The following is a 230686-nucleotide window of genomic DNA, read 5'->3' on the forward strand; positions in this document are numbered from 1 at the left end:
CGACTTGGTAATGCGTTGGTAAAGTCCAAAAACTGGAGACCTCGCGGCTGACGGAATTTCGACTTGCCGGATTTCCCTCTGGGGAAAGCCCGAGATCCGGCTGGGGCGCAAGCTCTACCAGGGGCGGAGGGGGTGGGGGGAGTGCGGGTGTGCCCGTGCCGCAGTGAACTGAGTGGTCATCGCACCGACATGCGCAACGGGTCCGGATCGGCCATGCCGAAGCCGTGGAAGGGCGTCGAACTCCTGCCCGATAAAGGCAAGGGGGAAGTCGCATCAACACCTGTGGCCGCTTGTGTGTCCTTCGGAAACCCCTTTCGGCGGGGCGGGCGGGATGTCCGTAGGAGTTTCAGGCCGCCGGGGACGTGCCGTAGGAGAAACGAAGTGGGCAGGTTTCCGGCCCGCTGGCCCGCCGGAAACTCGCCCACCTGTTCGCATGGAATTTCAGTTCGAAGTCGGCATCGCCTCCGGGCTCGGTGCGCCGTCCGGAGTGGCCCCGTCCTGAGTGGCCCCGCCAGGCTCCGCGTCCAGGCTTCGGCGGAAGGTCTCGGGAGCGGCCACCATCGTCGCCGCGGCGATGAGGGCACCCGCCGCGACCAGGAGCATCAGGCTCCAGGACGCCCCACCGCTCCACACGATCAACGACGTGGCCAGCATCGGAGTGAAGCCGCCGAGCACCACGCTGCCTGCCTGGTAGCCGATCGACACTCCGCTGTAGCGGACCCGGGCGGGGAACAGCTCGGCGTAGAACGCGGCCAGCGGGCCGAACACCGCGCCATGCCCGAAGGCCATGACCACGACCAGGGCCAGACAGATCAGCACCGGCGACCGGGTGTCGACCAGCAGGAAGAACGGTCCCGCGAAAGCCGCCATGAACAGCGCGCCCCCGATGAACACCGGCCGGCGGCCCACCCGGTCGGAGAGCGCGCCCCACAGCGGGATCACCGCGATGTCCACCGCGGCGGCGACCATCACCCCGGTCAGCCCCACCTGCCGTGACAGGTCGAGTTGTTCGGAGAGGTAGGTGAGGATGAAGACGGTGAAGATGTAGTAGTTGCCGCCCTCCGCGAACCGGGCACCGACCGCGATCAGCACCTCCTTGGGGTGCCTGCGCACCACGTCGACCAGTGGCCGCCGGGACCGCCCTCCGCTCTCGGCCGCCTGGGCGATCGACTCGGGCTCGGAGATCCGGGAGCGGATGTAGAGGCCGACGGTGGCCAGCAGCGCGCTGGCGAGGAAGGGCAGCCGCCACCCCCACGCCAGGAACTGCTCATCGGGCAGCAGGGATACGGCGCTGAAGACACCGGTGCCCAGCAGCAGCCCGGCCGAGACCCCGGTCTGCGGCCACGCCCCGTACAGACCGCGTCGGCCGCTCGGCGCGTGCTCGACCGCCATGAGGACCGCGCCACCCCACTCACCGCCCACCGCGAACCCCTGCACCAGGCGCAGGAACACCAGCAGGGCGGGGGCCCACAGACCGATCTGGGTGTGCGTCGGCAACAGTCCGATCAGGGTCGTGGCCGACCCCATCAGGGTCAGTGTCACCACGAGGGTGGCCTTGCGGCTGACCTTGTCCCCGTAGTGCCCGGCCACGAACCCGCCCAGCGGGCGGGCCAGGAACCCGGCCGCGAAGGTCGCGAAGGCGGCCATGATCCCGGCGGTCGAGCTGACCTGCGGAAAGAACAGCCGGTTGACGACCAGGGCGGCCGCGGTCCCGTAGATCGTGAAGTCGTACCACTCGATCACGCTGCCGATGGTGCTGGACGTCAGTGCCCGCCTGGCCGGGGCCCCTGACGCCGTCGATGCTCCGGAGGGCATGGCTGCCTCCTCTTCTTCTGCGCGGATGCCGATGGGATGGGTCAGGCGTCAAAGGAGTGGTCGGGAGCCCAACTCAGGGGCTGCCCGGCGTACTTGGCCGCCCGGACGTCGCCGGAGCGGGCGTGTCCCTCGAAGAGCTCGGTGCGCGCCGCCCGGCCGCAGACCTCCCCGAGCAGTGCGCTCGACGCCGGGTCGGTGACCTGCTGGTAGGTGACCGTCTTGAGGTACTTCCCGACCCACAGCCCGCCGGTGTAGCGGGCCGCGCCGCGCGTGGGCAGCACATGGTTGGTGCCGATCACCTTGTCCCCGTAGGAGACGCAGGTCCCCTCGCCGAGGAACAGCGCGCCGAAGTTCCGCATGGCGTCCAGGGCCTTGCGGGGCTCGGCCGTGAGGATCTGGACATGCTCGCTGGCGTAGGAGTCGGCCAGCGCGTACGCCTCGTCGAGGTCGCCGACGACATGGACCTCACCGTGGTCCCGCCAGGCGGGCCCGGCCAGATCGCGGGTCGGCATGTCCGGCAGGATCTCCTCGACGTGCGCGATGACCTCGCGGCCGATCCGTTCCGACGTGGTGATCAGCACCGCCGGGGAGTCGGGGCCGTGCTCGGCCTGGCTGAGCAGGTCCACGGCCGCGATGAACGGATCGGCGTTCTCGTCGGCGACCACCAGGGTCTCGGTCGGCCCGGCGAACAGGTCGATGCCCACCTCGCCGAACAACTGCCGCTTGGCCTCGGCCACATACGCGTTGCCCGGCCCGGCGAGCAGGTCGACCTTGCCGATGCTCTCGGTGCCAAGGGCCATGGCGGCGATGGCCTGCACCCCGCCCAGCAGATGTATCTCGTCGGCTCCGGCCAGGTACATGGCCGCGATCGTGGCATCGGGCACCTCGCCCCGGATGGGCGGTGTGCACGCCACGACCCTGGGCACCCCGGCGGTCTTGGCGGTCACGATGGTCATATGCGCCGAGGCCAGCAGCGGGTAGCGGCCACCGGGCACATAGGCACCGGCCGCGGCGACCGGGATGTGCTTCTGCCCCAGCGAAACGCCGGGGAGGGTCTCCATCTCGAACTCGCCCAGCGAGGCCAGCTGCCGCTCCGCGAAGGTGCGCACCTGGCGCTGGACGAAGCGGATGTCCTCCAGCACCTGTTCGGGAACGCGGGCGACGATCTCCTCGATCTCCTCCGCCGTCAGCCGGAAGGACTCCGGCTCCCAGCGGTCGAACCGGGCGGAGTGCTCACGGACGGCGACGTCGCCGCGCGAGCGGATGTCGGAAATGATCCCGGTGACGGCGTCGATGACCTCCGGGCTGCTGCTGCCGGGCGTGCTCTTCGCGGCGGCGGCGGCTTTCAGGGTCAGGACCATGACGGAGCCAATCTCTCGGCGCCTTGTCGGCGCGTGGTTACGTATTCATGGGACGTTACGCCTGCATCATGAATACGTAAACATGGCTGTCGAAGATCTTTTGCTCACCACCCCGGCCGGGCTCCGGTGGGCGCGCCGCTAGGATGACTACGTAAACACCCAAAAGCACCGTCGGGGCCGGATCCGGCCCCGCGGATCCGGCCCTACGGAGGCGCTGTGGTCACCAGTCAGGACGTGGCCCGGCTGGCCGGAGTGTCACAGGCGACCGTCTCCCGGGTGCTCCAGGGCAGCGCCAGGGTCTCCCCGGAGACCAGGGAGCGCGTCCAGACCGCCATGAAGCAGGCCGGCTATCACCCCAACGCGGCCGCCAGGGCCATGCGCACCCGGCGTGCCGGCACGATCGGCGTGGTCGTCGCGGACATCACCAACCCCTTCTATCCGCAGCTGCTGGAAGCGGTCAGTGATGAACTCGGCCGCGCGGGGCAGCGGATGACCCTGTGGAACGCCACCGGCCCGAGCGAGGCCAGTGCCCTGGAGGCCATCCGCGAAGGCGCGGTGGACGGGCTCCTGTTCACGACGGTGACCCAGATGTCCAAGCCACTCGAAGAGGCGCTGCAGCGCAATGAGCCCGTGGTGCTGCTGCACCGGGGGCTGGACGACATCGGCTGCGATCAGGTCACCGCCGACAATGTGGCCGGAGGGCGACTCGCCGCCCGGTATCTGGTAGGGGCCGGACATGAGCGCATCGGGTTTCTGCGCGGACCGCAGTCGGCCAGCACCGCGCTCCACCGGGAGCGGGGCTTTCGCGAGATGCTCGGCGAACTTGGGCACCCGCTGGCGCCGGAACTGGTGCGGCAGGGGAACTTCTCCCACGACACGGCGCGCGCGGCGATGCGCGAACTGCTCGACCGCCCGCATCCCCCGTCCGCCGTCTTCTGCGCCAACGACCTCACCGCCCTCGGCGCCGTCGACGGCGCGATCTCCCTGGGCGTGCGGGTACCCGAGGACGTCTGGGTGGTCGGGTACGACGACATCGCGATGGCCGCGTGGGAGGCGTACGGCCTGACCACCGTGCGGCAGCCGATCACCGACATGGCGCGGATGGCCGTGCGCATGCTGATCGAGCGGATCGAGGACCGCACACTGCCCGCCCGGCGCCGGGAGTTCCCGGCCGAGCTGGTGGTCCGGCGGTCCACCGCCCATACGCCCGCTTCCTGACCCTGCTCGCGTACGCCGCCGCCCGGGCGCGTGGTGCTCCCGGGCGGGCGGTCTCCGAGGCGTTCGGCTCGGCGGGCCGTCAGGCGTTTCCACGTGGCGGCCCGTCAGGCGGTCAGCCCTCCAGGGTGTTCCGCAGGGCGGCGAGACCGTCCGCGTAGATGCCGTGGAAGAGCGCGACCGCTTCGTCCTCGCTGACGTCGGTGGGGGTGAACGTCCCGGACCACTCGACATGCGAGGCGCCGGACCGCCCGGGGACCTCGCGCACGGTCAGGGTGGACAGGTAGTCGGTCACCGGGAACGGCGCGTCGAGGATGGCGTAGCTGTACGAGCGCGCCGCGTCGTCGAACGCCACGAGCCGCTCGACGATCACACCGCCCTCCTCGTTGCGCAGATGGCGGACGCGGCCGCCCTCGGCGGGGACGCTCTCGGAGATGTACGGCAGCCAGTCGGGCAGCGAGTCGAAGCCGCCGATGAGCTGCCACACCTGCTCGGGCGGTACGGGCAGGTCGAGGGACGCGGTGGTGGAGGCCATGGAAATGCTCCTGTCGGGGTGGGAGACGGGAGGGGGATCAGTCGGTGGGCAGGGGGGCCAGCGGGGAGACCAGTCCGGCGTCGCGCAGCTCGGTCCAGAACGCCGCGGGGACGGTCTCGTCGAGGGCCGCGACGTCCTCGGCGATGCGGCTGGGCCGGGTCGCACCCGGGATCACGGCGGCGGTCGCCGGATGGGCGAGGGCGAACTGCAGGGCAGCCGCCTTGACGCTGATGCCGTGCCGCTGGGCGAGCTCCTTGATGCGCGTGACCTTCTCGACGATGTGCGCGGGCGCGTCCTGGTATTCGAAGTGGGTGCCGCCCGCGAGGATGCCGGAGCTGTACGGGCCGCCGACGACGAGGTCGACGCCCTGGTCGACCGCCGTGGGGAGCAGCCGCTGCAGGGCGCGGTCGTGGTCCAGCAGGGTGTAGCGCCCGGCGAGCAGGAAGGCGTCCGGCTTCGGCTCGTCCAGCTCGAGGGTGAGCTCGATGGGCTCGACGCGGTTGACGCCGAGTCCCCAAGCCTTGATCACGCCCTCGTCGCGCAGCCGCTGCAGGACGCGGAAGGCGCCGGTGCGGGCACTCTCGTAGACGGCGAGCCAATCGTCGCCGTGGAAGTCCTGGGCGACGTCGTGGACCCAGACGATGTCGAGCCGGTCGGTGCGCAGGCGCCGCAGGCTGTCCTCGATCGACCGCAGGGTGGCGTCGGCCGTCCACTCGTGCACCATCTTGTTGGGGCGGCCGTGTTCGAACAGGCCGCCCTTCTCGCCGAGGTCACGGGTGGCGGGGTCCTCCACCTCGTCGAGGATGACGCGACCCACCTTCGTGCTGAGCACGTACTGGTCGCGGGGGCGTCCGGCGAGCCCGTCGCCGAGGCGTATCTCCGCCAGGCCGGAGCCGTAGAAGGGGGCGGTGTCGTAGTAACGGATGCCGTGGTCCCAGGCGGCGTCGACGGTCGCGGCGGCCTCCTCGGTGGAGACGTCGCGGAACATGCTGCCCAGCGGTGCCGTGCCCAAGCCGAGGCGACCGGGGAGCAGAGACTTGATGGTCATGAAAGGTCCTTGCGAAGAGGGGGAGGGGGCGGACTCATGGCTTTCGGCCGGGCCGCCGTTCTTGCGTCTTCGACAGTAGGATTGCCACTTCAGACTGTCCAAGACTCTCTTGGATAGAGTTGAGTCCTCGGAGGTCTTACGTGCTTGACCTGCGCCAACTGCGCTACTTCATTGCGGTGGCCGAGACCGAACACGTCGGCCGCGCCGCCGAGCAGCTCCACATCTCGCAGTCTCCTCTCAGTCGGCAGATCGCCCAACTGGAGAAGAACCTCGGCCTCACCCTGTTCGAGCGCAGCCAGCAGCGCATCCGGCTCACCCGCGACGGCGCGATCTTCCTCAGCGAGGCCCGGGCCCTGCTGCGCCACGCCGACCGGCTGGAGAACCTGGGCCGCCGGCTGGGCAGAGGCGAAGAGGGCGGCCTGTGCATCGGCTATGTCGCCGACGCCATGCACACGGGTGTGCTGCCGGGGGCGCTGCGCCGGCTGCAGGAGGAGAGCCCCGGCATCCATGTCGCGCTGTACAGCATGCCCGCGGCCGAGCAATTCGAGGGACTGCGCCAGCGCAGCCTCGACATCGCCCTGGTGCGGGAGCCACCGGACCGCGACGACCCCGTGCTCCGGGCCGCGCCGTTGCTGGAGGACCCGTTGCTGCTCGTCCTTCCGGCGGGCCACCCGCTGGCCGCGAGCGAGACGATCTCGGCGCGGGACCTGGACGGCCAGCCGTGGATCGCGGTCGAGGAGCCGGGCGACCCGGTATGGCGGGACACCTTCGTCGCCGCGTGTGTCGCCTCCGGCTTCACGCCCGACATCCGGCTCGACGCCGCGGACCCGCTGACGGCACTCGGCCTGGTGGCCTCCGGCCTCGGGCTGGCGCTGGTGCAGAAGAGCATGGTGCGCGGGGCGACGGACGCCGTGGCCGTGCGCACACTGCCCTGGCACGAGGCGTCCGTTCACCTGTGGGCGGTCTGGCATCACATCGATCTGCGGCCGGTCGTCGCCTCGTTCCGCGAGACGGTGCTGTCGGATGAGCGGGAGATGGGCGCGGGGCCACTGGCCGGTGGGCTCGCCTCCGGGGTGTGAGATCAGCCGGGGAGCCCACACCCCGGAATCCGGAGTGAGGAAGCGTCAAGGGGCGATGCCTCCAAGGACGCCACGGCCGCGACCAGGGTGGTGAGCCTCGGGTCCCGGCCGGCCAGGTCGAGCGCTTCGCGCAGGGCGCCTTCGTATGTCGGCCGGGCCTGGCGGAGCAGTACCAGACCGGCCTCGGTGACGTTGGTGTAGATCCCGCGCCGGTCGGTGGGGCACAGGTAGCGGGAGAGGAGTTCGCGGTCCTCGAGCCGGGTGACCAGGCGGGTGGTGGCGCTCTGGCTGAGGGCGACGGCCTCGGCGACCTGCTTCATCTGCAGATGCCCGTTCTCCCCGTCGTGCTGTCGGCTCAGCACGTCCAGAACCGCGTACTCGCGGGCGCTGAGCCCGTGGCGGGTGTGCAGGGCCCCCTCGAGATGCGTCTCGATCCTGCTGTGCAGCAGTGACAGGGCGCACCAGCTCTGGGCGAGGGGAGTGGCGGCGAGGTCCGGCGTGGCCATGGGTGCCTCCTGGGTGGGGCGGGGTGAGTCGGGATGGGGCGGGGCCGGGGCCCCGCGGCGGTGACGGTGACGTGATACACAGCCTGAGCAATATAGCGCGCTTGCAATTAGTGTGTATGCAAGTATCGTGGACGCTCGTAAAGGGCGGTAGCAATCACTTGGAGTGAACTTTCATGCCCATCGCACTGCTGGCCCTCGCCATCGGGGCCTTCGGGATCGGAACCACCGAGTTCGTGATCATGGGGCTGCTGCCCGAGGTCGCCGGGGACTTCGGTGTGTCCATCCCCACCGCCGGGTTCCTGGTGACCGGCTACGCGCTCGGCGTCGTGGTCGGCGCACCGCTGATGACCGCGCTCGGTACGAAGATCTCCCGCAAGCACATGCTGATGCTGCTCATGGCGCTGTTCGTGGTGGGCAATCTGCTCTCCGCGCTCGCCCCCGTCTTCGGCGTGATGGCCGTAGGACGGATCGTCGCCTCCTTCGCGCACGGCGCGTTCTTCGGCATCGGATCGGTCGTCGCGGCCGACCTGGTCGCGCCCGAGAAGAAGGCCGGTGCCATCTCGATGATGTTCACCGGCCTGACCGTCGCCAACGTCGTCGGTGTGCCGCTGGGCACCTCGATCGGCCAGTCGATGGGGTGGCGGACCACCTTCTTCCTCGTCGCGGCTCTCGGTGTGATCGGGCTGGCGGGCATCGCCAAGCTCGTTCCCGATATCCCCAAGCCGGAGGGTGTGCACCTGGTCCATGAGCTGGCCGCCTTCCGCAACGCGCAGGTGCTGCTGGCCATGGCGATGACCGTGCTCGGCTTCGGCGGTGTCTTCGCCGCGATCACCTACATCTCGCCGATGATGACCGAGGTCGCCGGCTTCGCGGACTCCTCCGTCACCTGGCTGCTGGTCCTCTTCGGGCTCGGCATGGTCGGCGGCAACCTCCTCGGAGGCCGGTTCGCCGACCGGGCGCTGATGCCGATGCTGTACGTGTCGCTGGGCGCGCTCGCGCTGGTCCTGGCCGCGTTCACCTTCACCGCCCACAACAAGATCGCGGCCGCCATCTCCATCGCTCTCGTCGGCGCCCTGGGCTTCGCGACCGTGCCCCCGCTGCAGAAGCGGGTACTGGACCACGCGGCGGGTGCGCCCACCCTCGCCTCCGCCGTCAACATCGGCGCCTTCAACCTGGGCAACGCGCTCTCGGCCTGGCTCGGCGGCCTGGTGATCTCGGCCGGACTCGGCTACACGGCCCCCAACTGGGTCGGCGCCATCCTCGCCGGATCCGCCCTGGCCCTCGCCGTCCTCTCCGCCGCCCTGGAGCGCCGCGACGCCCGCCACATCCACGACGGCGCGACCGCCGAACCGGCCCGTGTTTCGACTGCCCGGCACTGAGTTACCCGTCACCGAACAGCACCACCACCATCAAGGAGACCCACCCGCCATGAGCACCACCGAGACCGCCGTCGCCCCGCTGACCACTCAGGACGCCGAGGCCCTCGTCCAGGCCGCCCGCGCCGCCGCCGAGGCGGCCGGGGTGACGGCCGCGATCAGCGTCCTCGACGCCGGTGGCCACCTCCTGGCCTTCCGGCGCGACGACCGGGCCGTACTGATCGCGGGGGAGACCAGCACCCGCAAGGCGTTCACCGCGCTCCAGCTCAACGCCCCCACCGCGGACCTGGTCGACGCGGTCCAGCCCGGCGGCGCCTTCCACACCCTGCCCACCGCCCTCGACCGCCCGCTGCTGTTCCTCGCCGGTGGCGTCCCGGTCCACCGCGACGGCCGGCTGATCGGCGCGATCGGCGTGGGCGGCGGCGCGCCCGAGCAGGACCACGGGATCGCCACCACCGCGCTCGCGACCCTCGGCTGACCCCCGAACCACACCACATACCCGCAATCACAAGCGAACCGAGAAGGACACCATGACCTCCGTACCCAACCTCACCCTCCACACCGGCCTTGAGATCCCGCAGCTGGGCTTCGGCGTCTTCCAGGTGGAGGACGCGCAGACCACCGACGCGGTGCTCTCCGCCATCGAGGCCGGCTACCGCAGCATCGACACCGCGGCCATCTACGGCAACGAGGCCGGGGTCGGCCGTGCCCTGGCCACCTCCGGCGTCCCCCGCGAGGAGCTGTTCCTCACCACCAAGCTGTGGAACGCCGACCAGGGATACGACTCCACCCTCGCGGCCTTCGACGCCAGCGTGGCCAAGCTGGGCACCGACTATGTGGACCTCTACCTGATCCACTGGCCCACCCCCGCCCGCGACCTCTACCTGGACACGTGGCGCGCCCTGGAGAAGCTGCTGGCCGACGGCCGCACCCGCGCCATCGGCGTGTCCAACTTCCAGCCCGCCCATCTGCAGCGGCTGCTCGACCACAGCGGTGTGGTCCCGGTCATCAACCAGGTCGAGCTGCACCCCTACCTCCAGCAGGGAGAGCTGCGGGACTTCCACGCCCAGCACAAGATCGCCACCGAGGCGTGGAGCCCGCTGGCCCAGGGCGCCCTTCTCCAGGATTCCGCCCTCGCCGCGATAGCGCAGCGGCACGGCAAGACGCCCGCGCAGGTGGTCCTGCGCTGGCATCTGCAGCTGGGGAACGTCGTGATCCCCAAGTCCGTGACCCCCGCCCGCATCCGGGAGAACATCGACGTCTTCGACTTCACCCTCACCTCCGAGGACATCGAGGCGATCAACGCTCTCGACCGTGGTCAGCGCACCGGGCCCGACCCCGACACCCTCAACTGACCCCGTAACCCCTCTCCACCGCGCCGCTGTGGCCGTGCTCATCAGCCGGCCGCGGCGGCGCGGCCCGTTCCCGCCCCTGATTCCCCTCCTCCTCACCCCCGTTTCCCCTCTCCTGGAAGCCGTCTACGCGTCATGTCCACTGCCCTGAGCCGCCTGACACACCCCCACGGCGGACGCCTCACCCTCGGCCTGGAACTCCCCCTGGACAACGACTGGGGACAGTCCCGGCTGGCCACCGACCGGAAGGCGGGCCGCCCCTTCGGCGTGCCGTCCCTCGACGCACACGCCCAACTCGCCCGCCTCGCCGACCAGTCCGGGTTCGCCGCCCTGTGGGTCCGCGACGTCCCGCTGTACGACCCGCTGCACTTCGGCGACGCCGGGTCGGTGTTCGAAACCTTCACCCACCTGGGCCACCTCGCGGCGATCACCGAACGCGCCGTCCTCGGCACCGCGGCCGTCGTCCTGCCACTGCGTCGGCCACTCCTGGTCGCCAAGGCGGCCGCGACCGTCGACGTGCTGTCCGGCGGGCGCTTCATCCTCGGCCTGGCCAGCGGTGACCGTCCCGTCGAATACCCGCTCTTCGACGTCGAGTTCACCACCCGCGCCGAAACCTTCCGCAACGGCGTCGAGGTGCTGCGCACCGCCTGGTCCACCCCGCCGCCCGGCCAGGGGCTGGAACTGCCGCGGCTCGGCCTCACCGCCGACCGGCAACTCGACGTGCTGCCCAAACCCACCGCCGGGACCATCCCGATCGCGGTCGCGGGCAACGCCCAGCAGAGCCCGGAGTGGATCGCCGAACACGTCGACGCGAGCCTCAACTACCCCCGCGACCTCGGAGCGCTCCGCTTGAAGACGGAAAAGTGGCGGCGGCTGACGGCCGACCACCCCAAGCCCTATCTGACCCCCATGATGCTCGACCTCCTGCCCGACCCCGCGGCCCCCGCCACCGCCATCCGGCTCGGACTCCGCACCGGCCGGGACGGCCTCGTGGAACACCTGGAGAAGATGTCCGCCCTCGGCGTCGCGCATGTCTCCTTCAACCTGCGACCGGGCGACCGCCCCATCGAAGACGTACTGGCCGAACTCACCGACCACGTACTGCCGCGTTTCCCCTCACCGGTCGTCGCCGAGGGGCCCGTGGCGGGGTAGGCCGCCACATTCGTTTGTCCCACGTGGTAGACACAGCGTTCATCTCGTGAGAAAAAAGGTTCCAGCCCGGCGCCCCTACGGCGCCACGGGCAGCAGTGGCCGACCTTCTGAACGAGCAGTGACGTGCCTAGCGCAAGGGAGCAGGCGAATTGAGCAGGATGGGCGCGGTCGCGTCCTCGGCAGCCGCATCATCACCACCGAGGACGACCACTTTCACTCTCGACGGGGTCGGCAAGGTCTACCCGGGTGTCGTCGCCGTCTCCGACGTCACCCTCAGTGGCTATGCGGGCGAGGTGCTCGCCATCTGCGGTGCGAACGGCGCCGGCAAGTCGACGCTCACCAAACTGCTGGCCGGTCAGGAGCGCCCCACCAGCGGGCGCGTGATCGTGGACGGATACGACGGTGAGATCACCACACCCTCCGCGGCCCTGGACGCCGGAGTGCTCCTCATGCATCAGGAGCCGGTCATCGTGGACACGTTCACCGTCCAGGAGAACGTCTGGCTGACCGGCCTCAGCTCGGCCGGCCGCCGGAAGCCGTGGCAACGCGTCGGCGGCCGCGACCGCGCGGACCGCACTCGCGCGGCCCTCGGCGTGGTCGGGATGCGCGACGTGGACCTCGGTATGCCGGCCGGACGGCTCGGCCCCGGCCCCCGTCAGATGGTGGCGCTCAGCCGGTCCCAGGTGAACGAGCACCGTGTGCTGCTGCTGGACGAGACCACCGCCTCCACCACGGAGGAGCACTTCAAGGACGTCGAGGCACTCGTGCGCAAGGAGCGCGAAGCCGGTGCCACGGTTGTCTTCGTCTCGCACCGCATGCCGGAGGTGTTCGCGCTCGCCGACCGCATCGCGGTCATGCGCAACGGCTCCCTCGTCGACGTCGTCGACAGGGCGGACACGACCCCCGACGAGATCATGACGCTCATGATCGGCGAGGCCGTGATGGCCCTCGAGCCACCGGAGCCGGTGTCCGCGTCCGCCGCCCCCGCCCTGCTGGAGGTGCTGGACGTGTCCTCGGGATCCGCGTCCGGCATCTCCTTCTCGGTGCGGGAAGGCGAGATCGTCGGTATCTACGGTCTGGTCGGCAGCGGGCGCAGCTCCCTCGCCCGGTCGATTTCGGGGCATCAGCACCGCGACACCGGCACGGTACGGGTGCGTGGCCGCGAGGTGAACCCGCGCTCACCGCGGGCAGCCCTGCGCCAGGGGATCGCCTACCTCAGCGAGGACCGCAGGCGCGAGGGCTTCGTCAAGGACTTCGACAACGCCGCCAACCTCACGCTGAGCACGCTCGGCGCGTTCTCGACCGGCGGAGTGATGCACACCCGCCGTGAGCGCCGCCGGGTGGCGCGGCTGGTCTCCGACTACCGCATCAAGGGCGGCGCCGAGCGGCTGACCAGCTCGCTCTCCGGTGGCAACCAGCAGAAGGTCTGCATCGCCAAGGCGCTCGAGAGCGAGCCCGAGGTCCTCGTGCTGGACGAACCGACCAAGGGCATCGACGTCGGTGCCCGGTTGAACATCTACCAGATCGTGCGGGGCCTTTCGCAGCGGCGCAAGGCGGTCGTCGTCGTCACCAGCGAGGCCGAAGAGGCCCTGGCTCTGTGCAACCGGGTGATCGTGCTGCGCGACGGCGTCATCGCCGGCGAGTTCGTCTCGAAGACCAGCACCACCGACGACTTGACCCGTACCGCCCTCGGAGGAGAAGTCCAGTGAGCCACGACACCGCGCCCAGGACGGTCGCCGTACCACCCGCGGCCCATGAAGAAGCGCCCACCGGCGGCCTGACGCTCCGCCGCGCCGGGCAATGGGCGAAGGAGCAGTACCCGCTCTACATCCTCGTGGCGCTGCTGGTCTTCGCCGGCTTCACCTCCGACGCCTTCTTCTCCTCGTACAACATGTCCAACCTGCTGCTGCAGGTCTCGGTGATCGGCATCGTCACCCTCGCGCAGTTCCTCATCGTGCTCACCGGTGGCATCGACATCTCCGTCGGCGCGGTCGCCGGGCTCGCCGGTGTGCTCTCCGCCGGTCTCTTCGGCGGCGGGAACACCTTGCTCGCGGTGGCGGTGGCGATCGTGCTGGGCGGCGCCATCGGTGTCTTCAACGGCTACCTCATCGCCTACCGCGGGCTCGAAGCCTTCATCGTGACCCTCGGCATGCTCGCGCTGGGCCGCGGGCTCGTCTACGCCTACACCGAGGGCCAGCCGATCGCACCCCACGCCGCCGACTTCCGCACCATCGCCACGACGGCGATCGCCGGCGTCCCCGTGCTCGGCATCGTCTGGATCGTGTCCGCGATGGCCATGGCCTTCCTCACCCGCCGCACCGTGTTCGGGCGCCGTGTGTACGCGCTCGGCAGCAGCCGGGAGGCCGCCCACGCCGCCGGTGTGCCGGTGAAGGCCACCATGATCTCGGTGTATGCGATCGCCGGCGTACTGGTCGGCTTCGCGGGCTTCCTGCTCGCCGCCCGCATCGGCGCGGCCACTCCGACCGGTGGGGACAACTACGAGATCGATTCGATCGCGGCGGTGGTCATCGGCGGTGCCAGCCTCGTGGGCGGCCGGGGGCGGGTGCTCGGAGCGTTCCTGGGCACGCTCATCTTCGGCGTGATCTCCAACCTGCTGGTGCTGCTCAATGTCTCCACATTCCTGCAGGACGCCTTCCGCGGGGCCCTGATCATCTTCGCGATGGTCCTCACCACCGTCCAGTTCACCCGGCGCCGTCGGCAGAAGACCGCACGTTCCTGATCCCGGCGCATGACCCGACACGACACGGAGACCTGCATGACAACCATGCGACGGGGCTCGCTCGCCGCACTGTCGGCGGCGGTGATCGGCCTGGCCGGCTGTTCGACCATCGGTGGCAAGGCGTCCTCCAGCGGCCCCAAGGAGGCCAAGGACACCACCGACGTCACCATCGGATTCTCCCAACGGCAGCTGGACGCACCCTACTTCGCGGCCATGGTCGACGCGGCCAGGAAGAAGGCCAGGCAGCGGGGTTTCCACCTGGAGGTGCAGAACGCCGACGGTGACGCCGTCACCCAGCTGAACCAGGCCCAGACCCTGGTGGCTCAGGGCATTGATGTGCTCGTGGTCGACGCGATGAGCCCGAAAACGCAGAAGGTACAGCTCAAGGACGTGGCGGGGGAGGTGCCCCTCGTCTTCGTCGACACGGGCATCGAGGGGGTCGGCGTCACCTCCGTCTCCTCAGACAACTACGCGATCGGCAAGCTCTCCGGCCGGCTCGCGGCCAAGCGGTTCCACCACGGCTCGACGATCAGCCTGGCCATCCTCAACGGTGGCCCGGACGACGAGATCGTCGGCCCCGACCGCCAGCGGGGATTTCTCGATGGCCTGCGCGCCGGTGGCGTCAACTACCGTGTCGTGGGCAGGACTTCCGCGAACTACTCACAGGACGCCGCGGTACCGGCCACCGAGTCGATCCTCGCGGCGCACCGGAACGTCGACCTGATCGTCGGCCTCAACGACTCGATGACGCTCGGGGCCCTCAGCACACTGCGCGACAAGGGCAATAAGAAGACGCTGGTGGCCGCCGCGGCGGACGGCCAGAAGCAGGCGCTCCAGGAGATCAAGGCGGGTGGGTGCGAGGGCCGGTACATCTCCACCGGTCTGAACTCGCCGAAGCTCGCCGCCGACCTGGCTTTCGACATCGCGCTGCGGATCGGCACCGGTGACGTGGCGCCGAAGGACATCAAGAAGCAGCGGTACACCAAGGCCGCGGGCATCAACTGCGAGAACGTGGACGACTTCCTCGACCCGCACTCCGTGTTCTGATCCCGGGCGGGCCACCGTCGGGCCGCGACCATACGGCAGGGGCCGGAATCGTGAGATTCCGGCCCCTGCCGTATGGGATGCGATCGGTCAATCGCGTTGGTAAGCCGTGTCCGGCATGTCGCCGTTGATGGTGTAGCCACCGTCGACCGAGAGCGTCGCTCCGGTGGAGTACGAGGCGTCCTCGGAGGCCAGGTAGGCGATCGCCGCGGCCACCTGCTCCGCGCGGGCGACCGCGCCGAGCGGGATGCGGCGGTTCAGCGAGGCCACGACGTCGTCCGTGTAGAGAGGCGTGGTCAGCGCGGACCAGGTCGCTCCGGGACGCACCGAGTTGACCGTGATGCCGTACTCGGCCCACTCGCCCGCGAGGGTGAAGGTGAGCGCGTCGATCCCGCCCTTGGAGGCGGCGTAGGCGGCCGCCTCGCGCAGCGAGATCACCGAGTGGATCGACGAGACGTTGACGATACGGCCCGGCTGCTTCGCCGCCACCATATGCCGCGCGACCGCGGTCGCCATGAGGAACGTGCCCCGCAGGTTGACGCCGAGCACCGTGTCGAAGTCTTCCACGCCCATCTCGAGGGCGGGGGAGATACGAAGGATGCCCGCGCTGTTGACGAGCGAGAACGGGACGCCGAGCGTGGCCACCACGTCGTCCACGGCGGTCCGCACCTGGTCACCGTCGGAGACGTCCACCGCGAAGGGCGTGGCGGAGCCACCGGCGTCGGCGATCGTGCGCGCGGACTCCTCGGCGCGCTCGGCCGAGATGTCGAAGACGGCGACGGAGCCGCCCTCGCTCGCGATGCGCTCGGCCGCGGCCCGGCCGATGCCCGCCCCCGCCCCGGTGACGATCGCGACGCGATCGGTGAATCGGCTCATGCCACGCCCTTTCCCTCGTCCGGCACGGTGATCAGCACCGGCACACCCCGTTCGTCGACATCGACCGGCACCTCGTCCTCGGCGATCTCGTGCACGCCGAGCGTGAACTGGGCGCTCAGCGTCGATCCGCCGGCGATCACGGGCACGCCGGGGCGCTCCAGCCTCTCGCCGAGCGGCATGAACGGCGAGATGGAATGCGGTTCGACCGCCACGATGTGTTCGGTGCCCCACCAGGGGTAGTCGCCGGGTGCGTGGCACTCCTGCCACACCCAAATCTCGGGGAACAGCTCGGACTGCCAGCTCATCGTCGCCACCAGGCCGCAGCCGGGTGAGCGCAGCCCGAACCACCCGCCGGTGACGGTGGCGTAACCGAGGTCGGCCGTCGGGCCATCGCCCGGCGCGAGCTCGAGGGCTCCCACGCCCGGGGCCACGGCGGGCACCCGTCGCGTTTCGCCCGGTGCCATCCACTGCCGGGCGCCGAAGTCCTCCGGGTGCGCGGTGAGTTCCTCGAAGGGGCCGTACACGGTGGCCGCGCGGGCCACGGTCGCGGTGTTGAAGGCGGGATGCAGGCCCCAGTTCGAGGGGAGGTCCCGCGTCGACAGATTCTCCACCTCACTTCGGAAACGCAGTACGGAGCCGTCGAGCGAGAAGGTCTTCGTCATACGGAACGGGTAGCGGGCGAGTCGGGTGACGCACCGTAGCGCGGTCCCCTCCTCCATCTCCACGGTCCCGGCCGTCCAGGAGCGGCGAGCCGCCTCACCGTGGAACGGCAGCGGAGCGCCGTGCACGGTGGTCGGTGGTCCCGCGTTCGGGAACAACTCCTGCACGCCGCCCGCGTAGTTGTCGAAGAACGACACGTCGCTCGCGTCCGCCGCGTCGGACGCCGGCACCCGGTCCACCCAGCGCGGGTTGCGCCACAGGATCTCCTCGCCGGTGGCCTTCCAGACCAGTGAGAGGATGTCGGTGCCCCGGGCCGGGTTCACCAGCACCGTGACCGCGTCGTTCTCCAGTGTCCACGCACCGCCGTCGACGGGCCGGACCGCTGTTTCGCTGGCCATGCTCACTCCCATCCGATGACCGACTTGCCGACGCTGCCCGCGGCGAAGTCCGCGAAGGCATCGGGGCCCTCCTCGATCGAGGAGACGCTGGTGATGATCGGAGCGAGGTCGACACCGAGCCGGCCGGCCTCCGCCACGGCCTCCATCATCAGCGGCACGCTGAAGACGAACATGCCGCGCAGGGTCACCTGACGCATGATCAGGTCCGGCACCGGGTCGATGGCGAAGTCGGGGCCGAGCCCCACGAACACCACCGTGCCCCAGGTCTTCACGACCTCGACGGCGGTACGGCGGCCATGGACGTTCCCGGAGGTGTCGATGACGGCGTTCGCGCCCCCGGGTACCACGGTCTCGATGTCGAAGCCCGCGGCATCATGGATGTCGGAGTAGCCGAGGCTTTCGGCGAAGGCGCGGCGTTCCGGGCTCGGGTCGGTGCCGACGGCGCGCAGCCCGAATGCCTTGGCCCAGGCGAGCACGGCGAGCCCGACCGGGCCGACGCCGATGACGACCACGGTCTCGCCCGGCCGCACCTCCGAGCGGAGCAGCGCCTGGTAGGCGGTCGTGGCACCGCAGGCGAGGAACGCGCCGACGGGGAAGCTCACCTCGTCGGGCAGCACCACGCAGTCCTTGGCCGTGACGACCAGCTCGTCCTGGCAGCCACCGGGCCGGTTGAGCGAGTACACCCGTGCACCGCGCTCGCAGTGCACGTCCCAGCCGCGCCGACAGCTTTCACACTGGCCGCAGCCGGAGTAGTGCTGTACCGCGACACGGTCGCCCACCTCGGGGTGGCTCACGCCGGGGCCGACCGCCTTGACCACTCCGGCGATCTCATGGCCGGGCGTCATCTCGGGCGAGCGCGGCTGAGTCGCCCGCCGCATCTCCTCGTGCGTCATATGGAAGTAGTGCAGGTCGCTTCCGCACAGCCCTGCGGCCTTCACATCGAGGATCAGCTCGCCCGGTCCGGGCTCGGGGAGCGGGGCGTCGACGACGGCGACCCTCTCCTTCGCGGCGAACCGCAGCGCACGAACCGTGGCGGTCGGCGCGGTGGTGGTCGTCATGGTGTCTCCTTTCCTGGGGCGCGGGAGGCGCGGGGTGCGGGTCGGCGCAGTGCCGAGATGTCCGCGGCGTACAGCACCGAGTCGGTGGTGACGGCGGGGTCGACGGTGCCGAGTGGCGGCGAACAGCAGAGGTAGAGAACGGACTGGTCGGCGCCGCCGAGGGCGACCGCGTAGGCGCTGAGGCCGCCGGTTTCGACGAAGGCGAGGGGGGTGCCGTCCGGCGCGAGCAGCTGTGCGCCGTGCCCGATCGAGGAGGCGACCCAGATCCGGTCGTGTGCGTCGATGGCCAGACCGTCGGGCAGTACGGGCAGCTCGCGGGTGGCGCGTTCGATGTCGAGGTGGCCGGGCGGGCTGCCGAACTGCTTCCACACCCGCGGCTCCCCGAGCGTGGGTTGCCCGTCGCTGCCCCAGGTCACCGGCCACGAGGAGATGCGTCCGGCGAAGGTCTCGGCCACGAGCAGCCGTCGGCGGTCGGCGGTGAGCACCATGCCGTTGGGGAAGTTAAGGCCGTGGCCCTGCAGATCGGCTCCGCCGTCGGGGGAGATCCGCACCAGGGCCGTCTCGCGCAGGGATGCGGGCTCGGCGTCCGTATTGCCGAAGTTGCCGACGAGGGCCCAGCCGGACTCGGTGACGATCATGTCGTTGGCGACGCCCTCGATGAGGTCGCCGAAGCGCGACACGGTGGTGAGGGCCCGGCCGTCCCACCGCAGCAGGGCGCGCTCCAGCATCGAAACGACGAGCAGCGAGCCGTCGGGCGTGAATCCGAGCCCGGACGGGCGGCCCGGCACCTCGCACACCGTGCGCACCTCATGACGGGTGGTCGGCGAGCGTCCCGCGCGGAAGGCGAGTACGCGCTGGCTGTAGAAGTCGGAGGCGAACAGCTCGCCGTCGCGCCATCGGGGCCCCTCGAGGAAGGTGAACCCGCCGGCGACGGGATTGGCGTGGACGGTCGTCACCGATGGGCACATAGGGCTCCTGTTCGTCGTGGCACCGCGACGAGCGATCACGAAGGCGGCCACGGTACATTCTCATGGTGCGGACTAGTTGTCTAGTGAGTGAGAATTTATGGGCGGCGGTGCGACCCGGTGTGCGGTGCGGTTACGCACGCTCCCGCGCGAACCAGGGCTCCAGGCTCCGATAGGCGTCCAGGAACTCCCGGTGGCGCGCGGCGTAGTCGCGGTGCCGGTCCGCGGACGGGGTGAACTCCGCCTCTACCGTTGAGAGTTCGCGGGCCACCTCGAACCCGTCGACCAGGCCGCTGCCCACGGCGGCGGTGACGGCGGCACCGAGGCTGTTGGCCTCCTCGACGATGCTGCGGCGGCGTACGCGGGCTCCCCAGACGTCGGCGAGGATGCGCAGCCAGGTGTCGCTCGCCGCGCCCCCGCCGATGGCGTCGACGCGGTCGACCGGATGCCCGGCCTCGCGGAAGGCGGTGACGCAGGTCGCCAGGTTGAAGGCGACTCCCTCCAGGACGGCCTTCGTCAGATGCGCGGGGCCATGGTGCCGGGAGAGTCCGACGAAGGCGCCGCGGGCGTCGGCGTTCCAGTACGGCGAGCGCTCGCCGAGCAGATGGGGCAGGAAGTAGAGCCCCGTGGTGTCGGCGTCCTCGATCCGCGCGAGGGTGCGGGCGATGCGCTCCGTGCCGTCGTCAGGGCGCAGCACATGCGCGATCCACTCGAGTGAGGCGCCGCCCGCCTGCATGGTGGCCGTCGGCACGTAGTGTCCGGGCAGGACGTGGTTGAACGTCATGGTGCGCATGGCCGGGTCGTACAGCGGCCGCCGGGCCGACATCGAGATCCACGAGGAGGAGCCGAGGTAGGTGTAGGCGCTGTCGTCGGATGTCAGCACCCCGGCGCCGAGCGCGGCGAGGGGGCCGTCTCCGCCGCCGATGACGACGGGGACTCCGGCGGGCACCCCGGTCTCCTCCGCGACGTGCGCACGGACCCGGCCGACGACCGAGGTGGACTCCACGATGTCGGGCAGCAGGCCCGGGTCGATGGCTGCCGCGTCGAGCACGGCTCGCGACCAGACGCCCGCCCGCTGGTCGAAGGCGTTGGTGCTGGAGGCGTCGGAGGGATCGGTGGCGAGCGCGCCGGTCAGACGCTGGACGATGTAGTCCTTGGCCAGGCATACGTGGGCCACCCGACGGAAGGTCCGTGGTTCGTTGTCGCGTACCCACATGACCTTGGCCAGTGAGTAGGTGGGATGGATCCGGTGCCCCAGCAGCCGGTAGGCGCGCTCCTCGCCGAGTACGGCGGCCAGCGTCCTCGCCTGCTCGGCGCTGCGGTGGTCGGCCCAGATCATCGCGGGCCGCACGGGCCGGTGCGCGCGGTCGAGCAGCACGGCCCCCATCATCTGGCCGCTGAACCCGATGACGCTGATCCGCTCCCGGGGTGTCCCGCTGCGGACGAGCAGTTCACGGCCGGCTTGGCAGACGGCCTGCCACCAGGAGTCGGGGTCCTGTTCCGCGATGCCGCCGCCGCGGAAGTCGGTGTCGTAGCGCACGGTCACCGCCGCCACCAGCCGGCCGTCGTCGGTGTGCAGGGACGCCTTGTTCCCGGTGGTGCCGAGGTCATGGGCGATGATCACGGATGTCTCTCCAGCTTCCTGGTGTCCGGGCGTGGCCTTCCGTGACCCGGGTGGTCACGCCGTGGAGCCCGCGGCGGATCTCGTCGCACATGGGGAGTGCGCGGACGGCCCTGGCCGTCGAGGTGGCGCCCTGTCGATGGAGCGCTGACGCAGGTCACTGTCATCCTGTCCGTACAGGATGTCAAGAGCGATTGATCCGCACTCCGGGCTCCGGGCCCCAGGCCGTGAAGGGGCGTGAGGGGAGTCGAGGGGGTGTGAGGAGCTTCGAGGGGGCTTCAGGGATCGCGGCAAAGGCGGCGGACCCGATGTCGCGTCAGGTCCGCCGCCGAGGTGGGAGTTCGGTGAAGATCAGAGGGCGGGAGTCAGGCGCGGCCGAAGCCGGCCACGCCGCGGGCCGGTCACCGGGAGCTGTCGCTCACCAGCATCGACGGTGGCGCTCCGGCCCGGCGCCGCCTGCGGACATGCACCTGGAAACGGCTGCGGTCCGCGCGGTGGTAAGCCGTGAAGTACTCCACCGGCCTGCCCTCCTGGTCCCAGGCGGTGCTGCGCAGGAGCAGCACCGGATCGTGGGCGTCCACGCCGAGCGCCTCGGCCACCGACGGGGCGGCGGGCACCGCCTCCACCAGACGCCTGCCATGGTCCAGGCTGACGCCGTACTTGTCCTCCAGGAGGGCGTAGAGCGACTGGCGCGTCAGGTCTTCGTCGAGCAGTCCGGGCGCCACCTGGTGCGGCAGCCAGGTGCTGGTCAGCGCCCACGGCTCGTCGTTGACGTAGCGCAGTCGCTCCAGATGGAGCAGCGGCGAGCCCTCCTCGACCTCCAGCTCGCGGGCGGCGTCCGCCGTCGCGGGGGCGAACTCCAGCCGGCGCACCGTGCTGACCAGCACGGAACCGCGGGCGGCCACATCCTCGTACAGGCCCGTCATCGACTGGAAGAGCGACTCGTCGACCTTGCGGGCGGCCACGAACGTGCCCTGCCCCTTGCGCCGCACGATGCGGCCCTCGCCCTCCAGTTCGTCGAGGGCCTGGCGCACGACGGTCCGGGAGACGCCGTACTGCTCGCACAGGCTCACCTCACCGGGCAGGCGCTCACCCACCTTCCAGACGCTGCCGAGCTGCGGCAGCAGCAACTCCTTGAGCTGCGCGTAGAAGGGCAGTGCGGCGCTGCGGTCAATCCGTCCGGGTTCCACGACGCCAAGCGTAGCGCTAGGCAGGAAGACAACAGCCCGTCCTCTTGACATCCTGTACGTACAGGACGTCTTATCGCTGCCGGAGTCCACGCGAGGAGACATCATGTCCTGGTATCAGGGTGCCCGGATAGCGGTCACCGGAGCCGCCGGAGGCATCGGACGGGCCACCTGCGCGCACCTGGCCGGTCTGGGCGCCGAGGTGTACGCCCTCGATCTCACCGAATCGCCCGTCGGGCGATCCATCCGCTGCGATGTCACCGACGAGGACAGTGTGGCGGCCGCGATCGCCACCGTTCTCACCGAGGGCGGCCGGATCGACGGTCTCGTCGCGGCCGCCGGGGTGGTCGAGGACGACGTACCCGCGGAGCGGATGAGCGCCGCCGAGTTCGACCGGGTGCTCGGCGTCAATCTGAGGGGGACGTTCCTCAGCTGCGCCGCGGCCGCCCGGCGGATGCTCGACGGGGCAGGGGGCCGGATCGTCACGGTCTCCTCGATGTCCGGCACTCATATCGTCAACCACCCGCAGAAGCAGTCCGCGTACAACGCCTCCAAGGCCGCGGTGAGCGCGCTGACGCGTTCGCTGGCCGTCGAATGGGGCCCGCGCGGCGTGCGGGTCAACAGCGTCGCGCCCGGCTATGTCGCCACCGCGCTCAACGACCTCAAGCAGCACCTGCACACGCGCTGGAAGGAGGGCACCGTCGCCGGACGGTTCGCGGAACCCGAGGAGATCGCCGCGGCCATCGCCTGGCTGCTCGGTGACGAGGCCGCCTACTGCGTGGGCACGGAACTGCTGATGGACGGGGGCTTCGCACTCCGATGAGCACATCGAGCACATCGAGGACACCGGGCGGCGCAGGGGAACGGGGAACGATGGACCGGCGGGTGACCGTGACCGCGGACGGTGAGGTCATCGTGGAGGAGGTGGCACGTGCGCGGCCCGCGGCCGGCGAGGCGCGGGTACGCACCCTGCTGACCGGCATCTGCGGCTCGGACGTACACGCCCGCCGCGGCGAACACCCCTTCATCTCCCGGCCGTACCACCCGGGACACGAGGCCGTCGGCGTGGTCGCCGGCATCGGCCCCGGCGTCACCTCCGTGGCCGAGGGGGACCGGGTGCTGCTCGAGCCCAATCTGGTGTGCGGGACCTGCCGCCACTGCCGCTCCGGCCGCTACAACATCTGCGGGGGACTGCGCGTGGTCGGCTGTCAGACGGCCGGGGCGATGGCGGACAGCTTCACCGTTTCCGCCGACCGGCTGCACCGGGTGCCCGATCGGCTCACCGATGTCCAGGCCGTGCTCGTCGAACCGCTGGCCACTCCCGTCCACGCGGTGCGCCAGGCCGGGGACCTCGTCGGCGGGGGCGTGCTGGTCCTCGGCGCCGGGCCGATCGGGCTGCTCACCGCCCTGGCCGCGCGCGCGGCGGGCGCGCGGACCGTGATCGTCACCGACCCGGTGGCGGCGAAGCGGGACCGGGCGGTGCGGCTGGGAGCGGACGCGGCGCTCGCGTCCGGCACCCCCGGTCTGCCGGACCTGGTCAGGGAGCGGCTCGGCGGCGGCGCGGACGTGGTGTTCGACTGCGTATCCGTGTCCGCCTCGATCACCCAGGCCGTCCAGTCCGTCGAGAAGGGCGGCACCGTCATGGTCGTCGGCGTGCCCCAGGGCCCGTCGAGTGTCCCGCTGGACCTCGTCCAGGACCGCGAGATCACCGTGCGGGGCTCCCTCATGTACGTCGGGGAGGACGTGCGCGCCGCGATGTCGCTGCTCGAGACCGGCGTCGTACCGGCTGACGAGTTCGTCACCGCCACCTTCCCCCTGGAGCGAGCGGACGAGGCGTTCCGGGCCGCCGGTGGCCCGGACCAGATGAAGGTGCTGGTGACGGTCGGCTGACCGGCCCGCCGACGCACCGAAACCGTCAGAACCGAGGAGACGGCGTGAAAGCCATCGTCTACGACCGACCGTATGCGTTCCGCTACACCGACCTGCCGGATCCCGAGCCGGGCCCGGCCGAGGTACGTCTGCGCGTCCTGTCCGCGGGGGTCTGCGGCACGGATGCCCATCTCCACCGCGGTGAGTTCTCCCCCCGTTATCCGCTCACCCCCGGACACGAGGTGGTGGGCGAGGTGGAGTCGATGGGGGAAGGGGTGACGACTCTCGCCGTCGGACAGCGCGTCGCCCTCAACAACCGTGTCTCATGCGGTACGTGCGCCAACTGCCGCCGCGCCAGACCGGCCTTCTGCACCCGGCTGCGCGACCACGGTGTCACACGGCCGGGCGGCTTCGCCGAAATGATCGTGGTGCCCGCGTCCCACTGCCACCCCGCCGATGACATCCCCCTGGACGTCGTGGCCTTCGCCGAGCCCGTCGCGTGTGCCGTGCACGGCATGGACGTGCTCGCCCCGCAACCCGGCAGCGATGTCCTCGTCTTCGGCGCCGGCACCACCGGGCTGCTGCTCGCGCAGTTGCTGGCCGCCAGTGGCGCGGGGCGGGTGACCGTCGCGGCGCCGACCGAGGCCAAGCTGAAACTGGCACGGGACTTCGGCGCCGACGAGACGGTGGTCATGGACCGCCACGACGCCTCGGCCTCCCGCGTCGCGCTGCGCACACTGGCACCCGACGGCTTCGACACCGTTGTGGACGCGACCGGCGCCCTCGCCGTGATCGAGCAGTGCCTGCCGCTCACCCGCGATGGCGGGACCGTCTTCCTCTACGGCATGGCCGGGGAGCGCGAACGTATCGAACTCTCCCCGCACGAGATCTTCAGCCGGGAGCTGACCGTCCGCGGATCCTTCACCCAGGCGTTCAGCTTCGATCGCGCGCTGCGGGTCCTGCGCACGGGCCGGGTGCGCACCGACGGCATGATCACCCATCGGTTCGGGCTGGACTCCTACGGCGCCGCCCTCGACGCCGTCCGGGACGACCGCGGCTGCATCAAGGCGGTCATCCACCCCTGACCCGGGACGTATGCGCATTGGCCCCTACAGAACGCGGCCGACCTCGGCGGGCGAGGTCGGCCGCGTCCCGGAGGGGCGCCCTGGACAGGTGGGTCAGGACGTGCCGGAGGATGTGCCGGGCCGCACCGCCGAGTGGCGTTCACCCGGCGCCGCTCGTGGCGGCGTCGGAGTGGCCGTCTGGGTGTTGCCCATGGACTGCAATGCGGTGGCCACGATGGTCATTTCGGCGACACAGGCCCGCTGGGGGAGGGTGATGGCCGCCAGGCACGCCTCGGCGATGTCCTGTGGCTGGACGAACAGGTCGCGAAGTTCCCGCGGCGGGGGTTCGGGCCGGTCGTCGAGGATCGGGGTGTTCACGATGCCCGGCAGGATGGTGCACACCCGTATGCCGTTGCCGTACTCGTCCCGGCCGGCTCCCCGGGCGAGGCCCAGGAGCCCGGCCTTGGCGGCCTGATAGGCCGGGCCGGTGTGATCGGGCCATGCCCCGGCCACGCTCGACAGGATGACCACGTCGCCGTGGGCCTCGCGGAGCCGGGGGAGCAGGGCGTGCAGCAGGTAGAACGTCCCGCTCAGATTGGTGGCGAGCATGGAGTCCCAGGCCGGGGGAGTCAGCTCGGCCAGGCGCCGCTCGGGGATGTTGGTTCCGGCGGCACACACCAGGGTGTCCACCGGGCCGGACATCTGCTGCGCCCAGTCCCGTACCGCCTCGGGGTCACCGACGTCCACACCGTGGTGGTGCAGACGGTCCGCCACGGGCGCGGCGTCCCGAGCCTGTTCCTCGATCAGATGGCCACGCCGGGCCAGTCCGTGAACGGTCGCGCCCGCCTCGAGGAAGCGCCGTACGATCGCGAGCCCGATTCCGCTGCTCGCTCCGCTGACCACGGCGGTGCGCCCGCTCATGTCTCCGGGCCGGCCGGAAGGGTGGCTGTTCATGGGGTGTCCTCGGCCGCGGGCGGTCAGAAGGTGCCGTCGATCGTGATGCCCCCGTCGACGCGGAGGGTGGCACCGTGCACGAAAGAGGCGTCGGGGGAGAGGAGGAAGGCGATGGAGGTGGCGATCTCGGCGGGCTCGGCCAGCCGCCGCATCGGGGTGCGCCGCACCAGCATCTCCCGGTCGAGCGCTCCCGACTCCAGGCCACTGCGCACCATCTCGGTGGCCACATATCCCGGTGCCACCGTGTTGACCCGGATGCCGGCCGGGCCCCACTCGGCCGCCAGGGTCCGGGTGAGGCCCAGCACTCCGCTCTTTGCGGTGGCGTAGCCGAGCCGGCCGGGGAGCCCGAAGGTCGACCCGACGGAACCGATGTTGACCACACTGGCCCGGCGGCTGCGGGCCAGCAGCGGGTAGGCTCCGCGCGCGCAGTGCATCGCGCCGGTGAGATGGACCGCGAGCTGATGGGCCCACTGCCGGCTGTCGAACTCCTGGGCCGCCTGCCGGAAGATCACCCCCGCGCCGTTGACCAGCGCGTCGAGCCCACCGGCCCGCGTCGTGATGTCCTCGAACATGGCGGTGACACTGGTTTCGTCGGTGACGTCGACGGCGACGGCCAGGTGCCCCCCTGCCACGGGGGACGCCGCGTCGAGGGCCGCGACCTGGTCCTGGGCGGCGTCGCTCTTGAGGTCGGCGACGACGACACGCCAGCCGCGCTCGGCAAGGACCCGGGCCGTGGCGGCCCCGATCCCCTGTGCGGCGCCGGTGATGAGAACGGTGGGGTCAGCCATGGGACTTCTCCGTGGTGGATTCGGTGGGCCGGGCGTCGTGGACGCCCGGTGTGGAGGATCGCTTCAGGGACTCGCGGTAGGGGTCGGGGCTGATCAGCGCCGTGCACACGGTGATCAGCGCCATCGCCGTCATATAGAGGGCGATGAGGTGGTAGCCGTCGCCCGCCTCCAGCAGGGCGGTGGCGATCAGCGGGGACAGGCCGCCGGCGAGGACACTGGCCGCCTGTGAGCCGATCGAGGCGCCGCTGTAGCGGACCTCGGGCTCGAACAGCTCGGCGAAGTAGGCGGATTGCGGTGCGTACACCGCGTGGTTGCCGACGTTGACGCACAGGATCGTGACGAGATAGATGATCGGCAGCGACTCGCTGTCGAGTGCCCAGAAGAAGGGCCAGGACAGGGCGGCGAGCAGGACGGAACCGAAGAGCACGACGGGCCGGCGTCCGACCCGGTCCGACAGCCGTCCCCACAGGGGCAGGCTGATCAGCCCCAGGGCGGCCGTGATGACCACCCCGATGAGCAGGTCGTCGCGTTCCAGCGTGAGCACCGTCGTGCCGTAGGTGAGCACGAAGGTGGTGTGGATGTAGAAGGTGCTGTTCTCGGCGAACCTGATGCCCGCGGCGCGCAGGACGTTCCCGGGCTGGGTGCGGAGCACGGCGATCACCGGCCGTCGCTCGATCCGGCCCTCCTTCTCCATCGCGCGGAACACCGGGGACTCGCTCACCCGGAGCCGGATGACGAGCCCGAGCACGATGAGCACCGCGGAGCCGAGGAAGGGAACGCGCCAGCCCCAGTCCTGGAAGTCGTGGTCGCTCATGTTGCCCGACAGGGCGAAGAAGGCCAGGTTGGCGATGAGCATTCCGGCGGGAACCCCCATCTGCGGCCAGCTGCCGTAGAAGCCACGGCGGTTGGGCGGTGCGTGCTCGACCGCCATCAGGGCCGCCGCGCCCCATTCGCCGCCCACTCCGAATCCCTGGACGACCCGCAGGGCCACCAGGAGCAGGGGCGCGGCGGCACCCCAGGTGGAGTAGCCGGGAAGCAGCCCGATACAGAAGGTGCTGCCGCCCATGAGCAGCAGCGAGAGCACCAGCATGGACTTGCGGCCGATCTTGTCCCCGAAGTGTGCGAAGACGACGCCGCCGATGGGCCGGGCGGCGAACCCCACGGCGTAGGTGCTGAACGCGAGGAGCGTTCCCACCAGGGGCGAGGTGTCGGCGGGGAAGAAGAGCGTGTTGAAGACCAGGGCCGCGGCGATGCCGTAGGTGAAGAAGTCGTACCACTCGATGGCCGTTCCGATCATGGTCGCCCAGGCCACGGTGCGGATGTTGGGTGTGCCGGCGGGGGGACGGGAGGGCCGTGTGATGACGGAGGGAAAATTCATGGCCGGATCCTTCGGGGCGGGGAGAGGAGGGGAGGAGCGGGTGTCCCGCGGCCCGGTGTGTCTCAGTCCGGGAGCAGGGTTTCCTTCAGGACCGGGCTCGGCCGCCGGGCGAGCTCGTCGAGGAGCTCCCCGGCCCGGCCGAGCGGCCGGGAGCGCTTGAGACCGTCGAGGGCCGGGACGAGCCCTTCGGCCAGCAGGCCCATCGCGTGGGTGAAGTCCTCGCGCTGGTACATCTGGACGCCGATGAGCTCGCGTTCGCCGCGCTGGAGCACCACTCCGCCGATGGTCAGTTCGGCGGGGCTGATGCCCACCAGGACGGTTCGGCCGCCACGGCAGGTCGCCGTCAGCGCCTGCGTGGTGGTGGCCTGCGCACCGACGCAGTCGAACACCACGTCCGCCCCCTCGGAACGGATGTGGTCCCCGGTCGCGAGAAGTGGCTGGGCGGCCGTCGTCCGCACGTGGTGCGGCACCCCGAGCCGGTGGGCGAGGTCCAGCCGCAGCGGGTCCCGGTCGGTCACCACCACATGGCCGACGCCCCGGGCGGCGAGCACGAGCGAGCAGAAGACGCCGATGGGCCCCGCACCGATCACCAGGACCTGATCACCGGCGTCGACGCGGGCCCGGCCGACCGCGTGCACGGCCACCGTCAGCGGTTCGATCAGGACCCGCAGTTCCTCGGGCACCCGGGGGTCGATCCGCAGGAGATGGCGTGGCGGGACGGTCAGGAACCGGGCCATGGCGCCGTCGATCTGGCCGCCGACGAACCGCATCCGCGCACACAGCTGCTCACGCCCTCGCGCGCAGTTGTGGCAGGTGCCGCAGCCGGCCGGGGGAACGATGACCACGGGGGTGCCGGGGACGAGCGGTGCGGCGCCGGTGGCGTCGGAGGCCACGGCGTGTTCTTCGACGGTTCCCCACGCCTCGTGCCCGAGGACCAACGGGGGTTTGAGCACGGCGTGCTCGCCCGACCACATCTTCAGGTCGCTGCCGCACACGCCGACTTCGCGGACCCGGACACGGACCTCGCCGGGTGGCGGGGGACCGGTGAGGTCCCGCTCGACGAGGGCGACCCGCCGGGGCGCGGTGACACGGATCTGACGCTGGTGGATGGCCGGGGCCCGCGACTCCTTCTCGGTCACGGGCGCGGAGTGGTCGGGGAGGGTCATCGCATCTCCTTGGCTCTGGCGAAAGCCCACCTCGGTGGTGGTGTGACGGCGACCACCGAGACATTCTCATGGCATGGACGACGTGTCCAGTGAGTGGTAACTTCCGATGTCGATGGTGACGCGGACCAGACCCGGCCGTGCCACCGATCGGGCTCACCGACTGGGCTCACCGACTGGGAGAGACACCGAATGACTGCACAGACGCCGGCCGAGCCGGCGGACAGCGAACTGATCAAGCACATCGAGGAACGGGCCCTGTTCGCCCGCCTGGAAACCGTGCGGCTGATCTCGATCGCCAAGACCGGCCACTACGCGTCCGGATTCTCCTGCGCCGAGATCCTGGCCACCCTCTACTACGGGGTGATGCGGCTGCGTCGCGGCGAACCGGACTGGCCCGACCGCGACCGCTTCCTCTTCGGCAAGGGCCACGCGGCGGCCACGCTGTATCCGCTGCTGGCCGACTGGGACTTCTTCGACGCGGCCGAACTCGACGAGTACACCCGCCTGGGGAACGCCTTCGGCGACCACCCGGACATGACCCGCATCCCCGGGATCGACTTCAGCTCCGGGTCGCTCGGCCACGCCCTGTCCGCCGGGACCGGCATGGCGCTGGGCGGCCGCCTCCAGCGGCGCCCGTACACCACGTTCGTCCTGCTCGGCGACGGAGAGCTGCACGAGGGACAGGTCTGGGAAGCGGCCCTGGGCGCCGCACACCACCGGCTGGGACGGCTGGTCGCCATCGTCGACCGCAACGACCACTCACTCGACGGCCGCATCGACGGCGTGACCGGGATCGAACCACTGCTGGACAAGTGGCAGGCGTTCGGATGGCAGGCGCACGAGGTCGACGGACACGACGTCCCGGCCCTGCTGACCCTGCTGCGCTCGCTCGCCGAGGACACCGGCCGCGACCGTCCGGCCGTGGTCGTCGCCAACACCGTCAAGGGAAAGGGGATCTCCTACATGGAGTCCGAGTTCGGATGGCATCTCGGCTGGCTGGCCGAGCAGGACGAGGCCAACGCCCTGGCCGAACTGCGGGGGACACGGTGAGCGTCGCGCCCGGTCTGCAGCCGGAATCCTGGCATCTGCTGAGCCTGCTGGAACAGGCTCCGGGCCTTCAGGCCCTCGGCGACACCCTCGCCGACCTCGCCGACGAGGGCCATCCCGTCGTCGTCGGCACCGCCGACCTGAAGTACTCCAACGGACTGGTGCGCTTCCAGGACCGACACCCGGACAAGTACCTCCAGTTCGGGATCTCCGAGCAGCACATGGTGTCCACCGCGGCGGGCCTGGCCACCACCGGCCTGCGGCCCTACGTCGCCACCTTCGCGTCCTTCATGGCGCTGCTGGCCTGCGAACAGATCCGCACCGACGTCGCCTACACCCGCCAGCCCGTCCGGCTGATCGGCCACCACGCGGGCATCACCCTGGGCTTCTACGGGACCTCCCACCACGCGACCGAGGACCTCGCCATCACCCGGAGCATCGCCGGGCTCACCGTGATCGCACCGGCCGACACCGCGGCCCTGGCCGCGGCGCTGCGCGCCTCGGTGGACCACCCGGGACCGGTCTACTTCCGTATCGGCCGTGGCCGGGACCCGGACGTCTACCCGGCCGGCACCACCCTGGAGATCGGAAAAGCGGTCGAGCACGGCACCGGAAGCGACCTCACGCTCATCGCCACCGGCTCCATGGTCCACCCCGCCCTGGAGGCCGCGGCGGCGCTCACCGCGGACGGGTACAGCGTCGGGGTGCTCGACATGCACACCGTCAAACCGCTGGACGAGGCGGCGGTGCTCAAGGCCGCGCGAGGTTCCCGGCTGCTGATGACGGTGGAGGAACACAATGTGCTCGGCGGCCTCGGCGGCGCCGTGGCCGAGCTGATCAGCGAGCACGGCGTGCCGGTCCGGCTGCACCGCCACGGGATCCGGGACCAGTACAGCCTCATCGGCCCGCCCACGCATCTGTACCGGCACTACCGGCTGGACGCCGCCGGAGTCGAGGCCGAGGCCCGTGATCTGCTGCTCGCCGGGGGCAGTTGACCCTGCAAGGGGACCGGTCGCCCGCACGTCACCTGCCCGCCCCGCCGCAAACGCCGGGGCGGGCATGCGGCATTGCCGGGTCAGCCGAAGTCGGCGACGGCTCCGGCCACCGCCTTCCAGCCCAGCGCCCGCGAAACCTCCTGGCCGGCCTCGACCAACCGCTCACGCAGACCGGCCGTGTCCGCGCCGAGGATCGCCTCCCGTACCCCGCTGATGGACAGCGCGGCACGCACCTGCCCCCGGTAGTCCAGGATCGGCACGCCGAGCGCGGCCACGCCGATGGTGACGTCCTGGTCGCTGACCGAGATTCCGGCGTCGAGGGTCTCCTCCAGCACCGGCACCAGCGCGTCCGCCGTGACCGGGGTGGACGGGGTGAACTGCTCCAAGGGCCCCTGTTCGAGGTAGTCCGGCCAGGTGGAGCGGTCCTGGAAGGCCAGCAGGACACGCGAGGCCGCCCCGGCGTGCAGCGGCAGCGCACCGCCGAGCTTCAGGGCGAGGGACTGGACCCGCCGGCCGTCCAGCCGCTCGATGCACACCGCCTCACGGCCGCGCCGGACGCACAGATACACCGTCTCGCCGGTCTCGTCGTGGAGCCGCTCCATCACCGGCTGCGCGAAGCGCCGCTCGTCGAACCGCTCCACCACGGCGGTGCCGAGGCTGAGCAGATGGAAGCCCAGACGGAAGGTGCCGCGCCGGCTGCCACCCTCCACCATGTCGAGGTGCTGGAGGCTCGACAGCAGCCGGTAGACCGAGCTACGGGGCTCGCCCAGCTCCTCGGCGAGTTGGGCGGCCGTCGCCTCTCCTCGCGCCGCGAGCAGATCGAGGACCTCAACGGACTTGCGGACGAGAGCCAGACCACCATCATGCGCCACGCGGGCAAAGATATCACTCAGCGGACAAACGGTCTACTGGTCAGTAATCAATGGGGGAGGTGGTGCGGGGTGCCGGGATCCGGTCGTCGCGCACGCGGCGCCGGAACCAGATGACCTTTCCGGTCGTGGTGACGCGGGCGCCGAAGGCATCGGCGAGCGCGGCGACGAGGAACAGCCCGCGGCCGTTCTCGGCGTCGGGGTCGCTGTGGCGCAGCCGGGGCGCCTCCTGGCAGCCGTCCCCGACCTTGCAGATCACGCAGCATCCGCGGCGCAGCCGCAGCCGCAGCCACACGGGGCCGGTGGCGTGCTCGATCGCATTGGTCACCAGCTCGTCCACCATGAGGACGATGTCGTCGGCGGTGGTGTCGGGCACCCCCCAGCCGCGCAGCGCGCCGGTGGTGGCGCGGCGGGCCCGACCCACGGCGGCCGGATCGGTGGCCAGCCGCAGGGCCAGCTCCTGCGGGGTGGGATGGATATCGGGTGAGCCCGTCCGTCGACGCGGCTGTGGGTCGTTGGGGAGCGAGGGGGGCATGGTGGCGACCGCCCCGGCTGGGTTCACTGTCATTTCCGTACTCCTTTCCGGACTCCTTGTGGTCCGGAAGGGTTCGTGGCCCATCCCGTCATGGAGGGGCTTCACCTCCTAGAGTCGCAGTGATTTCTGCCACAGTCAAGATCATTCGAAGAAATTTCCACTTCCCTGGTACTTCCCCGAAATCAAGGGGTGCGGGTCATGTCGATCATGTGTCGTAGAAATTTCTTCGAGATGCATTGACAGGTCTCGAAACCTCTGCGACGTTGTGGATCGAGCCGCTGAACACGTCGAACCGGCCCTCCCTCAGCCCGAATCAGGGCGAACCTCAGCCCGATCAGGGCGCAGCCGACAGATGAACGCGTCGGCACCGGCAGTCCCCCGCTGGAGCGCGAACCGGCACCCGGCGGGCGGCGAACTCCCCCCAGCCACCCCCCGCACATCGAGAAAAGGCAATCTCATGGCACATCGGGTCAAGCTGCGCCACAGAGCGCTCGCGGTCTCGTCCGCGGGAATCGGTCTCACCCTGCTGCTCACCTCATGCGGGAACGGCATCGGCGGCCAGGGCGACGACAAGCCGATCGTCGGGCTCGTCACCAAGACCGACGACAATCCGTTCTATGTGAAGATGCGCGAAGGCGCTCAGAAGAAGGCCCGCGAACTCGGCGTGGAACTGAGGACCTTCGCCGGCAAGGGCCAGGCCGACAACGACTCCCAGGTCAAGGCCATCGAGAACCTTGTGGCCGCGGGCGCGAAGGGCATTCTGATCACCCCGGCCGACTCCGGCGCGATCATCCCCGCCATCGACCGGGCCCGGAAGGCCGGCGTCATGGTCATCGCCCTGGACTCGCCGACGGAGCCGGCGTCCGCCGTTGACGCCACCTTCGCCACCGACAACCGGCTCGCCGGCCGGATGATCGGCAAGTGGGCCAAGGGGCGGATGGCGGGCCAACGGCCGCGGATCGCCCTGCTGGACCTCAGCTCGGAGCAGGTCAAGGTGGACATCCTGCGTAACCAGGGCTTCCTGGAGGGCTTTGGAATCGATGTCCGCGATCCGAAGCGGATCGGCGACGAGCGCGACTCCCGGATCGTCGGTCGTGAGGTGACCGGCGCGAACGAGGAGGGCGGACGCGACGCCATGGAGAAGCTGCTGCAGAAGAACGGGTCCATCAACCTCGTCTACACCATCAACGAACCCGCCGCCGCCGGTGCTTACCAGGCGATCAAGTCGGCCGGCAAGCAGAAGGACATCACCATCGTGTCCATCGACGGCGGCTGTCCCGGCGTCAAGAACGTGGCCTCCGGCGCCATCGGTGCGACGTCGATGCAGTTCCCCGTGAAGATGGCCGCCGAGGGCGTCGCCGCCGCGGCCGCGCACGCCAAGGACGGCGACAAGCCCTCCGCCTCCTCCGGACAGGGCTTCACCAACACCGGAGTCTCCCTCATCACGGACACCCCCGTATCCGGTCTGGAATCGAAGAAGTCGGACTGGGGCCTGCGCCACTGCTGGGGCTAGTCCCGGCAGCCATCCGACACACCCACCCTTCCGCACCGATTCCAGGAGTTGACCGTGGCCCATGACACCGTCCCCCAACACGCCGCAGACCCACCCACCACGCGGCCGGAGCAGCGCGGACCGCTCGCCCGCGGACAGGCGGCCCTGCACACCAAGCCGCTGCTCGGCCCGCTCGTCGTCCTCCTCCTCGCTTCGCTGTTCTTCAGCGTGTGGGTGGGGTCCCGGTTCAGCGATCCGCTCAACATCTCGCTGATCGTCCAGCAGGTGCAGATCATCGGCATGGTCGGCATCGCACAGACGCTGATCGTGCTGACCGCGGGCATCGATCTGTCGGTGGGCGCCATCACCGTGCTCGCCTCCGTGGTGATGGGCAAGGCGGCGGTGGACCACGGTCTGCCCGTGCCGCTGGCCCTGTTGCTCGGCGTCGTCATCGGCGGTGTCTGCGGCGGACTCAACGGTGTGCTGGTCACCCGGTTCCGCATTCCGCCGTTCATCGCCACGCTCGGCACCCTCAGCGTCTTCTCGGCCCTCACCCTCTTCTACTCGCGGAGCGAGACGATCCGGGCTCAGGACGTGCCGCCCCTGCTGAGCTGGCCGGGCCGCTCCATCGACGTCCTGGGCACCGACGTGACCTACAGCTCGCTGCTGATGATCGGCGCTTTCGCCGCCGTGGCCTATCTGCTGCGGGGCACCGCGTGGGGCGCCCATCTGCACGCGGTGGGAGACAACCGCGAAGGGGCCCGTCTCAGCGGGATCCGCACCGGCCGGGTGCTGCTCAGCGTGTATGTCGTGGCCGGGGTGATCTGCGGTCTCGCCGCGTGGTTCCTCATCGGACGGATCGGCTCGGTCAGCCCGCAGGCCGGCGAGAACCTCAACCTCCAGTCCATCACCGCCGTCGTCATCGGCGGCACCAGCCTCTTCGGCGGCCGTGGCCACGTCCTCGGCACCCTCCTCGGGTCCCTCATCGTGGGCGTGTTCAGCAGTGGGCTCGCCCTGTCCGGAGTGGACGCCCTGTGGCAGGTCTTCACCGTCGGTGTCCTGGTGATCGTGGCCGTCGCCGCCGACCAGTGGATCCGGAAGGTGGCGGCATGAAGCCCGGGAACACCAGCACCGATGTGCTCGCCCTGGAGGCGCGCGGCCTGGTCAAGCGCTACGGACACGTCACCGCCCTCGGCGGGGCCGATGTCGAGCTGCGCGCCGGCGAGGTCCTCGCGGTCATCGGCGACAACGGCGCCGGCAAGTCGACGCTCATCAAGTGCCTCTCCGGGGCGGAGGTCCCCGACGCCGGGGAGATCCGCCTCTTCGGGGAACGGGTGCGGTTCCGCAACCCGCTGGACGCGCGGGACCATGGACTGGAGACCGTCTACCAGAATCTGGCCGTAGCTCCCTCCCGGGACATCCCCGCCAACCTCTTCCTGGGCCGTGAGCGCCGCAGGTCCGGCCCGCTCGGCAGCGTCTTCCGCCTGCTGGACAAGAAGGGGATGCGGGAGGAGACCCGGAAACTGCTCACCTCCCTCGGGCTGCTGACCATCCAGAATTTCTCCCAGCCGGTGGAAACGCTCTCCGGCGGGCAGCGCCAGGGCGTCGCGGTCGCACGCGCCGCCTGCTTCGGCAGCCGGGTGATCATCATGGACGAGCCGACGGCGGCGCTCGGAGTGCGGGAGTCGCAGCGGGTGCTCGACCTCATCCGCGAAATCCGCGACCGGGGTGTGCCGGTGATCCTGATCAGCCACGACATGCCCCATGTCTTCGACGTCGCCGACCGCATCCATGTCCAGCGGCTGGGCCGGCGTGTCGCCCTGGTGCGCACCTCCGACATCTCGATGCCCGACGCCGTCGCGCTGATGACCGGAGCGCTGGACCCGGCGGAGCTCGACGGCAGATCCCCCGCGGGCAACCCATGACCGCGCACAGCGACCACACCCTTACGTATCGGGAGCACGCATGAACGTCATCCGGCCCGCCGTGTGCCGTGTGTCCGGCGCATCCCTCACCGGCAGCTTCGCCGCCCCCGAGGAGGCCGGGCCCGACGAGGTGACGCTGTGGTGGCTCGGCCAGGCCGGATTCGCCCTGCGCCACCGTGGTCGGCTGATCCTGATAGACCCGTACCTCTCGGACACCCTCGCCGAGAAGTACCGCGGCACGCTCTTCCCGCACCGCCGGATGCACCCCGTCCCGGTGGCGCCGGAGGCCATCCGCGGGGTCGACGCGGTGCTGTGCACCCACGGACACACCGACCACATGGACCCGGGCACCATCCGCGCCCTGCTCCCGCACAACGACCCACGCTTCGTGGTCCCGCGCGCCGAGCGGGAACGGGCCCTGGAGCGTGGCGTTCCCGCGAGCCGCCTGACCGGCACCACCGCGGGCGAGCGCGTGGAACTGGGGGACGGCATCACCGTCGAACCGGTCCCCGCCGCCCATGAACGGCTCGAACAGGACGAGAACGGAGACCACCGCTTCCTCGGATACGTGCTCACGGTCGGCGGTGTCCGCGTCTACCACTCCGGCGACTGCGTCCCCTACGACGGACAGGCCGAACTGCTCCGCACACTCCGCGCCGATGTGGCGCTGCTGCCCGTCAACGGGCGCGACCGCCACCGCACCGACAACGGCGTCCCCGGCAACTTCACCGTCCGGGAAGCGGCCGAGCTATGCGAGGCGGCCGGGATCCCGCGGCTGCTCTGCCACCACTTCGGCCTGTTCGACTTCAACACCGTCGACCCCGAGGACACCCGCGACGAACTGCGGCGCCGTGTCACGCGCCACGCCACGCCACTGTCCTGGACCGTGCCGCGGGTGGGCGACGCCTACGTCCTCACCTTGGGCGACACCACCGCGAAAGAGGACCGATGAACCCCAGCGAACTCCTCAGCGAGCTGCGCCGCGTCCGGGTCGTCCCGGTCGTCACCCTGCCCCACGTACGCCACGCCGACCCGCTCGGCGAGACACTCCTCGGGGCGGGACTGCCGGTCGCCGAGATCACCTTCCGCAGCCCGGCCGCCCGGGACGGGATCGCCACGCTGCGGGCCCGCCACCCCGAGCTGCTGGTCGGCGCAGGTACGGTCCTGGACCGCGCGACGGTGGACCACGCCATCGACGCGGGAGCCCAGTTCGTGGTCGCGCCGGGCTTCAGCCCGGACGTCGTGGACCACTGCCTGGAGCGGGAGATCCCCGTCGTCCCCGGCATCAACAGCCCCACCGGTATCGAGGCGGCCCTGGCCAGGGGACTGCCCCTGGTGAAGTACTTCCCGGCCGAGGCGTCGGGCGGACTGCGGCTGCTGGACGCCATGGCGGCTCCGTACGACGGGATGGCGTTCATGCCCACGGGCGGCCTGACACCGGACAACCTCCCCGACTATCTGAGCCGCCCGCACGTGGCCGCCTGCGGTGGCACCTGGATCGCCAGTACGGCGCTGCTGGCCGAGGGCGCCTACGAGGCCATCGGGCGCAACGCCCGCCGCGCGGTCGAGATCGCAGCCGCGGCCACCCCTTAAAACCACTCTCCGCCGCGCCCCGAGCGCGCGCCACGGAACACCCACCCACCACACCCCAAAGGGACAGCATGACCACCACCTATGAACCCGCTCCCGGCACGGCGCTGGAAGGCAAGGTCGCCATCATCACCGGTGGCGCCTCCGGCATCGGCGAGGCCGTCGGCCGGATCTTCGCGGCCAATCGGGCCAAGGTCCTCCTGGTCGACACCGACGGCAAACGACTCCAGCAGGTCGTCACCTCCATCCAGTCCCAGGGCGGCAGCTGCGTGGGCGTCGAAGCCGACGTCACCGAGGAAGACCAGGTCCAGAGCTTCTTCCGGACCGCCGTGGACGAGTGGGGGCGGGTCGATCTGCTCGTCAACAGCGCGGGCCGCGACTCGCTTTCACCCCCGGTGACCGAGGTGACGCTGGATGAGTGGAACAAGACCATCGGCCCCAATCTGACCGCGGTCTTCCTGTGCTGCCGCGAGGCGTTCCGCATCATGGAGCAGCAGCCCACCGGCGGGCGCATCATCAATATGGGGTCGTCCTCGGCCCGGTTGGCCTCCGGCCCCGGCCACAGCCCCTACCGCGCCTCCAAGCACGGGATGATGGGATTCAGCAAGAACATTCTCCTTGAGGGCAAGGAGAAGAACATCGGTGTGACGGTGATCAATCCGTCCCACGTCAAGACCCCGATGACCGAGATCATCGACAAGGGCCTGTACGACGGCGACATCCCCGCCTACCTCGACGGCTGGCTGGACGACAAGGAACTCGCCGAGGGCATCCACGCCAGCTGCATCGACGTGGACAATGTCGCCGAGGTCTCGCTCTACGTGGCCACGCGCACGCCCGACGTCACCATCCCCCAGATCGCGCTCTACCCGACGCACAAGGCACACCGTTACGGCATGGAAGTCTGAGGCGGACGAGCGATGAAAGCAGCAGTACTGCAATCGAAGGGCGTCCTCACCCTCACCGACGTCCCTGCCCCCGCTCCCGTGGGCGACCGCTCCGTCCTCGTCCGCGTCGGCGGTGTCGGCGTGTGCGGCTCGGATGTGCTGAGATACGGCCGCGGGAAGGCGTATCACTATCCGCTCGTCCTGGGCCACGAGTTCTCCGCCGTGGTCGAGGAGGCGCCGGAGGGAAGCCGCTTCCGTCCGGGGGACCGCGCCGCGGTCTTCCCCCTTCTGCCCGACCCAGCCGACCCGATGACCCAGATCGGCGAGTACGCCGTAAGCACCGGCTACGACTACTACGGGTCGCGGCGCGATGGCGCGATGGCCGAGTTCCTCCAGGTACCCGAGGCCAATCTGGTGCCGGTGGCGCGGGATGTGCCGCTGGTCCACGCCGCCATGGTGGAGCCCGCCGCGGTCGCCCTGCACGCCATGCTGAAGTTCCAGCTGCCCGCCCATGCCACCGCGCTGGTGATCGGGGCCGGACCCATCGGCGCGCTGGCCGCCCAGTGGCTTCGCATCCTGGGCGCCAGCGAGGTGTACGTGGCCGATGTCGACGAGCGCAAGCGCGCGGTCATGGCCGGTCTCGGTTTCCCGGTCATCGACGCGTCCGCGGGTGACACGGTGGACGCGGTCCGTGAGCTGACCGGCGGCCGGGGCGTGGACTGCGCGGTGGAGGCGAGCGGTCTGCCCGCCACCTTGATCCAGGCCATCACCGCGGCGGCCCCGCTCGGCCAGGTCATGCTGCTCGGCGACCTGTCCGGCGATCTGACCCTGCCCCGCGCCCTGGTCTCCTCCGTCCTCCGCCGTGAGCTGCGTATCTACGGCACCTGGAACTCCAGGATCACCCCGGCCGGACGCAGCGAATGGGACATGGTGGTCCACCATCTGGGCCGCGATCTGCAGGTGGCGCCACTCATCAGCCACACCCCGAGCCTGGAGGAGGCACCGGCGATGTTCGCCGACATGCTGGAGCGCCGCACCTGGTACAACAAGGTCGTCTTCGCGGTCGCCGACCAGGCCCAGGCCGAGCTCATCCGGCCCGGTGTCGTGGGAGGTGTCGCATGAAGGCCGCCGTTCTGCGCCGACCCGGAGAGCTGGCGGTCGAGGACGTGCCCGAGCCCACCGTCGTCGGCGACGACCTGCTGGTGCGGGTCCGGGCGGCCTCCATCTGCGGCACCGACCTGCGCATCTTCAAGCACGGCCACTTCAAGATCCCGGACGGGCAGCGCCGGGTGCTGGGCCACGAGGTGGCGGGGGACGTGGTGGCGGCCGGGCCGCGGGTGTCCGCGTTCCACCCGGGCATGCGGGTCACCGTCACCCCGAACGTGGGCTGTGGCCGCTGCGACATGTGCCGCCACGGCTACAACAACATGTGCCCCGACTACGAGGCGTTCGGGATCAGCATCGACGGCGGCTTCCAGGAGCTGCTGCGGGTGCCCGGCTTCGCCCTCCAGCGCGGCAACGTCTTCGAGATCCCCGATGGTGTCTCGTACGCCGAGGCGGCCCTGGTGGAACCGTTCTCCTGCTGCTACAGCGGGCAGCGCGGGCTCCGGGTGGGCCCCGAGGACGTTGTGGTCATCACCGGGGCGGGTCCCATCGGCGCGTTCCATGTGCTGCTCGGCAAGCTCGCCGGGGCCCGCAAGGTGATCATCTCCAACCGCAGCCGTCCCCGGCTGGACCTCGCCGCCCGGCTCGGCGCCGATGTGTGCGTCGGGGTCCGCGAACAGGACCTGGCCGAGGTCGTCCGCGAGCACACCGACGGCCGGGGCGCGGACGTGGTCATCACGGCCGTGTCCGACCCGCAGGTGCAGGCGCAGGCGGCGGAACTGCTCGCCCCGCACGGCCGGCTCAACTACTTCGCGGGCCTCGGCGCCGCGCGGACCATCCCGGTCGACACCAACGCCGTGCACTACAAGGGCCTCACCCTGACCGGGACGACCGGCTCGACCAACGGCGACTACGGCCGTTGTCTGCGGCTGGTCGGCGAGCGCCGCGTCGATCTGTCACCGCTGATCAGTGAGGTGTTCCCCCTGGAGAAGATCCACGACGCCTTCGGCTACGCGGCCTCCGGGGCCGGAATGAAGGCCATGGTCGCGTTCGACGGCGACCCCCACGCCACCACGACACGCCCCGTGGCTCCGGGGGAAGGCAGGTGACTCCATGACCCACCGCTACGTCATGGCCCTCGACGCCGGTACCACCAGCATCCGGGCCATCCTCTTCGACAAGGCAGGCGACATCGTCGCGGTCGCCAGCCAGGAGTTCCCCCAGATCTATCCGCAGCCCGGCTGGGTCGAGCACAACCCGCTCGACATCTGGAACACCCAGGTCACCGTCGCCAAGCAGGTGCTGGCCCAGGCCGAGTGCGGCGCCGAGGACATCGCCGCCATCGGCGTCACCAACCAGCGCGAAACGGTGGTGATCTGGGACCGCGCCACCGGCGAGCCCATCCACCACGCGATCGTCTGGCAGGACCGCCGCACCGCCGCGCTGTGCGAGGAGCTCAAGGCCCGCGGCCTGGAGGAGCACGTCAAGCGCACCACCGGGCTGATCATCGACGCCTACTTCTCCGGCACCAAGGTGAAGTGGATCCTCGACAACGTCCCCGGCGCACGGCAGCGCGCCGACCGCGGCGAGCTCGCCTTCGGCACCGTCGACAGCTGGCTGATCTGGAACCTCACCGGCGGCGCCGCACACGTCACCGACTACACCAACGCCTCGCGCACCATGCTGTTCGACATCACCCGACTCGACTGGGACCAGCGGCTGCTCGACGAGTTCGACATCCCCCGCGCGATCCTGCCCGAGGTGCGCCCCACCAGCGAGGTCTACGGCCACACCGAGGAGTCGGTGCTGCTCGGCGCCCGGATCCCGGTCGCCTCGGCCGTCGGCGACCAGCAGGGCGCGCTGTTCGGCCAGGCGTGCTTCGAGGTGGGCACGGTGAAGGCCACGTACGGCACCGGGGCCTCACTGGTCCTCAACACCGGCGACAGCCCCGTCTTCAGCGACAGCGGCATGCTGACCACCATCGCCTGGGGCGTCGACGGCAGTGTGGAGTACGCCCTGGAAGGTCTGATCTTCGTGGCCGCCGCCTCCATCCAGTGGCTGCGCGACGAGCTGCAGATCGTCTACGACGCCGAGGACACCGAGTACGCCGCCCGGGATGTCCCCGACACCAACGGCGTCTATGTCGTACCGGCCTTCGTGGGGCTCGCCGCCCCGTACTGGGACCAGTACGCCCGTGGCGCGATCCTCGGCCTGACCCGCGGCGCCAGCCGCAAGCACGTCATCCGCGCCACGCTGGAGTCCATCGCCTACCAGATCCGCGACGTCATCACCTGCATGGAGGCCGACTCGGGCATCTCCACCCGGGAGATCAAGGTCGATGGCGGAGCCACCGCCAACAACTTCCTCATGCAGTTCCAGGCCGACATCCTCGACGTCCCCGTGCTGCGCCCCACCGTCATCGAGTCCTCGGCCCGCGGCGCGGCCTTTCTCGCCGGCCTGGCCACCGGGTTCTGGACCGACCGGGCCGAGCTGACCGACACCTTCCGCCTCGAGCGCCGCTTCGACTGCGCGATGGACCGCGCCCGGGCCGACCGGCTCTACGCGGGCTGGCAGAAGGCGGTGGGCTGCGCCCGGGACTGGGAGGAGCACTGACCCGGCCGCCCATCCGGCCCGTACCACCGCACGGCTCCGCAGAAGGAGAAACCCACATGCCGCGGACGTATCACGCCGCCGCCCGCCCGACGATGTACTTCATCGGCGTCACCACCACCAAGTCGTCCATCATGAAGGTCTTTCCGGCCTGGGCGCGGGAGCTGAACCTCGACGCCGTCATCGAGGGCATCGACCTTCCGCTGGACGACACCCCCGGCCACTACCGGGAGGTCGTCGACTTCATCAAGCACGACCCGCACTCGCTGGGCGCGCTCGTCACCACCCACAAGCTCAACCTCTACAAGGCCGCCCACGACCTGTTCGACGGCGTCGGCCACGAAACCGAGCTGCTGGACGAGGTCAGCAGCATCTCCAAGCGCGGCGACCAGCTATGGGGCCACGCCATGGACCCCCTCACCAGTGGCCTGGCGCTGGAGGCCATCGTGCCCGACGGCCACTGGTCCCGCACCGGGGGCGAACTGCTGCTGCTCGGGGCGGGCGGCTCCGCCCTCGCCCTCACCCTGTACCTGCACAACCGCGCGGCGGCCGGTGGCGACGTCCCCTCCCGCATCGTGGTCACAGGCCGCCGCGAGGCCCGGCTGCGCGAGATGCGCACCGTCCACGAACGCCTCGGCTTCACCATCCCCATCGACTACCAGCTCGCCCCCGAGGCACGCCACAACGACGCACAGCTGCGGACACTCCCGCCCGGCTCCGTCGTGGTCAACGCGACCGGACTCGGCAAGGACCGGCCCGGATCCCCGCTCACCGACGCCGCCCAGTTCCCCCAGGACGGCATCGCCTGGGACTTCAACTACCGCGGCGACCTGGTCTTCCTGGACCAGGCACGGGCCCAGCAGGGCGCCCGCGAGCTGAACGTGGTCGACGGCTGGCTGTACTTCATCCACGGCTGGACCCGTGTCATGGCCGAGGTCTTCCACCTCGACATCCCCACCCACGGCCCCACCTTCGAGCGGCTGTCCCGCATCGCCCGCGACGTCACCAAGGAGAACGCATGAGCGCCACCGCCCCCCGCCCGGCCGTCGTCACCGACTTCAGCCTCGTCACCGGACTCTCCCAGAGCAAGAAGCCGCTCCAGCGCCGCATCTCCGCCATGGCCGGGATGTACGCCGACCAGGAGGCCGCGCGGCGCCTGGCCGAAGAGGACGTCCTGGTTTACGAGTTCTTCGACATGGGCGTCCCCCAGAGCCCGGGCGAGGTGGCCTACGGCACCAGCATCACCTACCCGGGCAAGGTCGGCGACGAGTACTTCATGACCAAGGGCCACTTCCACTCCGTCCTCGACACCGCCGAGATCTACTACTGCCTGCGCGGCCGGGGCCTGATGATGATGGAGAACCCCGAGGGCGATGTGCAGTGGGAGGAGTTCACCCCCGGCAAGGGCGTCTACGTGCCCGGCCGGTATGCCCACCGCTCCATCAACACCTCGCCCGACGAGCCGCTGATCACCTTCTTCGCCTTCCCCGGCCACGCCGGACACGACTACGGCACCATCGAGTCCAAGGGCTTCCGCAAGATCGTGGTGGAGCGCGACGGCGCCGCGGCGGTCGTGGACAACCCGAAGTGGGCCCAGTGACGGCCCGGATCGCCGTGACGCCCCGCTCGCTGTCCCAGGGCGGTCACCCCGCGCTGGCCGCCCTGGAGGCGGCGGGCTACGACGTGGTCTTCCCCACCCCCGGGCGCCAGCCCACCCGGGAGGAACAGCTGCGGTTCCTGCCCGCGTGCGTCGGCTATCTCGCCGGGGTCGAGCCCATCACCCGCGAGGTGCTGGCCGCGGCCCCCGGCCTCAAGGTCATCAGCCGCAACGGGGTCGGGGTCGACTCCGTCGACCTGACCGCCGCCGCCGAGCAGGGGGTGGCCGTCGAGACCGCCGCCGGAGCCAATGCCCAGGGCGTCGCCGAACTCGCCATCGCCCTCCTGCTCGCCGGGCTGCGCCGCATCCCACCGCAGGACGCGGCGCTCAAGGCCGAGAGATGGCAGCGGATCGAGGGCCGGGAAGTGGTGGGACGCACCCTCGGCGTCGTGGGGTGCGGGCAGATCGGCCGCCGGGTCGTCCGGCTCGGACTCGGGCTCGGCATGTCCGTACGCGCCTTCGACGCGTTCCCCGACCCGGAGTTCACCCCCGCCGGGGACTTCTCGTACACCACGATGGAGGACCTGCTCGCCCGCTCGGACGCGGTGACCCTGCACTGTCCGCCCGCGGAGCGGCCACTGATCGACAAGGGCGCCATCGCGGCCATGCGGCCCGGTGCCTATCTGGTCAACACCGCCCGCTCGAGCCTGGTCGACGACGGCGCGGTCCTCGAGGCCCTCGCCGGGGGCAGGCTCATCGGGTACGCCACCGATGTGTACGACCAGGAGCCGCCCGCGCCCCAGGAGCTGCTGCGCCATCCGCAGGTGATCACCACACCCCATATCGGGGGGTACACCAGGGAGAGTGTGGAGCGCGCCACCCGCGCGGCCGTGGAGAATCTGCTACGGGTACTTAACCCCCCTTCCTGAGACCACGGAGCGAGTCATGGCTGTCCCGGCGGATGAGGCCGGCAATGTGCTGCACCTCATCACCAGCAAGCTGCCCTACCTACCGGGCGCGCTGCGCCAGATCGGCGAGTATCTGCTGGCCCACCCCCAGCAGGCGCAGTCGATGACCATTTCGCAGCTCGCCTCAGCCTGTGGAGTGGCCGAGTCGACGGTCTCCCGGTTCGTCCGCGAGCTGCGCATGGACAGCTATCACTCGCTCCGCCTCAGCCTCGCCGAGGCCACCTTCGCCACCCGGCAGGCCGGCGCGGGCCGGGACGAGGAGTTCGTCTACGAGGGCATCCTCCGCGGCGATGAGCCCCCTGCCATCGTGGGCAAGATCGAGCGCAGCAGCCGGCAGACGCTGGCACAGACCGCCAAGCAGGTCAGCGGCGACGCCATCAGCCGCGCCGTCGACCTGCTGCACGACGCGGACGCGGTGGTGTTCTGCTGCATGGGCTCCTCCAGCATCGCCGCGGAGGAGGGGGTCATGCGGTTCACCCGGGCGGGCAAGAAGTGTCTGCTCTACCGCGACCAGAGCGTGCAGGTCATGCTGGCCACCATCCTGACGCCGCGGGATGTGCTGATCGGCATCAGCGACTCCGGCAAGTCCACCGCGATCGTGGACGCCATGCGGCTCGCCCGGCAGACCGGAGCCACCTCGATCGGCATCACCTCGGCCCAGGACAGCCCGCTGGCGGAGCTCAGCGACGTACCGCTGTTCACCTCGAACGTCACGGGGGAGGGGCTGTACGGGGAGTCCGTCACCTCCAAATGGGGCCAGCTCCTGCTGATCGACATCCTGTACGCCACCTACGCGGCGCGCCACTTCGACGACACGCTCCAGCACCTCAAGGAGACCTACGAGGCGGGCATCCGCCACTCCCGTTCTCCCGGAAGCCCGCCGACGGAGAGCTGACCCCCGGGGCCGGTCACCTGGACACGATGTGCAGGATCGCCGTGCCGTCCTCGCCGGCCGCCATCTGGATCACTACGGCGCCGGGCTGAGCGGCCGGCCGCATGGTGTCCACCCTTCCGCACGAGTTGCTGCTGCCGTGGTCGCGCAGCACGGTGATGCACCCCTGGCCCGGACCGCTCGCCCCGCCCTGGGACCGGCCGTTGCCCGACTTCACCGTGTACTCGACCTTGTTCGGCCCGACCTCGGTCACCGTCAGCGTCGCCGGACCGGCCGGGCTCGTGAACCGGACCGTCACCGGACCGGACACGGCGATCTCGCAGTTGCCGTCCGCACAGGCGGCGACATCACGCCCGTCCGCCGCCGACACGGAGGGTTTCGCCGAGGCGCTGCGACCGCCGGACGGGCTTTTCGAGGGCGGCGCGGAACGGGACGCCGACGGCTGGTCATCGCGCGAGGGCGCCCCGTCGGTCTTGTCCGAGCCACCGCAGCCGGCCACGGCCACAGCGGTCAGCACCGCCAGCCCAAGACCAAATCCCTGCTGACGCGTTCGTAGCCTTCGCGCCCTGCGTACTGATGTCGTCACGGCCATGATGTCCCCCGTGTTCCCGTCGATGCGTGCCAAGGTACCTGCCGCTCGCGCGATCGTCCTCGCAGGACGCTGATCCGGGTCGCGTGCCGCCTCGTATGCCGTAGTCCGCGGGCCTGTCCGCCGATCGCTCAGGTGGCCCGCAGCGTCGCGGTGGCGATCTCCAGGAAGTCGCGCAGCACCTTTTCCCGCCGGTCCGCGAGGACGGCCAGGCAGGTCTCGACCGATGGGGCGTCCGTGACGGGGAGGTGGACGAGGTCGGGGCGGGAGTAGGACCGCGCGACGCTCAGCGGGACGAGCGCGATGCCCTGCCCGGAGGCGATGAGCTCGAACTTCTCTTCGAGTGACGACGTCCGTCGCGTCGGCGCGTCGAGCATCCGCTCACCGTCGAGGTCGGCGGAGGTGAGCTCCTGACGGAAGGCCAGCGGATGCGTCGCGGGCATGCAGGCCACCCTGGTCTCGTGGCCGATGGGGATGATGCGCAAGTCCGAGTGGTCGAACGGCCGCCGCAGGTAGGCGACTTGGGCCCGGCCGTCCCGGAGCGGCGCGTCCTGCTCCCACCAGCGCACCGGGACAACATCGGTCTCGACGTCCGGGTGGCGCGATGAGAACGCCCGGATCGCCTCCGACACATGCAGCCCGGAGCAGAAGGCCACCACGAGTCGCTGGACGCCCCGATCCACGTCGTGCACGCTCCGCACCGCCGAGGCGACGGTCGCGAGGATCCGCTGTGCCTCCTCGTAGAGCCGCTTCCCGGCATCGGTCAGCTCCACGCTGCGGGTGGTCCGGACGAGCAGAGTGCACTCCATTTCCTGCTCGAAGGCCCTGATCTGGCGGCTGAGGACCGGCTGGGCGATGTAGAGCTGTTCCGCCGCACGGCCGAAGTGCCGGTGCTCGGCCACCGCGACGAAGTAGCGGAGCTTGCGCAGATCGAGATCCATGCCCTGAAGGTATCAATTGCCGGGAAGGGTATTGGACGCCCGCAGGTGGCCGCCCCGAGACTCAAAGCATGATCGTCATCACTGCTCCCACCGGCCAGATCGGCGGCCGGCTCCTGGACATCCTGCTCAACGAGGCCCCCGATCGCGGCGAAGAGCTGCGGGTCATCGTGCGCGACCCCGCGAGGCTCGCCGACGCGGTCCGCGCCCGCGTCGATGTCGTCACCGGCTCGCACGGCGACCCCGAGGTCGTCGACCGGGCCTTCGCCGGCGCGGACGCCGTCTTCTGGCTGGTCCCGCCGGACCCGCGGGCACCGAGCCTGGACACCGCGTACTCCGGGTTCACCCACGCCGCCGCGAAGGCGTTCACGGCCCACGGAGTCGGACACGTCGTCGGCGTCTCGGCGCTCGGCCGCGGCACCCCCGTCGCCGGCCGCGCCGGCCATGTGACGGCGTCGCTGGCCATGGACGACCTCATCGCGGGTACCGGCGTGGCCTACCGGGCGCTCGCCTGCCCGTCCTTCATGGACAACCTGCTGCGGCAGCTCGCTTCGATCCGCGACGCCGGTGTGTACACCGACACCGCCGCCCCCGACCGCACAGCACCGACGGCCGCCACCCGGGACATCGCCGCGGTCGCCGCCGGCCTGCTGCTCGACCGCTCGTGGACGGGGACGGGCGAGGTCCCGGTGCTGGGCCCCGAGGACCTTTCGGCGAACGACATGGCGCGCATCATGTCCGACGTGCTCGGCCGCCCGGTCCGCTACGAGCCCCAGTCGCTGGAGGACTTCCGCGCCGGACTCGCCGGACGCGGTCTCGGGGACGCGCTCGTGGAGGGCTACGTCAACATGGCGTACTCCAAGAACAACGGCCTCGACGACGGCGTGCCGCGCACCCCTCGGATCACCAGCCCCACGACCTTCCGCGAGTGGTGCGAGCAGGTCCTCAAGCCGGAGGTTCGGGCATGAGCGCCAAGACCGCTCTCATCGTCGGGGCGTCCCGCGCCCTCGGACTCGCCCTCGCCACCGAGTACGCGCACCGCGGCTGGAACGTCATCGGGACCGTCCGGGGCGATCGGCGCACCGGCCTCCACGACCTGGCCGAGGCGTCCGGCGGACGGGTCACCGTCGAATCGCTGGACATGACGGCGCCGGAGCAGATCGCCGCGCTGCGCGAGCGCCTGGCGGAGCGCACGTTCGACCTGCTCTTCGTGAACGCCGGTATCACCCGGGGCAACATTCCGATCGGCGACGTGCCGACCGAGATGTTCGTGGAGGTCATGGTCACCAACGCGCTCAGCCCGATGCGCGTGGTCGAGTCCCTCCGCTCGCTGGTCGCGCCGACCGGGACCATCGGCGTCATGTCCTCGCGCCAGGGCAGCGTCGGCTTCAACACCAGGGGCGGTCAGGACGTCTACCGCGCCAGCAAGTCCGCCCTGAACCAGCTGATGCGCAGCTACGCCGCCCGCTACGCCGACGCCGCGCATACGCTGCTGCTCATGTGCCCCGGCCATGTCCGCACCGAACTCGGCGGACCGGACGCGCCGCTGACCATCGACCAGTCCATCCCGGGCGTGGTGGACACGATCGACCGCCACAGCGGCGAACCGGGCCTGCGGTACCTCAACTACCAGGGCCAGACCGTGCCCTGGTAGTTGAGGTCGGGGCAGGGCAGGGCAGGGCAGGGCAGGTCAGTGGGCGAGCTGGCGGCTGATGATCAGCCGCTGGATCTGGTTGGTGCCCTCGAAGATCTGCATGATCTTCGCTTCGCGCATATAGCGCTCCACGGGGAAGTCGCGGGTGTATCCATAGCCGCCGAAGACCTGGACGGCGTCCGTGGTGACCTTCATGGCGGCGTCGGTCGCCGTCAGCTTGGCGACGCTCGCCTGGCGGGTGTACGGGCGTCCGTGGTCACGGCGGCGGGCGGCGTCCACGTAGGTGGCGCGCGCGGAGTCGACGGCGGCGGCCATATCGGCCAGCAGGAAGCCGAGCCCTTGGTGGTCGATGATTCTGCGGCCGAAGGTGGTGCGTTCGTGTGCGTAGGCGGTCGCGGCGTCCAGGGCGGCCTGGGCCAGCCCGGTGGCGCAGGCGGCGACGCCCAGCCGGCCGGAATCCAGGGCGCTGAAGGCGATCTGGAGTCCCTGGCCCTCGGCGCCGATGAGCCGGTCGGTGGCGAGGAGCGCATCGTCCCAGAAGGCCGAGGTGGTGGGGATGGCGTGCAGGCCCATCTTGTCCTCGGGCCGGCCGAAGGTGAGGCCGTCGGTTGCTCCGGGCGCGAAGAAGCAGGAGATGCCGTCGCCGCCCGGACCGGTGCGGGCGAACAGGGCGTAGAAGTCCGCCTTGCCGCCGTGGGTGATCCACGCCTTGGCGCCGGTGATCCGATAGCCGTCGGGGGCCTTGTCGGCGCGGCAGGTCAGGGCCGCCGCGTCGGACCCGGCCTGCGGCTCGGACAGGCTGTAGCCACCGATGAGACGGCCGCTGAGGATGTCCTCCGACCAGCGCCCGCGCTGGTCGGAGGTGCCGAACGTCAGGAGGGGGAAGGCGGCGAGGGTGTGGACGCTGGTGGCGATGGCGACGGCGGCCCAGCGGGCGGCCAGCTCTTCGAGGACCTGGAGGTAGACCTCGTAGGGCTGGCCGCCTCCGCCGAACTCCTCCGGGTAGGGCAGACCCAGTAGCCCGGTCTCGCCCAGCAGGCGGAACAGCCCCTCGGGATAGCTCTCGGTGCGCTCGTGCTCCTCTACGCGGGGGGCCAGCTCCTTGTCGGCGATCTCGCGGACGAGGTCGAGCAGATCCTCCGCCTCGCGGGTGGGAAGCAGACGGTCGACAGGCATGAAGGGCGCTCCTGGGGTACGAACGGGGCGAGGTCTTCGACGTTCATGGGTCCGGGCCTAGGACAGCAACACCCTCCGGGCGAGCACAAGTAAGTTGCGGTTGATCGCGAAGAAGACGCAAACTGAAGCGGCGATTGGCCGGGTGGACGAAAAGAATTTGCGCGGATGTGCGGTGTGCGCGGGTCGCGGAACGGAGTGGCGATGCCCGAGTTCGACGACGTGGACCGCCAGTTGCTGCGCATGCTGCGCGAGGACGGCCGGCGCACCTTTTCCGAGATGGCACCCGAGGTGGGGCTGTCGGTGGCCGCGGTCAAACGCCGCGTGGACCGGCTCAAGGACAGCGGGGTGATCAAGGGCTTCACCGTGCAGATCGACCACACCAAGCTCGGCTGGGGCATCGAGGCGTTCGTGGAGCTGTCCTACACCGGTACGACACCGGTCGGGGAGATCGTCCGTACCGCCTACACGGTCCCCGAGGTGCAGGCCGTCTTCACCATCGCCGGCGACCCCGACGCCCTGGTGAACGTCCGGGTGCGGGATATCGAGCATCTGCAGCAGGTCATCGACGCCCTGCGCCGGGTCGGACAGGTCACCGGAACCAGGACGCTGATGGTGCTGGGGTCGTGGACACGCAATGACTGACCGCTGATCACGCGCTAGGCGTCGGGGGAGCCCTCCTCACCGGGGGCGAGGTTCTTCTCGACCTTGGAGAGGATTCTGGCGAAGGCTTCGCGCTCCGCGTCATCCAGCCCGTCCAGGATGTGCTCCTCCAGCTCTCCCCAGACTTCCGCGACCTTGGGCCGCAGGGCGTAGCTCTCCTCCGAGGCCCGGACGAGCATGACGCGCCGGTCGTGCGGATCGCGTGCGCGGGTGACATACCCGCCCTGCTCCAGTCGCCGCAGCATCAGGGTCACGGTCGACGGGTCCAGGTCGAGCGCCCTCGCCAGCTCCGACTGCCGGACCGGTCCGGCATCCCACAGGGTCATCATCAGGAATTCCTGGCCGGAACAGAGACCGGTCGGACGCAGCAGCCTGCTGCCGGCGAGGCGGTGCAGGCGGGAAACGCGCGCCAGGGTCTGGCTGACGGCGCCGCCGTATCCGCCCTCCGTCGCGTCGGTGTGCGGGAGCTCTGTGGTCATGGTGGCAAGACTATCGTGGCCGCCCAATCATTGGTCGGCCAATGAATGGTTTATGGTGGGTCTCCGGCGAGATCGTTGGCCGGCCAATGATCTCGTTGTCCGCCGTCATGTCCAGCAACCCGCGGGAGCCGTTGTGACCACACCCTTCGATCCGATCGACCTTGCCGGACTGCGCCTCCGCAACCGCCTGGTCATGCCCGCCATGGGGCGTGCCCGTGCCTTCGGGCCCGGCGGTACGGCCACCGACTCGATGGCGACGTACTACGCGCAGCGGGCCACCGCCGGCCTGATCATCACGGAGGGGTCGCAGCCCTCACTGGTCGGCCAGGGCTTCCCCAATACCCCGGGGCTGCACAGTGCCGAGCAGATTGCCGCCTGGCGCCGCGTCACCGACGCGGTGCACGCCGCGGGCGGCACGGTCTTCGCCCAGCTCGCGCACGTCGGCAGGATCGGCGACCCCGATCTTCTGCCCGAGGGGCTGGTCCACGTCGCCCCGTCGGCCATCGCCGCACCCGGCCAGTTGTTCACCGTCCACGGAATGAAGGACTTCAGCACCCCCCGCGAGCTGACCTCCCAGGAGGTGCGGGAGACGATCGCGGAATTCGCCCAGGCCGCGCGCAACGCCATGGAGGCAGGGTTCGACGGGGTCGAAGTGCACGCCGCGTACGGCTACTTGATCCACCAGTTCCTGGCTCCCAGCTCCAATCTGCGCACCGATGAGTGGGGCGGCTCGGTCGAAGGCCGGGTCCGGTTCGCGGCGGAGGTGGTCGCGGCCGTGTCGGCGGCCATCGGGGCACAGCGCACGGGGATACGTGTCTCGCCCGGCGTTCGCTACAACGGAATCGAGGAGCCCGACCTCGAGCCCACGTACGCCCATCTCGTCCGGCGGCTGAACGAGACCGGCCCCGCCTATCTGCACGTCGTCGAAAGCTCACGCGATCTGACCAACCTCCTCCGCAAGGAGTTCTCCGGAACCTTCATCCTCAACCCCGCGACAGACGGGTTCACCAGCGCGGCGGACCTGACGCTCATCGAGGACGGCACGGCCGACATGCTGTCCTTCGGTTCGCTCTTCCTGGCCAACCCCGACCTGCCCGCCCGGCTGCGAGTGGGCGGACCGTGCAACACGCCCGATACGACGACCTACTACGGTGGCACCGACAAGGGATTCATCGACTACCCCTACCTGAACGCCTGAGGGACGGAACGCTGGAATGCCCTGTCCTCACCGGCCATGGGTATGCTCGTTCTGGTGTTCGACGCTCCAGACTTCGACCTCGAGCCGTATGCCGCATTCGACGCGAACCCGTATGTCGAGCGGACGTTCAGCAGCTGGGACAGGCTCGGCTGGCGGTCGCTGCTGCTGCAGCGGTTCCATCACACCGCGCGCGTGGAGCGGATGGCACTGCCCGCCACCGAGGATCTGCACCTGGTGCTGACGGTCGCGGGCGACGCGTCGATGGAGACCCACACCGGTGGGCGCTGGCAGCGGCGGCATTGGATGCCCGGGCAGGTCGAGATGGCCCTTCCGGGCGTGGCGTCGGTGCGCCGCTACCGGTCCGTGGTCCCCTTGCGGACCCTTCAGGTGCACATTCCACACGTCACCGTCGCCCGTACGGTCGAGCAACTGGGCGGGGCGGGCATCGACTATGAGCGGATGGCCGCCGCGGTGGCCTCGGGGGATCCGCTCGTCGAGCACACCATGCGGTCGTTGGGCGCGGCCGGTGCGGCCGAGGACCTGTAGGCGGAGTCCGCGGCGACGTTTCTCGCAGTGCATCTGCTCAGCGGTGGCGTCCGGCCACCGAAGGAGAGCCGGGCTAACGCCGAAGGGCCCTGGGTGCACAAGGCCGTGGCGACGATGCGGGACCGGCTCGGCAGCCCGTTGACGGTGGCGGACTTGGCCTCCGAGGCAGGCTTCAGCGTCTATCACTTCATCCGGGTGTTCAAGGAGGCCACGGGCCAGACGCCGCACCGCTATCTCACCCGGTTGCGGGTCGAGGAGGCGCAGCGGCTGCTCGGTGCCGGTGGACTGTCCGTCGCCCAGGTCGCCACGCGGTGCGGGTTCGGCAGCCCCGGCTCACTGTCCACGGCGTTCCTGCGGCATACGGGGGTGCGGCCGTCGGCCTACCGCAATCGATGATCCGGGTACGGCAATCGCGCGCATTTCCGTGGCCCTGGGCCGGTTCTAGCGTTCGTGGCGTGCCGACTTACCCCGCGGGCGCGGTGACGCCCGACATCGAACCCTTCGCCATCTCCGTTCCCGACGCCGATCTCGACGATCTGCGCTCCCGGCTGGACCGGGTCCGCCTTCCCGAACCGGAGACCGTGGTGGACACGTCCCAAGGTGTGCCGCTGGACCAGATGCGGGCGCTCCTCGCGGCGTTGCGCGATGTGGACTGGCGAGCACGCGAGAAGACCTGGAACGCGATCGGCCACTTCCGCACGGTCATCGTCGGCCTGGAGGTGGCCTTCTGGCATGTGCGGTCGCCGGAGCCCGGGGCGATTCCGCTGCTGCTGACGCACGGCTGGCCGGGGTCGATCCTGGAGTTCGAGCAGGTCATCGGCCCGCTCACCGATCCGGTTGGCCATGGCGGCGAACGGGCCGACGCCTTCGACGTCGTCGTTCCGTCGCTGCCCGGGTTCGGCTTCAGCGGCCGTCCCGCGCGGACGGGGTGGAATCCCGCTCTGACGGCCGATGCCTGGGCCACGCTGATGAGCCGGCTGGGGTACGACCGCTTCGGTGCGCATGGCGGCGACTGGGGCGCGTTCATCAGTACCGAGCTGGCCCACCGGTTTCCCTCGCGGGTGATCGGCCTGCACTTGACGATGCCGGTGGCCTCGCCACTCCCGCAGGACCGGGACACCGCCACCCCGGCCGAGGCGCGCATGATCGAACGGCGTGATCTGCACCTGACCGACGGCTACGGCTTCGGGATCCAGATGGGCACCCGGCCCCAGACCCTCGGTTACGCCCTGGTCGACTCGCCCGCCGGGCTGGCCGCCTGGCTGGGCGAGAAGTTCGCCGCCTACGCCGACACCCGGGCCGAGGCCGGGGGAGGAGTGAGCCTCGACCGGCAGGCCGAAGGCATCGCGTTGTACTGGCTCACCGGGACAGGCGCATCCACGTCCCGCTGGTACTGGGAGGCGCTGCGCTGGACGCCGCGCAGCGCCGAAGAGGAGAACGCCCGGCCCGTGACCGTGCCGACCGCGTGCTCGCTGTTCCCGGCCGAGCCATGGCCCACGGCCAGGCGCTGGGCCGAGCGGCGCTATACGGATCTGCGCTCCTGGCGCGCATTGGACCGAGGCGGTCATTTTCCGGGGTTGGAGCAGCCCGACGTGCTGGTGGAGGAGGTGCGGAACGCCTTCCGCGGTCTACGGTGACGGACCGCACTCCGATCCCGAGGCGTCAAGGGAGCGACGATGTCCGCTCGAGCCACCCCGTTGCTGTTTCTGCACGGCAATTGGCATGGGGCCTGGTGCTGGACCGAGGTGATCGCCGCTCTGGCGGGGGCCGGCCGCTCGGCTGTCGCTGTGGACATGGCGGGGCACGGGCTGCGCGCACGCCGGCCCGCCTGCCTCACCAGCCGCCCGTTCGATACCGAGGCACTGGCCACCGAGGTCTCGCCGGTGGCGGACGTGGATCTCGACCAGGCGGGTGACCTCCTCGTTTCGCAGATCAAGCGGGTCGGCCGGGGCGGCCCGGTCACGGTGATCGCCCACAGCATGGGCGGCACCGTGCTGACGCGGGCCGCGGAGCAGGCACCCGAGTCGGTGGCCCACGCGGTGTATCTGAGCGGGCTCATGCCCGCGTCGGACGTTCCCGCCCTCGCCTACCTCCGGTTGCCCGAGAACGCGGGCGCCCTCGTCCAGTCCTGCGTCCGCGCCGATCCCGCCGCGATCGGGGCGCTGCGGCTGGACCTCGTCTCGGGCGACGCGGCGTACCGCCGGCAGTTGCTGGACGCGCTCTACGGCGACGTCGACCGGGCCGTGGCCGAGGCCGCCTTCGGACTGCTGACGCCCGACGCTCCGATCGGCATCGTGCGCGGCACCACCACCCTCACCCGCGATGGCTGGGGCTCGGTCCCCCGTACCTACGTCACCTGCGCACGGGACATGGCGGTGCGCCCGGCCCTCCAGAAGAAGTTCATCAGCGACGCCACGGTGGCATTCCCGGACAACCCGACCGCTGTCGCGGCGCTCGACTCCTCCCACTCGCCGTTCTTGTCCATGCCCGGGCAGGTGGCGGATCTCATCGCGGAACTGGGCTGATCCGGTCGGGACCCGGTTTCCGCGGAATGCCCATACGTCCAGAGGTCAGGCCGCCTGCGCCACGGTGAACCGTTCGACGGCGTCCCAGAGTTCGCGCTCGCGCAGCGGGTCGTAGGACTCCTGCGACGACCGCGCCACCCGGGCGCGGTCGACGTAGGACCCGGTCGGTGCGGCGGTCGTGCCCAGGACGACATCGGCGAGGTGGCGGCCCGCGGTGCCGCGGCCGATGGCGAACGGCGTGAGGGCCATCACCGGCAGGACACGCCGCATGGCGAACCGGGAGACGGGACCCGCGTTGCGGGCGAGACCGGTGCCGGGGACGAAGCCCGGGTTGTAGGCGATGGCGTCGATCCCGGCCGGAAGCCGGCGCGCGTACTCGTGTACGAGGTAGACCGCGGCCAGCTTGCTCGTCGAGTACGCGGTGCGGCCACCGGCTGTGCTGCCCGGCTTGGGGAAGGCACCCGGACGGGCGAGGACGTCGGGGGAGTTCCAGACCGGGCCCGGCACCATGCCCAGGTTGTGCTTGAGGTCGCCGAAGTGGGTGTCGCTGACGGTGACCACGATCCGGGCGGGGGCGGCGAAGTGGTCCTGGAGCAGGCGGACGAAGAGGTGGTTGGCGAGTACGTTGATGGCGAAGGTGGCCTCGAACCCCTCGGGGGACTCCGTCAGCGCGTTGGTGTACTGCATGCCCGCGTTGCCCACGAACCCGCGCAACGGTGGCAGATCACCACGCTCCAGCCGGTCGCGGATCTCGACGGCGGCGGAGCGGACACTCCGCAGCGAGGCGAGGTCCGCCGACACGTGCGAGACCGTGTGCCCGCCCATGGCGAGTTCCTCGGCGAGCCGGGCGCCGGAGGATGCGCGGGCCACGACGACGAGGTGCGCATGGGGCGACTGGCGCAGGATGTGCTCCGCGGCGACACGGCCGATCCCGCGGCTCGCGCCCGTCATCACCAGGGTGTGCTTCATGAAAGGGTCCTTCACTGGTCGGCCGATGGCGCCCGGCTCGGGCGCGGCGGCTCCACGCTCGCCGCCTCCGCCCCCGCCGGCCAGTGCCGTCCGCGTCACTAGGACTGGCAGTACCCAGGCTCATCCGGCGCCGTGCGGCGAGAATGAACCCATGGCTTCCTCCGGCTCCGACTTCGCCGCGCTCCTGCGCGCCTGGCGCGACCGCCTCTCCCCGGCCGACGCCGGCTTCGCCCCGACGGCCGGCCGCCGCGCCCCGGGACTGCGCCGCGAGGAGCTCGCACAGCTTGCCGGGCTCTCCGTCGACTACATCCTGCGCCTGGAACAGGGGCGCGCGAAGAACCCCTCGGACCAGGTCGTCGGCGCCCTCGCCCGGGCCCTCCAGCTATCCCGCGCCGAGCGCGACCAGCTGTACCGGAGCGCCGGGCTCCTGCCGCCGCGCGACGGGACGGTCAACGCCCATGTGCCCCCGGGCGTCCAACGGCTCGCCGCGCGCCTGGGCGACGTCCCGATCGGAGTGTTCACCGCCGACTGGACCCTGGTGTGGTGGAACGCCATGTGGAGCGCCCTGCACGGTGACCCCGCCGTCCTCCCGGCCGCCGAACGCAACCTGGCCCGCGCCCTGTTCGGCAACGGTGTCGCCCGCGCCGCGACCCTTCACATCCGGCCCGCGCGCGGGCAGGACACCTTCGAAGCCTCGATCGTCGCCGACCTCAAGGACGCCGCTTCCCGCTACCCCGCCGACGGCCGGCTCCAGCGCCTGGTGGGGGAACTGCGGGCGGAGTCCGATGTGTTCGCGCACTACTGGGCCACCCGGACGACCGCCGCCCAGCACACGAGCGACCGGAAGACGATCCGGCATCCGGAGGCCGGCGACATCCACCTGGACTGCGATGTCCTCGTCGTCCCCGGCGCGGACCTGCGCATGGTCACCTACACGGCGGCGACCGGAAGCAGCGATGCGGGCAAGCTCGACCTCCTTCGCGTCACCGGCGCCCGCACCGCCGTTCCGCGCCCGTGACCCGCGCCTTTGTGGCCGTAGGTGGTCCGTGGCCGTACGTGGTCAGTGGCTGATGACGACCTTGCCGAAGCGTGGGCCCTTCTCGAAGTGGGCGAACGCCTCCGGCGCCTGGTCGAAGGGGACGACACGGTCGATGACGGGCCGCAGCCCGTGCCGGCCGATGACCTTGTTCATCCGCTCGAAGTCGCTCCGGCTGCCGACGCTGATCGACCTGAGCGTGGCGGCGCGGCGGAAGAATCGCGTCACATCCATCCCGCTGCCCGACGCGAGATTGCCGACGAGGGCGATCTGCCCGCCGTGGGCGACGGCGTCGATGGACTGAGCGAGCGTTCCGGCGCCGCCGATCTCGACGACGCGGTCGGCACCGCCGCCGGTGAGCGCCTGTACCTGTGCGCCCCAATCCGGTGTGCTGACGTAGTTGACGACATCGGACGCGCCGAGCGTGCCGAGCCGTCGGGCCTTTTCATCGCTGGAGGTCGTGGCGAGCACACGTGCGCCGGCCAGACGGGCGAACTGCAGCGCGAAGACCGACACCCCGCCCGAGCCCTGGACCAGGAGCGCATCGCCCGGGCCGACTCCGCTCACCGCCGACCATGCGGTGAGTGCGGCGCACGGAAGCGTGGCCGCTTCCTCGAAGGAGAGCTGGTCCGGAACGGCGACCAGGCTCTGCTCGTCGAGGGCGATGTACTCGGTGAGCCATCCATCGCGCTGCGTCCCGTGCAACTCCCCCCACTCGGGGAACCGACCGTACAGCCAGGTCGGATGGAAGGTGCTCACGACGCGATCCCCCACCCGGAACCGCGAAACCCCGTCCCCGACGGCCTCCACGACGCCCGCGCCGTCGGAGAGCGGGATGCGCCCCGGCGGCACCTCGATGGAATACCTGCCGGAGACGATCAGCAGGTCGCGCGCGTTGATGGAGCTGGCTTTCACACGGACGAGCACTTCGCCCGCCGACGGAGTCGGCACCGGACGCGTGACCGGGGCGATCAGGTCGCCGCCTTCTTTCATCTGGAATGTTCGCATTTCCCCTCCTTTGTTCTTGGATCACCTCCACGATAGGGCGGCCCGGCTGGACGATATGTATCCTGGCGTCCACGGTTTAGCGCAGATCGTCCAGGAGGGTGGAGATGGATCCCGTCGACGACCTTCTCGCCACCATGAAGATCGAGGACGCGCGCTATGTGCGGGTGGACGCCCATGCGCCGTGGGGCATCTCGTTCCCTCCCCGGGACCTCGCCCGGCTGGTCCTGATCTCCAGCGGTTCGTGCCGGCTCGTCGCGGACACGCTCGCCGCGCCGCAGCGGCTGGAGGCGAACGACTGCTTCCTGGTCCGCGCGGGCGTGAGATTCACCCTTCAGGACACCACGGGCAGCGAGGTCGTCGACTGCGACGGACTGGTCTCCCAGGCACCCGGCAACGCGGCGCGGGTCGGCGGTGACGGTGAGCTGACGCAGATCGTGTCCAGCCGGTTCGCCTTCGACGCCGTGGCGGCCGAACCGCTCTTCGCGCTGCTGCCCCCGTTGTTCCGGCTGAACCTGGACCACACCTCCAGCCACCTCCTGCGCACCACGTTCGACCTCATCGCGAGGGAGAGCGCGGCAGGCGGGCTCGGCGGCGGCTTCATCATGAGCCGGCTGTCCGACGTGCTCTTCGTCCAGGCACTACGGACCTGTTGCGCCGATGTCGGGGGCGGCACCGTCGGCTGGATCGCCGCACTGCGAGACCCCCGGCTGGCCGTCGCCATGCGGGAGTTGCACGCGGATCTGGCCCATCCGTGGACGGTCGACGAACTCGCCCGCAAGGCGGGGATGTCACGCTCGGCGTTCGCCGCTTCGTTCAAGGAGAAGGCGGGGGATACCCCGCTCGGCTACCTCACCTCATGGCGCATGTACCGGGTGAAGGTGCTGCTCCGGGAGACGCCGCTGAGCGTCCAGGAGATCGCGGTCAGGGTCGGCTACGACACCGGGAGCGCGTTGAGTCGTGCCTTTTCGGCCAGGGAAGGCGTCACGCCCGGCGCCTGGCGGAAGGACGAGGCGCACCGTCGGCGTCCCCTGTCCGGTATGACAGCCGCCTGACCACGTCCGGCGTCGGCATTCGGCGTTCGGCCCCGGGGCCGGAGCGCGTGGCGCTCCGGCCCCGGCCGGCCGTCCGGGTCAGGACGCGGGCAGCTCGCCGCGGACCGTACGGGCCGCGGTGACCAGGTTCCGCAGTGAGGAGCGGGTCTCGGGCCAGCCGCGGGTCTTCAGGCCGCAGTCGGGGTTGACCCACAGCCGCTCGGCGGGGATGGCCTTCAGACCGGTGCGCAGCAGTTCGGCCGCCTCCAGCGCGCTGGGCACGCGGGGGGAGTGGATGTCGTACACACCGGGCCCGGCCTCGCGCGGATAGCCATGGGCGGCGAGTTCGCGGGCCACCTGCATATGGGAGCGGGCGGCCTCCAGGCTGATGACATCGGCGTCGAGGTCGTCGATCGCCTGGACGATGTCGCCGAACTCGGCGTAGCACATATGGGTGTGGATCTGGGTGCCGGGCCGCACGCCGCCGGTGGTGAGGCGGAAGGCTTCGGTCGCCCAGGACAGATAGGAGGGCCGGTCCTCGGCGCGCAGCGGAAGGGTCTCGCGCAGGGCGGGTTCGTCCACCTGGATGACCGAGGTCCCGGCCGCCTCCAGGTCGTCGACCTCGTCGCGCAGGGCGAGGGCGACCTGGCGGGCGGTGTCGCCGAGGGGCTGGTCGTCGCGGACGAAGGACCAGGCGAGCATGGTGACCGGGCCGGTGAGCATGCCCTTGACCGGGCGGTCGGTGAGGGACTGGGCGTAGGCCGTCCAGCGCACCGTCATCGGCTCGCGGCGCGAGATGTCACCGGCCAGGATCGGCGGGCGGACGTAGCGGGTGCCGTAGGACTGCACCCAGCCGTGCTGCGTGGCGAGATAGCCGGTGAGCTGCTCGGCGAAGTACTGGACCATGTCGTTGCGCTCGGCCTCGCCGTGCACCAGCACATCCAGGCCGGTCTTCTCCTGGAAGGAGATCACCTCCTGGATCTCGGCCTTGATGCGCTCCTCGTACCCGGCCGTGTCGATCCGGCCCCCGCGCAGGTCGGCGCGGGCGGTGCGCAGTTCGCCGGTCTGCGGGAAGGAGCCGATGGTGGTGGTCGGCAGCAGCGGCAGGCGGAGGTGGGCGCGCTGGGCCGCGGCGCGTTCGGCGTACGGCTGGGAGCGGCGGGCGTCGGCCTCGGTGACCGCGCCGGTGCGGGCGCGGACGGCCGGGTCGCGGGTGATGGGGGAGTTGGCGCGGGAGGCGAGGGTGGCCCGGTTCGCGGCCAGTTCGGCGGTGATCGTGTCGGTGCCGCGGGCCAGGCCCTTGGCGAGGGTGACGATCTCCGTGGTCTTCTGCCGGGCGAAGGCCAGCCAGTGCAGGATCTGCGGTTCGATGTCCCGCTCGGCCGCCGCGTCGAGGGGGACATGCAGCAGCGAGCAGGAGGCGGCCACATCGACCCGGTCGGCAAGGCCCAGCAGGGTGCCGAGCCTGGCCAGGGACTTCTCCAGATCGTTGACCCAGATGTTGCGGCCGTTGACGACACCGGCGATCAGCCGCTTGCGGGGCAGCCCGCCGACGGCGGCCAGCGCGTCCAGATTCGCGGCTGCGGCCTCCGTGAAGTCCAGCGCCAGCCCCTCGACCGGGGCCTTGGCCAGTACGGGCAGGGCCTCGCCGACGCGGTCGAAGTACGAGGCGACCAGCAGCTTCGGGCGGTCGGTGAGGGCGCCGAGATCGCGGTAGGCGCGGCCGGCGGCGTTCAGCTCGGCCGGTGTGCGGTCCTGGACCAGGGCGGGCTCATCGAGCTGCACCCACTCGGCACCCGCCGCCCGCAGATCGGCCAGGACCTCGGCGTACACCGGAAGCAGGCGGTCCAGGAGGGTAAGCGGCTCGAAGTCCGCGGGCGCGCCGGGGGCGGGCTTGGCGAGCAGGAGGTAGGTGACGGGCCCGACCAGGACCGGCCGCGCCGCCAGACCGAGGCCGAGGGCTTCCTTCAGCTCCGCGACCTGCTTGGCGGAGTCGGCCGCGAACACCGTGTCCGGACCCAGCTCCGGAACCAGGTAGTGGTAGTTGGTGTCGAACCACTTGGTCATCTCCAGCGGCGCGACGTCCTGCGTGCCCCGCGCCATGGCGAAGTAGCCGTCGAGCGGGTCGGCGGCGACGGCGTCCCGGTGGCGGTCGGGGATCGCCCCGACCATGACGGTGGTGTCCAGCACGTGGTCGTAGTACGAGAAGTCACCCGTGGGAACTTCGTCGATACCCGCCCCGGCAAGCTGCCGCCAGGTGGTGCTGCGCAGTTGGGCGGCGGTGGCCCTGAGCGCGTCGGCGGTGACGCGGCCCTTCCAGTAGCCCTCGATCGCCTTCTTCAGTTCCCGGTTGGGGCCCTGGCGGGGGTAGCCGTACACGGTGGCCCGTGCCGCCGCGGCTGCGGACTTCGGTGTCACGGAGATCTCCTTCGCGAGATGAATCCCTGAGATCCCGGCGACGGGAGGAGAGCGCGAAGGGTGACACACCGGGCTTTCGGCCTCGCGCGGCAAAAGCGTGGCCAACTGCCTGGTATGTACGCCGACCCGCCCTCGAGGTCACCGAGATGTCCGCGCACGAGTCGTCCGTACGCGGGCAGATGGCAGGTCTTCGGACTCACGGGCGCGTCCTCTTGGAGGAGGACACCTAGTGGCCGTCGCTTCCCAGGCCCTCTCACCGGACCCAGTGCGTATGACGGCGGTCGTTCCCGCTCACCGCTGCGGGGCAGTCCCGGATTCCCACCGGGTTCCCTCTTACGACGCATCCCGCCTGGCGGACGGGGCGAACCAGCTACACCAGCCAGCCTACGGGGCCGTCCGGCGGTGTGCAGGGGGCGGTCCGGTATTCGGGATGGTGAATTGGGACACGCGATGGCCGAGGGTACGGCCGGTGCCGCCCGGGCCGTGCACCGGCCGCACCCCGTCCATCAGCGAGCTCAGGGGGTCAGCACGCGCCGGAGTCCGACCCGCCCGCCAGATTGACCGGGACGGTGACGAAGGAGAACTGGTTGCTGGCGCACACGCCGGGGTAGGCCGTGCTGCTGGAGTTGTTGACGGTGACATCGGGCGCGTCGTCCGCGATGGCGCCGCCCGCGCCGACGGCGAGGGACGCGGCGGTGAGAGCGAGCGTGGACAGGGCGGTCCGGATACGCATGGGAACTCCTTGCTGAGAATCTGCCGCCGGATATGACCGGCTTCGCATGCATGGTGCCCCTTTGGTAGGGCAATCGCGGCCCACCGTCCCTCCAATGGCGGAAGCCGCCCCCGCAGCCGTCCGGCCGGCCCAAGGCGCGCGTCCGGTCATCCGCCGCCGCGCCGACCGTCGTCCGCCGGCGCGGACAGCGGGATCGTCGGTGGACGGCTGGGGTCGGGGATGCGGTCGGTGAAGCCGCCGGGGACCGAGCGGCACTGCTGCTCGCGGAAGTGGACCGGTGCGGTGCCCACTCGGCGGGCGAACAGTCTGCTGAAGTAGGCGGGGTCGTCGTAGCCGACGCGGCGGGCGATGGCGGCCACCGGCAGTTCGGTGCCGACGAGGAGTTCCTTGGCGCGGCCCAGCCGGATGCCGAGGAGGTAGTCCTTGGGGCTGCACCCCGCGCCGCGGCGTACCGCGGTGCGCAGTTCGGCCGGTGTCATGCCGTGCCGGGCGGCGTGTTCGGTCACCGAGAGCGGCTGGAAGGCGTCCCGGGCCAGGGCCTGGAGCACCGGATGTCCGTCGGCGCCGGTGTCGGCGCGGACGCGGCGGAGGGCGACGAGGAGTTCATGGACGGCGGCCGCGGTCTCGACCTCCAGGAACGGATTGCCCTGGCGCGCGGCGCGCGCGATCCGGCCGATGGCCGTACGGGCGGTGGCGGTGTCGGTGAGCGCGACCACGGGGCCGTCCGCGTCGAGATAGCCCAGGTCGGCGTAGGCGGCGGTGGCCGGTCCTGTGAAGTCGACGAACGCCTCGTCCCATCCGGTGTCCGGGTCCGGGGCGTAGTGGTGGGTGACACCGGGGGTGAGCCAGAGCAGCGCGGGCGCGGTGACGGTGCGGCGGCGGCCGTCCACGCCGCGGAACCATCCGCGGCCCGCGCTGATGACCACCGCCACATGGTGGTCCAGGACGCGCGGGCCGACGACGGGCAGGGCGCCGTGCTGGAGGCCGACACCCAGACACACCAGGCCGAGCCGGTGATGGGCCGGGCTGGGCGTGAAGTACCGCATCCAGGTGTGATACATCCGCGGTCCCCTCCGGTCGGCTGCGTCCCATCACTCGCCGATCTTCGTCCACGGACTGCCCGGCCGCCAAGGGGAGGGTGATCCTGGCGAGGAGGAGAGGGCCTTACCGGAGGTGGGGGTTGGCGGAGGGAGCCGGGTCGCGGAGGTGTGTCCGCGCGCCCCGCTCCCTCCGCCGTGTCAGTCCAGCTCCTCCACGGTGAAGGAGTCGAGCGTGAACTCCGCGGTACCGCTGTCACCGGTCTTCCGCAGCCCCACCCACATCTCGCCGTCCGCGGGCGCGGTGACGGTGTAGCTGTGGGTGGCCCGCCCGGTGGCGGCGGGCAGGGGGGTGCGCTCCAGCTCGCGTGGTTCGGGTGCGTCCACGGCCGTGATCCAGGCGTACTGACCGGCCGCCTCGTTGGCGTACGTCAGGCTCACCCGGTAGCGCCGCCCCGCGCGGAAGCGGGCGGTGTGCGGCACCGTGCGGTAGACGAGGCCCGCGTTCTCGCCGCGTGACTTGAGGGACTGGCCGCCTTCCAGCACATCGTCGATCACCTTGCCGTTCCATCCGGCCTGGGTGAACGGGGCGTGCCGCTGGGCGATATGGGTGCGGGGGTCGGTCACCCCGCCCGCGTCGCCCTTGACGAACGGGCCCCAGCCCTGTGGCACCCGCTCGAAGTCCTCGTACACCAGGGTGCCGGGCTTCGTCGTGCGCTGGGCCCGCACCACTCGCAGCCGGTCGAAGCGGACGCGGGCGCTGCCCTCGGCCACCGCCAGGGTGAGGGTGACCGGTCCGCCGCCGTCGGGGACGGTGAAGGAGGTGAACATCCGCTGGAAACGGGTGCCGTGCTTGCGGTCGGCGGCCATGTGGTTGACGGCGGTCGAGGTCTCGGTCCAGTTCTCCGAGGTGACGCCGTCGGCGGTGTGCACCCGCAGCGCGGCCCGCCGCCGCTCACCGGCCTTCGCGCCCACCTCCACCTGAACGGAGGCCATATAGCCGCCGGGGGCCAGCCGGTCGAGTCGCCGGCCGACGGTGGCGGCCGCGCCCTCGCCGATGACCAGTTCGTAGTCGCCCAGCGCGCTGCGTTCGACGGTGGCCGGGCCGGTGGTCTGCCAGCCGCGCAGCGACCCGGAGTGGAAACCGGGATCGTACAGCGGGGTGCCCTCGCCCCAGCCGGGGGCCGCCTGGGCACGGGCCCGGGAGCGCAGCACCACGTACGGGACGTCGGGGTCGGCCGTGATGCTGAGGTGGCCGTCGCGCACCGGCAGGGTGACCGGCTCGGCGCGCCCCTGGTCGGTGAGGCGGTACAGCACCACGGACCGCTGCCCCGACCAGCCGCGCGGCAGCCGCCAACGGGTGGTGCCACCCGCGGGGTTGTAGTGGTAGAGCTTGGCCGGGTCGGTGGCCTCGCGCGGCTCCCAGGGCAGCAGATACCCGCCGCCGTCGTAGACCAGCCGTCCGTCGGTGGTGATGCGGCGGACGCCACCGGTGTCGGTGACCGAGGTGTGGCCGGGCCCCTCGAAGGTGATCTCGTGGTCGTCCCAGGTGCGGATGGGGTACGCCTGGAGGTATTTGGCGGGCAGGCTGTGGGTCCAGATGAGCCGGTAGAAGGCGGTCCAGTCGGTTTTGCCGGTCCAGCCCTCGAAGTTGCCCATCCGGGGGATGCCCAGCAGGGTCGGCCACTTGTCGGCGAAGACGTCCTTCTGGTGGTTGCGGATGAAGCGGATGAGCCGGGAGTTGACTCCGCGCGAGGTGTCCGGGCCGTAGTCGGTCTCCGTGGCCCAGTGCGACCACAGCGAGGAGCGCTCCAGCCCGTGGCCCCATTCGGTGGTCAGCCGCCAGCCCTGGTCGCGCAGGGCCCGCTGGAGCCGGTCGGAGTTCCAGCCGGACTCGCGGAAGACGTCGATATAGAGCGCGGCGAGGGCCGGGTCGGTGTCGTTCCGTAGATCCTGGAAGCGCCGGATGATATCGCCGGAGACCAGGTCGCGGCGGGGGTCGATGCGGTAGGACTGGTCCAGCCAGTCCCACTGCTTGTCGTCTTTGTCGACCAGCGTCTCGGAGAAGGCGTTGGCCACCGGATAGGACTCGGTGGCGTTGACGTGCACCGCGAAGTCGCTGTTCCAGCGGCGCCCGGAGCGCAGCAGGGTGTTGAGGTCGGCCAGGCCACCGGCGCGGGTGTTGTAGTTGCCCGCGTAGTCGGGGTGGGCGGAGTCATGGCCTTCCGACTGGTAGCCCTTGAGCAGGGTGTACTGCCGCAGTCCGTCGGTGGCCAACGCGATCCGCTTGACGTTGTCGAGGGTGTCGAGGAAGGGGTTGGTGGCCTGGCTGGCGAAGTTGAACGGGATGTGCGGGACGACCCGCAGATGCTGTTCGTCCGCGCCGAGCGGGTTCACCATGATGTCGCGGAAGGCGATGGCGGCGTCCTGCCAGTCGACCACGCCGTCGCCGTTGCGGTCCCGGGTGAGGACCACGGTGGCCCAGGGCAGTGGTTCGGTGGCGCCGACGGCCGCGGTGGCGGCCCGGTGGGTCCACTCACCGCAGGTGAGCCGGGCGGTGATCTGGCCGTCCTCCCGTACCGTCTGCCGCCACAGCCGTCCGTTGTCCCAGGTGGTGCCCGCGGCGGAGGAGGGCTTGTCCCAGACCGTGTTGGTCTCGACGGCGGCCCCGAGCCGGTCGGTGCTGACGACGGCGTAGGCGCAGCCGATGGGCGCGCCGTCGGTGGGGGTGTCGGCCGTGGGCCGGACGGCGGTGTCACCGCTCTTGGCCTGGTCGAGGTCGATCCGGGCGGCCAGCAGGGTGGCGCCCGGCTGGTCGGCGCGGACGCTGAGGAACGCCAGTTGGGGGATGCGCAGGGTGCCCACGCGCAGCGCGTCGGTGTCGGCGATCCGGGTCACCCGCCAGTCGACCTGCCATTCGCTGACCCGGATCCGGATGTCGATCTCGGCGTCCGCGCTGGAGGTGGACGCGTTGGCGGTGTCCGTGCCGGAGGTGGCGGTGTCCGTGCCGGAGGTGGCGGTGTCCGTGCCGGAGGTGGCCGTGGTCGGGCCGAAGGCGAGGGTGTAGCTGATGTGGTCCGGGCCGCTGGTGACGGCGGTGGTGCGCGGGGTGCGTTCGACGCCGTCGATGAGCACCGAACGGACCGGCTCCCGCTGGCCGTGCAGCACCGCGCCGGTCTCACGGTCGATGTACGCGACGATGCGCGGGAACTCCGGGTCCACCCGGATCTCCAGCCGCTTCGACCGCAGCGTGCGCTCGGTGGCGCGGGCGTGTGCGGCGGCGCGGCCGGGTGCGGTGTCACGGGCGTGCGCGGTGCCACCGCCCGTGCCGATGGCCGTTCCGATTCCGGCCAGTGTGGTGGTGACCACGACCGCTCTGCGGCCGGGCCATCCCTCCTTCGGCCGCCCGTCCTCTGCGTAGGTCAACGCGCCGGCTCCTCCCTCGCTGGTGAGAATGGTGCTCCACCTTGGGACGGCGGCGGGGCGGGCGCCCATGGACAAGTGCGCGGGGGTGTTGGACTAACGGGCCGTACCGTCGGCGCCTAACGGGCCGTGGTGCGTGCGCCGGTCACCACAGGCGGTCGATCTCGCCGGGGTACAGCCCGATCCGGGCGGCGAGGAAGTCGGCGCGGTGGCGCCGGGCCGTGGCGGAGAAGAAGTGCGCCATCGTGACCTTGTCGAAGGAGGGCTGGTCGCTCGGGAAGGGGGCGTCCGGAGTGCCTCCGATGAGCACCGCGCCGGGCAGCGGCTGCCATCCCGCACCCGTGTAGAAGTCCCGCAGCGGCCGGTCGCAGGTGAACAGGCCCAGGTCGAGACCGGAGTCGGCCATCGCCCGGTGGGCGGCGGCGACAAGGCGCGCGCCGTGCCCCCGGCCGCGTACCGCCCGCCGGGTGACCACGGTGCTCAGTCCCCCGACCCGGTAGGACCGGCCCGCGTGGGTGAGGGTCGTGGTGAGGATGTCCAGGGCGGCCAGCACGGTGCCTTCGCCGTGGCCGTGGCCGTGGCCGTCGTCCACGAGCAGCATCGACACCGGGCGCAGCGCGGGGTCATGAGTGGGTCCGGGTTCGCCCGCGGTGCCGGGATCCGTCGCGGGCCACGCCTCCTGCTGCAACTCCCACACCTGGGCGCGGAGCGGGGCCGGTGTCTCGGCTTCGGGGTAGGACAGGATCCGCACCCGCCCATTGTGGCCGATGCCGTTAAGAGTGTTCTAAGAGCGTGTTCTGCCAGGGTGGGGGCTGACCTGTGCCCATCCGAAAGGCCCGTGATGTCCGCTGCCGCGTCCTCCCCGTCCGGCCGGGGGAAGCCCACCGACCCCCGGACGGCGGCCGTGCTGGTGGTGGACGACGATCCGGAGGTCCGCGCAGCCCTGGTGGACGGGCTGGCCGTGGAGGGGTACGAGGTGCGGGTGGCCGGGGACGGGCTGGCGGCTCTCAGCGCGATCGCCGCCGAACCGCCGGACGCCATCGTGCTGGACCTGGCCATGCCGGTGATGGACGGGCTGGCGGTGTGCCGCCGGCTGCGCGGCCTCGGCGACCGTACGCCGGTCCTGGTGCTCACCGCCCGGGACGAGATCAGCGAGCGGGTGGCGGGGCTGGACGCGGGGGCCGACGACTACCTGGTCAAGCCGTTCGCGCTGGATGAGCTGCTGGCCCGGCTGCGGGCGCTGCTGCGGCGTGCCGCGCCCGTCGAGCCGCTCGACGAGAACGTGTCCGGTGTGCTCTCCTTCGCCGATCTGACCGTCGATCCGGAGAGCCGCGCCGGAACGCGCGGCGGACGGCGGATGGAGTTCACCCGCACCGAGTTCGCGCTGCTGGAGGTGTTCCTGCGCCATCCGGGCCAGGTGCTGCCGCGGGAGCTGATCCAGGAGCTGGTGTGGGGCACCGAGTTCGCCTCGGACTCCAACTCGCTGGCGGTCTACATCGGCTATCTGCGCCGCAAACTGGAGGCGGAGGGCGCTTCGCGGCTGGTCCACACGGTGCACGGCATCGGTTACGAACTGGGCGAGCGATGAGCGCCGCCCGTCGGTCTGAAGAAGGCCCAGCGGGCAACCGTCGATCCGGAGAGCGTCGAGCCGGGAGCCGCCTGACGGGCCGTCTGCCGCTGCGCACCCGGATGGCGCTGATCACCTCGGCCGCGGTGGCGCTGGTCACGGTCGGGGTGTGCGCCGCCGCGTATGTGGTCATCCGCTACGAACTGGTGCGTCAGCTCGACCTCCAGCTCACCCAGCAGGCCACCCTGCTCGCCCAGGAGCGGCGTGACGAGGGCACCGGGACGCTGTACGGCGAATGCCGGTGGCTGGCCGCCCCGGCCTGCGCGCAGGTCGTCACCCCGCGGACGGGCCCACCGGGGCACCCGGCGGGCAAGGACCTGCTGATCCCGGTCACCGACGCCACCCGCCAGGTGGCCGCGGGCACTCGCGGCGCGTACTACAGCGAGGTCACCGTGCGCGGACACCGGATGCGCACGCTGACCACCCCACTGCGGGGCCCTCGCGCGCTCCAGCTCGCCGTGCGCTCCGACACCGTCGAGCAGGGCGAACGCCAGACCGCGCGGCTGCTCGCCGCCATCGGCGCGGCGGGGGCGCTGCTCGCCGCCGGGCTCGGCTATCTCGCCTCCAGGCGGGCGCTGGCGCCCGTCACCCGGCTCACCGCCACCGCCGAACGGATCGCCGCCACCCGCGATCCGGCCCATCGCATCGAACTGCCGCCGGAGGAGGGGCGGCGCGGGGACGAGATTTCCCGGCTGGCCGGGAGCTTCAACACCATGCTCGGCGAGCTGGAGGAGTCGGTGGCCGCCCAGCGCCGTCTGGTGGCCGACGCCTCCCATGAGCTGCGTACCCCGCTGACCGCGCTGCGCACCAACGCCGAGTTGCTGGCCCGTGCCGACCGGCTGTCCCCCGCCCAGCGGGACCGGGCCGCGTCGGCGCTCGGCGGCCAGTTGCGCGAGGTGACCGGCCTGGTCAACGACCTGATCGAGCTGGCGCGGGACGAGGAGCCGCTGCCGCTGGTGGAGCCGGTGCGACTGGACCTGCTGGCCGCGCGCTGTGTCGAGGAGGCCCGCTCGCACTGGGCGCACACCGCCTTCACCACGGAGCTGGCCGAGGTCACGGTGGACGGGGTGCCCGCGCGGCTGGCCCGGCTGCTGACCAATCTGCTGGACAACGCCGCGAAGTTCAGCCCGCCCGGCGCCGAGGTGGAGGTCCGGCTGACCTCTGGCGCACACGCCATCGACCTCACCGTCCGTGACCACGGGCCCGGTATCGCCGCCGAGGACCTGCCGTATGTCTTCGACCGCTTCTACCGCTCCCGGCAGGCACGCGCGCTGCCCGGTTCCGGGCTGGGGCTGGCCATGGCCCGGCAGATCGCCCGGGCGCACGGCTCCGCGCTCACCGCGGAGGCGGCCGACGGCGGCGGTGCGCTCTTCCGGCTGCGCATCCCGCGCCACCGGTCCGGCGGTCCGGCTCCGGAGGCGTAAGCCCTCCGCGGATCTCCGGGGTCGCTTCTTAGAAGCCCTCTTATATCGGCTCGCTATCAACGTCCCATGAAACGCAACCACTTCACCTCGCCGCGGGTGACCGCCGCGGTGGCGCTCGCGGGCGCGGTGTCCTGTCTCGCCCTCGCCTCGACCACCCTCGCCTCCACCACCCACTCCGGCACCACCCGCTCCGGGAAGGACGCACCGCGGCCGGTTGTGGTCGGTGGCCACCGTGTGGAGGTCCCGGTGTCGGGCGGCACCGCCACCGTCGACACCACCTCACTGCGGGTCACGGCCCGTACGGGGCAGGGGACCATGGAACTGTCCGCGCCCGCCGCCACCGTTCCCGGGAAGCCCGGCTCGGTGACCACCGTCCCGGGCACCGCCCGCTGGAGCTACCCGGACACCGGATTGGATGTCACGGCCCGCGCCGGTGACAACGGCCGTCTGGAGCTGTCGGTGACGGCCACCGGAAAGGCTGCTGGTGAGGCCGCCCGTACCCTGTCGTGGCCGGTCACCGGCACCGACCGGCGCGCCACCGCCGTACAACTGCCGCGCGGCGAGGGGCTGTCGCTGCCGGTGGCCGACCGCTTCTGGAACTCCTCCCGGGCCGATCTGGTCGACACCGACATGGCCATGGAGTCGGATCTGTCGATGCCGCTGTGGGGGTACACGCTCGGCGACCGCCAGGGTGTGAGCTATCTCGTGCCCACTGACATCGGCACATCGCTGCGCGTCACCTCCGACGCGGGCAAGCTGCGCACCGCCGCCACCCACCGGTTCTCGCGCGCCGACGGCACCACGCGGTACACCGTGGCCTTCTCCCTCACCGACGGCTCCCCGGTGGCCGCCGCCCGCGACTACCGCGCCTGGCTCGGCGAGCACGGACAGCTGAAGAGCCTGCGGGAGAAGATCCGGGAGACACCGGCCACCGGGAAGCTGCTCGGCGCCTTCCACGCCTATCTGTGGGGCGACGCCCGCAAGGCCGACTTCATGGGCAGGCTGCGCGGCCTCGGCGTGGACCGGATGTGGCTGGGCTACGACGCCGACGACCGGCCGATGGACGCCGCGGCCACCGCGGCCGCGAAGAAGGCGGGCTATCTCGTCGGCCCGTACGACTCGTTCGCCAACGGGCAGGACCCGGCCACCTCCGACGCGCCGACGTCCACCTGGCCCGGCACGGTGTACCCGGACTTCTGCGTCCGGGACGCCGAAGGCAAGCCCGTCCCCGGTTTCCATGACCGAGGCTGCTACCTCTCCTCCGAGGCGTTCGAGAAGGCCGAGCCGCGCCACCACCACCTCGCCGACCGCACCCGCGAGATGACCAAGGCGGGCGCCGACAGCTACTTCCTCGATGTGGACGCGGCCGGTGAGCTGTTCCGCGACCACAGCCCCGCTCACCCCATGACCAAGGCGCAGGACCGCGCCAACCGGCAGGCCCGGATGAAGCGGCTGTCCGACCGCGGGCTGGTCCTGGGCTCGGAGTCCGCCGGGGCCTGGGCCAACCCGGACCTCGCCTTCGACCATGGCTCGGGCACGCCGGTGGCGGGCGGTCTGTGGACGGCGCAGCGCGACAAGGAGACCTGGGGCGGCTACGCCCCCGCCGACGCACCGGGCGTCTTCTTCAAGCCCGCGGAGCTGCCCGCCGATGTGGCGAAGGCGATGTACGACCCGGTGTACCGCGTGCCGCTGTACGAGACCGCGCTCCATGACTCCGTGGTGAACACCGAGCGCTGGGAGCTGTCGTACGACAAGCTGCCGCGGCAGAAGACCGACCGCGCGCTGCTCGGCATGCTGTACAACACCCCGCTCAACTTCGTGCTCACCGGCGACTCGCTGAAGAACAACGGTCGCGAACTCGCCACCCTCCAGAAGTACTTCGCGCCCCTGCACAAGGCGGCCGGTACCGAGCCGCTGACCGATTTCCGGGCGCTGACCGCCGATCGCACCGTGCAGCGCACCGTCTTCGGCGACGGCACCCTCACCGTGACCGCCAACTTCGGCAGCACACCCCACAAGGGCCTGCCCGGTGGCTGTGTGGACGCGCGGCTCCGTGGCGACACCACGCCGCGGCGGCTGTGCCCGGCCACGGTGAACGGAACCGCCGGGTAATCGCGCGGCGCCGTCGGTGTGGAAGCCGATGTTTCTACGATTACCGGACGTTGCCCATCCCATCGTTAGAGTCGGCCCTCACTGCACTGCGGGCCGACCCTGCGAGGTTTACTGAGCGATGGCATATCCAAAGGCCGGGGCCGAAGGCGTACCCGCGAGACCGCACTTTCCGGATGTCGAACTCGACGTACTGGATTACTGGGAGAAGCACGACATCTTCCATGAGTCCGTGGCAGCGCGGAAATCCGACGACGCCGATGAATTCGTGTTCTACGACGGGCCGCCGTTCGCCAATGGCCTGCCGCACTACGGGCATCTACTGGCGGGCTATGCGAAGGACGTGGTGCCGCGCTATCAGACCATGCGCGGGCGCCGGGTCGAGCGGCGGTTCGGCTGGACCTCGCACGGGTTGCCCGCGGAGCTGGACGCCGAGAAACAACTCGGCATCACCGCCAAGTCCGATATCGAGCGGATGGGCGTCGAGCGGTTCAACGAGGTGTGCCGGACGACGGTGATGCGCTATACCGGCGAATGGCGCGACTACGTCAATCGGCAGGCCCGCTGGGTCGACTTCGACGAATCCGTCAAAACCCATGACCTCGACTACATGGAGAGCGTCATGTGGGCGTTCAAAACCATGTGGGACAAGGGGCTGATCTATCAGGGGCATTCGGTTTCCTGGTATTGCGCGCACTGCGAGACCCCGCTGGCCAATGCCGAGAGCAGCGGCCGTATCGACGGCAGCGACACCCATCGCGACGTGCCCGGCAGCACCGTGGTCGTGGGCGTACGGCTCGATGGTGGCGAGCTGCTGCTGGTGGAGTCCGACCAGCCCTGGGCGCTGCCGGGCGCCACGGCGGTGGCGGTGCATCCCGACGCGCAGTACGCCGTGGTGGAAACCGGCGGGCGGCGCCTGGTGGTGGCGGCCGACCGGCTCGACGCCCATGCCGAGCTGGTGGGCGACGGACCGGTGGTCGCCCGGCACAGTGGCGCCGAGCTGGCGGGACGCACGTACACCCCGCTGTTCGACTTCTCGGCCTCCGCCGACGACAGCCATGTCGTGGTGGCGGAACGCTTCGTGGACACCGACGAGGGCACCGGTGCGGTGGCCGTGACCCCGTGTTTCGACGAGCGGGACCACACCCTCGCCACCGACGCGGGCATCGGCCGGACCTATCCGGTCGACTCCGGCGGCCGGTACACCGACGAGGTGCCGCCGTGCGCGGGAGCCCCGGTGCTGGAGTCCGCCGAGACCGTGACCGGTCTGCTGGCGGCGAGCGGCGCCCTGCTGAGCAGCCGGCCGCATACCCGGTCCCGCCCGCACTGCTGGCGCTGCGGCAATCAGCTGCTGCAACAGGCCATCCCCACCTGGTTCGTCGCCGTCACCCGGCTCCGCACCCGCATGCTCGAACTCAACGAGCGGATCCAGTGGACACCCGAGCATGTGCGCGACGGCCAGTTCGGCAACTGGGTGCGCGGCGCCAAGGACTGGAACATCTCCCGCAACCGCTACTGGGGCGCTCCCATCCCGGTGTGGGTGTCGGACGACCCGGCCCACCCCCGGGTCGATGTGTACGGCTCCCTGGACGAGATCGAGCGCGACTTCGGCGTACGGCCGGGCGATCTGCACCGTCCGTACATCGACGAGCTGACGCGCCCCAACCCCGACGATCCGTCGGGCCGGGCGGTGATGCGGCGGGTGCCCGAGGTGCTGGACTGCTGGTTCGAGACCGGCTCCATGCCGTTCGCGCAGGTGCACTACCCCTTTGAGAACGCCGAGTGGTTCGAGCGCCACTCCCCGGGTGACTTCGTGGTCGAGTACTACGCCCAGACCCGTGGCTGGTTCTACAACATGCACGTCATGTCCACCGCGCTGTTCGACCGGCCCGCCTTCGCCAACTGCACCGTCCTCGGCGTGGTGCTCGGCCACGACGGCCAGGCCATGTCCAAGGCGCGCAACAACTACCTCGATGTCAACGACATCTTCGCCCGTGACGGCTCCGACGCCATGCGCTGGTTCCTCATGAGCTCCCCTCTGCTGCGCGCCCGCGACCTGGAGGTCACCGAGGCCGGCAGCAAGGAAGCCCTGCGCCAGGTGCTGCTGCCGCTGTGGAACGCCTGGCACTTCCTGGCCCTGTACGCGGGCGACACCGAGGGCCACGTCCGCATCGGGGCGGACCACCCGCTGGACCGCTACCTCCTCGCCAAGACCCGTGACCTGGTCGAGCTGACGACCGGCGCGATGGACGGCTACGACCTGTCCCGCGCGTGCTCCGCCCTGCGCGACCACCTGGATGTGCTGACCAACTGGTACATCCGCTGCTCCCGCGACCGGTTCGCCGCCGGAGACCGCGCGGCGGTGGACACCCTGCACACCGCGCTCGAAGTGCTGTGCCGGCTGATGGCACCGCTGCTGCCGCTGATCACCGAGCGGATCTGGCGCGGGCTGACCGGCGGCCGGTCGGTGCATCTGACCTCCTGGCCCACTCCCGGGGAACTGCCGTCCGACCCGGAGCTGGTGCGGGTGATGGACCGGGTGCGGGAGGTCGCCTCGACCGCCCTCGGCCAGCGCAAGAGCCACCAGCTGCGGCTGCGGCTGCCCCTGGCGCGGCTGGTGATCGCCGACCCCGACGCCCCCGCGCTGGAGCCCTACACCGCGCTGCTGCGCGACCAGCTCAATGTCAAGGACGTCCGGCTCACCACCGATGTCTCCGCACACGGCCGGATGCGGCTGACCGTCGACCCCCGCAAGTGCGGGCCCCGCCTCGGCGGGGCGGTGCAGGAGGTCATCCGCGCCGCGGCCACCGACGACTGGACGACGAACGAGGACGGACACGTCGTGGCGGCGGGGCGGGAACTGCTCGCCGGTGAGTACGAGCTGCGGCTCGTCGCCGACGGACCGGGCGCCGTCGCGGCTCTGCCCGGCGGAGCCGGACTGGTCGTCCTCGACGTCGAGGTGACCGAGGAACTGGCGGCCGAGGGCGCGGCGCGTGACCTGGTGCGCGTGGTGCAGCAGGCGCGCCGCGCGGCCGGTCTGGAGGTGTCCGACCACATCGCGCTGAGCGTCGATCTGCCCGAGACGGTGGCGGCACGGATCCGCGCCTACGACGCGCTGCTGACGGCCGAGACCCTGGCCGGGCGCCTGACGTTCGGCCCCGTCGCGGACGCCGCTCACGAGGGCCTGATCGGCGAGGGCACCGCGGTCCGGGTGCACATCGACAAGCTCTGACACAGGAAGAGAATCGGATGACCCGTCTTGACGCGCTTGTGAGCGCACAGGCCACGCGAACTCCGGAAGCGGACGCGGTCGTGTTCGGCCCGACCCGGCTGACCTATCGGGAGCTGGAGGAACGCTCCCACCAGCTGGCCCACGCGCTGCGGGCCGGCGGGCTGCGCCCGGACGACCGCGTGTGCGTACTGGCGCCCAAGGGCGCGGACGCGGTGGTGTTCCTGCTCGGTGTGCTCAAGGCCGGTGGCGTCTGTGTGCCCCTGGACACGGCGTCGCCGGTGGACCGGCTGGTGTCCATCGTGAACCAGACCGCGCCATGCCTGCTCCTCGCCGACCGGCAGCGAACCCCCCTGGCCACCGAGGTGGCGGCCGCCGCCGCGCCCGGCGCGGTAGCGGGCCTGTGCCTGCCCTACGGGGACGCCACGGCCGCGGGCGACCTCCCCTCCATCACCGCGGCCGATGTCGCCTCGGCGCCGACGACGGCACCCGAACCGGTCAGCGGCGAATCCGGCGTGGCGTATGTGCTGTTCACCTCCGGCTCGTCGGGCGAACCCAAGGGCGTACCGCTCACCCACGCCGGCATCGTCCACTTCGTGACCTGGGCCAACGAACACTTCGGGCTCGGCCCGGACGACCGGATCTCCTGCCATCTCCAGATGCACTTCGACGGTTCGCTGTGGGATGTGTACGGGCCGCTGATCTGCGGGGCCGAGCTGCATCTGGTCCCGCCGGAGGCGAGCCTGCTGCCGACCACACTGGCCGCGTTCATCCGCGAGGCACGGCTGACCCAGTGGCTTTCGGTGCCGTCCGTGCTCAGCGCGATGGCACGCCACGATGTGGTGGAGAAGGACGACTTCCCGCATCTGCGCCGGGTGTTGTGGGGCGGTGAGGTCTTCCCGCCCACGGATGTGGAGTACTGGATGCGCCGACTGCCCCACGTCACCTTCACCGGTTTCTACGGCACCACCGAAACCACCATCGCCAGCTCCTTCCACACCCTGACCGAACTGCCCGACGAGGCGCTTCCGGTCGGCCGGGCCATCCCCGGCGAGTGGCTGGAGGCCGTCGACGACCAGGTGCGCCCGGTCGCCCCCGGCGAGGTGGGCGAGATGGTGATCGGCGGCGCGGGGGTCAGCCCGGGGTACTGGCGTGACCCGGAGCGGACCGCGGCCTCGTTCATCGAGCTGCCCCCCGGCTCCGGACGGCGCGCGTACCGCACCGGAGACCTTGGCAGCAAGGATGCGGACGGGCTGCTGCGCTTCCACGGCCGCGCCGACCGCCAGGTCAAGGTCAACGGCTACCGCGTGGAGCTGGACGAGGTGATGACCGAGCTGCACTCGCTGCCGGAGATCGCCGCCGGGGCGGTGGTGTCGGTGCCGGGCCCCGCCGGGTCCCCGCTGATCTGCGCCGCCTACACCCTCGCCACCGGTGTCTCGCTGACGACCGCCCAGGTGAAGGCACGGCTCGCGCACAAGGTGCCCGGGTACATGCTGCCGTCGCGCTGGCTCGCACTGGAGTCGCTGCCCGTCAACGCCAACGGCAAGACCGACCTGCGCGCACTCCAGCAGCGCTTCACCGCCGACGAGGCCGTCCCCGGCGGCGGTGGCGGCGCGTGAGCGGGTTCTCCTTCACGGCCTGCACGGCCCGGGACAGAGCGGAGATCGCGGACTTCCAGGACTCGCTGTGGCGTGGCGGCCGCGACGCCAACCTGGCCTATATGGACTGGAAGTACGCCACCAACCCCCACCTCGACGACCGGTATGTCACCCTCGCCCGCGAGGGAGGAGAGCTGGTCGGCATGGTGGGGGTCTTCGGCGCCTGCTGGGAGGTGGCGGGGGAGCGGTTCATGCTGCCCTGCCTGACCGACACCGTGGTCGGCCCCCGGTACCAGGGCAGCCCGCTGTTCCGGATGCTCACCGACGAGGTGGTGGCACGGCTGCGCGCCGACGGTGTGCCCTGGCTGCTGGACTTCGGCGACCAGGGAGCCGGTCCCGCCATGCTGATGAACGGATGGCGCCCGATCGGCCCCTGGGCGCAAGCGGTGGTGAAGCGCGAGAAGCCACTGGTGGCGGAATGGCCGTGGGATGAGCTGCCCGCCATGCGAGGAGCCAGGTCCGGCCTGACCATACGTCCGCCGGCCGCCGTGGCCGCGGAGGCGATGGCGGGGCTGGTGGCACGGCTGCCGGGCGGCAAAGGCCCGCGCCCGGTGCGGGACGCCGCTTACTTCCGCTGGCGCGCCGCCAACCCACTGGCCCGGTACTTCCATCTGGTGGCCGGTGACGGATCCGTCGAGGGCTATCTCATCGGGCACCGCTCGGGCGTCGACACCGACGACGGTGAGACACCCACCACGATCGTGGACTGCGAGGCCACCTCCGACGAGGTGTTCGCGGACCTGGTGGAGGCCGCCCTGGCGTGGCTGCCCGGCGCCGAGGTGCTGATGTGGGTCCGCGATCTGCCGGCGGTGCGGGTGGCGGCGCTGCGCGCGCGCGGCGCCGAACTCGACGAGCCCACCGGCCTGTTCACCCGCGACATGTACCTCCCCAGTCTGATGATCCGCGCGACCGGCGCCGAGATGCCGCCCGCGCTGAGCGACATCGACCGGCCGGACGGCTGGAATCTGAGCGGAGTCTCCGGCCGCGCCTGGCGATGACCCGGGCGAACGCAGCCCGACGCAGCCGATTCCCTTCGCCACCTGCGGACAACAGCGCCGCTCGCCCCCTCTCCGGGAGGCGAGCGGCGCTGTTGTCCGCCGCGGTCCTAGCTGGGGCGCAGCTCGAAGAGCAGACCGCCGGGCGGCCGGTTGAACTCCTGGACCGCCTCGCACTCCCAGCCGGAGGCGTCGAACGCCGCCATCCAGTCCGACCGCGTCGGCAGCGTCACCCCCATCAGCGCGTGGGCGAACTCGAAGCCCAGGGTGAAGATGGGCGTATGCGGCCCCGGCGTCATCTCGCTGCGCACCACATCGCACAACAGGAACCGCTCGACATCGGGGAAAACCTCGCGGATCCTGCGCAGCACCGTCACACACTTGTCGTACGGCCAGAAGTCATGCCCCATGAACACGCAGGTGACCACGTCGATACCGGCGAAGTCGGGCAGCTCGGGCAGTGCGTGCACATCGCCGTGGTGGACCGAGATCCGGTCCGCCATCCCGGCCTCGGCGAAGGAGGCTCCGGACAGTTCCACGGCCGCGGGCGCGATGTCCACTCCGACGCCACGGACACCGGGGTGGTTGCCCGCGATACGGATGAGCCGCTGGCCGGAGCCGCAGCCCAGGTCGCACACCGCACGCGGCGGCTGGTCGGCGAGGATCTTGTCGAAGCGCAGCTCGACCTCGACATCGCCGATCATCCGGGAGCTCACCGCGACGGCTCGCATGTCCCGGTGGTAGAACTCGCCGTGCCGGTTGCGCTCCAGCGCCACCTGCGGTGCCCGGCTGGTCAGCTCGCCGTTGCCACCGGCCAGCCAGTAGAAGTAGCCGCGGTCGAGGTAGGCCGCCTCGAAGCCCGGTCCCGGCCGGGCGGACCGCTCGTCCAGCTCGACGATTCCGGCCCATTCCAGGGGCAGGAGGATGCCGCGGACCACGGCGGGGTCGATCCGGTCCGCGCCCTCCTCACGGTCGTCGAACCGGATCTCGCCGCGGTCCTTGAGGTCGTCGAGCAGCCCGAGTTCCACGGCGGCCGACAGGGCGGAGACCGCCACGGACGAGCAGAACAGGGAATCGGTGGTCGGAGTGGCTGCCGGAGTGAAGGTGAAGTGCGGTGTCGTCGTCATCGCTGCTCCTTGTGTGGTGAGGGGGTGAGTTCGCGGCCGGTCACTTTTCTTCGAAGGGCTTACGGGCGCGGTAGATGGTGCGGCAGGGGACGGGGGTCAGGGAGCACGAACCCGAATCGCATTTGACGTAACGCTGCTCGAAGTCGTGCTCGGCCGGGACGAGACCGGCCGCCTCCAGCGCTTCGGCCACCTCGGCGTCGTCGTACTCCCAGCTGCGCAGCGTCTGGTCCACCCGCTCGGCGGCCATCCCCGTGCCGAAGACGCCGGAGACGCGCAGCATCCCCGTCCTCGCGCCGTCGTCCCAGACACCGCGCTTGACGATCACCGCTCCGGCGTCATCGGTCAGGGTGACGTTGTTCCAGTGGCGGAAGTGCGATCCGGCGTAGAGGTCGAAGACGAACTCCCCGCCGGGCAGCAGTGCCTCGCGTACCGAGGTGAAGCACTGGGTCAGCTCCGCCACCGACCCCAGGTGGTTGAGCGCCCCGTCCAGGCTCACGCAGGCGGCGGCCGGACGCGGGGTGCGGAAGGTCCTGGCGTCGGCCTCGATCAGCGTCAGCGTGCCACTTTCCACCGCGGGAGCGAGTTTCTTGCGCGCGATGTCGAGCATCGCGGCCGACCCGTCCACGCCGGTGGCCTGCCAGCCCGCCGCACAGAAGACGGACGCCGTCACGCCCGTGCCGCAACACAGGTCGATCACCGAACGCTCCGGCAGTCCCTGCCGGTCGAGGTGGTCGGCGAGCCGGGGCGAGAAGGTGTGGACCCATCCCGTGTACCGGCTGTCGAAGAAGGCGGCGAAGCCGTCCGTGTAGTAGTAGTTCTCCATAGTGCGCCTCCGTGGGCCGCGGTGTGAAGGAAGGTGGTCGGTGGCGGCCGGCTGCTCAGCCGGCCGGGTGGGCACGCAGCGCCGGGGCGACATGCCGGGCGAAGAGATCGAGGGTCTGCCAGTCGACCGGCGGCCGGGCGCCGAGCAGGAAGTCGCGTACGCCCAGGTCCAGATAGGGCCGCAGCCGCTCCATGCACTGCTCGGGCGTGCCGAAGACCAGATACTCCGGCCACACCGGCGAATCGGGGCCCACCCGCTCCAGCAGCCGCTCCTTGCGCTCCAGCGCCTGCCGCTCGTCCTCGGCGAGGATCGCCCGGAAGGTCACCGACTGGCGGATGGTCCCGGGGTCGCGGCCCACGACGGCGGCGTGTTCGGCGAGTTTTCGGAGCTTGTGGCGGTAGGTGTCCGGGGTTCCGGCGAGGGTGTTCCAGATGTCGGCGTGTTCCGCGACGATCCGCAGCATCCGCCGCTCGCCCTCGCCACCGATCACCAGCGGCAGCCGCTGCTGGAGGGGGCGCGGCCGCAGATGGGCGTCCTCGAGGCGGAAGTGTTGTCCGGTGAAGGTGGCAGGGCCGCCGGTCCACAGCGCCCGCATCACCCGGCACGCCTCGTCCAGCATGTCCAGCCGGGTCCCGGCACTCGGAAAGGGAATGCCGTACTGGCCGTAGGCCAGATCCGCACCGGCCGCGCCCATCCCGAACTCCAGCCGCCCGTCCGAGACATGGTCGATGGTGGCCGCGGCGGCCGCGGCCAGCGCCGGATGCCGCCAGGTCACCGCCGAGACGAGCACGGCGCAGCGGATCCGGCTGGTGCGTGCCGCGAGCGCCGAGAGCAGCGACATGCCCTCGAAGCACGGGCCCGCGGGGCCTCCCATCGGCGGACGGAAGTGGTCGAAGAGGGACACCCAGTCGTAGCCGAGCTCCTCCGCCGTCCGCCACAGCTTCAGCGCCTCGGCGAAGGTCGTGTATTGCTGGCCCGAGTGGACACCGACCCGGACGGCGTCTCCATGGATCCGCATGGTCAGCCGGCCTGCGGTCCGCACAGCGTGCGGACGGTGTCGGTGAGGGTGCGGATGGTGCGGAACACCTCGGGGGTGACCGCGTCGTCGGGGAACCGGAAGGTGAAGGTCTCCTCCAGGTCCACGACCAGGCCCGCCACCCCCAGCGAGCTCACACCGAGGGACGACAGCTCGGCGTCCGGGTCCAGGGCGGTGGCCGGTGGCGGCGCCTCCGCGCGGCGCCGCACGGCCTCCGCCACGGAAACCATGAGTGGGTCCATGAACGCGTATACCTCCTGTGGATCGGGCCCGGTGGGCGGGTGCGGCTCAGTGGGCCGAGAAGTGATGAACGGTGCGATGGCGGTAGGTCTCGCCGGGGTCGAGACGCACCGGGGGATAGTCGTCGCGGTTGGGCGCGTCCGGCAGTGGGCCGGTCTCCAGGCAGATGCCGGACCGCCGCCGCCCGGCGAAGCCGTCGGCCGAGTACACCCCCACCGCGGGCTGGTCGGTGACCACGCGCATGGTGCGCCCCGAGGCGGGGTCGTGCAGCCGCGCCGCCCAGTCCGGCTCGTCCAGGACGAAGCAGTTGTCCAGCCGCAGATCGCCCACCGGCTTGAGTCCGCGGTGGTCCAGCGGGCCTCCGGTGATGTCCGCGGGCGGCCCGGGGAGGGGGATGAGCTGGTCGTCGAAGACCACCGCCCGGGTGGAGTTGAGCGCGAGCAGATGGCCGTCGATCCGTCCGGCGCCGGCCAGGTTCCAGTAGGCGTGGTTGGTGAACCCCACGATGGTGCTCGCGGTGGTCGTGGCCGTGTAGGCGAAGGTCAACGTCCCTTCTGGGGAGACCTGGTAGAGCACTTCGGCGGACAGTGCCCCCGGGTAGCCCTGGTCGCCGTCCGGGCGCTCGAGGCGCAGCCGCAGCGACAGCACATCGCCCGAGCGCTCCGCCTCGGCCGCCCACACATACCGGTCGAAGCCGAGGTCTCCGCCGTGGATGTGGTGGTCGCCGTCATTGCGGTCGAGGTGGTACTCCACGCCGTCGAGCCGGAACCGGCCGCCCGCCACGCACCGGCAGTAACGGCCCACGGTGGAGCCGACATACGGATTGGCGGCGCGGTTCTGATAGCCGTCCAGGTCCGGAAGGCGCACCACCACATTGCCGGTGCGGCCCTCCCGGTCGGGGACCAGGACCTCCACGAGCTGCGCCCCGTAGGTCCACACCACCACGGCCAGGCCCGCGCCGGTGTCGAGGGTGTAGGCGTCCACGTCGGTCGGCCCCTGCCCGCGGTGGCCCACGGTGGTGCCGACGCTCTCCCGCCGTATCGTCGCCGCCATCAGCCCTCCCGGCCGGGGGCGGGGGCCGCCGCGCTAAGGGTCTTCTGCAGATGGGCGCGGCGGCTGCCGCCCGCGTCGCCGAGCGTGGGCCCGTACTGCCGGAATCCCAGGACGTCCAGCAGCGACCGGGTGTCCGTCAGATCCGGATTGGCTTCCGAGCGCAGTACGTCCGCACCGGCCCGCGTCGCCTCCTCGATGGCGTGGCGTACGCACCGCAGCCCCACCAGCGACCCGTCGTCGAGCCACTCGGGCGCCACGGCCAGCCGGGAGAGGTGAATCGGCCGCTCGGCGCGGGGGAACACTCCCTCGTCCACGGTGAACGGCGGATCCCAGGTCAGGGTGAACATCCCGGCGGGGTGTGCGCCGTGGCGCAGCAGACGCACCGCGCCGGACCGCACCCGGCGTTCGGTGGTCTCCGGGCGGCGCCGGGGTGCCGGGGTGCCGGAGGCGGCCGCCTGGTGGGTGTCGCACGCGCACAGCAGCGCGTGCACCTCCCGCGGGTCCTGGCTCACCTCCCATCGCCACGTGGCCGCCGTCCGCTCGGCCGGGAACCGGGTCTGCGCCATCGCTCAGCCCCTGCCCACGCGTACGGTCACGGTCTTGGGGCGCTGGTACTCGGTGAGCGCCAGCACGCTCATGTCCGTGCCGTGCCCCGAGCCGCCACGTCCGCCGTGGGGCAGTTCCGCGGTCTGTTCCAGGCAGCAGTTGACCCACACCTCGCCGGCGTTCAGCTCCCCGGCCAGCTCCAGGACGGTGTCCGTACGGGTGCCCCAGACGCTCGCGGCGAGGGCCTGCGGCACCGAGTTGGCCAGGGCCAGGGCCTCGGCGTGGTCGTCCGCCGCCTGCACGGTGAGCACCGGCGCGAACACCTCCTCGAGCACCGCCGGATCGTCCGGGGGCAGGTCGGCGAGGATGCGGCCGGGCCGCCAGTGGCCGCCCTCCTCGCCCGGGGGCGGCGCGAGCGGGGCGATGTGCTCGATGCCCGCCGCGCTCTGCCCGATGATCCGGTCGTAACGGGCCGCCTGGTCCGCGTTGTTGAGCGGGCCGAAGTGGACACCGGCGCGCCGGTCGGCCATCGCCTTGGCCAGCCCCTCGACGGTCTCCAGGTAGTTCTCCCGGAGGGTGATGACGCGGGCGGGGGCGGCGCAGCTCTGCCCGGCGTTGTAGGTGGCGGCCCGCACCAGCGCCTCATAGGTGTCCGGCGGCGCGTCCGGCAGCACCAGCGCCGGGCAGTTGCCGCCGAGCTCCAGGCTGACGCGGCGCAGTCCGGCACGGGCGACGATGTCGCGGCCGCCCGTCTCGCTGCCGGTGAACGCCACCGCGTCGATGTCGCTTTCCACCAGCAGACGGCCGGTGTCGCGGTCGCCCGGCACCGTCAGCAGGACGCCGGGACCCAGCGTCGCCGCCGCGTCCCGCGCCAGGAGCAGCGCGGTGTCCGGGGTGGTCAGCGCGGGCTTGAGGACCACCGTGTTGCCGGTGGCCAGCGCGGGCCCGATGCGCCACGCGGCCATCATCAACGGGTAGTTCCAGGGCACGATCACCCCGATGACGCCCAGCGGCTCCCACCGCACCCAGCTCTCCCGGCCGGGCAGGTATTGCCCGCCCGCCGGAGAGACGTCCGCGCGCACCGCGCCCGCGTAGAAGCGCAGCAGATCGGCGTAGTTCTCGACCTCGCCCGCTGCCTCGGCGGCGGGCTTGCCGGTGCCCGCCTGCTCGGCCGCGACGTACTCGGCGGACCGCTCCTCGATCAGGTCGGCGAGGCGGAGCAGCCGCCGCGCCCTGACGCGGGGCGCGAGCGCGGCCCAGGAGGGCGCGGCGGCGCGGGACTCGGCCACCGCGGCCGCCACCTCCGGCTCACCGCCCAGCGCGATCCGCCGCCGCTCGTGTCCGGTGCGGGGGTCGGTCAGCACCGTCTCGGCGACGGCGGGGCCCAGCTTGCCCGCCACGAAGGCGGCGATGCGCTCGACGGTGCGGAAGCGGTCCTGGGACAGGTCGGCGGCCGTCACACCGATGCCGAATTCCTTCTCCATCGCCATGAACAGATTCATGAAGCCGATGGAGTCGAGCAGACCGGACTCGATCAGATCGGCCCCGGGTGGTGGCGGCTCGATCTGGAGGACCGTACACAGCAGGTCCGTGACGCGGGATGTCATCCCGGAGGGGGTGTTCATGGGGTACTCCTGGGGCTGGGCGGGGTGAATGCGGGGGCCGGGCGCGGGGGGCCGTCCGTGGCGCCGTCCCGCGCGGTGGCGGCCAGCCGTCCGGCCAGCTCCCGGCGCAGGACCTTGCCGGTCCGGGTCCTCGGGATGGCGTCGAACGGCACCACACGGCGTGGCAGCACCGCGGGCCGGAACGCCGCGGCCAGCGCGGGCAGCACATCGGGCGGGCCGTCGGCACCGGGGGCCGGCACGACCGCCGCCACGATCTCCTCACCCAGGAAGCGGTGCGCAAGCGCGACACACGCGGCGTCCCGGACCCGGGGCACGGCGCGCAGCACCCGGTCCATCTCGTCCAGGGAGACGGTCTCGCCGCCGACCTTGGCGATGTTCTTGCGGCGCCCGGTGACGACGACGAAGGGCTCGGCGCGGTCCGGGTCGGCGACCTCCATCCCCAGGTCCTGGGTGTGGAACCAGCCGGCCGCGAACGCCTCGCCGGTCGCGGCCGGGTTGGCCTCGTAGCGGGACATCACATTGTGGCCGCGCACACAGATCTCTCCCACCTGCCCGGGAGCCGCCCGCTCACCCTCCGGGGTCAGCACCGCCACCTCGTTGCCGAACAGGGCCGTGCCGATCGACGGGATATCGGTGTCGAGCATCAGCCGCCGATAGGTGTCCTCGGACAGATCGGCCGGCAGCGTGGTGGAGAAGTTCACCGTCTCGGTCAGCCCGTAGCCCTGGAGCACCCGGGCACCGAACCGGTCCCACACCGCCCGCGCGGTGCGCGTGGTCAGCGGTGCGGCAGCCGAGACGAAATACCCGAAGTCCTCCGGGAGCTGGGGCGACCGCCACGTCTCCAGCAGTGCCTCCAGCACACTGGGCACGACGCTGGCGATCCGCGGCCGGAACCGCTGGAGCAGCCGGGGGTAGCGCAGTGGATCGAAGCCGTCCGCGAGCAGCACATGGGCACCGGCCGCCAGGACGCCGAGGACGGTGAAGTGCAGACCGTTGACATGGTGGACGGGAAGGCAGCCGAGCAGCCGGTCACCGGGGCGCAGCCCGTGGTGGCGGCCGAGCGCCTCCGCGTTCACGGCGGCGTTGTAGTGGGACTGGGCGACCAGTTTGGAGGCCGCCGTGGACCCCGAGGTGGCGAAGAACAGGGCGTCCTGGTCCGGGTCGATCTGCGGGCCGCCGAGGTCGTCCTGCGGCTCCTCCAGGGTCCGCGGATCGGGGAGGACGACCGCCTCCGGCAGCGCCTCGGCGGGCACCGACGGCGGCCGCAGCACCACCTGCGCCCGCACCGCCTCGGTCTGCTGCCGTCGCCGGTCGGCGGGGTCCTGCGGGCCGAGCAGCAGCAGCGGGCAGCCCGCCCGCAGCACCGCGAGGACGGCCACGATCGAGGCCGGGTCGTTGACCGGGGCGAGGGCCACGGTCCGCCCGGGTGACACCTGGAGCCCGGCGCGCAGCCATCGGGCCAGGCGCCGGCTCAGCAGATCGGCCTCGCCGTAGCTGAGCGTGGTGAGCTCACCGTCGTCCGCCACGGTGGTCAGGAAGGGGGCCCCGCCCCGGGTCCGGGCGTGGTGCGCGAGCCAGGACACCAGGGTGGGGTGCGGGGTCAGCCGGTCCTCGAAGGGGATGCCGCGGTAGGTGTGGGCCATCGCGGCGTCGGTGGCCGCGGCTGTGGACACCTCATCGGCGCTGATTGGAGAGGCCATCGCTCACCCGAACCGGTGGGGGGAGTGGGTGCAGCCCTGCGCCGCGAGCTCCTCGCCGCTGGTCGCCCGGATGTCACAGATCCGGCAGGTGATCTCCCCGAACTCGCCCAAGAGCGCGGCATAGGCGGTGAGTTCCTGCCGGTCCAGGCTGTCGAGGCGGCGGTGCGGCGCGCCCACGGACAGGATCATGTGGTCGCTGACCGCGCCCACGGCGTGGGTGATGGCTCCCTGGACCATGTACACCTGACCGGGGCGGGTCTGCACGATCTCCCCGGCCACCGCGATCGTCCCGGTGCCCGCGAGCACGAACAGCAGATGGTCGCCGGGGTGGGTGTGGGGCGCGAAACCGCTGTTCGCCGGGATGTGGAGGATGTCGGCGCCCACATGGCCGCTGGACACCAGGGAGTGGCCGGTGGCGTCGGCGGTCTTCGTCACCTTCGTCGGGCCGGGCTCGACGGTGATGCCGAGCTGCTGTGTCGTGCCGTCCAGACCGAGGTCCTCGGCCCAGTCACAGATCAGCAGGGGGCCGGGCGGTGTCCCGGGCGCCTCGGGGCGCTCCTCGGCGGGCAGCTCGTCGGCCTTGGCGCGGCCGAACACCGAGAGCAGTTCGAGCGATTTCGCCCTGCGCTCCGCGGGGTCGAGGTCGTGCAACTCCTCCGTCAGGAGGGAGATGATCTGCTGGGTGGACAGGTCGTCCGTAGTCCGGGTCACGGTGTCTCTCCGCGGTCTTGGGGGGTGGTCGGGATCGGACGGGGCAGGTCGGCCAGGAACGGCGCCCGTCCCAGGTGTTGGGCGAGATGGCAGGAAAGAGGGGCGGCGAACACGTGGTAGAGGAGGGGCGAGAACTCCTCCCGTACGTGTCCGGACACCGGCAGCGCGGCCCAGCCGTGCCGGGCGATCGCGGAGTCGTCCTCGGGCGCGACGGTGATGACACGCCGCCCGAGCGCCGCCGCCTTCGCGGCCACCTCCGCGGCGTGCCGGTACGAGCGCCCCGGCGCGGCCACCACGATCACGGGCGCCTCGGGCGGCCGGGCGAACCGCTCGACATGACACCACTCCTCCAGGTCCTGCCCGGTGGCGAAGACGCCGGAGGTCTCGATCACCTTGGCGGCGGCGAAGAGCACGGTGCCGTGGGAGGGGCCGCTGCCGAGCACGCTGAGCACGGCCGCGTCGGCGATGTGTTCGGCGGTCTCACGGCACCGGGTCCGGGCGGTCTCGGCGGTCGCCTCGACCGGTCCGGCCAGTGCGGTCAGCTCACCCCGCAGCGCGTCCGCCTCCGGCCCGCTGAGGCGCCCGCGCAGCTCGCCCAGCCGGATGGCGATCAGCAGCAGGCCCAGCAGGCTGGCCTGGTAGGTGCGCACGCCCGGCGACCGCTCGGTGTCCGGCAGGGTGACCAGGAGGGCGCCGTCGGCCGCCCGCGCCACCGGGCTGTCGGGCGTTGCGGTGACCGCGATGGCATGCGCCCCGCCGTCACGGGCCAGCTCGGCCGACCGCACGACGAGCGGTGTGCGGCCCGAGGCGGAGACCGTGAGGGTCAGTTCCGTACGGGGCTGGCGGCCGCCGGACCCGGGGTGGTCGTACTCCACGAAGCGCAGCGCGTTCACCGGGCGGCAGTCCACCCCGGCCAGCGAGGCGAAGGCCATCCGTACGGCGCACGCCGCGTGGTACGAGTCGCCGTCGCCCACGATGCTGACGGTGTCCACCGCCGCCCACCGTGCGGGCAGCAGGGTGCGCACCTGCTCGTCGAAGGGCCCGGTCCGCTCGCGGAGGTCCGCCGCGAGAGCGTCGACCTGACGCAGCATCACCCGTGGGTCCAAAGGTGGCGGTGGCGCCTGGATTCCGGCGCCGGCCGGTGTGTTCGGTTCGCTTCGGCCGCTCACCGCTCCAGCCTCCGTACGATGTCGACGTACTCCGCCACCCGGTCGCGGTCGATCTCGCCGCCCCAGCCGTCGCGCTCCAGGCAGGTGCCCACGAACGCCCCGTCCGCCGCGGCCATCAGCCGTGCCGCGTTCTCGTGCCGGGTGTGTCCGGCCAGGATCACTGGCAGGTCGGGCGCGGCCTCGCGGACGGACGCGATCATGTCCAGCGCGGTGTCCTCGTCCGGGTGGCACAGCGACACCGCGTCGGCCCCGACGGCCCGCGCGGCCCGCGCCACCTCGGCGGTGGTCTTCTGCCCGCCGAACCACCGGAAGTGCATCGAGTCGATCTCGGCGATGATCCTGACGTGTTCGGCGCCGATCCGGCGGCGGTACTCCATCACCCGCAGCGGATCGGCCCGCACCATGCCGTGCGCGGTGAGGGTCTGCCCCACCAGGGCGCCCGCGCGGATATAGCCGCCGCCCGCGACCTTCGCCACCGCCAGGGACGCCGTGAGGGCGTTGCGCATCAGCTGTACGCCGATGTGGAACCGCTCATCGGTCGCCTGGGCCACCGCGCGCGTGATCAGGCCCATCGCCACCGTGCGCGCCGGGTCGGACTCCTCGTCCACGGTGTAGACCCGGTCCACCGTCTGGATCAGGCAGCCGTCCGCCCCGCCCTCGTACAGCGCCCGTGCGGACCGGACCGCGGTGTCGAGCGTGCGGTCGAAGGAACCGTCCTCGTGAAAGGGGGTGCCGGGCAGCGGTGACAGATGCACCATGCCGAGGACCAGTTTGCGGCCGCCCGCAGTCAACCATCCGTCCATGGCTCAGCCTCCGTATCCCGGGGCGGCATGCGAGCGCAGCCGGTCGAAGGCGGCGGAGAGCTCGTCCCAGGGCCGCGCCGTGGTGACCCTGACGACGCCGCCGGAGAGGCAGAAGGTGAGGATTCCGGGGAACACCGAGACGCCGGTCTCCCGCAGGACGTCGCGGAAACATCGGTAGGAGTCGTCCCAACCGGGCAGCTCCACGGCGGTGTTGATGGAAAAACGCGGCGGAAGCACCCGGCCGGGGATCTCCGACAGCCGTACGGTGGCCGCGTCCCGCAGGACGGTCAGGTCCTCGGCCCGGCGCAGCCGCTCGGCGCGGTAGCCGCGGTAGGCGTTCCGCAGCCGTACCAGGTCGATGTCGTAGCCGGATTCGAACTCCTTGGCCTCGGCCGGCCCCGGCGTCTCGACCCCGGTGATGAGCCACCGCTCCAGGCGGGCGAGCACCTCGATGGTCGTGTAGAAGAACGAGGGCGGGCCGCCGAAGGAGGACGACGCGTACTCGTAGTACTCGTCGATGAACGCCGGGTCGGCGAGAAACCACCCGGCCTTCAGCCCCGGCGCCGACCAGGTCTTGGACAGGCTGGACACCCGCACCACCTGGGGCGCCGCGCGGTCCGCGGAGCGTTTCTCGTAGTCCCCGAGCCACTCATGGCACTCGTCCAGCACGATGACCGTGGAGGGGGAGGCGGCGCGGATCAGCCGGACGAGATCGGCCTCGGCCACGGCGGCGCCGGTCGGATTGCCCACCGTCTGCAGCATCACCATCGGGGTGTCCGGGGTGAGGGCGGCGATCAGCGGTTCGAGGGAGGTCTGGCCGTCCTGGGAGACCAGGGGCACCAGCTGGACGTCGTGCCGGCGGGCTATCGTCTCCACCAGGGGCGGGTAGTTGGGGATCGCGCACAGCGCCGGTGAGGGGGAGCGCGGGCCGCCGTGCAGCACGAAGTCCGCGAGCGTGCTGATGGCGAAGGTGCCGCCCATGGTGATGGCCACGTTCTCGGTGCCGTAGCGCGCACCCTGGATGCGGGCGTTCTCGTACGCGGCGATGGCCTCGCGGGCCGGGACACGTCCACGCGAGTCGGAGTAGCCGTACCAGTCCCGGTCCAGGGCGTAGCGGATGCACTCCTTCAGGCTCTGCGGCAGCCCCCACCGCTCCTCGTCGATCGACCCGCTGGAGAGGATGTAGCGGGCGTTGTCCCGCAGCTCGCCGTACAGGTCGTCACGGAAGAACCAGTTGAAGAGCTCCTTGACGAACCGCACGGTGGCGCGGGAGGACAGCACCTCCTCGGGCTCGACGGCCCGGCGCGGCCTGCTGGCCCGCCAGGTCTCGGCGAGCGCCGGGCGCAGGGCGTTGCCGCCGAGCTCGTGCTCGACCCGCCCCAGCCACAGGTTCCGCAGCTCCAGGGCGTCGTGGGGGTCGCGGGCCCGGGCGTAGACCTCCAGGACACGATGGTCGACGGCGGGGGTGAAGACGTCGCGGATGCCACCGGGATGCGGTGGACGCGCCGCGGTCTCGCGCGCGTCCGGCGGGGCGTGACACGGACGCGGAGACGGTACGGATTCGAAGAGTTTCATGCGTTTCCCCGAGTGGGCCGCCCGTGTGGGCGAGCGTGAACGGATGGCATGGGCTACACGACGCGCAGGCGCTTGAGATGCCGGAGCCGGGCCTCGGGCGTGGCCGAACCGCTGGTTCTCCCGTGGAAGAAGTAGGTGTTGTCGATGACGACGAGAAGCCCGCGCCGCCACTGGAGCCCTTGCGCGTGCTCCGGCGCGTACATGGCCGCCAAAAGCTCGCGGAGCGCGTCGCCCACGGCTGTGGCGTCCTCCTCCGGCCCCTCGTAGGACCACTGGAGCTCATCGGCGAGGAAGTCGCGGAGGGAGAACACCCAGCGGTCCCCGACCTGCCGGGCGATCGTGGGAACACCGGGGCGGTCGCGGTAGCGGGTCCGGGAGAGTACGGCCAGGGTCTTCGGTGCCAGCCGGCGCGCCACCTCCCGCATCGGCACCAGCACCGTCCTGGCGCCCTGCGACGCGTCCCCGGGGGCCAGACACATCAGCACGATGTAGCGCGGCTGCCGCTCGACGGGGGCGCCGCTGCTCTCGGTGTGCAGCGAGAGGTAGTTGCCGGCGAAGGGCTGCAGGGCCACGTCGTCGGTACGGGCGTGCTCGCTGCGCAGGTTGAGGATCACCTCCTCCTCCACATACGGCGCGACCGCCGGGTCCCGTTCGGGCATGGCGGTGCCCAGGAACGCGCCGAGCGCGGTGAACCGGTCGTTGGGCAGCGGTTCATCGAGCTGGATCGCGGCCAGGCCACGGCTCCACAGCTGCTCGGACACCTCCTCGTGGAGGGCGTCGGACGGCCCGGATGTCAGGTCCGGGCGGGGGCGGCCGGTGACATCGGCCAGCGGAGTGCCGTTTCCCAGCAGCCGCTCGCGCGGGGGGACGTGCGGATCGGCCGCGCCGGCCAGAAAGGCGCCGTGGGCGGGCCCGTCCCCGGCATTCGGCACCGGGGGCCGGACGGGAGACAGGGACGTTCGATGTTCCATCGCAGTGCTCCTTGGGGGGTCAGCCGCTGTGCGCCGGCTGTGGGGCGCGGGTGCGCTCGGCCCAGCCGACGACCGGCTTCATGGCCAGGCCCGCGAGGACGAACAGGCCGCCGAGCAGCAGCCAGCCGAGGGCACCGCCCTGGAGGACGGTGGCGGTGAGGAAGGTGGGGGCGATCATGAAGGAGGCCGCGTATCCGGAGAAGAAGAACCCCTGGTACTGCCCCTGCTTGTCCGGTGGCGCGAGGTCGAACCCGATGACCCAGGCGCCGGCCGACAACACCATCTCGCCGTACACATGCACGGCGCCGGCCAGCAGCAGGAAGACCACGGCCATGGCCACGCCGTCCGCCGCCGACGCGGCGAACAGGGCGCAGGCGGCGCACAGGACGAAACCGGCCTGCCGGACGGCCCGTACCGCGAGCGGAATCTCCGTCACCCGCTTGGCGATCCGCACCTGGAACGCCACCACGTTCGCCGTGTTGAGCAGGAACAGGGCCGTCACCATCCAGCGAGGGGCGTCCGTGTGCCCGGCGATCCACAGCGGCACCACGATCTCCAGCAGCACCGCGTGCAGGGACAGCACCGCACTCAAGGCCGTGACCAGGGCGAAGGGCCGGTCGCGCAGCACCGCGAGCCGGGGCTGCCCGGGGCCGTCCGCCGCCGTGGCCACCGGCGCCACCTTCGGAAGGGCGGTCAGCACGGCCGCGGCCACGAGGAAGGACAGGGCGTCCAGCACCAGGACGGTACGGAACGCGGCGGGGGTGTCCAGCTGCAGCGCGATGCCCGCGAAGCCGGCGCCCACCGCCACGCCCACATTGGTGATCGCCCGCAGATGGGCCCGGGTCTCCACCAGGTCCTCACCCCGCAGCGTGCTCGCGATGGCCGTCTGGAGTGCCGCCCGGCCGCCCCGCTCCATCACCACGAACAGGCATGCCGCCAGGGTGAATTGGGCGAAGGAGCCGACGACGAGATAGCCGGCGGCGGCCAGTCCGTTGAGGGCGATCAGCAGGGCCGCCGTTTCGCGTCCTCCGCGGCGGTCGGCGATATGTCCCAGGGGAACTCCGGCGAACAGCCCCACCGCTCCGGCGATGGTCAGCCCCAGCCCCAATTGGGCCACGGAAATGCCGACCACAGTGGTGAAATAAAGCGCCGAACACGTCATGAAGGCGCCGTGCCCCATGGTGATGAAGAGAGTCGCCAAGGCCAGAACACGTCCCGGCCCCGAAGCGGGGAGAAGTCGATTCAGCACGCCGACAACTGTAGGGATCGGGCGGAATTCGCAGGGAACTGCGAACGCCCGGTGCGCGGTTGGGGAAATGACCGCTCAATGACCGGAGCTTTCCCGGGACATCGGCCCCTCTGGACGCGGTGGGGCCGGGCGGAGCAGGCCCGGTCCCGGGCATCCCCGCCGGTATGGAGCCCCGCTTGTTGTATCTTGCGTGCTGCCGTACGCCGAGGAAGCGGAGGGGGAGGCTCATGGGCTACACGCGCGGACGCCGCGTCACACACTGTCCCTACTGCGGTACCGCGTGCGCCGAGGGCGCCGGATGGCCGCGGGACTGCTCCGGCTGCGGTGAGACCCAATGGCGCAACCCGCTGCCCGCCGCGGTGGTCCTACAGCCCGTGGCAACGTTGTCCGGCCGGCTCGGAGTGGTCGTGGTGCGCCGCGCGATCGAGCCCGCCCTGGGGCAACTGGCGCTGCCCGGCGGCTATGTGGAGGTCGGCGAGACCTGGCAGCAGGGCGCCGTACGGGAACTGCGGGAGGAAACCGGCCTGGCGGCCGACCCGGGGCAGGTCCGCCTCTTCGACGTGCACTCCACCCGGGACACCCTCGAGGTCTTCGCCCTGCTGCCGGTGCGCGACGCCGGCACCCTGCCCGAGCCCGCGCCGATGCCCGAGACGGCCGGATGGCAGGTCCTCGACACACCGGTCACGCTGGCCTTCGACGGCCATACGACGGCCGTGGCCGCGCTCCTGGGCACGGCCCTGCCCAGCGGTACGGGGCCCCGGTGAACCCCTCCGCGGCGATGGCCGTCTGTCTCTCCAAAGCCCTTCTGACAGGACCAGTGGTAGAAGAGAAAAGAAACAAAATGCTGCTGAGACACCGGCCGTCCGATGTTGGATTCCCGTCCGATTGCTCGTCGATACGACTCGTCGACGGACGAGGGGAGAGCTTGTGAACCCGCTCCTCCAGCCCACCGCTTGCGGCGCCTCGTATGTGAGTGATGCCGAAGCCGAGCTGTATTCCTGCATCCTGAGATTCCAGCAGGTGACCAGAGAATTCCTGGGCACCTTATCCGAGCTGGAAATGTCCGAGGAAGAGCTCGACGCGGCGGTCCGCCGGCTGACGGAACTGGGCCTGCTGCGCTCCCACTCCACGGACCCGGCGCTCCTGGTGCCCGTCGACCCCGACCTGGCCGCCGCGGCGCTCACCGCCCCGATCCAGGAGTCCCTGCAGGAACGGCGGCGCCAACTGGACCAGATCGGCGTCGAGTTCGGACGGCTGCGGGCCCACTTCCTCGAAGGCAGGCGCTGTGCCACCGGGAGCATCGAGGTGATCGGGCATCTGGACGAGGTCCGCGCCGCCTTGAACCGTGCCTCCAACGAGTGTCAGGAGGAGGTGCTGAGCAGTCAGCCGGGCGGCGGGCGGGCACCGGAGGTCTTGGAGGAGGCGATCAGCCGTGACACGGCGCTGCTCGCCCGGGGGGTGCGCATGCGCACGCTCTACAACCACACGGCCCGGTTCAACGCGCCGAGTCAGGCATACGTGGCCGTCATGTCCGGCCTCGGCGCCGAATACCGGACCGTCCACGATCCGTTCGGCCGGCTGATCGTCTTCGACCGGGACCTGGCGTTCGTCCCCGACCGGGAGGGGAGCCTGGGGGCGGTGATCGTACGCGAGCCGTCCCTCGTCCGCTATCTCCGCTCGATCTTCGAGAACGCGTGGGCCCATGCCCGGCCCTTCTCGGACGCCGCCGCCGACGGCCTCGAATCCGTGGCGAAAGAGCTGGACGGAACGATCCTCCGCCTGCTGGCGGCAGGCTACAAGGATGAAGCGATCGGCCGCAGGCTGGGGATGTCGCTGCGCACCACGCGCAAGCACGTCGCCGACATCATGGACACTCTCGGGGCGGTGAGCCGGTTCCAGGCCGGAGTCCTCGCCGCCCGCGCCGGTCTGCTGGACCACGACGAGAGCGAAGACGAGAGCGAACCGGACACCGGTGTGCGGGAGGCCGCCGGGTAGCCGGCGCCTGTCTGCCATCAGCGCGTCAACGGGGGTGCGAGGCCGCGACGGCGGATACCGTCGCGGCCTCAGGTATTTCGGCGGAGCCCGCTTCGGCGGAGCCCGTTTCCGTGGGACCGTTTCCGTGGGGCCGCTTCGGCGGATCGCGTCTCGGCGGGGCCCGCTTCCGCGGGGCCGTCTGTCACGTCGGCGCGGGACCGCCGAAAAGGGACTGGCACACCGCACCACCGGCGGGCGAGGATGGGCATCGCCTGCGCGGGGGGTTCCGCAGACACAGACTTCGGGCGGCCCGGGCGGGCCGCTCCACGTCGTCAGCTGCCCATGCCTGCCGTGCGATCGGTGCTCGATCGCCTCGGAGAGCGCTTGTGTCGTCCGTTGCCGGTGGCGGTCACGAGGTGCGACCTTTCGAGAGCGAAGGGCAAGGGTGTCCGATACCAACTGGGAACTCTTCCTCCGTGACATGGCGCTGTGCCTCTCGACCTACCAGGACAGGGGCCCCGCGGTGGTATGGCCCGAGCGCGCTCACACCGTCCTCCCGGGCCTTTACGGGGCGTACGGCCGGGAACCGGCGGACAGGGAGTGGCGGCCCGCGCCCCCCGGCACCGGCGCGCACCGACTCGCAGCCGATCTGGGCCAGGTCATGGGCTACCCCGTCGAGGCGTACGAACGGCTGCTCCCCGCCGGGACGACGCTCCCCCTCGGGCACGTCGGCGCCGACGTCCTGCTCTTCCCGCTGCGTGGCGGAGCACGCTGCCGCGTCGAGAACGACGGCCGTGCGGACCACCGGAGCGGGCGAGTCGAACTGCGGCTGCGCGCCGGGGAGATGTGCTTCGTGCCCGCACGCCACTCCTGCACGCTCTCCGAGGCCGTCGCCCCGTGCGAGCTGCTGCTGCTGGTGCTCCACGCCACACCGTGACCACTCGCTCATGGGGGCGGCCATGGCGCGCAGATGGCCCCGCAAGGCGAAACCGGACAACCGAATAATCCCGTTGCGCCCCTTATGATCCCCCCTCGTTTTGTTGCCCAGCACGTTGGTGAGCGGCGGAACGCGTGGTGCGCGGGCCGGGCCCCCGCCATGATCGATCCATCCAGCCCAGGGCCGAATTCCGTACCGGATCTCTTCAACCGGAGGCCACATTGCGCACGTTGTTCCTCACCGCCGTCATGACCGCGATCGCCGCACCGGCCCTCTCGCTCTTCCTGGGCGCGGCCGCGCAGTCGGCGCACGACCGTGCCGGAACCGGCACACGGGGCCTTCATTCGCTCGCCGTCGCCGGGACGACCCTGGCGGTCGGGGGCGGCTCCGACTCGCCCGAGGACGACGACACCGGCTGGGGCTTTCACGGCAGGGCTCTGCCGACGGACCGATGATGGGGCGGTGCCGTATCTCATGTCCGGCTTACGGGGCCATGGGGTGAGACGGCCCGACGAACGCGCGGTGGGCTCGTCCGAAGCCGCAGCCGCCTCCGGCGCTGCCGAGCACGCCGGACGGCCCGACCGCCAACCGCTGGAACTGCTCAGCGACCGCGAACGCGAGGTTCTGGACCGCGTCCTGGAGGGGCACACCTACCCCTCCGTGGCGCGTGCCCTGGGCCTCAGTCCGCACACCGTCGACACGTATATGCGACGCATCCGGGCCAAGACGGGGGCCACCCATCGCATGCAACTGCTGCGGCTGGCGATGGCCGACGCCCTGGAGACGGGTTCGGGGGACACGGGGGACACACGGGGACACGCACATCCAGACAGAAGGTGAGGTTCCGTGGACTTCCACTTGCTCGGCCCCCTTGAGGTGCTCGATGACGGGGCACCAGTGCCGCTCGGCGGAGTCATCAAGCGAGGGGCGCTCGCCCATCTGCTCATCCACGCCAACAGCGTGGTGGCCACGAGCAGGCTGCTGGCCGCCCTGTGGCCGGGTGACACCCCGCTCACCGCCCGGAAGATGCTGCAGAACGCGGTCCGGGATCTGCGCCGGACGCTGTCCTGCGAACCCGGCTCCGAGGGCCGGGCGGTGCTGGTGACCGATGCCCCGGGGTACCGGCTGCGGGTGGATCCCGACGCCGTCGATCTGCTCCGCTTCCGGCGGGCGGTGGAGCGCGGACACGCCGAGGTGGCCGCCGGCTCCTACGAGTCGGCCGCGCGGGTGCTGCGGGAGGCCCTGGGGCTGTGGCGCGGGCCCGCGCTCGCCGACCTCGTCGAGGACGGCCTCGTCTGGCCGGAGCTGACCGCGTGGGAGAACAGCCGGCTCAACGCGCTGGAAGACCTCTTCGAGGCCGAGCTGGCGTGCGGCCGTCACCACGCGGTCCTCGGAGAGCTGCAGGCGGTGGCCGCCGCCGAGCCGACGCGCGAGCGCCTGAGCTGTCAGCTCATGCTGGCCCTCTACCGCTGCGGCCGGCAGACCGAAGCGCTTGCCGCCTACCGCCACCGCCGCGTCGAGCTGGTCGAGCGGTACGGCCTCGAGCCCACCCGCGAGATGCAGAAGCTGGAGCGGGCCATCCTCGCCCACGCCCCGGAGCTCGACCCTCCGTCCCCGCCCGCGCTGGTCGATGTGACGCCCCTGCCCAGGGCCGACCTCCCCAGGACCGACCTCCCCGGGACCGATACGGCGCGGGAGACCCCGGCCCAGAGCAGGGCGGGGCTCAGCGCGGTGGGCGGGCGTGCCACCCGGCCACGGCGGCTGAACGAGTCCACGGTGGAACACAAGCGGATCAGCCTCGTATGGGTGCGCCACGCCCTGGAGGGACACGGCCACGATCCGTCGAGCGTCCAGGAGGCGCTGCGGGAGGCCGAGCGGGTCGTCCGCGAGGAGGCCGCACGGTTCGGCGGGGCCATGGCCCATGCGGCCGGGCCGGTCCTCTCGGCGCTGTTCGGCCACCCCGAGACGCATGAGGACGACGCGGCCCGGGCGGTACGGGCGGCGTTCGCGATGCGCGACCGCTTCGCCGGCCGCGGCGCCGGACCCGCGCCCATGGGCCCCGGCCCTGCGTGTCTCCATGTCGCCGTGGTCACCGGAGACGCCTATCTGCTGTTCCGGCCGGGGGAGCCGGACACCGCCCCGCGGGTGATGGGGGAGGCGGCGGACCGGTGTTTCCGGATGCTGGCGCTCGCCCCGCAGGGGCAGGTGCGGGTGTGTGAGGTCACCCGCCGCGCGAGCGAGCCGGACATCGCCTACCGCGTCGGTCCGGAACCCCCCGATGGCTGGGAGGCCGTCCAGGTCCGCGGGCAACGGCACGGCGCGGAGGTTCGCCGTACGGCCGGCCCCCGGGACTGGACGGCCCGGCCGGCTCCGGAACCCGAGGAGATCCCGGCCCACGCCGTGCTGTGACACCCGGGGCGCGGTGACGGTGGTGGCGAGGGCCTCGCCCGGTCGGGGCGGCCCCTGTGCATGGTCTATCGACAATAGAAAATTACACGCCGGTGGTCGCGTGTGCTATAACGTAAGCGTCTAATTCTGAAAGACGCTTACGATGTCCAGCACACCCTGCCCGCGGGCCGGGCCCCTTTCCACAGAACGGGATGCCCCATGACCACCACCTACCCCGCCTTGACCGAGACCGACGCCGCCGCCCTCGTGGCGCGGCTGCGGGAGACCCATCGCAGTGGCCGTACCAAGTCTCTCGCCTGGCGCCGCGAGCAGCTCACCCGGCTGCGCGCGCTGCTGACCGAGAACCGCGCGGCCATCGCCGACGCCCTCTGGGCCGATCTGCGCAAGAACCCCGACGAGGTCGACCGCGCGGAGATCGACATCACGGTGCTCGAGATCGACGACTACCTCGAGCATCTGGAGGAGTGGCTCGCCCCGCAGCCCGCGGAGGTCACCGTCTCCCACTTGCCGGAGGGGACCACGGCCCGCACCGAGCTCGACCCCCTCGGTGTCGCCCTGATCCTCTCGGCCTGGAACTATCCGATCTATCTGCTGCTGACCCCCGTCGCGGCCGCGCTGGCGGCCGGCAACGCGGTGGTCATCAAGCCCTCCGAGCTCGCCGAGCAGACCTCCGCCCTGCTGGCCCGGCTCCTTCCGGCCTACCTCGACAACGAGGCCACCGCCGTGGTCGAGGGCGGCGTCGCCCAGACGACGTCGCTGCTGGCCCAGCGCTTCGACCACGTCTTCTACACCGGCAACGGCACCGTGGGCCGGATCGTGATGCGCGCGGCCGCCGAGCATCTGACCCCCATCACCCTCGAACTCGGCGGCAAGTCGCCGGTCTTCGTCGACCGCGACGCCGACCTCACCGCGGTCGCCGCCCGCATCGCGTCCACCAAGTTCTCCAACGCCGGACAGACCTGCGTCGCCCCCGACTACGTCCTCACCGACCCGGACACCGCCGAGGCGCTGGCGGCCGCCCTGACCCAGGCGATCGAGCAGCTGTACGGCACCGACCCGCAGGCCGCCGACCACTACGGACGCATCGTCAACGAGCGCCACTTCGACCGCCTGACCGCGCTGCTCGGCTCCGGCCGCACCGTGACCGGCGGACAGAGCGACCGCGCCGAGAAGTACATCGCCCCGACCGTGCTGGTGGACGTGAAGCCCGACGAGCCGGTGATGCGGGAGGAGATCTTCGGCCCCATCCTGCCCATCCTGACCGTCGCCGACCTCACCGAGGCCATCGCCTTCATCAACGACCGCGACAAGCCGCTCGCGCTCTACGCCTTCACCGAGAACGACACCACCCGGGCCCGGCTGATCGCCGAAACCTCCTCGGGTGCCGTCAACTTCGGCTTCCCGATCTTCCATCTGACCGTGCCGACCCTGCCGTTCGGCGGCGTGGGGGAGAGCGGCATGGGCAGCTACCACGGCCGCTACTCGCTGGAGACGTTCAGCCACCGCAAGGCGGTCCTCGACGTCCCGCTGACCTGACCGGCCCAGTCGTCCACGGATCGCGAGAGGACGAGGGCATGAGCGAGATCAAGACCCCGGTTCCGGCGACATCGGTACCAGCGCGGTGCTGTTCGCCACGGCCCGGCACCCGGACCGGTTCCGCAGCGCGGTCGTGGGCACCGGCGGGGCGGTGGCAGGCGAACTGACCTTTCCCGGCTAACTGGCTCTCTCCAGTGAACTGGCCTTCTCCGTCAGGGAGTTGGCGAGACCCGTCCCGGTGTCAGCTTCCGGGCCGGGTCTTCTTCCGGGCTCGGTACGCGGCCACGTTGCTCTTGTTGCCACAGACTTCGTACGAGTGCCAGCGCTGGGTGCGGCTGCGCGTGGTGTCGTAGAACACGTGGCTGCAGAGCTCGTTGGCGCAGATGCGGAGACGGGGCCAGGTGCCGTCGGAGACGAGTTCCGCCACTGCCAGGGTGATGCCACCCACCACGGGGTCGCCACCGACCTGCCGCAGCCGCACCGTCCCGGGCTCCGAGAAATCCTGCCGCAGCGTGACAGCGGACGCCCGCTCGGCGAGCTGTGCCCAGCCGGGTGCCGCCCCGGCGCTGTCGGGCGCGGACGCGATGTCCATGAGGGTCGTGCGCAGCCCGCGGATCTTGGCGATGCGCTGCGGTGACGGCGCCTCCGCCGCGGGCTGGCCGAACGGGCGCAGGACGGCGCTCGCCGTCTCCGGGGTCTGGAGCGTGTCCGGAAAACCGGGACCGTGCGGCCGGGAGTTGAGCAGGTCCACCATCGCCGCCGCGGTCGCGGGAATCCGCCGCGCTGAGTCCGATTCTTCTCTGGCCACCCAGCCACCATAGCACATGGTCTATTGGCGAATGAGGCTTACATCCCGGTCGTCGTGCATGCTATAAGTAAGCGCCTAAAATAAAACATCCATTACAAGATCATCTTCCGAGATCAACCTCGAGGACACAGCTCATGACTGCCAAGAACGGCTCGGACCTCCGGCCGGAGCGGGGCCAGGGCCCGCCGATCCTGTCCGGTCCCGCCGCTTCGGCCGGACCCGCGCCGTACGCGGCTCCCGCCTCCCATGGCTCGCGGAGCGCGCGCATCAGCCTGCTGGCGATCTCGCTGGGCTCCGCGGGGCTGGGCGGAGCCTGGCAGGCGGCGACCTCCGTCGCCTCGGCATGGATCCAGATCAGCGATGTGCTGTTCGTGATCAGCGGACTGGTCTGGGTCGTGCTCCTGGCCGCATACGTGCGGCACGGCGGAGCCCGGTGGCACAACCTGCGCGAGGATCTGCGCCACCCGGGCCAGGGGTTCGCCCTCGCGTACGTCCCCATCATCGGCATGCTGATCACCGGTCACTTCTCGCGCTTCGGCGAGGAGGGCGCCCGCTGGGCCTACGCCGTCTTCGCCGTGGCGGCCGCGCTGGTCGCCGCGCGTCTGCTCGCCCACTGGTTCACCGGCGGGCTCAGCGAGACCACCCTGCACCCCGGCTATCTGCTGCCGGTCTCGTCCGCGCCGTTCATCGCGAGCATCACCGCGTCGACGCTGCACCTGCCCGAGATCGCGGCAGCGGCCTTCGCCGTGGGGGTGCTGTACTGGCTGGCCTTCGGCACGGTCATCCTCGGCAGCCTGGTCGCCGGCAGTCCGCTTCCGCCACCGGCCCGGCCCACCCTCACCGTCCTGGTCATCCCGCCCGCCGTCGGCAGCAACGCCTGGCTCGCCGCCCACGGGGGCCGCCTGGACGGGGTCGGCTACGGGTTCTCCGGCATCCTGTTCTTCACCCTCGCCCTGGTCGCCTTCATGCTTCCGACCCTCCGCGAGCGGTCCTTCCACACCGGGCTGTGGATCTACAGCTTTCCGGTGGCCGCCACCACGAACTTCCTGGTGCGCTGGACATACGCGGCGGACGTGCCGGGCCGGGAGACAGCCGTCTGGACACTGCTGGCGGTGTCGAGCGGTGGCTTCCTCCTCCTGGGCGTCGCGACGCTCGTCCACGGTGGCCGGCACTGGCGCCTGCGGACCGGGAACCCGGGCCTCGGGTGAGTCGGGCGCCACGCCGCAGATGCGAGGAGAAAGCCTCTTTCCACATCGCATCAGCCGGATCTTTGATCCTTCAGCATGGCATGTGCGTTTGCGTGGGACGGGGGGTCGGGTAACGGTCCTCCAGGAGGTGGTAGCCCGTGAGTGACTCCCTCGTAGCTGCCAGCACGGCTGCCGGTCCGGTGGCGGAACTCGCCCTCACCGGCGATGTGACCCGTCCGGCCCGGCTGACGGTGTCCGAACTGCTCTCCTGGCCCCAGCACCGGGCACAGGTCAGCTTCGACTGCGCCACCAGCGGCATCCAGCAGCACCGCTTCACCGGACCCTACCTGCACGACGTCCTGGTCTCCGCCGGTCCCGCCTTCGACCCCGCCCGGCGCAAGGACCGGCTGCGCTTCCTGATCGCCGTACGCGGCGCGGACGGCCACCGCGCGCTGCTGTCCTGGGCCGAGATCGACCCGGACTTCGGCCGTGCCCCCGTCCTGCTCGCGGTCACCATCGACGGCACCCCGCTCGACCGCGCGGGCCCGCAGCTCGTCCTGCCCCAGGACCGCTGCGGCGCCCGGTACATCAGCGGCATCGAGGCGATCCGCGTGGACGGCGGATACACCGTCTGGACCTGACCGGCGCCGGGCGCAGCCCGGCGGGCCGGGGCATCTCCGCGGTGGCGTCAGACCAGCGGACGGTAGGCGGTGAGCGTGACGGACAGCGTCACGTCGCAGGGCTCGGGCAGCAGCGCGACGCGCTCCTTCAGCCGCTCGCCGTGCTGGTGCCAGGCGTTGGGCCCCATCCCCACCAGCCGCGGCACGGCCTGGTGGTCCAGCGTCATGGTGCTCCGCGAACGCTCCCGGGCCACCTCGGTGAAATGCGCCGAGAACCGGTCCGCCAGCCGCTCGTCCTTCTGCTCGTCCACCCGCAGCAGCCCCAGGGCCTCCACCAGCTCCCGTAGATGATCCGGCCGGGGCGTCACCACCAGCAGCACACCCTCAGGGCGCAGCATCCGCCGCAGCTCGGCCGGATTGCGCGGTGCGAAGACGTTGAGGACCACCGACGCGGCCCCGTCGGCGAACGGCAGCCCGTCCCAGGCGTCGGCCACCACCGCGCTGATACGGGGATGCGCCCGCGCCGCCCGGCGGGCGGCGAACTTGGAGATGTCGAGCAGGACGCCCTCGGAGCCCGGGAACTCCGACATCACCCGGGCGAGGTGGTAGCCCGTGCCGCCGCCGATGTCCACGACGCAGCCGGGGTCCCCGCCCGTCGGCGCCGGTGCCGTCTCGCGCGCCAGCGTGGCCAGTGCCCCGGCGATCGGTGCGAAGTGACCGGCGGCCAGGAAGTCCGCGCGGGCCGCCACCATCTCGGCGGTGTCCGCGCTGAACTTGGCGGCCCCGCGCAGCAGATTCACATATCCCTGCTTCGCCACGTCGAAGCTGTGCCCCTGGGAACACCGCAGCGCGCCGTCGGCCATCGTCATGGTGTCGTCGCAGCAGTGTGGACACCGAAGGTACCGAACCGCCTCTTTCCGCATTGTGTCCCTACGTGCCGCTGTTGTCCTGACAGGAGCTCAGCCTATGCACATCTCGGCGGGGCGGTGCGCCCGGGTCTCAGTCGGCCGGTGACGCCGACAGGGCACGGCGGGGTCCGTGAAGAGGATGCGGACATACCTCCGGTGCCTTTCCGGAACCTGCCCGAAGTCGGTGATGAGTGCGGCGGCGAGGGAATTCGATGCGATGACGTCCATGCGCCGCCCCATGGCGACGGCGGGGGTGGCGGTGAGGTCGTCGAGCAGCCGCCGCAATTGCGGCTGGACTTTCTGCCGCGCCCGGCGCCGGGGGCGGGCGATTTCCTTTCCGGCGAGTCCGAAGAGGTAGCCGCGCTGGTCGTCGTCGAGGTGCAGGGCCTGGGGCGCGCACATCGCCTGGCACCGCCACGCCGTCGGCCAGACCCTGCACGTGGTGGAGGGCATCGCCCTGATCGGCACCCGCGACGGCACGGTCTTCGAGGCCCACCCCGGCGAGACCGTGACCTGCCCGCCCGGCACTGACGACCGCTGGTCCTCGATCCTTGATCGCGCATGAGGGAATGACGCATAAACGACGAAAAGCGCTTCCGTTTGAATTCGGTAAACCGTCCATTAAATTGCGGAATCATGAATGCGTGATTACGATCCGCCGCAGCGAGCACCCCCACTCAAGCCGCTCACTGCCGGAAAGGCAGGCCCTCATGGGTATTTCACGCCGCCATCTCATCGGTTCGGCGCTCGGCGCCACGGCGCTCGGTGCCCTGGGCGCCGCCAAGCTGACGACGGGCACCGCCGCCGCGGCCAGCCCGCCCGGTGACGTCGTCGGCAAGGTCACCGTCGGCTATCAGGGCTGGTTCGCCTGCGCGGGGGACGGCGCCCCGATCAACGGCTGGTGGCACTGGGCCGCCAACATGTCCCAGCCGCCGTCGCCGGACAACACGGGCATTCACAGCTGGCCGGATATGCGCGAGTACACCAAGAGCTACCGGACCAACTACAGCAACCTCAACAACGGCCAGCCGGCCACCTTGTTCTCCTCCTACGACCAGCAGACCGTCGACACCCACTTCCGCTGGATGCAGCAGTACGCCATCGACACCGCCGCCCTCCAGCGCTTCAACCCCTTCAGCCCCGAGGGGCCGACGCGCGACGCCATGGCCACCAAGGTCCGCTCGGCGGCGGAGAGGTACGGCCGGAAGTTCTACATCATGTACGACGCCACCGGCTGGCTCGACATGAAGAGCCAGCTGAAGCAGGACTGGACGGACAAGATGAAGGCCCATACGGCGTCCTCCGCCTACGCCAGACAGAACGGCAAGCCGGTGGTGGGCATCTGGGGATTCGGCTTCAACGAGGCCAACAAGCCCTGGTCGGCCGCGGACTGCCTGGACGTCGTCAACTGGTTCAAGGCCCAGGGCTGTTATGTGATGGGCGGGGTTCCGACCCACTGGCGGTCCGGCAACGAGGATTCACGCCCCGGCTACATGGGCGTCTACCACGCCTTCAACATGCTCTCGCCGTGGATGGTGGGACGCATCGGCAACATCGCCGACACCGACCGCTTCTTCTCCGGCGTCAACACCCCGGACCAGGCCGACTGCAACGCCAACGGGATCGACTACCAGCCCTGTGTGCTCCCCGGGGACACCCAGTCGCGGCAGCGCGCACACGGCGACTTCATGTGGCGGCAGTTCTACAACATGGTGCGGGTGGGCGCCCAAGGCATCTACATCTCCATGTTCGACGAGTACAACGAGGGCAATCAGATAGCCAAGACGGCGGAGAACGCGTCGATGGTCCCGGCCGGTTCGGGGATCTGGGCGCTCGACGAGGACGGCACCGTCTGCTCCTCGGACTATTACCTCCGCCTCACCGGAGACGGGGGCCGGATGCTCAAGAAGGAGATCGCGCTGACCCCCGACCGGCCCACGAAACCGGTCGTCTAGCGCGGTTCGCCGGGGCCCCGGCCGGGGCCCCGGCACACCACGCCTCAGCGGCGGCGGGCGGCCTCGAACCGGGCCACCCAGTACGCGGTGCGGTCGAGATACGCCGTTTCGGCCGCGGCGCCCGTCCTCCCGTACGCCCCGCTGTAGGTCCGGTAGCTCTGCGCGGTGGGCGGGGCGGAGGCCGCGGGCTCGATCTGGCTGCCCTCGTGCCACTCGTTGAACGAGGTGATCGAGACCCAGGTGGGCGGGCCCCCGTTGGCGGGGGAGAGGGCGTTGTTCCACTCCAGGTCGTAGGTGGCGCCGTCGTCGCGCTCCAGGGTGGGTGTGGTGTTCCCGGGCACGGCGCGGTCGTCGATGTAGCCGGGGCCGATGGACGGTGCCCAGACCATGCCGTGGTCGCGGCAGTACGCGGCCGGGCCGGCCCACTGCGGGTTGTTGCCCGCGGCGATGGCGTCATAGGTGTACATGCCGCCGAAGTGCGCGACCTTCGATACGTCCGTGGTCTGGGCCAGCACGATGGCGCGGTCGGCCACCTGGTCCAGCGGGGCCCAGTCGACGATCCGCAGGGACTCGAAGACGTAGTACGCGCCGCGGTCGCCGTGCGCCGCGTCCCGGTAGAAGGCCGGGTGGCCGCCGTACCGCTGGATGAGATAGCCGATGTCGTCCACCACGGACTGCGCCGTGCGGCCGGCGTAGGGCTCGATATGCCAGGCCACCTTCAGCCCGCGCGCTGCCGCCGCGTCCAGGAGCAGCGGCACCCGCTGGTCCTCGTAACCGCCCTGCCCCCACCAGCTCGTGACGAGCACACCGGTTCCGGCCTGGGCCAGCCACCCCATATGGCGGTCGACGACGGCGCGGTCGCCGGAGTCGTAGGCGCCGGCCGCCGGGTAGAAGTCGGAGCCGATCCGGTCGGGCGGGGTGAGGCCGCCCTGCGGCCAGTGGCGCCAGGAGCCGTTGACCTCCGGACTGCCGTACCAGGGGTAGTAGAAGATGTGCACGTTTGGCGAGGGGGCGAGACGGGTCGCGGTGGCGGGTGTCCCGGGGTCGTCGGCGGGTGCGGCGGCGGCCGCCCGGCCTCCCGCCGCGGCGAGCGCGCCGGCGCCGAGGGCGCCCGCGGCCGTGGCCGTCAGAAAGGTCCGGCGACTGGTGCCGGGGCTCTGTGCCATCTCATGTTCCTTCCGTGGGGGAGGAGCGGTGGGGACCCTCGGGGACGGCGTCGGCGGTAGGCCGGCCGTGGGTGGGGGCGAAGCCCAGCAGCCGGGTGCAGCGCGAGGTGTCGTACAGCCCCGCGAAGCGGGACAGCGGCGCCACGATCCTGGCGGTGGGGTGGTAGCGGGCGAGCAGTTCGGCCGTGGGGATGTCCGATGAGGTGCCGGGGGCCGCCACGTACAGCACATGGCTGCCGCGCGCCTCGGCGCCGAGCGCGGCTCGCACCGCCGCGGCGGCGTCGCGGGTGTCCAGCCACCCCCACAGGTCGCTCGCGTGGTGTCCGGGATCCGCGCGCACGGCGGCGAGCTGGCGCGTCAGCCGTGGGCCGGTGCCGGTGAAGGGGAAGCGCAGACACACGGTGTCGGTGCCCCACCGCCGGTGGGTGCCCTCGGCGACCTGTTCGAGGACCAGCTTGGAGAGTCCGTACGGGTCCTCGGCGAGCGTGGCGTGTGACTCGTCGACCGGTACATAGCCGGGTGAGCGCCGGTGGGTCGACCACGCCAGTCCCAGCGCGCCGATGCTGGAGGCGGCCACCACACGGCGCACCCCGGCGCGCCCGGCCTCGTCCAGCGCCAGGTAGGCGGTGTGGCAGTTGGCGGTGAACTGGCCCGCCGGATCCCGGGTGTCGGGGTGCGGGATGGCCGCGAGATGGACGAGCGCCGCCACCCCGCGCAGCGCCTCCCGCACCAGCTCGCGGTCGCGCAGGTCCCCGGCGAGGCTGCGCTCCAGACGAGGGTCGTGGACGGGGTTACGGTCGGTCGCGGTCACGCGGTAGCCGTGGTTCAGCAGGTCCTCGACCACATGGCGCCCGATGTGGCCCGCGGCGCCCGTCACCAGCACGTGGGTCATCCCTTCACCGCCCCGACGAGTCCGTTCACGAAGTACCGCTGCAGCGCGAGGAAGAGCAGGATCACCGGGATCACCACGATCAGCGCACCGGCCATCAGGCTGTTGTACTGCGGCACGTTCTGCGCGGAGAGCTGTTGCAGGCCGAGGGAGAGCGTGTACGCGGACTCGTCGTTGAGCGAGACCTTGGTGAGCAGATACTCGTTCCAGGTCGGGATCGCCGTCAGCAGCGCCACGGTGATCAGCGCCGGCCGGGCGAGCGGCAGGTAGACACGGGCGAATATGTGCGGCTCCCCGGCCCCGTCGACCCGGGCGGAGTCCCGCAGCTCCTTCGGTACGGCCGTGAAGGCGCCGGTCAGCAGCATCACCGACAGTGGCGCGGTGCCATTGACGAACGGCAGGACCAGCCCGTAGTGCGTGCCGAGGATGCCGAGGTTGTGCTCCAGCAGGATGATCGGCAGCAGCACCGTCACCCCCGGGACGAACAGCAGCGCCACGAATAGGCGGTACAGCCAGGCGCGGCCCGGGAAGCGCAGTACCGCGAAGGCGTATCCGGCGGCGGCGTAGATCAGCAGCGTCAACACCACGGTCAGGGCGGTGACCTTGAGGCTGTTGAGGAAGTAGTCGAGGAAGTGGAGCCGGTTCCAGGTGTCGGTGAGGGTGTGCAGCGTGGGGTGCTCGGGGATCAGATGGCCGCCGCGCACCACCTCGAACTGGTCCTTGAAGGCGCCCGAAACCATCCACAGGAACGGATACAGACTCACCAGCGCGTACCCGGTCAGCAGCACGCCGATCAGGACGCGTGCGCCGATCCGGCGTGTGGCGGCGGGCTTGGTGCCCGGCGTGCCCGGCGTGCCCGGCGTGCCCGAAGGGGCCGGGGCGGGATGTGTCGTCATACGCGGCTCCGCAGTGCTCTCAGATTGATCAGCGCCAGCACGATGGCGACGGCGAACAGCATCCAGCCCAGGGCGCTGGCCAGGCCCAGGGTGGGGGCGAACTTGGAGAGGAAGGCCAGCCGGTACGCCTCCAGGCCGAGGACGTCGGTGTGGGTGCCGGGGCCGCCGTTCGTCATGATCAGGAAGGTCTGGAAGCCGTGCAGCGCCGATCTGAGGGTGAGCAGCACGACGATCGCGGTGATCGGGCGCAGCAGCGGCCAGACCACCGAGATCTGGGTGCGCCACCAGCCCGCGCCGTCCAGCTCGGCCGCCTCGATGAGGCCGCGGTCGATGGTCTGCAGCCCGGTCAGATACATCAGCATCGCCACCGGGACCTCGGTCCACACGGTCACCACGATCATGGTGGGCAGGGCGGTGGCGGGATTGCCGAGGAAGCCCTGTGGCTCCTGCAACGAGCCGAGTCCGAGGACGCGCAGCAGGTAGTTGACGGCGCCGTCCGGCTGGAGGATGTACTGCCAGGCGTAGAAGACGGCGATGCCGGAGGTGACGTACGGCAGGAAGTAGACCGAACGCAGCACCGCCTGCGCCCGTTTGACCCTGGCCAGGGCGATGGCCAGCGGGAAGGACACGGCGACCGTGAGCACGGGCACGGCGATCATGACGTACAGGGTGTGGCGAGCGGCCTCGTGCACCCGCGGCGCGTAGACCGGATCGCGCCACAGCAGATCGGCGTAGTTGTCCAGGCCCACCCAGTCCCAGTGCGGGGCGAAGCCGTTCCAGCGGGCGAAGCCGAGCAGAAAGCCGTAGCCCACGGTGTACAGGCCCATCACGGCGAAGAGGATCACCGCGGGGGCGATGAACAGATAGCCGGTGAGTGCCTCGCGCCCGCGGCCGCCGGGTGTCGTGGCGGGTCGGCGGAAGCGTCGCGTGGCCGCCGCGGCGGCCGTCCGGGGCGTGGAGGCAGGAGGCGTGCCGACGGCCGTCACGAAGCCTCCTTCCAGTAGGAGTCGATGAGTTTGCGCAGCCGGAGGCCGGTTTGGACGGGGCTGGTCTGGCGCAGTGGCGACATGTCGATGAGGGGCGCGCCCGCCTCGTCCATGTCGAGCGTCGGCGGCCGGAAGCTGGTGTCGTACGGGTTGTACGTGTTCTCCGGGGTGCCCTTGAACGTGGCCATGAGCCTGGCGAGGTTCGGGCCGAGGACGTCGGCGGACTCGGCGCCCAGTTCGGTCGCGGACAGATCGGAGGCGGCCTGGGAGAACCTGGCGGCGACGTCGGGTTCGGAGAGGTACCGCATCCACCTCTTGGCCTCGTCCTTGCGGGGACTCGAATCGCTCAGGGCCAGGCCGGTCAGCGCGATCGGGCCGAGTGCGAGGTCCTTGACGGCGCCTTCCCGGGGCGCGGGCAGGCCGAAGGCGAGGATGTCGTCGGCCTTCATCCCGGCCTCCTGGAGGAAGGCCAGGGTGAACGTGCCGCCGACGTCGAAGGCCGACTTGCCCTGGGCGAACGCCTGGTCGGCGTCGTCGATGGTGAGGGTCTGGGTGCCGGGCATCCAGTACGGCGTCAGCCGGTCGTACGCGTCAAGGACCTTGGTGCCGTTCGGCGAGCCCCAGTCGGCGGACTTCTCCCGCCCGTACAGGGCCTCGTACCCGTCCTTGCCGAGCTGGGCGAAGGCCAGCGGCTGGCCGATCCAGTTCAGCCCGGTGGACGGCACCTTCAGGCCCAGGCTCAGCCCGCCGGTCCGCGGGTCCTTCGCCTTCGTCTTCTTCAGATCGGCGATGAACTCCTCCCAGGTGGCGGGGGGCCGGGTGATCCCGGCGGCGGCGAGCTTGGCCTTGTTGGCGTAGATGATCCCGAAGGTGCCGATGGTGAACGGCAGGCTGTAGCGCGCGCCCTTCTTCGCCCCGTGGCTCGTGGAGGTCACCGGCAGCGACTGCTCGTACTTCTCCTGGGTGACCGTGCCGGAGTGGCGCACCGCCGGGTTGAAGCGGTTGTTCCAGCTCGCCGGGACCTGTCCGCGCAGGTCCTCGACGATGCCCGCGGCGCCGTAGACGAAGTCCTCCCCGTCGGAGTGGACTTCGAAGACATCCGGCAGATCGCCCGTCATGGCCGAGCTCTGGACCTTGATGCTGTAGGCGTCCTCGGGGGTGTACGCCTCGATCCTGACCTCGATGCCGGTCTTCTCCCCGAACTCCGCGGCGGCCGCCCGTAACCCCGCGACATGCGACTGCTTGAACGTCCACATCGTCACGTCCGCGGAGCCCGCCCCCGACGCGCTGCCGCAGCCGCTCAAGCCCGAGGCCGACAGCGCGGCGGCGAGGCCCAACGCCGCGAGGCGGGCGCGGCGCGGCGGCGGGGAGAAACGTCCCGACTGAGGAGAAAGCGGATATCTGGCATGCATACGAGCCCCTGCCTCATGCCGATGCGTTCAGAAGGCCGAATGACGTTGGAGTAACGGAACATAGGCTTGCCGTGATATAGCGTCAAGACAAGCTGCGTAAGGTGTCGGGAACCGGGGCCAGCGGGGCGCCGGGCCGGGGAGCGGAGGCTGGCGTGGAATCGGTGTCGGGAGCAGCGCGGGTCCGGCGTCACGAGGACGTCAAGTCCGCAGCGCGCGTCCTGGAAGTGCTCGAACTCCTGGGTGCCGAGGGCGCCCGGCTCTCGCTCGCCGACATGGCGAGCACCCTGGCCGTGCCCAAGAGCAGTCTGCACGCCGTGTTGCGCACCATGGAGTCCCGCCGCTGGGTGGAGACGGACCCGTCGGGAACGCTGTACAGCCTCGGTCTCAAGGCGCTGCTGACCGGCACCGCCTACCTGGAGAGCGACGACCTCGCCGGGATCGCCGGGCCCGTGCTCGACCTGCTGGCCGAGGAGACCGGCGAGGCCGTCCACCTCGGCCGGCTGGACGATACGGACGTCGTCTACCTGGCCAAGCGCGAATCCCGCCATGCCCTGCGGATGTACTCGGCGGTCGGCCGCCGGCTGCCCGCGCATGCCACCGCCCTCGGCAAGGCGATCCTGTCCCAGTACGACGCGGCCGAGATCCAGCGCCGGCTCAACTGGCCGTTGACGGCGCTGACTCCGAGCACCGTCACCGACCCGGACGAGCTGCTCGCCCAGCTCGCCGACGCCCGCAAGCGCGGCTGGGCGGAGGACGAGGGCGAGAGTTCGGTGGACATCCGCTGTGTGGCGGTCCCGCTCGGTACCGGGCACGGCGGCGGCGACGCGATCAGCTGCTCGGCGCCGCGCAGCCGGATGGACGACGCCCGGCTGAGCGAGATCGCCGCCCATGTCACCGAGGCGGCCCACTCGTTGCGGACCCTGCTGAAGCGCCTCGGCGAGCACTGAGCCCCGCACACCGCCGCGCGCCCCGGTCCTGACCGTATCCCGGTACGGTCATTGACACCGCTCCTGAACCCTCCTTACGTTCGAATGGACGATTGCCATTCGGCTACCGGAATGGGAGCGCATGTCCGCACCCCATGAGCCGCACCTCCCGCCGGCCCAGGCCCCCTGGGTGGAGGAGCGCGGCGACAAGCTCCGCATCACCGCCGTACGCACGTTCCTGACGGCCCCGCAGGGCTGCCCGTACCTCATCGTGCGGATCGAGACCAACGACCCCGGGCTGTACGGCCTCGGATGTGCCAGCGACCCTCAGCGCACCCTGGCCGTCCGCAGCGTGATCGACGACTACCTCGCGCCGCTGCTGCGCGGCCGCGACCCCGGCGACATCGAGGACCTGCACCGCCTGGCCCTCAACAGCGCCTACTGGCGCGGTGGTTCGATCACCGGCAACGCCCTCGGTGGCGTCGACGTCGCCCTGTGGGACCTGAAGGCCAAGCGGCTCGGCGCCCCGCTGTACGCCCTCCTCGGCGGCCGCTTCCGGCACCGCGCCGCCGCCTACACCCACGTGGACGGCCGGGACGCCGAAGAACTCGCCGACAAGGTCGCCGCCGCGCGCGAACGGGGCTTCGGGCACGTCCGCGTCCAGACCGCCGTTCCCGGTTCCGACACCTACGGAGCCGCCCCGTCCGGCGCCGAGGAGGCCCGGGCCCGACACGACCGCTCCGGTCGCTGGGACAGCGCCGCCTATCTGCGCGCGGTGCCCCCGGTGCTGCGCCGCACCCGCGAACTGGTCGGCGACGGCGTCGAGTTGCTGCACGACGCGCATGAGCGCCTCGACCCGCGCCAGGCCGGGGAGTTCCTGCGCCGGGTGGCCGACGCCGGGCTGTACTTCGTCGAGGACGTGCTCGCCCCGGAGGACGCCGCGCACTTCGCGCGGCTGCGCGCCGCGTCCCCGGTGCCCCTCGCGATGGGCGAGCTGTTCAGCGATCTCACCCAGTTCCTGCCGCTGCTGGCCGGACCGGTGATCGACTTCGCGCGGATCCGGATCCCCACGCTCGGCGGCCTCACTCCGGCCCGTAAGCTCGCCGCCGCATGTGAGCTGCACGGCGTCCGGCTCGCCCCGCACGGGCCGGGCGACGTCAGCCCGCTCGCGCAGGCGGCCACCGTCGCTCTCGACATCTCCAGCCCCGCCTTCGGCGTCCAGGAGGCGGCGACCTTCCGCGAGGCGGTTCTGGAGGTCTTCCCCGGGACGATCGTGCCGCGCCTGGGGGCGATGGAGCCCCGGGAGGCCCCGGGGCTCGGAGTCGACTTCGACGAGAGCGTCGCGCGCCGCTATCCCGCCCCCGAGCCCCTGGCCCACGACCGCTGGGCCCTGCTGCGGACCACCGACGGGAGCGTGCAGAGGCCGTGAGACCGAACGCGACGAGCGCCACCCCAGTCGGGGCGCGGGGGCTGACCGAGAGAGGACCGCTGTGGGCGAGCCGCTGAGGACAGGGCTGGTCGGCGAGGAGGCCGACGCCATCATGGGCGCGGCACAGCGGGCCGGGCCGCGGGTCGGCCGCGCGCCGGACACGGTGCTCGGCCCGGGTACCCGGACCGCGCGCAAGGCCGTGGACGCGCACGGCAGCGAGGGCTCGCTGTCGGTACCGGATCCCGACACCTTCGACGGTTCCGTGGAGCCCTGGCGCGGTGGCGCCCGGGAGCGGACCTCGCTCCCGGTCGGTACCACATGTTCCCGTCCCGAGCCCGTGGCCTTCGTGGGCGAGCTGTCCGCGTCGGCGGGCCACGGCTAGGGCGGTGTCGAGTACGGGCACAAGGGTCCCCTCCACCCTGCCCAAGGCCCGTACCGCGGCGCGACGGCGCGCGCCTGTGCTCAGCACTTCCGCGAGTATCCCCACTGCATACGGAGGACCTTCGTGCACAGGAAACGCCTCGGACTGCGCAGATCCCTCGCGCTGTTCGCCGGAACACTGCTCACCGGCGCCACCCTGACGCTCACCGCCCCGGCGGCGGACGCCAAGCCCGACCCCGACCGGACGGCCGCCGCCGCTGCCCCCGTGTTCCAGCAGGTCACCCTGGCCAAGGGGGTGGCCGAGACGGGTGAGCCGATGTCGCTGGCCGTGTTGCCCGACCGCTCGGTGCTGCACACTTCGCGCGACGGCACCCTGCGGCTCACTGACGCCGCCGGCACCACCAAGGTCGCCGGCACCCTGCCGGTGTACAGCCACGACGAGGAGGGGCTGCAGGGCGTCGGGGTCGACCCGGGCTTCAGCGCCAACCGCTTCATCTACCTCTACTACGCGGCGCCGCTGAACACCCCGGGCGGTGATGCCCCGGAGAACGGCACGGCCGCGGACTTCACGAAGTTCGACGGCGTCAACCGGCTCTCCCGGTTCGTGCTCAAGACCGACGGCACCCTGGACCGGGCCAGCGAGAAGACCGTGCTGGAGGTCAAGACCTCCCGTGGCATGTGCTGCCACGTCGGCGGCGACATCGACTTCGACGCACAGGGCAATCTGTATCTGTCGACCGGCGACGACTCCAACCCCTTCGCCTCCGACGGCTACACGCCCATCGACGAGCGGGCGAGCCGCAATCCGGCCTTCGACGCCCAGCGCAGCGCGGGGAACACCAACGACCTGCGCGGCAAGATCCTGCGCATCAAGGTCAAGGCGGACGGCTCGTACGACATCCCGGCGGGCAACCTCTTCGCCCCCGGCACCGCCAAGACCCGCCCCGAGATCTACGCGATGGGATTCCGCAACCCGTTCCGGATGAGTGTCGACAAGGCCACCGGCGTGGTCTACGTGGGCGACTACGGGCCCGACGCGGGCAACGCCAGCTCCACCCGCGGTCCGCAGGGCATGGTGGAGTTCGCCCGGGTCACCAAGGCCGGCAACTTCGGCTGGCCCTACTGCGTCGGCAAGAACCAGCCGTACATCGACTACGACTTCGCCACCGGCACCTCCGGCTCCGCCTTCAACTGCGCCGCGCCGAAGAACACCTCCCCGAACAACACCGGCCTCACCGACCTGCCCCCGGCCCAGGCCGCCTGGATTCCCTACGACGGCGGGTCGGTGCCCGAGTTCGGCTCCGGCTCGGAATCCCCGATGGCCGGACCGGTCTACCGCTACGACGCCAACCTGAACTCGCCGGTGAAGTTTCCGCAGGAGTACGACGGCGACTTCTTCGCGGGGGAGTTCGGCCGCAAGTGGATCAAGCGAATCGACCAGGGCGCGGACGGCACGGTCAGCTCCATCAACGCCTTCCCCTGGACCGGCACCCAGGTGATGGACATGGCCTTCGGCCCGGATGGCGCGCTGTACGTCCTGGACTACGGCACCGGATGGGGCGCGGGTGACGCCAACTCGGCGCTGTACCGCATCGAGAACGTCGTCGGAGGCCGGGCACCGGTCGCCCAGGCGGCGGGCGACAAGACTTCGGGGCAGGCGCCGCTGCGGGTCGGCTTCTCCTCGTCCGGCACCAGCGATCCCGACGGTGACGCCATCAGCTATAGCTGGGACTTCGGCGACGGCGGGAAGTCCACCGAGGCCAACCCGGCGCACACCTACACCGCCAACGGCACCTACACCGCCACCCTGACCGCCCGGGACCCCGGCGGCCTGACCGGCACGGCGAGCGTCCACATCACGGTCGGCAACACCGCGCCGACGGTCACCCTGGAACTGCCCGGGGACGGCCAGCTGTTCACCTTCGGCGACAAGGTGCCCTTCCGCATCAAGGTCAGCGACCCGGAAGACGGCACCATCGACTGCGCCAAGGTGAAGATCACCCACCTGCTCGGGCACGACAGCCACGCCCACCCCATCACCTCGGCCACCGGCTGTGAGGGCACCCTGCAGACGCTGGCGGACGGAGAACACGACGAGAACGCCAATATCTTCGGGGTCTTCGACGCCGAATACACCGACAAGGGAGCGGGCGGCCAGCCCGCGCTGACCACCCACACCCAGCATGTCGCTCAGCCGAAGCACCGCCAGGCCGAGCACTACACCGCGTTCCAGGGCATCGAGCAGGCGAGCCACTCCACCGCGCACGGTGGCAAGACCGTCGGCTTCACCGACAACGGCGACTGGATCTCCTTCAAGCCGTACCTCCTGAACAACGCCACCAAGCTGACGGCCCGCATCTCCTCCGGCGGACCCGGCGGCACCATCGAGGTCCGCGCGGGCAGCCCCACCGGGACGCTGCTGGGAACCGCGACCGTGCCCGCCACCGGCGGCTGGGAGAACTTCCAGGACGTGAGCGCCACGCTCGGCGGCGCCCCCTCGGGGACGACGACGCTCTGCCTCGTCTTCAAGGGCGTCACCGGCCAGGGCAACCTCTTCGACCTGGACGACTTCACCTTCACCACCGGCTGAGCCGGGACCGAGCCGGGCCGCGCCGGACAACCCGAGGGGAAACCGCCGGACGGCCCACGCGGCGGGGAGGAGAACGCCGACTCCTCCCCGCCGCATTTCTGCGTCCGGTGTCAATTCTCTTATCTGACACAGTCGGTGGGAGGCCGCTTATTTTCCTCCTGACAGGGTGTCGGATCGCTTCTTTTGCCCAGTAAATTCGCAGGTCAGAGGAGCAGCTCAGGGCAACGGGACGGTAATTGGGCCGAAGCGTTGACGTGATAACACACATGGTTTTACATAAGCGTCACGCGCACTTTCCCGGGGGCAGGCAGGAGGAAGGGCCGACCATGCACGACGACCGCCACGCCGTGGAAGAGCGCATCGCGAAGTTCATCGCCGAGCGCCTGCGCCCGGCGCTGTACGGCGACCGCGTCCCGCTGGAGGTCGCCGCCTGGCACCTCCCGGGGGAGCCGGTACCGGTGGCCGACGCGCTGCGCGCCGAGTACCGGCCGTTCGTCATCGGTGGCAGCTGGGGCGGCCCGTGGTCGACCACCTGGTTCCGCGTCACCGCCACGGTCCCCGAACGGTGGGCGGGCCGCCGGGTGGAGGCCCTGTTCGACCTCGGCTTCGATCTCTCCCGCGGCCCCGGAGGCCAGGCCGAGGGCCTGGTCCACGACGCCGACGGCACCCCGCTGCAGGGCCTGCACCCCCACAACCGCTCGGTGCCGCTGACCCCCCGCGCCGTCGGCGGCGAGAGTGTGTGCCTGCTCGTCGAGGCCGCCGCCAATCCGCCCATAGTCGGCAGCGCGGGCATCGGCACCCACTACGGCCACCGGCTCACCGCGGGCGAGGAGGACCTGTACCAGTTGCGCCGCGCCGACCTCGTGGTCCGCGAGGAGGACGTCTGGCAGCTTCTCCACGACATGGAGGTGCTGGACGAGCTGATGCGCGAACTGCCCCTCGGACTGCCGCGCCGCCACGAGATCCTGCGCGCGCTCCAGCGGGCCGTGGACAGCGTGCCCCCGCGCCGCGTCGCCGCGGGCGCCGCGGCGGCCCGGGCGATCCTGCGCCCGGTCCTGGACCGGCGCGCCCACGACACCGCGCACACCATCGCCGCGGTGGGACACGCCCATATCGACTCCGCCTGGCTGTGGCCGCTGCGCGAGACCGTGCGCAAGTGCGCCCGGACGTTCTCCACCATGGCCGCGCTGGCCGAGGAGTACCCGGAGCTGGTCTTCGCCTGCTCCTCCGCCCAGAGTTACGCGTGGATGCGCGACCACCAGCCGTACGTCTTCGAGCGGATCAAGAAGGCGGTGGCCGACGGCAACTGGGCGCCGGTCGGCGGCATGTGGGTCGAGGCCGACGGCAACCTGCCCGGCGGCGAGGCCCTGGCGCGTCAGCTCGTCCACGGCCGCCGCTTCTTCTCCGAGGAACTCGGCGTGGAGACCGACGGCGTCTGGCTGCCCGACTCCTTCGGCTACACCGCCGCCTACCCGCAGTTGGCCGCGCTCGCGGGCGCCCGCTGGTTCCTCACCCAGAAGCTGTCCTGGAACGAGACCAACAAGCTGCCCCACCACACCTTCTGGTGGGAGGGGATCGACGGCACCCGGATCTTCACCCACTTCCCGCCCGTGGACACCTGCGACGCCACCCTGTCCGGCGCCGAGCTGGCCCACGCCGTCGCCACGTACGCCGAGAAGGGCGCGGGCACCCGCTCCCTGGCCCCCTTCGGCTTCGGCGACGGCGGGGGCGGGCCCACCCGCGAGATGCTGGAGAAGGCCCGGCGCCTGGCCGACCTCGAAGGCTCGCCACGGGTCAGGGTCCAGTCGCCGTCGGACTTCTTCCGCGAGGCCCGCGAGGAGTACCCCGACGCGCCCGTGTGGCGCGGCGAGCTGTATCTGGAGACCCACCGCGGCACCTACACCAGCCAGGCCCGCACCAAGCGCGGCAACCGGCGCAGCGAGGCCCTGCTGCGCGAGGCCGAGCTGTGGGCGGCGACCGCCGCCGTCCGCACCGGCCAGCCCTATCCGTACGAGACGCTCGACGCGCTGTGGAAGCAGGTGCTGCTCCACCAGTTCCACGACATCCTCCCCGGCACCGCCATCTCCTGGGTCCACCAGCAGGCCGAGCAGACCTACCGCGCCATCCACCGCGGCCTGGAGCGCATCGTGGCCCGCGCCGCGGGCACCCCGGACACCACGGAACCACTCGCCGTCCTCAACGCCGCCCCCCACGCCCGGTGCGAGGTGGTCCGCCTGGATGCGCCGCCCACCGCCGGCGGCCCGGTGCAGAAGCTGTCCGACGGCCGGTACGCCGTGCTCGCCCAGGCCCCCGCGCTCGGCGCCGCCGTCCTCGGCACCGGCACCGCCGACCAGGCGCCGGTCACCGCCCGTCCCGCCGACGGGGGCGGATACGTCCTGGACAACGGCGCGCTGACGGTCCATATCGACAGCGACGGGCTGGTCCGCTCCGTGTACGACCACGACCGCGGCAGGGAGGCCATCGCGCCCGGTGGCGCCGGGAACCTGCTGCAGCTCCACCCCGACGATCCGGTGCGCTGGAGCGCCTGGAACCTGGACGCCCAGTACCGCAACGTCCACCGCGACCTGGACACCGCGACCGCCGTCCGGCTCGACGACGAGGGTCCGCTGCTGGCCTGTGTGCGGGTGGAGCGCACCACCGGGCGGTCCGTCGTCGTACAGCGCCTCGGCCTGGCCGCGGGCAGCCGGATCCTGGAGGTCGACACGGACATCGACTGGCGGGAGGAGGACACCGTCCTCAAGGCCGCCTGGCCGCTGGACGTGCACGCCGAACGCGTCGCGTCCGAGATCCAGTTCGGCCATGTCGAGCGGCCCACCCACGAGAACACGAGCTGGGACGTCGCCCGCTTCGAGGCGTGGGCGCACCGCTGGGTCCACATCGGCGAACACGGCTGGGGCGCGGCCCTGCTCACCGACTCCACCTACGGGCACGACGTCGCCCGCCTCACCCGCGAGGACGGCGGAACGACCACCACCCTCCGGCTCACCCTGCTGCGCGGCTCCCACAGCCCCGACCCCCATGCCGACCGGGGCCGGCACCGTTTCCGCTACGCGCTGTACCCCGGCGCCGAGATCGGCGACGCCGTGGCCGGGGGATACGCGTTCAGCCTCCCGCTGCGCGCCGCCGCGCCCCGGCTCACCGGACCGCCGTTGGTCGCGGTGGGCGATCCGGGCGTCGTGGTGGAGGCGCTCAAGCTCGCCGACGACCGCTCCGGCGACGTCGTGGTCCGGCTCTACGAGTCGCGAGGCGGCCGGGTCCGCACCACCCTGGCGGCCGGATTCGCCGTCGACCGCGTCCAGGTCACCGACCTGATGGAGAATCCAACGGCCGAGCTGACCCACACCCAGGGCGTGTTGGACCTGAACTTGCGCCCGTTCCAGATCCTGACCCTCCGGCTGGCGCGCGGGGCGTCGTGAACCCGCCGTACCAGGACGCCCCGGGGCTGCCCGAGGAGGACCGCAGGCTGCTGCGGCACTGGGTGGCGGAGGGAGGTTCGCGTGCCGTTCGCGCCGCCGTCGTCCTGCTCGCCGCCCAGGGGCTGCGCAACGCCGAGATCGCCCGGCGGCTCGATGTCTCCCGGCAGACGGTGGGCAACTGGCGGCAGCGTTTCGACGCCTCCGGCGTGGCGGGCCTGCGGGAGCGTCCACGGCCCGGGCGGCCCAGCATCATCGACGAGGCCGAGGTCATCACCCGTACGGTGCTGGCGCCCGACGGCGGCGGCGCCTCCCGCGCGGTCGCCCGCGAACTCGGCTACAGCCACGCGGCCGTCGCCGCGATCCGCCAGCGCTGGCGGGTCACGCCCGGCAACGCCACCGTCCCCGCCGTGCCCACCCGCCCCCCGCTCCCGCAGGCCGAGGTGTGGGTGCTCGGCCTGTATCTGGACACCCACCGGGCGCTGCTGCTCGTCGGCACCCGCCCGGCCGCCCACGAACGGCGCCACGGCGGCTCGCCGGGCGCCTCTCCCGGGGCCGATGTCATCGCCGCCGTCGACGCGGCGGTGGAGGCCGCGCTGAAGGTCCCGCCCTCCCCGGTGCCGGGGGAGCGGCGTGGCCAGGACCGGCCGGCCGGATACCTGGCCGAGGCCCGGCGCCGCCACCCCGGCGCCTCCCTGCACGCCATCACCCTGTGGGACACCGGGGAGGGCGGGCCGTCGTCCCAGCGGTGGGCCAGGGGCGGGGTGGTCCACCACGCCCTTCCGGTGCGCACCACTTGGCGCACCTTTCTGCGGGCCATGGTCGGCCTGGACTGCACCCGGCACCCGGAGTCCTCGCACCGCGTCTACCTCGACCTGGCCGCCGCCCTCACGCGCTACGCGGACCGGCCCGGCAGCGCCCGCGAGCGGCAGCCCGTGCGCTGGCTCCGGGAACCCATCGCCACCCACTTCGCCGGGGCCTCCCGGGCCGGTGGCGAGCAGCGCCGGGAGTCCTGGGGCGGCGCGAACCAGATCGACCTCGGCTCCTTCAACGAGTGCGTGGTCATCGAGGCGGTACGGCTGGCCGGGACCATTACCCGCGGCGAGATCTCGCACCGCACCGGCCTCACCCAGCAGTCGGTCTCCCGGATCTCCCGCTCGCTGCTGCACCGCGGCATCCTGGTCGAGGACGACCGGCGGCAGGCCACCTCCGGCAAGCCGCGCACCCCGGTGCGGCTGCGCGGTGACGCCGGGCACGCGCTGGGCATCCATGTCGACCCAGATGTGCTGACGGCGGTCGTGGTCGACCTCGACGGCGCCATCGTGCGCAGCCGTACGGAACCCGTCGCGCAGACCGCCAGCCCGGACCAGCTCGTCGACCACATCGCCCGGCTGGGCCGCGGGGTCCTGTCCGCCGCCGGTGGCGCGGTGCGGCCCGGGGGATTCCTCGGCATCGGCGTGGCCACCCCCGGCCCCGTCGACGTGGCCTCCGGCACCGTCCTCGACCCGCCGCTGCTGTCGGTGTGGCGGGATGTGCCGCTGCTGTACATGCTCAAGGACCGCTTCCCGTGCCCCATCGTCATGGAGAAGGACTCCTCGGCCGCGGCCATCGGCGAGCGGTGGATCGGGCGCGACCGGCGCGCCCGCGACTTCGTGTACCTGTACCTGGGCACCGGGGTCGGCGCCGGGCTGTTCCTGGGCGGCGACATCCACCGCGGAGTCAGCGCCAACGCGGGGGAGTTCGGCCAGCTGTGCGCCGTCGCCCTGGAACGGGTCGACGCGGACGGCAGACCGGAGATCCTGCCCGAGTGCAATCCGCCGGTGTCCATCCCCGAGACGGCCGCCCGGCTCGGCATGGTCCTCGGCCCGCGCGCCGCGCACGACCCGCGCGAGGCCCACCGGGTGGTGAGCGCGGCGGCCGGGGCCGGCGACCCGGTCGCCGAGAAGGCCGTGCGCCAGGTCGCCGGGGCGATCGGCAGAGGCGCCCTGTCCCTGGTGGACCTGCTGGACATCGACCTGGTCGTGCTCGGCGGGCCGTTCTTCACCGACGGGGTCGCCGACCTCTACACGGCCGAGATCTCCCGTATCGTCAACGACTTCCCGACCGCCAGACGGCTGCGCCGGGTCGATGTCGAGCGGTCCGTGCTCAGCCGCGAGGCCGCCGCCGTCGGCGCCGCGTCGACCATCTTCCACGCCACGTTCACACCACGGCTGGCGGGCCGTCCCGCGCCCACGAGGCGGTGACCGGATGGCCGGCCAGAGCTTTTTGTCAACGGGCTTTGCAAAGTGGGGCCGACTCGGTACGGTCCCCTTACGCCCACGGAGGCAGCCCCTCCCCTCACCGAGGCTCGCAGCCGTGCGGCGCCCTAGGCGCGACGGCGCGCGCCTGTGCCCAACCCCCTTTGAGAATCACACTTCTCCCCGGAGGTTCCCCGTGCACAGGAAACGTCCCGATCTGCCCGCCCCCACCCGGCGCCGCTCCGTGATCAAGGCCGCGGCCGGTGCCGTACTGCTCACCGGCGCGGCGACCGCGCCCGCCTCTGCCACGTCCGCCCGCAGGCGGCCGAGGGCGGGCCGGGTGCTGGTGTTCTCCAAGACGGCGGGCTTCCGCCACGACTCCATCCCCGACGGCATCGCCGCCATCAAGGACCTCGGCGCACAGGGCGGCTTCGCCGTCGACGCCACCGAGGACGCCGCCGCCTTCACTCCCGGCAACCTCGCCCGCTACGCCGCGGTGGTCTTCCTGTCCACCACCGGCGACGTCCTCGACACGGGCGGGCAGACGGCCTTCGAGGGCTACGTCGCGGCGGGCGGCGGCTACGCGGGGGTGCACGCCGCCGCCGACACCGAATACGACTGGCCGTTCTACGGCGGGCTGTGCGGTGCGTGGTTCCAGTCCCACCCGGCGATCCAGCAGGCCACGGTGAAGGTCGAGGACCACGCCCACCCGGCGACGGGCCACCTCGGGGACACCTGGGTGCGCACCGACGAGTGGTACAACTACCGCACCAATCCCCGCGATACGGCCACCGTGCACGTGCTCGCCGCGCTGGACGAGTCCTCGTACACCGGCGGCACCATGAACGGGGACCACCCCATCAGCTGGTACCAGAAGTACAAGGGCGGCCGGGCCTTCTACACCGGCCTCGGCCACACCAAGGAGTCCTACACCGAGCCCGCCTTCCGGCAGCACCTCCTCGGTGGCATCACGTACGCCATGGGCGTGGCCACAACCGGTCACGGCCGCTGACCCGGCACCCGGGCCGCGGGGCAGCGGCCCGCCGGGACGGCCGGACGGATCCCGGACCGAGGCAGGTCCCGGATCGAGGCAGGTCCCGGACCGAGGCAGATCCCGGATCGAGGCAGGTCCCGGACCGAGGCAGGTCCCGGATCGAGGCAGACCCCCCACTCACCCTTTCCTGGAGTCGCAGTGACCCCTGATGTGCCGCGCCGACACTTCATGGCCCTCGCCGCCACGACCACCACGGGCCTCGCGGCCGCCGGCCTGCCCGCCGGGACGGCCCACGCCGCGGAGGCCGCCGGGCGCGAGAAGGCGGACCGGCCGCTGGCGCTGTGGTACCGCGAGCCCGCCGCCGACTGGCTGAGCGCCCTGCCGCTGGGCAACGGGCGGCTCGGCGCGATGGTGTTCGGGGCCACGGAGACCGAGCGGCTGCAGCTCAACGCGGACACCCTCTGGGCGGGCGGGCCGCACAGCTACGACAACCACAAGGGCCTGGCCGCCCTGCCCCGCATCCGGCAGCTCGTCTTCGACGGAAAGTGGCCCGAGGCCGAGACGCTGATCAACTCCGATTTCCTCGGGGTGCCCGGCGGCCAGGCGCAGTACCAGACCGTCGGCAGTCTCCTGCTGAGCCTGCCGACGGCCGGTACGGTGACCGGCTACCGGCGGGAGCTGGACCTGGATTCGGCGGTGGCCACCACCACGTACACCCGCGACGGTGTGACCTTCACCCGTGAGGCGTTCGCCAGCGCTCCCGACCGCGTCATCGTCGTCCGGTTGTCCGCGTCGAGACAAGGCGCGCTGTCCTTCGGCGCCACGTTCGAAAGCCCGCTGCGCACCTCCCTGTCCTCGCCCGACCCGCTCACCGCCGCGCTCGACGGTACGGGGGACGCCACGGGCGGGGTGGGCGGCGCGGTGGGGTTCCGCGCGCTGGTGCGGGTGTTCGCCGAGGGCGGCACCACCACCAGCGCGGGCGGGACCGTCACCGTCCGGGGAGCCGACGCGGCGACCGTCCTGGTCGCCATCGGCACCACCTATGTGAACTGGGAGAACGCGAACGGTGACGCGGCGGGCCAGGCGGCCGGAGACCTCAACCCGGCGGCGAACCGCCCTTACGGCCAACTGCGCAGCCGCCATGTCGACGATCACCGCGCGCTGTTCCACCGTACCTCGCTGGACGTGGGCAGCAGCGACGCGGCGGCCCTGCCCACCGACGAGCGCGTCTCCCGCTTCGCCTCCGGCGGCGATCCGCAACTGGTCGAGCTGCACTTCCAGTACGGCCGCTATCTGCTCATCGCCGCATCCCGCCCCGGCACCCAGCCGGCCACCCTCCAGGGCATCTGGAACGACCTCACGAGCCCGCCCTGGGGCTCGAAGTACACCATCAACATCAATACCGAGATGAACTACTGGCCGGCCGCCCCCGCCAACCTCCTGGAGTGCTGGGAACCGGTCTTCGCCCTGCTCGACGAGCTGGCCGTGGCCGGGCGGTCGACGGCGCGCACCCAGTACGGCGCGGACGGCTGGGTCACCCACCACAACACCGACGCCTGGCGCGGCACGGCCCCCGTCGACGGCGCCTTCTGGGGCATGTGGCCCATGGGCGGCGCCTGGATGTCCATGGCCATCTGGGAGCACTACCGGTACACGCGCGACACGGGGAAACTGCGGGCGCGCTACCCCGTCCTCAAGGGCGCGGCCCAGTTCTTCCTCGACGTGCTGGTGACCGACCCGGCCACGGGCGCGCTGGTCACCTGCCCCTCCGTCTCCCCGGAGAACGCCCACCACAGCGGAGGCGGCGGCTCGCTGTGCGCCGGGCCCACGATGGACACGCAGTTGCTGCGCGACCTGTTCGGCGCCGTGGCCTCGGCCGCCGATACCCTCGGCACCGACGCCGCCTTCCGGGACCAGGTGCTCGCCGCGCGCGGACGGCTCGCCCCCATGAAGGTCGGCGCGCAGGGCCAGCTCCAGGAGTGGCAGCAGGACTGGGACGCGAGCGCCCCCGAACAGGAGCACCGCCATGTCTCCCATCTGTACGGGCTGCATCCGAGCAACCAGATCAGCCGGACCCGCACCCCGGACCTCTTCACCGCGGCGCGCACCACCTTGGTGCGGCGCGGTGACGCGGGCACAGGGTGGTCGCTCGCCTGGAAGGTCAACTTCTGGGCGCGGCTTCAGGAGGGCGACCGTTCGTACAAACTGCTCGCCGATCTGCTCACTCCCGAGCGCACCGCCCCCAACCTCTTCGACCTGCACCCGCCGTTCCAGATCGACGGCAACTTCGGCGCCTGCGCCGGAGTGACCGAGTGGCTGCTGCAGAGCCAGCACGACGAGCTGCATCTGCTGCCCGCCCTCCCGTCGCAACTGCCGGACGGGAGCGTGCGGGGCCTGCTGGCGCGGGGCGGTTTCGAGGTGGACATCAGCTGGCGGGGCGGCGCGCTGGACGAGGCGCGGCTGACGGCCCGGGCGGGCGGGCCGGCGCGGCTGCGCACGGCGAAGGACGTGCGGGTGACCTCCGGGAACGCGCCCGTCCCCACGACCCGGCCGGAGCCGGGTGTCACGGCCTTCACCGCGAACGCGGGCGCTGTGTACGTGGTGCTTCCCGCCTGAGCCGGGGCTCAGCTGTCGGTGGCCGACTTCCAGGCGTCGATGTAGGACGGGAGGTTCTTCTGGATGTCGTTCCAGTCGGGCTGGAAGACCTCCACGCCGTCCATCAGCTTGCTGAGCGCGGTGGCGTTGGCGTCGGTGGCCTCGATGTCCTTACGGGCCGTGAAGCCGCCACCGACCTCGCTGACCTGGTTCTGGGCCGTGCGGCTCAGCATGTAGTCCAGGAGCTTCTTGCCGTTCGCGGTGTGCGGGGCCTTGGTGACCAGGCCGGCCGCGTACAGCAGGGCGAAGGTGGTGGGCTTGCCATTCTGGCGGGCCGGGAACCAGATGCCGAGGTTCGGCATGGACTTCGACTGGGCGTAGTTCATCTGGACATCGCCGTTGGCGACGAGCAGTTCGCCCTTGTCGACCTTGGGCGCCAGCTTGCCGGTGGACGCGGCCGGGCCGACGTTGTTCTTCTGGAGCCTGGCCAGGTACTCCATGGCGGGCTTCTCGCCGCCGAAGTCGTGCATCGCCTTGATGAGGACGGCGGTGCCGTCCCCGGCGACGCCCGGGGTGGAGTACTGGAGCTTGTTCTGGTAGCTCCCGTCGAGGAGGTCCTCCCAGGTGGCGGGGGCCCGCTTCACCTTCTTGGTGTTGTGGACGAAGCCGAAGTAGTTGTTGACCACGGCCGTCCAGGTGCCGTTCGCGGCCTTGTCGGCGCCGCCGACCTGATCGGCGCCCTTCGGGGTGTACTTCCGCAGCAGGCCCTTGGCGTCGGCCTGCTGGATGAACGGCGGGAGGGTGACGAGGACGTCGGCCTGCGGATTGACCTTCTCGCGGGCGGCGCGCTGCACCATCTCCCCGGAGCCGCCCTCGACGTACGCGACCTTGATGCCGGTCTCCTTCTGGAAGTCCTTGAAGATCCGGTCGTACCAGCCGTCGCCCTTCTCGCCCTTGAGGCCGTCGGCGCTGTAGACGGTGACGACCTTCTCGTCGGAGGCGGCGGTGTTGCCGCCGCAGGCGGTCAGCGGAAGGGCGAGGACGCAGAGGGCGGCGAGCGGCCTGCGGATGTTCGTGGGCATGGCGAGATGAACTCCTTGCGGTGGGAGGGGAATCGCGGGGTCAGCGGTAGGAGGCCCGGGTGCGGATCCGGGAGACGGCGAGCAGCACCAGCAGGGTCGCCGCCATCAGGACCACGGCGATCGCGGAGCCGGTGAAGAGGGCGCCGCGGTCGGTGGCGGCGTAGACCAGGACCGGCAGCGGGGTCCAGTCGGGCGGGTAGAGCATCATCGTGGCGCTCAACTCGCCCATGGAAAGGGCGAAACAGAGGCCGACGGCCGCGGTCAGGGACGGCAGCAGCAGCGGCAGTCTGACCCGCCAGAGCACGGCGGCGGGGCGGGCGCCGAGCGAGGCCGCCGCCTGCTCGTACGCCGGGTCGAGACGGGTGATCGCCGCGGACACCGACTGGTAGGCGAAGGCGGTGACCAGGACGGTGTGGGCGGTGATCACGATCCAGCGGGTGCCACTGAGGAGCACCGGCGGCTGGGAGAAGGCCACCAGGATCGCCAGGCCGACGACGACGGAGGGGACGGCGACCGGCAGCACGAACAGGGCGTCCAGGACCTTGCGCGACCGCTTCTTCAGGCCCGCCGCCGCGAGCGCGGCCCAGGTGCCCACGGCCAGCGCCAGCAGGCTCGCGGTGACCGCCGTGACCAGGCTGGTGGTGAGCGCCTGGAGGGCCTCGCCACGGGTGGCGGCCTGGTAGTTGGCGGTGATCATCCCCGAGGGCCGGACGCCGGACCAGTGGGTGGCGAAGGAGGCGCCGAGGACGACGAGGAGCGGGAGGGCGAAGAGGGGCAGGAAGAGGATCAGGAAGACCCCCCACACGGCCCACCTCGCCGTGCGGCTATGCACCAGCACGGCGGCTCACCACCCGGTAGAGGCCGTAGAGGCCCACGGAGATCAGGACGTTGACGACGGCGACCACGCAGGCGCCCGGGTAGTCGGACTCCAGGATGGCCTTGCCGTAGACGAGCATCGGCAGGGTCGTGACGCCCTTGGCTCCGGTGAAGAGCACGATGCCGAACTCGTTGAGACACAGCACCAGGACCAGGCTGCCGCCCGCCGCGAGGGCGGGCAGTGCCTCGGGCAGGATGATCTGCCGGATGATCCGGGGCGCCCGGGCGCCGAGCGAACTGGCCGCCTCCAGCTGCGCGGTGTCCAGCAGGGAGAACGCGGCGAGCAGCGGACGCATCACGAACGGCGTGAAGTACGTGATCTCGGCGAGCAGTACGCCCCAGGGTGTGGTGAGGAACTGGAAGGGCCCCTCACCGCCGCCGGTGACATCCGTCCACAGACCGTTGGCCATACCGGTCGAGCCGTAGATGAACAGCAGGGCAAGGGTGATCAGGAAGGACGGGAAGGACAGGAAGACATCGATGAAGCGTGCGGCCGCCCGCGCCCCCGGGAAGGGCACGAATGCGATGATCAGCGCCAGCACGAAGCCGAGCACCAGGCATCCGGCGGTCGAGGCCGCCGCCAGCCACACGGTGGTCCACAGCGCCTCGCGGAACGCCTCCGAGGCGAAGACGTCGGCGTACGGCTGGACGGAGGTGCCACCGGTGTCGGGCCGTACGGACTGCTGGACGACGAGGGCCAGCGGATAGAGGAAGACCAGGGCGAGGAGGCCGACGGGCGGCAGCGCCCACGCCCAGGCCCAGGCCGCCGCGCGGGGCCGGGCCTTGGCCGGAGTGCTCAGGGTCGCGCTAGCCATGGCCGCTCACCCCGGCGGTCAGCAGTACGGCGTCCTCGGGCGCGAAGTGCACGGTCACGGGGTCGCCATGGGCCGGTGGCTCGCGCAGCTCCCGCACGTCGGCCATCACCCGGTGCCCTGCCACCTCGACGTACAGCCGGTGGGTGGCGCCCCGCCACTGGATCTCCGCCACCGTGCCGGTGAGCCGGTTGGGGCCCGCACCGATACCGACCAGATGGGGGCGTACGCACAAGGTGGCGGTCGCGCCCGGTACGGCCCCCGCCGTGTCGACCGCGATCTCGGCGTCGGCGAAGGACACGCCCGCGGAACCGACCGTCACCGGCAGCAGGTTGGCGTTGCCGACGAAGGAGGCGGTGAACGCGTCGGCCGGGGCCCGGTACAGCTCCCGCGGGGTGCCGCAGGCCTGGAGCCGGGCCTTGTCCATCACCGCGATCCGGTCGGCGAGGGTGAGCGCCTCGACCTGGTCGTGGGTGACGTACAGAATCGACACCTCGGGCAACTCCCGGTGCAGCCCGGCGAGTTCGGCCAGCATGCCGGAGCGCAGCTGGGCGTCGAGCGCGGACAGCGGCTCGTCGAGGAGGAGGACGTCCGGGCGGATGGCGAGCGCGCGGGCGATGGCCACGCGCTGCTGCTGGCCGCCGGAGAGCTCGCGCGGGTGGCGGCGGGCGTAGGCGGCCATACCGGTCATCTCCAGCGCCTCGGCGACCCGGGCCCGGATCTCGGCCTTGGGGACCTTGCGGGCCCTGAGGCCGAACGCCACGTTGTCCTCGACCCGCAGATGCGGGAAGAGCGCGTAACTCTGGACGACCATCCCGATGCCCCGCCGGTGCGGCGGCAGGTCGGTGACGTCGCGGTCGCCGAGGAAGACCCGCCCGGAGGCGGGCCGTACGAACCCGGCGACCGCCCGCAGCGCGGTGTCTTGCCGGATCCGGACGGCCCGAGCAGCGCCATGACCTCGCCGGGTGCCACCGTGAGGTCGAGGGCGTCCAGGACGACGTTCCCGTCGTAGGCGACGGTGACCGCGTCGAAGCGGATGCCCATCAGCCGACTCCCCGCAGCAGGGCGGGCAGGTCGGCGACCGAGTCCAGTACGTGGGTCGCCCCGGCCGCGCGGAACGCCTCGTCGCCGTGGGCCCCGGTGCGCACCCCGGCGACCAGCCCCGCCCCGGCCCGGACGCCGCTGAGCATGTCGTGGGAGGTGTCGCCGACGACGGCCACCTGGGCCACGTCCTCGGCGGCCCTGGTCCGCAGGAACGCCTCCAGCACCATGTCCGGGTACGGCCGCCCGCGCCCGCCCGCGTCGGCGGGGCACAGGGTGAGCGGCACCAGGCCGCGCCAGCCGAGCGCGTCCAGGATGGCGTCCTGGGTGACGCGGGCGAAGCCGGTGGTGAGGACGACGGTACGGCCGTCGGCGGCCAGCTCCTCGATGGCCTCGCGGGCGCCGGGCACGGGGGCGATCAGACCGCCGTCGACGAGTTCGCCGTACGCCCGCTCGAAGGCGGCGTTGGCGCGCTGCGCCGGCTCCTCGGCGCCGAACAGATGGCGGAAGACGGAGATCTTGGACTCGCCCATGGTGGCGCGGACATAGGCGAGCTTCTCGGCGTGGTCGGGGGTGCCGGGCCGGACGCCCAGCTCACCGGAGGCGGCATCGAAGGCGCGCTCGACCAGGCCGCCGTCGGCGACGGTGGTGCCGGCCATGTCGAGGGCCACCAGGCGGATGCCGCCGGTGGTGTCGGTCGGGGTAGTCATATGCGTCACCAGCCCAGTTCGTTCGCGGTGGTTTCGGCTATCGCGGGCGAGCAGGTCATGCCGCGCCCGCCGGGCCCGGTGACCAGCCAGACACCGTCGCGCACCCGCTGGCGGTGCACGACCCGGCTGGTGTCCGTGCACTGTGCGTACACCCCGGCCCAGCGGCGCCGGATCTTCGGCAGCGGGCGGCCGAGGAGGGACTCCACGACGCCGGTGAGGTGGTCGTAGGGGTCCTCGAGGGTGTCGAAGGCGAAGGGGTGCTCGTACTCGTGGGTGTCGCCGATGGTCAGTCCGCCGTCGGCGCGCTGCACCATCAGCAGCTGCATACGGTGCTCCTCGGCCGTGTCGGCCTGCGGCTGCCGCGCGTTCAGCTCCTCCAGGGCGGAGGAGGCGTACGCCGGGTAGTAGCGGAAGCTGTCGGCGTCGGCGACCGAGGTGGTCAGCGGCTCGCCCAGGGGGTCGGTCTGCATCATCTGGAGCCGGACGCGGCGCACCGGCAGATCCGGACCGGCCAGCTCGCGGACCAGGCCGCCGAGCCAGGCGCCGGTGCACAGGACGACGGCGTCACCGGTGTGCACCTCGCCGTGGTCGTCGCGGACGGCCCGCTCGCCGATCACCTCCCGGACCTCGCGGCCGGGCAGGAAGGTGTACCGCGGGGAGTTCAGCAACTCGGCGCGCAGGGCGAGCTGGGCGGTGCGCGGCTCGACGGCCGCGTCCCGCTCGCAGTACAGGGCGGCGGCGAACTCCCCGCGCAGGGCGGGGTTGAGGGCCCGTGCCTCGCCCGCGGTCAGCAGCTTGTAGCCGCGCGCGGCGGCGTCCGCGCGGGCGACGGCGGCCTCGGCGACGGCCAGCTCCAGCTCGCCGCGGACCGGGGTCAGGGAACCGTTCGGACGGAAGCCCAGCGCCGGAACGCGGCCGCCGATGTCCTCCCACAGCTCCCGGGCCCGCAGCGCGGTGTCCAGCTCCTCGCCCCCCGCTCGGCCGCTCACCCAGATCTGGCCGAAATTGCGTAGCGAGGCGCCGCGAGCCTCCGTCTCGCGCTCGATCTGTACGACCTCATGGCCGCGTTCCACTGCGTGCCAGGCGTGCATGGTGCCCACCACGCCGGCTCCGACGATTATCACTCTCACGACCGTCACGCTCCATGCGTTTGGGGAACCGGAGGAATCCGGCTGTCAACGAGAGCGTGAACCGGGCATCACATTTGGGCTAGACCCGTTATCTTTTTGTGATGCTACAAGTGGGGGCAAAGGGGCATTTTTCAGCCGCTCAGATGTGTCGTGAAGGAGAACCGGTCGCCCCGGTACAGCGTCCGCACCCGCTCCAGCGGACGCCCGGCGGTGTCCCGCGAAACGCGGTGGATGAGCAGCATCGGCAGGGCCGGCGGGGTGCCGATGAGCAGGGCCTCGCGCGGTGTGGCCAGCACGGTCTCGATCCGCTCGTCGGCGTCGCCGAAGACGATGTCCCGCTCGGCGAGGTAGGCGTAGAAGGAGGAGTCCGGATCGAAGGCGGTGTCCAGATCGGGCACGCGGGCCTCGGCCACGTACGTGCTCTCCAGGCCGACCCGCTCGTCATCCGCGAGCAGAACCCGTTCCAGATGCCAGACGGGCTCGCCGCGGGTGAGGCCGGTCTCGGCGGCGAGTGCGTCGGGGCAGGGGAAGCGGTCGAGGGTGACCAGCGAACGGCCGGGGGTGCGCCCCTGGCGCCGTACGCCCTCGGTGTAGCTGGCCAGCGACAGCGGCTGCGCCAGCTTGGGGCCCGCGACCACCGTGCCGCGGCCCTGCCGCCGCAGCTTGCCCTCCAGCACCAGCTCGCGCAGCGCCTGGCGTACCGTCTCCCGGGCGACCTCGAACCGCTCGGAGAGATCACGCTCGGTGGGGATGGGGGAGCCCTCACCCAACTCGTCTACGAGCCGGTCGATCTGGGCCTTGACGGCGTAGTACTTGGGCACGCGGCCGTGCTCCGGGATGCCGGAGCGGACGGGCGCGCCGGGGGCCTGGTCGTTCGGGTAGTCCACGCGGAGATCGTCGCAGACGGGGTTTCTACCGGGCCTGCGAGGTGCCGGACTCCAGCAGCCGGCCGCCGTCCCAGACCACGCCGACCTGGCGGTAGTACGCGGCGATCGGCTCGTGGATCTCCAGCCGGGCCAGCTCCTCGGTGGGCGCCTCGAACAGCTCCAGCTCGGCGTCGCCGACCCATGGCCGCCCGCCCTCGAAGGAGGCGGCGCCGGACTCGACCAGTTCGTCGAGGGCGAGCCCCTTGCCGTTCTCGATCGAGGGCAGCCAGCGGTGGTGGGCCATGGGGTGGCCGTTGACGAAGCCGCCGGTCTCCGACGGCTCGCGCAAGGTCACCACGGCCTGGGCGAGGCGCCGGTCGGCCGCGGCGAGGGTCGCGCCGAACCGGGCTCCCGCCTCGATGCGCGGGGCGGGCCCGTATGGGTGGGGGCGGGTCTGATGGATGGAGCCGAGCTTCTTCGGATATCCCTGATGCAGTCCGCGGGCGATCGCGAAGTCCTTGTCGACCCAGATGTAGACACAGCGGGAGTACGTCCGGCCCCGGTAGGCGCAGCGGACGACCGCGAAGGTCTCCTTGTACTGGGAGAGCACCGGGTCCAGCAGCTCCCGCCCGCCGGTCGCGCAGGACTGCCAGTCGGCCCAGATCAGCGCGACCGCTCCCGGATCCTCGGCGGCCGGCTCCAACGGCTCGGGCAGCAGTTCGCGCACGCGCGCCGGGTCGGTGCGGTACTCGATGGTGAGCAGGTCGCCGGAGTAGTGCCACGGCGGGGAGGGGATGAGGGCCGAGGCGCCGGTGGCGGTCTTGGGCGGGAAGTAGCCGTGGACGCCGGTCATGCCGTCACGCTCCTGACGCGGATGAGCTGAGGGGGCAGGGCGGCGACCGTCACCCACGCGCGAGCCGCTCCAGGCGGGCGTGGAGCTGGTCGATGTAGCTCTCGGACTCCGGCTTCATCAGCACACTGCGCAGGATGCGCGCACCGTCCGCGTCCCGGATGAGCTTCGGATGGAGGGCCGCCAGGCGATCGGCGCCGAGGCGGACCGTGCTCACGAAGACCGGGTCGCCGTCCGTCATCCCCTCCTGCAGGATCCGGGCGCTGGCCGCGTCGATCTGCGACAGCGTGGCGGCCTCGGTCACCGGGAAGTAGCTGACGATGTCCAGTTCCGGGGCCTGGTACAGCTCCAAGTGCTCGGAGTTCCCGATGAGTTCGGCCCAGCGCAGGGCCGCGCGCCGACCCGCCGCGAGCGACTGCCCCAGCCCCTCGCGCGTGGGCGGTATCAGCTGGAAGGTGAGCCACAGGGCGGCGGCGGCCGCGCCCGCGCGCGAACACTCCAGGCTGATCTCGCCGAGGTGCAGCTCCTCGGAGGTGAAGTAGGTGTACGGCGAGTCGTGCAGATAGAACCGGCCGACCGAGGGATCACGGAACAGCACGGCGCCGCAGCCATACGGCTGGAGGCCGTGTTTATGCGGGTCCACGACGATGGAATCGGCCTCGGCGATGGCCCGCCACGGCTCCTCGGGCAGGCCCTCGGGCCCCTCCGCCCCGGCCAGCAGGGTGAAGAAACCGCCGTAGGCGGCGTCGACGTGGATGCGCACACCGTAGCGCTCGCGCAGCGCCAGCGCCTCGTGGATCGGATCGACGGCGCCGAACCCGGTGGTGCCGGCCGTGAGCACGACGGTGCCGACGCTGCCGGTCCGCAGAAGCTCCTCCAGCGCGTCGAGGTCGATACGGCCGAGGTCGTCGATCGGGACCGGATGGCCCTCCACGCCCAGGACACCGCACATCCGGCCGTGGGTGTAATGGGCCTCGGTGCTGTAGGCGACGCCCTTGCCGGGGTGCAGCTCGCGCGCCACGAAGAGCGCCTCGAGGTTGGCGATGGTGCCGCTGGTGGTCAGGTGCCCGAGATGGGTGTCGTAGCCGAACATCGTGGCGAGCTGCTCGACGGCTTCCCGCTCCATGTCGGCGGTGGCCGGGCCGCCGTCCAGGGCGTGGTTGTTGGGGTTGATCAGCATCGCCGTGAGGTAGCCCACGACCGCCGCCGGATGCGGCGGCTTGAGCATCTGGCCCGCGTAACGGGGATGGAAGAAGGGGTAGTTGTCCTTGAGTCGCTCGGTGAAGACCTCGAACGCGGCGGCGAACCGGTCGTCGTCCACCGCCAGCGCCGGATGGGCCTGGTAGGGGCCGAAGGTCTTCGCCCAATCGGCGTTCGACGCCAGGGCCGCGGCGAGCCAGCCGTTCAGATCCATATGGTCCACTCCTTGGTCACGACGAGCTTTTGTTCAGGGCCGCTTGGGCGGGCGGATGCCGCGGAACTCCCAGTCGCCGCCGAGGGCGGTGGACCGGACCTCCTCCGACTCGGTGGGCTGCGCGCCGACGTCGGTGCGGATGGGGGTCGGGCCGGTGACGATGTGGTTGGTGAGCCGGCCCAGGCCCTCCACCTCCACCTCCACGACATCGCCGGGCTGTACGGGGCGGGAGTTGGCGGGCGTCCCGGAGAGCAGGACGTCGCCGGGGTAGAGCGTGATGGTGCGGGCGATGTCGGCGACGAGGTAGTGCATGTCCCACTTCATCTCGTCGGTGGAGCCGTCCTGCGCCGGCCTGCCGTTGACGTAGGTGCGCAGGTACTTGCCATGGAAGTCCCAGCCGGTGACCAGCCCCGGACCCAGCGGGCACAGGGTGTCGGACCCCTTGACGCGGAGCATCGAACCGGCGTCGGTGTCCCGGAAGTCGTGCAGGCCGAAGTCATTGGCGATCGTATAACCGGCGATGTGCTCCGCCGCCTGCTCAGGCGCGATGTTCCGGGTGGTCTTCCCGATGACGATGGCGACCTCGCCCTCGTAGTTGAGCCACTCGCAGCCCTCGGGACGGACGACGGCGCCCTGGTGGGAGTTGAGCGCCGAGGTCGGCTTGTGGAAGTACGTGGGGGCCGCGGGGAGCCGGCTCTGGAACTCGGCGACGCGGCTGAGGTGGTTGAGGTGGACGGCGATCACCTTGGAGGGGACCACGGGCGGCAGATGCCGGGCCTCCTGGGCCGTGACGCGGCGACCGTCGCCGGTGACGAGTGCGTCGCCCTCGCGGACGGTCTCCACCACGGCGCCGTCGAGGAGGATGCGGCGGTATTCGGGCATGTCGGCTCTCCTCAGACGGGGCTGTGCGGGGTGCGCGCGGTGGCGGAGGCGGGCGAGCCGGCGCCGGTCCAGCCGTCGGCCGGGCGGTCGAACCAGAGGTGGGCCTGACCGGTGCCGACGGCGTTCTCGTACGCGCCGTACTGGCGGGCCCGGGCGACACACGCCCGCTCGCCGAGCGCACCGGCCATCATCAGGTAGTGGAAGAACTTCGCCTCGGGCCGGTACGTCCAGAACGTGTCCATGGTGTCGAGGACCTTGTCGTGGCGGCCTTCCTTGAACCAGGCGATGCGCTCCTCGTCGGCCGCTCTCGCCTCGGGGGTGAAGATGTGGCGCGGGTCGCTGGACTCGTGGTCCCGGATCTCGCGCAGCGGCCAGAAGGTGTGCGAGAGGGCGCCGGAGGCGATCAGGAGAACACGGCGGCCGGGTGTGGCGGCGATGCCGTCGGCGAGCGCCCGGCCCAGCCGGAAGTGGTCCTCCATGTCGCCGGTCTGGCAGACCCCGATCGTCATCCACCGCTTGCCGGGCAGGCCCTCGCCCAGGAACTTCCACAGGTTGACGGTGGCGTACTGGATCGGCAGACAGGCGTCGTCGATCGCGGTGATGAAGGTGGCGTGTGCGTCGGCGAAGTGCGTGATGGCGTTGGCGAGTTCGGGGTCGCCGGGGAAGTCGTACGGCATCCGGCACATGCCGCGCGGCAGCTCCTCGGAGGTGTACAGCCCGGCGCGCCGCGGCTGGGCCGTCACGACGAACTCGACCGTGGTGGCCCAGTGGGAGTCCAGGACGACGACGGTGTCGTAGTCGTCGCGCGCGAAGACGTCCTCGCGGAGCTGCCGGAGACCGGTGACGAGGGTGATCTCCTTGCCGTCGTTGAGCTCGCGGCGGGTCTCCTCCGGGAGCACGATGGTGGGGACATGGGCGAGCAGACCGGCCCCGACGATCTCACCCATGGTCGTGGAATCCCTTCGGGGCCATCACGCGGTTCTTCAGGTCGCAGTAGAAGTCGAAGCTCCAGGTGCCGCCCTCACGGCCGACGCCGGAGAGGCGGGAGCCGCCGAAGGGCGCCCGCAGGTCGCGTACGAAGAAGCAGTTGACCCAGACCGTGCCCGCCACCAACTGGGCGGTGACGCGCTCGGCGCGCCGGTGGTCGCCGGTGGCGAGGGTGGCGGCCAGCCCGAAGCGGGTGTCGTTGGCGAGGTGGATCGCCTCCGCCTCGTCCACGAACGTCTGCAGGGTCAGGACCGGGCCGAAGACCTCCTCCTGGACGACCTCCGAGTCCTGGGCGACATCGGTGAGGAGCGTGGGCCGGTAGTACAGACCGCCGAGCCGGGCGTGGGAGCCGCCGCCGAGGACCACGCGGGCACCGGACGCGACCGCCCGCCGCACGAAGCCGTCGATCCGCTCGATCTGGCGGGGGTGGATGGTGGGCCCGATGTCGGTGGCCTCCTCGCGCGGATCGCCCTGCCGCAACCGGGCGACCTTCGCCACGAAGCGCTCGGTGAACTCGTCCGCGATCGACTCCTCGACAAGGAGGCGAGTGGCGGCCAGACACACCTGCCCGGCGTTGTCGAACTGCTCCACGGCCAGGTCGACGGCCAGCTCTAGATCCGCGTCCGCGAAGACCAACAGCGGTGATTTGCCACCGAGTTCCAGGCTCAGCGGGGTCAGGTTCGGTGCGGCCGAGGCGGCGATGCGCCGGGCGGTCGCCACCGAGCCGGTGAAACTGATCCGGCGGACGTCCGGGTGGGAGGTGAGGTCGTCGCCGATCTCGGCCCCGTGGCCCTGGACGACATTGAGCACACCGGGTGGCAGTCCCGCCTCGGCCGCGATGTCCGCGAGCAGCGAGGCGGTCAGCGGGGACCACTCCGCGGGCTTGAGGACCACCGTGTTCCCGGCGGCCAGGGCCGGGGCGACCTTCCACGTGGCCAGCATCAGCGGAGCGTTCCACGGGGTGATCAGCACACACGGGCCCGCCGGGTCCCAGCTGACGTGGTTGGTGTAGCCGGGCGCGGCGGGGCCGCCGGTGTGCGTGGCGAAGTCCTCGTGGCCCAGTGTCAGCAGCCAGTCCGCGAAGAAGCGGAAGTTGCGGGCGACGCGTGGCATCACACCCCGGCGGTGCGAGCGCAGAAGCGCGCCGTTGTCGGTGGTCTCGACGATCGCCAGCTCTTCGAGGCGCTTTTCCACCCCGTCGGCGATGGCGTGGAGGATGCGGGCGCGCTCGGCCCAGGGAGTGGCCGCCCAGCCGGGGAAGGCGGCCTTCGCGGCGGCCACGGCGGCCTCGGCCTCGGTGGGGCCGCCGCGGGCGATGCGGGCGAGGGTGCTGCCGTCGATCGGCGAGACGTCGGGGAAGGTGTCGGCGGACGCCACGCGCCGGCCGCCGATCCAGTGTCGGGTGTCGACGGCGACGCCGGCGATCCGCGCCTCGTGCACAGCTGTGTCCGGCTGTTGGGGCATGTCCCGATCCTCCAGCTTGTTTGGCCCCAAACAAGCTAACTCTGCCACGAGGCGGGGTCAAGGTTGCCGTGGTGGCCTTCGGTGGCCGGGTGCCGCGCCGGGAGGCCGCGCCGAGGTGCCGCCCCCGGGCGTGGTCACTGGCGGGAGCGGCGGCCCGAGCGGCGCGGGGCCAGGTCCCTTCCGTCGAGGAGCTGCCGTCGGCGCTCTTCGCCGTGCGCCTCCAACTGGGCCACGATGGCGCGCAGCCCGTTGGCGAGTCGCAGACAGTCCTCGGCGCTGAGCGGGGTGGCGACGAACGCCTCTTCGGCGTTGAACGCGGGGAAGAGGCGCTCCATGAGGACCTCGCCCTCGGGGGTCAGCGAGAGCAGGACGCGCCGGCCGTCGTCGGGGTGCGGCGCGCGGGCCACCAGGTGGCGTGACTCGAGAGTGCGCGCGATCCCGGTCAGTGTCCCCTTGGAAACGCCCGCCTCCTCCGCGACCGACCAGGTCTCGGCCTCGCCCCAGATCCACAGCACCCACAGGACCACGAAGCCGGTCCAGGTCAGATCGTGCGGGCGCAGCACGGAGTTCTCCAGGTGCTGGCGAACGGCCGCGGCGGCGCGGTGGATGTTGGCGACGGCGGCCATCTGTTCGCGCTGCAACTCGAAGCCGCCGAGCCGTTCCTGGACGGCCTGTTCGGTCTCGGTGATGGATCGGCGGCGCCCGGGCACGATGGCATCCTCCTCGGCTGCGGGCGGCAAGGACCGCCGTGTCATTCGTTCGCGATCAAATGTATCCCCGGGTGCGCCGGGCGCCGGGGCGTTCGCGCCCTGGTCGCATCGCGGCGATCCCTTGTGGACGGCCCGGCCGCCTCGTATCGTGTGGGCCCTCCCGTTTGGCATCAAATAACTTTGCGGAGCGACCATTGAGCGCCGAGACAGCCGACCGCGTCCGCCAGAGGACCGAGGCACTCGCCGCCGAGGGCATCGACGTCGTACGGGTCGCCTATCCCGACATGATGGGCTCCGACCGCGGCCGGGACATCCTGCTGCACCACCTGCCCCATGCGGTCGGCCATGGACTCGCCTTCAGCCGGGCCGTGTATCACACGGGCGCGCTGGGCGATCACTCGCACATCCCGGGCGGTCTCGAAGCCGGTATGCCGGACATCCTCGTACGCCCCGACCTCACCACGCTCGTCGCGCTGCCGTGGGAACCGGGTGTGGCCGGGTGCATCGGCGACGTCCGGGACCCGGCCACCGGACTGCCCGTGCCCGAATCGCCACGGGATCTGCTGCGGCAGGTCATCGGCCTGCTGATCGACGGGGACCTGACCGCGGTCGTGGGCCCGGAGCTGGAGTACGTCCTGCTCGACCCGGACCCGGCCTCGCCCGTCGGCTGGCGGCGCTACGCCCCCGCCCCGGGCCACGTCTATACGACCGGCCGCAAGGGCGACCCGGACGGGCACCTGCTGCGGACCGTCCGGGCGCTGCACGCCCTCGGGCTCGACGTCAGCGGCGGCAACCGCGAGTTCGACAGCGGCCAGTTCGAAATCAACCTCAGCCACTGCGAGGCGCTGGACGCCGCCGACCGGGCCTTTCGCTTCAAGGCCGCTGTCAAGGAACTCGCCCATGCGGAGGGCAGGTTGGCCACGTTCATGGCCAAGCCGTTCAACGACGGAGGCGGCTCGGGTTTCCACCTCCACCTCTCCCTCGTCGATGCGGAGGGCCGGAACGTGTTCGACGCGCCCCGGGGCGCCTACGGCCTGTCCGCCACGGCTCGCCACGCCCTGGCCGGGGTGCTCGCCCACGCCCCCGCGCTCTCCGCGCTCCTCAACCCCACCGTCAACTCGTACAAGCGCTTCGGCCCGGACACGACAGCCCCCTGGCTGATCAACTGGGGGCTGGACAACCGCAACGCCCTGGTGCGCATCCCGCCCGAGCGCGGCGGCGCCACCCGTCTGGAAGTGCGCCTCGGCGATGCCACCGCCAATCCCTACCTCGCCATCGCCGGTGTGCTCGCCGCGGCCCATCTGGGCATCGCCGCCGCCGAGGAGCCCGCGGCGCCGATGACCGGCCAAGGCCACGACAGGGGCACCGCCGCCGCGCTGCCGACCGGCCTCGGCCAGGCACTCGACGCGCTCGAAGCCGACGACCGGCTCACCGATGTGCTCGGCAAGCCCTTCGTGGACGCCTTCCTCACCTTCAAGCGCGATGAGCTGGCCAGGTTCCAGCGATACGTCACCGACTGGGAGTTCCGCGAATACGCCCGGATCACCTGAGCCCCCCCGGCACAGCCGTGCCGCGATCGGCGCGGCTGTGCCGGGCGGCGCTATCAGCCGAGGTGCCGGGCGAAGAACCGCAGCGCGCTGTCCAGCTCGAAGGCGGGGACGTCCCCGTGCCTGCCCGGGTTGGCGTGCAGCGTCTTCTCGGCCGAGGCCAGGGCGTCGAACAGCGCCAAGCTCTCGGCCCGCGGCACTCGTTCATCGTCCCACTGCACCAGGAACTCCACCGGGACGGTGATCCGCGCGGCGTCCCCGGCCGAGGCCAGAGCCCCACTCAGGCCCAGCACCGCCGCGCGGACCCGGGGTTCGGCGGCAACGAACGGAACGCCGAGTCCGCACCCCAGCGAGACCCCCCAGTAGCCCACCGGCCCGGCGCCGACGTGTTCGAGTCGCTGAACCGCGTCCAGGACCGCCCGCCATTCCGGGACGGTCCGGCGGGCCACGAGCGCCTGGAAGTCGGCGATGAGCGGGGCCAGTTCTTCTCCGGCCGCCACCCGAGCCTGGTTCTCGGTCGCGATCCGGTCGTACTCCTCGACCACCGGACGGTCGCCATGCCCGGGTACGTCGACCGCCACCACCGCGAAACCGCACTCGGCCACGTAGCGGCGCGCGCGGGCCAGGATGTCGGGGGCCTTCTTGTGCTGACCGCCACCGTGCCCCATCAGGATCAGGGGACGCGTACCGGCGGCACCTTCCGGTGTCCACAGCACACCGGGAATCTCACCAAGGGTGAAGAGCTGTTCGCGGACACCGTCGGACGATGTCTCAGAGATGAAGCGCATGGCGTTTCAAGCCTTTCGGGATGCCTTCCGCGGGCACTCCCTAGACCATGCGGGGGAGGGAGGCCCGACCTGTCACAGCGTTGATCGGTCTCACCTCCTCGGTTCGCGGCAGCGCACGGCAGCACCGAAAATATCACGCACCGAAGCCACCCTGTTCCCGGCCGGGGCGCTGGTGCGGTGCGGACAGGGCCGGGAGTTCGGGGTGGTCGCGCAGCGCCGCGACGACCGCGTGCACCGCCGCGCGCTGCGTAGTGCCGCGGCGCACCGCGATGGCGACGTTGCGGTGCACCGGTGTGCTCAGCTCCCGGGTGGCGACGGCGTGGTCCGGTGTGATGGCGAGGGCGGGCAGCAGGGCGATCGACCGGCCCGACTCGACGTGTTGCAGCAGCATCAGATAGTTGCTGAACCGGCAGGCCACCCGGGGTTCGAAGCCCGACTCGCGGCACAGCCGTACGGTCAGATCCGCCATATACGACTGCGGTCGGTCACACGCCCAGACCTCCTCCGCGCATGCCGCGAGATTCACCGTCGTGCGGCCGGTGAGGGGGTGGTCAGGTGGCAGCACCAGCACGATCGGGTCGGTTCCCAGGGGAATGATCTCGAGGTCCGCGCCCCATGAGAGGCCGACGTAGTCGGTGGTGGTGACGATGACGTCCGCCTCCCCCGAGCGGAGGGCCGGTCCGCTCTCGTGCGGCTCCAGCTCGATCAGTTCCAGGTGCAGCCGCGGGTGGGTGGTGGCCAGGCGGGTCGCCGCCGGGACCGCGAGGGTGTAGATGGCGCTCTGGAACGCCCCGAGCCGTACGGTGCCGATGGGCTCGTCGTTCAGGGCGTGCAACTCGGCCTCGGCCTCGGCCATCTGGTCCAGGATCTCCCGGCCGCGACGGGCCAACAGGAGACCGGCCGGGGTCAGCCGCACCTTCCGCCCGGTCCGCTCCAGCAGCCGGCATCGGGTCTCGGTTTCGAGGACCGCCAGTTGCTGGGACACCGTCGAGGCGCTCAGATGCAGCGTCTCGGCGACCGCGCGGACGGTACCCAGAGTTTCCAGCAGGCTGAGCAGCCGCAGCCGGCCCGAGTTGAGCATGGGCCCGATTGTAGGTTCGGCCGTACGATCTCGCTGTACGGTTCCACCTGACAGAGCGGTCGGATCTGTGCGATGGACGCGCGCAGCGGCGCATCCCTACCGTCGTTCATATGCCTTCCGAGACTGCCGGTGCCGCCCCGGAGCGCCACCTCATCCGCTACAGCGGCCACGCCCCGTTCACCCCCGAGATCATCGCCCGCGCCGCGGGCACATCGGTGTTCACCGAGAGCGGTCGCGAGCTGCTCGATTTCACCTCCGGCCAGATGAGCGCGATCCTCGGCCACTCCCACCCGGCGATCGTCGCGACGGTTCGCGAGCAGGTCGCCCTCCTCGATCACCTGCACAGCGGCATGCTCAGCCGCCCGGTCGTCGACCTCACTCGCCGGCTCGCCGAGACCCTGCCCGAGCCGCTGGAGAAGGTGCTGCTCCTGACCACGGGGGCGGAGGCGAACGAGGCCGCGGTGCGGATGGCGAAGCTCGTCACCGGCCGCCATGAGATCGTCTCGTTCGCCCGGTCCTGGCACGGGATGACCCAGGCCGCCGCGAACGCCACCTACAGCGCCGGCCGCAAGGGCTACGGACCCGCCGCGCCGGGCAACTTCGCACTGCCGGTCCCGGACCGCTTCCACCCCGACATCGTCGACGCCGAGGGCGCGCTCGACTGGCGCCGCCAGCTCGACCTGGGCTTCGACCTGATCGACGCCCAGTCGGTCGGCAGCCTCGCCGCCTGCCTGGTCGAACCGATCCTCAGCTCCGGCGGCGTCATCGAACTCCCGCCGGGCTATCTCGCCGCCCTGGCGCAGAAGTGCCGTGAGCGGGACATGCTGTTGATCCTCGACGAGGCGCAGACCGGGCTGTGCCGCACCGGCGACTGGTACGCCTTCGAGCACGAGGGCGTCGTCCCGGACATCCTCACGCTGTCCAAGACGCTCGGCGCGGGGCTGCCGCTGGCCGCGGTGGTGACCAGCCCGGAGATCGAGCAGCGGGCGCATGAGCGGGGGTTCTTGTTCTTCACCACCCACGTCAGCGACCCGCTGCCGGCCGCCGTCGGCAACACCGTCCTCGAGGTACTGGTCCGCGACCGCCTCGATGAGCGTGCGCGCGAGCTCGGCACGGCACTGCGCGGTCATCTCGACGCGCTGGCCACCCGCCACGACGCCGTCGGCGACGTCCGCGGCCGTGGGCTGCTGCTGGGAATGGAACTGGCCGGCGATCATATCCTGGGCACCGGTGGCGCCGACCGGCTCGGCGCGGCCGTCACCCGGCGCTGCTTCGAACTCGGGCTGCACATGAACATCGTCCAGTTGCCCGGCATGGGAGGCACCTTCCGGATCGCGCCCCCGCTGACCGCGAGCGACAACGAGATCGCCCACGGTGCCGCCATCCTCGACCAGGCGCTCACCGACGCCGTCAAAGACCTCTGACGGTATCTCCGGTGACGTATCTCCAGGGTTCGCATGACAGATGTCAGATGGACGCATGACAGACCGCACTGCCATCGGGCCCGCCGCGCCGGGAGTCTGGAATGCATGGACACTGTGATCGAAACCGCCGACCTACGGCGGCACTATCGGGGCTTCGAGGCCGTGCGTGGCATCGACCTCACGGTCGCCCGCGGTGAGCTCTTCGCGCTGCTGGGGACCAACGGGGCCGGTAAGACCTCCACCCTCGAGGTCTTGGAGGGGCAGGCCACCCCCACCGCCGGAACCGTCCGGGTGCTCGGCCGCGACCCGTACCGCGAACGCGCCGCCGTCCGCCCCCGTATCGGGGTGATGCTCCAGGAGGGCGGCTTCCCGACGGAGCTGACGGTCACGGAGACCGCACGCATGTGGGCGGGCTGCACCAGCGGCGCCCGCCCCGTGGCCGAGGCCCTGGAACTGACCCGGCTGTCCAAGCGGGGGGCGGTGCGGGTCAAGCAGCTCTCCGGCGGCGAGCGCCGGCGCCTCGATCTCGCGCTGGCCCTGCTGGGACGGCCCGAGGTGCTGTTCCTCGACGAGCCGACGACCGGCCTGGACGCGCAGTCCCGCCGCGAGACCTGGGAGCTGATCCGGGAGCTGAAGCAGCAGGGCACGACGGTGCTGCTCACCACCCACTATCTGGAAGAGGCCGAGCAGCTGGCCGACCGGCTGGCCATCATGCACGCGGGGCGGATCGCCACCTCGGGGCGGGTTGCCGACGTGGTCGCCGAGCGGCCCTCGCGGATGAGCTTCGAGCTGCCCCGGGACCACTTCCTGGGTGATGTGCCACCGCTCGCACCGCTGGGTGTGACCAGCTACGAGGAGGCCGGGGGGATGGTCCGGCTGGAGACCGCCGATCTGCAGCGCACGGCCACGGCGCTGCTGGTGTGGGCCCGGGACAAGGGCGTGGAGTTGCGCGGTCTCGACGCCCGCTCGGCCACGCTGGAGGAGGCGTTCATGGAGATCGCGAAGGGCCTGGAGAGCGAGGCGGCACGATGACGACGCCAGCAGCCCGTACGACACGAACGTCCGTGGCCACGGCCACCCGGCGCACCGCCGCCGACCGCATGGCCGCCCTCGGCCGCGCCGAGCTGACGCTGCTGCTGCGCAGCAAGGCGTCCCTGGTCACCGCGGTGGTCCTGCCCAGCGTGATGGCCTTCGCGATGCGCGGCACGGTCGAGGAGCTGGACCTGGGCGGCACCGGCCTGTCGGTGGCCACCGTCATGCTGCCCGCCGCACTGGCCACGGCACTTCTCTTCTCCGTCTACACGTATCTGGTCGGCGTGTACGTGGTGCGCCGCGAGGGGCTGGTGCTCAAGCGGCTGCGCAGCGGCGAGGTACGCGACTGGGAAATCCTCGTCGGCAGCGCGCTCCCGGCGTTCGTGCTGGCGGTCGTGCAGTCCCTGCTGCTGACGGTCGGGATGACCGCGTTCCTCGACGCGGACGCACCGGCCGCGCCGCACCTGGCGGTGCTCGGTCTGCTCGGCGGAGTGGCGATGATGGTCGCCGGGGCGGCGCTGACGGCGGCGTTCACCCGGACATCGGAGAGTGCCCAGATGACGTTCCTGCCGTTCTTGCTGGTGACCATGGCCGGCTCCGGGGTCTTCGCGCCGCGTGAGGTGATGCCGGACACGATGGCCGACATCGCCGCCTGGCTGCCGTTCTCGCCGGTGATGGACCTGCTGCGGGGCGGCTGGACGGGTGACCTGGCCGCTATGGATCAGCTCCGGGCGGTGATCCTCGCGCTGGCATGGACGGGCCTGGCAGTGTTTGCTGTGCGTCGGCGGTTCCGTTGGGGACCGCGGAGTTGAGAACGGCGGAGTCCGAGGTGGCGGAGCCCGAGGTGTCGCGGCCCGCGGTGACGGGGCCGGGGAGCCTGAGCGTGGAGACCTGGGTGGAGCGGCTCGGGGGCCCGGACGGCCCCGAGCGCTACCGCCGCTACACCCTCGGCACCCTGGCCGCCTTCGCCGCCGCCGAGGTCGCGCTGTGGGCGTTCTGGATCAAGACGTCGGACGCCGGCACGCTCGGGTCGGCCCTGGTGGCGGCGGTGGGCGCGGCACACGTCGGCGCCCATCTGCTGCTCTCCCGCGCGGCCCTGCGCCGCTACCTCGGTGCCGGACCCCGCCCGGTCGGGCTGGTCGCGCTGTACGTCGCCGCCACCGTGGCCATGGCCGCGGTGGGCTGCGCGCTGCTGGCCGCCGGCCGCATCGGGGACCGGGAGCTGGTGACCTACCTGGTCTGGCTGATGATGTTCTACGCGGGCCCGCCGATGCTGGCACTGCCGACCCGCACCGGGGTGGTGCTGGTCGGGGCGGTGCCGGCGGCGGCGCTCGGCGCGTCGATGGCCAGCGGGCTGTCGGGGGAGCTGCTGGCCTTCGCGGTCGGCGGGATCCTGTTCATGGTTCCGTTCATGGCCACGGGGATGCGGGTCACCGGCTGGAGCGTGCGGCTGATCGAGGAGCTCGCCAAGGCGCGGGCGACACAGGCGCGGCTGGCCGTCGCGGAGGAGCGGCTGCGCTTCGGCCGCGACCTGCACGATGTGCTCGGCCGCAACCTCGCGGTGGTGGCGCTGAAGAGCGAGCTCGCGGTGCAGCTGGCGCGGCGGGGCCGGGAAGAGGCGGTGGCCCAGATGGAGGAGGTGCAGCACATCGCGCAGGAGTCACAGCGGGAGATCCGCGCGGTGGTACGCGGCTACCGCACCGCCGACCTGCTCACCGAGCTGGCCGGGGCCCGATCCGTACTGGAGGCGGCCGGGATCGACTGCCGGATGGAGAACGGCCCGGCGGCGCGGCTGCCCGCGCACACGCAGGCGGCGCTCGGCTGGGTGGTCCGCGAGGGCACGACGAACATACTCCGCCATGCGCAGGGCGCTTCGCGCTGCGAGGTGTCGGTGCGCGCGACGGTCTCGGGCTGGGTGGCGCTCGTGATGGAGAACGACGGGGCAGGCACGGCCCCCCGGCCCGGCACCGGCAGCGGCCTGCCGGGACTGCGTGAGCGCCTGGCCGAGGTGGACGGCACGCTGACCACCGAACTGCGCCCGGGCGGGATCTTCCGCCTGACCGCGAGGATTCCCTGGGAGACGGCCGAATGATCAGGGTTCTGCTCGCGGACGACGAACACCTCATCCGAGGCGCCCTCGCCTCGCTCCTCGCGCTGGAGGACGACATCACCGTCGTGGCGGAGGCCGGAACCGGCGACGAGGCGCTGGCCATGGCCCGGGCACACCGCCCCGACGTGGCCGTCCTGGACCTGCGGATGCCCGGATGCGACGGGGTGTCGGTGGCGGCGACGCTGCGGGACGCGGTGCCCGAGTGCACGTCGATGATCGTCACCAGCCACGCCCGGGGCGGGGCGCTGAAACAAGCGCTGGGCGCGGGCGTGCGCGGCTTCGTGCCGAAGACGGTGTCCGCGCGGCGACTGGCGGAGATCATCCGTACGGTGCACACGGACGGCCGCTACGTCGACCACGAGCTGGCGGCGGACGCCATCGCCGGGGGCGAATCGCCACTCACTCCCCGCGAGGCGGAAATGCTGTCGCTGACCGAGGACGGGGCACCGGTGGCGGAGATCGCGTCCCGGGCCGCGCTGTCCCCCGGGACGGTGCGCAACTATCTGTCGGCCGCCGCGGCCAAACTCGGCGCGGAAAACCGCCACGTGGCGGCTCGCATCGCCCGCGAGCACGGCTGGCTGTAGCCGCCCTACCTGAGCGAAGAACGCGACCGCCGACGTCGGCGGTGGCCGAGGACGAGGGCTCCGCCGCCCAGCAGAAGGGCCGCCGCGCCGCCGGTCACCCACGCGGCGGCCGTGTCGGCGGGCCGGGACTCCGCCCCGGCGCGGGAATCGGAAGGCTTGACGGCGGGCGACGGCCGGGCCGAGCCGGTGGCCGTGGCGGCCTTGATGATGAGGTCGGTGACCTCCTGGGGGTGGGCGATCATGGCCACGTGGGAGGAGTTGATCTCCACCGTGTGAGAGTGGGCGCGCTTGGCCTGGAAACGCTCCTGCCGGGGGTTGATGGTCTTGTCCTGCTTGGCCACGAGGACCCAGGACGGGATCTGCCGCCACGCGGCCACCTTGGCCTTCTCCGAGAACGCGGTCGTAGCGGCGGGCCGTTGGGTCGCCGCCAGCAGCTTCGCCGTACTGGCCGGGAGGTCCGCGGCGAAGACTCGGTGGACCTTGTCCCGCTTGAGGTAGAGGTCCGTGCCCCGCATGCCGTCACCGGCCCGGTAGGGGACCGCCCTGGTGGCGGTGGCGAGCTCGCTGGGGAACCGGGTGGCCAGCGACTGTCCGCTCTCGCCCTTGTCGGGCATCAGGGAGGACACGTACACCAGCGACTTGACCCGGGGGTGGCCCGCCGCGGCCGAGCTGATGACCGCGCCGCCGTAGGAGTGGCCCACCAGCACGATCGGGCCCTTGATGCTGTCCAGGACGGAGGCGATGTAGGTGGAGTCGGTGTACAGACCGCGCAGCGGATTGGCGGGGGCGATGACGGGGTAGCCGCGGCGCTCCAGGCGCTGGATGACACCGTTCCAGCTCGAGCCGTCCGCGTACGCGCCGTGGATCAGCACCACCGTGGGCTTGCCGCGGGACGTGTCGTCCTCCGCGGCGGCCGGGGCCGCCACGGTCGCGCACACCGCTACGGCGCACCCGGCCGCCGCGACGCGTGCGCGGGTCAGTCCGCGTCCGGAGCCGAGAGCCGGAGACGCCACCATGGTGTTCTCGCTTCCCTTGAGGTCTTCCTCTGAGATGTTGTGAGAGCTTCGCCCGAGGTCTTCGCATGCGCTCGCCCTTGGGGCTATGCCTCCTCAACGTTCTCGGGACCCGTGGCACCGGGCCGCGCGGCAGGGTCCGACCGGGTGAGACGGGTGATCCACCGGGGTGACACCGCGCCGCGCCGCGTTCCAGATCCTCCCCGGCCACTTCCGGAGACAGCGATGGCATCTCGACCGAAGCCGACCTGCCGTGCCGCTGTCGCGCTGCTCGCACTCGCCACGGCGCTGTCCGGCTGTTCCGCACCGTCCCCGAGACCGTCGGCACAGGGAGAGGCCGTCACAGGCGCCCGGCTGCGGGATCCGCCGGAACTGGTGAGCCGCCACGGGCTTCTGCGGGCACGGATCGCCGTGCAGCGGCGCAAGGTCGATGTGGCCGGCAGAGTCCTCCCCGCGGACGCGGGCCTGGTCCGCCGGCCGGCCGCCGGTGGGTTTCCCACGAGCTACGTGCACTGTCCTTGTACTGCCTTTGCCTCGAGTTCGCCGAGCATTGGCCTGAGCTTGTTTGCATGCAGGAATGGACCACATCACCTTCTTGGTGGCGGTCGTCATCGTCACAGCCCTCGCCTTCGACTTCACCAACGGCTTCCACGACACGGCCAACGCGATGGCCACATCCATCGCCACCGGCGCGCTCACGCCCAGAGCGGCGGTTCTGGTGAGCGGGATCCTCAACATCGTCGGCGCCTTCCTCTCCACCGAGGTCGCCAAGACCATCTCCGGTGGCATCGTCGACGACACCTTGGTCACCCCAGGCATGATCTTCGCGGGGCTGGTCGGGGCGATCCTCTGGAATCTGCTGACCTGGCTGGTCGGGCTGCCGTCGAGTTCGTCGCACGCGCTGTTCGGCGGGCTGATCGGGGCCGTGTGGGTCGGAGCGGGCTCGCACGGCGTGCACTTCGACAAGGTTGTCGAGAAGGTGCTGATACCCGCGGTGGCCTCGCCGATCGTGGCCGGTGTCGCCGCGCTGCTGGCCACCTACCTCGCGTACCGGCTCACCGACCGCGCCCGCAAGAAGTCGGTGACCAAGGGCTTCCGGATCGGCCAGATCGCCTCGGCCTCGCTCGTCTCCCTCGCGCACGGCACGAACGACGCGCAGAAGACCATGGGTGTCATCACGCTGACCCTGATCTCGGCGGGCTCTCTCGGCCACGACGCCGGTCCGCCGCTGTGGGTGATCGCCTCCGCGGGGCTCGCCATCGGCCTCGGCACCTACCTGGGCGGCTGGCGGATCATCCGCACCATGGGCAAGGGTCTGACCGAGATCCAGTCGCCGCAGGGCTTCGCCGCCGAAACCGCCTCCACCACCGTCATCCTCACCTCCGCGCACCTGGGCTTCGCCCTGTCCACCACGCAGGTCGCATCCGGCAGCATCCTGGGTGCCGGGCTCGGCCGACGGCTGGCGGAGGTGCGCTGGGGTGTCGCGGGCCGCATGGTGATCGCCTGGATGGTCACGCTGCCCGCCGCCGCGCTGGTCGGCGGCGTCTCCGCGAGCGTGGTCACCAACGGCGGCAACATCGGCGCGGCGGTCGTCGCCCTGGTCGGTGCGGCCCTCGCCGGGGGCATCGTGCTCCTCTCGCGCCGGAACCCGGTGGACGCGAAGAACGTCAACGACGCCCACGAGGTCACCATCCGCACCGAGCCGTCGGCCAAGGTCGGCACGGCCGCGTAAGTCCCCCTGAATCACGGAGAGTTGAAAGCGATGCATCTCGACTGGAGTGCACTCGGCCAGGTCGCCGCGGTGAGCATCGGCGTCACCGTCGCCGTGGTCGTCGTCTTCGCCCTCGGCGTCCTGGGCCTCGCCCGCGTGGAGACAGCCCGTGAGGAGAACGGCACCGGCTCCACCGTCGGCCTCACCCAGGCCGGCCTGTGCTTTGTGGCGTGCGCCGCGGTGGTGGCGTACGGAATCTATCTGATCGTGCCGCAGTTCCACTGAGAGCCGAAAGGAAGGACTGGATGACAACGCCGCCCTTGCTGTCCGAGCTGTCCGACCTGCGGGTCGACTACAGCGACCACGACGACCCCGTGCTCATCCGGCCGGACGGAAGCCCGGTCGACACCTGGCGGGAGAACTACCCGTACCCGCACCGCATGGAGCGCAAGGAGTACGAGTGGCACAAGCGGCTGCAGCAGATCGAACTGCTGAAGTTGCAGAGCTGGATCAAGGAGACCGGACGCCGGCTCGTCATCGTCTTCGAGGGCCGGGACGCGGCCGGCAAGGGTGGCACGATCAAGCGCTTCACCGAGCACCTCAACCCGCGCGGCGCACGGGTCGTCGCGCTGGAGAAGCCCACCGAGCGCGAACGTGGCCAGTGGTACTTCCAGCGGTACGTGGAGCATCTGCCGACCGCGGGTGAGATCGTGCTCTTCGACCGGTCCTGGTACAACCGGGCCGGCGTCGAGCGGGTCATGGGCTTCTGCTCGCAGGACGAGTACCAGCGCTTCACCCGGCAGGCGCCGCTGTTCGAGCGGATGCTCGTGGACGACGGCGTCGACCTGGTGAAGTTCTGGTTCTCGGTGTCCCAGAGCGAGCAGCGCACCCGCTTCACCATCCGCCAGGTGGATCCCGTACGGCAGTGGAAGCTCAGCCCGATGGACCTGGCCTCGCTGGACCGCTGGGACGACTACACCGCCGCGAAGGTCGCCATGTTCCGGGAGACGGACACGGAGTACGCGCCCTGGACGGTGGTCAAGAGCAACGACAAGAAGCGGGCCCGCGTCGAGGCCATGCGCAGTGTGCTCGCCCGCTTCGACTACATCGGCAAGGACGAGGAGGTCGTCGGCGTGGCCGACCCGCGCATCGTGGGCGCTGCGGCGGGCCTGCTGGAGGCGGGCGAGGACGACACCAACGACACGAACGACAGCACCAACGGCACCACCAACGACAGCGGCGACGTCGGCCGGCGCTGACGCGTACATAGCGAAACCAGGCAACCCGGGGGTCCGGCACGACCGTGCCGGACCCCCGGGTTGTCCGGTCAAGCCACCCGTTGTCTCCCGCATCGTTCAGACAGCCGTAACCGACGGCGAGGGGCGTGCACACCTGTTCTCCGCAAGGTGGGCGCTATCGCCGGTGCCCTCACCTCCCCGAGAGGCCCGAATCGCCCCACCGCTCGAAGGACGACCCATGCCTCGCCACCTCCGCCTTCCCCTCGCCGCCGCGCTGCTGCCGCTCGTGCTCACGGCCTGCGGCGCCAGTGCCTCGGACAACGGCTCCACGTCGGAGGGACGGGATCCCGACTCTCTGGTGGTCGCGGCGATCCCGTCCGAGAACTCCACCTCCCTCGCCCAGCAGTACGCCCCGCTCGTCAAGCTGCTGGAGGACGAGACCGGCAAGAAGGTCCAGATGCAGAAGGCGACCAGCTACGCCGCCGTCATCGAGGCGCAGCGGGCGCACAAGGCGGACGTCGCGCTCTACGGTCCGCTCTCCTACGTCGTCGCCAAGGACAGCGGAGTGGGTGTGAAGCTGGCCGGCGCGCTGGTCACCGCAAAGGGCGCCAAGCCGGGCTACAAGTCGTACGGCATCACCCGCAGCGGCTCCAAGGACATCAACGGCCTCGCCGATTTCAAGGGCCACAAGGTCTGCTTCGTGGACCCGACCTCGACGTCCGGCTACCTCTATCCGCAGGCCGGTCTGCTGAAGGCGGGCGTGAAGGCCGCCGACTACACCAAGGTCATGGCGGGCGGTCACGACGCTTCGGCGCTGTCGGTCGCCTCCGGCGACTGCGACGCGGGTTTCGCCTTCGACACCATGGTGGACAGCGACCTGATCAAGCAGGGCAAGCTCAAGAAGGGGCAGCTGAAGACCGTCTGGAAGTCCTCCGAGATCCCCGGCTCGCCCGCCGCGGTCTCCACCGACCTCACCGCGAGCCTGCAGAAGAAGGTCATCGACGCGTTCCTGACCAAGGGCAACGCCGACTACATGGAGTCCAAGGGCTACTGCTCCGGCGACGGCTGCAAGATCGACGACAACTGGGGCTTCGCCGCGGTCGATGACTCCGACTATGACAGCGTCCGCGCGGTCTGCGATGCGACCAAGGACGCGCAGTGCAAGGACGGCTCGTGACGGCCCCGGCCCCCACCGTCACCGCGGCCACTGCCGCCACCGCCACCGCCACCGCCTCCCCGGTCACCGCCGGGGATCCGGTGATCCGGCTGGACGGGCTGACGAAGCGGTTCGGCACCGGCGCCGACTCCCTGCTCGCCGTGGACGATGTGTCGTTCGAGGTGCGGCCCGGCGAGGTCGTGGCGCTGCTGGGGCTCTCCGGCTCCGGCAAGTCGACGTTGCTCTCGCTGCTCGACGGCCTCCAGGCGCCGACCTCCGGCGACGGCACCGTCCTCGGCACCGCGCTGGCCCGGGCCGACCGGTCCGAGCTGCGCGCGCTGCGCCGCCGGATCGGCTTCGTCTTCCAGCAGTTCCACCTGGTCGGGCGGCTCAGCGTGCTGGAGAACGTGTGCACCGGCGCCCTCGGGTCGCTGCGCGGACCCCGGCTGGGGCTGCTCAGCTACCCGCGGGCGGTGCGGGAACGCGCACTGGACGGGCTGGAACAGGTGGGCCTGGCAGCACACGCCTTCCAGCGGGCGGACACCCTGTCCGGCGGCCAGCAGCAGCGCGTCGCCGTGGCCCGCGCCCTGATGCAGGAACCGGGCCTGCTGCTCGCCGACGAGCCGGTCGCCTCCCTCGACCCCGAGTCCTCGGCACAGGTCATGCGGCTGCTGGCGCGCGTCGCCCAGGAGCGGGAACTGACCGTGCTGTGCAGCCTGCACCAGGTCGACCTGGCCCTGTCCTGGGCGCACCGGATCATCGGCCTGCGGTCGGGCCGGGTCGTCATGGACGTGGCCACGGAGGGCATCGACCGCGCGACGGTGATGCGGCTGTACGAGGAGGTGGCCGCCGGGAGCGCCGAGGGCGTGGCCGCCGCCGTCGCGGCCGGTTCGGTCGTTGCCCCCGGCCCCGCCTCCGCCACCGCTCCTGCCCCGGTCACCGCGTCGGCGGCGTTCACGAAGGGGGACTGAGTGTCCGTAGTCGACCATCATCCCCCGACCGCGCCCCCCGCCGCCCCCGGTCCTGGCCCCGGCGCCACGCGCCCGCACCGGCGGACCCTGGCCCGCCCCACCGCGGCCGGGCTCAGCGCGGCCACGGCCCTAATGCTGTGTGTGATCGGCGGGGTGTGGGCATTCATCGCGCTCCGGCTCAATGTCGCCACGCTCACCGACAGCGCCGACAACGCGGTGGACTTCCTGTCGCGGACGTTGCCACTGGACTTCCCGCCGGCCGGTGAACTGTTCTCGCTGATCTGGCAGACGCTGGCCATCGTGGTCTCCGCCACCGTGCTCTCGGTGGTGCTCAGCATGCCGCTGGCCCTGCTGGCGGCCCGCAACACCACCCCGGGGACCGGCGCCCGTCTCGTCTCGCGCGGCGTGATCGTGCTCTGCCGCGCGGTCCCCGAGGTGGTCTTCGCCATCGCCGCCTTCCGTGTCTTCGGGCTGGGCGGGATGACCGGTGTGGTGGCGCTCGGTGTCCACTCCGTCGGCATGGTGGGCAAGCTGTACGCCGACGCCGTCGAGCAGACCGACGAGGGGCCGCGCACCGCACTGCGCGCGACCGGCGCCGGACGGCTGCAGCAGATCACCGCCGCGGTGCTGCCGCAGGCGCTGCCGTCCCTGGTGGCGACCGCGCTGCACCGCCTCGACATCAACCTGCGCGCCTCTGCCGTGCTCGGCTTCGTCGGCGTCAACGGTCTGGGGTACGCGCTGTCCACGGCGATCACCACCCTCGACTACCAGCGGGCGATGGCCATCGCCCTGGTCCTGCTGCTGCTCTGCTTCGTCGCCGAGTCGATCTCCGGTGCCATCCGGCGCACGCTGCTCCAGGACGTCACCGCCGCACGGCGGCCCCGCCGCCGGCGGCCGGAGCGCCAGGGCGCGCGCCGCGCCGAGCGGCCGGGCGGCACGGCTCCGGCCCGCCCGTCCTCCGGCGCCACCGCGGCCACCACCGCTGGTGCCGACAGCACCACCGCCACCATGGGCACCGAGGCGCCGACGGCCGACGGTGGCACCGCCGTACGCCGCGGCCTGCCGCGCTGGGACGCCCGGCGGATCCGCCGGACCACCTGGCTGGTGCTCACCGTCGCCCTGGTCGTGGCCTCGGCCGTGCGCTCCGGCCTGTCCTGGAACACGTTGCGGCGCGGCGCCGAGTCGTTCTTCCCGACGGTGGGCGACTTCCTGCCGCCCGGCACCGGGGGGATCGGCGGCCAGCTCTGGGCCGATCTGTGGGTCACCCTGCAGATCGCGCTCGCGGGCACCCTCATCGGGCTGGTCCTGGCGCTGCCGCTGGGCACCCTCGCGGCGCGGAACGTGGTGGGGTCGCCCCGGGCGGCCCGGTTCTTCCGTACGGTCATCCTCCTGGTGCGGGCCATCCCGGAACTCGTCCTGGCGATCGTCTTCGTCGTCGTGACCGGCCTGGGCGCGGTCTCCGGCGCGCTCGCCCTCGGCGTCGGTTCGGTCGGCCTGCTCGGCAAGCTGGTGGCCGACTCCCTGGAGGAGACCGACCCGGGCCCGGCCCGGGCCCTGGTCGCCACCGGTGCCCGCAGGCACCAGGTGTTCTTCGGATCCGTCCTGCCCCGGGCCTGGCCGGCGGTGGTGGGACACCTGCTGTACCAGTTGGACGTCAATCTGCGCTCGGCGACGCTGCTCGGCATCGTCGGCGCCGGTGGCATCGGCTACGACCTGCTGAACGCGGCCCGGGTCCTGCAGTTCCCGGTGGTCACCACCATCGTCCTGATGGTGCTGGCGCTGGTGCTGCTCATCGAGGGGCTGGCCGTCTGGGTACGCAAGGTGTACGCCTGACACCCGGCACCGATCGCACGACCGCTCACGCAGGGCCGCCGCCCCTCGGGCGGCGGCCTTCGTCATCCCTCCCGGTGGCATCCCGAGGACACAACACCTGTCCCCAGCATTCACCAGCTAGCTGCGGAATGGTTCATTTCGCTGACTTGTCCGGACAACTCGCCGGGGTTCAGAGTGGCCAGGTGCCCAGTAGAAGTCGATATACCGAGATTGCCGAGGTGCTCGCCGCCGAGATCGCGGACCAGCCGGTTGATGTCCGGGTCGCCAGCGAGCACGAGATCGCCGCCCGCTTCGGCGTCGGCCGGGCGGCCGCCCGGTCCGCCCTGCAGGAGTTGGAAGGCCGCCATCTGGTCCGCCGGGTCCGGGGCGCGGGCACCTTCGTCAGCCGTCCGCTGGACTACGTGCTCTCCCAGAGCCGTGTCCCCTCGATGCACCAGACGATCCGCGAGGCGGGCGGTGAACCGCGAACGGTGGTGCGCGACGTGACCACCGTCCCGGTCACCGGCGCCATCGCCGAGCGGCTGGAACGTGCCGAAGGCAGCGCGGTCCACCTGCTGACCCGGCAGTCGTACATCGACGGCCTGCTCAGCGGCTGGTCCCAGGAGTGGATCCCGGTCGACATGCTGCCGGAGCTGGACGCGGCCGTGCACGCCGTGGAGTCGCTGGACACGATCCTGCGGCAGATGTGCGGGGTGACCCCGGTCCGCGCCTGGTGCCGGGTGAGCAGCGTGCTGCCCGACCGGCGGGTGGCGGAGGGGCTGGAGACGGCGCACAACCGGCCGATGTGGCTGGTGGAGAGCCTGAGCCGGGACGCGGCCTCCGGGCGTGCGGTGATGTGCAGCTCCACCTGGTCCCGCCCGGACAGTGTCCGGATCATCGTCGAGCTGGACGGCCCGGTCACCCCCTGACACGATCCCGCTTCCGGCGCTGGACATACAGGCGGTTGCCCTCCGGGCCGGTCCATTCCAGCCGCACGACACCGGGGACGGCGGCGTCGGCGATGCGCGACGGGTGCGACCAGTAGCCGAAGTTCGGATTGCGGAAGAACGTCGCCCACAGATGGCCGCCGTGATCCACGAAGAAGTTGTTGTGGCCCGCCCCGACACCCGCGGTCCAGCGCTGGGAGTACGGCCCCTCGAAGGTGTCCGAGACGGCCACGACGGCGTCGTACTGGTACTGCACACGGCCGGGGCCCGGTGGGTCGTAGGCGTAGCGCGTGCTGCCGTCGGAATCGATCGACGTACGGTCCCACGCGGCCTGGACGAGGTAGTACTTGCTCCGGTACTTGAACACGTACGCGCCCTCGAGATACGGCTCGGGGGAGTACGGCATCTGCCGGAACGTGGGAAGCTTGGTCGTCGGGTTGATGTCCTCCATGTCGTTCCGGAACGGTGCGTACAGGTCGTTGTGGAGCACCAGCCACGCGTCGTCGCCCTCGGTGTAGAGGCTGCCGTCGATGTGGTGGTAGGCGCCTGGCTCGATGAACTCCGGCCCTCCGATGAACGATTCGCCGAAGGGCTTGTCGAGGTTGCCCTCGACGAGCCGGTACGGGCCCTCGACCCCGCCCTCGCTCACCAGCAGGAACGAACCCACCTTCCGGGAGTGGTCGCCCATGCACGCGACGAGGTACCAGGTGCCGCGGAAGTAGTGCAGCTCCGGGGCCCAGACCTGGCCGCGCTTGCCGAACTGGTCGTCGTACCAGTACTCCTGCCACGGAGCGACGACCGTGCGCCCGGGCCGGTTCTCGCCGACGAACTCGGGCGACCACACCTTGCCCCGCTCGGCGCCGGGCCGGATGCCGGTCGTGTCCACCAGCCGCCATGGCCCGCGAAGCGACGGGGACACCCACACGAAGATGCCGTCGTTCCACGGGGCGGCCGCGCCGAGCCCGGGCACGCGGGTGGTGCCGGTGGCCACGTACATCGGACGGCCGTCCACGACAAAGCAGTTGACGTAGGTGTCCCGCATCCAGACCGCGCCGCGCTCCCGGTCGCGGGGCCGCCGTTCGAGCGGGAGAACGAAGGAGTTGTCCTGACGCGGCCACAGGTCCAGCCGGGTGTCCGCGAGGCCGTAGGGCTTGAGTTGGGGCCAGTTCGACGGGTGTCGCCCTATCGGCGGGGCCTCCGTGGGCGACGCCTGGGCCGCGGTCGCGGGCAGTCCCGCCGCTACTCCCAGGGATCCGGCGACTCCGGTCAACAACGTCCGTCTGTCGATGTGCAACCTGTTCTCGGAGTTGGTCGGCATGGAGCACAGCATGCGAACGCCCGCTGATTTTCGTCAAGAGTCAGTACAAAAATGATCCGGAGGGGGCCGAATTGTAAGAGGCGGCCGTCGACCGCGCATCCGCACGGCCGGGCCATCGCCGTGACCCCCTGCGATGGGTGCAGTATGGGGGTATATAGGGGCATCTGACGGGAACCCGCTGTGGGGCGCCCGGAGGGCCCGGACACTCCGCCCGGAAAGGCGGTGGCTCTATGGATCTGCCCCGCGCTCGCGCGCACGGCACCGTGACGCAGCGACTGATCGGCGATCACCTGTTGTCCGGCCGCATGGAGCCGGGGGAGGAGATCGCGCTGCGCGTGGACCAGACGCTGACGCAGGATGCCACCGGCACGCTGGTGATGCAGGAGCTGGAGGCGCTGGCCCTGGACCGGGTCCGGACCGAGGCCAGTGTGCAGTACGTGGACCACAACATCCTGCAGGCCGACGAGCGCAACGCCGAGGACCACCTCTTCCTGCGCTCGGCCGCCCGCCGCTTCGGCCTGTGGTTCTCCAAGCCCGGCAACGGCGTCTCACACCCCACACACATGCACCACTTCGGCGCTCCCGGCAAAACCCTCGCCGGTTCGGACTCGCATACCTGCGCCGGCGGCTCTCTGGGCATGCTCGCGATCGGCACCGGCGGCCTGGAAGTGGCACTCGCCATCGCCGGACGGCCCCTCCACCTCACCATGCCCAAGGTCTGGGGCATTCGGCTGACCGGGGAACTCCCTCCCTGGGTGAGCGCCAAGGACGTGGTCCTGGAGCTGCTGCGCCGTCACGGGGTGCAAGGAGGCGTCCAACGTGTCCTGGAGTACCACGGACCCGGTCTGGCCTCCCTCACCGCGATGGACCGGCACGTCATCGCGAACATGGGGGCGGAACTCGGCGCCACCACCACCGTCTTCCCGTCGGACGAGGCGGTGCGCGGCTTCCTCGACGGGGTGGGGCGTGGCGATGACTTCGTCGAGATCACCGCGGAACAGGACGCGTCCTATGACCTCGACGAGGAGATCGACCTGTCGTCCTTGGAGCCGCTCATCGCACGGCCCACGTCTCCGGGAAACGTCGTGCCGGTCAGGGAGGTGGCCGGAGAGCCCATCGCCCAGGTCGTCATCGGCTCCTCCGCCAACCCCGGATTCCGCGACTTCGCCGTCCCGGCCGCCATGGTGGCCCGGCGGCAGGTCCCGGCCGGGGTGAGCTTCGACATCAACCCGACATCCCGCGAGATCCTCCAGGACCTGACGCGCCGCGGCGCGACGTTCGACCTGATCGCCGCCGGTGCCCGGATCCACCAGTCGGGCTGTCTGGGCTGCATCGGCATGGGACAGGCACCGGCCTCGGGACGCAATTCCCTGCGCACCTTCCCGCGCAACTTCCCCGGCCGTTCCGGCACCGAGGACGACGCGGTGTGGCTGTGCTCACCGGAGACCGCCACGGCCTCCGCGCTGACCGGCGTCATCACGGATCCGCGCGACTGGGCCGACCGCCTCTCGGCGGCTCCTCCCGCGCCGGACCTGCCCGACCCGCCCGCGAACAACGACGCCATGCTGGAGCCGCCGTTGCCGCCGGACGAGGCCGCGCGCGTATCGCTGGAACGCGGCCCCAACATCTCCGCACTGCCGGAGCTGGATCCGCTGCCGGACAGCCTGCACGGCCCCGTCCTCCTCAAGGCCGGCGACGATGTCTCGACCGACGAGATCTCCCCGGCCGGAGCGGTCGCCCTGCCCTACCGCTCCAACATCCCCAAGCTGGCGGGATTCACCCTCACCCGGCTGGACCCCGACTACCCGCGGCGCGCCGAGGCGGTCCGGGAGGACGGCGGGCATCTCATCGTCGCCGGTGCGAACTACGGACAGGGCTCTTCGCGCGAACACGCCGCCATCACGCCGCGCTACCTCGGGCTGCGAGCCGTCATCGCCAAGTCCTACGCCCGCATCCACTGGCAGAACCTCGTCAACTTCGGTGTTCTGCCACTGGAATTCGTGGATCCCGCCGACTACGAGCGCATCGAGACCGACGACCGGCTGCACTTGTCCGGGCTGTGCGGGGCCCTCTCCCCGGGCGGCGCCCCGACTCTTCGCGTCCGCAACGCGACCCGGGACGAGGAGTACGCCGTCCGCCACCGTCTCTCCCCCCGGCAGCGGGAAGCGGTTCTCGCCGGTGGCGTCATCCCCGCCATGACACCGCCTTCCGGAGCGGGACCGTCGGCGTCACACCGGCCCGGCGCCTGAGAGGTCGTCGGGCCGCTCGGCGGAGCGCCCCGCGGGGGTCTGCTCAGGGCACCGCCCAGGTAGTGCGCCACGAGCCGCTCGGCGATCTCCGGCTGTTCGCACAGCAGGGCCTCCGGCAACCGCTCGTCGAGCGCCGCTACCCGCAGACCGATATCAGCCTGGCCCGCGGCAACCCGCAGGGCTGCTGGGACTGGTGGGGATTACCGGTCGGGACTACGCCCAGAAGTCCGCTCCCCAGATGCGCGCCATCGTCAACCAGATCCACGCCCTGGGCGGCTGAGTGCCATGACGTCGCCACGGGACGTACCGGAACACATACCGCGAAAGCCCCTGGTCGTCGCGTACGGTGAGTGCTGTGACACTGAGTGAGGGAAGCCATCGCCTCGGGCCGCCGGGCGGACGACTGCTGATCAAGACCAGCCGTACCGGGCTCGGCCGGAGGGCGGGGCACGATCTGACGATCGAGGCCACCCGCTGGTCCGGGGAGGCGACGGTGGTCGGCGGTGCCCCCGAGGAGTCGGCGGTGACCGTGACGGTCGAGACGGACTCGTTGAGCGTCCGGGAGGCGACCGGCGGGCTGAAGCCGCTCAGCGAGGGCGACCGGGCCGAGATCGAGCGGACGCTGGAGGGCAAGGGGCTGCTGCACACCGCGGAGCACCCCACGATCACCTTCCGCTCCACGCGGATCACCGGAACGCCCGAGTCCTTCGAGATCACGGGCGACCTCACCATCAAGGGCCGGACCCACCCGGTGACGGTGCACGGGAGCGGCGATCCCGAGGGGACGCTGCGCGGCTGGGCGTCCGTCACCCAATCCACCTGGGGCATCAAGCCGTACAGCGCGTTCCTGGGTGCGCTGAAGCTCTCCGACGAGGTCCGTATCGAGTTCGAAGCGACCGGGTCGGAACCGGCACCCGGCCCCGGATAGTCGCCGGGGCCGGGTGCCGGAGTCGCCGCTAGGTCTGTGTCCGGGAGGCGGCTTGGCAGCTTTCCGTGCCCTTGCACCGCTGGAGCGCGGTGAGGGTGTGGTGCAGGGCGGCCCGTTGTGCGGCCGAGAGCGACGCCGCCCGGTTGGTCAACTGGTCGGGGTCGGAGCCCAGCGCATAGAACTCGCGCTCCCCATCGGCGTATTCGACGTAGAGGGAGTCGTCGGTCCTCATCGCCGCGTAGGTCGGCGGGTCGCCGCTGTCCTTGGGCGCCGCGTCGGGGTCACCCTCCTTGGACGTCGCGTGATGGTGTTCGACCAGGACGGCCTGGCGCCACTCGTCCTCCGTCCGGCCGTGCATCAGGTCGCTGAGGCTGCGTCCGTCCACGGTCGACGGCGGCTCCACGCCCGCGAGGTCCAGGAAGGTCGGGTTGACGTCGACGTTCTCCGCGAGCCGCGACACCTCCTCACCGGCCGGAACGCCGGGTCCGGTGACCATCATCGGCACCTTGACGTCGGTGTCGTAGGCGGTCTGCTTTCCCGGGCGGAGCCGGTGTTCGCCCATGTGGAAGCCGTTGTCGGAGCCGAACACGAGGTAGGTGTCGTCCGCCAGGCCCTTCTCCTCGAGTGTCTTCTCCAGCTGACCGATCATGGCGTCGACCGCTTGGACGGAGCGCACCCGCTTGGCGAACTTCTGGTCGGTCTCCTCCTTCTCCTTCGCCGTCAGTGGCGACAAGGAGCGCTGCCACTTCGGCGCGTTGCGGGTGGCCTTGTCGTAGGCGTCGGTCCGGGGCGCCTTGAGCCCGGGGAACGTGTCCTTGTCGCGCGGCGCGGGTGTGGCGGGGCCGTGCGGCGCGAACGTGGCCACCTCCAGCATGAACGGCTTCTTCGCATCCGCCGAGGCGCCGATGAAGGAGGTCGCCTTCTTCGACAGCACGTCCGTCAGATAGTCCTGGGGAGCCTTCCCATAGGACACGACCTTGCCGTTCTCGTTCAGGTCGTACTTGTACTCCTTGTAGCCGTCCCCGGCCACGTCCCACTCGTCCCAGCCGGAGGGGACATACGGCTTGGAGGTGCCGTTCTTGTCGGCCGGCTGGTACCCGTTGAGGTACTTGCCCATGAACCCGGTGCGGTAGCCGGCGCGCTGCAGCGCGGGCCCGAAGGTCTTCTCCTCGTTGCGGTTCTTCATGAACGCGCCGTAGCCGCCGTCGTCGCCGGTGTTGGTGAAGACCCCGGTGTTGTGCGGGTACTGACCGGTGAGGAGGGACGTACGCGACGGACAGCACAGCGAGTCCGTGGCGAAGAAGTTCGTGAAGGTGGTGCCCTTCTTCTGCATCTGCCGCACATGCGGCATGTACTCCACGAGATTCCACGCCAGGTCGTCCGTGAGGACGTACACGATGTTGGGCTTCTTGCCCGAGCTCGAGGTGTCGGCCGCGGGGGAGTCACCCTCGGTGGCCGCGCTCACCACTCTCGCACACGAGGCCAGCAAGGCGATGGCCAGAGCCGCACACAAGGCGGCGAGGACACGTGGACGGCGACTGCCGAACATGGCGCAACCTCCTACGAGTTGGGCGAATTCGTCGCTCGGACCGTAGGAGAGGGCTTTGTGTGATTCTTGTGAGGCACCCGCCGGGCCCAGGGGCGGCCCGGCGTGCCTGCCGTGGATATGCGGTCAGTGCTGCGGCGTCGTGGCCGACGGCGCGGCGGCGTGTTCCTTGACGAGTTCGTACGAGCGCAGGCGGGCCGCCAGCGCGTAGACCGGCGTGACCAGCATCAGCTCGTCCGCCCCGGTCGCGTCCGCCACTTCCGTCAGCCGCCGCACGACGGTCGCGGGCGCGCCGTACGCCTGCTGGGACCGGAAGGCCGCCAGCGCCTGCCGATCCTCCGCCGTGAACGGGTGCGCGGACGCTTCTTCGGGTGAGGGGAACGGAACCTCGCTGTGCCCCTTGAGGAGCCCGGCCTTGACCACGTCCATCGGGCCGGACAGCCGCGCCGCCTCCTCCTGGGTCTCGGCGCAGATCGTTTCCACGCACACCAGCACCCGGGGGCTCGCACCCCACGGGGACGGCGCGAAGTGCGCACGGTAGTGGCCGAGCGCGGCGAGGGTGTTGTCGGGGCGGATGTGATGGGCGAAGGCGAGGGGCAGGCCGAGCTCCGCGGCGAGCGCGGCACCGGCGGTGCTGGAGGCCAGCAGCCACGGCTCCGGCAGCGGGCCGAGCGCGACTTCCTCGACCAGGAACCGCAGCGTCGCCGCCACATCGTCCCGGTACTCGTCGTCCGTCGTCGGTCCGGCGCCGCGCCGCAGCGCCCGGGCCGTGGACTCGTCGAAGGTGCCGGGGCCGCGGCCGATGCCCAGGTCGATCCGGTCGGGGTGCAGCGCGGCGAGGGTGCCGAACTGCTCCGCCAGCATGATGGGGGCGTGGTTGGGGGCGAGTACGCCTCCGGAGCCCAGGCGGATGGCCGATGTCGACGCGGCCGCGTGGGCGGTCAGGACCACGGGTGGGAACGCGCCGATGGCGGGGGAGTGGTGGTGCTCGGCATACCAGAGTCGGTGGTAGCCGAGGGCGTCGAGACGCTGGGCGAAGGCGGTGGTGTCACGTAGCGTGTCCACGGCTCGCGTACCAGTCTGGACCATGGCGACTTCCAGCGCGGAGAGCGGCACATCGATCATGCAGTGAGCATACGGAGTGCCGGTAGCCTCAGGCAGCCGTTCGCCCAACGCTCGGTGACCGGGTCACCCACGCCGGGGGCGCGGCGCCCGGAAGCCGGGCCCCGGCGCGTCGCTCGGAGCCCCCGGCCCCGGCGCGTCGGGCGGGGCCCGGATCCCGGGCGCGGAGAGGTCACACCGGGGCCACCGCGCCGAGCTGCCGCTCCAAGTCCTCCACCAGCGCGGGCAGTTCGTCCGCCCGCCCGGCGATGCCGAACAGATAGAAGTCCGGGCGCACCAGCGCCGCCACCGCCCCCAGCCCGGTCAGGTAGGGCAGATACCGGCCCTCCACATCCACCACGTCCCGCGGCCCCAGATCGGCCGCGGGCGTGTCCGCCGGCACGATACGCACCACCCGGGCCCCGACGCCGTCGAGGAACTTCAGCCGCCGCGTGCCCAGCACCGGCACCAGGTCCTGACCGCAGAGCAGGGCGAAGCCCGTGCCCACCACGTCGTCGAACAGCCCGGTCCGGTCGTGGTGGCCCACCCGCCACTGCGGCGCGGCCTCCCCGGCGTACGGCGCCGGCCGGCCCTGCCCGTCCCGCCGCAGCACCCCGTCGGCGAGGGGCTTCACCACGGAGCGGCCCGAACCGCTCGGCCCGATGTTCCGCTTCCGCGCCGCCAGCATCGCCGCGTCCCGGTCCGCGGCCGCCTCACGGTCCGTCACACACACCACCCGGCCCAGGCCCACCGACATCTTCACCGCGTGCTGCACATGGTCGCGCCGCTCGGTGGTGTACGTGTCCAGCAGCGTCGGCGCCGCCTGACCACCCAGCACCAGGTCCAGCTTCCAGACCAGGTTCATCGCGTCGCGGAACCCCGAACACATGCCCTGACCGGCGAACGGGGGCATCACATGCGCCGCGTCCCCGGCCAGGAACATCCGCCCCGACCGCCACCGATGCGCCCAGCGTGCCTGGAAGGTGTACACCGCGTGCCGGTCCAGGACGCTGTTGCCGGGGCTCACGTCGAACAGCTTCAGCAGCTCCCAGGCGTGCTCCTCGGTGCCGAACCGGTCCGGCCCGTCCGCGGGCACCCGCATGAACTCGTACCGGCGGTGTCCCGGACCGGCCGACACCGCCGTGCGCGGGCGTGCCGGGTCGCAGATCTGCAGGTTGTTCGGCCGGAACTCGCGCTGCTCGTGCAGCCGTACGTCGCAGACCAGCCAGTCGTGGGAGAACCCCAGATCCGTCATGGAGGTCCCGGTGCGCTGCCGCACCAGGCTGTTCGCCCCGTCGCAGCCGACCACCCAGCGCCCGGTGAGGGTCGTCCTCACCCCGTCCGGGCCGACCACGGCCAGGCGTACGTGGTCGCCCCCGTCGGTGAGCTCCACGGCCTCGTACCCGCGCAGGATGCGCAGGGCCGGCAGCGTCTCCCCGCGCTCGATCAGCCCCGTCTCCAGAGCGGGCTGAAAGGCCGACATCGCCTCCGGCCAGGTGCAGTGACCCTGGTCGGCCACCTCGAACTCGATCAGCGTCTCGCCCTTCGCACTGCGCCAGGCGTAGTCCCGCGACGGCTCGCCGAACTCCCGGAGCTGGTCACCGATCCCGGCCGAGGCCAGGATGCGCGCGGCCTCGCTGTCGAAACCGACCGCGCGCGGGAGGTTGAACGGCTTCGGCCAGCGCTCCACCACCGTCACCTGCCACCCGCGCTGCGCCAGCAGCACCGACAGCAGCTGCCCCACCGGCCCGTACCCGACCACAAGTACATCGGCCACCAGCGCATCGCCCTGCCCGGTGTCCGCTTCATGCGCCACCACCATGGCCGCCTCCTTCCCGCTCATGCCCCGGCCAGGATCGAATCGACCACGCTCTGGTACTCGTCCGCCTTCACCAGCACCCTGATGTTTTCCACGCCGTCCTCGACGGTCAGATAGCGCTTGCCGATGAGCACCATCTGCCCGCCGTCGGTGGCCCGGCCGCGAAATGTGGTCCCGGCGAGCACGGAGTCCGCGGCATAGTCGTCCAGGCCGTCCAGCCGCACCAGGTCCCACCCGGCGGGATCCGCCCGTTCGGGCCGGAACCGGTAGACCGGCTGCCAGTCGCCGCCCTTGAGCCGCCGCTCCAGCACCCGGTGGCCGCCACGGCGGGCCACGCGATAGGAGCAGCCGTGCTGATGCTGCTCCTCATCCGACAGGCGCAGCGGCTCCAGATACGACGGTCCGATGAAGCCGACGTCCACGAGATACGTCCGCCCGTCGAGGACGACCAGGTTGAAGGAGTGCTCGTCCTCCGGGCCGAAGCTGCCGTTCGCCAGCCGGACCGCCGCCGTGACCGTGCGCGCGTCGAAGCCGAGTTCCGTCAGCAGGGCGTGGAACAGCCGGTTGAGTTCGTAGCACACCCCGCCATTGCCCCTGGTCACCACGTGGTCGAAGACCTCGTCCAGGGGGATACCCGCCAGCCGCCGAGAGGCGGGCAGCCGGTCGGCGGCCGTCGAATTGTCATACGGGACGGCCATCAGATGCCGCTTGTGCAAGGTCCGGAGAGTGTCCAGGGTCGGCGCACTCTTCCCTTCGGCCCCGATGCGCTGCAGGTACGTCGTCGCGTCGAACATGGTCGTGTCACTTCTCCGTACGTGTGGTCGTCGGCCAGAAGAAACCCGTCGTCGCTAGTGATTCTTATGCGGTGAGCGCATGGGCCGCTCCCCTAACCAACCCCCTTACCTCCCCTGACCGCGCCCGCCGCCCAGGGAACGGCGGGGCCGTAACAGGAGCCCCGCCGGAGCAGGGGGGATGAGGGGGCTGGTTAGGGGAACCGCCGAATGCCACCCGGGCAAGAATCCATGCAGGCCAAGGAAGCGAGGAAGCGATGACGGGCATGGATACGCCGGACGAGCATCAGGCCGAGATCGCGGAGTTTCCGATGCGCAGGGCGGCGGGCTGCCCCTTCGATCCGCCCCCCGGCCTACGGGCCATGCAGCGGCAGGGACCACTGACGAAGGTACGGCTGTGGAACGGCAGCACACCGTGGCTGGTGACCCGGCAGGCCGACCAGCGGGCGCTGCTGCGCGACCGTAGGCTCAGCGCCGACTTCACCAAGCCCGGGTACCCGAGTCCCATCCCGATCGACAAGGACGCCACGTTCATCGCCAGCTTCCCGCTCATGGACGATCCCGAGCATGCCCGGCTGCGACGGATGGTGCAGGGGCCGTTCGCCGTCAAGCGGGTGGAGGCCATGCGGCCAGCGGTGCAGCGGATCGTGGACGAGGCGATCGACACCATGCTGGCCGGTCCCAACCCGGTCGACCTGGTGACGGCGTTCGCGCTGCCCGTGCCCTCCCTGGTGATCTGCGAGCTGCTCGGTGTGCCGTACGACGACCACGCTTTCTTCGAGACGAACAGCGCGGTCATGATCCGGCAGGACGTGACCCCCGAAGAACGGGCGGGGGCCAGCGAGCGGCTGCTCGAGTATCTGCGTGTGCTGCTGCGCGCCAAGACCGCCGACCCCGCGAACGACCTGCTCTCCGCGCTGGCGGCCCAGGTCGAGGCGGGTGAGCTGAGCAGCGAGGAGGCGGTCCAGATGAGCGTGCTGGTCCTCTCCGGCGGACACGAGACCACGGCGAACATGATCGCACTCGGCACGGTCGCCCTCCTGCAACACCCCGACCAGCTCGACCTGTTGCGCGGCACCGACGATCCCAAACTCATCGCCTCGGCCGTCGAGGAACTGCTGCGCTACCTGAACATCTCCCACACCGGAATGCGCAGGGCGGTACTGGCGGACGTCGAGGTCGCCGGGCAGGTCATCCGCGCCGGCGAGGGCGTCATCATGGCCAACGACATCGGCAGCCGCGACCCCGACGCCTTCAGCGGCGACCCCGAGCGGCTGGACCTCCGGCGCGACGCCCGCCGCCACCTGGCCTTCAGCTTCGGGGTGCACCAGTGCCTGGGCCAAACCCTCGCGCGTATGGAGCTCCAGGTCATCTACAGCACCCTCTACCGGCGCATTCCCACACTGAAACTGGCGACCGAACTGGAGAGGATCCCGTTCAAGCACGACGGGATCGTCTACGGCGTCTATGAGCTTCCCGTGGCCTGGTGATGTCCCTCGGACATGCACGTCCGAGCCGCGGGTGGACCAGACAGAGGATCCATCGATCAGGAAGGCAGTGCCCATGCCCGAGTCCACCCTGCCCGTGCCGGTGCCGGAAGCCGTCGGCAAGCTCTACGACGAGATCCTCCACGAAGAGCTGAGCTACGGCTTCGTCAACCGCCAGCTCCACATCGGCTTCTGGGACGACCCGGAGTCCGACACTCCGTACGAGGAAGCCGCCGTACGGTTCACCGACGTCGTCATCGAGCGCCTCAAGGTGGACGCCAACGCCCATGTCCTCGACCTCGGCTGCGGGGTGGGCGGGCCGGGCCTGCAGATCGTGGAGCGCACCGGCGCCAGGGTCACCGGCATCAGCATCAGCGAGGAGCAGATCAAGGCCGCGAACAAGAACGCCGCCGACGCGGGGTTCGCCGACCGCGCCGTCTTCCGCCACGCCAACGCGATGCGGCTCCCCTTCGAGGACGAGACCTTCGACGCGGTGATGGCGCTGGAGTCGATGGTCCACATGCCCGACCGTGAGCAGGTGCTCAGCGAGGTCTACCGGGTGCTGCGCCCCGGCGGCCGGCTCGTCCTCACCGAGTTCTTCGAGCGCGGCCCGCGCAAGGCCGAGCGGAACCCGGCCATCGACGGCTTCTGCCGGGTCTCCATGGTGACCCTGCCCGACGTCGACGACTACGTGCCGATGATGCACCGCACCGGACTGCGGCTGCGAGAGCTGCTGGACATCACCGAGAACACCATGCAGCGCACCTTCCGGGAAATGTCCAACGCCCTCACCGAGATCGACCGTCCCGTCCGCTTCCAGCTCTCCGACCTGCTCGGGGTGGACGAGTTCGGCTGCCTCCTGGCCGTGGCCGGGCGTCCCTGATCAGCCCTCCCCGGCACGACTGAACCTCACCGGCCGACGCCGAGGCAGGCCGCCTCGGCGTCGGCCGGTGTGCGTTTGTTCGCGGTCGGGGCGGCAGGCAGTTCGGAACCCTGGTGGCCGGGTATGCGTTGGACCGCTTGAACGATGAGTAAGGAGCGGAACCGCATGGCTGCCACCCTGGATGAGATCACACGCGCTTGGCTTCAGGAACCCAGGTTCTGGCAAGTGGCCACCCTGAACCCGGACGGGTCGCCGCAGTTGACCCCGATGTGGGCCGACCTGGAGGACGGCCTGGTGGTGATCAACACCTCGGCGGGGCGCATCAAGGAGGAGAACCTTCGGCGCGATCCCCGGGTGTCACTGTGCTGTATGGACACCGAGGATCCGTATCACCGGGTGGAGATCCGGGGCCGAGCCGTCCGCTTCGTTGAGGGGGAGCCGGGCGTACACGTCATGGACCGTCTGGCACAGAAGTACCTCGGCACGGAGACATTCCCCTGGCTGGCCCCCGGTGAGGTGCGCGTGGCGGTGTACATCGAGCCGCACCATGTCCACCGCGTCGTAGGCGTCGAGAAGTTCCGGCCCGGAGTGCTGCCCGACGCGTGAGAACACCCCCTGCGGGGCCGCTCGGGTGCTACAGCCCTTTTCCGCCACGTGGGAGGCTGGTCGTCAGCGGGTACGTGTCCGGGCACCGGGGGGAGTGCGGCATGGAGGACGAGCAACGGCGCCACGACGAGGGTGAGGACGGTGCGCGGGCGCTGCGAGCGTGGACCGCCATCGCCGCCCGCCAGGCCGGCGAGGTGGTGCGCCAAGTGGGGGACGACCCGGGGCGAACCGTCGCGCTGGCCCACGCGATCGAGCATGTTGCCGCCATCGAGCAGCTGTTGCCCGAGGACGATCCGCTCCGGAACGGTTTCGTCCCCTTGCTGGGCGTGCTGATGTGCGTCCGGATCGTCAGCCGTGGCACGGGCGACCAGTCTGACGCCGCCCGGCGCGAACGGAAGTACGCGCTGCGCCATCTGCGCTGGGCCGACCGCACCAGACCGCTGACCGACCCGATCGCGGCGAAAGCCCGGGGAGCTCTGCTCCGGCTGCTCGTCCCCGCGCACTACGCGCGGGCCGTGCGGGCGGAGCGGCAAGGCCCCCGCCAGGAGCCGCGGCTTCGGGCCTTCGGCTCGCAGCCGCTGACCGTGTCTCTGCGGGACGAGCTGGCGGAGGCCAGGGGGGTCATCGAGCGCCTCGCCGGCGGCCCGGAAGATCCGGAGCGGCGTCGGGTCCTCGGGTTTCTCACGTCGGAGATCGAGCGCACGCTCTCGTCCGCCTCCGGCTTCTCGGCCCTGTCCGGGGGGAGGTCCCCGGCCGCCGCCGAGCGGCCGGAGCCGACGGACACAGCCCTTCTCGCGGAAATCGGGGAAGCCGAGGGGAGCGGGGAAGCCGGGGAACGCGCCGACGACCTGCTGGCCGACGCCGTCCACACCGTGCTGGGCTGGGCCTCCGACGATCTAGCGCGGTTCACGGAGCTCCTGGTGTGGCTGTACAGGACCGCGGACCGCGCCACGGCCTCCCCCGAGGAGGCCGACGCGGAAGTGGCGGCCCTCGGGCTGGACCGACCGGCCTTCGCGCCGCTGCACGCGCTGCTGACCGGGCTCAGATCGGGCGAGGGCGACCCCCGGGCGCTGGCCCCGCGGGTCCGTCACGGCGCGGACGTCGCCCGGCGGGCCCTGCGGGAGTTGCCGGACCACACACCCGAACGGGCCCGCATCGCCAAGCTGCACGCCGTCCTGCTGGTGCACGCCAACCTCCTGGTGCCCGGCACGATGGACTTCGACGAGGTGGACGAGGCCATGTCGGAGCCGGGGCCGGACCCCGACGACCGTCCCGGCGGCCCGGGGTACTTCGGCCTGGAGCAGCAGCTGGCCGCTCTGGTCGATGGCGTACGGGTGTCCCAGACCGGGGATCTGGCACACCTGGAGACCAGCGCCGCCCGGCTTCGGGAGATGATGGCCACCTCGCCAGGGGACGGTGAGAGGGCCACGGCCGCCCGTCGTACCCTGGCCACCGGCCTGGCGGGGCTCGTCTATGAGGCGGCGACACTCGGGGGCAGCCTTCGGGCCGCCGACGCCGCCCGGACGATGGGCAGAGAATTGCGCGCCGCCAGCGAGGGCGATGACTCACTGACACTGACGAACAAGCTCACCCTGGTGGTGTTCGCCGCCCAGAACGACCTGGCTCTGGCCCGCCGCAGCGGGGATCCCACCGTGCTGCCGCGCCTGATCGAGGAGCTGACCGGCCTGTACGCCACCCTGTCGCCCGACCAGGAGAACCGCTTCACCCTCGCCAGCACCCTGGCCGAGGTGCATCAGGAACAGGCCGCCCGCAGCCAGGATCCGGAGGAATTCCGCGCCGCGGCCTGGTACCTGCGGGAGGTCGTGGGGACCGACTCCCGGCGGATCGCCCCCATGCTCAGACCGTACTTCCCCGCCCTGCGCGCCTTCGCGCTGATCCGGCTGATCATGATCGAGCCCAGCCGGGACGCCGCCGATGAGGCCATCGCGGAGGTCCACCGGATCCTCGAAGGACCGCAGCCCACCCCCCGCGAGGAACTCCGGCTGCGGTATCAGCTCGGCCGGGCCCTGCTGCACGTGGCCCGCCACCTCGATGACCCGGACCTGCTCGACGTGTGCATCACCGAGCTGTCCCAGGTCCGCGAGATGTTCGCCCGGGGAAACGGCCTGCCGCACTCCGCCGACGCCCTGACCCAGCTCTCCGAAGCCCACTGGCTGCGCCGTGAGCGCGGCGGTCCGAGCGCCAAGGAGGACCGGGAGGCCGCCCTGGCCACCAGAAGCGAGGCGCTGGTCAGGCTGTCCGCCGACGTTCTCCTCCAACTCGGCTCCGAACACGGCCTGTCCGTCGCTCGCTTCGGGTCGGCACAGGCGCTGTGGCTGGCCTACTGGACCACCGTGTGTGACCGCCCGGCCGATGCGGTGCACGCGCTGGAACGGGGCCGGGCCCTGGTGTTGCGGGCCGCGGCCGCGTCCCGTGGCATTCCCGAACTCCTCGAAGCCCGGGGACACCCGGACCTGGCCCGGCAGTGGCGCGCCGAGGTCGCCGCGGACGCGCCCCAGCCCGATACCGCGGACCCGCTTCAGCCCGGCACCCCGGCCGCGCCGAGCGGTCAGTCCACCGGGCCGCAGATCCCGGGCACGCTGCGGCGCAGGGCACTGGAAGCGCTGGGCGCGGGCAGCGGCGCGGACGCCTGGAAACTGCTCGGCCCCCCGGACCTGCCGTCACTGACCGCCGGTCTCACCGCCGCCGGGGCCGATGCGCTCGTCTACCTCGTCCCCGGGCAGCGCCCCGGCATGCCCGGCTTCGCTCTGATCCTCCGCCCCGGCACCGGCGACGCGCGGCCCACCGTCCTGAAGCTGCCGCTCCTGACGCCCGGCAGCCCGCCACTGGAGCGCTACCTCGACGCCACCGCCCGGCGCTCCAGGGCAGCCGCCGACGCCCCGGCCGACGCGGGCCCGCAGATGGAGCGGGACGAACGGTGGGAAGCGTCGTTGCGCGACCTGTGCGACTGGGCCTGGCCCGCCGCGATGGGCCCCGTCCTGGCAGCCGTAGGCCCGCTCCACCGGCCGCCGCGGATCGTGCTGGTGCCGTGCGGGCCACTCGGCGCGGTCGCCTGGCACGCGGCCCGCACCCCGTACGGGACCGCCGGGCGCGAGCACCGGTACGCCTGCGAGGACGCGGTGCTCAGCTACGCGCCCTCCGGCGCCGAGTTCCTGCGGGCCGCGACCCGGGACCGGCTGCCCACCACCGCCGGGCAGGTGCTGGTCGCCGACCCCGAACTCAGCCTCGTATGGGCCGAGATCGAGGCGGAGGCGCTGCGCGCGGCCTGCTACCCCGACGGCCTCCGTTACGGCGAGTTCCCCACGGCCACCGTCGGCGACGCGCCGGGCACCCCCGAGGACATTCTCGCCGTCCTTCCCGGCGGCGGCTCCCCGGTCGCCGTCCTGCACATCTCCTGCCACGCCCTGGCCGGCCCGGATCCCACGCGTTCGGCACTGTGGCTCGCCGCCCCACCGGCCGGTCCCGAGGACGGCGGACGCCTGACCGTGGCCCGCATCCTGGACGGCGCCGCCACCGGGCAGCCCGACGCCGCGGGCCCGTTGGTGGTGCTCAGCGCCTGCGAGACGGACCTGAGCACCCGCGACCACGACGAGGCCCTGACTCTGTCCACCGCCCTGATCGCCCGCGGTGCGGCCGATGTCATCGGCTCGCGCTGGGCCGTCCACGACGCCACGACGGCCCTGATGATGGCCGTCTTCCACGACTTCGTCACCAGGCAGCGCCTCGCCCCGGTGGACGCCCTGCGCGCGGCCCAGCTCTGGATGCTCGACCCGAGGCGCGAGCCACCGCCCACCCTCCACGCCGAGCTGTGCGACGAAGCCGTCCGCACCGACCTCGACCGCATCCACCTCTGGGCCGCCTTCACCCATCAGGGCAACCCGGCGGCCCGGCGCGCGGGATGACGCCGATGGCAGGGGGCGCGGAACAGCAGGGTGCGGGCCGCCAGGCGGGAGGGGGCCACGACGGAGGCCGGCGGACTATCCGAGGAAGAGCGGGAATTTCGCGGACGGCTCGCCCAGTTCGGCCTGCTCCGCGTCGGTCGGGGCTCGCCGGCCGGTGCCGACCAGCAGTGCGCCCGTGTCGGACCACGACGCCGGGAACGCCGCCCCGGCGATCCGCTCCAGCATCTCGCGTGCCCCGGAGAGGCTCTCGGCGGGCGGTTCCGCCGCGCCCGGGAGGTGTGCGATCAGGTCGAGGTGGTGCAGGGTCCACTCCAGCACGTACACGGAGAGGTAGTCGGCCGCGGTGAACACCTCGTCGCGGGTGCTGACCCACAGGCCCGGGTCGGCGAGCTCGGCCGCGCGTCCGGCGGCGGAGCCGACGTCGTCGAGGTGGAACTTCAGCAGCCACGGCTTCTCGTACGCGGCGGCCATCCGGACGGTCAGCGCGTCGAGCGGGTCGTCGCCGGTCGGTGGCGTTTCGGCGACATCCCAGTAGGTCACCGCGTTGCGCGTCGGTTCCGTCTCGGCGGGCGTCACGAGGGTGATCAGGACGTCCTGGGCGTCGATGATCAGGTGGCACACCAGGTCCCGTACGAGCCAGCCGGCACAGCCGGACGGCCGGGCGAAGTCCTCGTCCGGGAGCTCGGCGACCGCCGTGCGCAACGCCGTCCACGAGCGTGAGAAGAGATCCACGGCCGCAAGCTAGCAGCGCGCGGCCCGCCCGGCGAGCGATTTCTCCCCCCGGCCACGAACGCTGAGTCCGGGCCCGCGAACGGGGGGCAGTGGTGCGTCGATGGGTTCCGCCGGGCCGGCCGCGTCCCGAGTCGTCGAGGCCGTCGGCCCCGGGCCGTCATGTGTCGTAGTGGCGGACGTCGTCGAGGTATTCGCGTGCCCGCGCCTGGACCAGCGGGGGCAGTTCACCGGCGGCCAGATCCGCGAAGGTGGTCTTCTCCAGCACCTGGCGCAGACTCGCCCGCACCGCGCGCCACACATCCGGGAGCACCGCCGCCGCTCCCGGGTACTCCAGACCGCTGAGGCCCACATCCCGTACGTTGGCCAGCGGGCCGTCCATGGCGCGGATCGCGTCGGCGAGGGTGATCTCCTTCGCCGGGCGCGCCAGCAGATATCCCCCTTCCGGACCCCGGACACTGCGCACCAGATGGGCCAGGCGCAGCTCCCGCAGGATGCCGAAGAGGAAACGCAGTGGAATGTCCTGCCGGGTCGCCACCTGCTCGGCGGTCAGGGGTGAGCCCTCCGCGGCCGCCAGTTCGGCCATCGCCCGGACGGCATAGTCCGACTTGGCTGTGATCCGCACCTGGGCAAGTTATCACGCACGTCCGTTTCATGAGCCGAGGCACCATACCGTCAGCTTGGGCACCGGCCTCCGGCCAAGTACTCACCGCCGTTCTGCCATCAGTTCACCAAGTTCATTGAATTGGTGCACTTAGCTGGCTACCGTACCGGTTGCGTGAGCGGGGCACCGGTTCTGCTCGGCCGCCGGTTCCCGGGAAGCAGGAGGTATCACATGGCATCGCCAGAGCCGTGTACGACGTCAGGGCCGTGTACGAGGACTGTCGCCATCGTGGGGGCGGGCGCCGCCGGTGCGCTGGTGGCGATCCAGCTCTGCGAGACCGCGGCACGCCGCCGTACCCCGTTCGAACTCCTGCTGATCGACCCGGCCCCGGAGGCGGGGCGCGGCATCGCCTATTCCACCCTTGACTCGCGCCACCGCCTCAATGTGCCGGCGGGCAAGATGAGCTGTTACCCCGACGACCCGGGACACTTCGTGCGGTGGCTGTGCCACCACGGTGAACCGGGCGTGCGCGGCGGCGACTTCGTGGAGCGCTACCGCTACGGCGCCTACCTCGCCGACACCCTCGGGCGAGCGATCATGGCGGCGCAGGGTGTCGTCACCGTCCGCAGGCTGCGCACCCGGGCCACCGGCTGCCGCTGGACCACCCTCCCCGGCGGGGACCCGACGGCCCGGCTGGAGCTCGCCGATGGCCGGACCGTCGACGCGCACCGTGTGGTGCTGGCGACCGGGCCGTCCCGTGCGAACGCCGAATGGGCGCCGGAGGCACTGCGCGGCAACGACCGCTTCATCGCCGACCCTTGGGCGCCGGGCGCCCTGGACGCCGCCCTCGGACAGGGCGACAAGGAGGATGTCCTCCTCGTCGGCACCGGGCTGACCTCGGTGGACATCGCCATGACGCTCGACCGCCCCGGCCGCACGGTGCACGCCGTCTCCCGTGGCGGAAGGCTGCCGCAGGCGCATGCGGTGGACCCGCTGCCCGCCGCCGCGTGTACGACACCACTGCATGGCCTGCCCCTGCCCGCGCTGCGCGCCGCGGTACGTCAGCACATCGGCCGCGTCATGCAAACCCACGGCGACTGGCGGCCCGCGGTGGACGGGCTGCGCCCGGTCACGGCCGAGATCTGGGCATCGATGTCCACCGAGGAGCGAGCCGAGTTCGTGGCACAGTACGGCTCCCTGTGGAACACCCACCGCCACCGTATGCCCCCGGCCACCGCGGAGGCGGTGGGGCGCATGCGCCGCACCCGGCGGATGCGGACGTACCAGGGGCGGCTCGCTGCCGCCTCGGCGCGGCCCGACGGCTCCCTGACGGTCTCCCTCACCACCGGCGACGGCCCGCGAACACTGCCGGTGGGCTGGGTGGTGGACTGTACGGGGCCGGGCCTGCGGCTGTCGGACACGGCCGACCCGCTGTGGCGGAGCCTGCTCGGCCAGGGCGCCGCGCTGCCCGGCCCGCTGAGCATGGGCGTGGCCACCGACGACGGACGGTTGCACGGCGCCGACGGCAGCAGCACCCGCCCGCTGTGGACCCTCGGCGCTCCCCGCCGTGGCGAGTTGTGGGAAACGACCGCCATCCCGGAGATCCGCGCCCAGGCCGCCACCATCGCCGAGGCGGTCCTCGACCCGTGGACGGCGCCCGCCCTCCCCGCCGGTGGCGGCCCTGTGCGGCGCCGGACACGCCGACCCACGGACGCATCGGGCTTCACCCTCAGCACGCACGCGGCCGCCGCCACCGCCTACCGCCTCGGGGTGGACCGGCTGCTGAAGGTCCGGGCCGGGGCCCCGCAGGCGCTCCGCCGCTCCGTGGCGCTCGACCCCGGATTCGCCCTCGCCCATGCCGCGCTCGCGCTCATCGGCCATGAGTGCGGGGCCGACGTGGACGTTTCCCGGGCCCTGGCCGATGCCCGGCGCGCGGTGCGCGAGCGGGCCGACGACTACGAGCGCTCCTTCGTGGACGTCGTCTCCCGCCGTGTCCTGCACACGCCCGCGGACGGTGACACCGCCCTCCTGCGCCACCTGGAGGAGTACCCGGGCGATGCGCTGGCGCTCGCCGTCGCGGTGCCCACCATCGCGTTCTCCGGTCTGCGCGATCTCGACGGCACTACCGCACTGCGCGTGGTCGAGCGGACCGCCCCGGCGCACGGGGGAAGCTGGTTCCACACGTCCCTGCTCGCCTTCATGCGCCAGGAGGAGGGGCGTTACGACGAGGCCGGAGCCCTGGCCGAGCAGGCGCTGGCCGCCGAGCCCGCCTCCGGACACGCGATGCACGCCCTGGCCCATGTGCACTATGAGCGCGGCGACCACGAGGCGGGCCGTGAGCGACTCGGACGATGGCTGGCCCACCAGGGCCGGGGCGGTACCCACCGCGCCCACTTCTCCTGGCACGCCGCCCTGCATGAACTCGCCCTCGAGGACACGGCGGCGGTGCGCCGCCGGTGGGCGGAGCAGCTGTCCCCCGGGAAGGTGGACGGGGTTCGCGCGCTGGTCGACTCCGGTTCGCTGCTGTGGCGAGCCCGGCTGGCGGGCGCGTGGCAGGGGCCGTTCCCGATTAGCGACGTTCTGGACACGGCTCCCGTGGACGTCCTGGAGCGTCCGGCCACCGCGTTCGTCGCCCTGCACGCCGCCATCGCCCTCACCGCCGCGGGCGACCTGCCGGGGCTGCGGCGGCTGCGGGTCCACGCCCTGCGCGCGGATGAGGTGCAGCGGAGTGTCATCGCCCCGTTGTGCGCGGCGTTCGAGGACATCCTCGAGGAGCGCTGGACCGAGGCGGCACGCGGTTTGGAGCGGCTGCTGCCACGGCTCCCCGGCGTCGGTGGCAGCGCGGCGCAGCGCGAGATCGTCGAGGAGACGCTGCTGTTCGCGCTGGTGTCCGCAGGGCGTTGCGATGCGGCCCGGGGCCGTCTGGAAGAGCGGCTGGACCGCCGTTCGTCCCCCCACGACCGGCGACGGCTGACCGCCCTCTCGTCCTGAACTCCCTCTCGTCCTGAGCCTCTTCATGTTCTGACCGCTCTCGCGTCCGGCTGTCGTCGTGTCCTGACCGCCGGGCGCCCCGGCCCCGGCCCGGCTGGTGAGGGGTATGACATCGGCGGGGATGACAGTGGACCAGACCACATCCGTCTGATGTCTTGACCGTGAACTGACAGACGGTATGGTCTAGACCTAGTGCGGGCGTAGATTCGCGACCGCCTTCGCGGCCCATGAAGCGTTCCGTGCAGCCACCCCCCACATCCCCCCCACATCCTGACCTTCGGTAAGGGCTTCCCGTCCGGCGTGGCGCCCTCACCGCTAAGGAGTTGGCATGAACATGAAACGCAGGGTGTCCGTTTTCGTCGGCGCGGGTATAGCGCCCCTGATCGCGCTGAGCCTCCCGGCGGGCGAGGCAAGCGCGCACGGCTACATCTCGAACCCGCCGAGCCGTCAGGCACAGTGCGCCGCCGGGACCGTGGCCTGTGGCGACATCAAGTACGAGCCGCAGAGCGTCGAAGGTCCCAAGGGGCTGACGAGCTGCAGCGGTGGCAATTCGCGGTTCGCCGAACTCGACGACGACAACAAGGGCTGGGCCGTCACGCCCGTCCCGTCCAGGGCGAGCTTCACCTGGAAACTGACCGCGCGTCACGCGACCAACACCTGGCAGTACTTCGTCGGCGGTCAGAAGATCGCGGAGGTCAACGACGGCGGGGCGCAGCCGGGCGAGACCGTCACCCACCAGGTCGACTTCGGCGGTCTGAAGGGCAAGCAGAAGGTTCTCGCGGTCTGGAACATCGCGGACACCTCCAACGCCTTCTACGCCTGCATCGATGTGAACGTCGGCGGCTGAACGTACGCCATTGAACGCCGGGCCGGTCGCCACCGAGGCGGCCGGCCTTCGCCGTGCGCACGGTGTATGCGCAGGGGCGGTGACGGGCGGGTCAGGGGCGCGGCCGGGTCGTGGCATGGGCGTCGGCGAAGTCCCAGACCACCGGCAGCAGTTGGTCGGGTGTCTCGGACTGGGGCATATGGCCGGTGCCGGACAGCAGCCGGAACTCCGCGTCCGGGACGGCCTGGGCGTACGCACGTCCGTAGTCGGCGTCCACGACCTGGTCGCTCGCGCCCCATGCCACGAGGGTCGGGTGGGCGACCTTGGTCAGGCGCTCGGCCAGGGTGGGATCGGCCATGGCGTGTGGGCCCGAGTACACCTGGAGCGTGGCGCGGTTGGCGGCCATGACCGCGCGCTGCGCCTCGGAGAGCGCGCTGGGGTCGAAGCGGAACTTCGAGGGGTCGTGGAAGGAGAGGCGGGACAGCTCGACGGGCGTCAGGCCGAAGGTGTCGGCGATCGGGTGGCCGGGGACGTGGATCCCGACCGCGTTGACGAGGGTGACGCTGCTGATCCGGTCGCTGCCCAGCGCCGCCAGTTCGGCGGCGATCCAGCCGCCGATGGAGTTGCCGACGACGGCCACGTCCCGCAGATCGAGTGCGTCGAGCAGTTGCGCGTAGACCTGGGCCAGGGTTTTGACGTCGGTCAGCCAGTCGGGGCGGGCGGTGCCGTCGAAGCCGGGGTGGACGGGGGAGAACACCCTGGCCGACCGCTGCTCGGCGAGGAGGCCGGCGAACGGGGCGACGGTCTGCGGGCCGCCGCCTCCGTGCAGGAGCAGGAAGGGATGCCCCTGCCGGCCGTGGAGGTCGACCGTGACATCGAGGGTGCCCTGGTCGAGTGTGAGGGTGTGGGTGGTGCGGGTCATGTTGGGTGCTCCTCAAGTGGGTTGTCTTCTAGGGGAGTTGGCCGGGCCCGGCCGTCAGGCGAAGTCGGTCGCGGGGACCGTGGCGTAGTGGCTCAAGGCCGCGACGGTCGCCTCCGGGAAACCCTGTTCATCGCCGCCTCCATCGTGAGAGCTGACTCTCATGAGAGTAGAGAGAGCGAGCCTCGTTATGCAAGTCCACTCTCACAATGAGGGTGTGTTGCTACGATGGAGGCTGGAGCGAACAGGAGGAGGGGTTCTGCGATGACTGCGCAGGCGGGCACCGGCCGCATCAACCAAAAACAGCGCACCCGCACGGCGATCGTGGCGGCGGCCCGCGAACTCATCGGCACGGGCGCCGAGGTGACCATGCCACTCGTGGCCCGCGCGGCACTGGTGTCGGAGGCCACCGCCTACCGGTACTTCCCCGACCTCCACTCGCTGATCAGCGAGGCGTTGGCGGGCGTCTGGCCGCCGCCCGCCGAGGCGCTCGCGCCGGTCGCGGACTCCGCCGACCCCGTCGAGCGCACCGCCTTCGCCTGCGAGTTCCTGCTCCGCGGCGTGCTCGCCCGCGAGGGGGCGGTACGGGCGATGATCGCGGCCACCATCACCAAGCCCGCCACCGCGACCGCGCGGCCCGGAATCCGTTTCGGGCTCATCGACCATGCGCTCCGGCCACTCGACGGCACCCTCGGGGCGACGGATCCGGAAGCGTTCGCCCAGCTCAAACGGGATCTCGCGGTGGCCGTGAGCGCCGAGGCGCTCTTCACCCTCATGGATCTGTGCGGGCTCGATCCGCAGGCCGCCGTGGCCAGCGCCGTGCGCACCGCGACCACCCTGACGCAGGCCGCGGTGCGCACGATCGAGTAGCGGTGCGGGGTGCTACCAGGCGCCACCGAGCGGCTACCGGCGTCCGTACGTAAGCCTCCGCAGCAGCTTCTCGGCGGGCCCCGGAAGCGAACGGCGCTGCAGGAGATAGGCCCCGGCCACCGTGGCGAGCCAGACCAGGGCGGCGCTCAGGCAAGCGGTGAGCGTCGGGCTGCCGGTGCGCTCTCCGAGCGCGAGGGCGAAGGGGGAGAGCAGCAGCACCCATGCGAGCGACTGGAACAGATAGCCGCTCAGCGACCGCTGGCCCAGGGCCGCAAGCGCCGCCACGGGGAGCTTCGGCCGCGCGTCCGAGCGGGCCTTCGACAGCCGCAGGGCGAGGAGCCCGAACAGCGCCACGTATCCGGGGCCGCCGAACTGGCCGCTCACTTCGTACAGCAACAGGAACGCGTCCGCGGTGGCGCCGTCGACATGCACGAATCCCGCGCTGACGAGGCCGATCGGCGCCCCGCCCGCGAAGGCGATGCCGAGGGCGATCACGGCGGTGCGGATCAGCAGGCGCCGGTGCCGGGCCGGGTCCTCCAGTACGCCCCGGCGCGCGGCCCACGCGCCCAGCCAGACGATCACGATGAACGGCACGACGGTCAGCGTGTGGATCGGCCACTCGCCGAGCCGGTCGGCCACGGACGCGGCGTAGTCGGGGGCCGAGAGCGAATCGACACCGTCCGTCGGCACGGCGGCGGACCCTGATGTGCTGTTCGTGGCGTGGTACACGGCGATGGCCGCCACAACGGCGACGTAGACCACCATCCAGCCCCATAGCCACAGCACGACGCGCTGCACCCGCTCACCGCGGCGCAGCAGCAACAGGGTGAAGAGGATGCCGACGATGCCGTAGGCCCCGAGGAAATCACCGAAGTTGAGCAGCGCGGCGTGCGCGAGACCGAAGGCGACGAGCCACGCGTTGCGCCTCAGCAGCACCGAGCGCGCCGCGCCGGGCCCGGTGCCCTGAGCGTCCTGCCTGCGGGTGAGCTGCACCAGCCCGTAGCCGAACATCACGGCGAACATCGGATAGGCGCGAGCGTGCACGAAGACGAACATGGCGAGGTTGAACCCGCGCTCCCAGCCGTGGGGGGACGCCTCGGCGCCCGGCTGGTTGCCGAAGGCGAACACCGCGGCGTTCGCGAGCGCGATGAACAACAGCATGGTGCCCCGGGCCAGGTCGGGCGCCAGGGCCCGTTCGGTCCGGCGCACAGGGCCCCGTGCGGGGCCCGGGGCATGGGACTGCGTTATGGCTGTCACCTGGAACTCTCTCCGTCCTGACATGAGGGCCCAAGGGGCAACGGGACATGAACGAGCCCTCGGCCCCGGCTTAGTATAAGCCATAATCTATATGCGGAAAACTAAGTAGCCGTGCGCCATGATGTACCTGGTGAGCAACCGAGGTACGAGAAGGAGAAGCGCCATGTCGGCCGACCAGGAGGAGGCGCCCGCCGAGCTGGCCCGCCTGTGGAGACTCCCGGTATCGGTCTCGGGCCTCGGCCGGCCCGCCGCGCTCGACACCGAGCGCGTGGTGCGTACGGGAGTGGAACTGGCGGACCGCGACGGGCTGCCGGGCGCGACGCTGCCGAAGATCGCGAAGGAGCTGGGCGTCTCCCCGATGTCCCTCTACCGCCACGTCGGATCCAAGGACGAGCTCCTCGTCCTCATGCGGGACCTGGCGCTCGGCGCTCCGCCCGACGTCGAGACCGCTCCCGACCGATGGCGTGCGGGGCTACGGCAGTGGACCGTCGCCCAGCGGCTGGTCAACCACGACCGGCCCTGGCTTCCCCGGCTCCCCATCGCGGGGCCGCCGATGGGACCCCATGAGATCGCGTGGATGGAAGCGGGCCTGAGCGCGCTGAGCGGCACGGAACTCGACTGGGCCGCCAAGGTCGGCAGTCTGACCCTGCTCAGCGGCTATGTGCGCCACGCCTCCCTGCTCGCCCAGGAACACGCGCAGGGCAGGAGCGAGACGGGCCTGAGTCAGGAGGAGACCGAACGGGCCTACGGCAGGACCCTGGCGCGGCTCATCACCCCGGACCGCTTTCCGCAGGTGGCGCTGCTTTTCTCCTCGGGCCTGTTCGAAGCGGCGCCCGATGGCGCGTACGACGACCCGGCGACCGACCACGACTTCGTCTTCGGCCTCGAACGCGTCCTCGACGGGATCGCCGTGGCCGTCGACCGTGCGCGGACGGCGACGGGGGAGCGGGCGGCGACGGGGGAGGGGGCGGCGCCGTAACGCGGGGGCTCGCGCAGCTCCCCGGCTCGGGCCCGGCGGCCCGGACGGAGCGTCGTCAGGTGGGTGGCGGAGCAGGTCACCTCGGTGTCGGGGCAGCGGCATGCCCCCTCGCCCGCCCTCGCCGGGCGACGATCGCGTTCACGGTCTTGCCGCCCGGCTCCTCGCTGACGGCGGTGGCGGTGGCCATGTCGCAGATCATCGCCCAGCCGAATCCGCCGCCCTCCCCGCGGACATCCGGAGTGCGCCGCTGGGGCGGTACGTGACTGGCATCACCGACGGCGATGGCGATGGCATCAGGGTGCGCCGACAGGCGCAGCGAACAGAACTGGCCGCCCGAGTGCCGTACGGCATTGGTGACAAGCTCCGAGACGACCAGCACCACCGCCTCGGCGGCGCCCTGATCGGGCGCCGGATGCAGGCTTTCCAGGAAGGTGCCGGTGAGATGCCGTGCGTGCGAGGCTGCTTCGGGGCGGCACTCCAGGGTTGCCCGCAGCGCGGACGGCGGGGTAGCCGTCCGCTGGGCCGTGGCGGTGTGCATGACGCTCACCTCATTTCATCGGGTGCGTTTCGCGCGGTTTTGACGATGCAGACGCGCTTACCCGATGCGACGCTTCCGAAAAGGGGTGTCCTCAGGATCCCTTTCCATAGGTGCGCGGTGCGGAGGTGGACGGCGGCAGATCGCCGTTGAAGCGGGTGTCCACGTAATCGGCGAACTGGAAGCGGCGCGGGGTGAGCTTCAGCTTCGCGAAGGTATCCGCGATCTCCTGCTCGGAGGCGACTGCGGGCTTGTCGACCGCGACGTACACCCGGGTGCCGTTGGTCCGCTTCACGGAGTCCAGCGCCACCTGGTACGGCAGCCCGGTCTCCTTGCCCCACACCTTGGCCCACGCCTCGGGGTGCTTGTAGACCCAGTCCTGGGCCCGCCGCAGCCGCCCGAGATAGTCCTTGATGACCTTCGCCTTCTTCTTGTCCCCGAGGGAGGAGGGGTTGGCGACCTGGAAGTTGAGGCCGTTGACCACGCCCTTGCCCGTGGTGAGGACCCGCCCGTCCGACTGGCGCAGCGCCTGGGAGGTGTACGGGTCCCAGACGGCCCAGGCGTCCACCTTGCCGCGGGTGAAGGCGGCCAGGGCGTCGGCGGGCTGCAGGAACTTGACCTGCACGTCCTTGATCGAGAGCCCGGCCTTGGCGAGCGAGGCGACCAGTTGGTAGTGGGCCGAACTGCCCTGAGCGACCGCTACCGACTTGCCCTTGAGGTCGGTGGTCTTCTTCAGCGGCGACCCCTTCTTGACCACGATCGCCTCGCCGTCGGCCGTACCGCGCTTGGCGGCCACGACCTTGATGTCGGACTTGGCGGCCGCGGCGAAGACGGGCGGGGTGTTGCCCACCCCGCCGATGTCCACGGCCTTGGCCCCCACGGCCTCCAGGATCGGCGGGCCGGAGGTGAACGTCGACCACTTGATCTTGTAGGGAAGGTTGTCGAGCTGCCCGGCGGCGCGCAGCACCGCCTCGTCGTTGCCCTTCTGGTCCCCGACGTTGAGGGTCACATCGCCCTTGCCGTCGGTGCTGCCGGAGGAGCCGGAGCCGTTGTGCGGCGTCGAGCTGACGCATGCGGACAGCAGCAGGGCGAGGGGGAGGGACAGGGCGGGGAGGATGCGCCGTCTCATGTCAGCAGGGTCCGTTCGGGATGGTCGGGAAGTGCGGGTAGTACGAGAAGTGCGGGGAGATCGCGAGAGGGCGCGATCGGTTGCAGACGTGGGGGCGGTACGGGGGAAACCAAGCAACCCTCAGGCGACCTTGTGGACGGCCGGCTCGGGCGCCTTCACACCCAGCCGGTCCAGAAGCTCGGTGCGCAGCTCGGCGAGGAGCGGATCGGCGATGTCGCGCGGCCGGTCCCGGTCCACCCGGATCTGATGCGCGATGACGCCCCCGTCCATCACCAGGACGCGATCGGCGAGCAGCAGGGCCTCCTCCACGTCATGCGTGACCAGCAGCACCGCGCAGCCGCGCCGCTGCCACAACTCGGCGACCAGCTGCTGGGCCGTGATCCGGGTGAGCGCGTCCAGCGCGCCGAACGGCTCGTCCAGCAGCAGCAGATCGGGCTCGCGCACCAGCGCACGGGCGAGCGAGGCGCGCTGGGCCTCACCGCCGGAGAGGGTCTTGGGCCAGGCGTCGACGCGGTGGCCGAGGCCGACCTCCTTCAGTGCCTGCTCGGCCACGGCCCGCCCCGGGCGGCCGGGCAGCCCGAGCAGCACATTGCGCCAGACCCGCTTCCAGGGCATCAGCCGTGGCGCCTGGAAGGCGACGGCCTTGCGGCGCGGCACCAGCACCTCGCCCTCGATCTCCCGGTCGAGCCCGGCGAGCACCCGCAGCAGCGTGGACTTGCCGCAGCCGCTGCGACCGAGCAGCACCACGAACTCGCCTGCCTCGACGTCGAGTTGGAGGTTGTCGATGACCGGGCGGCCGTCGAACGAGCGAGTCAGCGAGCGAACCCGCACCGCCGCATCGCCGCTCTCGCCCCCAGCCTTCCCCTTCTCCAACTCCTTCTCCAGGGAGTTCACTTGCCGGTGAAGTTCGGTCGCCATTGCAGCAGCAGCCTCTCCAGAGTGCGGACGATGAAATCGGCGAGCAGGCCGAGGGCGGCGTAGACGATCAGGCAGACGACGATCACATCGGTCTGGAAGAACTCCCGCGCGCGGTTGAGCAGAAAGCCGATCCCGTCATCGGCGTTGATGGTCTCGCCGAAGACCAGCGCCAGCCAGGCGGTGGCGAGCGAGTAGCGCAGCCCGGTCATCGCGCCGGGGAGCGCCCCGGGCAGCACCACATGGCGGATCAGCCCCCAGCGGCCGAGCCCCAGGGCGGTCCCGGCCTCGATGAGCTGGGCGTCCACGCCCCGGATGCCCGCGTAGACGTTCAGATAGAGATGGAAGGTGACGCCCAGTGCGATGAGCGCGATCTTCGGGGCCTCGCCGATGCCCATCCAGATGATGAACAGCGGGATCATGCCGACCCAGGGGATGCTGCGCAGCATCTGCACGCTCGCGTCGACGAGGTCCTCGCCGAGCCGGGAGAGCCCGGAGATCAGCGCGAGCGCGACGCCGATCACCCCGCCGATCACCAGTCCGATCAGCACCCGTTGCACCGACACCAGCATGGCGTGCGGGAGGGTGCCGTCCTTGAGCAGGTCGGAGGCGGTACCGGCGATGGTGCCGGGCGAGGCCAGGATGTCGGAGGGCAACACACCGGTGGCGCTGGACACTTGCCAGAGCACCAGCAGCAGAAGGGGTCCGGTCGTGCGGCGCAGCCAGCGCGGCACGGGGCGGCGGCGCGCGGAGAGCGGCACGACCGGTTCGAGAACCGGGGACATGGGGGCTCCACAAAAGGGGTACGCCTCGATGCCCGTAGGCCACGACGGTCAGCGTGGTACGGCGGAACGAGACAGCGGCGAGCGGGAGGAGTGGGGAGGGAGAAGAAAGGTCAGCGGAGGCCGGGACACGCGGCGGACGCCACCCGCAGCAGGTCGATATGACCGCGCGTGGTGAGCAGGGCTGACGTAGACATGCCCTTGAAGTTAGCGACGGTGTCCGGAACCGGTCAACGGTGTCTTGCCCCTCGGACCTTTGTTGCGGGAGTTTTACGCGGCGGCGTACCAGGATGGCTCCATGAGCACATTCCGTACCCACACCATCAACGTCACCACCGGCTCCACCGAGACCGTCGCCGACCTCACCGCCGACTGCCAGGCGTATCTACGGGAGGTGGCGGGCGGCGGCGACGGCCTGCTCAACATCTTCGTCCCGCATGCCACGGCCGGGATCGCGATCCTGGAGACGGGCGCCGGCAGCGACACCGATCTGCTCCTCGCACTGCGCGATCTGCTCCCCGCCGACGACCGCTGGCGCCACCGCCACGGCAGCCCCGGCCACGGCCGTGACCACGTCCTCCCCGCCCTCGTACCCCCACACGCCACCCTCCCGGTCATCGGCGGCGGGCTGGCGCTGGGCACCTGGCAGTCGGTGTGCCTGGTCGATACGAACGTCGACAACCCGGACCGCCAGGTCCGGCTGAGCTTCCTGGGCTGAACAGCCCTGTCCGGATGCCGCCTCGGCGTGATGGAGGGGCCCGCGGATGGCCGGGATAGTCTGGGCCGGTCAGCGAAGATCGCACATAGGCGGAGCACATGACAGACATCATGGAGACAGCGGCGCGCACGGTGTTCGAGCGCTACGACCTCGACGGCGACGGTCTGGTCACCGCGGATGAATTCCGGCAGGTCGTCGCGGAGCTGGAGGGCCAGGAGATCACCGCGGCGGCGGCCCAGGCGCTGATCGACTCGCTCGACACCAACGGCGATCGCCAGATGTCCTTCGAGGAGTTCTGGGCGGCCATGAACCGCTGACACTGCTGCCTCCGGCACGTGAGCGTGCCGGAGGCGACGGGGGTCACTCCCGTAGGCCCGCCAGTTCCACTGCCCGGCGACGCAGGGCGAACGCGGCGGGGACGACCGACGAGATCACGCTGAGTACCGCGCAGGCGCCGACGACAGTGCCGATGGCCGTCCAGGGGATGTCGATCGTGGCCCACACCGACAGCAGCGCCAGAGCACTCCACATGCCCACCAGGTTGAGCCCGGCGACCAGGAGGCCCAGGACCGCGCCGACCGTGACCACCATCAGCGCCTCGGCTCCCACCAGCCGCAGCACCTGCCACGTGGTGGCTCCGGCCAGGCGCAGCACGGCCAGGTCGCGGATGCGGTCGGACGTCGCCATGACCATGGTGTTGGCCAGGGAGATGCCCGTGTAGAGGAGGGCGATGCCAAGGACCAGGAGCAAGCCGAGCCGGGTCGTCCGGTTCGTGGTCTCGGGGTAACTCGCCTTCAGCCATTGGTCTTTGGTGAGGACGTGTCCGCCGGTGGTGTGCACCGCGGCGCGCAGCCCGGTGGCCGCGGCGTGCGCGTCGGCACCGCGGGTGAGGGCGACGTCGATCCGGTCGACGGTAGCGCCCGGGGCGTTGCGCGGGGTGACGTAGACCCCGTTGTTGCCGGTGCCGATGGCCATCACCGCCGCGATCCGCAGCGACCTCTTCGTGCCGTTGCCGAGCCACACCCGCACATGCTCGCCCACGGTGTGCCGCTGCCACTCCTCGTTGACGATGATCGAGTCGTCATCGAGATCGCTTGTCTTTCCGGCGTTGATGGGCAGCCGGGTCGTGGCGGCGAGCGGGCCGGGGTCTGCGGCACGGGCGTCGGACGTGACGAGCGACGTACCGTCCTCCAGGACATGGACGGCGCTCGAAGAGGTCGCGGACACCTCGACGCCGGGCACCTCGCGCAGCTTTCGCACCGTTGCCGTATCGAAGCCCGCCCCGTCGGCGGGGGTGATGACGAATGCGGCGGCCATCTGCTGACGGGTCTCGGTGGCCCTGGCCCGGTTCAGTGTCGCGGTGGCGCCCAGAAGTGAACCGGCGAGGGCGACCGTGACCAGTACGGGTGCCGCGACGGCGGCCGTGCGGCGTACACCGGCGGCGGCGTTCTCCCGCACCAGCATGCCGCCGGCACCGGGCAGCCGGGCCGGGAGCCAGGCGATCAGCCGGGTCAGTGGTCGTACCGCCACCGGCGCGAGCAGCGCGACCGCCGTGATCAGCAGCATCGGCCGGCTCACGTAGGTCTTCCGATGCAGCAGCTCACCCGGGTCCGTGACCAGGGCCAAGCACAGGGTCACGGTGGCGGTCACCAGCAGGGCCAGGCCGGACAGCCGGCGCCCCCGGGTCATCGTCCCGTTGTCCACGGACGCCTCGCGCAGTGTCTGTGCGGGGCCGGTGCGGCCGGCTCGCCAGGACGCGGCTGCCGCGCCGCACAGCGCGATGAGCAGCCCCGTCCAGAAGGCCATGTGGTACGGCCAGGTGTGGTCGCCGATGGTGAACCAGCTCGGCGCGAGACCACCGTCGACCACCCAATCGGCCAGCCGCGGCGCACCGTACGCGCCGATCAGACAGCCGGTGGCCGAGGCGAGCACGCCGACCACGAGGGCTTCGGCGAAGACCATCCGGCGGATCTGGCCCGGCGTCGCTCCCGCCGTGCGCAGCAGCCCGAGCTCCCGGCGCCGCTGGGCGACCGCGAACGCGAAGGTGGAGGCCACCACGAACACCGACACGAAGGCGCTGACACCGCCGGCCGTGCCGAACATGGCGTTCATCGCGGTGAGGGCCTCCCTGTCCCGGTCCGGGGCGGGTTCGGCGTAGCGGCGTCCCTCCCCGGTGAGGACCCGGACGCCGTCGTTGCCGCGCACGGCCTCGCGTACGGCTGCCGGGTCGGCGTCCACGACGAACTGTGGGGAGACCGGCGACAGTTGGGCTGCGCGTGCGTCGGTGTAGAAGACGGCGTTCTCGAAGTCGCGCCTCGCGACGGTTCCGACGACATGTACGGTGCCGCGATCGGTCCGTACGCGCTCGCCCGGTTTCGCCCAGGCTCCGCTGACCACGACCTCGTCGGCCGCGCGGGGCGGGCGTCCGGCATCGATCCGGTACGGGGTGAAGGCGGCGGTCGACCAGGGATGCCCCACCAGGTCCTTTGGCCCGCCCCGCGCGTGTACGGTGAAGGACCGGTCCGCGACGACGGCGCCGAGCCTTCTCAGCTTCGCGACGGTCTCGGCGGGCACGGCGCGCGGGTGTGCCAGCTTCTGGACCCGGACGCCGACCGAGGTGGGCACCCGCAGGGTGTCGGCTCCTTTGACCACGACCGGTGCGGCGGCGAACCGCTCGGGTGCACGGTCGGGTGCGTCCAGTGACGAGGCGAGCGCCAGGCCCATCACCGCGGTCAGCGCGACGCCGAGCGAGAGGGCGACGAAGCTGCCGACACAGGTGATCCAGCGAGTGCGCAAGGTGCCCAGGGCGACGCTCAGCACGGCACGGCCTCCAACGTGGCCATGCGCGCGGCGATGGTGTCGGCGCCGGCCCCGGCCAACTCGCCGCTCACCCGTCCGTCGACGAGGAAGAGCACACGGTCGGCGTAGGAGGCGGCCACCGGGTCATGCGTGACCATGATGATCGTCTGGCCCTCGCTGTCGACCATGCCGCGCAGCAAGGTCAGCACCTCACGGCCGGTCCGCGAGTCGAGGGCACCGGTTGGTTCGTCGCCGAAGAGCACATCGGGCCGGGTGATCAGAGCGCGGGCCAGGGCGACGCGCTGCTGCTGGCCGCCGGACAGCTCCGCCGGCCGGTGCCGCGCCCGTTCGCCGAGCCCGACCTGCTGGAGCACCTCACGTACCCGGGCCGTGGAGGGGCGGTGGCCGGCGAGGCGCAGGGGCAGGGTCACGTTCTGCTCGGCGGTCAGGGACGGCAGCAGGTTGAACGCCTGGAACACGAACCCGATGCGCCGGCGGCGCAGCAGGGTCAGCTTGGTCTCGCTCAGCGTCGTCAGCTCGGTCCCGCACAGGGTGACCGATCCCGATGTGGGGCGGTCCAGCCCCGCGGCACACTGCATCAGGGTCGACTTGCCCGAGCCGGACGGGCCCATGACGGCGGTGAACGTTCCCCGGGGGAACGAAAGCGAGACCTGGTCGAGCGCCGTCACCGCGCCGTCGCCGTTGACGTAGCGTCTGCTGACGGAGCACATCTGGATCGCCTCATCGTTCATGGCCCTTTCTCCTTCTGTTCGGTGACTCCACGAAACCGGGTGCGGGCACCACGACGCAGTACGGCAGAAGCGAGTCCTGGGGTAGGGCCAGGCATACCCCCGATGGTCTGCCTGGCCCGATGGCACCGGCGGAGCGGGACTTCTACGGTGACCTCCATGCATCCGCGGAATGTGTGGCAAGCCATGTCCAGGCCGGGCTTCCTGCTGTCCTCGTGGCCGTGGCGCTCCGCCGGATACCTGCTCACCGGAGCGGTGACCGGTGCCGTCGCCCTCGTGGTGATCGGGGCCATGGCGGCGGCCGGAGTCGTTCTCGCCATCGCGCTGGTGGGGCTCCCGCTGCTCGTTCTCGCGGCCCTCGCCGGTATCCCGGTGGCCTGGGTGGAACGGCACAGGATGCGCCTGATCGACCCGGGTCCGGCTGTCGACCAGCACCGGGCGCCCACTGCCCATGGCCTGTGGGCCTGGCTGACGACGCGCATGAGGGAGCAGGCGACGTGGCGGGAGCTGGGCCATGCCCTGCTGTTCGCCGGGCTGCTGTGGCCGGTCGACGCGCTCGTCGTCGCGGTTGCCCTGCTCGCCCCGCTGTCCATGGTCGCAACGCCGCTGCTGATGTTCACGGTCGGTGGCGGTGAGGAGGTGAAGGTGCTCAAGCAGTGGACCGTCACCACCTGGCCGGCGGCCTTCGCAACAGCCGCGCTCGGGGTGGTGATCATGGGGCTGTGCGCCTATGTCCTGGGGGTGGTGGCCGGTGCCCGGGCCGCACTGACGCGGGTGCTGATCGCTTCGCGCGAGGTCGACCTGGGCACGCGGGTTGTTGAGTTGACCCGCTCCCGCCTTCGGCTGGTGGACGCCTTCGAGGCGGAACGTCGCCGCATCGAGCGCGATCTGCACGACGGGGCGCAGCAACGGCTGGTGGTGCTGACGATGACGCTCGGTCTGGCCCGTTTGGACGCACCTCCCGGGCCAGTCGCCGATCAGCTCGCGAAGGCTCACGAGGAGGCGGACAAGGCCCTCGCGGAGCTGCGCGAACTCATCCACGGCATCCACCCCAAGGTCCTCTCGGACCACGGCCTCCCCGCGGCCGTCGCCGACGCCGCGGACCGCTCCGCGATTCCCGTGGACGTGGAGCTGGCCCTGCCCGGGCGGTTGCCCCAAGCGGTCGAGGCCGCCGCGTACTTCGTCGTGTGCGAGGCCCTCACCAACATCGCCAGGCACAGCGGGGCGAGCCGCGCGGAGGTGAGCGGGAGACACCGGGACGGACGACTCTTCCTCCACGTGCGCGACAACGGCCGGGGCGGTGCGGACGCCGGCGCCGGAACCGGTCTGACCGGACTCGCGGACCGGGTTTCGGCGCTGAATGGCAGAATTTCCCTGTCCAGTCCGCCGGGCGGACCGACCCTGTTGCGTGTGGAGTTCCCTTGCGTACGGACCGACCGCTCCGCGTAGTACTGGCCGAGGACAGCGTGCTGCTGAGAGAGGGGCTCATCGGCCTGCTCAGCCGCTGCGGGCATGACGTCGTCGCGGCCGTCGGTGACGCTCCCGCGCTGCTCGCCGCGGTCGAAGAGCACGTTCCCGACATCGTCCTGACGGATGTGCGCATGCCCCCGGGGTTCCAGGACGAGGGACTGCACGCGGCGGTGCGGCTGCGCGAGAAGCGGCCCACGCTGCCCGTCCTGGTCCTCAGCCAGTATGTGCAGCGGACGTACGCCTCGGAACTGCTGGACTCCGGTGACGGCTCGGGCGTCGGCTACTTGCTGAAGGACCGGGTCGGGCAGGTGGAGGATTTCGTGGACGCCCTGTGCGAGGTCGCGGACGGTGGCACCGTCGTGGACCCCGAAGTGGTGCGCCGGCTGCTGCGCCGACACCGCGATCCGCTGGACCGGCTCACCGCGCGGGAGCGGGAGGTGCTGGGGCTGATCGCCGAGGGCAAGTCGAACGGTGCCATCGCCCGGGAACTGGTGGTGTCCGAGGCTGCGGTGGGCAAGCACATCAGCAGCATCCTCACCAAGCTGGACCTTCCCCCAGCGGACGAGACACATCGCAGGGTGCTGGCAGTGCTCGCCTACCTGCGGGCGTGACGCGGGGGACGACCGGAAGGACCGGTCCGGCTATCACTTGCCGGTGAGTTTCTCCATCACCTCGTAGACCTGTTCCGGGGTGAGCGGGCCGACGGGGAGTGGCCGGCGGACGGCCTCGGTGCGCAGTCCGTCGAGGAGGAAGGCGATATTGCGGCGCCAGGCGTCAGGGGCCGTGCGGGGGGTGGCTCGGGCCAGCACGGAGTTGGAGCCGAGGACGAACACCAGGTCCTCGGTGGTGAAGTCGCGGCGTAGCGCACCCGCGTCCTGGGCCCGTTCGATGATGCGCTTGGCGGCGTCCAGCGTCCGGCCGCAGACGGCCATGAGGCGCTCGGCGCCCGGGTAGCGGCCCCCGACCACATCGGCGACCGCCGGATCGACGGCCTGCATCCGGCAGAGCTGCTCGATGTAGTACGCGAACCCCTCCCAGGCGTCCTCGCGGGACAAGGCCCGCTCGGCGATCTCCTCCAGGCGCTCGGCCGCCAGGTCCGTCACCACCTCGTCGATGAGCGCCTCGCGAGTGCCGAAGAGGTTGTAGAGCGTTCCGTGGCTCACCCCGGCCCGCCGGGCGATCTCCTTCAGCGGTACGTGGAGGCCGCGTTCCTGGAACAGCTCGGCGGCGGCTGCCCGCAGCTTCTCCGCGTTTCGTTGTGCGTCGGCCCGCATCCGGTCGTTCCTCCTGGTCCTGGCGTGGCGTCCTTCATGGTCGCATTCTCCCGCGGGACTAACTTGACCCTGCGGTCAAGTTTCATGTTACCGTCGACGGCATAAGTTGACCCAATGGTCAAGTTAGCTGATCCAGAGCTGATCCAGAGCTGATCCAAAGGAGAGCCCCCATGTCCAAAGTGATCGCCGTCTTCGGGGCCGGTACCGGTCTCGGTGTGTCCGTGGCCTGCCGGTTCGGGCGCGAAGGCTTCCGGGTCGCCCTGGTGGCGCGCCGCAAGGACCGCCTGGACGGGCTTGTCGAGCGGCTTGCCGGCGAAGGCATCGAGGCGGCCGCCTTCTCCGCCGATCTGTCGAAGCCCGCCGAGGTGCCCGCCCTGATCGCGGCCATCCGCGACCGCTTCGGCCGGATCGACGCCATCGAATACGGGCCGATCAGCGGTGACCAGGGCTTCACCGCCGCCACTCAGCTGAATACGGCCACCTTGGAGGGGCTGATGCCGCTGCTCCTGTTCACCCCGGTGGAGGTGGTCCGCGCCGTGCTGCCGGAGTGGACCGAGCGCGGCGACGGCGCCTTCCTGCTGACCCAGGGCTACTCGGCGGCGCAGCCGATACCCCACCTCAGCGGCGTGGGCCCGGTGATGGCCGCTACCCGCAACTACCTGTACTCGCTCAATGGTGAGCTCGCCGACACCGGTGTCTACGCGGGTACCCTCACGATCGGGGCCCTGATCGAGCGCAGCGAGATGGCGGAGTTGGCCGTGGCCAACGTCGACGCGTTCGCGAACTTCCCGGTCGCCGACCCGGACGACCTCGCCGAGTACTACTGGGACATGTACACCAAGCGCGACCGCGTCGAGCAGTTCCACCCCGAGCCCCCGGCCGCGCAGGCCACCGCCGGGTGACCCGCGGGGCCAGGGACTCGGGCGGTGCGGCTACGCCCAGCAGCCGTTGACCGTGGCGGCGAGGCCGTCGAGGGTGTCCTTGGTGGCGGCCGGGTCGGCGGAGGACTGGTTCTCGATGAAGGAGAAGACCTTCCACCGGCCGTCCGCCGCCTTGGTCAGGCCGCTCAGGGCGATGGCGCCGGTCAGGGTGCCCGTCTTGGCCTTGACCTGGCCGACGGCGCACTGGGAGTCCGGGGTGTCGAAGCGGCCCCACTCGGGCCCCAGGGTGCTGCCCGCCTCGCCCGACACCGGCAGGCCCTCGTCGATGGAGCGCAGCAGGCCGCTGTAGCGCGGATCGGTGAGCAGATCGAGGATGTCCGCGACGGTCCGCGCCGGGATGCGGTCCGCGCGGGACAGGCCGCTGCCGTCGTAGATCTCGAAGTTCTCCATCGAGACGCCGTAGTGCCGGCTGAGGACGTCCCGCACCACGGCCGTGCCGTCCTCGTAGGTGGCGGGCTTACCGGCGGCGATCGCGGTCATGCGCAGCATCGTCTCGGCGATGTCGTTGTCGCTCGTCTTGAGCATCTTCTTGACCGTCTCGGCCAGCGTCGGGGACAGATGCCATCCCACCGGCACGTCCGTGGCCGACGCCGTGCCGCGGGTGACCTCACCATCGACGGTGACACCCTGATCGGCGAGTTGCTTGGCGAAGACCTTCCCCGCGTCGATGGAAGTGTCCGCGGACAGCTTTCCGTCCACCACCAGGGAGCGCACCGGCGAGACCTGGTCGTCGTAGTACGAGTCGTTCCAGCCGTTGGCGAGGGTCGGCTCGGCGAAGAGGCTGTCGTCGATACGGATCTTCACCGAGCCCAGGCCCGCGCTCTTGACCCCGGCGGCGGCGGACTTGGCGAGCTCGGTGACGTCGGCGGTGGTCAGCAGCCGGTCGCCGCCGCCTATGAGGGTGAGCGTGCCATCGCCGTAGACCACCTTGGTGGTGAACCGGTGCTCGGGGCCGAGCACCGTCAGCGCGGCCGTGGCGGTGGCCAGCTTGGCGTTGGACGCGGGCATCAGCGCGGTGTCGGCGTCATGTCCCCAGATCACCTTGTCGGACGCGGAGTCCAGCACGATGCCGCTGAAGGTGCCGCCGAGGTTCGGGTTCTGGGCGCGGGTGTTGAGGTTGTCCGCGATCTTCTGCTCGGCGGGGTCGAGCCCGTCGGCGGCCACGGACTGGGCGGTCGTCGCGGTGCTCTTGGTGCTCTTGTCGGCGGCGAGCGCCGACGGAGCGGACAGCAACGCACCGGTGACCGGGACGGCGGCGATGATGAACGCGCGGCGGACCGCGAGGCTCATGGGCTTGGCTTTGCGATGACGCCCACTGGACGAGTTCGCGCTGGACATGTGGGGGCTCCGCGGGCGCGTAGAAGGGGTAACGGGGGTACGGCGAAGTAAACACTTTAACCGGAACTGATCAGTTTCATTCCGCCGGGCGGTGGACATGTGGTGAAGCCACTAAGACTTATCGCGACCACCGTTGAGAACGATCGCCTCGCTGTCCGTATCCATCGGCGTCGCGCTGTGCCCTCCGCCCCGGGACGGGGGTGATGGGGGCGCGGCCCGATGTGGCCGAGGGCAACACGTCCCCGGCGTATGAAGACTGCCGATGAGGGGCGAAGGATGAGGAACAAGAAGAGACACAAGCGATCCAGGGTCATCGGGCTGACCGTGGTCGGAGTGACCGCACTGGCCGTGGGCGGCGGGGCGCTCCTGATGACCGACAACGATGCTTCCGCCGCCCGCCGATCGGCCGGGCAGCAGGCTCCGGCGCGGGCGGCGATGACCGTCAAGTGCCCTGATGCCGCGACCCGGCTGTCGAGTGTGCCGCAGCAGGCGCGGCCCACCGTGGACAAGGAACTGGCGACGATGGACAGCCAGGTCGCCGACGCCTACCAGCAGCTTGCCACGCGCGGCGCGAGCGCCGACCAGGACTGGGTGCGTACCCGGGTGCTGGAGCCGCTGACCGCCCAGCGGCGTGGCGCGCTGAACCGCATCGGGAAGGAGATCGGGCGCGTGGCGAGCCGCCCGTCCGGCCTGGACACGCTGGCGTCCTGCACCGTGCAGCAAGCGGCCCCGGCCGCCGCACCGGCGGGCGCCACCTCCGCACCGGCGGGCGCCACCCCCGCCGCGGGAACGGCCGCCCCCGCCGCTCCGGCCGCGGGTGGCCAGGCGCAGTCCGGCCCGGTGAAGGCGGACTTCGTGGACATCCGCAGGGTGCGGCCGAACGTCAAGAACCCCCGTACACGGGGCAACGCCTCCCGCGGCACCTTCTCATCGCGCTGCGGACGCAATGAGAACAAGCACTTCAACTCGGACAACGTGATCGTCGCCCCCGGTGTGAGCAACGGCGCCCACCATATGCACGACTACGTCGGCAACCGCGACACCGACGCCTTCTCCACCAACGACGGCCTCGCCGCCGCCGGGACCACCTGCACCAACGGCGACCGCTCCACCCACTACTGGCCGGTTCTGCGGCAACAGGACGGGACGAAGGAGGCCGACGCCGACCAGCCCGGCGGCGGCACCGAGGGCAATGTGGGGCGGATCCTGCGCCCGGAGACCGCGTCGATCAGCTTCCGTGGCAGCGCGGTGTCCAAGGTCGTCGAGATGCCCAAGTTCCTGCGCATCATCACCGGCGACGCCAAGGCGTTCACCAACGGCACGGCCAATGCCAACGCCTCCTGGAGCTGCACCGGATTCGAGAACCGGCAGTTGAAGGACAAGTACCCGCTCTGCCCGAAGGGCAGCAAGGTGGTCCGTACCTTCAAGTTCCAGAGCTGCTGGGACGGCAAGAACGCCGACAGCGCGAACCACCGCACCCATGTGGCCTTCGCGGACGCCAAGGGCGCGTGCGCCAAGGGGTTCAAGGCCATCCCGCAGCTGATCCAGCGGATCACCTACAAGGTGGCGCCCGGTTCGCTCTTCGCGGTCGACAGCTTCCCCGAGCAGCTGCACAAGCCGGTGACCGACCACGGCGACTTCATCAACGTGATGTCCAACTCGCTGATGAAGAAGGCCGTGAAGTGCATCAACACCGGGCGTAAGTGCGGCTGACCGCCGCTCCTACGGCCCGGTGCCCCGGCCGGATGGCCATCCGGCCGGGGCACCACCCGCGTGGAAAGCGGGCCGTGGATCACTCCCGCGATCTGTCCTGGGATCAGTCCTGCGGTGTGCCCTTGGGCAGCTGGCGCCAGGTCACCTTGGTGTGGGACCGGAAGGCCCAGTCGAGCATCTTCTTCGCGTCCGGGTAGCGCTTGGGAGCGTTGAGGATCACGCCCACGACGGTGCGTCCGTCACGCTTCGCGGCGAAGACGAGACACCTGCCGGGCGCGGTGCCGGTGCCCGTCTTGATGCCGATCGCGCCGCTGTACGAGCCCAGCAGCCTGTTGGTGTTGTTCCAGTAGTACGTCCTGGTCCTGCCGTTGGCGGCCGGGGCCTTCTGGATGGTGTCGACCGACTTGACGACCGTGCCGAGGGTGGAGTTGCCCAGCGCGTGCCTGGCCAGCTTGGCCATGTCGCGGGGCGTGGTGTAGTTCTGTCCGCCCTCCGAGATGCCGTCGAAGGTGTCGTAGTGGGATTTGGTCATCCCCAGCGCGGACGCCTTCTTGTTCATCTGCGCGATGAACGACTTGGTGCGCTTGGCGGTGGTGTCACCGGTGCCGAACGTGTCGGCGAGCGCCATGGCCGCGTCACAGCCGGACGGCAGCAGCAGGCCGTACAGGAGCTGCTTGACGGTGAGCTTGTCCCCCTTCTGCAGGTCCGCCTTGCTCCCGCCGACGCGGGCGGTGTAGTCGATGTACGACTGCTTGACGGTGACCTTCTTGCCGAGATTGAGCCCCCGGGTGTCGAGTACCACGACCGCCGTCATGAGCTTGGTGGTGCTCGCCATCGGCCGCTTGGTGTCGGCCGCCTTGGCCCACAGCTGCTTGTTGGTGTTGTTGTCCAGCAGATACGCGCCCTTGGCACTGACCCCCGACGGGCCGCTCCTGGCCTCGGTGGCCTGGGCCGCGTTCGCCGGTACGGCGACCGTCAAGGCCGCCGCCGAGGCGATGACCGCCGTCCCCCAACGGCGGATCGCCTTACCCCCACGTCTATCCATACGCCCTCCGTCTCTCCTACGACATGCCCGTGAATGTCCGGGCATGCGACGCATGGTCTCACGGCCTCAACTGTGCGCCGTGACCCACTCGTAGGCCCGCTCGGCGTCGAACTCCGGCTGCCCGCCCCGGTAGAGCAGCCCGGCGGAGGCGAACGGCTCACCGTCCGGCGACGGCCCGGCCGCGTACGGAACGGCGATACAGCGCATCCCGGCCCGCCGCGCCGCCTCCACCCCGGGACCGGCGTCCTCGACCACCACACAGTGCCCCGGATCGACGGACAGCAGCCGCGCGGCGGCCAGGAACACATCCGGCTCCGGCTTGCCGCGGCCGACATCTTCCGCGGACACATAGACGGGCAGCAGCGCGTCCAGTCCCGTGGCCTTGAGGGCGGTCTCGATCGCCGAGCGGGACGAGCCGGAGGCGACGGCCAGCGGATGCCCGGCGGCGCTCAGCCGCTCCACGAAGGTGCGCATCGCGGGAAAGATCTCGGTCGTGGTGGCGGCCAGCTCCAGAAAATGCCGGTTCTTGACGGCCAGCAGCTCCTCCACGGACGCCCCGATGCCGTACCGGCCGCGCAGGGTCTCCAGGGTCTCGCGGGTGCCGATCCCGATGAACCGGGAGTGCTCCTCCCAGGTGAAGCTGGTGATCCCGTACCGCTCGAGGGTCCGCCGCCCCGCCTCGTAGTAGAGGGGCTCGGTGTCCACGAGAGTGCCGTCCAGGTCGAAGATCACGGCGGGCATGGTGTTCATGGGGACAGCATGCCAAGAGTCCGGCCCGTGGCGTCGGCGCAGCCGACCGCCGCCCCGCCGCGGCCGCTCCGGCTACTGCCGGAACTCCGCGTCGGGGCAGCCGTCGGGGTCGTCCTGTTCGAAGAGCACGGGGTCCTCGGAGGAGCCGCCGACCATGAGTTTCTGGTCCTCCACCGGGGCATCGCCCTCGGAGGCGCTTTCGTCGAAGCTCAACGCGACATACGGGAACTTCTCCTCGCCGGGAGCGGTCGTGCCCAGCTGGTACGCCCAGCTCCCCTGGCCGTCGAAGTGGCGTCCGTCGTCCTCGAACGGGTCGTATGGCCAGTTGCGCACCTGGATGTCCCCATTGGGGTAGAGGCTGACGCGCATGCCGTCGGGGCCCCGGTACGTCTCTGGCAGAACGGTCTCGGAGACCTTGATATTGGGCCGCAAGCACTCTCCCGACACCGCGTTCAGCACCCCTATGCACCCTACGGGGAGCACGAGGCATGTCAGCCCGATCAGCGTGAACCTGAGCGGGCGATTGCGCCAGATCCGGCGGAAGGGGCCTGGCTCATTGGTTTTTGTCATCGCCATGAGTGTGTCAGTGGTCGGCTGGATCGACGCGCTCGGTCCATACCATCCGTTCCTTGATGCCCGCGCCGGGGCCGGTGTCGTGGTTGGCGATCTTCTCGACGGACGAATATCCGGGTATGAACGACTCCATGTCGGTGTCGTTCTTCAGGGTGTACTGCACGACGAGTTTGCCATCGGGATCGGTGCCCTTGACGACATAGTCCACATCGTAGGAGCCGAGCAGGGACTGTGCCTCGTTGGTGTCTCCGCCCCAGAGGTTGTCGACTCCGGACAGGCCGGCCATGTCCTTCAGGAAGGTGGCCCCTTGCTCGGGGAGCGACTTCCCTGCGATCTGGTACTTGACCCTGCCCTCCGGGTGGCCGGCCTTCCATCCGTCCAGGGTCTGGCTTCGGATGCTGTCCATGCTTTCACTCTTGCGGAGCTGCTCGACGAATGGGTCATGCTGGGAGAAGGAGTACGAGTCCTCACCGGTCCCGGCCAGCCAGTTGGCCGCCAGGGTGCGGGGTGTGAGGTGGTTCTTCTCCGGGTCGGGGTCCAGGCCGCTCAGCTCCCGGCCGAGTCGGTCGTAGCGGTCCGTGCTGATTCCATCGGTGTGATTGATGTCCGTGCGCAGCGTTCCGGTGTTGAACCAGAGGTCGAGACCGATGTTGTCCATCAGTGTGATGGACAGGTTCTGGTCGGCCTCGAACGCGTCACGGAGAATCAGATTGAGCTTCTTCTGGGCGGCGTCGACCTTATTGGCGTCCTTTTCGGAAAGGTTGCCCTGCACATCGCAGGCGCTGCCCAGGATCACCTTGCCCTCGGGGCCAACGTACATCCCCTCCTCGCCGAACCCCTTCACCGCCTCGTGCAGGCGTTTCTGGACGGCCTTCAGCTCTCCACCCCCGTCCTCGAGGGACCTGCGCATCGCGTCGACCACCTTGGCGGCGGCCGTCGCCTGACGCTGGATGTCGTCGATCTGCGCCCACGCATAGGGGGCGGCCATGCCCTCCCAGTACCCCTTGTCGCGGAGCGGCTTGAGCACCTCGTCCCGGATCTTGTCGTCCAGGTTCTTGATCTTTTCGTGGACGCTTTTCCACTTCGATGCCAAGGTGTCCAGGGCGCCGAAGTGGGCGGTACGGAAGTCCTCGTAGAAGGACCCCATCAGTACCTCCAGATCGACGAAGTGGATGGATCATGGGCAAGGCCCTGGTTCCTGAGATAGGGACTTTGGCTTTTTCCATTGCCGAACGAGTCCCCTGTGCCCCCGTCCTGTTTCACATGGGTGTTGGCCGCCAGACGCAGGCTCTCGGAGATATGGGCGAGCCAGGCGGTGACCGTGCCGGCCTGCTCCTCAAAGTGCTTGTGTGAACGCTTCAGCGCACCCTGTACCTGGAGGCCGTCCACGGACTTGGCCGCTGTGGCTGTCGGCTCTTCCAGGGATGCCGCCTGCTTGTGGAGCGTGTCGTAGACGTCGTCCGCCTTCCCGGCTGCCCCGCGCAGCACGCTCGGCGCGATCACGAGGTTCTGCGGTACTGGTCCCTGCACACCCGGAGCCAATGGACGTTGGGCCGCGGGTGCGTTGGGATCATAGATGTTGGCCGAGCCTGGCGGAGCCGACAAAGGCGGTGGTGCGAAGATGCCGTCCGTGAGCGGCTTGTCCGGTGGCAGCGGCAGCTCGTCGTCCTTCGGCTCCGGCAGATCTTCCTTGCTCATGAATTCCCCCGGTCGTGAGCACGGCAATGCGTCAACATGCTAACCGCCGCTCACCTCGACGGATGATCGCCACGCGCGGTGAGCGACCCGCGTGTCCGCGACGGACCAGCGTTGGTCTAGACCGCTCTGTTACCGTCGGCGCCGAGCGGGTAACGGAACCGGAGTCGGCGGAAGGGTAGTGCGGTGGGCGCGAGTGGGAACGGGCTGCGGGCGTATATCGGGTCCTTCACTGTGGCGGGCGGTGCCGGGATCACCGTCGCGGATGTCGACGACGAGACCGGCGCGCTGCGGATCCGGAACTCCACGGATGCGGTCGTCAACCCGTCCTATCTGGTGCTCGCCCCCGGCGGGCGCGTGCTGTATGCGGTGAGCGAGGCCGAGGAGGGGGCGGCCGCCGCGCTGGATGTCACGCAGGATCCGCCCGCGCTGCTCGGTGAGCCCGTGCCGGCGCGGGGCGCGGGGCCCACCCATCTCGCGCTCGCCGGCGGGCGGCTGCTGACCGCCAACTACGGTTCCGGCAGCGTCAGCGCGCTGCCGGTGCTGGAGGACGGCCGGCTCGGGGAGCCGGTGGCCGTGTTGCGGCACGAGGGCAGCGGACCGCATCCGGAGCGGCAGGAGGGGCCGCATGCCCATGCCGTGGCGCCCGATCCGTCGGGCGGCTGGCTGCTCGCCGTCGACCTGGGGATCGACGCGGTCCAGGTGTACGCGCTGCCCGGGCCGCGTCCGCACCACGAGGTCCGGCTGCGTCCGGGGAGCGGTCCGCGCCATCTGGCGTTCCATCCGCGTGGCGACCGCGTGTATGTCATCAACGAGCTCGATCCGACGATCACCGCCTGCCGCTGGGACGCGGCGTCCGGCGTTCTCGAACCGCTGGGCGAGACCCGGCTGGTCCCCGAGGGTACGGACGTCGAGTCCTACCCCGCCGAGCTCGTGGTCTCCGGGGACGGCCGCTTCGTATGGGCCGCCACTCGCGGTCACGACAGCATCGCGACGCTCGCCCTCGACGCGCACGGCGACCGTATGGAGCTGGTCACCACCACGCCCTGTGGCGGCCATTGGCCCCGCGATCTGACGCTCGACCCGTCGGGACGGCGACTCTATGTGTCCAATGAGCGCTCGGGCGATGTCACCTGGTTCGACATCGACCCCTCGACGGGGGTGCCGCGTCGAGGGGGTTCGGTTCCGGCACCGGCGGCGTCCTGCGTGGTCTTCGGCTGACGTATGCCGGGCGGGTACGGGGCTCAGCGGATACGGGCCCCTCGGATACGAGCGGGGCGGTGACCTTGACGGTCACCGCCCCCGCTTTCTCGTGCTTTGCTTCGTCGTGCGTTGGTTCGTCGTGCGTTGGGTCAGCGCATCGCCGGAGACGCCTGCTGCAGTGTGATGCCCAGCGCGGCCGCGTACTTCGACAGCACCAGCTTGCCCACGGCCGGGTAGTCGCCCAGCGCCTCGGCCGCCGCGCAGCCCGCCTCCTCGGCGGCCGCCGAGATCAGCTCGGCGGAGACCTCCGGGCCGATGAGGTACGGCGCGAGGGCGAGCCGGGCGGAGCCGGCCGACCGCAGCTGCTCGGCGACGCGGAGGACGGCCCCGTCCACGTCCAGCGCGGCCGCCATCACCGGCACCGCGAGGCGCGCGGAGAGCAGCATGCCGGTGATGCCACCGGCCTGGGCCGCCTCCTCGCCGCCGACCGTGGCGAGGATGATGCCGTCCGCGGCGGTCGCGACCGTGAAGAGACGGGCGCGGTCGGCGCGGGCCAGGCCCGCCTCCGACAGACGCACGTGCAGGGCCTCGGCGAGCAGCGGATGGGGGCCGAGGACGTCGGTGAGTTCGGCCGCCGAGCCGCTGCTCATGACGGCCTGGCGTATCCGGCGCAGCTGTGCGCTGTCCGGGCCCGCGAGCAGCGGGACCACGACGGCCGCCGGACCGTCCGTGGGGACCCTGGGGAAGGGCGGGACCTCGTCGACGACCTCGCCCGCGGCCTCGGCCGCGGCGATCGCCTCCGCCGCCTCGTCGGCGAAGGCCTTGGCGGCCTCGGCCGCCTGTCGCAGACGCTCGGGGTTCTCCTGGGCGGCGCGGGTGAGCACGGCCTCGAGCTGCGGGTACTCCTGTCCGTCCCCGTCCAGGAAACCGATCTGAGCGTCGAGCCCCGGCATCTCGGAGCGGGCGATGCTCACCAGGTCCTCGGCAAGGCGCCGGGCACCGTCGCTCGGGGCACCCGGGACGGCCAGCACCAGCGGAGGCGCGCCGAGAGGCGCGGCGGCGGCCTCCGGTCGGCGGTGCCGTCCGGGCTGGCGGGGACGCGGCATTCGTACAGGCAGGCCGGACGCGGGCCCTGTGGGGGAGCTCATGGCGCCGCATGTTAGTCGCTCGATGGGCTCGGCTGTTCGGGAGGGTGTGACTGGGAGTATCTGTCCCATTTTGTCGACTGGTGTTGTGTGGTGATGTGCGCTCAGCGGCCATACTTGCTCGAAGAATCGACCATGTGTCCGGAATTGCCGGTCATGGAATCCCATATGGGCGCCTATGCTGAGCGCCCATATGGGACACCCGTGTCGGGAGCCGTGCGTCGTGGCTACGGGTTGGGGCTTCGCGCCGTGGCCAAGGGGTGAGGCCCCGCAGCGGAAGCCCTGCGGCGTGCTCGCACGGGGGCGGCGCTCAGACGATGCTGAGCAGCGCAGGGTCCCGGGGCAGCCGCAGTCCGTCCGCCGCCAGCGCCGCCGCGACGCACAGCGCCCCGTCCAGCGGATTCCCGGCCGCCTCCGTGACCCGGACCCCGGGCAGCCGCGCCGCCAGCTCCTCGCGTACGGGCGTCAGCAGTGGCGCGCCCATGCGGAACAGCCCGCCGGTGAGCGCCACCTCGCTCGACTCCAGCCGAGGGCAGACCGCCTCCGCGGCCTCGGCGATATGGCGGGCGGCTGCCCGCAGAATCGCCTCCGCGACCGGATCCTCCCTGACGCACCGGCCCACCTCGGGGGCGAACGACGCCAGGACGGCGGGGCGGTCGGGGCGCGGGTACAGCCGCCCCGGCAGCCCGGTCGCGGGGCCGAACACGGCCTCCAGACGGGCCAGCAGCGGCTTCGAGCCGCCCTCGCGTCCGTCGTACGCGCGCATGGCCGCCTCCAGGCCCGCCCGGCCGATCCACGCACCGCCGCCGCAGTCGCCCAGCAGATGGCCCCAGCCGTCGGCGCGCCGCCAGCCGCCGGTGGCCCGGCGGGTGTCGCCGCCCGTGGCCGTGGCGTCCGTACCGGATGCGCCGTGCGCATCGCCCGGGCCGTCCGTACGGGATACTCCGTCTGCGGCGGACTCGCCGTCCGTACCGCCCAGCCCACCGACAAAGCCCTCGGGCACCGCGCCCAGCGCGATCAGGCCCGTCCCCGCCGCGACCACCGCGCCGGGACGCTGTCCCAAGGCCCCGGCGTACGCGGTCACCGCGTCGGCCGCCAGGGCGAGTCGCCGTACGCCGAAGGCGTCGGCCAGCGCTTCCGGAAGCCTGGCGCGCAGATCGTCGCCGAGTGTGGCCATGCCCGCCGCGCCGACACAGACCGCGCCGAGGTGTCGGGCCCCGGCCTCGCGCAGCAGCTCCCGGGCCGCGGGCAGGACCCGCGCCAGCAGGCTCTCCGCGTCGATGCCCCGGTCGCCGACGGCGGCGGGCGTGGACGAGGACCAGGTCAGTGGCGAGGACCAAGTCGGTGGCGAGGACCAGGCCGGTGGCTGCTCCGCGGAGCCGCCGGGAGCGTCTGCGCGTGCCCCCGCACCCCGTACGCCGGGAGCGTCTGCGCGCGCCACCGCCACCCGCACGCCGGAACCGCCCGAATCGATCCCGAGCACATGCGTCACCGCATCGTCGGGCACCGTGTCGCCCACCGGCTCAGCCGAATCCGCGCGAGTCCTGCTTGAGCGCGGTGTCCACGGTGAGGGCCGTGGCGATCACCAGGCTCAGCAGCGGATCGGGTAGCTGGCGGTGGATCTGCAGCACGTAGTTGTCCGCCGTCGTGAACATCGTCTTCGCCAGGCCCTCAAAGGTCTTGGTGATCCGGGCGACCTCGCTGTCCGTGTGGTCGACGATGGCGAAGTTCCAGGCCCGCCAGTTCTCCGCCTTGATGGCGCCCACCTGCTGGCCATTGACGAGCATGCCGAAGTTGATCTTGCCGATGACGTTCTGCTGGACGATCTCGCCGACCGGCTGTCCGTCCGGGCGGGTCACCACCACCTTGGACTTGATGAACTTCGCGGGCCGGGTGAGCACCAGATGCGGCTGCCCGTTGGCGTCGCGGATCTCCAGCTTGTGCGTCATGAACTGGTCGAGGCTCGAGACGAACCGCGCGACCTTCTTCAGCGTGCTCTGGCCGACCTGGACCACCGAACCGAGAGTGCGCCCCTGCTGGTCGAAGACGCTGTACTCATTGGTGAGCTCGATCAGCTTGGCCTTCTGGTTCACCACCAGCACCGGTTCGGTGAACAGCGTGCCGCCGCCGCCCATCGTGGGCCCCACATGCGCCTGCTGCTGCACCTGGTGCTGGACCCTGGCGGGGTTGGGGTTGGGCGGGGCGGCCTGCGTCGGAGGGGCCTGGCCGGGCTGGCCCTGGTGCGTATGCGCGGTCCACTGGGCACCGTCCCACCAGCGCAGCTGGTTCGGCGTGCCCTGGGGGTCCGCGTACCAGCCCGCAGGGGTGTTCGGATGTGATGTCATGGCGGGCAGACTACCCCTCGCCCACCTGGAACGATGGGGTCAGGGAAGGCGCCAGTCCACGGGTTGGGCCCCCTGCTGTACGAGCAGGTCGTTGGCGCGGCTGAACGGACGTGAGCCGAAGAACCCCCGGTCGGCGGACATGGGGGAGGGGTGCGCGGACTCGACCGCCGGAAGGCTGCCCAGCAGCGGCCGTACGTTGCGGGCGTCGCGGCCCCACAGGATGGACACCAGGGGGCGGCCGCGCCCGGCCAGCGCCCGGATCGCCTGCTCGGTGACGTCCTCCCAGCCCTTGCCGCGGTGGGCGGCGGGCCGGCGCGGGGCCGTGGTGAGCGCCTTGTTGAGCAGCAGGACGCCCTGCTGGGTCCAGGGCGTCAGATCGCCGTTGGACGGGCGCGGCAGACCGAGGTCGGTATGCAGCTCGCGGTAGATGTTCTCCAGGCTGCCGGGAAGCGGCCGGACCTCGGGCGCCACCGAGAAGCTGAGCCCCACCGCGTGTCCGGGCGTCGGATACGGATCCTGACCCACGATCAGCACCTTCACCTCGTCGAAGGGCTGCTGGAAGGCGCGCAGCACATTCGGCCCGGCGGGCAGATAGGTACGGCCTGCCGCGATCTCGGCCCGCAGGAAGTCGCCCATCGCCGCGATGCGTTCCTCGACGGGCTCAAGTGCCTTGGCCCAGCCCGCTTCCACAATTTCATTCAAGGGTCGTGCTGCCACACCGCGTCACTCTAGTGGCTCAGCGGGTGGCCGCGTGCCGCCCCGCGATCACTCTCACCCGATCCCGCTCGCGATCACTCTCAGCCGATCACGGCGGCCCGGACACACAGCACATCGGGGAGATGGCGGGCGATCTGCCGCCAGCTCTCGCCCTCGTCGGCGCTCGCGTACACCTCGCCGTTGCGATTGCCGAGGTAGACCCCGACCGGGTCGGCGTCATCGGTGCGCAGCGCGTCCCTCAGCACCACTCCGTAGTGGAGCTCGTCCGGCATCCCGGCGGAGCGCTCCTCCCAGGTGGCGCCCGCGTCCTCGGTGCGGAAGACCCGGCAGCGGTAGCCCGGGGGGTAGCGGTCCGACCCGTCGTTGACGGGGAAGACGTACGCGACGCCGCCGCGGCGCGGATGGACGGCGACCGCGAAGCCGAAGTCCGCCGGGAGGTCCTTGCCGATCTCGGCCCAGTGCGCCCCGCCGTCGTCGCTGCGGTACACCCCGCCGTGGTTCTGCAGATAGAGCCGGTCGAGATCGACCGGGTCCCGGGCGACCTTGTGGACGCACTGCCCGAACTCCGGGTACTGATCCGGCAGGAAATCCGCCTTGAGCCCGCTGTTGGACGGTGCCCAGCTCTCCCCGCCGTCCGCGGAGCGGTACACCCCGCCGGAGGACACGGCGACCATGAGCGCCCGCGGGTCCCTCGGGTCGGGGACGACCGTGTGCACGGCCTGCCCGCCGAACCCCTCGCCCCACTCCGGCCGCTGCGGGTGGTCCCACAGGCCGCGCACGAACGTGAAGGTCTCCCCGCCGTCCTCGGAGCGGAACAGCGCACCCGGCTGGGTGCCCGCGTAGACCACCCCCGGCTCGTCGGGCCCGGCGGGCTGGAGCTGCCACACCCGCTCCAGCGAGGTGTCGGTGCCCTCGGGGAACTTCACCGCGGGCTTGGCGGGCTCGTGCCAGCTGCCCCCGAGGTCGTCGGAGCGGAAGACCGAGGGGCCCCAGTGCGAGCTGTCCGCACCGGCCAGCAGCCGGGGGCGGTCGCCCCGGGTGTCGATGCCGACGGAGTACACCGCCTGCATGGGGAAGTGGGGGCCGGTGAAGTCCCAGCCCCCTTGGCCGCCGTGGCGGCCGAGGAAGAGACCCTTGCGGGTGCCGACGGCGAGCAGGACATCGTTCATGACGGCTCACTCCTTGGAGTGCGGGTGCGGGAAGGGCGGCGGAACGAACGGCGAGCGGATCGGTGAAGGAGAAGGGAGTGTGTCCGGCATCACAGAGTCTGCACCCGACCACCGACAACCGGAGGGAGCGCGTCCGCATTTATCCGAGGGCGTCCGCGTCATCCCAGGTCATGGGTGTGTGCGCCGACGGAGACCGGGCGCGCTCGTACGAGGGGCTTCGTAATTTGACGATCGTCGTACTACGATGGTTACCGTACTACCGCGCGGTCCGGCCGGGCCCCGCGAGGAGAAACGGAGACGTTGATGAGTGCCCTCTTCGAGCCCTTCACCCTGCGGTCGGTGACCATCCCCAACCGCCTCTGGATGTCGCCCATGTGCCAGTACAGCGCGGATGGGGACGAGGGCGCCGGGGTCCCGCACGACTGGCACTTCGTCCACTACGGCGCCCGCGCCACCGGTGGCACCGGGCTGATCCTGGTCGAGGCGACGGCCGTCTCCCCCGAGGGCCGCATCACCCCCGGAGACCTCGGCATCTGGAACGACACCCAGGTCGAGGCGTTCCGTAAGCTCGTCGGCTTCCTCAAGGGGCAGGGCACCGTCCCGGGCATCCAGCTCGCCCATGCCGGCCGTAAGGCGTCCACCGACGCCCCCTGGAGGGGCGGTGCGCCGCTCGGCGCCGATCAGGGGAGCTGGCAGACGCTGGCGCCGAGCCCGATTCCGTTCGACGAGGGCCATCCGGTGCCGGACGAGCTGTCCGTGGAGCGGATCGGCGAGATCACCCGCCAGTTCGCGGACGCCGCACGGCGCGCGCTCGCGGCCGGTTTCGAGGTGGCCGAGGTTCACGGTGCCCATGGCTACCTCATCGGCGAGTTCCTCTCCCCGCACAGCAACCACCGCACCGACGGCTACGGCGGCTCCTTCGAGAACCGCGTCCGCTTCGCCCTGGAGGTCGTCGACGCGGTCCGCGCGGTCTGGCCGGAGGACCTGCCGCTGTTCTTCCGTATCTCGGCCACCGACTGGCTGGAGGAGAACGGCTGGGCCCCGGAGGACACTGTCCGGCTCGCCGCCCTGCTGAAGGACCATGGAGTGGACCTCCTCGACGTCTCCAGCGGTGGCAACGCCGCCGGTGTGCGCATTCCGACGGGGCCGGGCTACCAGGTGCGGTTCGCCGAGCGGGTGCGCCGGGAGACCGGGCTGCCGGTGGCCGCGGTCGGGCTGATCACCGAGGCGGAGCAGGCCGAGAAGATCGTCACCAACGGTGAGGCGGACGCCGTCCTGCTGGGCCGCGAGCTGCTCCGGGACCCCTACTTCGCCCGTCGCGCGGCGACCGAACTGGGCGGCCAGGTGCGCAACCCGGACCAGTACCACCGCGCCGTCCGGTAACCCGGATCGCTCCCGTTCCATCCTGGCCTGAAGTAGTACGGCGATCGTCAAACTACACTGGGGGTCACGGAACGAGGCGATGAGGAGCAACCGTGCAGACGCAGACCACGTCGACCGGGCCCCAGCCACCAGCGACGGGGCGCTCGCTGGAGCACCCACGGCGCGAGGTGATCCGCCTCGAGGATGTGCTGCACGCGCTCTCCGACCCCATGCGGATGCGGGTGGTGCGGACGCTCGCCGAGGAGTCCGCCGAGCTGACCTGCTCGGTCATCGACCTGCCGGTCAGCAAGTCCACCAGCACCCACCACTTCCGGGTGCTGCGCGAATCCGGGGTGATCCACCAGATCTACCGGGGCACCGCCAAGATGAACGCGCTGCGCCGGGAGGACCTAGACGCGCTGTTCCCCGGTCTGCTCGACAGCGTCCTCGCCGCCGCGGCCCTCGAGGAGGGGCGCCTCGGCGGCGACCGGGGCTGAAGCCCGCCCGCCCGGCAGGTGGTTGAAGAGCAGATTGAGCGCGATCGCGGTGACGCACCCGGCGCTGATCCCGCTGTCCATCACCGTCTGGAACCAGTTCGGGAACTCCTTGTAGATCCCCGGTACGCCGACCGGCAGCAGCCCCACGGCGACCGACACCGCGACCACGGTGAGGTTGTGGTTGTCCCGGAAGTCCACCCCGGCCAGCGTGCGCAGCCCGCTCGCCGCGACCGTACCGAACATCACCAGACCCGCCCCGCCCAGCACCGGGGCCGGGATCGCCGCCACCACCGCGCCCAGCTTCGGGGCCAGCCCGAGCAGCACCAGCATGCCGCCCGCGGCCGCCACCACCCAGCGGCTGCGCACCCGGGTCATCCCCACCAGGCCGACGTTCTGCGCGAAGGCGGTGTACGGGAAGGTGTTGAAGACCCCGCCGAGCACGGTCGCGGTGCCGTCCGCGCGCAGTCCGTCCGCCAGCCGCCGCCGGTCGACCGGGCGCCCGGTCATCTCGCCCACCGCGATGAAGTCGCCGGTGGTCTCGGTCATCGTCACCAGCGCGACGACCAGCATCGACACCACGGCCGGCGTCTCGAACGTGGGGGAGCCGAAATGGAACGGGGTGGAGACCCCGACCCAGTCGGAATCGCCCACCCCGGAGAAGTCGGTGAAGCCCAGCGGTATCGCGGCCGCCGTCCCGGCCACGATCCCCACCAGCACCGCGACCCGGCTCAGGAAGCCGGGTGCGAAGCGCTGGACGGCCAGGACCACGACCAGCACCCCGGCGGCCAGGCCCAGGTTCTTCGGCGCGCCGAAGTCCGCCGCGCCCTGGCCGCCCGCCGCCCAGTTGCCCGCGACCGGCAGCAGCGACAGGCCGATGATCAGTATCACCGTGCCGGTCACCAGCGGCGGGAAGAACCGCAGCAGCCGCCCGAAGACCGGCGCCAGCAGGATCATCGCCACCCCGGCCACGATCACCGAGCCGTAGATCGCGCGCAGCCCGCCGCCCTCGGTGCCGATCAGCACCATCGGGGTGACCGCCGCGAAGGTGCAGCCCTGCATGATCGGCAGCCGGACGCCGAACCGCCACAGCCCCACGCACTGCAGGACCGTGGCGATACCGCACAGCAGCAGATCGGCGTTGATGAGATACGCCAGATCGGCGGGGGACAGCTTCATCGCGCCGCCGACGATCAGCGGCACGGCCACCGCGCCCGCGTACATGGCCAGCACATGCTGCAGTCCGAAGGCGGCGAGCCGGCCGGGCGGCGGCACCTCGTCCACGGGATGGCGTATGGACACGGGAGGACGTACGGACGTCATGGCGGCTCCTCGCACGGCGACGGGATGGGCGGCGGATCAGGGTGAGGCAACCGTAGAAGGCTTCAACAATCTGTTGATTTCAGGGGCGTTGCCGTCGTGTGTCAACCCCTCCGACAGCGCGGACCCGGGGACCGCCGGCGGAGCCCGCCCGGCGCCCCGCCCGGTTCACTCCTGCTCGCGCGCCGCGCCCAGCAGCCCCGTCCAGTCCGGAATCTTCACCTTCGTACGCCCCAGCGCCGCCCCGAGTGCCTCCTCGGCCGCCTCGATCCGCAGCCAGCCGGTCCACTCCACCGGCTCCACCCCCGCCTCGCGCAGCGCCCGCAGCGGATCCGCCACTACCGGGCGGGCGGCGAGCGCCTCCGCGTCGGCCAGCAGCGAGGCCACGGTCTCCTTCGCGCACGGCCGGTTGGTGCCGATCACCCCGGTCGGCCCGCGCTTGATCCACCCCGCCACGTACTCCCCGGACGAGGGCTCGCCGCCGCGCAGCACCCGCCCCGCCGCGTTGGGGACCGTGCCGCGCTCCTCGTCGAACGGCAGCCCCGGCAGCGGCACACCCCGATAGCCCACCGACCGCAGCACCAGCGGCGCCTCGATGTCCTCGAAAACCCCGGTGCCCGCGACCCCGCCGCGCCCGTCCGGCGCGGTCCGCTCGAAGCGCACCGCGCGCACCGCGCCCTCGCCCAGCAGCGCCACCGGCCGCAGGAAGAACCGCAGATGGATCCGGCGCGGCCGGCCCACGGGCGCACGCCGCGCCCAGTCGCGCAGCACCTCGACATTGCGCCGGTTGACCCCCGGCAGCCCCGACGGGTCCTCGTACCCCGGGTCCAGCGCCAGCTCCTCGGGGCGCACCAGCACCTCGGCGCCGGTCAGCGAGCCCAGCTCACGCAGCTCCTTGGTGGTGAACTTCGCCTGCGACGGCCCGCGCCTGCCGACCATATGGATGTCCGAGACCCGGCTGTCGGACAGCGCCCCGAGGGCGGCGTGCGGCACATCGGTGGGCCGCAGCTCCTCCGCCCCGCGGGCCAGGATGCGCGCCACGTCCACCGCGACATTGCCCACCCCGACGACGACGGCGGAGTCCGCCCCGAGCGCGAAGGCGTCGCCGGTCGCGTCGGGATGGGCGCTGTACCAGGAGACGAAGTCGGTCGCGGAGAAGCTGCCCGGCAGTTCCTCGCCCGGAACGCCGAGCCGCCGGTCGGTCGCCGCCCCCACGCAGTAGACCACCGCGTGGTAGAGCTCCAGCAGCCGCTCGGGCACCAGCGGGGGCGGGCCCACATGCACATGGCCGAGAAAGCTGACCCGGGGATGTTCCAGGACCGCGCGCAGGGTGTGCTGCAGCGACTTGATCTTCTCATGGTCGGGCGCGACACCGTAGCGCACCAGCCCGTACGGACAGGGCAGCCGGTCCAGCACATGCACCGACACCTCGGGGACAGCCTGCTGCTGGACGAGAGCTTGGGCGGCGTACACCCCACTCGGCCCGGATCCGACGACCGCGACGCGAAGCACGAAGGAGCCCCTTCCGCAGGATGTCTCCAGCATCCCACCCGGCGGGGCGCCGTGTCCGGCACTACGCGCCGGGGGACCGGCCCGGATGACGCCTCCCGGCCACCGGTCCACGGGCCCGCGACCGCGCCGCGAGCCCGGCTCTGCTATCCGCCTACGACATCCGCAGCATCCGCCGGATCTCGCTGCTCTGCTGCGCGATCACATCGCCCGCCATCTCCTCCACCCGGATGTTGTTCCCCTGGGCCAGCACATCCGTGGCCATGGAGACCGCGCCCCGGTGATGGGAGATCATCAGCTTGAGGAAGAGCGCGTCGAAGTCGGCGCCCTCGGCGCCGCGCAGCCGCTTGAGCTCGGCCGCGGTGGCCATTCCCGGCATCTTCGCGTCATGGCCCTCATGGGCGCTGTCGTCGCCCTTCGGCGCGCCGCCGTTGGTCTTCTGCCAGCCGCGCATCGCCTCGATCTCCGGCTTCTGCCCGGCCGCGATGCGCTCCGCGAGCCGCTTGACCTTCGCCGACTTGGCCCGGTCGGCGGCGAGGTCGGTCATCACCAGGGCCTGCGCATGGTGCTCGATCATCATGCGGACGTAGGAGCGGTCGGCCGTGTTGGGGGAGTCGTCGTCCCCCGCCTTCGCCGCCTCCTCGGCCGACAGCTTCTTCGCCGCCTCGCCGGGCTTGCCCGGCGCGATCACCGCGGGCTTCCCGTCCTTGCCCTTTCCGGCGTCGGCCCCGCCGCTCTCCGCGTCACAGCCGGTCAGGACGAGTGCCAGGGCCGCCGCCACGGCGGCCGCGAGGGATGCGGTGTGGAGCGTCGTACGGCGGTTCAACACCGTGGCCTCCTGGGGCGCTTGGGATCCGCAGACCGTCTTAGCACGTCAGCGGCGCGACCGGTCCGGGCGCGTTGGGAAATTCTCTTTACGAACATGTTGCTACCTGTTGTGGTGTACATGGATAGAGCGATACTTCCCCCGGTCCGTCAACCGTTCAACTCCGAACGGGGACGGCGAAAAAGGGAGGACGCAGTGAAGCCGTGGGAAAGACCTCCGCAGCGGCGCAGATATCTCGGCGCGGCCGCGGCCGCCTTCGGTCTGGTGGCCACCTTGCTGGCCGCGGGCCCGGCGGCCGCGACGCCCGACCCCGGTGACGCCCCGCACAAGGAGCGGGTGACGAAGGGTCAGCAGTCGGAAGCCAGGGCCGCCATCGAGAACGGCGACATCCCCGGCGTGGACCAGGTGGTCCACAGCGACAATGTCAGCCACCTCACCAACATCCCCAAGCAGGACCTCAAGGGCATCAACACCGACCTGGCCTTCCAGGGCAAGTACGCCTTCGCGGGCAACTACGACGGCTTTGTCATCTACGACATCAGCCGGCCGAAGAGCCCGAAGATGGTGAGCCAGGTGCTCTGCCCGGGCTCGCAGAACGATGTGTCGGTCTCGGGAGACCTGCTCTTCCTCTCCACCGACTCCTCGCGCAGCGACAACTCCTGCACCAGCACCACCCAGCCCGCGACCGAGAAGTCCTCCTGGGAGGGCATGAAGGTCTTCGACATCAGCGACAAGCGGAACCCTCAGTACGTCGCCGCCGTCGAGACCTCGTGCGGTTCGCACACCCACACCCTGGTGCCCGAGCGCAAGGACGTGTACATCTACGTCTCCTCGTACGCGCCCAGCGCCACCTTCCCGGACTGCCGGCCCCCGCATGACGGCATCTCCGTCATCAAGGTGCCCCGTAAGGCGCCCGAAAAGGCCGCGGTCATCGACTTCCCCGTGCTCTTCCCGGACGGCGGAAACCCCGGTGGACCCACCAACCCCGGCGTCTCGCAGACCACCGGCTGCCATGACCTCACCACGTTCCCCAAGCTGAAGCTGGCGGCGGGCGCGTGCATGGGCGACGGCGTCCTGCTCGACATCGCCGACCCCGCGAAGCCGAGGGTCATCGACCGGGTCGAGGACAACGTCAACTTCGCCTTCTGGCACTCGGCGACCTTCAACGAGCGCGGCACCAAGGTCGTGTTCACCGATGAGCTGGGCGGCGGCGTCGCCGCGACCTGCAACACCGAGGTGGGCCAGGACCGCGGCGCCGACGGCATCTACGACATCGTCGGCAAGGGCGACAAGCGCAAGCTGGTCTTCCGGAGCTACTACAAGATCCCGCGCCACCAGGCCGACACCGAGAACTGCGTCGCCCACAACGGCTCGCTGATCCCGGCCAAGGGCCGCGACATCATGGTCCAGGCGTGGTACCAGGGCGGCGTCTCCGTCTGGGACTTCACCAACTCCGACAAGCCCAAGGAGATCGGCTACTTCGAGCGCGGGCCGCTCTCCGGCGACACGCTCGTCACCGGCGGCTCCTGGTCCGCGTACTACTACAACGGCTACATCTACTCCAACGACATCGAAAAGGGCTTCGATGTCCTGAAGATCCACGACCGGCGCACCGACAGCGCCGCGTCGGTCCGGCTGCGCGAGCTGAACACGCAGACGCAGCCCGACTACCGCTGAGTGCCCGTTCGTTCACTCCAGCGTGCTCATCCGGCTCCCGTCGGGCGGCTCCTCGCCCGGCGGGAGCCCGAGCTCCCAGTCCAGTCCATAGCGGTGGAACAGCTCCGCCCGCAGCCGCTCGGGCGGCATCGGCGCGCCCGGCAGCAGCACCGCGACCACCGCGCCCATCAGCAGGGCGCGCAGCAGCCGGTAGTCGGTCTCGGGGTCCTCGGAGCCGTACCGCGTGACGGTGTCCCGCAGCAGACCGGCCAGCCGCTGCTGCTCGGGGCACTGGATGAAGCCCTCGGCCGTGAGGATCCCCGCCATATGCGTCCGCATCAGCCGCGGCCGGTCCCGGGCCAGCCCCAGGATCGCGTCGATCGCCCGCGCCATCAGCTCCCGCCCGGTCTCCTCGCCCTCCGGACGCGGCTCCCGCTCGAGCCCCCGGGCCAGCTCCATGTGCATCAGCCGGTGGACGGCCGTCTGCAGCAGCTGCCGCTTGCCCGGGAAGTAGTACGAGACCAGGCCGCGGGCGGCTCCGGCCCGGTCGGCGATATGGGCGAGGGTGGTCGCCTCGTAGCCGTGCTCGTCGATCAGCTCGACCGTCGCCTCCAGCAGACGGGCCTGGGATCGGCGGCGCAACTCCTCATTGACCGACGGGCTTCGGGGGACCATGCTGTAACTCCTGCGTTGGCTGGCTGTCAGCCAATATACTCAGGCGACGTTCGGTTGTCCGCCGATCCTTCGAGGGCCGCCGTATGTCTCCGCCGGTTCGGGCGACATCGGGGGATCGCCCGAACCGGTGGGTTCGCCCCGTGAGATCCCTTTCGGGCTTCGTTCCGCGGGGCCTAGGGAGCCGTGGCGGCGTCCGGCAGCAGGCCGAGAATCGCGCGCAGGGCGTCCGGACGCCGGTCCACCGGGAGATGGTCCACCAGGTGAACCCGGCAGCCCAGGGCCGCCGCTCCCCCGTCCGCCCGGCGGTCGTCGCCCACCATCACCGCGTCGCCCGGGGCCACGCCCAGCGCGTCGCACGCGGCCTGGAACAGCCTCGGGTCCGGCTTCTGCACCCCGTGCTCGTACGAGAGCGCATAGGCGTCCACCAGCGGGTCCAGGCCGTGGGCGCGGAAGACCGGGCGCAGATCCCAGCCGATGTTGCTGACCACCGCGATCCGCACCCCGCGCCGGCGCAGCTCGCCCAGCACCTCGCGGGCGTCGGGGTAGGGCCGCCAGGCCGCGGGCTCCATATGGCGGTCATAGAGGGCGTCGTATAGCTCGGGGCGGGGCAGCGGCACCTCGCGGGCCATACCGGTGAAGGCGGCCCGGTGCAGCTCGGCGCCGCGGTCCCGTACGGCCCACACCTCCTCCAGGTGCGGCGGCACCGCGCGCGGCGGGGCGCCGCCGGGCAGCGCACCGGCCTCCTCCAGGCTCCGCGCGTAGGGTAGGACATCCTCGTCCGGGACCGCGGTCCCGGACCGCTCCAGCACGGTACGGAGCCAGGACTCGGCGGACTCGATTCGGAACAGCGTCCCGGAGAAGTCGAACAACGCGCCCTTGACGATCACAGTTCACGCTCCCTCGTCTCTGATGTGGCCAGGAGCCAGGACTTCCGGCATCGTATGCCGCGGGTCCGGCCCCGGGCTCGGTCCACGGCGCACCCGTTTCGGCCGTTTTGCAGGCAGATAAATCCCGGCCAAATCGCGGCGAAGAGTTTAGGGGAATCATAGGGCGGCGGCCGTTTATGGTCGCGCTGTCACGGTGATCATATAGGGGTCAATCCCCGTATCTCCGCGACGAGTCGGGGGCAGACATTATCTGCTGAGGGACGAGGAGGTTGCCGGGAATGGTACGCGACATGACTTTGAGGCAACCGGGGGATGACCGCAGGTGGGGCACTTGCCGCTCCGGAGCCCGCTGGGACGGGCGCGGAGCGGCGACCGGCCGGGGCGGCTGCGGGTAAACCACCAGCTTTGCACAGGGCAAGGAATACTGCCGGGTCCATAATCGGTTCAGAGTCTGAGGTGCATTCGCGTCGGCATGCCGCACATCGCCTTTCTCCTGCGCGTCGGCACCGGTGGCGTCCCGCCCTTCTCGGGGGTGCGAGGACGGGGCCGCCCGCTCAGTCAGGCACGTTCGCACGGGGGTCGGAAACCGTGGCTCATCATGATCGGTGGAAGGTTTCGCTCCGGTTGTGACTCTGCTTGTATGAACGTCAAGGAGATGGGCTCCCACCGGAGGTGATCCAGATCAGGGAATCAGCCGCCGTCGGCGCAGCGGTTATCTGTCTCGTCAGAGAAGCCTTCTTCCGCAGGGTGGGATGACTGCGGAGATCAACTCATCGCTCAGACGCACACCCCCACAGCGAGGACTGATGAGTATGGGACTGACAGATTATCAATTCGAGCTTCGCGACGTCCTCGACACGGCAGCACGAGGCAACGGCGGGCTTCTCCAAGTGACCGGGGGGCCCGGTGTCGGAAAGACCTCCTTATTGGGAAGTCTGAAGGAGCAGGCGGCCGAGTCGGGTGCGGTCTGTCTTATGGCGTCCGGATTCGCGGACGACACCGCCATCCCGTTCAACATAGTGGAACAGCTTATCTGGTCCTCCGCGTTCACGGGTGAATTGGACGTCGTGACGCGCTGGAGGACTGCCGGAGAGCGGTATTCGGAAGCCGAACCCGGCATGCTGAGAAGCCTGGTCCGTGAAATATCCGATGTGCTGCACCGTATCGCGGGCGGCAGGCAACTGATCATCGCGGTTGACGATGCCGAGCATGCCGACTACCCCTCCCTCATGTGCCTTCTGCATATCGCCAGGCATGCCTCCGGCACCCGTACGCTCGTCGTGATGACCGGCGGGCAGACACATCAGCTGTGCGCCGGGACTCACAGCTTCCATGAGTTCTACAAGATCAAGATCGATACACTCCCGGAATCCGGGGTCGGACACCTGCTGGAGCGGCACAGCGACACGGACCTCGCCGACCGGATCCGCGCCTCCTGTCACGCCGTCAGCGGTGGCAATCCCAGACTGGTCAAGGCCCTGCTGCGCGACCATCTCCAAGCAGCTCCGGGCGGGTCGGAGACAGCTGTCACCGTCGGTGCGGAGTTCCAGGAGGCCCATCGCGGCTGCCTGTTATCCCATCCGGCGTTGCTCCAGGTGGCACAGGCCCTCGCGGTGCTGGACCGGTACGGCAGCCCGTGGCGGGTGGCCAATCTGCTCGAATGCGGCCAGGAACGCGCGGCCCGGGCCATCACCATCATGAACTCCGCGGGACTGCTGGAGGACGGACGTTTCCGGCACCCCGCGGCGCGATACGCCACGTTGGAGACGCTGCCCGCGGAGGACCGGGCCCGCCTCAGCACGAAAGCGGCCGAACTTCTGTATGCCGATGGGGCCGACCCGATCGCGGTGGCGGAACTCCTGGTCACCGCCGACAAAACGCCCGACCAAAAAGGCGTCACAGTGCTCTGGCACGCGGCCCAGAAGAATCTCGACCACGGCCGTACGGAGGAAGCGATCGCCGGCCTGCGGCTCGCCGCCCGCGCGGACCTCGGCCGGCGGGAGCACCTGGACATTCTCATGGCGCTGGTCGGGGCGTTATGGTCCAGCAATCCGGCGACCGCCGAACCCGAACTCGACCGCCTGGTGGCCGCGATACGGGAGGAATTCCCCGCGGACATCCCCGAGCAGTATCTGTGCTTCCTGCTCTTCATGGTGCTGTGGTTCGGCCGGTTCAGCGATGGGGAAGAAGCCTTCAAGTGGCTGTCGGGCGGTGGTGACACCGATAATGCGTCCAGCATGGCCGCTCTGCGGGTGACCCGGCAGTGGGCCACCTTCCTCAAACCGACCCTGATCCATGACTTCCCCGACCACGCTCCCTCGGACGGGGAAGTCGACGGACTGTGGGCGGCCAACCTGGAGCACGGTCTGCAGCTATCCGTCGGCGAACTGGGCATGGAGATCGGGCATTTCCAGGATCCCCGGCAGGTGGCGGACTTCTCTCCCGATACCATGCATCTATTGTCGCCCTCCAACCACTTCTGGTTCGCGTACGCATACGCCTGCCGAATGGTCTGGGCATTGGCCGCGAGAGGAGAAACGGAAACGGCGGACCGGCTGTGCGGCGCGCTTTTCACCGCGGCCGACAAGCTGAACATGAAGACGCCCGGCGCCGTCGCCCTGTCCATGCGTGCCTACATCAGATGCCGCCATGGGGACTTCACCTCGGCCATCGATCTCGCCGGCACCGCACTGAAGTCCATCCCCCCGCGCGGCTGGGGCGTCGCCATCGGATTACCGCTCTCCGTTCTGGTGGCGGCCCACACCGCCATCGGCAGACTCGATGAGGCCCAGCGATATCTGCATTACTGGGTGCCGAAGGAAATGTTCGACAGCGTTGTGGGATTGGAGTACCTCCGGGCTCGCGGACAGTACTGCCTGGCCACCAACCGCCCCTACGCCGCGCTGAACGATTTCATGGTGAGCGGGATGCTGATGGACCAGTGGCCCGTGGACTTCGGCGACCTGGCGCCCTGGCGCATCGACGCCGCCGAGGCATATCTGCATGTCCAGGAGCCGGCGGAGGCCAAAAGACTCGCCCTGGAAGAGCTCAAGCTCTCACCCGACCGCCCCTTGAGCACCCGTGGCCGAGCGCTGCGCGTTCTGGCCATGGCCGAGGACCCGGACAAGCGCAGGCTGCTCCTCTATCAGTCCGCCAAGTGTCTGCGCGAGCACGGCGACCGTTTCGAACTCGCCCGTACGCTCGCCGAGCTCAGCCAGGACTTCCTCAGCACCGGGGAAACCCAACAGGCGCGCAGCACCTGGCATGAGGTGCAGAAGCTGATGGACGAGTGCGGGATCAGCGCCCAGCACGAGAGCCGCAGGGACCTCGTCGTGGACGGCGCCGAGAGCCCCGCGGACGCTCGACTGCCGGAAGCTGCAGGGGATGCCGGGGAGTCCGAGGAGAGAGACCCCGGCGCATCGGCCGAAGGCGCAGAGCAGCCCGTTCTCTCGGAGGCCGAGTGGCGTGTGGCGACCCTGGCCGCGTCGGGGATGTCCAACCGGCAGATCGCCAAGAGCCTCTACATCACGGTCAGCACCGTGGAGCAGCATCTGACCCGCATCTACCGCAAGCTCTCCGTGGGAAATCGGCAGGAGTTGTCCCGTCGCCTGTGGCTGCTCATCGGAGCCACCGGATCGTCCTCCTGCTGAGCGTCCTGCCGCCGAGGCACGGGGGATACCTGCCCTCAAGCCAAGGGGGCATAGGGGAGTGGTTAGGGGAGTGGAGAGCGGGTGCGCGGACCAGACTTGTCCATCCGTAGGGCGGCGCAGTGGTGGCGACGAAGCGACTGACGGGACGGACAGGCATGGACGAGATACGCGACTACCCCGAATTGCGGGCTGCTGCATGCCCGTTCTCACCCCCGCCGGGATACGAGGAGCTGCGCGAGCGGTCCGCCGTCACGCGGGTGCGGATGTGGGACGGCAGCACTCCGTTTCTCGTCACCGGCTATCACGAGGCGCGGGCCGCGCTCGGCGACAGCAGGTTCAGCGCCGACGGCACGCACAAGGCGATGCCCCGCTTCGTGAAGTTCGAGGTGCCGGCCGAGGTGTTCAACCTCGGGAGGATGGACGATCCGGAGCACGCCCGGATCCGCCGCATGCTCACCGCGAACTTCACCATCCGGCGCACCGAGGCGATGCGGCCGATGATCCAGGGCATCGTCGACGGCCTCCTGGACCGGCTGATCGCCCACGGCCCGCCGGCCGACCTGGTGGCCGACTTCGCCTTCCCCCTGCCGTCCCAGGTGATCGGCGTGATGCTGGGGGTCTCGGACGCCGACTTCGCGGAGTTCCAGCAGGCGTCGCAGGGCGTCATGGACTTCACCGCGTCGGCCGAGGAGATGGGCGCCGCGCTCGGCGTCATGGTGGACTACGTCACCCGGATGTGCGCGGCCAAGCGCGCCGACCCGGGAGACGACCTCCTCAGCCGGCTCATCGTCGACCAGGAGCCGACGGGCGGGCTCACCCAGCAGCAGGTGGTCGCCACCGCCCTGGTGCTCCTGCTGGCCGGGCACGAGACCACCGCCAACATGATCGCCCTGTCCACCGTCCTGTTGCTGAGCCACCCCGACCAGCTCGCCCGGCTGCGGGCGGACGCCGGGCTGATGGGCAACGCGGTGGACGAACTGCTCCGGTACATCACGATCGTCCAGGAAGGCACCGGACGGGTGGCCACCGAGGACGTCGAGGTCGGCGGCGTGCTCATCCCGGCCGGTGAAGGGGTGATCATCAATCTGCCCAGCGCCAACCGCGACCCCCACTTCGCGGACGCCCACGAACTGGACCTGAGCCGGCCGAACGCCCGCGAACATGTCGCGTTCGGCTTTGGAGTGCACCAGTGCCTGGGGCAGACCCTCGCCCGGGTCGAGCTCCAGATCGCCCTGGAGACCCTGCTGCGCCGACTGCCCACACTGCGCCTGGAGGTCCCGTTCGACGACCTGGCGTTTCTGTACGAGTCGATGAACTTCGGCGTCGCCCGTGTGCCCGTCGCCTGGTGACCGCGGAACGGATGACAGAAGGATGATGAGGGGAACACGATGGTGAAGGTCTCGGTGGATCAGGACAAGTGCTGCGCGGCCGGGCATTGCGCGCTGGCGGCGCCGGAGGTTTTCGACCAGCGGGAGGAGGACGGGACCGTGGTCCTGCTGGATGCGCGGCCGCCGCTCGCGCTGCGCGACAGCGTCGCCGAGGCGTCGTTCCTGTGCCCGGCCGCCGCGATCGCGGTCGAGGACTGAAAAGCGCTCCGCACCCGATTCCGGCCCCGGCGAGACGGCTTCTCGCCGGGGCCGCGTCAGCGATGGGAAGGCAGTCTTGACCACGTCGACTTCCACTCCGGCCGCCGGCTCCGTTTCCCCTGCCCGACAGGTCATCGTCGGGCTGGCCGAACGCTCCTACACCGTTCACATCGGCCACGGTGTGCAGGGGCTGCTCCCACAGGTGGTGGCCGCCCTGGGCGCGCGCAGGGCGGTGGTGGTCACCGCGCGGCCCGCCGAGCAGACCCCCGACCCAGAAGTGCCCTCGCTCGTCGTACCCGCCCGCGACGGGGAGGAGGCCAAGGACCTGGCCGCCGTGACCGACCTGTGCCGCCGGTTCGTCGGATTCGGGCTGACCCGCTCGGATGTGGTGGTGTCCTGTGGCGGCGGCACCACGACCGACACGGTGGGCCTGGCCGCCGCCCTCTACCACCGGGGCACCCCGGTCGTACACGTGCCGACCTCGCTGCTCGCCCAGGTGGACGCGAGCGTCGGCGGAAAGACCGCGGTGAATCTGCCCGAGGGCAAGAACCTGGTCGGCGCCTACTGGCAGCCCGCGGCCGTGCTCTGCGACCTCGAGCACCTGAAAACCCTGCCCGAACGGGAATGGCGCAACGGCCTCGGTGAGATCGCCCGCTGCCACTTCATCGGCGCGCCCGATCTCGACGGGCTGCCGCTGCTCGACCAGATCTCGGCCAGTGTGACGCTCAAGGCGGGCATCGTCGCCGCGGACGAACGCGACTCGGGCCTGCGCCACCTCCTCAACTACGGACACACCTTGGGGCATGCGCTGGAACGTGCCACCGGGTTCGCGCTGCGGCACGGCGAGGGCGTGGCCATCGGCACGGTCTTCGCCGGCCGGCTCGCCGGCGCGCTGGGGCGCATCGGCCCGGACCGGGTCGCCGAGCACCATGACGTCGTATCCCGCTACGGGCTGCCGACCGGGCTGCCCCCGGATGTCTCGGTGTCCGGGCTGGTGGAGCTGATGCGCCTGGACAAAAAGGCCACCGACGGGCTGACGTTCGTCCTGGACGGCCCCGAGGGGCCCGGACTGGTGCGCGGGATCCCCGAGGACACTGTCAGCGCCACCCTCGCGGCGATGCCCCGCGCCACCGCATGGTGATACGTCACGGTATCCGAGCCACCTGGACGTTTCCCCGCATGCGTTTTAGGGGCGCACGGACTCGATAGGGGGTTGACCGTGCGGCGCCCGCCACGGATATCTGAACGGCGCGATGAAGAGAACGAGATGCGGTGGCGCCGGTTAGGGGGCGGAGGTTCCGGTAGGGGTTGAGGCGGGCAGGGGCGGGCTGATGGAATCGTGTCCCGATCAACAATTTGGTCTGACTCAAGGGCCGCGAGTCCGCATTCCGTCGACCTCGATCGGGGACCATCACCATGCCCTACAGCTATGCCATGCCGGTGAATACCGAGCCGAATTCCCGTCCGATGGGCGGGGTATTGCATACCGCGGCGTACCTCGGACATCCATTCGGTGACTCCTTGGTGCGGCCCGGGCAGGCTCTTCTCGTGGACGGACCGCTGGCATGCGGGAAGACGACCCTGCTCCGGTCGTTCGCCGAGCGAGCCTCGGAGGCCGGCTATCTCACCGTCACGGCGACGTGTTCCCCCAGCGAGCGGGACCTTCCCTTCGGCATCGTCTCACAATTGGCCCGCGGCGCCTGGAAGTCACCGGGCGGGCCGCCCGAGGTACCGGGGCTGCCGGACATCCTCCGCGCGGCCGGCGATCCGCTGGACCAGGCCGGGATCGCCCGGCTGTGCCACCGGCTGTGCACCTCGCTGATCGACCACGCGGAACATACGCCGCTGCTCCTCGCCGTGGACGATGTCCGGCACAGCGACCCGGCCTCCGCACACTTCCTCCTGCAACTGGTGCGGCGCCTGGACTCGGCGCGCATCGCGGCCGTATTCACCGACGACTTGAGCCTGCCCTCGTCCCTGCCGCTCCGCTACGAACTGCTGCGCGCCCAGCACCTGCGCCGCATCGGCCTGGGCCCGCTCTCCCCCGGCCAGGTGGCCGAAGTGGTCGTGGCGGAGCTGGGGGAGACCGCGCGCCGCCACGTCGGCGACATCTGCGCCGCCACGGGTGGCAACCGGCTGCTGCTGCACACTCTGCTGTCCGACTACCGCGAACACGGCGAGGCCCGCCAGGCCGGCTACGGCCAGTCCTTCCTGAGCTGCCTGCACCGCAATGAGCCGATCTTCCTGGATGTGGTGCGCGCGCTGGCCGTGGTGGGATCCGCCCTGCCCGCCGCCGACCTCGCCTGGATGACCGGCCACGAGCCCGAGCCCATCAGCCAGGTGCTCGCGGCGCTGACCGGAGCCGGGCTGATGGACGAGGGCGAGTTCCGGCAGGAGGCGGCCCGGTTGAGCGTGCTCAACGACATGCCGGCACAGGCCCGCAGGACCCTGCACCAGCGGGCCGCGCGGCTGCTGCACGACCAGGGCAGGCCCGCCACCACGATCGCCCGTCATCTGGTGCGGGCCGGGCAGATCCCCGATTCATGGTCGGCCGAGGTGCTTCTGGAAGTGGCCGAGCAGGTGGCGGTGGGCGAAGAGGCGTCCATCGCCGTCGACTTACTGGAGCAGTCCTTCGAGCAATGCCCGCACGAAGAGCGCCGCGCCGCCCTGCGGGCGAAGCTCGCCGAGGCGGAATGGAAGATCAATCCGTCCACCGCCACGCGGCACCACGCACCGCTGTACGGCGCCGTCCGCGCCGGCCGGCTCGGCCTCCCCGACAGCGTCACCCTGCTCATGCAGCTCCTGTGGAAGGGGGGACTGAGCGAGGTGGAGGGGCTGCTCGCCCACCTGCGCGAGGACCCCGCGGCCACGGACCAGCTCCATGCCATCGAGGCGGCACTCACCTGCACCTATCCCTGGCTGGCGGAGCGGCGGGCGGCCCCGGCCCACCACGGTGGCTCCGCGGCGACACGGGCGGCGGTGTGGCCCCGGGCCGGCACGGTCCTGGCCGACGTGCTCACCGGCGGGCAGACCCATGACACCGTCCGGCGGGCCGAGGAGGTGCTGCGCGAACTGCAGCTCGGGCACGACCCGGCATGCCACGAGCAGGCGGGGCTGTTCGCCCTGCTCGCCCTGGTCTACGGCGGCCGCAATGACCTGGCGTCCGCCTGGTGCGAGGGTGCGCTCGGCGAGACCGGTGGGGGACCGCACGTCCCGATGCGGCAGGCGGTGCTGTCGGCGGCCAGGTCGGAGATCGCACTGCGCCGCGGTGACCTCGCCGAGGCCGCGGAGCAGTCCCGCGCCGCCCTCACCCACGCCTCCCCCGGCGCCTGGGGTGTCGCGATCGGGCTGCCGCTCGGGGCCCTCATCCTGGCGTGTACGCGGATGGGGCGGCACGAGGAGGCGGGGTTCCATGTCGCGCAGACCGTGCCCAACGCCATGTTCAAAAGCTCCTACGGGCTGCACTACCTGTACGCGCGCGGCCACTACTTCCTGGCGGCGGGCCGGCACCAGGCCGCGCTCGCGGACTTCCTGCTGTGCGGCGAACTGCTCACCGACTGGGGGCTGAGCAGCGGCTGCGACCCGGTGCCGTGGCGGATCGGGGCGGCGGAGGCATGGCTGGCGCAGGGCAACCACGACCAGGCCCGGATCCTGGTGTACCAGCAGCTCAGCCGTCCGCACACGGACGGCGCCCGGGCCCGCGGGCAGTCGTTGCGTCTTCTGGCGGCCACCAGTTCGGCGAAGCGGCGGCCGCAGTTGCTCAACGAGGCGGTGGGCCTGTTCACCGAGCAGGAGGACAAGTACGAGCTGGCCCGCACGCTGTGGGACCTCAGCCAGGCGTACCACGCGCTCGGTGAGAAGAAGCAGGCCCGCCGGACCATGCGCCGGGCCTGGCATGTGGCGAAGATGTGCGACGCGGCGTCGCTGTACGAGGAGTGGCTGCCGGCCGACGACCAGGCCCATGCCACGGCACCAACGCCGAAGTCGGACACCGCGATCGAGCGGCTGACGCACTCCGAACGGCGTGTCGCGTCGCTGGCCGCGATGGGCTACACCAACCGGGAGATCGCCGGGAAGCTGTACGTCACGGCCAGCACGGTGGAGCAGCATCTGACCCGGGTGTTCCGCAAGCTGGACATCAAGCACCGGGAGCAACTGCCCACCGAACTGTACGTCGACCGGCTGGAGTTGGCGTGACCGCGGCGCCGCGCGCCTGACAGCGGAGCCGCGCGGACGGCCATGTCCCGGGGGCCCGGAACATGGCCGTCAGACGTTCGGACTCTCAGCCGCGCAGACTCTCAGCCCCTCATCAGGCGCTCAGCCGCGGAGTCAGCGTTTGACCGCGAGCGTGATGCCGTCCCCCACGGTGAGCATGCTGATCTCGACGCGGCCATCCTCCCGGAACAGCTTGTTCACCTCGCGCAGGGCGGCGGTGTCGGCGTCCTGCGCGGCGGGGTCGGTCACCCGGCCGAAGAAGAGGGTGTTGTCCAGGACGATGAGCCCGCCACGCCGCAGCATCGCCAGCGACTCCTCGTAGTAGTGCGCGTATCCGGTCTTGTCCGCGTCGATGAAGACCAGGTCGAACTCCCGGCCCTCCCGCCGCAGTCCGGCCAGTGTCTCCTTGGCGTCACCGATGCGCACGTCGATGCGGTCCGCCACGTCGGCGCGCTCCCAGAACGGGCGGCCGAGCCCCGGCCACTTCGCCGTGATGTCGCAGGTCACCAGCGTGCCGTCGGCCGGCAGGGCCCGTGCCATGCACAGCGTGCTGTATCCGGTGAAGGTGCCGATCTCCAACACCGAACGGGCGCCGACGAGCCTGACCAGCAGCCCGAGGAGCTGGCCCTCCTCGGGCATCACCTGCATGGCCTGGGCTGCGGGCAGACCCGCGGTCTCCGCCCGCAGCCCGGCCAGAATCTCGTCATCGCGCAGGGACAGTTCCCGGACATATCCGAGAATTTCTTCGGTCACATCGACTTGCTGAGCCATCGGATTTCCGCACCCCGCAAAGCTGAAAAAGGGAAGGTTCAGGGAAAGGCAATGCGGCCCATGCTAAGAATCCGTCGACGCGCCGCGCAATGGCGTCTTCCAGAATGCTGGAACTCATATTCCGGCTGAGGGGGGTATAGGGGGGATCCTTAGGGGATTTGGGTGACCGCCCGGAGAATACCGTGAACGCGGAAGCGCGTGTCATGGTCGGCACGTTGTTCACAACGCGCTGCGGAGGCGATTGATGAGCGGAGATGCGGAAGCGCCGCGGCTCACGGTGCTGGGCGCAGGAACGATGGGACTGGGAATCACCTCTCTCGTCGTCGGGCACGGAATCCCGGTGACGGTCGTCGAGGTGGACGAGGCCAAGGCCGGCCGGACACGGGCCGCGGTCACCGAACGGCTCCGCATGGCGCAGCTCATGGGAGCCCTGCCGGACGGCCGCCCGCAGGGCGAGCTGACGGTCACCGCGTCCCTGGCCGACGGCCGGAACGCCACCGCCGTGGTGGAGGCCGTCACCGAGGACACCCCCACCAAGGCCAAGGTGCTCGAAGCGGTCGCCGGGCTCACCGGAGCGCGGGTGCCGCTGATCTCGAACACCTCCTCCATCCCGATCGACGAACTGGCAGGTCATATCGCCGATCCGGCACGACTGGTCGGCACCCACTTCATGAACCCGCCTTATCTGATCCCGACGGTGGAGGTGATCCGCGGCCCCCGTACCGGGGAAGCGGTGATGACCGCCGTGACGGATCTGCTGCGCGCGCTGGAGCGCAAGCCGGTCGTCGTCGGCGACGGGCCGGGGTTCGTCACCAGCCGGGTGCTGCACCCGATGATCAACGACGCGATCCGGGTGGTGCAGGAGGGCACGGCGACGGTGGAGGCCGTGGACGTACTCATGCGGGACTGCCTGGGCCACCGCACCGGGCCGCTGCGCACCGCGGACCTGATCGGCCTGGACAACCTCGCCGACTCGCTGCGCGTGCTGCAGATACGCACCGGCGACGCCCGGTGCGCGCCGTGCGAACTGCTGCTGAAAAAGGTCCGCGACGGCCACCTGGGCCGCAAGTCGGGCCGGGGGTTCTACGCATACGGGAAGGAACTGGCGTGACCATCTCATCCGAGCCGGGCAGCCACACCGCCGAGACGGTGGCGCAGGAGGTGCAGCAGTTCCTCGAACAGCGCACCAAGCAGACCTGGGACCCGGACACCGACCTGTTCAGCACCGGCGCCGTGTCCTCGATGTTCGCCATGGAGCTGGTCGTGCACCTGGAGTCGACCTTCGACGTGGTGATCACCGGCCCCGACCTGGCGCTGGACAACTTCCGCACGGTCAACGCGATGACCGCGATGGTCCTGCGGCTGCGCGGGGCACAGCCGTGACCGACGCCGCCACCAGCCATACGGAGCTGGTCAGTGGGTTGATCGGGGACCGGGCGGACGCCTGGGACCTGGCCGGGGAGCTGCCCCGCGACCTCCTGGTCAAACTCGGCGCCTCCGGTGTGCTGTGCGCGCAGGTCGGCGCCGAGCACGGCGGCACCGGACTGGACAGCCATGCCAACGGGGAGCTCACCGCGGCGGTCGGCGCCCGGTGCAGCTCGCTGCGCAGCGTGATGACGTCCCAGGGCATGGCGGCATGGACCGTACGGCGGCTGGGCGGCGCGGAACAGTGGGGCACCTTTCTGCCCCGGCTGACCTCCGGTGACCTGGCGGCAGTCGGATTCAGCGAGCCCGGGGCGGGCAGCGACCTGGCGGCGATGGAGACCGAGATCGCCGACGACGGCACACACGTGGTCGTCACCGGGCGCAAGGTGTGGATCACCGCCGCCCACTACGCCGACCTGCTGGTGGTGTTCGGGAAGTACCGCGGCGGCGCCGCGGCCGTGGTCGTGCCCGCCCAGGCCCCCGGAGTCCGCGTCACGCGGGTGCCGGACCCGCTGGGCTGCCGCGCCGCCGGCCACGCGGACATCACCCTGGACGCGGTCCGGGTACCCGCCGGTCACGTACTCGGTGGCACCGGACTGCCGCTCCCCCTGGCGACCACCGCGGCGCTCACCTACGGGCGCATGTCCGTGGCGTGGGGGTGCGTCGGCATCCTGCGCGCCTGCCTGGACGCGGCCGCCACGCACACCGCCACCCGGGAACAGTCCGGCCGCAAACTCGCCGAGCACCAGCTGGTGGCCCGGCACCTGGCCGAACTGTACGTCGCGGAGCGGCACGCCACCCGGGCCTGCGAACACGCCAGCGCCTCCTGGGACACCGGCTCGCCCGATATGGCGGTCGACGCGGTGCACGCCAAGTACGTCGCGTCCCGCGAGGCGGCCGAGGGCGCGGCACGCGCCGTACAGCTCCTGGCGTCGGCCGCGGCATCCGACGGCCATGTGGTGGCCCGGGCCTACCGCGACGCGAAGCTGATGGAAGTCATCGAGGGCACCAGCGAGATCTGCCAGCTCGTCCTCGCCCAGCACACGCGGAAGAAGGTGCAAGCATGACGGAGGGGAAGCCCGTGAGCGAGCCGCCGACGGCCGTCAAATGTCTCGTCTGGGACCTGGACAACACACTGTGGCGCGGCACCCTGCTCGAAGACGGCGAGGTGCTGCCGTTCGAGTGGGTGCGCGATGTCATCACCACCCTCGACGAACGCGGCATTCTCCAGTCGATCGCCAGCAAGAACGACCACGACCACGCCTGGGAGCGCCTGGAGGCGCTGGGCCTCGCCGAGTACTTCGTACTGCCGCACATCGGCTGGGGCCCCAAGTCCGCATCGCTACGCGCCATCGCCGATCGGCTGAACTTCGCGGACCGCGCCATGGCGTTCGTCGACGACCAGCCCGCCGAACGGGCCGAGGTCACCTACCGGCTCCCCGAAGTGCGCTGCTACGCGGCCGAGGACCTGGCCGGGCTCACCCGGCTGCCCGAGTTCAGCCCCGCCGTGGTCACCGTGGACTCGCGGCAGCGCCGGAACATGTACCAGTCCGGGTTCCGCCGTGACGCCGAGCGGGCCGAGTTCAGCGGCCCCGACGAGGACTTTCTGCGCACCCTGGACATACGGATGGGCATCTCCCGCGCCACGGAGCCGGAGCTGTCCCGGGTCGAGGAACTGACCCTGCGCACCAGCCAGATGAACGCCACCGGTGTGCATTACCCCGACTCCGTACTGCGCGGACTGCTCACCGACCCCGCACACGAGGTGCTGGTCATCACGATGGCCGACCGGTTCGGCCCGCACGGCGCCGTCGGCATCGTGCTGCTGGAACGGCACCCCGCGGTGTGGCATCTGAAACTGCTCGCCACCTCCTGCCGTGTGGTCTCCTACGGGGCCGGGTCCACCCTGCTGAACTGGCTGGCCGATCAGGCGGCGCAGGCCGGGGTGCACCTGGCCGCCGACTTCCGGCGCACCGATCGCAACCGGATGATGGAGGTCGCCTACCGCTTCGCCGGGTTCGCCGACACCACCTGCGCCTGCACCGCCGCCCTCGCGGTCCCCGACGAGGAGGGGGTCGAACGCCTCCACCTCACCCCCGCGTTCCAGCCGGCACCGACGACGCTGCGGCTGACGGCGCCTGAGCTCGCCGACGCGGCGCTGCCGCGCTCCCGGTGACCGGCGGGCGTCTTCCGCCCCGCATCCTCGCGTTCGCCTCCGACTGGTTTGGGTGATCACTGTGCTTGTGCTCGGGCTCAACGGCAACTTCTCCGCCGCGGACACCGATGTGGTGCCGCAGCTCGGCGAGGTGTTCTTTCACGACTCGGCGGCTTCTTTGATCCGCGACGGCGAACTCGTGGCCGCCGTGGAGGAGGAGCGGCTCAACCGGATCAAGAAGACAACCAAATTTCCGCTCAACGCGGTCCGTGAGTGCCTGGCGCTGGCCGGTGCGCGGCCCGAGGACGTCGACGCGGTGGGCTACTACTTTCCCGAGAACCACATCGACACCGTCCTCAACCACCTCTACACCGAATATCCGCGGGCACCCCTGCGCTACTCCCGGGAGCTGATCCGGCAGCGGCTGAAGGAGGGCCTGGGCTGGGACCTGCCGGACGAGAAGCTGGTGTACGTGCCGCACCACGAGGCGCACGCGTACTCCTCGTATCTGCACTCCGGCATGGACTCCGCACTGGTCCTGGTGCTGGACGGCCGCGGCGAACTGCACTCCGGCACCGTCTACCGCGCCGAGAGCACGCAACTGGAGAAGCTGGCCGACTACCCGGTGCCCAAGTCGCTCGGCGGGCTCTACCTGAACGCCACCTATCTGCTCGGCTACGGCTTCGGCGACGAGTACAAGGTGATGGGCCTGGCCCCCTGGGGCAACCCGGAGACCTACCGCGACACCTTCGCCAAGCTCTACACCCTCCAGGACAAGGGCGAGTACGAGCTGCACGGCAACATCATGGTGCCGAACCTGGTCAGCCCGCTGTTCTACGCCGAGGGCTTCCGGCCGCGCCGCAAGGGCGAGCCGTTCACCCAAGCGCACCGCGACTTCGCCGCCGCGCTCCAGGAGACGGTCGAGAAGATCGTGCTGCACATCCTCGAATACTGGGCGAAGACCAGCGGCCACTCCCGCCTGTGCTTCGGCGGTGGCGTCGCCCACAACTCCAGCCTCAACGGGCTGATCCTCAAGTCCGGACTCTTCGACGAGGTGTTCGTGCACCCCGCCTCGCACGACGCGGGCGCGGGCGAGGGCGCCGCCTACGCCGCGGCGGCGAGCCTTGGCACGCTGGAGTGCCCGAGGAAGCGGCTGCTCAGCGCGAGCCTCGGCCCGGCACTGGGCGGCCGGGAGCAGATCAGGGCACGGTTGGCCGACTGGGCGCCGCTGATCGATGTGGAGTTCCCGGACGACGCCGTGGAGACCGCGGCCGGACTTCTCGCCGAGGGACAGGTGCTCGGCTGGGCGTACGGCCGCTCCGAGTTCGGCCCCCGCGCCCTGGGCCACCGCAGCATCGTCGCGGACGCACGCCCCGAGGAGAACCGGACCCGCATCAACGCGATGGTGAAGAAGCGCGAGGGCTTCCGGCCGTTCGCCCCGGTGGTCACCGCCGAAGCCGCCCGCGACTACTTCGACCTCTCCGGCGCGGACGGCAACCACGAGTTCATGTCCTTCGTGGTGCCGGTGCTGCCGGAGCGGCGTGCGGAACTCGGCGCGGTCACCCACGTGGACGGCACCGCCCGGGTACAGGTCGTCTCCGCCGAGTCGGGCGAGCGGTTCCACCGCCTGGTGCGGCGGTTCGGCGAACTGACCGGCACCCCCGTGCTCCTCAACACCTCCTTCAACAACAACGCCGAACCCATCGTGCAGAGCCTCGACGACGTGGTCACCAGCTTCCTGACCACCGACCTGGACGTGCTGGTGGTGGAGGACTGCCTGGTACGCGGCAAACCCTCGCCCGACCTGGGCGTTCTGGTGCCGCGGTTCCGCCCGGTGACCCGGCTGGTCGAGCGCAGGACGGCCGGTCCGGACGCCTCGGCGGGAGCCCAGATCCACGAGATCCACCTCGACTACGACGGCGGCCCGTCCGCGAAGGTGTCGCCCGAGCTGTACGAACTGCTCGGCGCGGTGGACGGCACCACCACCCTCGGGGATCTGGCCAAGACCG

Annotated in this window: 200 protein-coding genes, 5 pseudogenes and 1 riboswitch (1 of these 206 running past the window's edge); of the genes and pseudogenes, 105 read left to right on the forward strand and 100 right to left on the reverse strand. The window is 71.1% G+C overall.

Going from position 1 to position 230686, the window contains the following annotated elements; translation table 11 throughout:
• Positions 1-441 precede the first annotated feature (441 nt).
• Together J5X86_RS15135 and hisD are read right to left on the reverse strand one after the other, a co-directional pair.
• Entirely contained in the window at positions 442-1815 is a 1374-nt protein-coding gene (locus tag J5X86_RS15135; protein ID WP_208517308.1) for an MFS transporter, read from the reverse strand.
• A 41-nt stretch (positions 1816-1856) separates the two neighbouring features.
• Positions 1857-3176: a histidinol dehydrogenase gene (gene hisD, locus J5X86_RS15140; RefSeq protein ID WP_208517309.1), complete on the reverse strand. Its 1320-nt coding sequence runs from the start codon at positions 3174-3176 to the stop codon at positions 1857-1859.
• Between the two features lie 216 nt (positions 3177-3392).
• Here hisD and J5X86_RS15145 point away from each other — a divergent pair, with 216 nt between their 5' ends.
• The gene (locus J5X86_RS15145) at positions 3393-4394 is read left to right on the forward strand and encodes a LacI family DNA-binding transcriptional regulator (RefSeq protein ID WP_208517310.1); all 1002 of its coding nucleotides are present in this window, start codon (positions 3393-3395) and stop codon (positions 4392-4394) included.
• 112 nt (positions 4395-4506) lie between these two features.
• On the opposite strand, the gene J5X86_RS15150 is transcribed toward J5X86_RS15145, so the two are convergent.
• Together J5X86_RS15150 and J5X86_RS15155 are read right to left on the reverse strand one after the other, a co-directional pair.
• Entirely contained in the window at positions 4507-4926 is a 420-nt protein-coding gene (locus J5X86_RS15150) for an SRPBCC family protein (protein ID WP_208517311.1), read from the reverse strand.
• A 37-nt stretch (positions 4927-4963) separates the two neighbouring features.
• The gene (locus J5X86_RS15155; protein ID WP_208517312.1) at positions 4964-5974 is read right to left on the reverse strand and encodes an aldo/keto reductase; all 1011 of its coding nucleotides are present in this window, start codon (positions 5972-5974) and stop codon (positions 4964-4966) included.
• Positions 5975-6114: 140 nt separating this feature from the next.
• Between J5X86_RS15155 and J5X86_RS15160 the strand changes: the two genes are divergently transcribed.
• Positions 6115-7053, forward strand: coding sequence for a LysR substrate-binding domain-containing protein (locus J5X86_RS15160; RefSeq protein ID WP_208517313.1), 939 nt, complete (start codon positions 6115-6117; stop codon positions 7051-7053).
• Between the two features lie 2 nt (positions 7054-7055).
• On the opposite strand, the gene J5X86_RS15165 is transcribed toward J5X86_RS15160, so the two are convergent.
• A complete protein-coding gene (locus J5X86_RS15165; protein WP_208517314.1) occupies positions 7056-7559 on the reverse strand; it encodes a MarR family winged helix-turn-helix transcriptional regulator in 504 nt (167 codons plus the stop codon).
• 173 nt (positions 7560-7732) lie between these two features.
• On the opposite strand from J5X86_RS15165, the gene J5X86_RS15170 reads away from it, so the two are divergent.
• From J5X86_RS15170 to J5X86_RS15200, 7 genes are all read left to right on the forward strand, one after another.
• Positions 7733-8938, forward strand: a complete 1206-nt coding sequence (locus J5X86_RS15170; protein WP_208517315.1) for an MFS transporter — start codon at positions 7733-7735, stop codon at positions 8936-8938.
• 49 nt (positions 8939-8987) lie between these two features.
• The gene (locus tag J5X86_RS15175) at positions 8988-9413 is read left to right on the forward strand and encodes a heme-binding protein (RefSeq protein ID WP_208517316.1); all 426 of its coding nucleotides are present in this window, start codon (positions 8988-8990) and stop codon (positions 9411-9413) included.
• A 52-nt stretch (positions 9414-9465) separates the two neighbouring features.
• Positions 9466-10290 carry an aldo/keto reductase gene (locus tag J5X86_RS15180; protein ID WP_208517317.1) on the forward strand — a complete coding sequence of 275 codons (825 nt, stop codon included), beginning with the start codon at positions 9466-9468 and terminating at the stop codon, positions 10288-10290.
• A 132-nt stretch (positions 10291-10422) separates the two neighbouring features.
• A complete protein-coding gene (locus J5X86_RS15185) occupies positions 10423-11439 on the forward strand; it encodes an LLM class oxidoreductase (RefSeq protein ID WP_208517318.1) in 1017 nt (338 codons plus the stop codon).
• Between the two features lie 158 nt (positions 11440-11597).
• Positions 11598-13148: a sugar ABC transporter ATP-binding protein gene (locus J5X86_RS15190; RefSeq protein WP_243980485.1), complete on the forward strand. Its 1551-nt coding sequence runs from the start codon at positions 11598-11600 to the stop codon at positions 13146-13148.
• Positions 13145-14179, forward strand: coding sequence for an ABC transporter permease (locus J5X86_RS15195; protein WP_208517320.1), 1035 nt, complete (start codon positions 13145-13147; stop codon positions 14177-14179). Before J5X86_RS15190 ends, J5X86_RS15195 begins: the two co-directional genes overlap by 4 nt.
• A gap of 36 nt (positions 14180-14215) precedes the next feature.
• Positions 14216-15226 carry a substrate-binding domain-containing protein gene (locus J5X86_RS15200; protein WP_208517321.1) on the forward strand — a complete coding sequence of 337 codons (1011 nt, stop codon included), beginning with the start codon at positions 14216-14218 and terminating at the stop codon, positions 15224-15226.
• An 87-nt stretch (positions 15227-15313) separates the two neighbouring features.
• On the opposite strand, the gene J5X86_RS15205 is transcribed toward J5X86_RS15200, so the two are convergent.
• The 6 genes from J5X86_RS15205 to J5X86_RS15230 form a co-directional block, all read right to left on the reverse strand.
• Complete coding sequence (locus J5X86_RS15205) at positions 15314-16099, reverse strand: SDR family NAD(P)-dependent oxidoreductase (RefSeq protein WP_208517322.1); 786 nt, start codon at positions 16097-16099, stop codon at positions 15314-15316.
• On the reverse strand, positions 16096-17157 hold the full coding sequence (locus J5X86_RS15210; RefSeq protein ID WP_208517323.1) for a hypothetical protein: 1062 nt from the start codon (positions 17155-17157) through the stop codon (positions 16096-16098). The genes J5X86_RS15205 and J5X86_RS15210 overlap by 4 nt, the downstream gene beginning before the upstream one ends.
• Positions 17158-17159: 2 nt before the next feature.
• Positions 17160-18215 carry an alcohol dehydrogenase catalytic domain-containing protein gene (locus J5X86_RS15215; RefSeq protein WP_208517324.1) on the reverse strand — a complete coding sequence of 352 codons (1056 nt, stop codon included), beginning with the start codon at positions 18213-18215 and terminating at the stop codon, positions 17160-17162.
• Positions 18212-19171: an SMP-30/gluconolactonase/LRE family protein gene (locus tag J5X86_RS15220; RefSeq protein WP_208517325.1), complete on the reverse strand. Its 960-nt coding sequence runs from the start codon at positions 19169-19171 to the stop codon at positions 18212-18214. The genes J5X86_RS15215 and J5X86_RS15220 overlap by 4 nt, the downstream gene beginning before the upstream one ends.
• Positions 19172-19313: 142 nt before the next feature.
• A complete protein-coding gene (gene xylB, locus J5X86_RS15225; protein ID WP_208517326.1) occupies positions 19314-20804 on the reverse strand; it encodes a xylulokinase in 1491 nt (496 codons plus the stop codon).
• Positions 20805-21202: 398 nt separating this feature from the next.
• Positions 21203-21991 carry a GntR family transcriptional regulator gene (locus J5X86_RS15230; RefSeq protein WP_308124559.1) on the reverse strand — a complete coding sequence of 263 codons (789 nt, stop codon included), beginning with the start codon at positions 21989-21991 and terminating at the stop codon, positions 21203-21205.
• A 103-nt stretch (positions 21992-22094) separates the two neighbouring features.
• Here J5X86_RS15230 and J5X86_RS15235 point away from each other — a divergent pair, with 103 nt between their 5' ends.
• From J5X86_RS15235 to J5X86_RS15245, 3 genes are all read left to right on the forward strand, one after another.
• Positions 22095-22811, forward strand: coding sequence for an SDR family NAD(P)-dependent oxidoreductase (locus J5X86_RS15235; RefSeq protein ID WP_208517328.1), 717 nt, complete (start codon positions 22095-22097; stop codon positions 22809-22811).
• Between the two features lie 62 nt (positions 22812-22873).
• A complete protein-coding gene (locus J5X86_RS15240; RefSeq protein WP_308124560.1) occupies positions 22874-23878 on the forward strand; it encodes a zinc-binding dehydrogenase in 1005 nt (334 codons plus the stop codon).
• Positions 23879-23922: 44 nt separating this feature from the next.
• Positions 23923-24942 carry a zinc-dependent alcohol dehydrogenase family protein gene (locus J5X86_RS15245; protein ID WP_208517330.1) on the forward strand — a complete coding sequence of 340 codons (1020 nt, stop codon included), beginning with the start codon at positions 23923-23925 and terminating at the stop codon, positions 24940-24942.
• 93 nt (positions 24943-25035) lie between these two features.
• On the opposite strand, the gene J5X86_RS15250 is transcribed toward J5X86_RS15245, so the two are convergent.
• From J5X86_RS15250 to J5X86_RS15265, 4 genes are all read right to left on the reverse strand, one after another.
• Entirely contained in the window at positions 25036-25875 is an 840-nt protein-coding gene (locus J5X86_RS15250; protein WP_208517331.1) for an SDR family oxidoreductase, read from the reverse strand.
• A 23-nt stretch (positions 25876-25898) separates the two neighbouring features.
• A complete protein-coding gene (locus J5X86_RS15255; RefSeq protein WP_208517332.1) occupies positions 25899-26663 on the reverse strand; it encodes an SDR family NAD(P)-dependent oxidoreductase in 765 nt (254 codons plus the stop codon).
• Positions 26656-28041 carry an MFS transporter gene (locus tag J5X86_RS15260; protein ID WP_208517333.1) on the reverse strand — a complete coding sequence of 462 codons (1386 nt, stop codon included), beginning with the start codon at positions 28039-28041 and terminating at the stop codon, positions 26656-26658. The genes J5X86_RS15255 and J5X86_RS15260 overlap by 8 nt, the downstream gene beginning before the upstream one ends.
• A 62-nt stretch (positions 28042-28103) precedes the next feature.
• Positions 28104-29207 carry a zinc-binding dehydrogenase gene (locus J5X86_RS15265; RefSeq protein ID WP_208517334.1) on the reverse strand — a complete coding sequence of 368 codons (1104 nt, stop codon included), beginning with the start codon at positions 29205-29207 and terminating at the stop codon, positions 28104-28106.
• A 189-nt stretch (positions 29208-29396) separates the two neighbouring features.
• Between J5X86_RS15265 and J5X86_RS15270 the strand changes: the two genes are divergently transcribed.
• Together J5X86_RS15270 and J5X86_RS15275 are read left to right on the forward strand one after the other, a co-directional pair.
• A complete protein-coding gene (locus tag J5X86_RS15270; RefSeq protein WP_208517336.1) occupies positions 29397-30257 on the forward strand; it encodes a transketolase in 861 nt (286 codons plus the stop codon).
• Positions 30254-31249 carry a transketolase family protein gene (locus J5X86_RS15275; RefSeq protein ID WP_208517337.1) on the forward strand — a complete coding sequence of 332 codons (996 nt, stop codon included), beginning with the start codon at positions 30254-30256 and terminating at the stop codon, positions 31247-31249. Before J5X86_RS15270 ends, J5X86_RS15275 begins: the two co-directional genes overlap by 4 nt.
• A gap of 80 nt (positions 31250-31329) precedes the next feature.
• Here the strand turns inward: J5X86_RS15275 and J5X86_RS15280 are convergent, their stop codons facing one another.
• Complete coding sequence (locus J5X86_RS15280) at positions 31330-32121, reverse strand: IclR family transcriptional regulator (RefSeq protein WP_208517338.1); 792 nt, start codon at positions 32119-32121, stop codon at positions 31330-31332.
• Positions 32122-32161: 40 nt separating this feature from the next.
• Positions 32162-32686: an ATP-binding protein gene (locus tag J5X86_RS15285; RefSeq protein WP_208517339.1), complete on the reverse strand. Its 525-nt coding sequence runs from the start codon at positions 32684-32686 to the stop codon at positions 32162-32164.
• Positions 32687-33110: 424 nt separating this feature from the next.
• On the opposite strand from J5X86_RS15285, the gene J5X86_RS15290 reads away from it, so the two are divergent.
• The 13 genes from J5X86_RS15290 to J5X86_RS15350 all read left to right on the forward strand — a co-directional run bounded on the left by J5X86_RS15290 (position 33111) and on the right by J5X86_RS15350 (position 45721).
• Positions 33111-34166, forward strand: coding sequence for a substrate-binding domain-containing protein (locus J5X86_RS15290; protein WP_208517340.1), 1056 nt, complete (start codon positions 33111-33113; stop codon positions 34164-34166).
• Between the two features lie 54 nt (positions 34167-34220).
• Positions 34221-35258: an ABC transporter permease gene (locus tag J5X86_RS15295; RefSeq protein WP_208517341.1), complete on the forward strand. Its 1038-nt coding sequence runs from the start codon at positions 34221-34223 to the stop codon at positions 35256-35258.
• Positions 35255-36070, forward strand: coding sequence for an ATP-binding cassette domain-containing protein (locus tag J5X86_RS15300; protein ID WP_078645374.1), 816 nt, complete (start codon positions 35255-35257; stop codon positions 36068-36070). The genes J5X86_RS15295 and J5X86_RS15300 overlap by 4 nt, the downstream gene beginning before the upstream one ends.
• 40 nt (positions 36071-36110) lie before the next feature.
• Positions 36111-37022, forward strand: coding sequence for an MBL fold metallo-hydrolase (locus J5X86_RS15305; RefSeq protein ID WP_208517342.1), 912 nt, complete (start codon positions 36111-36113; stop codon positions 37020-37022).
• Positions 37019-37663, forward strand: a complete 645-nt coding sequence (gene eda / locus J5X86_RS15310; RefSeq protein WP_208517343.1) for a bifunctional 4-hydroxy-2-oxoglutarate aldolase/2-dehydro-3-deoxy-phosphogluconate aldolase — start codon at positions 37019-37021, stop codon at positions 37661-37663. Before J5X86_RS15305 ends, eda begins: the two co-directional genes overlap by 4 nt.
• Before the next feature lie 68 nt (positions 37664-37731).
• Positions 37732-38568 carry an SDR family oxidoreductase gene (locus tag J5X86_RS15315; RefSeq protein WP_208517344.1) on the forward strand — a complete coding sequence of 279 codons (837 nt, stop codon included), beginning with the start codon at positions 37732-37734 and terminating at the stop codon, positions 38566-38568.
• A 12-nt stretch (positions 38569-38580) separates the two neighbouring features.
• Positions 38581-39669 (forward strand): galactitol-1-phosphate 5-dehydrogenase, encoded by a 1089-nt coding sequence (locus tag J5X86_RS15320; protein WP_208517345.1) that lies wholly within the window; start codon positions 38581-38583, stop codon positions 39667-39669.
• Positions 39666-40760, forward strand: a complete 1095-nt coding sequence (locus tag J5X86_RS15325) for a zinc-dependent dehydrogenase (protein ID WP_208517346.1) — start codon at positions 39666-39668, stop codon at positions 40758-40760. The genes J5X86_RS15320 and J5X86_RS15325 overlap by 4 nt, the downstream gene beginning before the upstream one ends.
• 4 nt (positions 40761-40764) lie before the next feature.
• On the forward strand, positions 40765-42264 hold the full coding sequence (glpK, locus tag J5X86_RS15330; protein WP_208517347.1) for a glycerol kinase GlpK: 1500 nt from the start codon (positions 40765-40767) through the stop codon (positions 42262-42264).
• 56 nt (positions 42265-42320) lie between these two features.
• Complete coding sequence (locus tag J5X86_RS15335; RefSeq protein ID WP_208517348.1) at positions 42321-43283, forward strand: shikimate dehydrogenase; 963 nt, start codon at positions 42321-42323, stop codon at positions 43281-43283.
• Positions 43280-43861 carry a glucose-6-phosphate isomerase gene (locus J5X86_RS15340; RefSeq protein ID WP_208517349.1) on the forward strand — a complete coding sequence of 194 codons (582 nt, stop codon included), beginning with the start codon at positions 43280-43282 and terminating at the stop codon, positions 43859-43861. Before J5X86_RS15335 ends, J5X86_RS15340 begins: the two co-directional genes overlap by 4 nt.
• Positions 43849-44787 carry a phosphoglycerate dehydrogenase gene (locus J5X86_RS15345; protein ID WP_208517350.1) on the forward strand — a complete coding sequence of 313 codons (939 nt, stop codon included), beginning with the start codon at positions 43849-43851 and terminating at the stop codon, positions 44785-44787. Before J5X86_RS15340 ends, J5X86_RS15345 begins: the two co-directional genes overlap by 13 nt.
• A 16-nt stretch (positions 44788-44803) precedes the next feature.
• Positions 44804-45721 (forward strand): MurR/RpiR family transcriptional regulator, encoded by a 918-nt coding sequence (locus J5X86_RS15350; RefSeq protein WP_078645392.1) that lies wholly within the window; start codon positions 44804-44806, stop codon positions 45719-45721.
• A 13-nt stretch (positions 45722-45734) separates the two neighbouring features.
• Here J5X86_RS15350 and J5X86_RS15355 read toward each other — a convergent pair whose 3' ends face one another.
• Positions 45735-46235 carry a hypothetical protein gene (locus J5X86_RS15355; protein WP_208517351.1) on the reverse strand — a complete coding sequence of 167 codons (501 nt, stop codon included), beginning with the start codon at positions 46233-46235 and terminating at the stop codon, positions 45735-45737.
• Positions 46236-46438: 203 nt separating this feature from the next.
• Positions 46439-47248, reverse strand: coding sequence for a LysR family transcriptional regulator (locus tag J5X86_RS15360; protein WP_208517352.1), 810 nt, complete (start codon positions 47246-47248; stop codon positions 46439-46441).
• A 68-nt stretch (positions 47249-47316) separates the two neighbouring features.
• Here J5X86_RS15360 and J5X86_RS15365 point away from each other — a divergent pair, with 68 nt between their 5' ends.
• The gene (locus J5X86_RS15365; protein WP_208517353.1) at positions 47317-48213 is read left to right on the forward strand and encodes an NAD(P)H-binding protein; all 897 of its coding nucleotides are present in this window, start codon (positions 47317-47319) and stop codon (positions 48211-48213) included.
• Positions 48210-48899, forward strand: coding sequence for an SDR family NAD(P)-dependent oxidoreductase (locus J5X86_RS15370; protein ID WP_208517354.1), 690 nt, complete (start codon positions 48210-48212; stop codon positions 48897-48899). Before J5X86_RS15365 ends, J5X86_RS15370 begins: the two co-directional genes overlap by 4 nt.
• Before the next feature lie 36 nt (positions 48900-48935).
• On the opposite strand, the gene J5X86_RS15375 is transcribed toward J5X86_RS15370, so the two are convergent.
• Entirely contained in the window at positions 48936-50075 is a 1140-nt protein-coding gene (locus tag J5X86_RS15375; protein WP_208517356.1) for an acyl-CoA dehydrogenase family protein, read from the reverse strand.
• A 201-nt stretch (positions 50076-50276) separates the two neighbouring features.
• Between J5X86_RS15375 and J5X86_RS15380 the strand changes: the two genes are divergently transcribed.
• Positions 50277-50717 (forward strand): Lrp/AsnC family transcriptional regulator, encoded by a 441-nt coding sequence (locus tag J5X86_RS15380; RefSeq protein ID WP_078645399.1) that lies wholly within the window; start codon positions 50277-50279, stop codon positions 50715-50717.
• A gap of 14 nt (positions 50718-50731) precedes the next feature.
• Here the strand turns inward: J5X86_RS15380 and J5X86_RS15385 are convergent, their stop codons facing one another.
• A complete protein-coding gene (locus J5X86_RS15385) occupies positions 50732-51214 on the reverse strand; it encodes a MarR family winged helix-turn-helix transcriptional regulator (RefSeq protein WP_208517357.1) in 483 nt (160 codons plus the stop codon).
• 133 nt (positions 51215-51347) lie between these two features.
• Between J5X86_RS15385 and J5X86_RS15390 the strand changes: the two genes are divergently transcribed.
• From J5X86_RS15390 to J5X86_RS15405, 5 genes are read left to right on the forward strand one after another with little or no spacing between them, the layout of a single operon-like run.
• Positions 51348-52412 (forward strand): alkene reductase, encoded by a 1065-nt coding sequence (locus tag J5X86_RS15390; protein WP_208517358.1) that lies wholly within the window; start codon positions 51348-51350, stop codon positions 52410-52412.
• 54 nt (positions 52413-52466) lie between these two features.
• Positions 52467-52958: a hypothetical protein gene (locus tag J5X86_RS52460; RefSeq protein ID WP_308124561.1), complete on the forward strand. Its 492-nt coding sequence runs from the start codon at positions 52467-52469 to the stop codon at positions 52956-52958.
• A 27-nt stretch (positions 52959-52985) separates the two neighbouring features.
• On the forward strand, positions 52986-53354 hold the full coding sequence (locus J5X86_RS52465; RefSeq protein WP_308124562.1) for an AraC family transcriptional regulator: 369 nt from the start codon (positions 52986-52988) through the stop codon (positions 53352-53354).
• A complete protein-coding gene (locus tag J5X86_RS15400) occupies positions 53351-54595 on the forward strand; it encodes an epoxide hydrolase family protein (RefSeq protein ID WP_208517359.1) in 1245 nt (414 codons plus the stop codon). Before J5X86_RS52465 ends, J5X86_RS15400 begins: the two co-directional genes overlap by 4 nt.
• A gap of 39 nt (positions 54596-54634) precedes the next feature.
• Positions 54635-55483 (forward strand): alpha/beta fold hydrolase, encoded by an 849-nt coding sequence (locus J5X86_RS15405; protein ID WP_208517360.1) that lies wholly within the window; start codon positions 54635-54637, stop codon positions 55481-55483.
• A gap of 45 nt (positions 55484-55528) precedes the next feature.
• On the opposite strand, the gene J5X86_RS15410 is transcribed toward J5X86_RS15405, so the two are convergent.
• A complete protein-coding gene (locus J5X86_RS15410; protein WP_208517361.1) occupies positions 55529-56452 on the reverse strand; it encodes an SDR family NAD(P)-dependent oxidoreductase in 924 nt (307 codons plus the stop codon).
• Between the two features lie 151 nt (positions 56453-56603).
• Between J5X86_RS15410 and J5X86_RS15415 the strand changes: the two genes are divergently transcribed.
• Positions 56604-57470, forward strand: a complete 867-nt coding sequence (locus tag J5X86_RS15415; protein ID WP_208517362.1) for a helix-turn-helix transcriptional regulator — start codon at positions 56604-56606, stop codon at positions 57468-57470.
• Positions 57471-57512: 42 nt separating this feature from the next.
• On the opposite strand, the gene J5X86_RS15420 is transcribed toward J5X86_RS15415, so the two are convergent.
• A complete protein-coding gene (locus tag J5X86_RS15420; protein WP_208517364.1) occupies positions 57513-58496 on the reverse strand; it encodes an NAD(P)-dependent alcohol dehydrogenase in 984 nt (327 codons plus the stop codon).
• Between the two features lie 104 nt (positions 58497-58600).
• Here J5X86_RS15420 and J5X86_RS15425 point away from each other — a divergent pair, with 104 nt between their 5' ends.
• Positions 58601-59548 (forward strand): AraC family transcriptional regulator, encoded by a 948-nt coding sequence (locus J5X86_RS15425; protein WP_208517365.1) that lies wholly within the window; start codon positions 58601-58603, stop codon positions 59546-59548.
• 78 nt (positions 59549-59626) lie between these two features.
• Here J5X86_RS15425 and metE read toward each other — a convergent pair whose 3' ends face one another.
• The 5 genes from metE to J5X86_RS15450 form a co-directional block, all read right to left on the reverse strand.
• Positions 59627-61945 carry a 5-methyltetrahydropteroyltriglutamate--homocysteine S-methyltransferase gene (gene metE / locus J5X86_RS15430; RefSeq protein ID WP_208517366.1) on the reverse strand — a complete coding sequence of 773 codons (2319 nt, stop codon included), beginning with the start codon at positions 61943-61945 and terminating at the stop codon, positions 59627-59629.
• 163 nt (positions 61946-62108) lie between these two features.
• Positions 62109-62331, reverse strand: a riboswitch (cobalamin riboswitch).
• Between the two features lie 137 nt (positions 62332-62468).
• A complete protein-coding gene (locus J5X86_RS15435) occupies positions 62469-62678 on the reverse strand; it encodes a hypothetical protein (RefSeq protein ID WP_208517367.1) in 210 nt (69 codons plus the stop codon).
• Positions 62679-62824: 146 nt separating this feature from the next.
• Positions 62825-63739, reverse strand: a complete 915-nt coding sequence (locus J5X86_RS15440) for an AraC family transcriptional regulator (RefSeq protein ID WP_208517368.1) — start codon at positions 63737-63739, stop codon at positions 62825-62827.
• A gap of 177 nt (positions 63740-63916) precedes the next feature.
• Complete coding sequence (locus tag J5X86_RS15445) at positions 63917-67210, reverse strand: endo-alpha-N-acetylgalactosaminidase family protein (protein WP_208517369.1); 3294 nt, start codon at positions 67208-67210, stop codon at positions 63917-63919.
• Positions 67211-67283: 73 nt separating this feature from the next.
• The gene (locus J5X86_RS15450) at positions 67284-67889 is read right to left on the reverse strand and encodes a GNAT family N-acetyltransferase (protein ID WP_208517370.1); all 606 of its coding nucleotides are present in this window, start codon (positions 67887-67889) and stop codon (positions 67284-67286) included.
• 90 nt (positions 67890-67979) lie between these two features.
• Here J5X86_RS15450 and J5X86_RS15455 point away from each other — a divergent pair, with 90 nt between their 5' ends.
• From J5X86_RS15455 to J5X86_RS15480, 6 genes are all read left to right on the forward strand, one after another.
• Complete coding sequence (locus J5X86_RS15455; protein ID WP_243980386.1) at positions 67980-68726, forward strand: response regulator transcription factor; 747 nt, start codon at positions 67980-67982, stop codon at positions 68724-68726.
• A gap of 101 nt (positions 68727-68827) precedes the next feature.
• Positions 68828-70189, forward strand: a complete 1362-nt coding sequence (locus J5X86_RS15460; protein WP_208517371.1) for a cell wall metabolism sensor histidine kinase WalK — start codon at positions 68828-68830, stop codon at positions 70187-70189.
• Between the two features lie 66 nt (positions 70190-70255).
• Positions 70256-72301, forward strand: coding sequence for a glycoside hydrolase (locus J5X86_RS15465; RefSeq protein ID WP_208517372.1), 2046 nt, complete (start codon positions 70256-70258; stop codon positions 72299-72301).
• A 118-nt stretch (positions 72302-72419) separates the two neighbouring features.
• Entirely contained in the window at positions 72420-75530 is a 3111-nt protein-coding gene (ileS, locus tag J5X86_RS15470) for an isoleucine--tRNA ligase (RefSeq protein ID WP_208517374.1), read from the forward strand.
• 17 nt (positions 75531-75547) lie between these two features.
• On the forward strand, positions 75548-77146 hold the full coding sequence (locus tag J5X86_RS15475) for an amino acid adenylation domain-containing protein (RefSeq protein WP_208517375.1): 1599 nt from the start codon (positions 75548-75550) through the stop codon (positions 77144-77146).
• The gene (locus J5X86_RS15480) at positions 77143-78183 is read left to right on the forward strand and encodes a GNAT family N-acetyltransferase (RefSeq protein WP_208517376.1); all 1041 of its coding nucleotides are present in this window, start codon (positions 77143-77145) and stop codon (positions 78181-78183) included. Before J5X86_RS15475 ends, J5X86_RS15480 begins: the two co-directional genes overlap by 4 nt.
• Before the next feature lie 107 nt (positions 78184-78290).
• Here J5X86_RS15480 and J5X86_RS15485 read toward each other — a convergent pair whose 3' ends face one another.
• The 14 genes from J5X86_RS15485 to J5X86_RS15550 all read right to left on the reverse strand — a co-directional run bounded on the left by J5X86_RS15485 (position 78291) and on the right by J5X86_RS15550 (position 92808).
• Entirely contained in the window at positions 78291-79307 is a 1017-nt protein-coding gene (locus J5X86_RS15485) for a class I SAM-dependent methyltransferase (protein ID WP_208517377.1), read from the reverse strand.
• 40 nt (positions 79308-79347) lie between these two features.
• Positions 79348-80130 (reverse strand): class I SAM-dependent methyltransferase, encoded by a 783-nt coding sequence (locus J5X86_RS15490; protein WP_208517378.1) that lies wholly within the window; start codon positions 80128-80130, stop codon positions 79348-79350.
• Between the two features lie 55 nt (positions 80131-80185).
• On the reverse strand, positions 80186-81172 hold the full coding sequence (locus J5X86_RS15495; RefSeq protein ID WP_308124564.1) for an LLM class flavin-dependent oxidoreductase: 987 nt from the start codon (positions 81170-81172) through the stop codon (positions 80186-80188).
• Positions 81151-81408 carry a phosphopantetheine-binding protein gene (locus tag J5X86_RS15500; protein ID WP_208517379.1) on the reverse strand — a complete coding sequence of 86 codons (258 nt, stop codon included), beginning with the start codon at positions 81406-81408 and terminating at the stop codon, positions 81151-81153. The genes J5X86_RS15495 and J5X86_RS15500 overlap by 22 nt, the downstream gene beginning before the upstream one ends.
• Before the next feature lie 46 nt (positions 81409-81454).
• On the reverse strand, positions 81455-82459 hold the full coding sequence (locus J5X86_RS15505) for an aldose epimerase family protein (RefSeq protein ID WP_208517380.1): 1005 nt from the start codon (positions 82457-82459) through the stop codon (positions 81455-81457).
• Entirely contained in the window at positions 82459-83025 is a 567-nt protein-coding gene (locus tag J5X86_RS15510) for a hypothetical protein (RefSeq protein ID WP_208517381.1), read from the reverse strand. The genes J5X86_RS15505 and J5X86_RS15510 overlap by 1 nt, the downstream gene beginning before the upstream one ends.
• A 3-nt stretch (positions 83026-83028) precedes the next feature.
• Positions 83029-84630, reverse strand: a complete 1602-nt coding sequence (locus tag J5X86_RS15515) for an aldehyde dehydrogenase family protein (RefSeq protein WP_243980387.1) — start codon at positions 84628-84630, stop codon at positions 83029-83031.
• The gene (locus tag J5X86_RS15520) at positions 84627-86330 is read right to left on the reverse strand and encodes a class I adenylate-forming enzyme family protein (RefSeq protein ID WP_208517382.1); all 1704 of its coding nucleotides are present in this window, start codon (positions 86328-86330) and stop codon (positions 84627-84629) included. The genes J5X86_RS15515 and J5X86_RS15520 overlap by 4 nt, the downstream gene beginning before the upstream one ends.
• Before the next feature lie 3 nt (positions 86331-86333).
• Positions 86334-87041, reverse strand: a complete 708-nt coding sequence (locus J5X86_RS15525) for a cupin domain-containing protein (RefSeq protein ID WP_208517384.1) — start codon at positions 87039-87041, stop codon at positions 86334-86336.
• Positions 87038-88132 carry an SIS domain-containing protein gene (locus tag J5X86_RS15530; RefSeq protein ID WP_208517385.1) on the reverse strand — a complete coding sequence of 365 codons (1095 nt, stop codon included), beginning with the start codon at positions 88130-88132 and terminating at the stop codon, positions 87038-87040. Before J5X86_RS15530 ends, J5X86_RS15525 begins: the two co-directional genes overlap by 4 nt.
• A 74-nt stretch (positions 88133-88206) precedes the next feature.
• Positions 88207-89013 (reverse strand): BtpA/SgcQ family protein, encoded by an 807-nt coding sequence (locus J5X86_RS15535; protein ID WP_243980388.1) that lies wholly within the window; start codon positions 89011-89013, stop codon positions 88207-88209.
• A gap of 3 nt (positions 89014-89016) precedes the next feature.
• A complete protein-coding gene (locus J5X86_RS15540) occupies positions 89017-90588 on the reverse strand; it encodes a pyridoxal phosphate-dependent aminotransferase (RefSeq protein WP_208517386.1) in 1572 nt (523 codons plus the stop codon).
• A gap of 53 nt (positions 90589-90641) precedes the next feature.
• On the reverse strand, positions 90642-91559 hold the full coding sequence (locus tag J5X86_RS15545) for a TauD/TfdA family dioxygenase (RefSeq protein ID WP_208517387.1): 918 nt from the start codon (positions 91557-91559) through the stop codon (positions 90642-90644).
• Between the two features lie 19 nt (positions 91560-91578).
• Positions 91579-92808, reverse strand: a complete 1230-nt coding sequence (locus tag J5X86_RS15550; protein WP_308124565.1) for an MFS transporter — start codon at positions 92806-92808, stop codon at positions 91579-91581.
• A gap of 227 nt (positions 92809-93035) precedes the next feature.
• Here J5X86_RS15550 and J5X86_RS15555 point away from each other — a divergent pair, with 227 nt between their 5' ends.
• From J5X86_RS15555 to J5X86_RS15585, 7 genes are all read left to right on the forward strand, one after another.
• On the forward strand, positions 93036-93572 hold the full coding sequence (locus J5X86_RS15555) for an NUDIX domain-containing protein (RefSeq protein WP_208517388.1): 537 nt from the start codon (positions 93036-93038) through the stop codon (positions 93570-93572).
• Between the two features lie 256 nt (positions 93573-93828).
• On the forward strand, positions 93829-94803 hold the full coding sequence (locus tag J5X86_RS15560) for a helix-turn-helix transcriptional regulator (protein WP_308124566.1): 975 nt from the start codon (positions 93829-93831) through the stop codon (positions 94801-94803).
• Between the two features lie 424 nt (positions 94804-95227).
• The gene (locus tag J5X86_RS15565; protein WP_208517389.1) at positions 95228-95719 is read left to right on the forward strand and encodes a hypothetical protein; all 492 of its coding nucleotides are present in this window, start codon (positions 95228-95230) and stop codon (positions 95717-95719) included.
• 221 nt (positions 95720-95940) lie between these two features.
• Positions 95941-96174, forward strand: a complete 234-nt coding sequence (locus tag J5X86_RS15570; protein WP_208517390.1) for a hypothetical protein — start codon at positions 95941-95943, stop codon at positions 96172-96174.
• Positions 96175-96241: 67 nt separating this feature from the next.
• Positions 96242-96559, forward strand: a complete 318-nt coding sequence (locus J5X86_RS15575) for a helix-turn-helix transcriptional regulator (protein ID WP_308124567.1) — start codon at positions 96242-96244, stop codon at positions 96557-96559.
• A gap of 6 nt (positions 96560-96565) precedes the next feature.
• Positions 96566-98128: an AfsR/SARP family transcriptional regulator gene (locus J5X86_RS15580; RefSeq protein ID WP_208517392.1), complete on the forward strand. Its 1563-nt coding sequence runs from the start codon at positions 96566-96568 to the stop codon at positions 98126-98128.
• A gap of 198 nt (positions 98129-98326) precedes the next feature.
• The gene (locus tag J5X86_RS15585; RefSeq protein WP_208517393.1) at positions 98327-99664 is read left to right on the forward strand and encodes an aldehyde dehydrogenase family protein; all 1338 of its coding nucleotides are present in this window, start codon (positions 98327-98329) and stop codon (positions 99662-99664) included.
• Positions 99665-99905: 241 nt separating this feature from the next.
• Here J5X86_RS15585 and J5X86_RS52470 read toward each other — a convergent pair whose 3' ends face one another.
• Entirely contained in the window at positions 99906-100472 is a 567-nt protein-coding gene (locus J5X86_RS52470; RefSeq protein ID WP_208517394.1) for a CGNR zinc finger domain-containing protein, read from the reverse strand.
• Positions 100473-100606: 134 nt separating this feature from the next.
• Here J5X86_RS52470 and J5X86_RS15595 point away from each other — a divergent pair, with 134 nt between their 5' ends.
• Positions 100607-101680, forward strand: coding sequence for a hypothetical protein (locus J5X86_RS15595; protein ID WP_208517395.1), 1074 nt, complete (start codon positions 100607-100609; stop codon positions 101678-101680).
• 137 nt (positions 101681-101817) lie between these two features.
• The gene (locus tag J5X86_RS15600) at positions 101818-102300 is read left to right on the forward strand and encodes a molybdopterin-dependent oxidoreductase (protein WP_208517396.1); all 483 of its coding nucleotides are present in this window, start codon (positions 101818-101820) and stop codon (positions 102298-102300) included.
• A gap of 47 nt (positions 102301-102347) precedes the next feature.
• Here J5X86_RS15600 and J5X86_RS15605 read toward each other — a convergent pair whose 3' ends face one another.
• Positions 102348-103202, reverse strand: coding sequence for a putative RNA methyltransferase (locus tag J5X86_RS15605; protein WP_208517397.1), 855 nt, complete (start codon positions 103200-103202; stop codon positions 102348-102350).
• A gap of 36 nt (positions 103203-103238) precedes the next feature.
• A pseudogene (locus J5X86_RS15610) lies at positions 103239-103577 on the reverse strand (hypothetical protein); the annotation flags it as partial.
• Position 103578: 1 nt separating this feature from the next.
• Here J5X86_RS15610 and J5X86_RS15615 point away from each other — a divergent pair.
• Together J5X86_RS15615 and J5X86_RS15620 are read left to right on the forward strand one after the other, a co-directional pair.
• Positions 103579-103728: pseudogene (locus J5X86_RS15615) on the forward strand (cupin domain-containing protein); the annotation flags it as partial.
• 169 nt (positions 103729-103897) lie between these two features.
• Positions 103898-105139 (forward strand): annotated as a pseudogene (locus J5X86_RS15620) (glycoside hydrolase family 71/99-like protein); the annotation flags it as partial.
• Positions 105140-105186: 47 nt separating this feature from the next.
• On the opposite strand, the gene J5X86_RS15625 reads toward J5X86_RS15620, so the two are convergent.
• From J5X86_RS15625 to J5X86_RS15645, 5 genes are read right to left on the reverse strand one after another with little or no spacing between them, the layout of a single operon-like run.
• Positions 105187-106308: a glycoside hydrolase family 99 protein gene (locus J5X86_RS15625; protein ID WP_208517399.1), complete on the reverse strand. Its 1122-nt coding sequence runs from the start codon at positions 106306-106308 to the stop codon at positions 105187-105189.
• A gap of 1 nt (position 106309) precedes the next feature.
• A complete protein-coding gene (locus J5X86_RS15630; protein ID WP_208517400.1) occupies positions 106310-107200 on the reverse strand; it encodes an NAD(P)-dependent oxidoreductase in 891 nt (296 codons plus the stop codon).
• Positions 107197-108093 (reverse strand): carbohydrate ABC transporter permease, encoded by an 897-nt coding sequence (locus J5X86_RS15635; RefSeq protein WP_208517401.1) that lies wholly within the window; start codon positions 108091-108093, stop codon positions 107197-107199. Before J5X86_RS15635 ends, J5X86_RS15630 begins: the two co-directional genes overlap by 4 nt.
• The gene (locus J5X86_RS15640) at positions 108090-109079 is read right to left on the reverse strand and encodes a sugar ABC transporter permease (RefSeq protein ID WP_308124568.1); all 990 of its coding nucleotides are present in this window, start codon (positions 109077-109079) and stop codon (positions 108090-108092) included. Before J5X86_RS15640 ends, J5X86_RS15635 begins: the two co-directional genes overlap by 4 nt.
• On the reverse strand, positions 109076-110491 hold the full coding sequence (locus J5X86_RS15645; RefSeq protein WP_208517402.1) for an ABC transporter substrate-binding protein: 1416 nt from the start codon (positions 110489-110491) through the stop codon (positions 109076-109078). Before J5X86_RS15645 ends, J5X86_RS15640 begins: the two co-directional genes overlap by 4 nt.
• A gap of 152 nt (positions 110492-110643) precedes the next feature.
• On the opposite strand from J5X86_RS15645, the gene J5X86_RS15650 reads away from it, so the two are divergent.
• The 8 genes and pseudogenes from J5X86_RS15650 to J5X86_RS15685 all read left to right on the forward strand — a co-directional run bounded on the left by J5X86_RS15650 (position 110644) and on the right by J5X86_RS15685 (position 125098).
• Positions 110644-111438 carry an IclR family transcriptional regulator gene (locus J5X86_RS15650; protein ID WP_078645442.1) on the forward strand — a complete coding sequence of 265 codons (795 nt, stop codon included), beginning with the start codon at positions 110644-110646 and terminating at the stop codon, positions 111436-111438.
• A 121-nt stretch (positions 111439-111559) separates the two neighbouring features.
• Positions 111560-112846, forward strand: coding sequence for an enolase C-terminal domain-like protein (locus tag J5X86_RS15655; RefSeq protein ID WP_208517403.1), 1287 nt, complete (start codon positions 111560-111562; stop codon positions 112844-112846).
• 61 nt (positions 112847-112907) lie between these two features.
• On the forward strand, positions 112908-113228 hold the full coding sequence (locus J5X86_RS15660) for a hypothetical protein (protein ID WP_243980389.1): 321 nt from the start codon (positions 112908-112910) through the stop codon (positions 113226-113228).
• A gap of 123 nt (positions 113229-113351) precedes the next feature.
• Complete coding sequence (locus J5X86_RS15665; RefSeq protein WP_208517404.1) at positions 113352-115817, forward strand: PQQ-dependent sugar dehydrogenase; 2466 nt, start codon at positions 113352-113354, stop codon at positions 115815-115817.
• Between the two features lie 326 nt (positions 115818-116143).
• Entirely contained in the window at positions 116144-119254 is a 3111-nt protein-coding gene (locus J5X86_RS15670) for a glycoside hydrolase family 38 C-terminal domain-containing protein (RefSeq protein ID WP_208517405.1), read from the forward strand.
• Positions 119251-121494, forward strand: coding sequence for an ROK family protein (locus J5X86_RS15675; RefSeq protein WP_208517406.1), 2244 nt, complete (start codon positions 119251-119253; stop codon positions 121492-121494). The genes J5X86_RS15670 and J5X86_RS15675 overlap by 4 nt, the downstream gene beginning before the upstream one ends.
• Positions 121495-121684: 190 nt before the next feature.
• Positions 121685-122473: pseudogene (locus J5X86_RS15680) on the forward strand (ThuA domain-containing protein); the annotation flags it as partial.
• 237 nt (positions 122474-122710) lie between these two features.
• Positions 122711-125098, forward strand: coding sequence for a glycoside hydrolase N-terminal domain-containing protein (locus J5X86_RS15685; protein ID WP_243980520.1), 2388 nt, complete (start codon positions 122711-122713; stop codon positions 125096-125098).
• Between the two features lie 8 nt (positions 125099-125106).
• On the opposite strand, the gene J5X86_RS15690 is transcribed toward J5X86_RS15685, so the two are convergent.
• The 13 genes and pseudogenes from J5X86_RS15690 to J5X86_RS15750 all read right to left on the reverse strand — a co-directional run bounded on the left by J5X86_RS15690 (position 125107) and on the right by J5X86_RS15750 (position 137901).
• The gene (locus J5X86_RS15690; RefSeq protein ID WP_208517409.1) at positions 125107-126159 is read right to left on the reverse strand and encodes a 2-aminoethylphosphonate ABC transporter substrate-binding protein; all 1053 of its coding nucleotides are present in this window, start codon (positions 126157-126159) and stop codon (positions 125107-125109) included.
• Between the two features lie 40 nt (positions 126160-126199).
• The gene (locus tag J5X86_RS15695; protein WP_208517410.1) at positions 126200-126997 is read right to left on the reverse strand and encodes an ABC transporter permease; all 798 of its coding nucleotides are present in this window, start codon (positions 126995-126997) and stop codon (positions 126200-126202) included.
• Positions 126984-127850: a 2-aminoethylphosphonate ABC transporter permease subunit gene (locus J5X86_RS15700; protein WP_208517411.1), complete on the reverse strand. Its 867-nt coding sequence runs from the start codon at positions 127848-127850 to the stop codon at positions 126984-126986. Before J5X86_RS15700 ends, J5X86_RS15695 begins: the two co-directional genes overlap by 14 nt.
• Positions 127843-128891: pseudogene (locus J5X86_RS15705) on the reverse strand (ABC transporter ATP-binding protein). The gene J5X86_RS15700 and the pseudogene J5X86_RS15705 overlap by 8 nt, the downstream one beginning before the upstream one ends.
• On the reverse strand, positions 128891-129598 hold the full coding sequence (locus J5X86_RS15710) for an HAD family hydrolase (protein ID WP_208517412.1): 708 nt from the start codon (positions 129596-129598) through the stop codon (positions 128891-128893). Before J5X86_RS15710 ends, J5X86_RS15705 begins: the two are co-directional and overlap by 1 nt.
• Before the next feature lie 5 nt (positions 129599-129603).
• A complete protein-coding gene (locus J5X86_RS15715) occupies positions 129604-130728 on the reverse strand; it encodes a TIGR03364 family FAD-dependent oxidoreductase (protein ID WP_208517413.1) in 1125 nt (374 codons plus the stop codon).
• Between the two features lie 131 nt (positions 130729-130859).
• On the reverse strand, positions 130860-131615 hold the full coding sequence (locus J5X86_RS15720) for a GntR family transcriptional regulator (protein ID WP_208517414.1): 756 nt from the start codon (positions 131613-131615) through the stop codon (positions 130860-130862).
• Positions 131616-131640: 25 nt separating this feature from the next.
• Positions 131641-132447: an acetoacetate decarboxylase family protein gene (locus J5X86_RS15725; RefSeq protein ID WP_208517415.1), complete on the reverse strand. Its 807-nt coding sequence runs from the start codon at positions 132445-132447 to the stop codon at positions 131641-131643.
• Positions 132448-132496: 49 nt separating this feature from the next.
• The gene (locus J5X86_RS15730; protein WP_208517416.1) at positions 132497-133858 is read right to left on the reverse strand and encodes an aminotransferase class I/II-fold pyridoxal phosphate-dependent enzyme; all 1362 of its coding nucleotides are present in this window, start codon (positions 133856-133858) and stop codon (positions 132497-132499) included.
• Positions 133859-133891: 33 nt separating this feature from the next.
• Positions 133892-134740 (reverse strand): fumarylacetoacetate hydrolase family protein, encoded by an 849-nt coding sequence (locus J5X86_RS15735; protein WP_208517417.1) that lies wholly within the window; start codon positions 134738-134740, stop codon positions 133892-133894.
• An 11-nt stretch (positions 134741-134751) separates the two neighbouring features.
• Complete coding sequence (locus J5X86_RS15740) at positions 134752-135687, reverse strand: 3,4-dihydroxyphenylacetate 2,3-dioxygenase (RefSeq protein WP_208517418.1); 936 nt, start codon at positions 135685-135687, stop codon at positions 134752-134754.
• Positions 135680-137191, reverse strand: coding sequence for an aldehyde dehydrogenase (locus J5X86_RS15745; RefSeq protein ID WP_208517419.1), 1512 nt, complete (start codon positions 137189-137191; stop codon positions 135680-135682). Before J5X86_RS15745 ends, J5X86_RS15740 begins: the two co-directional genes overlap by 8 nt.
• A gap of 134 nt (positions 137192-137325) precedes the next feature.
• Positions 137326-137901: a MarR family winged helix-turn-helix transcriptional regulator gene (locus tag J5X86_RS15750; protein WP_208517420.1), complete on the reverse strand. Its 576-nt coding sequence runs from the start codon at positions 137899-137901 to the stop codon at positions 137326-137328.
• 194 nt (positions 137902-138095) lie between these two features.
• On the opposite strand from J5X86_RS15750, the gene J5X86_RS15755 reads away from it, so the two are divergent.
• The gene (locus tag J5X86_RS15755; protein ID WP_208517421.1) at positions 138096-139451 is read left to right on the forward strand and encodes a glutamine synthetase family protein; all 1356 of its coding nucleotides are present in this window, start codon (positions 138096-138098) and stop codon (positions 139449-139451) included.
• 53 nt (positions 139452-139504) lie between these two features.
• On the opposite strand, the gene J5X86_RS15760 is transcribed toward J5X86_RS15755, so the two are convergent.
• Both J5X86_RS15760 and J5X86_RS15765 read right to left on the reverse strand, forming a co-directional pair.
• Complete coding sequence (locus tag J5X86_RS15760; protein WP_208517422.1) at positions 139505-140236, reverse strand: dienelactone hydrolase family protein; 732 nt, start codon at positions 140234-140236, stop codon at positions 139505-139507.
• A gap of 133 nt (positions 140237-140369) precedes the next feature.
• Positions 140370-141317: a LysR substrate-binding domain-containing protein gene (locus tag J5X86_RS15765; protein ID WP_208517423.1), complete on the reverse strand. Its 948-nt coding sequence runs from the start codon at positions 141315-141317 to the stop codon at positions 140370-140372.
• Positions 141318-141427: 110 nt separating this feature from the next.
• Between J5X86_RS15765 and J5X86_RS15770 the strand changes: the two genes are divergently transcribed.
• From J5X86_RS15770 to J5X86_RS15790, 5 genes are all read left to right on the forward strand, one after another.
• Positions 141428-142741, forward strand: a complete 1314-nt coding sequence (locus tag J5X86_RS15770; protein ID WP_208517424.1) for an aspartate aminotransferase family protein — start codon at positions 141428-141430, stop codon at positions 142739-142741.
• Positions 142742-142846: 105 nt separating this feature from the next.
• Positions 142847-143773 (forward strand): ABC transporter ATP-binding protein, encoded by a 927-nt coding sequence (locus J5X86_RS15775; RefSeq protein WP_208517425.1) that lies wholly within the window; start codon positions 142847-142849, stop codon positions 143771-143773.
• The gene (locus J5X86_RS15780) at positions 143770-144585 is read left to right on the forward strand and encodes an ABC transporter permease (protein WP_208517426.1); all 816 of its coding nucleotides are present in this window, start codon (positions 143770-143772) and stop codon (positions 144583-144585) included. Before J5X86_RS15775 ends, J5X86_RS15780 begins: the two co-directional genes overlap by 4 nt.
• A 17-nt stretch (positions 144586-144602) precedes the next feature.
• Positions 144603-145865, forward strand: coding sequence for a sensor histidine kinase (locus tag J5X86_RS15785; protein WP_308124570.1), 1263 nt, complete (start codon positions 144603-144605; stop codon positions 145863-145865).
• Positions 145862-146467, forward strand: coding sequence for a DNA-binding response regulator (locus J5X86_RS15790; RefSeq protein WP_208517428.1), 606 nt, complete (start codon positions 145862-145864; stop codon positions 146465-146467). The genes J5X86_RS15785 and J5X86_RS15790 overlap by 4 nt, the downstream gene beginning before the upstream one ends.
• Positions 146468-146472: 5 nt before the next feature.
• Here J5X86_RS15790 and J5X86_RS15795 read toward each other — a convergent pair whose 3' ends face one another.
• Positions 146473-147483 carry an alpha/beta fold hydrolase gene (locus J5X86_RS15795; protein WP_208517429.1) on the reverse strand — a complete coding sequence of 337 codons (1011 nt, stop codon included), beginning with the start codon at positions 147481-147483 and terminating at the stop codon, positions 146473-146475.
• 574 nt (positions 147484-148057) lie between these two features.
• Between J5X86_RS15795 and J5X86_RS15800 the strand changes: the two genes are divergently transcribed.
• From J5X86_RS15800 to J5X86_RS15830, 7 genes are all read left to right on the forward strand, one after another.
• A complete protein-coding gene (locus J5X86_RS15800; RefSeq protein WP_208517430.1) occupies positions 148058-149212 on the forward strand; it encodes an inorganic phosphate transporter in 1155 nt (384 codons plus the stop codon).
• A 30-nt stretch (positions 149213-149242) separates the two neighbouring features.
• Positions 149243-149476: a hypothetical protein gene (locus tag J5X86_RS15805; protein WP_208517431.1), complete on the forward strand. Its 234-nt coding sequence runs from the start codon at positions 149243-149245 to the stop codon at positions 149474-149476.
• A 20-nt stretch (positions 149477-149496) separates the two neighbouring features.
• Positions 149497-150450, forward strand: a complete 954-nt coding sequence (gene ppk2, locus J5X86_RS15810; RefSeq protein WP_208517432.1) for a polyphosphate kinase 2 — start codon at positions 149497-149499, stop codon at positions 150448-150450.
• Between the two features lie 217 nt (positions 150451-150667).
• Positions 150668-151606: a phosphate/phosphite/phosphonate ABC transporter substrate-binding protein gene (locus J5X86_RS15815; protein ID WP_208517433.1), complete on the forward strand. Its 939-nt coding sequence runs from the start codon at positions 150668-150670 to the stop codon at positions 151604-151606.
• Positions 151603-152556: a phosphonate ABC transporter ATP-binding protein gene (gene phnC / locus J5X86_RS15820; protein WP_208517434.1), complete on the forward strand. Its 954-nt coding sequence runs from the start codon at positions 151603-151605 to the stop codon at positions 152554-152556. The genes J5X86_RS15815 and phnC overlap by 4 nt, the downstream gene beginning before the upstream one ends.
• A complete protein-coding gene (gene phnE / locus J5X86_RS15825) occupies positions 152557-154389 on the forward strand; it encodes a phosphonate ABC transporter, permease protein PhnE (RefSeq protein WP_208517435.1) in 1833 nt (610 codons plus the stop codon). It begins immediately after the preceding gene.
• 182 nt (positions 154390-154571) lie between these two features.
• Positions 154572-155297 carry a GntR family transcriptional regulator gene (locus J5X86_RS15830; RefSeq protein WP_208517436.1) on the forward strand — a complete coding sequence of 242 codons (726 nt, stop codon included), beginning with the start codon at positions 154572-154574 and terminating at the stop codon, positions 155295-155297.
• Here J5X86_RS15830 and J5X86_RS15835 read toward each other — a convergent pair.
• Positions 155287-156633, reverse strand: coding sequence for a family 43 glycosylhydrolase (locus tag J5X86_RS15835; protein ID WP_243980392.1), 1347 nt, complete (start codon positions 156631-156633; stop codon positions 155287-155289). The two genes, J5X86_RS15830 and J5X86_RS15835, sit on opposite strands and share 11 nt — an antisense overlap.
• A 230-nt stretch (positions 156634-156863) precedes the next feature.
• Between J5X86_RS15835 and J5X86_RS15840 the strand changes: the two genes are divergently transcribed.
• Both J5X86_RS15840 and J5X86_RS15845 read left to right on the forward strand, forming a co-directional pair.
• On the forward strand, positions 156864-158882 hold the full coding sequence (locus J5X86_RS15840; protein WP_208517438.1) for an aconitate hydratase: 2019 nt from the start codon (positions 156864-156866) through the stop codon (positions 158880-158882).
• A 355-nt stretch (positions 158883-159237) separates the two neighbouring features.
• Entirely contained in the window at positions 159238-159810 is a 573-nt protein-coding gene (locus tag J5X86_RS15845) for a YceI family protein (protein WP_208517439.1), read from the forward strand.
• Positions 159811-159838: 28 nt separating this feature from the next.
• On the opposite strand, the gene J5X86_RS15850 is transcribed toward J5X86_RS15845, so the two are convergent.
• From J5X86_RS15850 to J5X86_RS15865, 4 genes are all read right to left on the reverse strand, one after another.
• Positions 159839-161359, reverse strand: coding sequence for a sulfatase (locus J5X86_RS15850; RefSeq protein WP_208517440.1), 1521 nt, complete (start codon positions 161357-161359; stop codon positions 159839-159841).
• A 123-nt stretch (positions 161360-161482) separates the two neighbouring features.
• A complete protein-coding gene (locus tag J5X86_RS15855; protein ID WP_208517441.1) occupies positions 161483-162481 on the reverse strand; it encodes an MsnO8 family LLM class oxidoreductase in 999 nt (332 codons plus the stop codon).
• Positions 162482-162650: 169 nt separating this feature from the next.
• Positions 162651-164300, reverse strand: a complete 1650-nt coding sequence (locus J5X86_RS15860) for a bifunctional 3-(3-hydroxy-phenyl)propionate/3-hydroxycinnamic acid hydroxylase (RefSeq protein WP_308124571.1) — start codon at positions 164298-164300, stop codon at positions 162651-162653.
• Positions 164297-165070, reverse strand: a complete 774-nt coding sequence (locus J5X86_RS15865) for an arylamine N-acetyltransferase (protein WP_208517442.1) — start codon at positions 165068-165070, stop codon at positions 164297-164299. Before J5X86_RS15865 ends, J5X86_RS15860 begins: the two co-directional genes overlap by 4 nt.
• A gap of 254 nt (positions 165071-165324) precedes the next feature.
• On the opposite strand from J5X86_RS15865, the gene J5X86_RS15870 reads away from it, so the two are divergent.
• The 4 genes from J5X86_RS15870 to J5X86_RS15885 all read left to right on the forward strand — a co-directional run bounded on the left by J5X86_RS15870 (position 165325) and on the right by J5X86_RS15885 (position 171966).
• Entirely contained in the window at positions 165325-166557 is a 1233-nt protein-coding gene (locus tag J5X86_RS15870) for a cytochrome P450 (RefSeq protein WP_208517443.1), read from the forward strand.
• A gap of 73 nt (positions 166558-166630) precedes the next feature.
• Positions 166631-167437, forward strand: a complete 807-nt coding sequence (locus J5X86_RS15875; RefSeq protein WP_208517444.1) for a methyltransferase domain-containing protein — start codon at positions 166631-166633, stop codon at positions 167435-167437.
• Positions 167438-167602: 165 nt separating this feature from the next.
• On the forward strand, positions 167603-168043 hold the full coding sequence (locus tag J5X86_RS15880) for a PPOX class F420-dependent oxidoreductase (protein WP_014058911.1): 441 nt from the start codon (positions 167603-167605) through the stop codon (positions 168041-168043).
• A 101-nt stretch (positions 168044-168144) separates the two neighbouring features.
• Positions 168145-171966, forward strand: coding sequence for a CHAT domain-containing protein (locus tag J5X86_RS15885; RefSeq protein ID WP_208517445.1), 3822 nt, complete (start codon positions 168145-168147; stop codon positions 171964-171966).
• Between the two features lie 75 nt (positions 171967-172041).
• Here the strand turns inward: J5X86_RS15885 and J5X86_RS15890 are convergent, their stop codons facing one another.
• Together J5X86_RS15890 and J5X86_RS15895 are read right to left on the reverse strand one after the other, a co-directional pair.
• Entirely contained in the window at positions 172042-172698 is a 657-nt protein-coding gene (locus J5X86_RS15890; protein WP_208517446.1) for a maleylpyruvate isomerase N-terminal domain-containing protein, read from the reverse strand.
• Positions 172699-172855: 157 nt separating this feature from the next.
• Complete coding sequence (locus J5X86_RS15895; RefSeq protein ID WP_014058908.1) at positions 172856-173320, reverse strand: Rrf2 family transcriptional regulator; 465 nt, start codon at positions 173318-173320, stop codon at positions 172856-172858.
• Positions 173321-173530: 210 nt separating this feature from the next.
• On the opposite strand from J5X86_RS15895, the gene J5X86_RS15900 reads away from it, so the two are divergent.
• Positions 173531-176290, forward strand: coding sequence for an FAD/NAD(P)-binding protein (locus tag J5X86_RS15900; protein ID WP_208517447.1), 2760 nt, complete (start codon positions 173531-173533; stop codon positions 176288-176290).
• 328 nt (positions 176291-176618) lie between these two features.
• Positions 176619-177137 (forward strand): lytic polysaccharide monooxygenase auxiliary activity family 9 protein, encoded by a 519-nt coding sequence (locus tag J5X86_RS15905; protein ID WP_208517448.1) that lies wholly within the window; start codon positions 176619-176621, stop codon positions 177135-177137.
• A 91-nt stretch (positions 177138-177228) separates the two neighbouring features.
• Here J5X86_RS15905 and J5X86_RS15910 read toward each other — a convergent pair whose 3' ends face one another.
• Positions 177229-178038 carry an alpha/beta fold hydrolase gene (locus J5X86_RS15910; RefSeq protein ID WP_208517449.1) on the reverse strand — a complete coding sequence of 270 codons (810 nt, stop codon included), beginning with the start codon at positions 178036-178038 and terminating at the stop codon, positions 177229-177231.
• 261 nt (positions 178039-178299) lie between these two features.
• On the opposite strand from J5X86_RS15910, the gene J5X86_RS15915 reads away from it, so the two are divergent.
• Positions 178300-178905: a TetR/AcrR family transcriptional regulator gene (locus J5X86_RS15915; protein WP_208517450.1), complete on the forward strand. Its 606-nt coding sequence runs from the start codon at positions 178300-178302 to the stop codon at positions 178903-178905.
• A 33-nt stretch (positions 178906-178938) separates the two neighbouring features.
• On the opposite strand, the gene J5X86_RS15920 is transcribed toward J5X86_RS15915, so the two are convergent.
• On the reverse strand, positions 178939-180162 hold the full coding sequence (locus tag J5X86_RS15920; protein WP_208517451.1) for a DUF418 domain-containing protein: 1224 nt from the start codon (positions 180160-180162) through the stop codon (positions 178939-178941).
• Between the two features lie 163 nt (positions 180163-180325).
• On the opposite strand from J5X86_RS15920, the gene J5X86_RS15925 reads away from it, so the two are divergent.
• Positions 180326-181141, forward strand: coding sequence for a TetR/AcrR family transcriptional regulator (locus J5X86_RS15925; RefSeq protein ID WP_208517452.1), 816 nt, complete (start codon positions 180326-180328; stop codon positions 181139-181141).
• Positions 181142-181217: 76 nt separating this feature from the next.
• Here the strand turns inward: J5X86_RS15925 and J5X86_RS15930 are convergent, their stop codons facing one another.
• The 5 genes from J5X86_RS15930 to J5X86_RS52865 form a co-directional block, all read right to left on the reverse strand.
• Complete coding sequence (locus J5X86_RS15930; protein ID WP_208517453.1) at positions 181218-181679, reverse strand: ATP-binding protein; 462 nt, start codon at positions 181677-181679, stop codon at positions 181218-181220.
• A gap of 91 nt (positions 181680-181770) precedes the next feature.
• Complete coding sequence (locus J5X86_RS15935) at positions 181771-182805, reverse strand: ABC transporter substrate-binding protein (RefSeq protein WP_208517454.1); 1035 nt, start codon at positions 182803-182805, stop codon at positions 181771-181773.
• A 120-nt stretch (positions 182806-182925) separates the two neighbouring features.
• Positions 182926-183723, reverse strand: coding sequence for an ABC transporter ATP-binding protein (locus tag J5X86_RS15940; RefSeq protein ID WP_208517455.1), 798 nt, complete (start codon positions 183721-183723; stop codon positions 182926-182928).
• Positions 183696-184505 carry an ABC transporter permease gene (locus J5X86_RS15945; RefSeq protein WP_208517456.1) on the reverse strand — a complete coding sequence of 270 codons (810 nt, stop codon included), beginning with the start codon at positions 184503-184505 and terminating at the stop codon, positions 183696-183698. Before J5X86_RS15945 ends, J5X86_RS15940 begins: the two co-directional genes overlap by 28 nt.
• Before the next feature lie 110 nt (positions 184506-184615).
• The gene (locus J5X86_RS52865; RefSeq protein ID WP_350203233.1) at positions 184616-184699 is read right to left on the reverse strand and encodes a putative leader peptide; all 84 of its coding nucleotides are present in this window, start codon (positions 184697-184699) and stop codon (positions 184616-184618) included.
• Between the two features lie 101 nt (positions 184700-184800).
• Here J5X86_RS52865 and J5X86_RS15950 point away from each other — a divergent pair, with 101 nt between their 5' ends.
• The gene (locus J5X86_RS15950) at positions 184801-185220 is read left to right on the forward strand and encodes a YjbQ family protein (protein WP_208517457.1); all 420 of its coding nucleotides are present in this window, start codon (positions 184801-184803) and stop codon (positions 185218-185220) included.
• A 98-nt stretch (positions 185221-185318) separates the two neighbouring features.
• On the forward strand, positions 185319-185537 hold the full coding sequence (locus tag J5X86_RS15955) for an EF-hand domain-containing protein (RefSeq protein WP_208517458.1): 219 nt from the start codon (positions 185319-185321) through the stop codon (positions 185535-185537).
• A 43-nt stretch (positions 185538-185580) separates the two neighbouring features.
• Here J5X86_RS15955 and J5X86_RS15960 read toward each other — a convergent pair whose 3' ends face one another.
• Entirely contained in the window at positions 185581-188040 is a 2460-nt protein-coding gene (locus J5X86_RS15960) for an FtsX-like permease family protein (RefSeq protein ID WP_208517459.1), read from the reverse strand.
• Positions 188034-188771, reverse strand: a complete 738-nt coding sequence (locus J5X86_RS15965) for an ABC transporter ATP-binding protein (RefSeq protein ID WP_208517460.1) — start codon at positions 188769-188771, stop codon at positions 188034-188036. Before J5X86_RS15965 ends, J5X86_RS15960 begins: the two co-directional genes overlap by 7 nt.
• Before the next feature lie 183 nt (positions 188772-188954).
• Here J5X86_RS15965 and J5X86_RS15970 point away from each other — a divergent pair, with 183 nt between their 5' ends.
• Positions 188955-190217 carry a sensor histidine kinase gene (locus tag J5X86_RS15970; protein ID WP_208517528.1) on the forward strand — a complete coding sequence of 421 codons (1263 nt, stop codon included), beginning with the start codon at positions 188955-188957 and terminating at the stop codon, positions 190215-190217.
• On the forward strand, positions 190190-190849 hold the full coding sequence (locus J5X86_RS15975) for a response regulator transcription factor (protein WP_208517461.1): 660 nt from the start codon (positions 190190-190192) through the stop codon (positions 190847-190849). The genes J5X86_RS15970 and J5X86_RS15975 overlap by 28 nt, the downstream gene beginning before the upstream one ends.
• 33 nt (positions 190850-190882) lie before the next feature.
• Here the strand turns inward: J5X86_RS15975 and J5X86_RS15980 are convergent, their stop codons facing one another.
• Positions 190883-191512: a TetR/AcrR family transcriptional regulator gene (locus J5X86_RS15980; RefSeq protein ID WP_208517462.1), complete on the reverse strand. Its 630-nt coding sequence runs from the start codon at positions 191510-191512 to the stop codon at positions 190883-190885.
• Positions 191513-191682: 170 nt separating this feature from the next.
• Between J5X86_RS15980 and J5X86_RS15985 the strand changes: the two genes are divergently transcribed.
• Positions 191683-192414: an SDR family oxidoreductase gene (locus J5X86_RS15985; protein ID WP_208517463.1), complete on the forward strand. Its 732-nt coding sequence runs from the start codon at positions 191683-191685 to the stop codon at positions 192412-192414.
• Positions 192415-192444: 30 nt separating this feature from the next.
• Here J5X86_RS15985 and dacB read toward each other — a convergent pair whose 3' ends face one another.
• On the reverse strand, positions 192445-193791 hold the full coding sequence (gene dacB, locus J5X86_RS15990) for a D-alanyl-D-alanine carboxypeptidase/D-alanyl-D-alanine-endopeptidase (RefSeq protein ID WP_208517464.1): 1347 nt from the start codon (positions 193789-193791) through the stop codon (positions 192445-192447).
• Positions 193792-194067: 276 nt separating this feature from the next.
• On the opposite strand from dacB, the gene J5X86_RS15995 reads away from it, so the two are divergent.
• On the forward strand, positions 194068-195504 hold the full coding sequence (locus J5X86_RS15995) for a DUF1996 domain-containing protein (protein WP_208517465.1): 1437 nt from the start codon (positions 194068-194070) through the stop codon (positions 195502-195504).
• Positions 195505-195607: 103 nt separating this feature from the next.
• Here J5X86_RS15995 and J5X86_RS16000 read toward each other — a convergent pair whose 3' ends face one another.
• The 5 genes from J5X86_RS16000 to J5X86_RS16020 form a co-directional block, all read right to left on the reverse strand.
• A complete protein-coding gene (locus J5X86_RS16000) occupies positions 195608-196549 on the reverse strand; it encodes a D-alanyl-D-alanine carboxypeptidase family protein (RefSeq protein ID WP_208517466.1) in 942 nt (313 codons plus the stop codon).
• A 66-nt stretch (positions 196550-196615) separates the two neighbouring features.
• Positions 196616-197299 (reverse strand): HAD family phosphatase, encoded by a 684-nt coding sequence (locus tag J5X86_RS16005; RefSeq protein WP_208517467.1) that lies wholly within the window; start codon positions 197297-197299, stop codon positions 196616-196618.
• A 72-nt stretch (positions 197300-197371) separates the two neighbouring features.
• Entirely contained in the window at positions 197372-197731 is a 360-nt protein-coding gene (locus tag J5X86_RS16010) for a hypothetical protein (RefSeq protein ID WP_208517468.1), read from the reverse strand.
• 151 nt (positions 197732-197882) lie between these two features.
• Complete coding sequence (locus J5X86_RS16015; RefSeq protein WP_208517469.1) at positions 197883-199019, reverse strand: hypothetical protein; 1137 nt, start codon at positions 199017-199019, stop codon at positions 197883-197885.
• Complete coding sequence (locus J5X86_RS16020; protein ID WP_208517470.1) at positions 199019-199570, reverse strand: hypothetical protein; 552 nt, start codon at positions 199568-199570, stop codon at positions 199019-199021. The genes J5X86_RS16015 and J5X86_RS16020 overlap by 1 nt, the downstream gene beginning before the upstream one ends.
• A 183-nt stretch (positions 199571-199753) precedes the next feature.
• Between J5X86_RS16020 and J5X86_RS16025 the strand changes: the two genes are divergently transcribed.
• Entirely contained in the window at positions 199754-200788 is a 1035-nt protein-coding gene (locus J5X86_RS16025) for a lactonase family protein (RefSeq protein ID WP_208517471.1), read from the forward strand.
• A gap of 131 nt (positions 200789-200919) precedes the next feature.
• On the opposite strand, the gene J5X86_RS16030 is transcribed toward J5X86_RS16025, so the two are convergent.
• The 5 genes from J5X86_RS16030 to J5X86_RS16050 all read right to left on the reverse strand — a co-directional run bounded on the left by J5X86_RS16030 (position 200920) and on the right by J5X86_RS16050 (position 206146).
• On the reverse strand, positions 200920-201918 hold the full coding sequence (locus J5X86_RS16030; protein WP_208517472.1) for a hypothetical protein: 999 nt from the start codon (positions 201916-201918) through the stop codon (positions 200920-200922).
• A 307-nt stretch (positions 201919-202225) separates the two neighbouring features.
• The gene (locus tag J5X86_RS16035; protein ID WP_308124572.1) at positions 202226-203434 is read right to left on the reverse strand and encodes a BadF/BadG/BcrA/BcrD ATPase family protein; all 1209 of its coding nucleotides are present in this window, start codon (positions 203432-203434) and stop codon (positions 202226-202228) included.
• 4 nt (positions 203435-203438) lie between these two features.
• Positions 203439-204260 carry a phospholipid scramblase-related protein gene (locus J5X86_RS16040; protein WP_208517473.1) on the reverse strand — a complete coding sequence of 274 codons (822 nt, stop codon included), beginning with the start codon at positions 204258-204260 and terminating at the stop codon, positions 203439-203441.
• A 39-nt stretch (positions 204261-204299) separates the two neighbouring features.
• A complete protein-coding gene (locus tag J5X86_RS16045; RefSeq protein WP_078645543.1) occupies positions 204300-204977 on the reverse strand; it encodes a uracil-DNA glycosylase in 678 nt (225 codons plus the stop codon).
• An 80-nt stretch (positions 204978-205057) separates the two neighbouring features.
• The gene (locus J5X86_RS16050; RefSeq protein ID WP_208517474.1) at positions 205058-206146 is read right to left on the reverse strand and encodes an exo-alpha-sialidase; all 1089 of its coding nucleotides are present in this window, start codon (positions 206144-206146) and stop codon (positions 205058-205060) included.
• Positions 206147-206449: 303 nt separating this feature from the next.
• Here J5X86_RS16050 and J5X86_RS16055 point away from each other — a divergent pair, with 303 nt between their 5' ends.
• Positions 206450-207529, forward strand: a complete 1080-nt coding sequence (locus J5X86_RS16055) for an NADH:flavin oxidoreductase/NADH oxidase (RefSeq protein ID WP_208517475.1) — start codon at positions 206450-206452, stop codon at positions 207527-207529.
• A gap of 92 nt (positions 207530-207621) precedes the next feature.
• Positions 207622-208005, forward strand: coding sequence for a helix-turn-helix transcriptional regulator (locus tag J5X86_RS16060; protein ID WP_208517476.1), 384 nt, complete (start codon positions 207622-207624; stop codon positions 208003-208005).
• On the opposite strand, the gene J5X86_RS16065 is transcribed toward J5X86_RS16060, so the two are convergent.
• The 3 genes from J5X86_RS16065 to J5X86_RS16075 form a co-directional block, all read right to left on the reverse strand.
• A complete protein-coding gene (locus tag J5X86_RS16065) occupies positions 207919-209325 on the reverse strand; it encodes a nucleobase:cation symporter-2 family protein (RefSeq protein ID WP_119993132.1) in 1407 nt (468 codons plus the stop codon). The genes J5X86_RS16060 and J5X86_RS16065 overlap by 87 nt on opposite strands.
• 165 nt (positions 209326-209490) lie before the next feature.
• Entirely contained in the window at positions 209491-210834 is a 1344-nt protein-coding gene (locus J5X86_RS16070) for an FAD-dependent oxidoreductase (RefSeq protein WP_208517477.1), read from the reverse strand.
• 151 nt (positions 210835-210985) lie between these two features.
• A complete protein-coding gene (locus J5X86_RS16075; RefSeq protein WP_208517478.1) occupies positions 210986-211660 on the reverse strand; it encodes a DUF305 domain-containing protein in 675 nt (224 codons plus the stop codon).
• Positions 211661-211852: 192 nt separating this feature from the next.
• Here J5X86_RS16075 and J5X86_RS16080 point away from each other — a divergent pair, with 192 nt between their 5' ends.
• Positions 211853-213334, forward strand: a complete 1482-nt coding sequence (locus J5X86_RS16080) for an LVIVD repeat-containing protein (protein ID WP_208517479.1) — start codon at positions 211853-211855, stop codon at positions 213332-213334.
• Between the two features lie 12 nt (positions 213335-213346).
• Here the strand turns inward: J5X86_RS16080 and J5X86_RS16085 are convergent, their stop codons facing one another.
• Positions 213347-213988, reverse strand: coding sequence for a TetR/AcrR family transcriptional regulator (locus tag J5X86_RS16085; protein WP_208517480.1), 642 nt, complete (start codon positions 213986-213988; stop codon positions 213347-213349).
• 173 nt (positions 213989-214161) lie between these two features.
• Positions 214162-214875, reverse strand: a complete 714-nt coding sequence (locus J5X86_RS16090; protein WP_208517481.1) for an HAD family hydrolase — start codon at positions 214873-214875, stop codon at positions 214162-214164.
• Between the two features lie 812 nt (positions 214876-215687).
• On the opposite strand from J5X86_RS16090, the gene J5X86_RS16095 reads away from it, so the two are divergent.
• From J5X86_RS16095 to J5X86_RS16115, 5 genes are all read left to right on the forward strand, one after another.
• On the forward strand, positions 215688-218525 hold the full coding sequence (locus J5X86_RS16095; RefSeq protein WP_208517482.1) for a LuxR family transcriptional regulator: 2838 nt from the start codon (positions 215688-215690) through the stop codon (positions 218523-218525).
• A gap of 155 nt (positions 218526-218680) precedes the next feature.
• Positions 218681-219874: a cytochrome P450 gene (locus J5X86_RS16100; RefSeq protein WP_208517483.1), complete on the forward strand. Its 1194-nt coding sequence runs from the start codon at positions 218681-218683 to the stop codon at positions 219872-219874.
• A gap of 42 nt (positions 219875-219916) precedes the next feature.
• Positions 219917-220111: a ferredoxin gene (locus J5X86_RS16105; RefSeq protein WP_208517530.1), complete on the forward strand. Its 195-nt coding sequence runs from the start codon at positions 219917-219919 to the stop codon at positions 220109-220111.
• Positions 220112-220187: 76 nt separating this feature from the next.
• Positions 220188-221252, forward strand: a complete 1065-nt coding sequence (locus J5X86_RS16110) for a 3-dehydroquinate synthase (protein ID WP_208517484.1) — start codon at positions 220188-220190, stop codon at positions 221250-221252.
• A gap of 326 nt (positions 221253-221578) precedes the next feature.
• Complete coding sequence (locus J5X86_RS16115) at positions 221579-224308, forward strand: LuxR family transcriptional regulator (protein ID WP_243980540.1); 2730 nt, start codon at positions 221579-221581, stop codon at positions 224306-224308.
• Between the two features lie 132 nt (positions 224309-224440).
• Here J5X86_RS16115 and J5X86_RS16120 read toward each other — a convergent pair whose 3' ends face one another.
• Positions 224441-225097, reverse strand: a complete 657-nt coding sequence (locus tag J5X86_RS16120; protein ID WP_208517486.1) for an O-methyltransferase — start codon at positions 225095-225097, stop codon at positions 224441-224443.
• Positions 225098-225341: 244 nt separating this feature from the next.
• On the opposite strand from J5X86_RS16120, the gene J5X86_RS16125 reads away from it, so the two are divergent.
• The 5 genes in view from J5X86_RS16125 to J5X86_RS16145 are tightly spaced (at most 52 nt apart) and all read left to right on the forward strand, a layout consistent with a single transcriptional unit that may run on beyond the window.
• Complete coding sequence (locus J5X86_RS16125) at positions 225342-226208, forward strand: 3-hydroxyacyl-CoA dehydrogenase family protein (protein WP_208517487.1); 867 nt, start codon at positions 225342-225344, stop codon at positions 226206-226208.
• Positions 226205-226480 carry an acyl carrier protein gene (locus J5X86_RS16130; protein ID WP_014058869.1) on the forward strand — a complete coding sequence of 92 codons (276 nt, stop codon included), beginning with the start codon at positions 226205-226207 and terminating at the stop codon, positions 226478-226480. Before J5X86_RS16125 ends, J5X86_RS16130 begins: the two co-directional genes overlap by 4 nt.
• Positions 226477-227589 (forward strand): acyl-CoA dehydrogenase family protein, encoded by a 1113-nt coding sequence (locus tag J5X86_RS16135; protein ID WP_208517488.1) that lies wholly within the window; start codon positions 226477-226479, stop codon positions 227587-227589. Before J5X86_RS16130 ends, J5X86_RS16135 begins: the two co-directional genes overlap by 4 nt.
• Positions 227586-228698 carry an HAD family hydrolase gene (locus J5X86_RS16140; RefSeq protein WP_208517489.1) on the forward strand — a complete coding sequence of 371 codons (1113 nt, stop codon included), beginning with the start codon at positions 227586-227588 and terminating at the stop codon, positions 228696-228698. Before J5X86_RS16135 ends, J5X86_RS16140 begins: the two co-directional genes overlap by 4 nt.
• Before the next feature lie 52 nt (positions 228699-228750).
• Positions 228751-230686, forward strand: partial view of a carbamoyltransferase C-terminal domain-containing protein gene (locus tag J5X86_RS16145; RefSeq protein ID WP_208517490.1) — the 5' portion only. The gene runs 131 nt beyond the window's last position; the window shows 1936 of its 2067 coding nt (coding positions 1-1936); its start codon is at positions 228751-228753; its stop codon lies off the right edge, out of view.

The sequence above is a fragment of the Streptomyces sp. NEAU-YJ-81 genome, assembly GCF_017592595.1.
Taxonomy (GTDB): Bacteria; Actinomycetota; Actinomycetes; order Streptomycetales; family Streptomycetaceae; genus Streptomyces; species Streptomyces hygroscopicus_B.

Coding starts and splice junctions, on each gene's coding strand:
- J5X86_RS15135 (WP_208517308.1), bottom strand. CDS start 1,815: ATGCCCTCCGGAGCATCGACGGCGTCAGGGGCCCCGGCCAGGCGGGCA.
- hisD (WP_208517309.1), bottom strand. CDS start 3,176: ATGGTCCTGACCCTGAAAGCCGCCGCCGCCGCGAAGAGCACGCCCGGC.
- J5X86_RS15150 (WP_208517311.1), bottom strand. CDS start 4,926: ATGGCCTCCACCACCGCGTCCCTCGACCTGCCCGTACCGCCCGAGCAG.
- J5X86_RS15155 (WP_208517312.1), bottom strand. CDS start 5,974: ATGACCATCAAGTCTCTGCTCCCCGGTCGCCTCGGCTTGGGCACGGCA.
- J5X86_RS15165 (WP_208517314.1), bottom strand. CDS start 7,559: ATGGCCACGCCGGACCTCGCCGCCACTCCCCTCGCCCAGAGCTGGTGC.
- J5X86_RS15170 (WP_208517315.1), top strand. CDS start 7,733: ATGCCCATCGCACTGCTGGCCCTCGCCATCGGGGCCTTCGGGATCGGA.
- J5X86_RS15175 (WP_208517316.1), top strand. CDS start 8,988: ATGAGCACCACCGAGACCGCCGTCGCCCCGCTGACCACTCAGGACGCC.
- J5X86_RS15180 (WP_208517317.1), top strand. CDS start 9,466: ATGACCTCCGTACCCAACCTCACCCTCCACACCGGCCTTGAGATCCCG.
- J5X86_RS15185 (WP_208517318.1), top strand. CDS start 10,423: ATGTCCACTGCCCTGAGCCGCCTGACACACCCCCACGGCGGACGCCTC.
- J5X86_RS15190 (WP_243980485.1), top strand. CDS start 11,598: ATGGGCGCGGTCGCGTCCTCGGCAGCCGCATCATCACCACCGAGGACG.
- J5X86_RS15200 (WP_208517321.1), top strand. CDS start 14,216: ATGACAACCATGCGACGGGGCTCGCTCGCCGCACTGTCGGCGGCGGTG.
- J5X86_RS15205 (WP_208517322.1), bottom strand. CDS start 16,099: ATGAGCCGATTCACCGATCGCGTCGCGATCGTCACCGGGGCGGGGGCG.
- J5X86_RS15210 (WP_208517323.1), bottom strand. CDS start 17,157: ATGGCCAGCGAAACAGCGGTCCGGCCCGTCGACGGCGGTGCGTGGACA.
- J5X86_RS15215 (WP_208517324.1), bottom strand. CDS start 18,215: ATGACGACCACCACCGCGCCGACCGCCACGGTTCGTGCGCTGCGGTTC.
- J5X86_RS15235 (WP_208517328.1), top strand. CDS start 22,095: ATGTCCTGGTATCAGGGTGCCCGGATAGCGGTCACCGGAGCCGCCGGA.
- J5X86_RS15250 (WP_208517331.1), bottom strand. CDS start 25,875: ATGAACAGCCACCCTTCCGGCCGGCCCGGAGACATGAGCGGGCGCACC.
- J5X86_RS15255 (WP_208517332.1), bottom strand. CDS start 26,663: ATGGCTGACCCCACCGTTCTCATCACCGGCGCCGCACAGGGGATCGGG.
- J5X86_RS15260 (WP_208517333.1), bottom strand. CDS start 28,041: ATGAATTTTCCCTCCGTCATCACACGGCCCTCCCGTCCCCCCGCCGGC.
- J5X86_RS15265 (WP_208517334.1), bottom strand. CDS start 29,207: ATGACCCTCCCCGACCACTCCGCGCCCGTGACCGAGAAGGAGTCGCGG.
- J5X86_RS15270 (WP_208517336.1), top strand. CDS start 29,397: ATGACTGCACAGACGCCGGCCGAGCCGGCGGACAGCGAACTGATCAAG.
- J5X86_RS15285 (WP_208517339.1), bottom strand. CDS start 32,686: ATGACAGTGAACCCAGCCGGGGCGGTCGCCACCATGCCCCCCTCGCTC.
- J5X86_RS15290 (WP_208517340.1), top strand. CDS start 33,111: ATGGCACATCGGGTCAAGCTGCGCCACAGAGCGCTCGCGGTCTCGTCC.
- J5X86_RS15300 (WP_078645374.1), top strand. CDS start 35,255: ATGAAGCCCGGGAACACCAGCACCGATGTGCTCGCCCTGGAGGCGCGC.
- J5X86_RS15305 (WP_208517342.1), top strand. CDS start 36,111: ATGAACGTCATCCGGCCCGCCGTGTGCCGTGTGTCCGGCGCATCCCTC.
- eda (WP_208517343.1), top strand. CDS start 37,019: ATGAACCCCAGCGAACTCCTCAGCGAGCTGCGCCGCGTCCGGGTCGTC.
- J5X86_RS15315 (WP_208517344.1), top strand. CDS start 37,732: ATGACCACCACCTATGAACCCGCTCCCGGCACGGCGCTGGAAGGCAAG.
- J5X86_RS15320 (WP_208517345.1), top strand. CDS start 38,581: ATGAAAGCAGCAGTACTGCAATCGAAGGGCGTCCTCACCCTCACCGAC.
- J5X86_RS15325 (WP_208517346.1), top strand. CDS start 39,666: ATGAAGGCCGCCGTTCTGCGCCGACCCGGAGAGCTGGCGGTCGAGGAC.
- glpK (WP_208517347.1), top strand. CDS start 40,765: ATGACCCACCGCTACGTCATGGCCCTCGACGCCGGTACCACCAGCATC.
- J5X86_RS15335 (WP_208517348.1), top strand. CDS start 42,321: ATGCCGCGGACGTATCACGCCGCCGCCCGCCCGACGATGTACTTCATC.
- J5X86_RS15340 (WP_208517349.1), top strand. CDS start 43,280: ATGAGCGCCACCGCCCCCCGCCCGGCCGTCGTCACCGACTTCAGCCTC.
- J5X86_RS15350 (WP_078645392.1), top strand. CDS start 44,804: ATGGCTGTCCCGGCGGATGAGGCCGGCAATGTGCTGCACCTCATCACC.
- J5X86_RS15360 (WP_208517352.1), bottom strand. CDS start 47,248: ATGGATCTCGATCTGCGCAAGCTCCGCTACTTCGTCGCGGTGGCCGAG.
- J5X86_RS15365 (WP_208517353.1), top strand. CDS start 47,317: ATGATCGTCATCACTGCTCCCACCGGCCAGATCGGCGGCCGGCTCCTG.
- J5X86_RS15370 (WP_208517354.1), top strand. CDS start 48,210: ATGAGCGCCAAGACCGCTCTCATCGTCGGGGCGTCCCGCGCCCTCGGA.
- J5X86_RS15375 (WP_208517356.1), bottom strand. CDS start 50,075: ATGCCTGTCGACCGTCTGCTTCCCACCCGCGAGGCGGAGGATCTGCTC.
- J5X86_RS15380 (WP_078645399.1), top strand. CDS start 50,277: ATGCCCGAGTTCGACGACGTGGACCGCCAGTTGCTGCGCATGCTGCGC.
- J5X86_RS15385 (WP_208517357.1), bottom strand. CDS start 51,214: ATGACCACAGAGCTCCCGCACACCGACGCGACGGAGGGCGGATACGGC.
- J5X86_RS15400 (WP_208517359.1), top strand. CDS start 53,351: ATGATCCGGGTACGGCAATCGCGCGCATTTCCGTGGCCCTGGGCCGGT.
- J5X86_RS15405 (WP_208517360.1), top strand. CDS start 54,635: ATGTCCGCTCGAGCCACCCCGTTGCTGTTTCTGCACGGCAATTGGCAT.
- J5X86_RS15410 (WP_208517361.1), bottom strand. CDS start 56,452: ATGAAGCACACCCTGGTGATGACGGGCGCGAGCCGCGGGATCGGCCGT.
- J5X86_RS15415 (WP_208517362.1), top strand. CDS start 56,604: ATGGCTTCCTCCGGCTCCGACTTCGCCGCGCTCCTGCGCGCCTGGCGC.
- J5X86_RS15420 (WP_208517364.1), bottom strand. CDS start 58,496: ATGCGAACATTCCAGATGAAAGAAGGCGGCGACCTGATCGCCCCGGTC.
- J5X86_RS15425 (WP_208517365.1), top strand. CDS start 58,601: ATGGATCCCGTCGACGACCTTCTCGCCACCATGAAGATCGAGGACGCG.
- J5X86_RS15435 (WP_208517367.1), bottom strand. CDS start 62,678: ATGCGTATCCGGACCGCCCTGTCCACGCTCGCTCTCACCGCCGCGTCC.
- J5X86_RS15440 (WP_208517368.1), bottom strand. CDS start 63,739: ATGTATCACACCTGGATGCGGTACTTCACGCCCAGCCCGGCCCATCAC.
- J5X86_RS15445 (WP_208517369.1), bottom strand. CDS start 67,210: ATGGGCGCCCGCCCCGCCGCCGTCCCAAGGTGGAGCACCATTCTCACC.
- J5X86_RS15455 (WP_243980386.1), top strand. CDS start 67,980: ATGTCCGCTGCCGCGTCCTCCCCGTCCGGCCGGGGGAAGCCCACCGAC.
- J5X86_RS15460 (WP_208517371.1), top strand. CDS start 68,828: ATGGCGCTGATCACCTCGGCCGCGGTGGCGCTGGTCACGGTCGGGGTG.
- J5X86_RS15465 (WP_208517372.1), top strand. CDS start 70,256: ATGAAACGCAACCACTTCACCTCGCCGCGGGTGACCGCCGCGGTGGCG.
- ileS (WP_208517374.1), top strand. CDS start 72,420: ATGGCATATCCAAAGGCCGGGGCCGAAGGCGTACCCGCGAGACCGCAC.
- J5X86_RS15475 (WP_208517375.1), top strand. CDS start 75,548: ATGACCCGTCTTGACGCGCTTGTGAGCGCACAGGCCACGCGAACTCCG.
- J5X86_RS15485 (WP_208517377.1), bottom strand. CDS start 79,307: ATGACGACGACACCGCACTTCACCTTCACTCCGGCAGCCACTCCGACC.
- J5X86_RS15490 (WP_208517378.1), bottom strand. CDS start 80,130: ATGGAGAACTACTACTACACGGACGGCTTCGCCGCCTTCTTCGACAGC.
- J5X86_RS15500 (WP_208517379.1), bottom strand. CDS start 81,408: ATGGACCCACTCATGGTTTCCGTGGCGGAGGCCGTGCGGCGCCGCGCG.
- J5X86_RS15505 (WP_208517380.1), bottom strand. CDS start 82,459: ATGGCGGCGACGATACGGCGGGAGAGCGTCGGCACCACCGTGGGCCAC.
- J5X86_RS15510 (WP_208517381.1), bottom strand. CDS start 83,025: ATGGCGCAGACCCGGTTCCCGGCCGAGCGGACGGCGGCCACGTGGCGA.
- J5X86_RS15515 (WP_243980387.1), bottom strand. CDS start 84,630: ATGAACACCCCCTCCGGGATGACATCCCGCGTCACGGACCTGCTGTGT.
- J5X86_RS15520 (WP_208517382.1), bottom strand. CDS start 86,330: ATGGCCTCTCCAATCAGCGCCGATGAGGTGTCCACAGCCGCGGCCACC.
- J5X86_RS15530 (WP_208517385.1), bottom strand. CDS start 88,132: ATGCTGCGTCAGGTCGACGCTCTCGCGGCGGACCTCCGCGAGCGGACC.
- J5X86_RS15535 (WP_243980388.1), bottom strand. CDS start 89,013: ATGGACGGATGGTTGACTGCGGGCGGCCGCAAACTGGTCCTCGGCATG.
- J5X86_RS15540 (WP_208517386.1), bottom strand. CDS start 90,588: ATGAAACTCTTCGAATCCGTACCGTCTCCGCGTCCGTGTCACGCCCCG.
- J5X86_RS15545 (WP_208517387.1), bottom strand. CDS start 91,559: ATGGAACATCGAACGTCCCTGTCTCCCGTCCGGCCCCCGGTGCCGAAT.
- J5X86_RS15555 (WP_208517388.1), top strand. CDS start 93,036: ATGGGCTACACGCGCGGACGCCGCGTCACACACTGTCCCTACTGCGGT.
- J5X86_RS15585 (WP_208517393.1), top strand. CDS start 98,327: ATGACCACCACCTACCCCGCCTTGACCGAGACCGACGCCGCCGCCCTC.
- J5X86_RS15595 (WP_208517395.1), top strand. CDS start 100,607: ATGACTGCCAAGAACGGCTCGGACCTCCGGCCGGAGCGGGGCCAGGGC.
- J5X86_RS15605 (WP_208517397.1), bottom strand. CDS start 103,202: ATGCGGAAAGAGGCGGTTCGGTACCTTCGGTGTCCACACTGCTGCGAC.
- J5X86_RS15625 (WP_208517399.1), bottom strand. CDS start 106,308: ATGGCACAGAGCCCCGGCACCAGTCGCCGGACCTTTCTGACGGCCACG.
- J5X86_RS15630 (WP_208517400.1), bottom strand. CDS start 107,200: ATGACCCACGTGCTGGTGACGGGCGCCGCGGGCCACATCGGGCGCCAT.
- J5X86_RS15635 (WP_208517401.1), bottom strand. CDS start 108,093: ATGACGACACATCCCGCCCCGGCCCCTTCGGGCACGCCGGGCACGCCG.
- J5X86_RS15645 (WP_208517402.1), bottom strand. CDS start 110,491: ATGCATGCCAGATATCCGCTTTCTCCTCAGTCGGGACGTTTCTCCCCG.
- J5X86_RS15655 (WP_208517403.1), top strand. CDS start 111,560: ATGTCCGCACCCCATGAGCCGCACCTCCCGCCGGCCCAGGCCCCCTGG.
- J5X86_RS15670 (WP_208517405.1), top strand. CDS start 116,144: ATGCACGACGACCGCCACGCCGTGGAAGAGCGCATCGCGAAGTTCATC.
- J5X86_RS15685 (WP_243980520.1), top strand. CDS start 122,711: ATGGCCCTCGCCGCCACGACCACCACGGGCCTCGCGGCCGCCGGCCTG.
- J5X86_RS15690 (WP_208517409.1), bottom strand. CDS start 126,159: ATGCCCACGAACATCCGCAGGCCGCTCGCCGCCCTCTGCGTCCTCGCC.
- J5X86_RS15700 (WP_208517411.1), bottom strand. CDS start 127,850: ATGGCTAGCGCGACCCTGAGCACTCCGGCCAAGGCCCGGCCCCGCGCG.
- J5X86_RS15710 (WP_208517412.1), bottom strand. CDS start 129,598: ATGACTACCCCGACCGACACCACCGGCGGCATCCGCCTGGTGGCCCTC.
- J5X86_RS15725 (WP_208517415.1), bottom strand. CDS start 132,447: ATGACCGGCGTCCACGGCTACTTCCCGCCCAAGACCGCCACCGGCGCC.
- J5X86_RS15730 (WP_208517416.1), bottom strand. CDS start 133,858: ATGGATCTGAACGGCTGGCTCGCCGCGGCCCTGGCGTCGAACGCCGAT.
- J5X86_RS15735 (WP_208517417.1), bottom strand. CDS start 134,740: ATGCCCGAATACCGCCGCATCCTCCTCGACGGCGCCGTGGTGGAGACC.
- J5X86_RS15740 (WP_208517418.1), bottom strand. CDS start 135,687: ATGGGTGAGATCGTCGGGGCCGGTCTGCTCGCCCATGTCCCCACCATC.
- J5X86_RS15745 (WP_208517419.1), bottom strand. CDS start 137,191: ATGCCCCAACAGCCGGACACAGCTGTGCACGAGGCGCGGATCGCCGGC.
- J5X86_RS15760 (WP_208517422.1), bottom strand. CDS start 140,236: ATGCGCTTCATCTCTGAGACATCGTCCGACGGTGTCCGCGAACAGCTC.
- J5X86_RS15765 (WP_208517423.1), bottom strand. CDS start 141,317: ATGCTCAACTCGGGCCGGCTGCGGCTGCTCAGCCTGCTGGAAACTCTG.
- J5X86_RS15770 (WP_208517424.1), top strand. CDS start 141,428: ATGCCTTCCGAGACTGCCGGTGCCGCCCCGGAGCGCCACCTCATCCGC.
- J5X86_RS15775 (WP_208517425.1), top strand. CDS start 142,847: ATGGACACTGTGATCGAAACCGCCGACCTACGGCGGCACTATCGGGGC.
- J5X86_RS15780 (WP_208517426.1), top strand. CDS start 143,770: ATGACGACGCCAGCAGCCCGTACGACACGAACGTCCGTGGCCACGGCC.
- J5X86_RS15790 (WP_208517428.1), top strand. CDS start 145,862: ATGATCAGGGTTCTGCTCGCGGACGACGAACACCTCATCCGAGGCGCC.
- J5X86_RS15795 (WP_208517429.1), bottom strand. CDS start 147,483: ATGGTGGCGTCTCCGGCTCTCGGCTCCGGACGCGGACTGACCCGCGCA.
- J5X86_RS15800 (WP_208517430.1), top strand. CDS start 148,058: ATGGACCACATCACCTTCTTGGTGGCGGTCGTCATCGTCACAGCCCTC.
- J5X86_RS15805 (WP_208517431.1), top strand. CDS start 149,243: ATGCATCTCGACTGGAGTGCACTCGGCCAGGTCGCCGCGGTGAGCATC.
- ppk2 (WP_208517432.1), top strand. CDS start 149,497: ATGACAACGCCGCCCTTGCTGTCCGAGCTGTCCGACCTGCGGGTCGAC.
- J5X86_RS15815 (WP_208517433.1), top strand. CDS start 150,668: ATGCCTCGCCACCTCCGCCTTCCCCTCGCCGCCGCGCTGCTGCCGCTC.
- J5X86_RS15835 (WP_243980392.1), bottom strand. CDS start 156,633: ATGCCGACCAACTCCGAGAACAGGTTGCACATCGACAGACGGACGTTG.
- J5X86_RS15840 (WP_208517438.1), top strand. CDS start 156,864: ATGGATCTGCCCCGCGCTCGCGCGCACGGCACCGTGACGCAGCGACTG.
- J5X86_RS15850 (WP_208517440.1), bottom strand. CDS start 161,359: ATGTTCGGCAGTCGCCGTCCACGTGTCCTCGCCGCCTTGTGTGCGGCT.
- J5X86_RS15855 (WP_208517441.1), bottom strand. CDS start 162,481: ATGATCGATGTGCCGCTCTCCGCGCTGGAAGTCGCCATGGTCCAGACT.
- J5X86_RS15860 (WP_308124571.1), bottom strand. CDS start 164,300: ATGAGCGGGAAGGAGGCGGCCATGGTGGTGGCGCATGAAGCGGACACC.
- J5X86_RS15865 (WP_208517442.1), bottom strand. CDS start 165,070: ATGTTCGACGCGACGACGTACCTGCAGCGCATCGGGGCCGAAGGGAAG.
- J5X86_RS15870 (WP_208517443.1), top strand. CDS start 165,325: ATGACGGGCATGGATACGCCGGACGAGCATCAGGCCGAGATCGCGGAG.
- J5X86_RS15875 (WP_208517444.1), top strand. CDS start 166,631: ATGCCCGAGTCCACCCTGCCCGTGCCGGTGCCGGAAGCCGTCGGCAAG.
- J5X86_RS15880 (WP_014058911.1), top strand. CDS start 167,603: ATGGCTGCCACCCTGGATGAGATCACACGCGCTTGGCTTCAGGAACCC.
- J5X86_RS15885 (WP_208517445.1), top strand. CDS start 168,145: ATGGAGGACGAGCAACGGCGCCACGACGAGGGTGAGGACGGTGCGCGG.
- J5X86_RS15900 (WP_208517447.1), top strand. CDS start 173,531: ATGGCATCGCCAGAGCCGTGTACGACGTCAGGGCCGTGTACGAGGACT.
- J5X86_RS15905 (WP_208517448.1), top strand. CDS start 176,619: ATGAACATGAAACGCAGGGTGTCCGTTTTCGTCGGCGCGGGTATAGCG.
- J5X86_RS15910 (WP_208517449.1), bottom strand. CDS start 178,038: ATGACCCGCACCACCCACACCCTCACACTCGACCAGGGCACCCTCGAT.
- J5X86_RS15915 (WP_208517450.1), top strand. CDS start 178,300: ATGACTGCGCAGGCGGGCACCGGCCGCATCAACCAAAAACAGCGCACC.
- J5X86_RS15925 (WP_208517452.1), top strand. CDS start 180,326: ATGTCGGCCGACCAGGAGGAGGCGCCCGCCGAGCTGGCCCGCCTGTGG.
- J5X86_RS15930 (WP_208517453.1), bottom strand. CDS start 181,679: ATGCACACCGCCACGGCCCAGCGGACGGCTACCCCGCCGTCCGCGCTG.
- J5X86_RS15935 (WP_208517454.1), bottom strand. CDS start 182,805: ATGAGACGGCGCATCCTCCCCGCCCTGTCCCTCCCCCTCGCCCTGCTG.
- J5X86_RS15940 (WP_208517455.1), bottom strand. CDS start 183,723: ATGGCGACCGAACTTCACCGGCAAGTGAACTCCCTGGAGAAGGAGTTG.
- J5X86_RS15945 (WP_208517456.1), bottom strand. CDS start 184,505: ATGTCCCCGGTTCTCGAACCGGTCGTGCCGCTCTCCGCGCGCCGCCGC.
- J5X86_RS52865 (WP_350203233.1), bottom strand. CDS start 184,699: ATGTCTACGTCAGCCCTGCTCACCACGCGCGGTCATATCGACCTGCTG.
- J5X86_RS15950 (WP_208517457.1), top strand. CDS start 184,801: ATGAGCACATTCCGTACCCACACCATCAACGTCACCACCGGCTCCACC.
- J5X86_RS15955 (WP_208517458.1), top strand. CDS start 185,319: ATGACAGACATCATGGAGACAGCGGCGCGCACGGTGTTCGAGCGCTAC.
- J5X86_RS15965 (WP_208517460.1), bottom strand. CDS start 188,771: ATGAACGATGAGGCGATCCAGATGTGCTCCGTCAGCAGACGCTACGTC.
- J5X86_RS15970 (WP_208517528.1), top strand. CDS start 188,955: ATGTCCAGGCCGGGCTTCCTGCTGTCCTCGTGGCCGTGGCGCTCCGCC.
- J5X86_RS15980 (WP_208517462.1), bottom strand. CDS start 191,512: ATGCGGGCCGACGCACAACGAAACGCGGAGAAGCTGCGGGCAGCCGCC.
- J5X86_RS15985 (WP_208517463.1), top strand. CDS start 191,683: ATGTCCAAAGTGATCGCCGTCTTCGGGGCCGGTACCGGTCTCGGTGTG.
- dacB (WP_208517464.1), bottom strand. CDS start 193,791: ATGTCCAGCGCGAACTCGTCCAGTGGGCGTCATCGCAAAGCCAAGCCC.
- J5X86_RS15995 (WP_208517465.1), top strand. CDS start 194,068: ATGAGGAACAAGAAGAGACACAAGCGATCCAGGGTCATCGGGCTGACC.
- J5X86_RS16000 (WP_208517466.1), bottom strand. CDS start 196,549: ATGGATAGACGTGGGGGTAAGGCGATCCGCCGTTGGGGGACGGCGGTC.
- J5X86_RS16005 (WP_208517467.1), bottom strand. CDS start 197,299: ATGAACACCATGCCCGCCGTGATCTTCGACCTGGACGGCACTCTCGTG.
- J5X86_RS16015 (WP_208517469.1), bottom strand. CDS start 199,019: ATGGGGTCCTTCTACGAGGACTTCCGTACCGCCCACTTCGGCGCCCTG.
- J5X86_RS16020 (WP_208517470.1), bottom strand. CDS start 199,570: ATGAGCAAGGAAGATCTGCCGGAGCCGAAGGACGACGAGCTGCCGCTG.
- J5X86_RS16030 (WP_208517472.1), bottom strand. CDS start 201,918: ATGAGCTCCCCCACAGGGCCCGCGTCCGGCCTGCCTGTACGAATGCCG.
- J5X86_RS16040 (WP_208517473.1), bottom strand. CDS start 204,260: ATGACATCACATCCGAACACCCCTGCGGGCTGGTACGCGGACCCCCAG.
- J5X86_RS16050 (WP_208517474.1), bottom strand. CDS start 206,146: ATGAACGATGTCCTGCTCGCCGTCGGCACCCGCAAGGGTCTCTTCCTC.
- J5X86_RS16055 (WP_208517475.1), top strand. CDS start 206,450: ATGAGTGCCCTCTTCGAGCCCTTCACCCTGCGGTCGGTGACCATCCCC.
- J5X86_RS16065 (WP_119993132.1), bottom strand. CDS start 209,325: ATGACGTCCGTACGTCCTCCCGTGTCCATACGCCATCCCGTGGACGAG.
- J5X86_RS16085 (WP_208517480.1), bottom strand. CDS start 213,988: ATGGTCCCCCGAAGCCCGTCGGTCAATGAGGAGTTGCGCCGCCGATCC.
- J5X86_RS16095 (WP_208517482.1), top strand. CDS start 215,688: ATGGGACTGACAGATTATCAATTCGAGCTTCGCGACGTCCTCGACACG.
- J5X86_RS16100 (WP_208517483.1), top strand. CDS start 218,681: ATGGACGAGATACGCGACTACCCCGAATTGCGGGCTGCTGCATGCCCG.
- J5X86_RS16115 (WP_243980540.1), top strand. CDS start 221,579: ATGGGCGGGGTATTGCATACCGCGGCGTACCTCGGACATCCATTCGGT.
- J5X86_RS16120 (WP_208517486.1), bottom strand. CDS start 225,097: ATGGCTCAGCAAGTCGATGTGACCGAAGAAATTCTCGGATATGTCCGG.
- J5X86_RS16125 (WP_208517487.1), top strand. CDS start 225,342: ATGAGCGGAGATGCGGAAGCGCCGCGGCTCACGGTGCTGGGCGCAGGA.
- J5X86_RS16140 (WP_208517489.1), top strand. CDS start 227,586: ATGACGGAGGGGAAGCCCGTGAGCGAGCCGCCGACGGCCGTCAAATGT.